This window comes from Leptolyngbya boryana PCC 6306 (assembly GCF_000353285.1).
Lineage (GTDB): Bacteria > Cyanobacteriota > Cyanobacteriia > Leptolyngbyales > Leptolyngbyaceae > Leptolyngbya > Leptolyngbya boryana.
Window position 1 is genome coordinate 5504041 of sequence record NZ_KB731324.1, and the last position, 230686, is coordinate 5734726.

At 46.6% G+C, this 230686-nt stretch carries 226 protein-coding genes, 2 tRNA genes, 1 other RNA gene and 1 pseudogene (2 of these 230 running past the window's edge); 116 read left to right on the plus strand and 114 right to left on the minus strand.

From position 1 onward, the window contains the following. The 7 genes from LEPBO_RS0127435 to LEPBO_RS0127465 form a co-directional block, all read left to right on the plus strand. On the plus strand, nt 1–523 hold the end of the coding sequence (locus tag LEPBO_RS0127435; protein WP_017290796.1) for a sulfate ABC transporter substrate-binding protein. The gene continues 623 nt to the left of window position 1, outside the view; the window shows 523 of its 1146 coding nt (coding positions 624–1146); its start codon lies beyond the left edge, outside the window; it ends in the stop codon at nt 521–523. A 72-nt stretch (nt 524–595) separates the two neighbouring features. Continuing rightward, the gene (gene cysT / locus LEPBO_RS0127440) at nt 596–1483 is read left to right on the plus strand and encodes a sulfate ABC transporter permease subunit CysT (RefSeq protein WP_017290797.1); all 888 of its coding nucleotides are present in this window, start codon (nt 596–598) and stop codon (nt 1481–1483) included. Between the two features lie 16 nt (nt 1484–1499). Beyond that, nucleotides 1500–2363: a sulfate ABC transporter permease subunit CysW gene (cysW, locus tag LEPBO_RS0127445; RefSeq protein ID WP_017290798.1), complete on the plus strand. Its 864-nt coding sequence runs from the start codon at nt 1500–1502 to the stop codon at nt 2361–2363. A 148-nt stretch (nt 2364–2511) separates the two neighbouring features. Beyond that, nucleotides 2512–3531: a sulfate/molybdate ABC transporter ATP-binding protein gene (locus LEPBO_RS0127450; RefSeq protein WP_017290799.1), complete on the plus strand. Its 1020-nt coding sequence runs from the start codon at nt 2512–2514 to the stop codon at nt 3529–3531. A 129-nt stretch (nt 3532–3660) separates the two neighbouring features. Further along, nucleotides 3661–4125, plus strand: a complete 465-nt coding sequence (locus LEPBO_RS0127455) for an RrF2 family transcriptional regulator (protein ID WP_017290800.1) — start codon at nt 3661–3663, stop codon at nt 4123–4125. A 263-nt stretch (nt 4126–4388) separates the two neighbouring features. Continuing rightward, nucleotides 4389–4814: a hypothetical protein gene (locus LEPBO_RS38465; protein WP_017290801.1), complete on the plus strand. Its 426-nt coding sequence runs from the start codon at nt 4389–4391 to the stop codon at nt 4812–4814. 5 nt (nt 4815–4819) lie between these two features. Then, on the plus strand, nt 4820–5617 hold the full coding sequence (locus LEPBO_RS0127465; protein ID WP_017290802.1) for a sulfite exporter TauE/SafE family protein: 798 nt from the start codon (nt 4820–4822) through the stop codon (nt 5615–5617). On the opposite strand, the gene LEPBO_RS0127470 is transcribed toward LEPBO_RS0127465, so the two are convergent. Genes LEPBO_RS0127470 through LEPBO_RS0127500 form a run of 7 tightly spaced genes read right to left on the minus strand, consistent with a single transcriptional unit; the run spans nt 5614 to nt 10930 of the window. Beyond that, nucleotides 5614–6039 (minus strand): DUF1634 domain-containing protein, encoded by a 426-nt coding sequence (locus LEPBO_RS0127470; RefSeq protein WP_017290803.1) that lies wholly within the window; start codon nt 6037–6039, stop codon nt 5614–5616. The two genes, LEPBO_RS0127465 and LEPBO_RS0127470, sit on opposite strands and share 4 nt — an antisense overlap. Beyond that, the gene (locus LEPBO_RS0127475) at nt 6040–6876 is read right to left on the minus strand and encodes a sulfite exporter TauE/SafE family protein (protein ID WP_017290804.1); all 837 of its coding nucleotides are present in this window, start codon (nt 6874–6876) and stop codon (nt 6040–6042) included. A 14-nt stretch (nt 6877–6890) separates the two neighbouring features. Further along, nucleotides 6891–7622: a phosphatase PAP2 family protein gene (locus LEPBO_RS0127480; RefSeq protein ID WP_017290805.1), complete on the minus strand. Its 732-nt coding sequence runs from the start codon at nt 7620–7622 to the stop codon at nt 6891–6893. Between the two features lie 11 nt (nt 7623–7633). Beyond that, nucleotides 7634–8047: a YidH family protein gene (locus LEPBO_RS0127485; protein ID WP_017290806.1), complete on the minus strand. Its 414-nt coding sequence runs from the start codon at nt 8045–8047 to the stop codon at nt 7634–7636. Between the two features lie 32 nt (nt 8048–8079). Next, complete coding sequence (locus LEPBO_RS0127490; RefSeq protein WP_017290807.1) at nt 8080–8697, minus strand: hypothetical protein; 618 nt, start codon at nt 8695–8697, stop codon at nt 8080–8082. 16 nt (nt 8698–8713) lie between these two features. Continuing rightward, complete coding sequence (locus LEPBO_RS0127495) at nt 8714–9472, minus strand: cadmium resistance transporter (protein ID WP_017290808.1); 759 nt, start codon at nt 9470–9472, stop codon at nt 8714–8716. Further along, nucleotides 9473–10930, minus strand: a complete 1458-nt coding sequence (locus LEPBO_RS0127500) for an APC family permease (RefSeq protein ID WP_017290809.1) — start codon at nt 10928–10930, stop codon at nt 9473–9475. Between the two features lie 773 nt (nt 10931–11703). Between LEPBO_RS0127500 and LEPBO_RS0127505 the strand changes: the two genes are divergently transcribed. From LEPBO_RS0127505 to LEPBO_RS0127525, 5 genes are all read left to right on the plus strand, one after another. After that, on the plus strand, nt 11704–12360 hold the full coding sequence (locus LEPBO_RS0127505) for a cadmium resistance transporter (protein WP_017290810.1): 657 nt from the start codon (nt 11704–11706) through the stop codon (nt 12358–12360). Nucleotides 12361–12377: 17 nt separating this feature from the next. Beyond that, nucleotides 12378–13001 carry an ATP synthase subunit B family protein gene (locus LEPBO_RS0127510; RefSeq protein WP_026148965.1) on the plus strand — a complete coding sequence of 208 codons (624 nt, stop codon included), beginning with the start codon at nt 12378–12380 and terminating at the stop codon, nt 12999–13001. A gap of 184 nt (nt 13002–13185) precedes the next feature. Next, nucleotides 13186–13464, plus strand: coding sequence for a helix-turn-helix domain-containing protein (locus LEPBO_RS0127515; protein ID WP_017290812.1), 279 nt, complete (start codon nt 13186–13188; stop codon nt 13462–13464). Nucleotides 13465–13638: 174 nt separating this feature from the next. Further along, nucleotides 13639–14250: a hypothetical protein gene (locus LEPBO_RS0127520; protein ID WP_017290813.1), complete on the plus strand. Its 612-nt coding sequence runs from the start codon at nt 13639–13641 to the stop codon at nt 14248–14250. A gap of 138 nt (nt 14251–14388) precedes the next feature. Beyond that, nucleotides 14389–14646, plus strand: coding sequence for a hypothetical protein (locus LEPBO_RS0127525; RefSeq protein ID WP_017290814.1), 258 nt, complete (start codon nt 14389–14391; stop codon nt 14644–14646). Between the two features lie 6 nt (nt 14647–14652). On the opposite strand, the gene LEPBO_RS0127530 is transcribed toward LEPBO_RS0127525, so the two are convergent. Beyond that, on the minus strand, nt 14653–14865 hold the full coding sequence (locus tag LEPBO_RS0127530; protein ID WP_017290815.1) for a hypothetical protein: 213 nt from the start codon (nt 14863–14865) through the stop codon (nt 14653–14655). 334 nt (nt 14866–15199) lie between these two features. Here LEPBO_RS0127530 and ssuE point away from each other — a divergent pair, with 334 nt between their 5' ends. From ssuE to ssuC, 4 genes are all read left to right on the plus strand, one after another. Beyond that, a complete protein-coding gene (ssuE, locus tag LEPBO_RS0127535) occupies nt 15200–15763 on the plus strand; it encodes an NADPH-dependent FMN reductase (RefSeq protein WP_017290816.1) in 564 nt (187 codons plus the stop codon). A gap of 459 nt (nt 15764–16222) precedes the next feature. After that, nucleotides 16223–16576, plus strand: a complete 354-nt coding sequence (locus LEPBO_RS38470) for a uroporphyrinogen-III synthase (RefSeq protein WP_017290817.1) — start codon at nt 16223–16225, stop codon at nt 16574–16576. A 765-nt stretch (nt 16577–17341) separates the two neighbouring features. Beyond that, nucleotides 17342–18145, plus strand: a complete 804-nt coding sequence (locus tag LEPBO_RS0127550) for an ATP-binding cassette domain-containing protein (protein WP_017290819.1) — start codon at nt 17342–17344, stop codon at nt 18143–18145. An 87-nt stretch (nt 18146–18232) separates the two neighbouring features. Next, nucleotides 18233–19045: an aliphatic sulfonate ABC transporter permease SsuC gene (gene ssuC, locus LEPBO_RS0127555; protein ID WP_017290820.1), complete on the plus strand. Its 813-nt coding sequence runs from the start codon at nt 18233–18235 to the stop codon at nt 19043–19045. 127 nt (nt 19046–19172) lie between these two features. Here the strand turns inward: ssuC and LEPBO_RS40405 are convergent, their stop codons facing one another. Together LEPBO_RS40405 and LEPBO_RS0127565 are read right to left on the minus strand one after the other, a co-directional pair. After that, nucleotides 19173–20120 carry a hypothetical protein gene (locus LEPBO_RS40405; RefSeq protein WP_017290821.1) on the minus strand — a complete coding sequence of 316 codons (948 nt, stop codon included), beginning with the start codon at nt 20118–20120 and terminating at the stop codon, nt 19173–19175. Nucleotides 20121–20153: 33 nt separating this feature from the next. Further along, nucleotides 20154–20717, minus strand: coding sequence for a hypothetical protein (locus tag LEPBO_RS0127565; RefSeq protein WP_017290822.1), 564 nt, complete (start codon nt 20715–20717; stop codon nt 20154–20156). Nucleotides 20718–21106: 389 nt separating this feature from the next. Here LEPBO_RS0127565 and LEPBO_RS0127570 point away from each other — a divergent pair, with 389 nt between their 5' ends. The 3 genes from LEPBO_RS0127570 to LEPBO_RS38480 all read left to right on the plus strand — a co-directional run bounded on the left by LEPBO_RS0127570 (nt 21107) and on the right by LEPBO_RS38480 (nt 24211). Then, a complete protein-coding gene (locus LEPBO_RS0127570; RefSeq protein WP_017290823.1) occupies nt 21107–22831 on the plus strand; it encodes a serine/threonine protein kinase in 1725 nt (574 codons plus the stop codon). Between the two features lie 29 nt (nt 22832–22860). Continuing rightward, entirely contained in the window at nt 22861–23679 is an 819-nt protein-coding gene (locus LEPBO_RS41230; RefSeq protein ID WP_026148967.1) for a M15 family metallopeptidase, read from the plus strand. A 274-nt stretch (nt 23680–23953) separates the two neighbouring features. Beyond that, the gene (locus LEPBO_RS38480; RefSeq protein ID WP_017290825.1) at nt 23954–24211 is read left to right on the plus strand and encodes a hypothetical protein; all 258 of its coding nucleotides are present in this window, start codon (nt 23954–23956) and stop codon (nt 24209–24211) included. Here LEPBO_RS38480 and LEPBO_RS45130 read toward each other — a convergent pair. The 5 genes from LEPBO_RS45130 to LEPBO_RS45140 all read right to left on the minus strand — a co-directional run bounded on the left by LEPBO_RS45130 (nt 24191) and on the right by LEPBO_RS45140 (nt 27065). Beyond that, entirely contained in the window at nt 24191–24418 is a 228-nt protein-coding gene (locus tag LEPBO_RS45130; protein WP_017290826.1) for a P-loop NTPase, read from the minus strand. The genes LEPBO_RS38480 and LEPBO_RS45130 overlap by 21 nt on opposite strands. A 229-nt stretch (nt 24419–24647) precedes the next feature. Continuing rightward, the gene (locus LEPBO_RS0127590; protein ID WP_017290827.1) at nt 24648–24830 is read right to left on the minus strand and encodes a hypothetical protein; all 183 of its coding nucleotides are present in this window, start codon (nt 24828–24830) and stop codon (nt 24648–24650) included. Nucleotides 24831–24840: 10 nt separating this feature from the next. Continuing rightward, nucleotides 24841–25893 (minus strand): sulfonate ABC transporter substrate-binding protein, encoded by a 1053-nt coding sequence (locus tag LEPBO_RS0127595; RefSeq protein WP_017290828.1) that lies wholly within the window; start codon nt 25891–25893, stop codon nt 24841–24843. A 345-nt stretch (nt 25894–26238) separates the two neighbouring features. Next, nucleotides 26239–26742, minus strand: coding sequence for a dienelactone hydrolase family protein (locus LEPBO_RS45135; protein ID WP_263970841.1), 504 nt, complete (start codon nt 26740–26742; stop codon nt 26239–26241). Between the two features lie 41 nt (nt 26743–26783). After that, entirely contained in the window at nt 26784–27065 is a 282-nt protein-coding gene (locus LEPBO_RS45140) for a dienelactone hydrolase family protein (protein ID WP_263970842.1), read from the minus strand. Between the two features lie 284 nt (nt 27066–27349). Between LEPBO_RS45140 and LEPBO_RS0127605 the strand changes: the two genes are divergently transcribed. From LEPBO_RS0127605 to LEPBO_RS0127615, 3 genes are read left to right on the plus strand one after another with little or no spacing between them, the layout of a single operon-like run. Beyond that, nucleotides 27350–28033, plus strand: coding sequence for a glutathione S-transferase family protein (locus LEPBO_RS0127605; protein ID WP_017290829.1), 684 nt, complete (start codon nt 27350–27352; stop codon nt 28031–28033). Between the two features lie 12 nt (nt 28034–28045). After that, nucleotides 28046–28906: a CmcJ/NvfI family oxidoreductase gene (locus LEPBO_RS0127610; RefSeq protein WP_017290830.1), complete on the plus strand. Its 861-nt coding sequence runs from the start codon at nt 28046–28048 to the stop codon at nt 28904–28906. 20 nt (nt 28907–28926) lie between these two features. Next, a complete protein-coding gene (locus LEPBO_RS0127615; RefSeq protein WP_017290831.1) occupies nt 28927–30282 on the plus strand; it encodes an LLM class flavin-dependent oxidoreductase in 1356 nt (451 codons plus the stop codon). A 101-nt stretch (nt 30283–30383) separates the two neighbouring features. On the opposite strand, the gene LEPBO_RS0127620 is transcribed toward LEPBO_RS0127615, so the two are convergent. Both LEPBO_RS0127620 and LEPBO_RS0127625 read right to left on the minus strand, forming a co-directional pair. Next, the gene (locus LEPBO_RS0127620; RefSeq protein ID WP_017290832.1) at nt 30384–30725 is read right to left on the minus strand and encodes a DOPA 4,5-dioxygenase family protein; all 342 of its coding nucleotides are present in this window, start codon (nt 30723–30725) and stop codon (nt 30384–30386) included. A gap of 22 nt (nt 30726–30747) precedes the next feature. Further along, the gene (locus LEPBO_RS0127625; protein ID WP_242044261.1) at nt 30748–31149 is read right to left on the minus strand and encodes a MarR family winged helix-turn-helix transcriptional regulator; all 402 of its coding nucleotides are present in this window, start codon (nt 31147–31149) and stop codon (nt 30748–30750) included. A gap of 585 nt (nt 31150–31734) precedes the next feature. Here LEPBO_RS0127625 and LEPBO_RS0127630 point away from each other — a divergent pair. The 9 genes from LEPBO_RS0127630 (at nt 31735) to LEPBO_RS0127670 (ending at nt 40700) form a co-directional block, all read left to right on the plus strand. Continuing rightward, nucleotides 31735–32574, plus strand: coding sequence for an NADPH-dependent oxidoreductase (locus LEPBO_RS0127630; RefSeq protein WP_017290834.1), 840 nt, complete (start codon nt 31735–31737; stop codon nt 32572–32574). 16 nt (nt 32575–32590) lie between these two features. Further along, complete coding sequence (locus tag LEPBO_RS0127635) at nt 32591–33400, plus strand: class I SAM-dependent methyltransferase (RefSeq protein WP_017290835.1); 810 nt, start codon at nt 32591–32593, stop codon at nt 33398–33400. Nucleotides 33401–33438: 38 nt separating this feature from the next. Beyond that, nucleotides 33439–34527, plus strand: a complete 1089-nt coding sequence (locus LEPBO_RS0127640) for an aliphatic sulfonate ABC transporter substrate-binding protein (protein WP_017290836.1) — start codon at nt 33439–33441, stop codon at nt 34525–34527. Between the two features lie 257 nt (nt 34528–34784). Next, the gene (locus LEPBO_RS42515; protein ID WP_017290837.1) at nt 34785–35015 is read left to right on the plus strand and encodes a hypothetical protein; all 231 of its coding nucleotides are present in this window, start codon (nt 34785–34787) and stop codon (nt 35013–35015) included. Nucleotides 35016–35033: 18 nt separating this feature from the next. Further along, nucleotides 35034–36200 (plus strand): YeeE/YedE family protein, encoded by a 1167-nt coding sequence (locus LEPBO_RS0127650; protein WP_017290838.1) that lies wholly within the window; start codon nt 35034–35036, stop codon nt 36198–36200. Between the two features lie 2 nt (nt 36201–36202). Continuing rightward, nucleotides 36203–37714, plus strand: coding sequence for a tetratricopeptide repeat protein (locus LEPBO_RS0127655; RefSeq protein WP_144056285.1), 1512 nt, complete (start codon nt 36203–36205; stop codon nt 37712–37714). 77 nt (nt 37715–37791) lie between these two features. After that, nucleotides 37792–38370 carry a Uma2 family endonuclease gene (locus LEPBO_RS0127660; protein ID WP_017290840.1) on the plus strand — a complete coding sequence of 193 codons (579 nt, stop codon included), beginning with the start codon at nt 37792–37794 and terminating at the stop codon, nt 38368–38370. Nucleotides 38371–38592: 222 nt separating this feature from the next. Beyond that, a complete protein-coding gene (locus tag LEPBO_RS38490) occupies nt 38593–38886 on the plus strand; it encodes a hypothetical protein (protein ID WP_017290841.1) in 294 nt (97 codons plus the stop codon). A 491-nt stretch (nt 38887–39377) separates the two neighbouring features. Then, nucleotides 39378–40700, plus strand: a complete 1323-nt coding sequence (locus LEPBO_RS0127670) for a pentapeptide repeat-containing protein (protein WP_017290842.1) — start codon at nt 39378–39380, stop codon at nt 40698–40700. 120 nt (nt 40701–40820) lie between these two features. On the opposite strand, the gene LEPBO_RS0127675 is transcribed toward LEPBO_RS0127670, so the two are convergent. The 3 genes from LEPBO_RS0127675 to LEPBO_RS0127685 form a co-directional block, all read right to left on the minus strand. Next, nucleotides 40821–42707, minus strand: a complete 1887-nt coding sequence (locus LEPBO_RS0127675; protein WP_051077826.1) for an ABC transporter ATP-binding protein — start codon at nt 42705–42707, stop codon at nt 40821–40823. 12 nt (nt 42708–42719) lie between these two features. After that, nucleotides 42720–43391, minus strand: coding sequence for an HAD family hydrolase (locus tag LEPBO_RS0127680; protein WP_017290844.1), 672 nt, complete (start codon nt 43389–43391; stop codon nt 42720–42722). Between the two features lie 142 nt (nt 43392–43533). Next, nucleotides 43534–45072 carry an amidohydrolase family protein gene (locus tag LEPBO_RS0127685; protein WP_017290845.1) on the minus strand — a complete coding sequence of 513 codons (1539 nt, stop codon included), beginning with the start codon at nt 45070–45072 and terminating at the stop codon, nt 43534–43536. A gap of 369 nt (nt 45073–45441) precedes the next feature. Here LEPBO_RS0127685 and LEPBO_RS0127690 point away from each other — a divergent pair, with 369 nt between their 5' ends. Further along, nucleotides 45442–46185 carry an SH3 domain-containing protein gene (locus LEPBO_RS0127690; protein WP_017290846.1) on the plus strand — a complete coding sequence of 248 codons (744 nt, stop codon included), beginning with the start codon at nt 45442–45444 and terminating at the stop codon, nt 46183–46185. Nucleotides 46186–46200: 15 nt separating this feature from the next. Here the strand turns inward: LEPBO_RS0127690 and LEPBO_RS0127695 are convergent, their stop codons facing one another. From LEPBO_RS0127695 to LEPBO_RS0127720, 5 genes are all read right to left on the minus strand, one after another. Next, a complete protein-coding gene (locus tag LEPBO_RS0127695; RefSeq protein ID WP_017290847.1) occupies nt 46201–46737 on the minus strand; it encodes an alpha-ketoglutarate-dependent dioxygenase AlkB family protein in 537 nt (178 codons plus the stop codon). Between the two features lie 882 nt (nt 46738–47619). Next, entirely contained in the window at nt 47620–48747 is a 1128-nt protein-coding gene (locus LEPBO_RS0127705) for an aryl-sulfate sulfotransferase (RefSeq protein ID WP_190806247.1), read from the minus strand. A gap of 215 nt (nt 48748–48962) precedes the next feature. Further along, nucleotides 48963–49634: an O-methyltransferase gene (locus LEPBO_RS0127710; protein ID WP_017290850.1), complete on the minus strand. Its 672-nt coding sequence runs from the start codon at nt 49632–49634 to the stop codon at nt 48963–48965. A gap of 72 nt (nt 49635–49706) precedes the next feature. Continuing rightward, the gene (locus tag LEPBO_RS0127715) at nt 49707–50507 is read right to left on the minus strand and encodes an SDR family oxidoreductase (RefSeq protein ID WP_017290851.1); all 801 of its coding nucleotides are present in this window, start codon (nt 50505–50507) and stop codon (nt 49707–49709) included. A 78-nt stretch (nt 50508–50585) separates the two neighbouring features. Beyond that, nucleotides 50586–51191, minus strand: coding sequence for a thioredoxin family protein (locus LEPBO_RS0127720; RefSeq protein WP_026148970.1), 606 nt, complete (start codon nt 51189–51191; stop codon nt 50586–50588). A gap of 421 nt (nt 51192–51612) precedes the next feature. Here LEPBO_RS0127720 and LEPBO_RS40415 point away from each other — a divergent pair, with 421 nt between their 5' ends. After that, the gene (locus tag LEPBO_RS40415) at nt 51613–51969 is read left to right on the plus strand and encodes a hypothetical protein (protein ID WP_017290854.1); all 357 of its coding nucleotides are present in this window, start codon (nt 51613–51615) and stop codon (nt 51967–51969) included. A gap of 772 nt (nt 51970–52741) precedes the next feature. Next, nucleotides 52742–54439 carry an iron uptake porin gene (locus LEPBO_RS0127730; RefSeq protein ID WP_017290855.1) on the plus strand — a complete coding sequence of 566 codons (1698 nt, stop codon included), beginning with the start codon at nt 52742–52744 and terminating at the stop codon, nt 54437–54439. 9 nt (nt 54440–54448) lie between these two features. Here LEPBO_RS0127730 and LEPBO_RS0127735 read toward each other — a convergent pair whose 3' ends face one another. From LEPBO_RS0127735 to LEPBO_RS0127755, 4 genes are all read right to left on the minus strand, one after another. Then, entirely contained in the window at nt 54449–55735 is a 1287-nt protein-coding gene (locus LEPBO_RS0127735; RefSeq protein WP_017290856.1) for an MFS transporter, read from the minus strand. A gap of 387 nt (nt 55736–56122) precedes the next feature. Beyond that, nucleotides 56123–56614: a phycocyanin subunit alpha gene (cpcA, locus tag LEPBO_RS0127745; RefSeq protein WP_017290858.1), complete on the minus strand. Its 492-nt coding sequence runs from the start codon at nt 56612–56614 to the stop codon at nt 56123–56125. Between the two features lie 59 nt (nt 56615–56673). Then, on the minus strand, nt 56674–57195 hold the full coding sequence (locus LEPBO_RS0127750; RefSeq protein ID WP_017290859.1) for a phycocyanin subunit beta: 522 nt from the start codon (nt 57193–57195) through the stop codon (nt 56674–56676). A gap of 889 nt (nt 57196–58084) precedes the next feature. Beyond that, the gene (locus LEPBO_RS0127755) at nt 58085–59002 is read right to left on the minus strand and encodes a TauD/TfdA dioxygenase family protein (RefSeq protein WP_017290860.1); all 918 of its coding nucleotides are present in this window, start codon (nt 59000–59002) and stop codon (nt 58085–58087) included. A gap of 395 nt (nt 59003–59397) precedes the next feature. Here LEPBO_RS0127755 and LEPBO_RS0127760 point away from each other — a divergent pair, with 395 nt between their 5' ends. Both LEPBO_RS0127760 and LEPBO_RS44625 read left to right on the plus strand, forming a co-directional pair. Continuing rightward, on the plus strand, nt 59398–60483 hold the full coding sequence (locus tag LEPBO_RS0127760; protein WP_017290861.1) for an aliphatic sulfonate ABC transporter substrate-binding protein: 1086 nt from the start codon (nt 59398–59400) through the stop codon (nt 60481–60483). Between the two features lie 27 nt (nt 60484–60510). Next, on the plus strand, nt 60511–60645 hold the full coding sequence (locus LEPBO_RS44625) for a hypothetical protein (protein ID WP_017290862.1): 135 nt from the start codon (nt 60511–60513) through the stop codon (nt 60643–60645). Nucleotides 60646–60845: 200 nt separating this feature from the next. Here LEPBO_RS44625 and LEPBO_RS0127770 read toward each other — a convergent pair whose 3' ends face one another. The 7 genes from LEPBO_RS0127770 to LEPBO_RS0127810 all read right to left on the minus strand — a co-directional run bounded on the left by LEPBO_RS0127770 (nt 60846) and on the right by LEPBO_RS0127810 (nt 75067). Beyond that, on the minus strand, nt 60846–62222 hold the full coding sequence (locus tag LEPBO_RS0127770; protein WP_017290863.1) for a glycosyltransferase family 4 protein: 1377 nt from the start codon (nt 62220–62222) through the stop codon (nt 60846–60848). Between the two features lie 145 nt (nt 62223–62367). Continuing rightward, entirely contained in the window at nt 62368–63438 is a 1071-nt protein-coding gene (locus LEPBO_RS0127775) for a glycosyltransferase family 4 protein (RefSeq protein WP_017290864.1), read from the minus strand. Between the two features lie 625 nt (nt 63439–64063). Continuing rightward, nucleotides 64064–69709, minus strand: coding sequence for a hybrid sensor histidine kinase/response regulator (locus LEPBO_RS0127780; RefSeq protein ID WP_017290865.1), 5646 nt, complete (start codon nt 69707–69709; stop codon nt 64064–64066). A 194-nt stretch (nt 69710–69903) separates the two neighbouring features. Next, nucleotides 69904–72543, minus strand: a complete 2640-nt coding sequence (locus LEPBO_RS0127790; protein ID WP_017290866.1) for a methyl-accepting chemotaxis protein — start codon at nt 72541–72543, stop codon at nt 69904–69906. A gap of 255 nt (nt 72544–72798) precedes the next feature. Next, on the minus strand, nt 72799–73329 hold the full coding sequence (locus LEPBO_RS0127800) for a chemotaxis protein CheW (protein ID WP_017290868.1): 531 nt from the start codon (nt 73327–73329) through the stop codon (nt 72799–72801). An 11-nt stretch (nt 73330–73340) separates the two neighbouring features. Continuing rightward, complete coding sequence (locus tag LEPBO_RS0127805) at nt 73341–73706, minus strand: response regulator transcription factor (protein WP_017290869.1); 366 nt, start codon at nt 73704–73706, stop codon at nt 73341–73343. Between the two features lie 128 nt (nt 73707–73834). Further along, a complete protein-coding gene (locus tag LEPBO_RS0127810) occupies nt 73835–75067 on the minus strand; it encodes a response regulator (protein WP_017290870.1) in 1233 nt (410 codons plus the stop codon). Nucleotides 75068–75211: 144 nt separating this feature from the next. Between LEPBO_RS0127810 and hmpF the strand changes: the two genes are divergently transcribed. Next, nucleotides 75212–76993 carry a pilus motility taxis protein HmpF gene (gene hmpF / locus LEPBO_RS0127815; RefSeq protein WP_017290871.1) on the plus strand — a complete coding sequence of 594 codons (1782 nt, stop codon included), beginning with the start codon at nt 75212–75214 and terminating at the stop codon, nt 76991–76993. Nucleotides 76994–77109: 116 nt separating this feature from the next. On the opposite strand, the gene tilS is transcribed toward hmpF, so the two are convergent. Then, a complete protein-coding gene (gene tilS, locus LEPBO_RS0127820; protein WP_017290872.1) occupies nt 77110–78081 on the minus strand; it encodes a tRNA lysidine(34) synthetase TilS in 972 nt (323 codons plus the stop codon). A 164-nt stretch (nt 78082–78245) separates the two neighbouring features. Between tilS and LEPBO_RS0127825 the strand changes: the two genes are divergently transcribed. Both LEPBO_RS0127825 and LEPBO_RS0127830 read left to right on the plus strand, forming a co-directional pair. Beyond that, nucleotides 78246–78464: a DUF433 domain-containing protein gene (locus LEPBO_RS0127825; RefSeq protein ID WP_026148973.1), complete on the plus strand. Its 219-nt coding sequence runs from the start codon at nt 78246–78248 to the stop codon at nt 78462–78464. Nucleotide 78465: 1 nt separating this feature from the next. After that, nucleotides 78466–78786 carry a DUF5615 family PIN-like protein gene (locus LEPBO_RS0127830; RefSeq protein WP_017290874.1) on the plus strand — a complete coding sequence of 107 codons (321 nt, stop codon included), beginning with the start codon at nt 78466–78468 and terminating at the stop codon, nt 78784–78786. A gap of 18 nt (nt 78787–78804) precedes the next feature. Here LEPBO_RS0127830 and LEPBO_RS0127835 read toward each other — a convergent pair whose 3' ends face one another. Continuing rightward, entirely contained in the window at nt 78805–79191 is a 387-nt protein-coding gene (locus tag LEPBO_RS0127835) for a KGK domain-containing protein (RefSeq protein ID WP_017290875.1), read from the minus strand. Between the two features lie 33 nt (nt 79192–79224). After that, nucleotides 79225–80184, minus strand: a complete 960-nt coding sequence (gene ccsB / locus LEPBO_RS0127840) for a c-type cytochrome biogenesis protein CcsB (RefSeq protein WP_017290876.1) — start codon at nt 80182–80184, stop codon at nt 79225–79227. A gap of 186 nt (nt 80185–80370) precedes the next feature. Here ccsB and LEPBO_RS0127845 point away from each other — a divergent pair, with 186 nt between their 5' ends. The 9 genes from LEPBO_RS0127845 (at nt 80371) to LEPBO_RS40420 (ending at nt 91238) form a co-directional block, all read left to right on the plus strand. Beyond that, a complete protein-coding gene (locus LEPBO_RS0127845) occupies nt 80371–81390 on the plus strand; it encodes an amidohydrolase family protein (protein WP_026148974.1) in 1020 nt (339 codons plus the stop codon). A gap of 123 nt (nt 81391–81513) precedes the next feature. After that, nucleotides 81514–82302 carry an ABC transporter permease gene (locus LEPBO_RS0127850; RefSeq protein ID WP_017290878.1) on the plus strand — a complete coding sequence of 263 codons (789 nt, stop codon included), beginning with the start codon at nt 81514–81516 and terminating at the stop codon, nt 82300–82302. After that, nucleotides 82299–83081, plus strand: coding sequence for an ABC transporter permease (locus tag LEPBO_RS0127855; RefSeq protein ID WP_017290879.1), 783 nt, complete (start codon nt 82299–82301; stop codon nt 83079–83081). Before LEPBO_RS0127850 ends, LEPBO_RS0127855 begins: the two co-directional genes overlap by 4 nt. Before the next feature lie 68 nt (nt 83082–83149). Further along, nucleotides 83150–83851, plus strand: coding sequence for a gamma-glutamyl-gamma-aminobutyrate hydrolase family protein (locus LEPBO_RS0127860; protein WP_017290880.1), 702 nt, complete (start codon nt 83150–83152; stop codon nt 83849–83851). Nucleotides 83852–83932: 81 nt separating this feature from the next. After that, nucleotides 83933–84352, plus strand: a complete 420-nt coding sequence (locus tag LEPBO_RS0127865) for a fasciclin domain-containing protein (RefSeq protein ID WP_017290881.1) — start codon at nt 83933–83935, stop codon at nt 84350–84352. Between the two features lie 44 nt (nt 84353–84396). Then, nucleotides 84397–85632, plus strand: a complete 1236-nt coding sequence (locus LEPBO_RS0127870) for an MFS transporter (protein WP_026148975.1) — start codon at nt 84397–84399, stop codon at nt 85630–85632. 3 nt (nt 85633–85635) lie between these two features. Then, nucleotides 85636–86610 carry an SIS domain-containing protein gene (locus LEPBO_RS38500; RefSeq protein WP_017290883.1) on the plus strand — a complete coding sequence of 325 codons (975 nt, stop codon included), beginning with the start codon at nt 85636–85638 and terminating at the stop codon, nt 86608–86610. Between the two features lie 112 nt (nt 86611–86722). Further along, nucleotides 86723–87703 carry an S-layer homology domain-containing protein gene (locus LEPBO_RS0127880; protein WP_017290884.1) on the plus strand — a complete coding sequence of 327 codons (981 nt, stop codon included), beginning with the start codon at nt 86723–86725 and terminating at the stop codon, nt 87701–87703. 271 nt (nt 87704–87974) lie between these two features. Then, entirely contained in the window at nt 87975–91238 is a 3264-nt protein-coding gene (locus LEPBO_RS40420) for a WD40 domain-containing protein (RefSeq protein WP_017290885.1), read from the plus strand. 11 nt (nt 91239–91249) lie between these two features. On the opposite strand, the gene LEPBO_RS0127890 is transcribed toward LEPBO_RS40420, so the two are convergent. The 3 genes from LEPBO_RS0127890 to LEPBO_RS43705 are packed head-to-tail and all read right to left on the minus strand — an operon-like array spanning nt 91250 to nt 92543. After that, nucleotides 91250–92059, minus strand: coding sequence for a hypothetical protein (locus tag LEPBO_RS0127890; RefSeq protein ID WP_017290886.1), 810 nt, complete (start codon nt 92057–92059; stop codon nt 91250–91252). A gap of 14 nt (nt 92060–92073) precedes the next feature. After that, entirely contained in the window at nt 92074–92277 is a 204-nt protein-coding gene (locus tag LEPBO_RS45435; RefSeq protein ID WP_017290887.1) for a deaminase domain-containing protein, read from the minus strand. Continuing rightward, nucleotides 92277–92543 (minus strand): hypothetical protein, encoded by a 267-nt coding sequence (locus LEPBO_RS43705; protein ID WP_026148977.1) that lies wholly within the window; start codon nt 92541–92543, stop codon nt 92277–92279. Before LEPBO_RS43705 ends, LEPBO_RS45435 begins: the two co-directional genes overlap by 1 nt. A 138-nt stretch (nt 92544–92681) precedes the next feature. Here LEPBO_RS43705 and ssrA point away from each other — a divergent pair. Next, nucleotides 92682–93072: a transfer-messenger RNA gene (gene ssrA / locus LEPBO_RS41235) on the plus strand. 80 nt (nt 93073–93152) lie between these two features. On the opposite strand, the gene LEPBO_RS0127910 is transcribed toward ssrA, so the two are convergent. From LEPBO_RS0127910 to psbZ, 3 genes are all read right to left on the minus strand, one after another. Then, a complete protein-coding gene (locus LEPBO_RS0127910) occupies nt 93153–94169 on the minus strand; it encodes a sulfate/molybdate ABC transporter ATP-binding protein (RefSeq protein ID WP_017290890.1) in 1017 nt (338 codons plus the stop codon). 150 nt (nt 94170–94319) lie between these two features. Beyond that, nucleotides 94320–94895, minus strand: a complete 576-nt coding sequence (gene ribH, locus LEPBO_RS0127915) for a 6,7-dimethyl-8-ribityllumazine synthase (protein WP_017290891.1) — start codon at nt 94893–94895, stop codon at nt 94320–94322. Between the two features lie 248 nt (nt 94896–95143). Beyond that, the gene (psbZ, locus tag LEPBO_RS0127920) at nt 95144–95332 is read right to left on the minus strand and encodes a photosystem II reaction center protein PsbZ (RefSeq protein WP_017290892.1); all 189 of its coding nucleotides are present in this window, start codon (nt 95330–95332) and stop codon (nt 95144–95146) included. Between the two features lie 99 nt (nt 95333–95431). Between psbZ and LEPBO_RS0127925 the strand changes: the two genes are divergently transcribed. The 4 genes from LEPBO_RS0127925 (at nt 95432) to LEPBO_RS38515 (ending at nt 100605) form a co-directional block, all read left to right on the plus strand. Then, nucleotides 95432–98077 carry a CBS domain-containing protein gene (locus tag LEPBO_RS0127925; RefSeq protein WP_017290893.1) on the plus strand — a complete coding sequence of 882 codons (2646 nt, stop codon included), beginning with the start codon at nt 95432–95434 and terminating at the stop codon, nt 98075–98077. 26 nt (nt 98078–98103) lie between these two features. Next, the gene (locus LEPBO_RS0127930; protein WP_017290894.1) at nt 98104–99276 is read left to right on the plus strand and encodes an aldo/keto reductase; all 1173 of its coding nucleotides are present in this window, start codon (nt 98104–98106) and stop codon (nt 99274–99276) included. A 151-nt stretch (nt 99277–99427) separates the two neighbouring features. Continuing rightward, complete coding sequence (gene coaD / locus LEPBO_RS0127935; RefSeq protein ID WP_017290895.1) at nt 99428–99979, plus strand: pantetheine-phosphate adenylyltransferase; 552 nt, start codon at nt 99428–99430, stop codon at nt 99977–99979. Further along, on the plus strand, nt 99889–100605 hold the full coding sequence (locus LEPBO_RS38515) for an ATP synthase F0 subunit B (protein WP_081614773.1): 717 nt from the start codon (nt 99889–99891) through the stop codon (nt 100603–100605). The genes coaD and LEPBO_RS38515 overlap by 91 nt, the downstream gene beginning before the upstream one ends. A gap of 63 nt (nt 100606–100668) precedes the next feature. Here LEPBO_RS38515 and LEPBO_RS0127945 read toward each other — a convergent pair whose 3' ends face one another. After that, a complete protein-coding gene (locus LEPBO_RS0127945; RefSeq protein ID WP_017290897.1) occupies nt 100669–101100 on the minus strand; it encodes a hypothetical protein in 432 nt (143 codons plus the stop codon). Nucleotides 101101–101153: 53 nt separating this feature from the next. Next, on the minus strand, nt 101154–101471 hold the full coding sequence (locus LEPBO_RS0127950) for a c-type cytochrome (RefSeq protein ID WP_017290898.1): 318 nt from the start codon (nt 101469–101471) through the stop codon (nt 101154–101156). Between the two features lie 89 nt (nt 101472–101560). Here LEPBO_RS0127950 and LEPBO_RS0127955 point away from each other — a divergent pair, with 89 nt between their 5' ends. Beyond that, nucleotides 101561–102058: a sterol desaturase family protein gene (locus LEPBO_RS0127955; protein ID WP_017290899.1), complete on the plus strand. Its 498-nt coding sequence runs from the start codon at nt 101561–101563 to the stop codon at nt 102056–102058. A 17-nt stretch (nt 102059–102075) separates the two neighbouring features. Here the strand turns inward: LEPBO_RS0127955 and LEPBO_RS0127960 are convergent, their stop codons facing one another. Both LEPBO_RS0127960 and LEPBO_RS0127965 read right to left on the minus strand, forming a co-directional pair. Then, nucleotides 102076–102408: a DUF5615 family PIN-like protein gene (locus tag LEPBO_RS0127960; RefSeq protein ID WP_017290900.1), complete on the minus strand. Its 333-nt coding sequence runs from the start codon at nt 102406–102408 to the stop codon at nt 102076–102078. Then, entirely contained in the window at nt 102405–102629 is a 225-nt protein-coding gene (locus tag LEPBO_RS0127965) for a DUF433 domain-containing protein (RefSeq protein ID WP_017290901.1), read from the minus strand. Before LEPBO_RS0127965 ends, LEPBO_RS0127960 begins: the two co-directional genes overlap by 4 nt. Nucleotides 102630–102742: 113 nt before the next feature. On the opposite strand from LEPBO_RS0127965, the gene LEPBO_RS0127970 reads away from it, so the two are divergent. The 5 genes from LEPBO_RS0127970 to miaB all read left to right on the plus strand — a co-directional run bounded on the left by LEPBO_RS0127970 (nt 102743) and on the right by miaB (nt 107666). Continuing rightward, entirely contained in the window at nt 102743–103588 is an 846-nt protein-coding gene (locus LEPBO_RS0127970; RefSeq protein WP_017290902.1) for a GDSL-type esterase/lipase family protein, read from the plus strand. 39 nt (nt 103589–103627) lie between these two features. Then, entirely contained in the window at nt 103628–104833 is a 1206-nt protein-coding gene (locus tag LEPBO_RS0127975; protein ID WP_017290903.1) for a 4-hydroxy-3-methylbut-2-enyl diphosphate reductase, read from the plus strand. Beyond that, complete coding sequence (locus LEPBO_RS0127980) at nt 104830–105585, plus strand: DUF6816 family protein (RefSeq protein ID WP_017290904.1); 756 nt, start codon at nt 104830–104832, stop codon at nt 105583–105585. Before LEPBO_RS0127975 ends, LEPBO_RS0127980 begins: the two co-directional genes overlap by 4 nt. A 330-nt stretch (nt 105586–105915) precedes the next feature. Continuing rightward, nucleotides 105916–106233 carry a slr1957 family protein gene (locus LEPBO_RS0127985; RefSeq protein WP_017290905.1) on the plus strand — a complete coding sequence of 106 codons (318 nt, stop codon included), beginning with the start codon at nt 105916–105918 and terminating at the stop codon, nt 106231–106233. An 80-nt stretch (nt 106234–106313) separates the two neighbouring features. After that, nucleotides 106314–107666: a tRNA (N6-isopentenyl adenosine(37)-C2)-methylthiotransferase MiaB gene (miaB, locus tag LEPBO_RS0127990; RefSeq protein WP_017290906.1), complete on the plus strand. Its 1353-nt coding sequence runs from the start codon at nt 106314–106316 to the stop codon at nt 107664–107666. A 3-nt stretch (nt 107667–107669) separates the two neighbouring features. On the opposite strand, the gene LEPBO_RS0127995 is transcribed toward miaB, so the two are convergent. The 4 genes from LEPBO_RS0127995 to LEPBO_RS0128010 form a co-directional block, all read right to left on the minus strand. Further along, a tRNA-Ser gene (locus LEPBO_RS0127995) sits at nt 107670–107754 on the minus strand. A gap of 123 nt (nt 107755–107877) precedes the next feature. After that, on the minus strand, nt 107878–108501 hold the full coding sequence (locus tag LEPBO_RS38520; protein ID WP_197693229.1) for a hypothetical protein: 624 nt from the start codon (nt 108499–108501) through the stop codon (nt 107878–107880). Between the two features lie 166 nt (nt 108502–108667). Continuing rightward, nucleotides 108668–110284, minus strand: coding sequence for a CHAT domain-containing protein (locus LEPBO_RS0128005; protein ID WP_017290908.1), 1617 nt, complete (start codon nt 110282–110284; stop codon nt 108668–108670). Nucleotides 110285–110347: 63 nt separating this feature from the next. After that, a complete protein-coding gene (locus LEPBO_RS0128010) occupies nt 110348–112468 on the minus strand; it encodes a PP2C family protein-serine/threonine phosphatase (RefSeq protein ID WP_017290909.1) in 2121 nt (706 codons plus the stop codon). Nucleotides 112469–112606: 138 nt separating this feature from the next. Between LEPBO_RS0128010 and LEPBO_RS0128015 the strand changes: the two genes are divergently transcribed. From LEPBO_RS0128015 to LEPBO_RS0128025, 3 genes are all read left to right on the plus strand, one after another. After that, nucleotides 112607–113653 (plus strand): ligand-binding sensor domain-containing protein, encoded by a 1047-nt coding sequence (locus LEPBO_RS0128015; RefSeq protein ID WP_051077829.1) that lies wholly within the window; start codon nt 112607–112609, stop codon nt 113651–113653. 77 nt (nt 113654–113730) lie between these two features. Beyond that, nucleotides 113731–114513, plus strand: coding sequence for a 3-methyl-2-oxobutanoate hydroxymethyltransferase (gene panB, locus LEPBO_RS0128020; RefSeq protein WP_017290911.1), 783 nt, complete (start codon nt 113731–113733; stop codon nt 114511–114513). Between the two features lie 197 nt (nt 114514–114710). After that, nucleotides 114711–115751 carry a fatty acid desaturase gene (locus LEPBO_RS0128025; RefSeq protein WP_017290912.1) on the plus strand — a complete coding sequence of 347 codons (1041 nt, stop codon included), beginning with the start codon at nt 114711–114713 and terminating at the stop codon, nt 115749–115751. A 95-nt stretch (nt 115752–115846) separates the two neighbouring features. Here the strand turns inward: LEPBO_RS0128025 and pgmB are convergent, their stop codons facing one another. The 3 genes from pgmB to LEPBO_RS0128040 form a co-directional block, all read right to left on the minus strand. Next, on the minus strand, nt 115847–118753 hold the full coding sequence (gene pgmB, locus LEPBO_RS0128030) for a beta-phosphoglucomutase (RefSeq protein WP_017290913.1): 2907 nt from the start codon (nt 118751–118753) through the stop codon (nt 115847–115849). A gap of 29 nt (nt 118754–118782) precedes the next feature. Continuing rightward, nucleotides 118783–121188, minus strand: coding sequence for a sucrose synthase (locus LEPBO_RS0128035; protein ID WP_017290914.1), 2406 nt, complete (start codon nt 121186–121188; stop codon nt 118783–118785). 168 nt (nt 121189–121356) lie between these two features. Then, the gene (locus LEPBO_RS0128040) at nt 121357–121803 is read right to left on the minus strand and encodes a cupin domain-containing protein (RefSeq protein WP_017290915.1); all 447 of its coding nucleotides are present in this window, start codon (nt 121801–121803) and stop codon (nt 121357–121359) included. A gap of 76 nt (nt 121804–121879) precedes the next feature. Between LEPBO_RS0128040 and LEPBO_RS0128045 the strand changes: the two genes are divergently transcribed. Next, nucleotides 121880–122221, plus strand: coding sequence for a winged helix-turn-helix transcriptional regulator (locus tag LEPBO_RS0128045; protein WP_017290916.1), 342 nt, complete (start codon nt 121880–121882; stop codon nt 122219–122221). 15 nt (nt 122222–122236) lie between these two features. Here LEPBO_RS0128045 and LEPBO_RS0128050 read toward each other — a convergent pair whose 3' ends face one another. The 8 genes from LEPBO_RS0128050 to LEPBO_RS0128085 all read right to left on the minus strand — a co-directional run bounded on the left by LEPBO_RS0128050 (nt 122237) and on the right by LEPBO_RS0128085 (nt 129656). Further along, nucleotides 122237–123559: an alpha-amylase family glycosyl hydrolase gene (locus tag LEPBO_RS0128050; RefSeq protein ID WP_017290917.1), complete on the minus strand. Its 1323-nt coding sequence runs from the start codon at nt 123557–123559 to the stop codon at nt 122237–122239. Nucleotides 123560–123631: 72 nt separating this feature from the next. Continuing rightward, nucleotides 123632–124057 (minus strand): MEKHLA domain-containing protein, encoded by a 426-nt coding sequence (locus tag LEPBO_RS0128055; protein ID WP_017290918.1) that lies wholly within the window; start codon nt 124055–124057, stop codon nt 123632–123634. Continuing rightward, the gene (locus tag LEPBO_RS0128060; protein WP_017290919.1) at nt 124054–124464 is read right to left on the minus strand and encodes a thiol-disulfide oxidoreductase DCC family protein; all 411 of its coding nucleotides are present in this window, start codon (nt 124462–124464) and stop codon (nt 124054–124056) included. Before LEPBO_RS0128060 ends, LEPBO_RS0128055 begins: the two co-directional genes overlap by 4 nt. Next, nucleotides 124461–126086, minus strand: coding sequence for a murein biosynthesis integral membrane protein MurJ (gene murJ / locus LEPBO_RS0128065; RefSeq protein WP_017290920.1), 1626 nt, complete (start codon nt 126084–126086; stop codon nt 124461–124463). Before murJ ends, LEPBO_RS0128060 begins: the two co-directional genes overlap by 4 nt. A 56-nt stretch (nt 126087–126142) precedes the next feature. Then, a complete protein-coding gene (locus LEPBO_RS0128070; protein ID WP_026148980.1) occupies nt 126143–127492 on the minus strand; it encodes a 1-acyl-sn-glycerol-3-phosphate acyltransferase in 1350 nt (449 codons plus the stop codon). An 88-nt stretch (nt 127493–127580) separates the two neighbouring features. Continuing rightward, nucleotides 127581–128849 (minus strand): recombinase family protein, encoded by a 1269-nt coding sequence (locus tag LEPBO_RS0128075; RefSeq protein WP_017290922.1) that lies wholly within the window; start codon nt 128847–128849, stop codon nt 127581–127583. 4 nt (nt 128850–128853) lie between these two features. After that, nucleotides 128854–129213, minus strand: coding sequence for a VOC family protein (locus LEPBO_RS0128080; RefSeq protein WP_026148981.1), 360 nt, complete (start codon nt 129211–129213; stop codon nt 128854–128856). A gap of 5 nt (nt 129214–129218) precedes the next feature. Further along, the gene (locus LEPBO_RS0128085) at nt 129219–129656 is read right to left on the minus strand and encodes a hypothetical protein (protein ID WP_017290924.1); all 438 of its coding nucleotides are present in this window, start codon (nt 129654–129656) and stop codon (nt 129219–129221) included. A gap of 97 nt (nt 129657–129753) precedes the next feature. Here LEPBO_RS0128085 and LEPBO_RS0128090 point away from each other — a divergent pair, with 97 nt between their 5' ends. The 5 genes from LEPBO_RS0128090 (at nt 129754) to LEPBO_RS0128110 (ending at nt 133580) form a co-directional block, all read left to right on the plus strand. Then, nucleotides 129754–130926, plus strand: a complete 1173-nt coding sequence (locus LEPBO_RS0128090) for a sigma-70 family RNA polymerase sigma factor (RefSeq protein ID WP_017290925.1) — start codon at nt 129754–129756, stop codon at nt 130924–130926. Between the two features lie 2 nt (nt 130927–130928). Next, nucleotides 130929–132005, plus strand: coding sequence for a DUF1822 family protein (locus tag LEPBO_RS0128095; RefSeq protein WP_017290926.1), 1077 nt, complete (start codon nt 130929–130931; stop codon nt 132003–132005). A gap of 193 nt (nt 132006–132198) precedes the next feature. Beyond that, nucleotides 132199–132417 carry a CTB family bacteriocin gene (locus LEPBO_RS0128100; protein WP_017290927.1) on the plus strand — a complete coding sequence of 73 codons (219 nt, stop codon included), beginning with the start codon at nt 132199–132201 and terminating at the stop codon, nt 132415–132417. 134 nt (nt 132418–132551) lie between these two features. Then, nucleotides 132552–132827 (plus strand): hypothetical protein, encoded by a 276-nt coding sequence (locus tag LEPBO_RS0128105; RefSeq protein ID WP_017290928.1) that lies wholly within the window; start codon nt 132552–132554, stop codon nt 132825–132827. 21 nt (nt 132828–132848) lie between these two features. Beyond that, nucleotides 132849–133580, plus strand: coding sequence for a peptidylprolyl isomerase (locus tag LEPBO_RS0128110; RefSeq protein ID WP_017290929.1), 732 nt, complete (start codon nt 132849–132851; stop codon nt 133578–133580). A gap of 7 nt (nt 133581–133587) precedes the next feature. On the opposite strand, the gene LEPBO_RS0128115 is transcribed toward LEPBO_RS0128110, so the two are convergent. Both LEPBO_RS0128115 and LEPBO_RS41240 read right to left on the minus strand, forming a co-directional pair. Then, a complete protein-coding gene (locus LEPBO_RS0128115) occupies nt 133588–133974 on the minus strand; it encodes a response regulator (protein ID WP_017290930.1) in 387 nt (128 codons plus the stop codon). Between the two features lie 89 nt (nt 133975–134063). Further along, a complete protein-coding gene (locus tag LEPBO_RS41240; RefSeq protein ID WP_071596191.1) occupies nt 134064–134336 on the minus strand; it encodes a hypothetical protein in 273 nt (90 codons plus the stop codon). A 294-nt stretch (nt 134337–134630) separates the two neighbouring features. Between LEPBO_RS41240 and ccmA the strand changes: the two genes are divergently transcribed. Beyond that, complete coding sequence (gene ccmA, locus LEPBO_RS0128125) at nt 134631–135482, plus strand: heme ABC exporter ATP-binding protein CcmA (protein ID WP_017290932.1); 852 nt, start codon at nt 134631–134633, stop codon at nt 135480–135482. A gap of 229 nt (nt 135483–135711) precedes the next feature. On the opposite strand, the gene LEPBO_RS0128130 is transcribed toward ccmA, so the two are convergent. The 3 genes from LEPBO_RS0128130 to LEPBO_RS0128140 form a co-directional block, all read right to left on the minus strand. Further along, nucleotides 135712–136239 (minus strand): YqeG family HAD IIIA-type phosphatase, encoded by a 528-nt coding sequence (locus tag LEPBO_RS0128130; RefSeq protein ID WP_017290933.1) that lies wholly within the window; start codon nt 136237–136239, stop codon nt 135712–135714. Nucleotides 136240–136433: 194 nt separating this feature from the next. Next, nucleotides 136434–137549: an endolytic transglycosylase MltG gene (mltG, locus tag LEPBO_RS0128135; protein WP_017290934.1), complete on the minus strand. Its 1116-nt coding sequence runs from the start codon at nt 137547–137549 to the stop codon at nt 136434–136436. A gap of 259 nt (nt 137550–137808) precedes the next feature. Further along, a complete protein-coding gene (locus tag LEPBO_RS0128140; protein ID WP_017290935.1) occupies nt 137809–138372 on the minus strand; it encodes a DUF3727 domain-containing protein in 564 nt (187 codons plus the stop codon). Between the two features lie 231 nt (nt 138373–138603). Between LEPBO_RS0128140 and LEPBO_RS0128145 the strand changes: the two genes are divergently transcribed. Continuing rightward, nucleotides 138604–139080, plus strand: a complete 477-nt coding sequence (locus LEPBO_RS0128145; RefSeq protein WP_017290936.1) for a DUF4079 domain-containing protein — start codon at nt 138604–138606, stop codon at nt 139078–139080. A gap of 205 nt (nt 139081–139285) precedes the next feature. Here the strand turns inward: LEPBO_RS0128145 and LEPBO_RS40425 are convergent, their stop codons facing one another. Next, the gene (locus LEPBO_RS40425; RefSeq protein ID WP_017290937.1) at nt 139286–140452 is read right to left on the minus strand and encodes an ETX/MTX2 family pore-forming toxin; all 1167 of its coding nucleotides are present in this window, start codon (nt 140450–140452) and stop codon (nt 139286–139288) included. Between the two features lie 223 nt (nt 140453–140675). On the opposite strand from LEPBO_RS40425, the gene LEPBO_RS0128155 reads away from it, so the two are divergent. After that, nucleotides 140676–142898: a ComEC/Rec2 family competence protein gene (locus LEPBO_RS0128155; protein ID WP_017290938.1), complete on the plus strand. Its 2223-nt coding sequence runs from the start codon at nt 140676–140678 to the stop codon at nt 142896–142898. A gap of 23 nt (nt 142899–142921) precedes the next feature. Then, a tRNA-Ser gene (locus LEPBO_RS0128160) sits at nt 142922–143006 on the plus strand. Between the two features lie 16 nt (nt 143007–143022). Here LEPBO_RS0128160 and LEPBO_RS0128165 read toward each other — a convergent pair. From LEPBO_RS0128165 to LEPBO_RS0128185, 5 genes are all read right to left on the minus strand, one after another. Beyond that, nucleotides 143023–144090 carry a glycosyltransferase family 2 protein gene (locus LEPBO_RS0128165; protein WP_017290939.1) on the minus strand — a complete coding sequence of 356 codons (1068 nt, stop codon included), beginning with the start codon at nt 144088–144090 and terminating at the stop codon, nt 143023–143025. A 321-nt stretch (nt 144091–144411) separates the two neighbouring features. Continuing rightward, the gene (locus tag LEPBO_RS0128170; RefSeq protein WP_017290941.1) at nt 144412–145110 is read right to left on the minus strand and encodes an SGNH/GDSL hydrolase family protein; all 699 of its coding nucleotides are present in this window, start codon (nt 145108–145110) and stop codon (nt 144412–144414) included. Beyond that, the gene (locus LEPBO_RS0128175) at nt 145107–145676 is read right to left on the minus strand and encodes a cytochrome b (protein WP_026148983.1); all 570 of its coding nucleotides are present in this window, start codon (nt 145674–145676) and stop codon (nt 145107–145109) included. Before LEPBO_RS0128175 ends, LEPBO_RS0128170 begins: the two co-directional genes overlap by 4 nt. A gap of 148 nt (nt 145677–145824) precedes the next feature. After that, complete coding sequence (gene mug, locus LEPBO_RS0128180; protein ID WP_017290943.1) at nt 145825–146379, minus strand: G/U mismatch-specific DNA glycosylase; 555 nt, start codon at nt 146377–146379, stop codon at nt 145825–145827. Nucleotides 146380–146488: 109 nt separating this feature from the next. Next, the gene (locus LEPBO_RS0128185) at nt 146489–147415 is read right to left on the minus strand and encodes a phosphodiester glycosidase family protein (protein ID WP_017290944.1); all 927 of its coding nucleotides are present in this window, start codon (nt 147413–147415) and stop codon (nt 146489–146491) included. A 37-nt stretch (nt 147416–147452) separates the two neighbouring features. Here LEPBO_RS0128185 and LEPBO_RS0128190 point away from each other — a divergent pair, with 37 nt between their 5' ends. Both LEPBO_RS0128190 and LEPBO_RS0128195 read left to right on the plus strand, forming a co-directional pair. Continuing rightward, a complete protein-coding gene (locus LEPBO_RS0128190; protein WP_081614774.1) occupies nt 147453–148358 on the plus strand; it encodes a pentapeptide repeat-containing protein in 906 nt (301 codons plus the stop codon). A 26-nt stretch (nt 148359–148384) separates the two neighbouring features. Further along, nucleotides 148385–148594, plus strand: a complete 210-nt coding sequence (locus tag LEPBO_RS0128195; RefSeq protein ID WP_017290946.1) for a hypothetical protein — start codon at nt 148385–148387, stop codon at nt 148592–148594. On the opposite strand, the gene LEPBO_RS0128200 is transcribed toward LEPBO_RS0128195, so the two are convergent. Next, nucleotides 148580–149812 carry a glycosyltransferase family protein gene (locus LEPBO_RS0128200; RefSeq protein WP_017290947.1) on the minus strand — a complete coding sequence of 411 codons (1233 nt, stop codon included), beginning with the start codon at nt 149810–149812 and terminating at the stop codon, nt 148580–148582. The two genes, LEPBO_RS0128195 and LEPBO_RS0128200, sit on opposite strands and share 15 nt — an antisense overlap. A gap of 152 nt (nt 149813–149964) precedes the next feature. Between LEPBO_RS0128200 and acs the strand changes: the two genes are divergently transcribed. Continuing rightward, the gene (gene acs, locus LEPBO_RS0128205) at nt 149965–151932 is read left to right on the plus strand and encodes an acetate--CoA ligase (protein ID WP_017290948.1); all 1968 of its coding nucleotides are present in this window, start codon (nt 149965–149967) and stop codon (nt 151930–151932) included. Nucleotides 151933–151998: 66 nt separating this feature from the next. On the opposite strand, the gene LEPBO_RS0128210 is transcribed toward acs, so the two are convergent. Further along, nucleotides 151999–153738, minus strand: a complete 1740-nt coding sequence (locus LEPBO_RS0128210) for a R3H domain-containing nucleic acid-binding protein (RefSeq protein ID WP_026148984.1) — start codon at nt 153736–153738, stop codon at nt 151999–152001. Between the two features lie 171 nt (nt 153739–153909). Next, entirely contained in the window at nt 153910–155016 is a 1107-nt protein-coding gene (ldpA, locus tag LEPBO_RS0128215) for a circadian clock protein LdpA (protein WP_144056286.1), read from the minus strand. A 162-nt stretch (nt 155017–155178) separates the two neighbouring features. On the opposite strand from ldpA, the gene LEPBO_RS0128220 reads away from it, so the two are divergent. Continuing rightward, entirely contained in the window at nt 155179–156111 is a 933-nt protein-coding gene (locus LEPBO_RS0128220) for a HEAT repeat domain-containing protein (protein WP_017290951.1), read from the plus strand. Nucleotides 156112–156188: 77 nt separating this feature from the next. On the opposite strand, the gene LEPBO_RS0128225 is transcribed toward LEPBO_RS0128220, so the two are convergent. Then, nucleotides 156189–156800 carry a Uma2 family endonuclease gene (locus tag LEPBO_RS0128225; protein WP_017290952.1) on the minus strand — a complete coding sequence of 204 codons (612 nt, stop codon included), beginning with the start codon at nt 156798–156800 and terminating at the stop codon, nt 156189–156191. 191 nt (nt 156801–156991) lie between these two features. Here LEPBO_RS0128225 and LEPBO_RS0128230 point away from each other — a divergent pair, with 191 nt between their 5' ends. The 11 genes from LEPBO_RS0128230 (at nt 156992) to LEPBO_RS0128280 (ending at nt 165903) form a co-directional block, all read left to right on the plus strand. Beyond that, on the plus strand, nt 156992–157240 hold the full coding sequence (locus tag LEPBO_RS0128230; RefSeq protein WP_017290953.1) for a hypothetical protein: 249 nt from the start codon (nt 156992–156994) through the stop codon (nt 157238–157240). Nucleotides 157241–157329: 89 nt separating this feature from the next. Next, nucleotides 157330–158145, plus strand: a complete 816-nt coding sequence (locus LEPBO_RS0128235) for a DUF6671 family protein (RefSeq protein ID WP_017290954.1) — start codon at nt 157330–157332, stop codon at nt 158143–158145. A 9-nt stretch (nt 158146–158154) separates the two neighbouring features. Continuing rightward, nucleotides 158155–159588, plus strand: coding sequence for a glycerol kinase GlpK (gene glpK / locus LEPBO_RS0128240; RefSeq protein ID WP_017290955.1), 1434 nt, complete (start codon nt 158155–158157; stop codon nt 159586–159588). Nucleotides 159589–159606: 18 nt separating this feature from the next. Beyond that, entirely contained in the window at nt 159607–161715 is a 2109-nt protein-coding gene (locus tag LEPBO_RS0128245) for a metallophosphoesterase family protein (RefSeq protein WP_017290956.1), read from the plus strand. 31 nt (nt 161716–161746) lie between these two features. Then, nucleotides 161747–162160, plus strand: coding sequence for a (2Fe-2S) ferredoxin domain-containing protein (locus LEPBO_RS0128250; RefSeq protein ID WP_017290957.1), 414 nt, complete (start codon nt 161747–161749; stop codon nt 162158–162160). Nucleotides 162161–162595: 435 nt separating this feature from the next. Further along, entirely contained in the window at nt 162596–163246 is a 651-nt protein-coding gene (locus LEPBO_RS0128255; RefSeq protein WP_017290958.1) for a response regulator transcription factor, read from the plus strand. A 167-nt stretch (nt 163247–163413) separates the two neighbouring features. Continuing rightward, nucleotides 163414–164622, plus strand: a complete 1209-nt coding sequence (locus LEPBO_RS0128260; protein WP_017290959.1) for a WD40 repeat domain-containing protein — start codon at nt 163414–163416, stop codon at nt 164620–164622. A gap of 51 nt (nt 164623–164673) precedes the next feature. Then, nucleotides 164674–164850: a hypothetical protein gene (locus tag LEPBO_RS43050; RefSeq protein ID WP_017290960.1), complete on the plus strand. Its 177-nt coding sequence runs from the start codon at nt 164674–164676 to the stop codon at nt 164848–164850. A gap of 129 nt (nt 164851–164979) precedes the next feature. Then, the gene (locus tag LEPBO_RS0128270; protein WP_017290961.1) at nt 164980–165255 is read left to right on the plus strand and encodes a hypothetical protein; all 276 of its coding nucleotides are present in this window, start codon (nt 164980–164982) and stop codon (nt 165253–165255) included. Then, nucleotides 165252–165623 carry a hypothetical protein gene (locus LEPBO_RS0128275; RefSeq protein WP_017290962.1) on the plus strand — a complete coding sequence of 124 codons (372 nt, stop codon included), beginning with the start codon at nt 165252–165254 and terminating at the stop codon, nt 165621–165623. The genes LEPBO_RS0128270 and LEPBO_RS0128275 overlap by 4 nt, the downstream gene beginning before the upstream one ends. A 37-nt stretch (nt 165624–165660) precedes the next feature. Next, nucleotides 165661–165903: a hypothetical protein gene (locus tag LEPBO_RS0128280; protein ID WP_017290963.1), complete on the plus strand. Its 243-nt coding sequence runs from the start codon at nt 165661–165663 to the stop codon at nt 165901–165903. A 13-nt stretch (nt 165904–165916) separates the two neighbouring features. Here the strand turns inward: LEPBO_RS0128280 and LEPBO_RS0128285 are convergent, their stop codons facing one another. Further along, nucleotides 165917–167617, minus strand: coding sequence for an NAD(P)H-quinone oxidoreductase subunit 4 (locus tag LEPBO_RS0128285; RefSeq protein WP_017290964.1), 1701 nt, complete (start codon nt 167615–167617; stop codon nt 165917–165919). Between the two features lie 467 nt (nt 167618–168084). On the opposite strand from LEPBO_RS0128285, the gene LEPBO_RS0128290 reads away from it, so the two are divergent. After that, nucleotides 168085–169164, plus strand: coding sequence for an alkene reductase (locus tag LEPBO_RS0128290; protein WP_026148986.1), 1080 nt, complete (start codon nt 168085–168087; stop codon nt 169162–169164). A gap of 156 nt (nt 169165–169320) precedes the next feature. Here the strand turns inward: LEPBO_RS0128290 and LEPBO_RS38530 are convergent, their stop codons facing one another. From LEPBO_RS38530 to LEPBO_RS0128320, 6 genes are all read right to left on the minus strand, one after another. Next, on the minus strand, nt 169321–170997 hold the full coding sequence (locus LEPBO_RS38530; RefSeq protein WP_017290966.1) for an alpha/beta hydrolase: 1677 nt from the start codon (nt 170995–170997) through the stop codon (nt 169321–169323). An 80-nt stretch (nt 170998–171077) separates the two neighbouring features. Next, a complete protein-coding gene (locus tag LEPBO_RS0128300) occupies nt 171078–172262 on the minus strand; it encodes an aspartate aminotransferase (protein ID WP_017290967.1) in 1185 nt (394 codons plus the stop codon). A gap of 98 nt (nt 172263–172360) precedes the next feature. Further along, nucleotides 172361–173158, minus strand: a complete 798-nt coding sequence (locus LEPBO_RS0128305; RefSeq protein ID WP_017290968.1) for a Uma2 family endonuclease — start codon at nt 173156–173158, stop codon at nt 172361–172363. Between the two features lie 99 nt (nt 173159–173257). Then, the gene (locus LEPBO_RS0128310; RefSeq protein WP_017290969.1) at nt 173258–173461 is read right to left on the minus strand and encodes a phage integrase N-terminal SAM-like domain-containing protein; all 204 of its coding nucleotides are present in this window, start codon (nt 173459–173461) and stop codon (nt 173258–173260) included. A 335-nt stretch (nt 173462–173796) separates the two neighbouring features. Beyond that, nucleotides 173797–174960, minus strand: coding sequence for an iron-containing alcohol dehydrogenase family protein (locus tag LEPBO_RS0128315; RefSeq protein WP_017290970.1), 1164 nt, complete (start codon nt 174958–174960; stop codon nt 173797–173799). Between the two features lie 22 nt (nt 174961–174982). Then, nucleotides 174983–175501, minus strand: a complete 519-nt coding sequence (locus LEPBO_RS0128320; protein ID WP_017290971.1) for a Ycf51 family protein — start codon at nt 175499–175501, stop codon at nt 174983–174985. Nucleotides 175502–175759: 258 nt separating this feature from the next. Between LEPBO_RS0128320 and LEPBO_RS0128330 the strand changes: the two genes are divergently transcribed. From LEPBO_RS0128330 to LEPBO_RS0128345, 4 genes are all read left to right on the plus strand, one after another. After that, nucleotides 175760–176923 carry a GuaB3 family IMP dehydrogenase-related protein gene (locus LEPBO_RS0128330; protein ID WP_017290973.1) on the plus strand — a complete coding sequence of 388 codons (1164 nt, stop codon included), beginning with the start codon at nt 175760–175762 and terminating at the stop codon, nt 176921–176923. A 663-nt stretch (nt 176924–177586) separates the two neighbouring features. Then, nucleotides 177587–177805 (plus strand): hypothetical protein, encoded by a 219-nt coding sequence (locus LEPBO_RS0128335; RefSeq protein WP_017290974.1) that lies wholly within the window; start codon nt 177587–177589, stop codon nt 177803–177805. Between the two features lie 131 nt (nt 177806–177936). Next, nucleotides 177937–178536, plus strand: a complete 600-nt coding sequence (locus LEPBO_RS0128340) for a low-complexity tail membrane protein (RefSeq protein WP_017290975.1) — start codon at nt 177937–177939, stop codon at nt 178534–178536. Nucleotides 178537–178634: 98 nt separating this feature from the next. Continuing rightward, the gene (locus LEPBO_RS0128345) at nt 178635–178826 is read left to right on the plus strand and encodes a hypothetical protein (protein WP_017290976.1); all 192 of its coding nucleotides are present in this window, start codon (nt 178635–178637) and stop codon (nt 178824–178826) included. 52 nt (nt 178827–178878) lie between these two features. Here the strand turns inward: LEPBO_RS0128345 and LEPBO_RS0128350 are convergent, their stop codons facing one another. Further along, nucleotides 178879–179403 (minus strand): alpha/beta hydrolase, encoded by a 525-nt coding sequence (locus LEPBO_RS0128350; protein WP_017290977.1) that lies wholly within the window; start codon nt 179401–179403, stop codon nt 178879–178881. Nucleotides 179404–179516: 113 nt separating this feature from the next. Between LEPBO_RS0128350 and aroC the strand changes: the two genes are divergently transcribed. Next, complete coding sequence (gene aroC / locus LEPBO_RS0128355) at nt 179517–180596, plus strand: chorismate synthase (RefSeq protein ID WP_017290978.1); 1080 nt, start codon at nt 179517–179519, stop codon at nt 180594–180596. Between the two features lie 379 nt (nt 180597–180975). On the opposite strand, the gene LEPBO_RS0128360 is transcribed toward aroC, so the two are convergent. Together LEPBO_RS0128360 and LEPBO_RS0128365 are read right to left on the minus strand one after the other, a co-directional pair. Continuing rightward, nucleotides 180976–183180, minus strand: a complete 2205-nt coding sequence (locus tag LEPBO_RS0128360; protein WP_017290979.1) for a sensor histidine kinase — start codon at nt 183178–183180, stop codon at nt 180976–180978. A 6-nt stretch (nt 183181–183186) separates the two neighbouring features. Next, nucleotides 183187–183927, minus strand: a complete 741-nt coding sequence (locus LEPBO_RS0128365) for a phycobilisome rod-core linker polypeptide (RefSeq protein ID WP_026148987.1) — start codon at nt 183925–183927, stop codon at nt 183187–183189. Between the two features lie 224 nt (nt 183928–184151). Here LEPBO_RS0128365 and LEPBO_RS0128370 point away from each other — a divergent pair, with 224 nt between their 5' ends. Further along, the gene (locus tag LEPBO_RS0128370; protein WP_017290981.1) at nt 184152–184853 is read left to right on the plus strand and encodes a response regulator transcription factor; all 702 of its coding nucleotides are present in this window, start codon (nt 184152–184154) and stop codon (nt 184851–184853) included. A gap of 65 nt (nt 184854–184918) precedes the next feature. On the opposite strand, the gene LEPBO_RS0128375 is transcribed toward LEPBO_RS0128370, so the two are convergent. The 3 genes from LEPBO_RS0128375 to LEPBO_RS0128385 all read right to left on the minus strand — a co-directional run bounded on the left by LEPBO_RS0128375 (nt 184919) and on the right by LEPBO_RS0128385 (nt 186014). Continuing rightward, nucleotides 184919–185347, minus strand: a complete 429-nt coding sequence (locus LEPBO_RS0128375; RefSeq protein ID WP_026148988.1) for an HNH endonuclease — start codon at nt 185345–185347, stop codon at nt 184919–184921. Next, complete coding sequence (locus LEPBO_RS0128380; RefSeq protein WP_017290983.1) at nt 185344–185688, minus strand: hypothetical protein; 345 nt, start codon at nt 185686–185688, stop codon at nt 185344–185346. Before LEPBO_RS0128380 ends, LEPBO_RS0128375 begins: the two co-directional genes overlap by 4 nt. Nucleotides 185689–185807: 119 nt before the next feature. Beyond that, complete coding sequence (locus tag LEPBO_RS0128385; protein WP_036044949.1) at nt 185808–186014, minus strand: helix-turn-helix domain-containing protein; 207 nt, start codon at nt 186012–186014, stop codon at nt 185808–185810. Between the two features lie 213 nt (nt 186015–186227). On the opposite strand from LEPBO_RS0128385, the gene LEPBO_RS43465 reads away from it, so the two are divergent. Continuing rightward, on the plus strand, nt 186228–186401 hold the full coding sequence (locus tag LEPBO_RS43465) for a hypothetical protein (protein WP_017290985.1): 174 nt from the start codon (nt 186228–186230) through the stop codon (nt 186399–186401). Between the two features lie 204 nt (nt 186402–186605). Beyond that, nucleotides 186606–187430, plus strand: a complete 825-nt coding sequence (locus tag LEPBO_RS0128395; RefSeq protein WP_017290986.1) for an Rpn family recombination-promoting nuclease/putative transposase — start codon at nt 186606–186608, stop codon at nt 187428–187430. A 364-nt stretch (nt 187431–187794) separates the two neighbouring features. Here LEPBO_RS0128395 and LEPBO_RS0128400 read toward each other — a convergent pair whose 3' ends face one another. The 10 genes from LEPBO_RS0128400 to LEPBO_RS0128445 all read right to left on the minus strand — a co-directional run bounded on the left by LEPBO_RS0128400 (nt 187795) and on the right by LEPBO_RS0128445 (nt 199793). After that, nucleotides 187795–190059 (minus strand): GUN4 domain-containing protein, encoded by a 2265-nt coding sequence (locus LEPBO_RS0128400; RefSeq protein WP_017290987.1) that lies wholly within the window; start codon nt 190057–190059, stop codon nt 187795–187797. A gap of 140 nt (nt 190060–190199) precedes the next feature. Continuing rightward, the gene (locus LEPBO_RS40430) at nt 190200–190577 is read right to left on the minus strand and encodes a hypothetical protein (protein WP_017290988.1); all 378 of its coding nucleotides are present in this window, start codon (nt 190575–190577) and stop codon (nt 190200–190202) included. 55 nt (nt 190578–190632) lie between these two features. Beyond that, nucleotides 190633–191289, minus strand: a complete 657-nt coding sequence (locus LEPBO_RS0128410) for a hypothetical protein (protein ID WP_017290989.1) — start codon at nt 191287–191289, stop codon at nt 190633–190635. A gap of 67 nt (nt 191290–191356) precedes the next feature. Then, nucleotides 191357–192850, minus strand: a complete 1494-nt coding sequence (locus LEPBO_RS0128415; RefSeq protein WP_017290990.1) for a bifunctional aminoglycoside phosphotransferase/ATP-binding protein — start codon at nt 192848–192850, stop codon at nt 191357–191359. Nucleotides 192851–192954: 104 nt separating this feature from the next. Further along, nucleotides 192955–193251, minus strand: a complete 297-nt coding sequence (gene rplY / locus LEPBO_RS0128420) for a 50S ribosomal protein L25 (protein WP_017290991.1) — start codon at nt 193249–193251, stop codon at nt 192955–192957. A gap of 19 nt (nt 193252–193270) precedes the next feature. Next, the gene (locus LEPBO_RS0128425; RefSeq protein ID WP_017290992.1) at nt 193271–194611 is read right to left on the minus strand and encodes an adenylosuccinate synthase; all 1341 of its coding nucleotides are present in this window, start codon (nt 194609–194611) and stop codon (nt 193271–193273) included. A 43-nt stretch (nt 194612–194654) separates the two neighbouring features. After that, nucleotides 194655–195860 carry an ATP phosphoribosyltransferase regulatory subunit gene (locus LEPBO_RS0128430; RefSeq protein ID WP_017290993.1) on the minus strand — a complete coding sequence of 402 codons (1206 nt, stop codon included), beginning with the start codon at nt 195858–195860 and terminating at the stop codon, nt 194655–194657. Nucleotides 195861–195878: 18 nt separating this feature from the next. After that, nucleotides 195879–196811, minus strand: a complete 933-nt coding sequence (locus LEPBO_RS0128435; protein ID WP_017290994.1) for a J domain-containing protein — start codon at nt 196809–196811, stop codon at nt 195879–195881. A gap of 110 nt (nt 196812–196921) precedes the next feature. Continuing rightward, nucleotides 196922–198148 (minus strand): glycosyltransferase, encoded by a 1227-nt coding sequence (locus LEPBO_RS0128440; RefSeq protein ID WP_017290995.1) that lies wholly within the window; start codon nt 198146–198148, stop codon nt 196922–196924. A gap of 34 nt (nt 198149–198182) precedes the next feature. Continuing rightward, nucleotides 198183–199793, minus strand: coding sequence for a glycosyltransferase family 39 protein (locus LEPBO_RS0128445; protein WP_017290996.1), 1611 nt, complete (start codon nt 199791–199793; stop codon nt 198183–198185). Between the two features lie 83 nt (nt 199794–199876). Here LEPBO_RS0128445 and hpsL point away from each other — a divergent pair, with 83 nt between their 5' ends. The 9 genes from hpsL (at nt 199877) to LEPBO_RS0128485 (ending at nt 206552) form a co-directional block, all read left to right on the plus strand. After that, nucleotides 199877–201496, plus strand: a complete 1620-nt coding sequence (hpsL, locus tag LEPBO_RS38540) for a hormogonium polysaccharide biosynthesis protein HpsL (protein WP_017290997.1) — start codon at nt 199877–199879, stop codon at nt 201494–201496. 138 nt (nt 201497–201634) lie between these two features. Beyond that, nucleotides 201635–204649: a pentapeptide repeat-containing protein gene (locus tag LEPBO_RS0128455; protein WP_017290998.1), complete on the plus strand. Its 3015-nt coding sequence runs from the start codon at nt 201635–201637 to the stop codon at nt 204647–204649. A 73-nt stretch (nt 204650–204722) separates the two neighbouring features. Next, nucleotides 204723–204947, plus strand: a complete 225-nt coding sequence (locus tag LEPBO_RS0128460; protein WP_017290999.1) for a type II toxin-antitoxin system HicB family antitoxin — start codon at nt 204723–204725, stop codon at nt 204945–204947. Continuing rightward, nucleotides 204940–205164 (plus strand): type II toxin-antitoxin system HicA family toxin, encoded by a 225-nt coding sequence (locus LEPBO_RS0128465; protein ID WP_017291000.1) that lies wholly within the window; start codon nt 204940–204942, stop codon nt 205162–205164. The genes LEPBO_RS0128460 and LEPBO_RS0128465 overlap by 8 nt, the downstream gene beginning before the upstream one ends. A 72-nt stretch (nt 205165–205236) precedes the next feature. Next, nucleotides 205237–205473: a DUF433 domain-containing protein gene (locus LEPBO_RS0128470; RefSeq protein ID WP_017291001.1), complete on the plus strand. Its 237-nt coding sequence runs from the start codon at nt 205237–205239 to the stop codon at nt 205471–205473. Further along, nucleotides 205470–205574, plus strand: coding sequence for a DUF5615 family PIN-like protein (locus LEPBO_RS45440; RefSeq protein WP_394368063.1), 105 nt, complete (start codon nt 205470–205472; stop codon nt 205572–205574). The genes LEPBO_RS0128470 and LEPBO_RS45440 overlap by 4 nt, the downstream gene beginning before the upstream one ends. Beyond that, nucleotides 205555–205809, plus strand: a complete 255-nt coding sequence (locus tag LEPBO_RS38545) for a DUF5615 family PIN-like protein (RefSeq protein WP_394374099.1) — start codon at nt 205555–205557, stop codon at nt 205807–205809. Before LEPBO_RS45440 ends, LEPBO_RS38545 begins: the two co-directional genes overlap by 20 nt. 155 nt (nt 205810–205964) lie before the next feature. Continuing rightward, nucleotides 205965–206270 carry a DUF6883 domain-containing protein gene (locus LEPBO_RS38550; protein WP_017291002.1) on the plus strand — a complete coding sequence of 102 codons (306 nt, stop codon included), beginning with the start codon at nt 205965–205967 and terminating at the stop codon, nt 206268–206270. Nucleotides 206271–206333: 63 nt separating this feature from the next. Continuing rightward, nucleotides 206334–206552, plus strand: a complete 219-nt coding sequence (locus LEPBO_RS0128485; RefSeq protein WP_017291003.1) for a DUF4926 domain-containing protein — start codon at nt 206334–206336, stop codon at nt 206550–206552. 52 nt (nt 206553–206604) lie between these two features. Here the strand turns inward: LEPBO_RS0128485 and LEPBO_RS0128490 are convergent, their stop codons facing one another. Next, nucleotides 206605–207240: a serine/threonine-protein kinase gene (locus LEPBO_RS0128490; protein WP_197693228.1), complete on the minus strand. Its 636-nt coding sequence runs from the start codon at nt 207238–207240 to the stop codon at nt 206605–206607. Nucleotides 207241–207469: 229 nt separating this feature from the next. Between LEPBO_RS0128490 and LEPBO_RS38555 the strand changes: the two genes are divergently transcribed. After that, complete coding sequence (locus LEPBO_RS38555; RefSeq protein ID WP_051077831.1) at nt 207470–209014, plus strand: ArnT family glycosyltransferase; 1545 nt, start codon at nt 207470–207472, stop codon at nt 209012–209014. Nucleotides 209015–209024: 10 nt separating this feature from the next. Here the strand turns inward: LEPBO_RS38555 and LEPBO_RS0128500 are convergent, their stop codons facing one another. From LEPBO_RS0128500 to LEPBO_RS0128510, 3 genes are all read right to left on the minus strand, one after another. Further along, complete coding sequence (locus LEPBO_RS0128500) at nt 209025–209651, minus strand: Uma2 family endonuclease (protein ID WP_017291006.1); 627 nt, start codon at nt 209649–209651, stop codon at nt 209025–209027. A gap of 66 nt (nt 209652–209717) precedes the next feature. Continuing rightward, nucleotides 209718–210950: a site-2 protease family protein gene (locus tag LEPBO_RS0128505; protein ID WP_017291007.1), complete on the minus strand. Its 1233-nt coding sequence runs from the start codon at nt 210948–210950 to the stop codon at nt 209718–209720. Between the two features lie 53 nt (nt 210951–211003). Next, entirely contained in the window at nt 211004–211519 is a 516-nt protein-coding gene (locus LEPBO_RS0128510; RefSeq protein ID WP_017291008.1) for a hypothetical protein, read from the minus strand. Between the two features lie 147 nt (nt 211520–211666). Between LEPBO_RS0128510 and rpsB the strand changes: the two genes are divergently transcribed. Both rpsB and tsf read left to right on the plus strand, forming a co-directional pair. Next, nucleotides 211667–212446: a 30S ribosomal protein S2 gene (rpsB, locus tag LEPBO_RS0128515; protein ID WP_026148992.1), complete on the plus strand. Its 780-nt coding sequence runs from the start codon at nt 211667–211669 to the stop codon at nt 212444–212446. A gap of 96 nt (nt 212447–212542) precedes the next feature. Next, nucleotides 212543–213205, plus strand: a complete 663-nt coding sequence (tsf, locus tag LEPBO_RS0128520; protein ID WP_017291010.1) for a translation elongation factor Ts — start codon at nt 212543–212545, stop codon at nt 213203–213205. A 95-nt stretch (nt 213206–213300) separates the two neighbouring features. Here the strand turns inward: tsf and LEPBO_RS0128525 are convergent, their stop codons facing one another. Next, the gene (locus tag LEPBO_RS0128525; protein ID WP_017291011.1) at nt 213301–213810 is read right to left on the minus strand and encodes a phosphate-starvation-inducible PsiE family protein; all 510 of its coding nucleotides are present in this window, start codon (nt 213808–213810) and stop codon (nt 213301–213303) included. 172 nt (nt 213811–213982) lie between these two features. Here LEPBO_RS0128525 and LEPBO_RS0128535 point away from each other — a divergent pair, with 172 nt between their 5' ends. Next, nucleotides 213983–215113, plus strand: a complete 1131-nt coding sequence (locus LEPBO_RS0128535) for a cob(I)yrinic acid a,c-diamide adenosyltransferase (protein ID WP_017291013.1) — start codon at nt 213983–213985, stop codon at nt 215111–215113. A 99-nt stretch (nt 215114–215212) separates the two neighbouring features. On the opposite strand, the gene LEPBO_RS0128540 is transcribed toward LEPBO_RS0128535, so the two are convergent. Genes LEPBO_RS0128540 through LEPBO_RS0128550 form a run of 3 tightly spaced genes read right to left on the minus strand, consistent with a single transcriptional unit; the run spans nt 215213 to nt 216244 of the window. Beyond that, nucleotides 215213–215506: a type II toxin-antitoxin system RelE/ParE family toxin gene (locus LEPBO_RS0128540; RefSeq protein WP_017291014.1), complete on the minus strand. Its 294-nt coding sequence runs from the start codon at nt 215504–215506 to the stop codon at nt 215213–215215. Then, nucleotides 215503–215874 (minus strand): ribbon-helix-helix domain-containing protein, encoded by a 372-nt coding sequence (locus LEPBO_RS0128545; RefSeq protein ID WP_017291015.1) that lies wholly within the window; start codon nt 215872–215874, stop codon nt 215503–215505. Before LEPBO_RS0128545 ends, LEPBO_RS0128540 begins: the two co-directional genes overlap by 4 nt. Next, nucleotides 215849–216244, minus strand: a complete 396-nt coding sequence (locus tag LEPBO_RS0128550; protein ID WP_017291016.1) for a hypothetical protein — start codon at nt 216242–216244, stop codon at nt 215849–215851. The genes LEPBO_RS0128545 and LEPBO_RS0128550 overlap by 26 nt, the downstream gene beginning before the upstream one ends. 132 nt (nt 216245–216376) lie before the next feature. On the opposite strand from LEPBO_RS0128550, the pseudogene LEPBO_RS44085 reads away from it, so the two are divergent. The 5 genes and pseudogenes from LEPBO_RS44085 to LEPBO_RS0128575 all read left to right on the plus strand — a co-directional run. Next, nucleotides 216377–216762: pseudogene (locus LEPBO_RS44085) on the plus strand (IS1 family transposase); the annotation flags it as partial. Between the two features lie 326 nt (nt 216763–217088). Then, a complete protein-coding gene (locus LEPBO_RS0128560) occupies nt 217089–219590 on the plus strand; it encodes a response regulator (RefSeq protein ID WP_017291017.1) in 2502 nt (833 codons plus the stop codon). Between the two features lie 16 nt (nt 219591–219606). Continuing rightward, entirely contained in the window at nt 219607–221733 is a 2127-nt protein-coding gene (locus tag LEPBO_RS44630) for a response regulator (RefSeq protein ID WP_017291018.1), read from the plus strand. Between the two features lie 19 nt (nt 221734–221752). Further along, nucleotides 221753–223570 carry a response regulator gene (locus LEPBO_RS45145; protein ID WP_017291019.1) on the plus strand — a complete coding sequence of 606 codons (1818 nt, stop codon included), beginning with the start codon at nt 221753–221755 and terminating at the stop codon, nt 223568–223570. Between the two features lie 6 nt (nt 223571–223576). Next, entirely contained in the window at nt 223577–226630 is a 3054-nt protein-coding gene (locus LEPBO_RS0128575; protein ID WP_017291020.1) for a hypothetical protein, read from the plus strand. A 210-nt stretch (nt 226631–226840) separates the two neighbouring features. On the opposite strand, the gene LEPBO_RS0128580 is transcribed toward LEPBO_RS0128575, so the two are convergent. Continuing rightward, nucleotides 226841–227284 carry an Rrf2 family transcriptional regulator gene (locus LEPBO_RS0128580; protein ID WP_017291021.1) on the minus strand — a complete coding sequence of 148 codons (444 nt, stop codon included), beginning with the start codon at nt 227282–227284 and terminating at the stop codon, nt 226841–226843. A gap of 29 nt (nt 227285–227313) precedes the next feature. Continuing rightward, nucleotides 227314–227685: a nuclear transport factor 2 family protein gene (locus LEPBO_RS0128585; protein WP_017291022.1), complete on the minus strand. Its 372-nt coding sequence runs from the start codon at nt 227683–227685 to the stop codon at nt 227314–227316. Nucleotides 227686–227739: 54 nt separating this feature from the next. On the opposite strand from LEPBO_RS0128585, the gene queG reads away from it, so the two are divergent. Further along, nucleotides 227740–228651 (plus strand): tRNA epoxyqueuosine(34) reductase QueG, encoded by a 912-nt coding sequence (queG, locus tag LEPBO_RS0128590; protein ID WP_017291023.1) that lies wholly within the window; start codon nt 227740–227742, stop codon nt 228649–228651. A gap of 217 nt (nt 228652–228868) precedes the next feature. Continuing rightward, nucleotides 228869–229867, plus strand: a complete 999-nt coding sequence (locus LEPBO_RS0128595) for a DnaJ C-terminal domain-containing protein (protein ID WP_017291024.1) — start codon at nt 228869–228871, stop codon at nt 229865–229867. Between the two features lie 73 nt (nt 229868–229940). Here LEPBO_RS0128595 and LEPBO_RS0128600 read toward each other — a convergent pair whose 3' ends face one another. Together LEPBO_RS0128600 and LEPBO_RS0128605 are read right to left on the minus strand one after the other, a co-directional pair. Next, nucleotides 229941–230486 carry a peroxiredoxin family protein gene (locus LEPBO_RS0128600; protein ID WP_017291025.1) on the minus strand — a complete coding sequence of 182 codons (546 nt, stop codon included), beginning with the start codon at nt 230484–230486 and terminating at the stop codon, nt 229941–229943. A gap of 79 nt (nt 230487–230565) precedes the next feature. Then, nucleotides 230566–230686, minus strand: partial view of a peroxiredoxin gene (locus LEPBO_RS0128605; protein WP_017291026.1) — the 3' portion only. It continues 479 nt past the right edge of the window; only the last 121 of its 600 coding nucleotides appear in the window; its start codon lies off the right edge, out of view; its stop codon occupies nt 230566–230568.

Sequence of the window (230686 nt, forward strand, 5' to 3'; positions counted from 1 at the left end):
CTGGGATCATGCTTTGAGAGCCAACAATAAGGATGAAGCTAAAGCGACCGAATTTGTCACTAAAGCGTTTGCGAATGTGGCAGTCCTGGCAAAAGATGCCCGCGAATCGACTGACGCATTCTCCAAGCAGGGACAAGGCGATGCCTTGATCAACTATGAGAATGAGGTGATTCTGGCACAGCAAAAGGGGGAAAAGCTGGAATATGTCGTGCCAGATCCCAATGTGTCGATCGATATTCCGATTTCGGTGATTGATAAGAACGTGGATAAGCATGGCACGCGGGAAGTTGCAGAGGCATTTGTGCAGTATTTGTACACCCCGGAAGCACAAGCCGAATTCGTCAAGTTAGGCTTCCGCCCGTTGGATGGTGCCCCGGTGAAGACAAAAGAGAATACGGACAAGTACCCGGCGGTGAAGACCTTGGGCACGATTCAGGAGTATGGCGGGTGGAGCCAAGCACAGAAGAAGTTCTTTGACGATGGAGCGGTCTTCGACCAAGTCCAAGCTTCGATCAAACGTTAGGCATAAATAGAGCCGCAGCAAGAACATTCAATCTCTGCGGCTCTAACTTTCTGGTTTTATTTGGAGTACTGTATGGCTTCTTCTGCTCAAGTTCCCTCTCGAAAAGGACCAATTTGGAAAGCGTGGGGACGATCGATCGTTCAGATGCCGTGGACATGGCGGATCATGCTGTCATATTTGACCGTGATGCTGTTTATTCCGGTTGTAGCAATGCTATTAAAATCTGCAACAGTCGGTCCTGCGGAGTTTTGGCGGATTGCGACGAGTCCAATTGCGCTTTCTACTTATGACATTACTTTTACGACTTCATTAGTTGCTGCATTGATTAATGGATTCTTTGGAACCCTGATCGCTTGGATCTTAGTGCGATATGACTTTCCACTGAAGCGGTTAGTCGATGCTTCCGTTGACTTACCTTTCGCTTTACCGACCGCAGTTGCAGGTCTAACCTTAGCAACGGTCTATAGCGAAAATGGCTGGCTTGGTTCATTACTTGCCCCATTTGGAATCAAGGTTGCCTTTACTCGGGTTGGTGTTGGGATCGCGATGCTCTTTATCTCATTACCATTTGTAATTCGCACAGTGCAGCCCGTTCTCTCAGAAATAGAAAAAGAAGTCGAAGAGGCAGCTTGGAGTTTAGGAGCTTCACCTTGGCAGACTTTTCAACGAGTTGTTCTGCCGCCCTTGTTTCCAGCAATTTTAACTGGAGTTGCGCTAGGGTTCTCTCGCGCTGTAGGTGAATATGGCTCAACTGTCATCATTTCATCGAACACTCCTTTTCGCGATTTGATTGCACCGATCCTGATTTTCCAGCGTTTAGAACAATATGACTACGCTGGAGCAACAGTGATCGGCATGGTTCTATTGATGATTTCGCTCTTGATCTTGCTTGCACTCAACGTCTTGCAAAATTGGGGAAGACGCTACGACACGGGATCTAGCAGAATGCCTGGGCATTAGTTAGGAGATTAAAACAATGACGACGATCGCGGATGCTCCACGTTCAGCTCAAACAAGAAAAACAACGCAACAAAAAAGTTGGGTTCCAATTCTACTCATTGGTATCGGTATTGCCTACCTGGGGCTAATCCTATACATTCCTGCCATCAATGTTTTTTACCAGGCGTTTAAGGGAGGTGTTGCACCCTTTCTCTCGAACTTGACACAGCCGAATTTTATTCACGCGATTAAGTTAACTGTGATGCTAGCCGCGATCGCAGTTCCGCTCAATACAGTTTTTGGACTCTGTACTGCTTGGGCACTGGCTCGCAAACAGTTCCGAGGACGCACCTTGTTACTGAGCATCATTGACCTACCGTTTGCAATTTCTCCCGTTGTCGCAGGTTTGATGATCGTCTTGCTGTATGGGCGACTCGGTTGGTTCGGAACATGGTTACAAGCCAACGATATTCGGATTGTGTTTGCTTTTCCGGGCATGCTACTTGCAACGATGTTTGTGAGTATGCCTTTTGTGGCAAGAGAAGTGATCCCAGTTCTAGAAGAAGCGGGAGCCGATCAAGAAGAAGCGGCAAAAACCTTGGGTGCAAATGGTTGGCAGACATTCTGGCGGGTCACACTGCCGAGTATTCGGTGGGGATTGCTCTATGGAATTATCCTGACCAATGCTAGAGCAATGGGCGAATTTGGAGCGGTCTCGGTTGTGTCAGGTAACTTAGCTGGAAAAACGCAAAGTTTACCGTTGTTTGTAGAAGAAGCCTACAAACAATATGAAACAGAATCAGCTTACTCAGCAGCCGTATTGCTAGCCTTGCTTGCGGTCGTTACTTTGGTGCTGAAAGAGATCATGGAACGAAAGACGCGCATCAAAGAAGTGGAATAGCAGTGATGGCACAGAGCAGACAAGTTTTTCCTAACCCTGAAAATATGTGTTCAACGTTACAAAGAAAACCCGAACCTGACTAATATACTGTTATTCTATGGATAAACCGTAGAATGCAGGGAAAACTTCTCTGGAGGATTGAGGCACCGTGGGTATTGAAGTACAAAACGTTTCCAAGCACTATGGCTCGTTTCATGCGGTTGATCAAGTCAACTTAAGCATCAAAACTGGCTCTCTCGTTGCATTATTAGGACCTTCTGGGTCAGGTAAATCAACGCTCTTGCGCATGATAGCAGGATTAGAAACCCCAGATGAAGGACGGATTGCATTAATTGGTCGCGATGCGACATATCAATCAGTCCAGGATCGCAATATTGGCTTTGTGTTTCAGCACTATGCGCTGTTCAAGCATTTGACGATTCGAGAAAATATTGCATTTGCTTTGGATATTCGCAAGAAGCCCAAAGCAAAAATTAAAGAGCGCGTGGAAGAACTCCTAGAGCTAGTTCAGCTACAAGGATTTGGCGATCGCTATCCGTCTCAACTCTCTGGCGGACAACGCCAACGGGTTGCACTCGCAAGAGCTTTAGCCGTACAACCGCAAGTATTGCTACTCGATGAACCTTTTGGAGCGCTCGATGCCAAAGTCAGAAAAGAACTGCGAGCTTGGCTCCGACGGTTGCACAAAGACGTGAACGTTACCACAGTGTTTGTCACTCACGATCAAGAAGAAGCAATGGAAGTTGCAGATGAAATCGTGGTGATGAATCGCGGTCGAATTGAGCAAGTCGGAACTGCAACAGATATCTATGATCATCCTGCTTCTGCGTTTGTCATGAGCTTTATTGGTCCAGTCAATGTGGTTCCTGCTCGTGCAGGCATTTTACCCAACGACGGCAACAAGATTTTAGATTCCGATCGCGTGTTCTTGCGTCCGCATGACATTGATATCGAGCTAATCCCGTCCTCAGAATCAGTTTCAGCCCAGGTCGATCGCGTGATCCACTTAGGTTGGGAAATTGTCGTTGAAATCCGACTTGAATCTGGGGAATTAGTGACTGCGAATCTGAGCCGCGATCGTTTTAATCAACTCAGCCTAGAGCCACAACAACGCATCTACATTAAGCCGAAAGTTGTGAAGACATTTCCAGCCTACGCACTGAGCTAGCTTGAGCCAAGACGAATCCAACTGCCTTTCTCTCTTGCAATTGTGCCCAGGAAGCAGAGAGAAAGACTGCTCTACTTTTAGGACTAACAGTTTTACGATACAAAATGAGTCAATCTACCGAGTGTTTGAATGCAATCAGATCTCTCTAGCTATACTCCTATAGAACTGACTTCTAGGATTGAGTATGCATTGCTGACACTCTTAGAACTTGTGGGTCATGCAAATCGAAGTTATGCGCCGCTCACGATTACAGAAATTGCTTCAAAACATTCTATTCCTGAGCGCTATTTAGAACAGATTATGACGATTCTCCGGCGTGGGGGACTCGTCCGCAGCTATCGAGGGTCTAGAGGTGGCTATGTTCTTGCACGCGATGCAAAAGAAATTACTTTATTTGAAATCGTTGCGTTCGTGGATGGAGAGCGCAAACCCAGAGAATTAGAGGTTACGCCAAATTTAGAGCGGCAAATTGTTTATAACGTTTGGCAGAGCCTCAATACACTCTCTCAAAAATTTCTCACGGGCATTACGCTAGAAGATCTCTACCGAGAGTGGGATGAGAACCAGCGTGGCAATCCGATGTACTACATTTAGCTATCAAAGACATAGAATATGATTTTGTTCTCAGGATGCATACCGTTCTGCTGAGGCAAAATCTTCTGCTGCAAAAGCAATGTTTCGATTTTCTAAATTTTGAGAGCTAGCTTCAATCGCTGCACCTCGTTTGCATGAGAATACCGAGGGGTATTTCTTTCATGCTCATATTTTGTACAAAACTAAATTTTTCGTCCTTGTGACAATGTTCTGTTAAAATACGGTAAGTCTATCAAGATTTAGGTAATAGGGAGCAGGATACTGTGAGTCAAGCCGGATTTCAAAGAATCACCTGGAAAAGAATTCGAGGAGGTCTACTTTTTGCACTGGGTTGGTTACTGTCGCCGCTGTGCTGGTGGAACGATTTGATTTTTAATCTGCCCGTCGCATATGGATTTGGATATGTATTGAGTAAACTTTCTCCAGATTGGTTCTTGGGCGGCACGATCGCGGGTTATTGGCTCTCGAATCTCGTCGGAATTTTGCTGATGCAAGTGGGAGCGATCGAAGTTTTTCAAAATCAAGACCGCAATTTGAAGAAAGACCTGTTGTGGGGTGTAGTTTCTTCGACTGCATTTACCGTTCTTGCGATCGCGCTGATTCAATTTCAGATTCTTGAGATTCCGACTTCGCTTTTAGAAGGTTCCTTTGATCTTGCTTCTTTACTACCAAGAGTCAAAGGAGAATAACCGAGATGAATTATTTATTACTCTCTTGCTTTAGCTTCGGGGTTGGCATTGTTGTGGGACTGACTGGAATTGGTGGCGCTTCACTGATTACCCCAATGCTGATTTTCGTGTTTCAAGTGCCTGCTTCTGTTGCGGTCAGTTCCGATGTTGTCGCAGCGACCCTGATGAAAGTCATCGGCGGTGTCAAACATTGGCGACAGAAAACATTAGATCTAGGTGCCGTTCGCTGGTTAGCATTCGGAAGTGTGCCTGGCTCGCTTTTAGGAGTTGCAACATTGCACTGGTTGCGGCAATTTGGCGAAGTAAATTTAGATTCGATACTCTTGCATCTGATTGGCTATGCGATTTTGCTCGTGACAGCGACCGCATTAGTTCAACTTCTCCTCATGACCTTTGCACCAGCGTGGGAACTGCCCACTTTGCCCAAGTTAGATTTAGAGACACAGACAGGTCGAATGAGCGCGATCGCACTGGGCGCAATTCTCGGCTACATTGTCGGGATGACGAGCGTTTCATCGGGTTCGATGTTCGCACTCGTGCTGATTGCATTCTTTCAGCTAGATGCCCAAAAATTAGTCGGAACGGATCTGGCTCAAGCAGCAATTTTATTGACATTTACTTCGATCGGACATCTGACTCTAGGAACTGTAGATTGGCACTTAGTCTTGCCGATTTGGATCGGATCAGTTCCAGGTGTGATCGTGGGTGCAAAACTCTGCAAACTTACACCCCAACGCCCGCTTAGATTTGTGATTTATCTGATGCTCGTGATGGTGAGTTGGAAGCTGGCGCATTCCGCTTAAAAGTACGCACCCACAAAGCTATAAATCAAGCCAGATAAAACTAAAAACGTAATTGCAGCATAAGTATAATCTCTCCATCTGAGAAATGTCACCAGAGAAAGCAAGACTCGAAGAATGGGAGTTGCAATTAAGACGAGTAATCCGAGTTGAATGATGCCGCGACGATGCCCTTCAAGCAGTGCTTGAACGACACCACTCGGAGAGCGATAGATCGCAGGTTCACCCTGAAAAACCCGATAATCAACAGGTTCAGCATGATGATGAATCAAATACAAAATTCCACCAACTAATACAATCAAGCTAGAGAGTTGCACACCATAGCGTAGTAGATTGCTGATCCAAAGTTCTAGTTTTGCTTCTTGCGATCGATCCAGCGTTTCATCGCTTGAGGAATTCGATCGAGCTATCAGATCCTTGTACATCTACATCCCTCCAGCCAAACTGTTGTACACCATCTTAAATGCCATTGCCATCAAAACTAGGCTAAAGAGAATTCTTAATAGTTGAGTTTTAGCACCGACTAAAACTTTCGCACCGAGCAATGCGCCAGGAAATACTCCTAGCATCACAGGCATTGATAGTCCTGGATCAATATAACCTCGTGCTAGATATACACCTGCCGAAGCAGCAGCCGTCACGCCGATCATAAAGTTACTGGTCGTCGTCGAAACCTTGAACGGGAGCCGCATCGCTTGATCCATTGCAAGCACCTTGAATCCACCCGATCCAATTCCTAGCAATCCAGACAAAACGCCTGCAACCATCATCACGCTAAAACCAACTGGAACCGACTGCGCCTCATAGCTCATCTCACCTTGAGGAGTGGGACAAGTTCCATTTAATTTCAGTTGTACAGCTAACGGATCAGAGTCTTGATGTTCAAAAAAATCAGGTCGCGGCTGTTGAGCTAAATAAGCAGAATAAAGTAATGTTGCCGCTAAGACGACAGTTAACGCCTTAACTGAAATAAAGGCTCCAATCAAAGCACCCACTAACGCTCCAATCACTGTTGCGACCTCTAGAAACATGCCTAAGCGTAAGTTCGTGAGTCCTTGCTTAATATAAGTTGAAGCAGCCGCAGAAGAAGTCGCAATCACAGAGACAAGAGAAGCCCCGATCGCATAGCGAATATCAACTCCAAACACTGACGTTAACAGCGGAACAAGCACAACCCCACCGCCCAATCCTGTCAGTGCTCCTAGGAATCCAGCAGTGAATGAACCCAACCAAACTAGTAATGAAAATTCTAGGATATTCAAGTTGTGTCATCCTTTTAGGTTTGTAATTCTTCCGGCATCAGCGAGGTTTCTTCTGAAGGGGGTTCCAAGTTTTCAGGCTTCAGGTGCGGTCGAATGATTAAGTTTACTCCAATCACCCAAGCCAGCGACACCATCCAGCCAGCCAAAATATCACTTGGAAAGTGAACCCCCAGATAAAGGCGAGTCCACCCGATCGTCACAACAAAACCGCTTCCAAGGGTTGCAATCAGCCAGCACCACCGACTCCCCCAAGTGAGAATGACTAAGGCAGCAATAAAACTCATACTCGACATCGCATGCCCGCTCGGAAAAGAAAAACCAGCATGAGCAGCAGCCTCCCACAAAGCAGGGCGATCTCGATGAAAAAGCGCTTTCGCAATCAGATTAATCACTCCAGTCCCACCAACTGCAAGTAATAGATAAGTCAGCGATCGCCATCTTTTCCGATAGAGCATGATCACTGCAATTGCGATCGTCGCTGGAACGACTCCTTTCTTAACGCCGAGCGGTGTAATCGTTTTCGCAAAAGCATCCAACCCTGGCTGTGCAGTTTGATGAATACTCAGCAAGATGGAACGATCCCAAACGAAGCCGCCGTTTTGCCAAACGATGATTGCAAGTTGCTCAAAAATCAACAGTGGCAACCCGACTCCGACAAACAATAATAGTAAGGTTTGCCAGTGAACGATGAGAAGCTTTTGAAATAGCTTCAAAAAAGATTGAAAACGATTCTCTAGATTGAACATTGACCCAATTGCTACTCAATCAAAACAGAATTCAGCCAGTCTAACGGCACCGTGAAGACATAGTAGATCACCCCAAGCCCCAAGAGTGCGACAGTCAAACTAGACAGAATCACCCATCGATCCGGAGGTTCATAGGTGTCTTCCTCAATATCGTTCCGAACTGCAAAATAATGCTGAGTTGAGAGCAATACTGCTAGCAGCCCAACAATAGAAAAAGCCAGCCCTAGCTGCCAGCCTGCACCCGGAGGTTGAGGCGCGATCGGTGGACGGAGAACTCGCAGACGAACAATCAGCACACCAAACCCCATCAAAGCAACCCCGCTCCGCATCCAAGCGAGATACGTCCGCTCATTCGCTAAATGATCTCGAATTCGATTGGGATTGAGTTTCTTGGGTGGAGATTGAGTTTCTACTTCGATCGTCATGGATTCACTCCTCGAATTCCCGTCTTTGGGTACTAATCTTCAATTGGAGCATTCGGAAGGCTTGCCTGTATTGTTGCTACAGTTAAATCTGGAATCGGTAAGACACCATCACTCGATTTCGCAAATTTTGAAGGAGCAAGATTAAATTCTAGCTCTCCTTGAGCATTCACCGTTGCGTTGAGTCGCGTTCCACTCACAAATTGAGCAACAGTCGGTTCAGTCACTTCTGATAGTCCAGCTAACTTTGTTCCTGTTGGTAAATACACACCATCACAACTCCATTCATCTTCTGTAATTTCGCCATTGGCTAGATAGTAAAGCACGCTCGGAGATTGCGGAGCTTTCTTTGCTTTATGAGCGAAAACTGCGATCGTACTTCCTGTCGAGTTGCGACACTGGGAATAGTGCGATGCCGTCTCTAAAATGTACTTTTGAAGATTTAATGCTCCTAGCTTTTGCTCAATTTCAACCGGCGTTAAATCAGATTCTTCGGGAGATGCTTTAGCTTGGATAAGATTTGCGATCGCTTGCGTCACTTCAGCATACTCTGGCGTACCTGTGAGCTTTGGCGGATCAGCCCAGGCAGGTGAAGCTCCAACCAAATTGAGCAATAGCACAAGTGCAACCAGGATAATTCTAAAACCGTTCATTGTTGGCTTCCTCATATCAATTTTCGTCAGCTTTTACGGAGGGATAGAGTGCTGGAATTTTTTCTAGTAAAGCTTTAGAAGATGTAGCTTTCGCCAGCCGCAGCAGATGAATTAATCCCATGCAGCTGATGACTAACGCTAACACTGCAAGTCCTCGGTCTTCAAGGGTATGACTATCAATCAGAATTAACACCCCTAGTCCGAGCAGTACAAAAGGCACCAGTTGATTTCCGTAGCGAGTTAGAGTTTGAGCGACTCCCGGCAAGCAGGTTAAACAATACGCAGCATAGCACCAGACTCCCACCATTGAGAAAAACACAGCAAGAATTGCTAGCAAGCTTTCCCAGGTCGCGCTCGCAAACAAAGGAACATAGATTCCGATGTTATCCCCACCATTGGCGAAAGTAACAGCTGCAACGCTATAAGTTTGAGGAGAAAGAAAATTGGTAACCCAAGAAGTCTCAGACTGTTCAGAGAGTTCTTCTTCCGTTTCTTCTTCACCAGAATTGAGCAACCGATTCACACCGATCGCAATCGGCACTAACCCCAACAATCCGATCCAAGGTCGCGGAAACAATACCGTTCCGAAAAAACTGGGTAAGCTCGCAAATACGAGAGCAGCAAATCCTAGATACTGCCCACTGACAATATGCCTTCGTCGGAATATTCCATTGACCTGAGAGAAGAACAATATCAGAATCAAAATGTCGTCTAAATTTGTCGCAGTAAAGGCAGCTAGACCTTTTGGAATTGCAGTGATAAAGTCATTCATCATTTAATTTCGCTCTGTTGAATTAGCATGATTGGAATGGATCGCATGAATCGATCGCTCCATGTGTTTGACTAGATGTGGAGTCCGAAACCGTTGCACCACAAACCATCCAAAGCCGACAGCAAGATACAAGGCGAATAGATAAGGGAAAACATTCGCAGGTGCTTCTGGAGCCGGAAAAAGCGTGCTACCTGGAATCCCGATCGTGCCGACAACCGGCAGCATCATGAAGCCAACCCCCAGCACTGAGAAGATCACATCTTGAAACCGAAGTTGCTGTAGTCGATACAGATAGATTGGAGCCGCGATCGACACTAAGATGTAGACCAACAAGAATCCGTAAGTACAAATCGTGCCCAGATACCCCATACTCTCGAATGTCTTGAGTCCAAACAGATTCATAGATGCGGGAACTAGAAATGTGACCAAAGCACACAGCGCGACAGCAGTATGCGGAGTCAAATTCTCTTCGTGCGCCTCACCTAAAGCATCATGAAATACACCGTGTCGCGCCATGAGAAACATCACTCTTGCCGCCGGATTAATCGCAGCGAGAATGCAAGCAAAAAAGCTCAACCATGCTCCTAGACTAATGAAGCTCCCCAAAAAACCGACTCCTGCTTGCTCTGCTAGGAAACTCAAGGGTTCCTCACTCTGAGCCAAATTTGCAGAGCTTCCATTGAAACCCAGAACTTCAATGTATGCCATGACGATGAAGAAGATTCCAGTTTGCACAGTGCTCCGCATCACTGCTTTTGGGATATTCTTAAGCGGCTTCTGAGCTTCATCGCCCAGGGAGGTTGCGCTTTCAAATCCTGAAAAGCCAAATACAACGAGGACAATCCCCATCGAAATTCCGCCCGGAGTAGCATCTTTGAGCGTCAGTTGATGCCAATCGATCGCGAATCCTTGATGACTCCAAATCAACACGCCTAGCAGTGCAATTAAGCCAATCGAAATGCCTTCTAGCCAAAGCAATGCTTTTGCTGAAAGTTGAACATCTTTATGCGCGGCATACCAAGCGATCGCTGTACCCACGGCAAACAATGTCAACACATGAGTTTGAATCCCTAGATGTGCGAACAAGACTTGTCCAAAATTCGCAAAGCCGCAGAGAACAGCCATCCCCGTGAAAAGATACGCCAGAATTAACCCCAAACCACAAAGTACACCTGCCGATGTCCCTAAGCCAGTCGCAATGTAGGTATAGAGCGATCCCGGAGAAGCAGATCGTCGAGCAAACTGATTGATATTGATACTGACAAAGACTAAGCCCACCAAACCCAGTAGAAAGCTTAACCATGTTCCATTGCCAGCCACCGCATAGATCAAAGCCAGATTTGCTGCAGGCGTAGTTGTAGGAGCAATGACCGCGATCGATTGAGCTAAAACCTCGCTATAAGAAAGACATTCTCGTTTCAAGCCATGCAAACTTGGACTAATTGGAACCTCAGCTGTCATGTAAAAACTCCTCGTTTTAGCGCTTGAAATTGAGTGTTGTATTTCAAGCTTCTCAGTCTTTCTAGCCAGAAATTATTTCACACAAACTGTATTCACTGTATTCGCGCTCTGTCTATGGAAGCAAATATTCTTATTTCTTAAAACGATAACTTCAAGTGATTAGAAATAATTGTTTTGAAATTAACAAATTGAAAGATTCTAAAAAATTAGATCTGTAATCCTTACTGGAAGGCATTTTCAGCCACTAATTTCATTAATGACTTCTTTAATTTTTCTCATAATCCCATCGTTTTACGAGGATTTTATAGCAATGTTTTCTATTGAAAAATTGTCAATTTTCTGTGAATTTTGCTCCAATTCCGATCAGATTATGGGAATTTTTGATTAAAAATATACTGAACATTACTGATATTCCATTAATAGAAATCTTAACTATCTCTAAAAGACAGATTCTTTGGCTTTTCAATACTATAGTTGAGATTAGAATTGCACGATTCTGCTCAATCCGGAAATGGTGCAGACTAATCACATCGAATACAATTCAGCCAGCTTTACAGAGTCCAATCGTCTCGATTTGCAGCAGAGTACAAGTCATCTCCTCATTTTAATTATTTGAATTTATCGATTTGACAAGGAATACTATTTGTCTCTATCGAACAGAGCAAATATTCTGTAGTCATTACAAAAGCTTTTCGCCTCGGATTTTGGTAGACACAAAGCTTCTTTGACAAAAGAGTGTTGGAAACCGAGAGCTTGAACAATGAGGATCAATCATGAACTGGCTAGAAGGAACGTTAATGACCGGAACAGCAGTAGCATTTGCAACAACGTTTGACGACAACTTGTATTTAACGATCTTTTTCGGCAAAGTGAATCGGACTTTCTGCCCTCGTCATGTGGTCATCGGTGAGTATCTAGGATTTACAGCACTAATCGGAGTGAGCCTCGTTGGTTTTTTGGGAGGGTTAGTCATCTCTGAGCAATTGCTTGGACTACTCGGCTTTTTGCCGATCGCAATCGGGGCGAGTCAACTGCTCAAGCACGAAGAAGATGACGACGTAGTTCACACTGTCTCTAGCAGTCTCAAAACACCTCAAGCAAGACGAACACCACAAGAATCTTTCTGGGCAACGCTGAAAGACCCGCAAACCTATCGAGTGTCTGCGGTGACGATCGCAAACGGCGGTAACAATATTGGCATCTATGTTCCGCTATTCGCGACGAGTACGCTGCCTAGATTAAGCGTGATTGTGAGTATCTGTTACGCAACGATTGGACTCTGGTGTTTCCTTTCTTACCATCTGACGCGCCAACCTGCGATCGCGTTTGTGATTGCTCGGTATGCTCGAAAAGTTTTCCCCTTTGTCTTGATGTGGATCGGGCTACGGATCGTGATGGATAACGGCTCTTACCAATTGTTATTTCCTTAGTCATTCAGGAGAACGTCATGAAATTTCTCAGACTCGTATTGGTTGGCTTGATAGTATTGATGAACTTTGAGATCGCCCCTCCTTCTTGGGCTGGCAAAGATTTCACGAAAGGTGCTGACTATACTGAAGTCACCCAAGAAATGACTCAACTGCTACAAGCACAAAATACTCCCGAACAACTCGGCTATACTCAAGAAGCTTTGCAGCAAAGATTAGCAGCTCTGCAAATTCAGCAGCAGATTATCCGAACAGCATCGAAGCGCGCACAATGCCGAAATGCTACCAATCACAAACTAGCAGTCTATGCCAATCTTCCCAAGAAAACCCCGACTTCGATTTACTTCTTAGAACCTGGCAAAATCACTGACGATGATTGGGATTGCGATGGTGTCTATCTACCAACGGGTACAATCGTTGCAACAAATCCGACTGAACCAAGCCAACCTCTAACCACACCGATTGCCTTCAAAATTGTAGATGGCACTCAGTTCGTCACTAGCACGAATTTTCAAACGGGTGCGATCGAATTTAATGTTCTTCCTGCAAAACAATTCCATGCAGGTGAAGTAGCATGGGCAATTCCAAACTGGACACAGGCACAGATTGATGCCAATCCCGCGAGTCAAGAAATCTTAGATTAAGCAGCGAGTTTTTTGATTTAACAGCGATCGTTCATCTTATAACGATCGCTGTTTTTGCTTTTTTTCAATCAAATCTAGTGATTGATTTAATAGCTAAGAATATTTGCTGTTATCAATGATGTACCCTAGATTGAAGGAGTATCTTAGAGAACATTAAGCCTAGCTCTACAGAGCAGTTCTACCCATGCCCCGCCCTCGCATCCAGATTGCTCCTCATCTCACTTATGCAGAGATAATACACTGCCTGGAAACTTGCCAAGATTCAAAAGCTAAAAATTATTGGACTGCGATTCAACTCTTGAGCCATCCTACTGAACCGATGACTGTAGAACAAGTCGCTGCAATGCTCGGATATTCAACAGACTGGGTGCGGAAACTTGCAGGTCGATACAATCGATTAGGCTCGATCTCACTCTCAGAAAAGCGTCGCAATCTCAGAAAAAGATCCTCAACCACTTTTTAGCAGAATCGCTCGTCTTGCATCACTTAGAATTATCATTTCCACAAATAAGAGCATTTGATTCTATAAAATCCCTTCACTATAGTGAAGACATGCCAGCTAAAGCACAGCACAACAGTCTGTGAGCCTTGATTTCTGTGCTTTGGTTACAATCTTTTCATCACTAGGATCAACAGTATGAAGCTCTTCAAAATTGCGCTGTTCGTAGCTATCTTACTCGTGAACTTTGCGATCGCATCTCCGTCTTGGGCAGATCGACCAAAAGCAACTAAAAACGCAGACTACATTGAAGTCACAAAAACGCTTGATCGTCTCTTGCAAGAGCAAGAATCCGACGGCGCAACGCCAGCACTCAAGCAACAAATTGATGAATTAAAAATTCAGAAAGCTGCGATCGCATCAGGAATTACATGGGGACAGTGCAGCAACGAAACTGGAAGCACCCTCGCAATCTACGGTTCTGCACCCGGCGAATCATCAAAGTCTGCGGACACCCTCTACTTTCTCGCAGATGGACAAATCACACCTGACGGATGGGATTGCAGTGGAATTTACTTGCCCAGTGGAACCAAGTCAGCAGAAATTGACTCAACCAAGCCTTCAGTGTTCAAAATTATGGATGGGACTCGACTCGTTGCAAAACGCAACTCTGAGACTGGAGAAATCGTGTTCAATGTTCCATCTATAGCAGATACGCCAGCCGAAAAAATGTCAATTCCGAACATCTCTCAAGCGTTCATCGATTCTCGAATTCCGAGTTCATTGTCTGCTGAACCGCTCGACGACTGATTTCGCTTTGACGTGGGGTAGTTTTCGGAGTAGTTTTCGGGGCAGTTTTCAAAGCTTTCACTAAACTGCCCTTGAATCCGAACTCTCGCCACAAATTAGCTTACAATCAGATACTTAACACTTTACCGCTATCGAAGTATGAACGATCTATTAACTGTGGCAAATTCGCACACTCTGGTAGTGATTGCGGCGATCGTTGTCTCGTTTTTGCTGCTGAAACTCGTTTTTAGGATTTTGAATAGCGGAGCAGGATTAATTTTAACGATTATTGCGATCGTTCTAGGCTTGCAATATTTGCTTGGAATCAGCCCGAATCAACTCTGGAGTGAGATCACTCATTTGCCCCAGGAATTGATTCGGCTCGTCGAGAATGTTCAATTACCAGAACTCGGTTAGGTGGCATTATTTGGGAAAGAACGCAGAGTCGGAATGCTGATTGCGCCATTTCAGAAATGCCTCAACCGTTGAAAAGTACTGAACAATTTCATCGAGTCCTCCAGGTCTACCTTTCAGATAGCCTTCTAGATAGGTCGAATCTTGTCGCTTGGGGAGAGAGCCAGCATCACGATCGCGTTGTCCCTCTTGATAACGGCGTTCTCTTAAATGCTCAAACATACAATGTCATCATTAATTAACTTACAATTTCACTGTAGACATTCCAGTTCATAACAGCAAATATTCTTTTCTCTTAAAATCATCAATAAAAGTGATGAATTACAAAAGAAATCGAAGTTTCTCCGCAGGCTCTTGTTACCGCTTAATCAACTTATGCCACTGCACCAACTCCAGTGCTTGACAAGAACTGTTTTGTGAGTCCATCTAGATTTTCAGAATTTGTATCAGAAGTACTTTTGTCAAATTTTGATCTGTGAAATACTAGCTTCCTAAGTTGCATAGTCCGATAAATCGACCAATTTATCGTAGATTATTAAATTAAGGAGTTAATCGGATGACTTATGTTTTAGCGATCGCGGGAAGTCCCTCTCATCCATCAAGAACCTACAGTCTCTTGGAAACTGCGGCTCAACGGCTAGAATCAGCTTCGATTGAGACAAAAATCCTCTCCGTCCGCGATCTGCCTGCGGAAGTACTCGCATTTGGACAATATGACAGTCCAGCTTTGGAAGAACCGAAAGCCTTGCTTGAAAAAGCAGCAGGCATTATTATTTCGACTCCAATCTACAAAGCGTCTTATACAGGCGTTCTGAAAGCATTTTTAGATTTACTGCCTCAGAAAGCGCTCGTTGATAAAATTGTCCTGCCAATTGCAACCGGAGGAACGATCGCTCATCTGCTGTCGATAGAATATGCGTTGAAGCCTGTTTTATCTGAACTTGGAGCGCGTCACTTCATCAGCACAGTTTACGCAGTCGATAAGCAAATTCAGCGACAGCCTGACGGATCGCTGCAACTTGACAAAGAAATTGAGCAACGCTTGGAACAGTCATTGCAAGAGTTGATTGTTGCGATTCAAAGTGCAACGACTCCTCAAGTGCTAGCTCATATCAGTTAAAGCTAGACGGTGTTCTCCTAGCTTATTGGTAGCAGGTGAATCTACTCCTTTTCATCTGCTGCTTTCTCTACTGAATATAATGATTGCTCAAACACGAATACAACATCCTGGGCAGCATTAATCCTTAAGAAACAATATCAAACGACGTGCGATCGCTAGCTTTAAGTTAGCGATCGCTTTTTAATGAGCATCACTTCTACTTATCATTCTAACAATCAGAAGTATTTGCTTTTATTAGTCTCCCCGTATACATTCAAATTAGCAAAATTAAATAGCACTCATGACAGAGGGATTTGGATTACTGATTAGAGTATTCCAAAGATAGACCGAAGAATTGTCTGAAATTGCTTGAGGCTTTTCTTTGATCGATTGTTCTTAGCTAGTTAGCCCGTTCGGGGATATTTCACCTTGAGCGGCACATTTCTGTTTGTGTTTATCTCGACGATTAGGAGACAAATTATGAAGCCTGTTTTTGGCAAATGGTGTGCTACAGCACTATCACTCATTATAAGTTCAGCAGGTGCGATCGCGATCTCATCTCCCAGTTTCGCCCAAAGTATTAATCAAACTCCACCGATCACGCTCGTGCATCTTGCTCGGCAAGGTTATCTTCAAAATCAAGGAATTCCTTCTGGATCAGACTTAGTGCAAGCGATCGCAACTGGCACCATTACGCCTGAGGCACTCATTCAAGCCGGAATCCAGAACAATCTAGTTCCTTCAAGCGCTTTGAATGATCCGGGCTATATCAATATCGTTCAAGTCGAATTTCAAGATATTTTGCAGAGAAATCTACTTTCTTCTGGTAGCTAGTTCGTTGAAGAATCTATGTCGGGATTTCGGTCAGCAGAAGCTCAAGTCTTGCCTAAAAACATCTCAAATCTAAAACGCAAAAGCAAGTCTTTTTGATTCTCTCGTGTGGAATTCGCTCTTAGATCGAGCACACCGAAATCCCACATACAAATCAGCAATTTTTTTCATCTCGACCGCTTAATCCCAGAAGATTCTGAGTCCAACATTGAGGCGATCATCTCCACATCAGCCTGATTCAGAATGATAAATGATGCAGTTTGAACCGATTCAATGCGATCGCTCACTCCTCCCAATCAGCACTCACAGACATACCCGCTTCAAATTCTGAATTGAATTTTCGCCACAGATGAAGCAAATGACGACCCGAGAGCTGCTACAACTTCAATCATCAGTAAGCTTGCTATCACACCATTCTTGCTTGGCTCAAGACTCTAGGATCAAGGCAGCACAGTAAATAGAAAGCCTGAACTTCTAGCTCAAACGAGTTTGCCAGAAAGGTTTGAAGGAGTAAAACAACGGCAGATCCATTCAGACGAATTGCACAAAGCTAAAAAACTTCAAGGATTTGTAACACAGTATACTCATCTTCCTAGCGCAAATGTGGAAGAGTTAAAAAAGAGAAACTACAATATCTCTACCAACTTACAGTGGTTTAAAGAATTAAGCAACTTCTTATCGCCAAATTACCGACCCAAGCCATTTCAGTGAGACCAGTATATCTTTCATCATGAGTCTTTTTTTGTTGAACTATTCCGGGAGATTTGAATGACATCAGCAAATCATGGAATTCATCTCAAGCTTGAAAACCTGAGAAAATCATTCCATTCTCAAGAAGTTTTACGAGGCATTGATCTCGAAGTATTACCAGGGCAATTTGTCGCGATCGTCGGTCGAAGTGGCTGTGGTAAAAGTACCTTATTGCGCCTCATCTCTAGCTTAGTTCCTCCAACAGAAGGAAGTGTGCTGCTGGATGGACAACGCTCACAACACCTCAATTCCGATGTGCGGATGATGTTCCAGGATTCGCGTCTACTGCCTTGGCAACGCGTCATTGATAATGTCGAACTCGGACTGATTGCCACGAAGCATAAGTCTCATACAACTTCGAGACAGAAAGCCAGAGAAGGATTAGTCTCAGTTGGACTCGGCGATCGTGGAAAAGAATGGCCTGCTGTTCTATCCGGTGGGCAACAACAGCGGGTTTCCCTTGCTAGAGCATTAGTTAGTGAACCGCGTCTATTATTGCTCGATGAGCCTCTTGGAGCCTTAGATGCGTTAACCCGTGTAGAAATGCAGAGTTTACTAGAACGACTATGGCAAGAGCAGAAATTTACAGCATTCTTGATCACGCATGACGTGGAAGAGGCAGTAGTCCTTGCTGATCGTGTAGTTCTGATCGAAGACGGTCAAATTGCACTAGATATTTCAGTCGATTTACCTCGTCCTCGGCAGCGCGGAAATGCGGTCTTTGCCAAGACTGTAGAAACTCTAGTACAGCGTGTGTTGGGAAAGCACGAGCAAGAATGGTCTAAAGCAGAAGTTGCCCAACTTGAAACAATTGCGAAGTGAATGTACAAAAAAGCTGCTTAAGTCCTGAAGCTGAATAACGCAGATGAATCGAAATCTACTGATCGTATCTTTAACGAGAATAATTCTATGGGTCAACAAGCACTAAGAACAGAATCGTTTAAATTGTCATTAGGAAACCCGCAAATTCGGGCGTTTTTACCGTGGGGATTTCCGATCGCAGTTCTCATTCTGTGGCAAGTACTCTCTTCGATTGGAATCATTCCAGCTAGAGTACTCCCTTCACCTTCTAGTGTGTTTCTAGCTGCGTGGAATTTGATCCTATCTGGTGAATTGCTGAAACATATTACAATCAGTGCAAGACGAGCGATCACTGGATTCATTATTGGGGGCGGGATTGGCTTTATATTAGGTGTACTCAACGGTTTGTTTCCGATTTCAGAAACCTTGTTTGATACAACCTTGCAAATGCTACGAACGATTCCGAACCTGGCATTGCTTCCACTCGTGATTTTGTGGTTTGGAATTGGCGATGAAGCACGGTTATTCTTAGTATCGTTAGGAGTACTATTTCCGATTTACCTCAATACATTTCATGGAATCCGCAATGTTGATCCTGGATTGATTGAAATGGGTCGGGTCTATGGCTTGAAGCCACTGCAATTGTTTTGGAAGATTATCCTTCCAGGTGCAATGTCTTCGATTCTAGTCGGAGTACGTTTTTCACTGGGAATTATGTGGCTGACTTTGATTGTTGCAGAAACGATCGCGGCGGATTCTGGCATCGGCTACATGGCAATGAATGCGCGGGAATTTATGCAAACAGATATTGTCGTTCTGAGTATTTTGCTTTATGCATTGTTTGGGAAATTAGCAGATGCGATCGCAAGAGCATTAGAGCGATCGTGGCTCCGATGGAATCCAAACTACAAAAACGTTTAACTTTCGAGTGCCTCACCAAGCCCATCCAACCTCTGCATAACTGGATGGGCTTTTTTTATGCTGAAAAGCTATATCTTAGATGCTGCATTGATGAAATCTGATCGTTAATCAATTTGAGAAACTACCTTTATGGTTTTGCTTCAATAAACCAGCGCCATACAACCCTTTCAGCATTGGGATTATCCTGGGGAATCGTAGACACAACCAGTAGTTCTCCATTGTTGTTAACAAACTCAAAGCGGCAGGGTGCTTGACCTGTGCCAGAACAATCTTTTACTTCTACATAACCTCGTTCTAAAAGCATTCTCACAACTTGTTCACGACGGTTAGGAGGATCGCCCTGAGTATGCGGTTGCCAGCCTTGATCGATTAGTTTTTGACGAGCTTCGGAGTAAGGCATATTTTCAGTTAGCCCCAAGGTGTTTACATGGATTGGAGAAGCTGCCGAAGTTACGTTCTTTGTGGATTGTAATTTTTGAGTCAACTTCCAACAGCCATTTTGGTGCTGAAAAATGTAAGCGCCCGGATTTCCATAGGTTTGTACGATTTCTTCAGACTCAGTTCCGGTGACATCTCCGGTGTATCTGTACTGTGCTTTGATATAGTTCACGCGGAATGTATCTGCGCTTGTTCGATCGATATCAAGCTTGAGCCGAGTATAGGGGCTATTGTCTACACTCGATGGCACCAGTTGAACCCAGCGAGTGTCTACTAAATTGATGCTAAATTCATCATCTCGGCGACGCAGAACTTCTAGCACCTGCGCAGGATTGTCGTAGTCTCGAACTTCAATACGATCGGCAGTATACATCGCCCGCAGATCGTTACCGTGTTCATCTTTGCCGAAAACGAATTTCTCAAAAAAGGTTTCATATTCAGATCGATCGCAGAACGCAGGTAGATTTGGGCGTTGTGTAATTTGAGCTTCAGAGGTTGGCTCATTCGATCGAGGAACAGTTGCAGATTTAGGAATAGGTGTGGAGCTAGATTGTGTTGCGACTGAGGAGGGAGTGCTTACATTACAAGCTTGAATCAATCCGATGAGAGCGAGCGGCATCAATTTGTAAGAATTCATGATCGTCATGTCGTGAAAAGCTAGAAAATCAACTTAGACCTGTGGACAGGCAACTCCTTTTGTGCTGATTGGTTCAATTTTCTCAGTCTTCGTGTTTGCTCTCCATGCTCGATAAATCGTTGTGCGAATATCGTCATGGGTTGCTTCTGCGATCGCAAAAATTTCTCGATCGTTCACGCCATCCAATCGACAAAACGCATAATGCAATTCTTGTGATCTAGGAAATGTTGGTAGCTCCATGACATCAACCACCTGCACAGGAACGGCCCCGCCGCGATCCCATTTGAGAACCTTGGTAAACCAGATCATTCTGGTGTTTCCTCGCTGCACGAAATCAGCCCGATATCGTCCCCCTTTCACTACCCAACCGCCGTTATCTTTGAATCCGGTTGGAAGCTGACGATAAGTTAGCCCAATGTACGATCGCAAGTTTGATCGAGAAAAAGATGAGGCTTGACCCAGAACAGGTTGAGCGACTAGCGGTAGTTGTGTGCCCAGCATGATACCTGCAATCAAGGCAACTCCAAGAAGAATGCGATCGTGCATTTTGAATCTGTTATCGATCATGGTTTGACTGAGTTTTGATTGAGCGGTCATCGTTTTACTTAAATCTTTGAATAGGTCTAAGGATTAACGCTAAGGAGGTCATGCAATTTTTGAGTTGAGTATGTCGTCCGGAATCGGATTCACCGACCAAACGATAAGTTCCGCAATGAGTCTGAAGATTGAGAATCCACACCCAACCACCCAGGAGAAATTGCGCGACCGCTGGAGATCAATTCATCGCGATCGCTGATGGAAGACAGGACTGCCCGATATGTTCACGAATTAGGCGAACACTTTTACGCTGCAAAAATCACCGCTTTTCTGGATTAGAGATCAATATTTTTTCGTGATCTAGCTTTTTCAGTGGGGAACACTACTCGACAAAAGCCCTCTTCAAGCACGAATTTCCATGACGATTTCTCTCTATCTGAATCACCGCGATGTTAAATCTCGACAGAACGACGTTACCACCTTCGCTTCTGAATAATCGCTATCAAGTCTTAGGCGTATTAGGCGATGGTAGCTTTGGCATGACCTATTTAGTAGAAGATACACTGATGCCTTCGGCACGAAAGTGTGTTGTAAAACAGCTAAAACCTGTGAGTGACAATCCACAGGTGCATCAAATGGTGCAAGAACGCTTTCAACGCGAAGCTGCCGTTCTAGAGAAACTCGGCGAGAACTACGATCAAATTCCCCGTCTCTATGCCAACTTTGTCGAAGGCAATCATTTCTACCTAGTTGAAGAATGGATTGATGGAGTCACCCTAACTCAAAAAATCCAATCTGAAGGAATATTGAACGAAGGAACAGTGCGAGAAATTCTCTGTGGGATACTGCCTGCGATCGCACATATTCACCGTCATCAAATTATTCACCGCGATCTCAAACCGGACAATATCATCCTGCGGAATAGCGATCGTAAACCAGTCTTGATTGACTTTGGTGCAGTGAAAGAAACAATGGGAGCAATCATCAACTCTCAAACGAACAGTTCACATTCGATCGTCGTTGGTACTCCCGGTTACATGGCATCTGAGCAGCTTGCAGGACGCCCCGTTTATGCAAGCGATCTCTACAGCTTGGGAATGACCGCCATCTATTTACTCACAGGTAGACAACCGCAAGATCTCGATTCTGATCCACGCACTGGAGAGATTCACTGGCAGCATTACGCTCCAATGATTAGCCCTGGATTCGCAGCAGTACTGAACCGATCAATTCACATTAATCCTGCTGCTCGGTTCGCTTCGGCTGAAGAAATGCTCACAGCAGTTCTTGCATTAGGAAGCAGCACTTTACCGTTTGGTCATATGCAGCCTGCAAACATGATTGCAGCAGCTCAACCACTTCCGAGCATTCCTCACACCCAATTTAATTCAACCTCAAACTTTTCATCTCCACACTCTCAAATGACACCTACTTCAGCTCCAGGCAGTGAATGGAAAAAAGCAGTCATCACTGGCGGCATCATCGGTATCAGCATTCTAGGCGGAGCCTTGTTGCTCAAAAGTCAAATTCCAGGCGTTTCAACCGAAGTCAAACCATCTGCTTCTCCTAGTCCCGTTGCTTCTGCGTCACCCAGTCCATCGTCGAGTCCTGCTCCGAGTGCAGCAAGCTCACCGAAACCCTCTCCGACTGCGGCAGCCCCGGCTCAACCTACCATTCCAGCTTTAACTCAGGTTACCGATACCAATGCCACGATCGTGGGTGAACCAGGCGCAAAGAACATCCGCTCTGGAGCAACAACCAGTGACCGTGTGTTGTATCGAGGCATTCCCGGCGATCGCGTTCGGATTATTGGGACTAGTCGTAATTCAGATGGGCATCCTTGGTATCAGATACTGTTACCCGATGGCGGTACAGGATGGATTGCGGGTCAACTCGTCAATCCAGATCGACCGATTGTTCAAGCTCCAGTTTCAACTCCCGTACAATCGCAGTCTTCTGACACGAATGCCACGATCGTCGGGCAACCGGGCAGCAAGAACGTTCGGAGTGCGCCAGGAACGGACAATAGTGTAGCGCACATTGCTTATACAGGCGATCGGGTTCGCATCCTCGACATCGGAAATGATTCAGGTGGCTATGTCTGGTACAAAGTCTACTTCCCGAATTCTGGCGCGATAGGCTGGATTGCCGAACAGTTAATTCAACGAGATTAGTGATGAACTTTGAGTGTAAAGAGGTCTGAATGAGGCAATCTTTTCTGTCTTCCCGATCGCTGCGATTTATGTTGATCGCAGTGCTAAGTGCGGGGTTTATTGTCTTTGTCGGGTTAGGACTTGAATCTAAGATGGCTTCTTCAGATCCTGCCACTCAAGTTGTGCAGCCCCCTCAGCCTCAGTTCTCAGTGCCGCCTCAGAGACAGTCTCCTCCGATCGCGGTTACATTACCGCGTGAAAAGAGTGTACCTTCCGTTCCAACAGTTCCACCTCCACCCGCTATCATTCTCTCGCAACCCAATCCTGCCCCCGTGACGGTAAAAACGGCTTATGGTCATCTGCCGTATGCGGAAAATGATGCCATTCGCTTAGAAGTTGTGGGTCAGTATGTGCGCGATGGTTACGCTCGTGATGAACGATTAGATATAGAAGCTGCTCAAGCCTTTCGCCAAATGGCAAAAGCGGCAAAGGCTTCGGGGGTCTTACTCATGCCACTCTCCGGATTCCGCGAGGTTTCAGTTCAAGCAGAGCTATTTGCTCGCCAGATCGAGCGCAAAGGCAGCAAAGAAGAAGCAGCAAAGTGGAGCGCGCCCCCTGGACATAGCGAGCACCATACTGGATATGCGATCGACATTGCCGATCAGCAATCTCCTGAGAGTGATCTTAAGATTAGTTTTGAAGCTACTCGTGCTTATCAATGGTTAGCAGCGAATGCCGTTCAGTACGGGTTTGAGTTATCTTTTCCGCCCAATAACTGGCAAGGAGTGAGCTATGAACCTTGGCATTGGCGCTATGTCAGAAGTACCAGAGCGCTACAAGTGTTCGCAGCAGCAAAGCGTCCTCAGTAGTTTAAGAACACGAGAATGAAAGAGCTTGCAGAGAAGTCACAAGCCTAAATGAGATAAAAGAGCATTAATTGTGAGAAGTGGGAGATAGGGAGCAGGGACATCATTTCAGATCTTCACCCTATCTCCCTATTTCCCATCTTCTTATCAGATTGGATCAACCCCCTTCAGAATCCCAAAAAGTACGGCTTGACAGGCTTCTAATTGATTCGTACACTTAATCTACGATAGATCTATCGAGTTATGCTAGATTAGTATCCCCTGGACAGAGGTAAAAATGACGATTTCTACTGACTATGATCCTGCTTCTCCTGTGAGCCTACCTACCGTAGAAGAGCGCGCGCTTAGTTCTGTATTAAAGCTTGCTCCAGCACGTCGCTCATTACCAAGCTGGGTCAAAGCTGAGATGAACTGGGTGCGTCGATTGTGGTGGCATACGAAAGCCTATGGAACAATTTTGGGTGTGGCTCTCTTGGCTGGTGGAAGTATAGTTGTGTTGCTGTTTCATCGAAAATTACGGCAGTTGTTTCGATGAGTTATTTTCCTGAAACGTTGCTTTGAAACCTTGCTCAAGTTGCATAAAAGTCTGACCTGCTGAAGAATTAGGGGATGCGATCGCAATCGGAGTTCCGGCATCTCCACCTGACGCACCTTGTTGTTTGAGTGCAGCAGCAAGATTGACCGCGATCGTAGATTTGCCAACGCCACCTTTCCCGCTCGAAACTGCGATCGTTATTCTCACGCCTGGAATTGTGCAGAGTTGAATATCAACCTTCTTACACTACTCTAGGCGAGAGAGGATCGTTTGGATTTAGTCTTGTAAATTGTGCTGATGGCAACCCACATAGAGCCGTAGACCAACGTAATCATCAATAATCCGCAAGTTTCACACCATGCCTAAACTCACAATGTCATTGTTCAGATCTGGTTCAATGACTTGCTTGAGTAATTGTGTAACTTCTTGAGATTGATCAGGTATTGGCAGCAGGTTGTATCACAGCTTGAATTTTTTGAATCGATCGTTGAGTATAAATGCAAACATCTCGTTCTGGATTTGCTTGTTTCGCCTTGAGGCCTGCCATTGGTCCGGCAGTTCCACCATCAATCACCAGCACATTTGTCTGCAACCACTGAGTTTGAATAGAGTCTGTCATTGAAAATTCCTCACAGTCCATTAGAAACGGCTTCTTTCACCGCAATTTTCTTAGGGATCAGCTTGATATCGTGAAATGCATCCGCGATCGCTTGTTGCTTGGTAATCACTTCATTCGTCAAAGGCAGTACACCATACTCTCGACGTTTTTCCGCTTTTTCCAAAATTGCTGCATCAATCCCAAGTTCAGGCGATAAGAATTTTGCAACTTCTGCCGGATTACTCTTTGCAAAGTCGCTGACTTTCTTGACCTGCTCTAGCAATGTTTTCAGAGCTTGTGGCTGTTTCTCAATAAAAGATTGAGCCGCGAGATAGTAACCCCGATTTGGCGCAAGTCCAGTCGCATCTTGGATGATTCTTGCTCCTGCTGATTCTTCTGCAACCGCAAGATACGGATCCCAGATCGCCCATGCGTCTACATTTCCACCTTCAAATGCTGCTCTTGCATCCGCAGGTGTTAGAAAAGCTGGGGTGATGTCGCTATAGCTCAATCCAGCCGACTGCAAAGCGCTGATCACCAAATAATTTGTATTGGAACCTTTTGCAAAAGCAACTTTCTTTCCTTTAAGATCCTGAATTTTCTGGATTGGAGAATCTTTGCGAACGACGATCGCTTCTGCTTTCGGACTCCAAGGATCATACGCCACATATCGAACGGGCGTACCTGCTGCTTGAGCAATGATAGGCGGAGACTCGCCCGTGTAACCAAAGTCGATCGCGCCTGCATTCATCGCTTCTAGCATAGGCGGGCCTGCTGGAAACTCTGTCCAAGTCACAGAACCTCCTGCTCCAGCAAGCGCTTTTTCTAGCTCACCTCTGGATTTTAATAAGCTCAGAATGGTTGCGGCTTTCTGATAGCCGATTCTGATCGCCCCTACATTTGCAACTGGACTTGCTGTATTGCCTGAAGGCGCAGACGTGGTTGAAGGATTGGAAGAACAAGCCGCAACCAAGCTTAAACCCAATCCGATCGTGAACAAGAATGTAAACGATTTTTTAGCTTGCTGTCTAAATCTCTTCGGCAATGTCTGAAAAAAAGATCGCACGTTGAACTGGGTGAACACCGCTAACTCCTTAAAACAGATGACAGGATGTAATACGCAATACCCGGTAGTCCAGGTATATTCGCTAAATCAGAATCTACTGTGAATCAGTAGAGATATTGTAGATTCGGTTCAACAGTATTGCATAAATCCTTCTGGGAAGACAAGACTTGTTCACTGATTAAGAAAATCGCCATAATGACGATTCTTTAATCTTTTAGCGATCGTATTTATAGCGCATTGCCGTAATCGATCCTTTCTTCAGTTGAAGCCACACGCGCAGCACTAGAGTAAATTGTGCAGGTCGAATCGAGGCGCGTTAGGTTCGAGGAGAAGCACTAGGTCACAAAATTTCTAGCTCCTCCATCACACTCCATGTTGTTTGAACCAAGCTTGCAAGCGTCGCCAAGCATCCTTTGCTTCTGCCTCACGATACGAAGGACGATAGTCAGCGAAGAATGCATGAGGCGCATCTGGGTAAACGATGATCTCAGATTTGCTAGAACTCGATTTAAGACGATTACGCAACGTTTCAACTGTATCTAACGGAATGCCTGTATCTTGTCCTCCATAGAGTCCGAGAACTGGAACAGTCAAAGCCGAAGCAATATCAACTGGATGCTTGGGAGTGAGCGGAGTAGAGTTACCGACAAGACGCCCATACCAAGCCTCGCCCGTTCTTACATTTGGATTGTGAGCGGCATAAAGCCAAGTAATCCAACCTCCCCAGCAAAATCCTGTTACTGCGAGTCGGCTCTTATCTCCTTGACCAGATTTAACTGCCCAGGCTACTGTGGCATCGAGATCAGAGAGCACTTGAGCATCGGGAACCTTAGCAACGATCGAGCGAATTTCTTCAATGTTACTCAATTTGGAAACATCGCCTTGGCGTGCAAATAGTTCAGGCGCGGTTAGCTTCGCTGTGCTGAAGGCAACGCTAAATATCCCAACTTAGCAAACCGCCGAGTAATGTCTTGAATATGTTCATGGACACCGAAGATCTCTTGAATTACGAGAACAATCGGAAAGTTGCTGCCAGTCGCAGGAGCAGATCGATAAGCGGGAATTGTTCCATCTTTAACAGGAATGTCGATCGCTCCGGTTACTAAGCTTTCTGAATCTGTTTTGAGCGTTGCGCCTGAAATGGGTTGGACAGCAAGGGCAAACCCTGTTGCAAGTGTGGCTGTTGTCATAAATTTGCAACGAGTAATCGGGTTTCATTGTGCCTGTTCTCTAAACAGTGAGTCGCCAAATGTACTGAAGAAGAAAGAGTAAAATCTCTATCTAAAAAACTAATTAGATTACCTAACATTTCGTTTCAATAATTATGTCGCCAAGAAGACTTGAATTCCCAAAGAGGCTATGCAATACTTCAAAGTTATTCTACGGTAACACGACCGACAAACCGGATGATGTTCTGAATTAACCTGTCTGGATCGTTACAGCAAAACTGATTTGAACTTTTAGGACATACGCTATGAGTATCCTACAGCTTTACTTCACCCGGCGTTCTACCTTCTCTCAACGCACTCGCGTTGTTTTGGCAGAAAAAAAGATTGAATTTACTCCAGTCGAAATTGATCTTGCCGATAAGCCTACTGATTTTCTCAAGATTTCTCGCTACGGGAAAGTACCTGCGATTAAGCATGGCAATGTTGAACTCTATGAGTCTGCGATCGTCAATGAGTATCTTGATGAGGTCTTCCCAGAACCACCGCTTCTACCCAGTGATCCAGCACAAAGAGCGATCGCACGCATCTGGATCGACTATGCAAATACTCGATTTGTACCTGCGTTTAATAAACTGCTGCGCGGTCACGATGCTCAAGAACAAGAGCAAGGGCGGAGAGAGTTCACAGAAGCGCTCTTGTATATTGAGCAAGAAGGACTCGGCAAACTCTCGAACAATGGCACTTACTGGCTAGGAGAGCAATTTAGCTTAGTTGATATTAGTTTCTATCCGTGGTTTGAACGGTTGCCTCTACTCAATCATTTCCGCAAGTTTGAACTCCCAACAGAAACTCCTCGACTGCAAGCCTGGTGGAAAGAAGTGCAGAATCGTCCTTCTATCCAATCAGTTGCTAATTCTCCTGAATACTACATTGAAAGCTTCACGAAGATTTTAGGCCAACCCACTGTAGTCGGCGCAGTTCAAAAGTAGGAAAGATCCTGTATGAGTAACAGCCAGCTTCTAGATAGACTCCAAGTTGATGAACTTCCTCAAATTGAGGCAAGTTTGAACTACTTGATTCCGATGACACAAAAGCCTGTTTACTATGTTCAGGAAACGCCAGCCGGACAGCCGCAACATAGTGGATCGTTTGAGGCGCGACAAGTAGTCATCCAGAATGCGCGATCGCTCTCGAACTTATCTATCGATCGAGAAGGCTTTCAACTCGTTCATCATCACAGTTCTGTTCAGAATTTCTACGACGATGAAGCCGTTCGCCGCATTTACTATCCTGAAGCTGAAAAGCTGTTAACAGTCTTGACAGGCGCGTTCAAAGTTGTTGTGTTTGATCACAATGTTCGGAATGCACAACGGGCACAACGTCATGAAGACAATGCCAAAGAGCCTGTGAAGCGTGTTCACAACGATTTCACAGCAAAATCTGGTTATAGCCGTGCCAGGCTTGAGCTAGCGGCGCGAGGCGTTGAGAACATTGATGAATTGCTTCAGCATCGATTCAGTGTAGTGAATGTTTGGCGACCGATCGCTGCCCCTGTGCAAGAATCTCCGATCGCAGTTTGTGACGCGCAGAGTCTTGCCTTGACAGATCTCGTTCCACTTGATTTGGTGTACCGAGATCGCATAGGCGAAACTTACGCAATTACCTACAACTCCTTGCATCGTTGGTTCTACTTCCCACAGCAACAGCAACACGAAGTTCTACTGATCAAATGCTTTGATTCCGCAGAAGATGGGCGAGCAAGATTCACTGCTCATAGTGCATTCGACGATCCCACAAGTCCAGTCGATGCACCTTCTCGCAAAAGTATTGAACTGCGAACTTTCATTTTCTATCCCTCATAATCTAGGAGCAAATTGACGAGATGAGCGCAAGAAAACAACTGAGATTAGGCGCTTTTTTGATGAGTTCTGGGCATCACTTAGCAGCATGGCGACACCCAGATGCCAAAGCCGATGGCGGTCTGAGTTTTGAACATTTTAAGCAAGTTTCACAAACCGCAGAGCGCGGAAAATTTGACATGATTTTCTTTGCCGATGGGGTTTCAGTCCGAGATCGCGGAAACATCAACGCGCTGAGTCGAGCAGGACACGTCGCTCATTTTGAACCGCTGACGTTACTGTCTGCTCTCTCAGTTGTCACAGAACGAATCGGTCTAGCTGCAACGGTTTCAACCACCTACAATGAACCTTACCATCTTGCTCGCAAATTCGCTTCATTAGACTATCTCAGCGGTGGTCGAGCAGGCTGGAATCTAGTTACCTCTGCAACGAATGCCGAAGCAAAAAACTTCAACCTCGAAAAGCATCCCGATCATAGTCCTCGCTATCAACGTGCTCGTGAGTTTGTCGAAGTTGTGACAAAGCTCTGGGATAGTTGGGAAGATGATGCTTTCTTAAGGGATAAAGAATCTGGAGTCTACTTTGATCCAGATAAACTACATGTTCCGAACCACAAAGGCGAGTACTTTTCTGTACAAGGTCCATTGAATATTGCTCGTCCGCCTCAAGGCTATCCCGTCATAATTCAAGCAGGTTCTTCTGAGGATGGTAAGAATCTTGCCGCACAGACTGCGGAAGTCATTTTTACAGCACAGCAAACGTTGGAAGATGCTCAAGCATTCTATACAGATGTGAAAGGACGGCTCGCACAGTATGGACGATCGCCTGATCATCTCAAGATCATGCCAGGAATTTTCCCAGTGATTGGACGAACTGAGCAAGAAGCACAAGAGAAATTCGAGCTTTTGCAATCGCTCATTCATCCTTCTGTTGGCTTGGGTCTGCTGACTGGGCTAGTCGGTGGAATTGATCTCTCGAACTATCCAATTGATGAGCCGTTGCCGAATTTGCCTGAGACGGAACTGGCTCAGAGTCGATTAAAGCTAGTTAAAGATCTCGCGCAACGAGAACAGTTAACGATTCGACAGTTGTATCTCGCGATCGCGGGGGCGCGCGGGCATCGGCAAATTGTCGGTACACCGGAATACATTGCAGATCAACTCGAAGAATGGTTTGTCAAGGAAGGCGCAGACGGCTTTAACATCATGCCGCCCTATCTACCGGGTGGCTTAGATGAGTTTGTTGATTTAGTCATTCCTGAATTACAACGTCGGGGATTGTTCCGAACTGAATATGAAGGACAGACCTTGCGAGAAAATCTTGGGCTACCTCGTCCAGAAAACCAACACCGAACAAAAGTGTTAGCATCCATTTCTTGACGAGAATTGTCTGAGGTAGCAGAAAAAGACGCTGTGGTTGCTTTTTACGATGAAGGAAGTAACCGCAGCATTTATTTCAGCACAATGAATGTTGTGAATGGTCAAGATGTCATTTTGCGTAGCGTTTCAATGTTCAACGCGAGTTTTTTCCCGAGCCATAGCGCATGAGCGGTATGATCAGCAACATCATCTCCTGTTGTTGGATGCACTAAGATGTCTAATCCTTCACGATTGAGCATCAGCCATGAAACAATCTCACCAAACTGCTCTGGGGCAAACAACACCTGATACATCGATTGCGGGTGAGGTCCTACATTTGCATCATGCCATCGTCCCAGTTGGACTTCAAAGCGATCTCTCAATCCTTGCCGCACTCGTGCAGCTGCCTCACGACTCTCTGGATTAAAGTAAACATGCGCATGGAAATCTTTGATCTCAGTCATAAGTTATTGAATAGTCAGAACGTTATTCATCAGATAAACCTAGCAAAGGTTCCTCAAAAATCTCATTCAGTAATCCCAAAGCTTCATCAATTTGAGCCACTTGTTCTGCGGTCAAGCTACTGAGCAAATCTGTAATGTAAGCGCGAGTTTGAGCGCGAGTCTGATATAGATGCTGCTTACCTTCCTCGGTCAAATTGAGTACAACTCTGCGGCGTTCTTCTGGGTTGTCATACCGCTCAACATAATTCCGCTGGACGAGCCTTTCTGTATTTGCCGATGCGGTAGCACGAGTTACTCCCAAATGTTCTGCAAGTTCAGATAACGATGCGCCGGGAGTACGATCGAGAAATGCCAGTGTTCGGAACTGCGGAACAGAGAGTTCAGTACTCTTTCGTGCCCGCATATCTGCCCGGAGACAACGCATCACTAATGGAATAACCTCCACTACCTTAGAGGCGCACTGCTCCGAAATCTTTTTCCGAGACAACTTTTTGGCTCCCATGCAACCGACACGCTCCAAATCGCTAACACAAATACGCTCAGAGTGCCATTGTACTGTATCGCCAGGATCTAAATCCACGGAGTACGTATCAGCGTCCCTGAGAGCGTCAGCGCTGGAGAATCCAAAATCTGAATTTCAATTCAAATCTTGGTGAATTTTGCAGAATCTCATCTGTATCTCTTCTATCACAAACACACTCCAACAATTAGAAACACAAATCATCAGAATTACAGATATTTTGTCTTTTAAATACTTTTTTATCCTTAGTAACTATGCGATACTTCGCACAATCTACGGTGAGTTGATTGATTTAAGTAGTACTATAGCAATCTAGCATACCCTATGAAACAGATGTGATGCTTTGTAGCTGTTAGTCTGCCCCAATTTCATAGATAAGTTAGATTGCTATTTTTCTTAAGTTTTTTCAGAAAGGAATACCGACGCATCAACTTGCTGAAATTTCTACAATACCGTGAGGTTCACCTTCATACCTCAATCTATCCTATTATGACACTTGCTCCTGATCTGTCTTCAACTAAAACTTCTCTGTTACGCGATCGCTATGGAACAGCATTCGATTTAGATGCTCCTTGGAGTCGAACTTTATCTGACCTGTTCTCTCATCGCTCAATTCGAGCTTATCTTTCTAAACCGCTACCATCAGATACTCTAGAACTCTTAGTTGCAGCAGCACAATCGGCAGCAACCTCCTCGAATCTACAGACTTGGAGTGTTATTGCAATCACAGATCAAGCTCGTAAAGAACGATTCGCTCAACTTGCAGGCGGACAATCTCATATTCAGCAATGTCCATTGTTTCTGGTCTGGGTAGCAGATCTAGCACGACTTGCTCATATTGCTGAAAATCGCGGGCTACCTCACGAAGGGTTGAACTATCTAGAGATGTTTTTGATGGCTTCGATCGATGCGAGTCTTGCGGCTCAAAATGCTGTCATCGCAGCAGAATCGCTCGGCTTGGGAACAGTCTACATTGGTGCATTGCGAAATCAACCGGAAGCAGTTTCAGCAGAACTTAATTTACCGAAGCATGTCTTTGCTGTATTCGGGTTGTGTGTTGGTTATGCTGATCCTGAAAAGCCAGCAGCGATTAAGCCTCGTTTGCCACAGGAAGCTGTTCTGCATCAGGAGCAGTACAGTTTAGAGATTCAAAACGAAGCGATCGAGCACTATGACGAAACGATGACTCGCTTTTACGCAGAGCAGCAGATGAATACGCCTGGAAATTGGTCACAGCATTCTGTCGATCGCATTGCGACTCCAGAATCGCTGCGAAATCGCGCTCAACTGCGTGAGTTTCTGAATAATTTAGGGTTTGAGCTACGTTAATTTAGAGGTTTTTCAGATGGTTACTACCTACGATCCGACTTTATTTCAGGGCGCAGCTTCGTACTATGTGCGCTATCGATCTCGCTATCCTCAAAGTCTATTTGATCGAATCGCCGATCACTTTCAACTCAGCCCTCAAGAACGCCTGTTAGATCTTGGCTGTGGAGCAGGATTAGTTGCAATTCCATTTAGCGATCGCTTTCGGGAAGTCGTCGCGATTGATCCCGATGCTGACATGCTCAAAGAAGCTCAGGCAGAAGCAGAAAGAACAGGGGTCAATAACATTCACTGGATTCACGATCGGGCAGAATCGCTTTCTGAAGAACTTGGTCAATTTCGACTGGCAACATTTGGGCGATCGTTTCACTGGATGCAGCGGGAACTCGTTGCGGAAAAATTGCGATCGCTGCTCACTGATGATGGCGGAATTGTCATTCTCAAAACGGGCGATGATCCCTGGAATAGTCAGCTACCTTGGAAGAAAACAGCAATTTCTGTAGTCAAGCGATGGCTTGGAGATCAGCGGCGCACAGGGCAAGCAGGACAGGGCACCTGGAAATCTCTAGACGTGCCTCATGATGTGGTGTTAGAGACAGCAGGATTTACACAGCACACTACGATCGAAGTCACTTTTGAGAAAACCTGGACAGTGGATTCGTATTTAGGTTACCTCTATTCAACCGCGTTCGCGCTTCCTTCTTTTTTTGGGGAGAACCGCGAAGAATTTGAGGCAGATCTCAAAAAATCATTGTTTGAGATTGAATCATCTGGCAACTTCACTGAAGTACTATCTGCTGCTGCACTGATTGCGCAAAAAAGTAAGTAATTCGTCTTCAATTATCTATCTATCTTGGAGTTTGTACAATGAGATCAAGAATTAAGATCCATCGTCGTCAGTTTGTTCGCATTGTGCTGCCTGGTTTAGTCGGAGTTTCAACCGCAGCATTGGGCAGTTGTGGCAAGCCAGCTTCGACTGTCTCTAGTTCTCCCAATGCAGCAACTAATATTGCTGCCAATACTGGCTCTAGCATCGGCTCTGGAATCAAAACGAAGGTAATTCGCCTAGGCTTTCAGCAAGCAGGAGACTTAGTAAAAGTTACCGGGGTCTTAGAGAAACGATTAGAGCCATTAGGTGTCAAAGTTGAGTGGGCACAATTTGTCCAAGGTCCACAACTCATGGAAGCAATGAATGTGGATAAGATCGACTTAGGATCAGTTGGTGAAACGCCGCCTATTTTTGCTCAAGCAGCGGGAGCACAAATCGTTTATGTTGTCGGCTCAAAAACCACGCCCCAAACTGGAAAAAGCAGTATTATCGCTGTTCCGCCGGAGTCTCCCATCCAAAAAATTGAAGATATCAAAGGACAAGAAGTTTATTTTCAGAAAGCTTCAGCCTCTCACTACTTTATCTTGGTCGCACTAAAAGAAGCAGGACTAAGCATCAAAGATATCAAAGTCAGAAGTATCCCCAATGTAGAAGCACGAGCCGCATTTATTGAAGGTAAAGTACCTGTATGGGTGTCGGGCGATCCTCACTACGCGATCGCAGAAAAGCTCGGTCGAATTCGGGTGCTTCGAGATTCCGTCGGAACGAACTCGCCCGGTGGTTACTATGTCGGTCGGCGAAAGTTTGCTGAGGAAAATCCTGAATTGCTTAAGATTGTCATTGAAGAGATTGACAAAATTGAGCAGTGGGCAGAGGCAAATCGAACCGATGCAGCTAAGCTCATTGCACCCGAACAAAAACTTGATTTAGATGTCATGCAGAAAGTGATTGATCGGCGCACATTTGGACGCAGAGCGATTAGCCCAGACCTGATTAGGGATCAGCAACGTGTCGTCGATGTGTTCTTTGAAAATGCGTTGATTCCTAAGAGGGTCAATGTTCAAGATGCATTGTTACCCTCTGATCTCTATGCTGCAATCACGCCACAAAACATCAGCCAACGCTAAGAATAGCAAGCTAGACATTGCGAGTTCTGGGTAGAGCTTTGAAGAAATTGAATCTCAGCTATCGCTGCACTCTGGTAAAGGTTTTGGACAAGTTTAGAGCAAATTGATTAAAAACTCCGGTTTAACGGTAGATTTTTCGGTGTTTGATGCCTGTTTATGAGAGAATGGCGTGAGAATACACTTTTCACGCCTTTGTTGAATGACTCCTTTTGAGAAGAATCAACAACCTAAGCTCTTTATGACACGAGGATCAATCTATGAAACTCAGCACTTGGACAGCAAGAATTTTCGCAATGTTGGCAACTTTCACGGTGTTTTCAGCGCTTGCTCAGAGCGGGGTCGCAATTTTTCTCTTTTCCCCTAGCTTCACTCTCCATATCTCTAATCTTCCCCAAGTCCAGATCGCTAGTTGCTATCCTACAGAGCCAGAACCGAGTCCCTCTCCTACTCCGAGTCCTGCTCCGGCTCCAAAATTTCAGCTTATATAGATTTAGCAGGATTGACCTATGAGCAGTGTTGAACTTTCTCTACCGCGCTCGTCGCAACCTCGCCCACAGCGGTTAGGCGTGCTGGTAATTTTAGCGATCGCAGTTGCCGCTGCAATCGGACTGACTTTGTTTGGATGGCGGCAGAGCGTTTTATTTCTGATTGGTGGATTGTTTGGAATCAGCTTGTATCATGCAAGTTTCGGTTTTGCTTCTGCTTATCGGAGACTCTTTGTTTATGGCGATGTGAATGGAGTCTTGTCTCAAGTTTTGATGCTTGCGATCGCGACTGTGTTGTTTGTACCGTTCCTCGCAACTGGGTCTTTCTTGGGACAACCGATTGAAGGAGCCGTTGCACCCGTTGCTGTTCAAGGCGCGATTGGAGCATTTCTATTTGGGATTGGAATGCAATTAGGGAGCGGGTGCGCTTGTGGAACGCTATACACGATCGGGGGTGGCAGTAGCGGTATGGTGTTGACATTGCTGACATTTGGAATTGGTTCTTTCTGGGCAAGTCTCACTGGAGGTGTTTGGGCAGGATTGCCGAGATTGAATCCAATTTCTTTGGTTAACACTTGGGGTTGGGCTGGTGGTGCAATTCAGCTCGCAGTCTTGGGATTGATTGCGTTTGTGCTTTGGAAGCGACGGGATACGACTCCCTCTGTGCAGCGATCGTTCTCATTGCTGTATGGTCCTTGGTCGTTGGTTTGGGGCGCGATCGCGCTTGCTGTTCTAAACTGGTTGACGCTACTTGTTGCTGGAAGACCTTGGGGCGTGACCTGGGGCTTTACGCTCTGGACAGCGAAGATCGCTCAATTCTTAGGGTGGAATCCAGCAGCGAGTGCATTTTGGAGTAAAGGATTTGGAGCAGACGCTTTACAAAAAAGTGTCTTCGCAGATCCAATTTCTGTGACTAATTTCGGTGTGATTGTAGGAGCCGCACTCGCAGCAACTTTAGCAGGAAAGTTAGCAGTTAAAAAACCTCAATCAAGGTTAGCGATCGCGGCTGCGTTGATCGGCGGTTTGATGATGGGCTATGGTGCAAGGCTTGCATTTGGTTGTAATGTTGGTGCTTACTTTGGCGGGATTGCATCAACTAGCTTACATGGTTGGCTTTGGATTGTGTTTGCGCTCTTGGGGACGGGAATTGGCGTGAAGGTGCGATCGCTGTTTCAACTCTCAAATTAATCATGCGATGGATTGTCCTGTTGGCGATGATATTAGGCTTGTTGATAGCTCCGGTAGGGAGCTTTCTGCCTGGTGCTCACCACAGGACAAGTCACACCATTTCTACAGGTTCAGTGCTTGCCCAGTACTATTTTAATCAAGGATTATTCTTTGCTTACGGTTTCAATTATGCAGAAGCTTATCGATCGTTTCAGACCGCTGTAAAGCTCGATTCTCATTGTGCGATGTGCTACTGGGGAATGGCTTATGTGTTGGGTTCAAATATCAATACTGAAATGCCAACAGATCGAATGCCACTCGCTTGGGAAACGGTGCAGAAAGCGGTTTCACTCCAAAATACGGTTACTTTAGCAGAACGGACATATATTCAAGCATTATCAAAGCGATATACAGCTAGTTTGAACTACGATCGCGCTTCTCTCAATCTTGCTTATGCCAATGCAATGCGCGAAGTTGCTCAGAGCTATCCGGCTGATTTAGATGCCGCAACACTCTTCGCTGAAGCTTTGATGGATACTACGCCTTGGAACTATTGGCAGAACAATGGCAAGCCAAAACCAGAGGGGCAAGAAATTCTTGACACACTGCAATCCGTTCTAGAACAAGATCGCAACCACATCGGAGCATTACATTTCTACATTCATGCAGTAGAAGAAAAGCATCCAGAACTCGCGATCGCGGTTGCGGATCGACTGCGGGATTTACATCTTCCGCTGGGGCATCTCGTTCATATGCCGTCTCACATCTATCTAAGAGTTGGGCGCTATCAAGATGCAGTGCGAAGTAATCAAGACGCGATCGCAGTTGACCAAAAAACACGAACGCAGAATGGGATTTACCGATTCGCTTACATGCCGCACAATCAGCACTTTCTCTGGTACGCGGCTACACTCGCCGGAGAACAACAGATCGCGCTTCAAGCTGCGGAACAGACTGCAAAACTGGTTGATCCCAATTTGCTACGAAAACCAGGTTATGGAACCTTGCAACACTATTTGTCGATTCCTCTGTATGCTTGGGTCAAATTTGGACAATGGAATAAAATTCTTGTTCAACCTGCTCCTGAAGCTGATTTAGCTTATCCTACAGGCGTTTGGCACTATGCGCGAGGATTAGCATGGGCACATCAAAATGAGGTGCAGAAAACAGAAATAGAACTAAAACAATTAAGAGCGATCGCGTTGAGTCCAGCTCTAAATGGCGTAACAATTTGGGATGTGAACACTACGGCAGATTTGCTAGAAATTGGGTCTGAAGTTTTAGCAGCAGAGATTGCGTCAAGATGGGGAGAGATTGAGCCAGCGATCGAATGGTTGAGAAGTGCGATCGCGAAAGAAGATCAACTTACCTATGATGAGCCTGCGCCTTGGCATTCTCCAGTGCGGCAATCGTTGGGTGCTTTGTTGCTGGTGCAGAAGCGATCGGTAGAAGCGGCACAAGTATTTCGAGAAGATTTGGCAATCTATCCGAATAATGTTTGGTCGCTTCAAGGATTGGCACGTAGTTTGAAGTGAATGGTGATTTAAGGTATCGCGACAGCTGCGTATATCATGAAAGAATCAACCAGAGCCGTGGAAGTTGAAACCTCGCCATGACACAGGCACTCGAACAGCGAATCTATACTCCTGAAGAGTATCTTGAGCTTGAACTGGCTTCTGAGACTCGCAGCGAATACTGCAATGGAGAAATAATTCCGATGACCGGAGGGACTCCTGATCACAATGAGTTGGCAATTAACCTCGCATCCTTGCTGAAATCTACTCTGCGAGGAAAGCCTTATCGCATTTTTGCGACAGATCAACGGCTTTGGATTCCTGCTCGCAATCTCTACACTTATCCTGATGTAATGGTAACTGAAAAGCCTTTACAACTTCAGACCGGGCGAACTGATACGGTGATTAATCCCTGCTTCATCGCTGAAGTGCTATCTAAATCAACGCAAGATTATGATCACGGGGATAAGTTTTCTGCTTACCGCACGATCGAGAGCTTCCGCGAATATTTGATGATTGATCAATACAGCGTTCACATCGAACACTACGTTAAAACGGCTGCCCATCAATGGCTACTCTCCGAATATGACGATCCGAGTGTCACGTTGACTTTGAGAACGTTTGACGCTCAAATCCAAATCGCTGCGCTTTATGAGAATATCGAGTTTGATCGTTGATAGAACTTAAGCACCAGCTTTGGAAGCTCAAATGCGAAGTGAACGAGAAGCCTATCAAGAGGGTTGAGGCACCTGTGGAACATCCTGAAATCACCGAATAACAACGCAATCTCGAAGGAAACGCAACCCAATGAGCCAAATTCAGGCACTCCACCAACATGCAATGGATTTAGCTGAAGCAGCAGCAGTCGCCCGTTAGGTGAGACTGAACAGGCTGTACAATTGACGCGACAAGCGTTTGAACAAGAAGCCGAAGCTGCATCGCTCATTGCCGAAACTCTTGATGCGGAACCGACTCGTTCTGTGCTTCATTGCAGTGCTGCATCGCTCGCGATCGAATCTGGCGAATTCCAAACCGCAGAACGTCTGATTGCGATCACGTTATCCGGGAACCCACGACCAGAAATCGCGGAAGAACTCAAGGATTTATTCATCCAAATCAACTTAAACCAATATTTGAAGCGTCAGGGTATCGATCTCGATATCAATGAATTGCGAGAGTTGGTCAATCAATAACGCAAATCGCCAAGATGCCTGTGAAGGTGGGTTGACTGTTGATCGTCGATTTACCTGCAAGCCGAAGAAAAAATAAATGAGAAAACTCCGAAGCGATCGATTAATTGCGATCGAGAATCAAGCTTCGACATACATTTAGGAGTCAGGGATCAGACTTTAGCTCCTGTGTTTTCAGTTGCTTATTCCTTAACTCAAAGGCAACCTCAGAAATAGATGGTAAAGATTTACTGAAGGAATAGAAATTCGCTTCATCAACAAGGTTATTATCCAAACTACACATCCGTATAACGTGCCGTATACGGGTGTTATACGGCTATTCGTCTGCCTAATCACCCATTTTGGGATGTTATCCAGGATAGAAAGGGCTGGATCTGTCTAAAAATAAGTTAGACAGCAAAATCAAGCGGAGTATAAGCTTGTTAAGCATGCATAGAGGAGATCCTTAAGATTCGGTATTGATTTAATTAATCTTCTCTTCAAAGGCGGTTTAAATGTCCAATAATCAATGCTTGGTTGATATTCTCAAGAAAGGTAGTGGATACTGGAATTCTTGGCGTTTAGAAAATCCTGAGAAAAAGCTTATTGTTGGAAATATAAATTTCCGAGGACAAGATCTTAATGGCTTAGATTTACAGGGCGCAAACCTTAATGGCATAGACTTTAGTGGTGCAAATCTTCGTGAGATAAATCTTCAGCAAGCTAATCTTTTTCAAGCTGACTTTAGAGAAACTAGCCTTGAAGATGTTGATTTTAGTTCTTCTAATCTAACTAATGCTTATCTGAACAATTTGGATCTTCGTGGTACTAAATTTCTAGCAGCCCAACTTGACGGTGCAAATCTTCAAAAGAGTAACTTGCAAGGTGTTAATTTAGAGAGAACTTTGTCACGAGGGACAAACTTTTACGAGGCAAATTTAGAGAAATCCCATTTTTATCAAGCAGCACTTCATCAAGCAGATCTAAGTTTTGCAAAACTTAATTCCGCGAATCTTGTTCAAGCAGGACTTATCAGATCAGATCTTAGCAATTCAGATCTAAGTGAAGCAGACTTAACTGAGGCAGAATTGGTTGGAGCTTGGTTAAGAAACACAAAGTTCTGTAAGGCAAATCTCACAAGAGCTAAACTCTTGAATTCGCAACTTAGTGAAGCAGATTTTGCAAAAGCTACTTTAGTGGATTGTTGGGTGTATGGTATTTCAGCTTGGGAGATTAAAAACTTAGACACAGCAACTCAAAAGAACTTGATTATTACTCGCGACGATGAACCAATTATTACAGTAGATGATCTGGAAATTGCTCAATTCATTCACATATTGCTGAGCAATCAGAAAATTCGTAGAGTTATTGATACGATTACATCAAAGGTCGTGTTGATACTTGGACGTTTCACGTCCGAGAGAAAGGCTATTCTAGATGCTCTTCGTGAAGAACTCCGTAATCGAAATTATTCATCAGTAGTTTTTGATTTTGAGAAACCTTCTGAGCGAGATTTGACTGAAACTGTATCTACCCTTGCTCATCTCTCACGATTTGTGATTGCAGATATTACAGATGCAAAGAGCATACCGCAAGAACTCCAACGAATAATACCTTCTTTACCTTCACTCCCAATTCAGCCAATCATTCTTGATTCACAACATGAGTATGCCATGTTTAGGGACTTTGGGGCTTATCGGTCTGTTTTGCCACCTCACCGTTATCAATGTATAGAGCAGTTGATAGTTTCTCTTGATGAGAAAGTCATTGCTCCAGCGTTAGAACGGGCACAGGAAATTGCCAAACAACGTAGAGACTTTGAAGCTCATTTTAAGTGACTTTGAATCGCGCTCTTCGGTATTGTCTAACAACCTAAAAAGTCCCGATGTAGATATGAAAGGTGCTGATAGCCGCTCAACCGGAACGTTATCCTACGCTATTTTCAGAGATCGCATCACTCATCCTCGTACCTGTCCATTCTGCGTTGCCTCGATCGGTAAAAATCCACCCGCTTGCATTCTCCATAACTTATAGTAAGCGCCCTTCCGATTCAGCAAAGCATCATGCGTTCCATCTTCAATGATGCGACCTTGATCAAACACCAAAATTCGATCGAGATGCGCGATCGTAGACAGCCGATGCGCCACCACAATCACCGTTTTATTATCCATTGCTAAATCCAGCGTCTCCTGGATTGCTTTCTCAGTAATCGAATCCAAACTCGAAGTCGCCTCATCCAAAATCAGGATTGGTGCATCTTTAAGAATCACTCGGGCTATAGCAATTCGCTGCCGCTGTCCCCCCGATAACTTAACGCCCCGTTCTCCCACCAAAGAATCATATCCCTCTGGCATCGGCACAATAAAATCATGGGCATGAGCTTTCCGCGTTGCCTCGATCACCTCTGCTTCCGTTGCATCCAAACGCCCATAGCGAATGTTCTCCCGCAACGTGCGGTGAAACAACGAAGGATCTTGAGGAATCAGGCTAATCTGCGCGTGCAGAGCATCCTGAGTCATATCCCGAATATCCACACCATCAATCAAAACTTGTCCCGATTGCGGATCAAACAACCGCAAAATCAGATTCACAAAAGTCGATTTTCCAGACCCAGAAAAGCCCACCAGTCCAACCCGTTCTCCCGGTTGAATCGTAATCGAGAGATTGTCAAACACAGGCTTTTCTGGCGAATAGCTAAACTGCACCTGCCGAAACTCAATCTGACCTTGCACAATGGTGGGCGCGATCGCAGTGTCTCGATCGACAATCTCGTGCGGTTGAACGATCGTGGAAACACCATTGATCACATTGCCAATATGCTCAAAAAATTCCAGAAATCGCTTGCTCAAATTTCGAGCTTCACTAATAATCAACAGTGACAAACTCGTTGCCACCACAAAATCAGCCGCCGCAATCTTGCCCTGACTCCAGAGCAAGAGCGAATAGTAAAGCGTCCCAATTTTCAAAATCGCAGCAGAAATAAACTGAAACCAGCGAATTCGTTCAGAATACCAATTAGACTTTCTGACTTCGATTAGTTCACGCCGTAATTGCTCATTCAAATAACGGCGTTCAAACCCCAGACGCGCAAAAAGCTTAGTGCTAACCAGATTTGTTACCGCATCGACAATCATCCCGGTTGTTTCACTTCGAGCCGCAGCAGCACCACGAGCATAGATTCGGCAACGAGTCGCAAGCCAGAAGGAAATACCAATAAACGCAACTGCCCACACTCCAACAAATGCCGCGAGAGGCGGATAGGCACGATAGAGCAACACGACAGCAACAACATATCCCACAATCACCGGCAAAAATTCTGTGATTGCCATTTGCATCGTCTGCGTTACGCCTAAGGAAGCTTCACTAATCCGATGCGCCAACGCTCCAGAAAAACTACTACTGAGATACCGATGAGAATGCTGTTGCAAATAGGCATAGAGAGATCGAACAATATGTTGACGATGAATTGGATGGAGAATGGTTTGCAACAATCCGGCAGACCGTCCGAACACCACTTCTCCCACACTCAACGCGGCAAATAGCATCAACGGTTGTCTCACCGTCTCAAAGATCAGACGACTATCTCCCGTCGATCGCGTCACACTACGAATAATTTCCCCGATCGCATAGGGCAACATAATGCCGCAAGTGGAATGGATAATCTCCAGAACCACCATTGCCACATACCACCAGCGAAACTGATTCACAAAATAGCAAATGAATCGAAACGCGGTGGTTGGTAAAGGGGGCGCTTCCGTAGCCCTTTGGAATGGTTGAGCAGAACGAGAATGTTTGAGGAAAGAACGGCGACTTGCAAAGCGAGAAAAGGCAACGCGGCGGTTCAATGCAGACTCTCCCTAGTTGTTGTCAAACTGTTGCAGAATGGCAGGAATCTCATTCAGATTGTCAATGGTGGCATCGGCGATTGGCTTTTCTAACCAATAGAAATCTTGTTTCCAAATCGTTTTCATCCCAACCCCTTTTGCCCCCTCAATATCTGCTTTTGGATGATCCCCAACAAAAACACTGTTTTGGGCAGTGGCTCCTAATCGAGCTAAAGCTCGCGAAAAAATCTCAGGCTCCGGTTTTCTGACTTGTTCAACTTCTGAGATGAGGATGGTATCAAAGTAATCTCGAATTTCCAATCCATCGATCGAACGATTCTGAACATGCCCTAACCCATTGGTCACAATCCCTAACAAGTACCCTTGTAGTTTCAACTGGTACAACGTTTCGGTGAGAAAAGGAAACGGAATACAATGCCACTGAAACTGAGTTTCGTAATCCTCAAGCAAAGCTTGCCAACGAATCGTCTCAATGCCAAATTCTACAACCAGGGCTTGATAAACCTGATCTTTCCAAACTCGACCATGACAGTCTAGCTCAATAAATCGACTGACATAATCCGCTTTAGAGACGTGATTGAAAGAGCGAGAGAGTCGATCGTACTGGGCTGCAATGAACTGCTGAACCGATGCATTGCGATCGAGCAAAGTATCATCCAAATCAAACAGAATTGATTTCACCATTTACCGCACAGCATCCCCTCGACGGTATTCAGCCGTAATGTCATCTAATTTTTGTTTCAAGTTTTCATCCAATTTGACCTTGATCGCTTTAAATCCAGTGGAAAACCAACGAATTCCACCGGATTTAATTCACATCACGTTGCTATGCCGTAACAAAATTCTCTGTGTTCGACTTAGCTTCAATATTGCTCAACTTAGATTCGATCGCGGTTCCCTTAAAGAAATCAGGATTCGCTTCCGTGTAGAGTCTGTAAGGATTCTCAAACACGTAAGCTCTGAAGTCTGCTTCAGAAATCACGCCTTCTTCCACGAGTTCCCAACTTTCTGCCAACGGCAGCGTGATATCGGGTACATCCCAGTGACCCACATCCGAAGAGTAGATCGCATTGATCTTCACACCCAACGGATTCGCTTTATCGTTGAAGGCTGCTGCGATCGTACGATCGTCAGATTCAGACCCAAAGAAGAACGGATTCACCCAGAGATCGCGGATGTCTTCGATGCTTTCAATGCCAGCCGCAGCAAAATCTTCTAACTCGCTACCCACTGGATCGCGACTATAACGATTGAAGGATGCTCCGAGTACGGTGTGAGTCAGTTCCTCTGGGCTGAGATTGTAGCCTTTCGTGATTTCACCACCAAAGCGCTCAAACAACTGGTACAGTTCATTCGAGTTGGTCAGCGCCGGATTGTAGTTCTGGAGCGCTTTGATATTGCGCTTGGAGTAGCGATCGACGAGATGAATGTAAACATGAGCGCCCCAATCGGCTCCGCCTTCTAGCATCGCAACGCGCAATTTCGGAAAACGTCGCGTTACTCCACCAAAGAACAATGCTTTTGCAAACGCCTGCGATCCGTCTGCAAAGTGGCCAATGTGATTGTTCATGTAGTTACTAATGGAAGAACGCCCTGTCCAACCTTGGCTTCCATAGTGCGTGGTCACCGGAACACCCAATTCCACAACCTTTGCCCAGAATGGATCGTAGTCGTACTCGCTATCCAAGCCAAAAAAGTCAGTGTACGAAGCGTACTTCGCAATTTCCGGAAACTGATCCGGCGGATATTTATCTGCGATCGCTTTAATTGGTCGTCTTACACCACCCGGAATATTGATCACTTTCAAGCCCAAAGTGTTCACCGCAAATTCGAGATCCGCGATCGCTTCTTCAGGTGTGGTCATCGTGATTCCAGCCACAGGTGTTAAGCGATCGCTGTACTTGCGATAGATATCTGCATGATAGTGATTGATCGCTTTTTGCAGCGCCTGACGATGCTCAGGTTTTGCTCCTCCTGCTGCTAGCGCATTGTTTGGAAACAGCACAGAATAGTCTGAGCCTTGCTCCGCCTGACGTTCATGAAGCAACTCTGGTAGCGTGTAGGTTGCGAGATCCAGCGTGTTGCGCGTGACTCTTGCCCACCAGGGCGCTCTCAAAGTGCGATAGTATTGCCGCTCTTCTGGCGTTTGCTGATACCAATCTTTTCCTTCAATTCTAGAATTCAACCGTGAATTCTCTGCCTTGCGTAACTCGTCTACTAAATGCGAACCTCCATAGTTCGCAATATAATCCTCAAATGCAGGCGTAAAGTCATTGGTATGAACATCGGTGTCAATCACCGGATAATTGAGTTGGGCGCGAATCTTAGCAGAACGAGAATTATTCAGACGGCTATGCTCAACCATGATTTATTGTCCTCAATTCGTGTTGAGTGAATTACAAGCGAAGTTCACTAAAGCTTGCTTGTCAAGCTTACTCGTCTCTATCTGAAATGTTGTGTAACTTGGATTACAATTGTAAAATAACCTAACATTTAGATTATCTAATTGATTGAGGACAAAAAATCGAGATGATATACTGCAAAATTTAGGACCGCAGAACGACATTGATTAAGTGCTAGCAGCTTAAACTCTCGCTGTACTTAGACTCTCGTCTCTGGTCATATTCGATGAGACAATGATAATCGGTCGGGTTGGTAGCGCTTGTTGTTAGCACCCGTCAATGTTACTGATTTCATAAGCTACTGCTTCATTTGATTCAAGGTAGAGATAGTTATGTTCAGAAGAAGAGCAGGTTTACTAATTTTTGGAATTGCTGTTCCCTTTAGCTTAGGGACAGGACTATACGCCGCATCACGGTTTGAGAACGTAGCCAGAGACGAATCACCTCCATCTTTTTCATCGCCCACTCCAGCGCAACGAGGATCTACTTATCCTCAGCGTCCATTTAACTTTGTTGATGATGCAGAATCCTACCATGACTTTTATCAGTTCCGTCAACAACTGCGACAAGCAATTAGGCTACGAGATGCTAATTTCATTCGCTCAATTTCTGCACAAGACATCAAGCTCACGCTTGGACCCCCACAGACATGGAATGATTTAAATATAGATGACCCAAAAGCTCCGATCTGGCAAGAGATGGACAAAACTTTTGCTCTAGGTTGTCGTAGCAAAAATAAAGGTGAATCTTGGGTTTGTCCTAATATTTTTGTTGATTGGAATAGAGAATTAGATTCTTTTAATTATTTAGTTGTGGTGCAGGATAAAGTACCAGTTCACGCTCAAGCAAATACAAATGAGTTAGTCATTGGATTTCTGTCAAAAGAAATTGTGAAACTTGATCGTGAGGTACAAAAAGGAGCGCCATTTAATTCTGGATGGATACGCATTATTCATCCTAATGGGCAGCTAGGCTATATTGAGAAGAAATTTACTTATTCACCAATTGGCTACCGCGCTGCCTTTGAAAGGGTGCCTAGCGGTTGGAAACTAGTTTTGTTTTTGGGGGGTGACTAAAGAGAATTGCTGTAACTATTTCCCTTTTGGCACTTGATGCAAGTGAGTCGATTGGCAGCCGGGGCGCATCAAGAGCAGCGACCCATGCTGCAAATCAAAATACTGAATCGAGCCGTCCTGCTTGCGTTTGAGGCTAAATTTGCGGGTCGCACCGAGGCTGACTGAGGAGATCGCAGGATCTTTTCCCATGCTGGCTTCATCATCAGAGTGCCAACTAATTGAGTCAGATCCAGAGCGATAGCGATTGCCGACCGCAATGTGGAAACGATAGTGAGTTTTAGTTTCGATTTTATGATTGAGCCAACGCAAACAATCAGTCCAGGGCAAGGGTTGGAGTAGAACTGAGCCACTGTACAGATAGTCACACCCTGACTCCCCGTAGATTGTTTCTAATCGAGGCACAGGCAGCGTTTTACCGAAGATTCTAATCTGATGTTGTTGCCAATCAAGATGCAAGCTTTGGTCATACAACCAATCGGCTTCTTCAACCGAAAGAAAACTGGGGTCATAATCGAATGGGACATCTGATTGATCGAGGAGTAGAAGTTGCATGATGCTTTACAAGGTAGAGTCTTGCAGACGAAGATTCATTTCTTGTCGCGTTCCGCGCTTTTTGTCGTTGCTTCCGCGCTTCGTGTCGTGTAGTTGAATGGCTGTAGTGGCTGCTGAACTCAACTTTGAGCCATGTAGTATGATCATTTTTTCGCATTCCACGCTTTTTGTCGCGTGTGCCAACTTTGGCTTTTTCTTGATTTTGTGAAGGGAGAAGTAATTGCTTAGAAATCTCCCTTGCCATCTCCTAACTCTTAATCGTTTTCAATCCTCACGACCTCATCGATTTTAGTTTTCCCTCTGTGAACATAGTTGTGTTTGTCTGGATCGATTTGGTGCTGTTGATGGTGCTGTTGAATCTTGTCGCGTCCGTCGCTTTTTGTCGTCGATCCTGCAATTAATGTCGGGCACAAAAAGGAGTCAAAAAGCTTACACCACCTGAATTACTAACCCATACAGCATCTTCTAGGAAGAATCCCGCAATTCCTGACAAAATCTTTCCCATAAAAATCTCTCGCTTTTTGTCGCAGAAATCTGAAAACGCCTTTGAAATAGGCGTTTTAGCAACAAGACATCCTCTTAATTGAGAATTAAACAACACAAAGCGCGGGACTGCCTATGAAAAACTCTTTCGTTCAAAATTCAGATGCTATAAGCATTTCAGCACTTAGACGACAAGAAGCGCGGGATCGACGACAGAAAGCCCCGAACTCGACACCTGATATCTCCAAAGTAATGAGTGCAATGAGTGTTTTTATCGAATCGAGCATTACGATCGAGATGGAATTCTAAACTAATGCCCGATTCGATAAGATTACGATCGTCAAACAAGCTTTACACCATCTCGAATCTGCTAGATTTAAGATAGGTACCCTCTCTTAATCATAAGAAGGTCAACTGCCTTGAGAAGCAACGGGAATCCGAAATGTAGTTAGATCGACAGCTGCGATCGGGTGCTGCGATCGAGCAGTCCCCCCCCGGAACCCAATCGTAGGGAACAGATTGTGCCCGATAGACCCAGTTGGATGAGAGGATTTTACCAGTCGGCAGGACAAGTTGCCCAAAATGCGGACTCACATACTCCCAAACAATCTCTCCATCCGGTGTCACTTGAAAGATGCGTCCATACATTCCTTCATCAATCAGCGTGTTGCCATTAGGCAATCTTCTCGCACTGCTAATAAAAGAACTATGGAACGACCAAACGGGGCGACCAGAATTTTCCCCGGTGTATTGCCACATAATTTCTTTGGTAATGGGATTAATCTCTAGCACTCGCGACCCAGAAAACATCCCAAGCGCGGCAGGTGGAAATCCAGCACTCCCCTGATTATCAAACACAAGTAAGTTTCCTGCACCCGGCAGCCCTTCTGGAATCAGGTGAGCATCGTGTTGTCCACTAATTTGATCCACTGGACGAGGAATCGTGGGATTTTGAATGCGTCCGTGGGGGACATCGTAGCGATCGGGGAAATTGGGTCCCAATTGCCAAACAATCTTGCCCGTTGCTTTTTCGATAATCGCAATGAAATTCCCTTCACGCGCATCCACAATGATGTTGTCTGGATGGAAGCGATCGTCTCCCGCTGCAAACCAGTGATTGTTTCCGAGTACATCCATGTTATTGAACGTCGCAAATCCGCCAGTACGGGCTTTGTTCTGCACAACAAACTTTTGCAGATAGGCAAACCCTTCTGGTGCGATCCCCAACTCGTGAAGATGTTCGCCCAATGTCCATTTCCAGACGATCTCTCCAGCAGGCGTAATCTCAAAAATTGCCTGATCGGTAATGGGTTCCGTACTGATTCCTGAAATCGGCTGCTCTACGGAACTCAAAATCAGAGTATTCCCGTTGGGAAGTCGTGTCCAGTCGTGATGCTGTCGAGCTGCGCCACCAGGTGCTTGTTCTCCCCATTGCCAGACGATGTTGCCTTCCCAGTCGAGTTCACCAATGGTTTTGTTATTAAAAATACTGCTCCAGGGTCCTGGTTCGGTGCTAGAGAGTTGCACTAGAATGTGTCCCCTTTTGCCATCAATCACATTTGGATTCAGGATTTCACTGGGAAATCCTAGATACGACCAAGTGCGCACTTCATTCCCATTATTATCAATTAAATGGCTCCTACCATCGGGTGAACCGAAAAGGACATACCCATTCCAAGCTCTCTCCGGATCGTAAATAGTAACTCCGGTCGGGAAAATACTGTAAGGTATAGCGCTCCTTTTTAGTCCGAAATCACGCGTGCGATCGCGAGTCCGTCATAGCCCTTACTTCCCACCGTCTGAATCGTGGTTGCCTTGACTCGTGGTTCTGCTGCTAAGAGCGTATTAAACTGGCGAACACCCTGGATATTCTCGTCGGTGCTATTGGCATCAATAACCGCACCATTGCGGACAACATTATCGACAATGATCACACTACCGGGCTGAGTCAGTTTCAGCGCCCACTGGAAATACTGTGGAATATTAGCTTTGTCCGCATCGATAAATACTAGATCAAAGGGAGCTTGCCCTTCAGTCGCGAGCTTGGGTAAAGTTTTGAGAGCTTCTCCAACCCGAATTTCAACGACACTTGTGAGTCCAGCCCGATCGATGTTTTCCTGAGCCACTTCAGCATGTTTAGCATTGGCTTCTAAGGTAATCAGTTTGCCATCCGCAGGCAGCGATCGCGCTAGCCAAATCGTGCTGTAGCCCGCTAATGTCCCTAGTTCTAGAATTCTGCGTGCGCCTTGAATTTGAGCTAGGATGTGCAGAAATTTTCCTTGATTAGGTGCAACATTGATTTTGGGGAGATCAGCATCGATCGTCGATTGCAGAACTGCTTCCAGTGCCGGATCAGGCGGTACTAGGAGATCCGTAATATAGTCATCAACCGCTGTCCATTGAGTTTGAGTCATAGAGTCCTTGCATAAATCGAATAAAAGACTAAGAATTGGGTTACCAACGTAAGGAGTTGAAACCATTTCGTTCTAGACCCCAGGCGTTTGACCGCCATCCACCAAAATTTCGCTGCCTGTAATTGAAGCAGCGCGATCGGAAACTAGAAACAGCGCTAATGCAGCAATCTCTTCAGGCTGCACAATCCTTCTGAGGGGGATCGCTTTAATCGTCTCTGCTTTAGCTTCTTCGACCGTGATACCGCGATCGCTAGCAGTTTGTGCTGCTAATCGATCGGCTCGTTCAGTTGCAGTAAATCCCGGTGAGATTGCATTGATTCTCACGTTATATGCAGCGAGTTCTTTCGCAATGCCTCTCGTAAAGTTGAGTAACGCAGCGTTTGTCGTTCCACCCGGAAGGAAATTAGCACGAGGCGTTCTGCCAGCACCACCAATAATATTCACGATGCGTCCATCACGACGACTAATGAAATCAGGAATGACTGCTTTGACTAGGCGAATATAACCGAGCAATTTTAAGTTCCAGGCATCAATAAATGCCTCATCTTCAAGATCGAGCAATGATCCCGCTCGTGCTGATCCCGCATTGTTGATCAAAATGTCAATTTGCCCAAATTCTGCGATCGCTTGAGAAACAACTTTCTCAATACTTTCTGCTTGGGTCAAATCTGCGCAAATTGAAATCACTCGATTGCCTTGCTCTGGGAGTTCAAGAATCTCTGAGATAGCGCTTTCGAGCCGCTGAGCATCACGAGCCACGATCGCCACATTCACGCCTTCATGATAGAGAGCTTTTGCGATCGCCAACCCAATTCCTGCACTTCCTCCAGTGACGATCGCAGATTTTCCAGCCAAGTTCAATTCAATTGCCATAGTTTCGCGTTGATCCTTACTTTACAGAGAGAGGTTAACTGAGTTCACTCGCCATTCGTCCATCAATCTTCAGAGCACCTAAGAAACAGGAGTGCTGACCGCCACTTTGAAATAAACTGGCTCATTTCCTGGCTTCCATTTGATGTTGCATCCGATGCTCGGCTTCTGGTCATAAGCAACAGGCCGGTCAGAGAGCACTGCTGCGATCGCGGCTCTTAAATCTTTGCCCGTTACCGGAATATCATTTCTCGGACGACTATCATCTAATTGCCCACGGTAAACTAAGCGACGACCTTGATCAAATAGAAAAATGTCGGGAGTGCAAGCTGCAAAATAGTCTTTCGCTGTCTGCTGACTTTCATCGAACAAAAGCGGAAAAGATAAGTTGAGTTCCTCAGCAACCTCCTTCAAGGAATCGGGTGCATCGTCAGGATGAGTCATCGCATCATTGGAACTAATCGCGACAATTCCAAGATCTCGATCGCGCGTGTCTTGTCCCAATTGGGCAAGCTCGTATTTAATATGTTGTACATACGGGCAGTGACGACTAATAAATAAAACAAGCAAAGCTTTCTGGTCAGCAAAATCAGCAAGAGTAATCGTCTGACCCGTCACAACATCGGGAAGTTGAAAATCGGCTGCCAATGCTCCTAAAGTCAGCATTATTGAAGGAGTAAGCACCATAAAAAACTCCTGAATCACAAAGAAACTACAGTAAAGCGGGATAGTTAAAAGTAAACCTAAATAGTAAAGAAACTACAGTAAAGCGGGATAGTTAAAAGCTGTTCGTAGCAGCACAATCAACTATAAGAATTATTAGTAGATTTACTTTTCGGCATTACTTTCTCTCGATGAATTTACAGCTTTCATATCAGTCTGATATCGACCTCAAAGAAGCTGAAGCCCTTGGAAAGTCTGATATTGAGACAACATTTATCTCAATATCAAAGCTCACAGATAAATGCACACAACTAATACTCAAGACCCGATTCGCCGCAAGACATCGCGCCAAAAACATTTCTTCTCTAGAGATCTAGTGAAGAATAGAAATGTAACGATAGTTCGAGTTGGCGACTAGTCCATCTATTAGTTAGGAGACTTTTCCATGAGATACAAAAAATTTGCTGGCGGCATAACTGTGCTGTCGCTCTGTTTTGCGTTGGCTCCAATTACAAAAGTAGGTGCATCTGAAAAATCAGTTGCGATCGTAACTCCCAATATTCCTAGCAATGTCGCAGGCGCAAATGCCTTTAACCTGTCCAATCTCGCCCGCAGCGGCTACCTTGAGGGCATTCCTAGCGGTAGCCAACTCTCTTGGGAACTTGCAACAGGACGCATCACGGCTCACGATATCGTCAAAGCTGGAGTTCAAGCGAATCAGGTTTCCTCTGATGCACTGAACAACCCAGCATACATTCGAGCTATCGAACTCAACCTGGCTGAACCTCGGATCAGCGACTAGCTTTCGATTCTTCAAGAGAGGAGATAAAATCGCGCGACTATCGCTGAGATCACCGAACTGTCGATAGCAGTTCGGTCACACTCATAAGATAGTGCGCGATCGTCACATCACTCTTGAAGTCCCTTCAAGCAAAACTCAATCAACGGTTCCCTCTCGTTCTGGAACATCCCCCAAAGATGTCGCAAAGCAAGAGGGATTTTTCATGAAACAAGAATTCTAATCTCCGAATCACGGGATGCACATGAAGCTAATTGGCGACTAGTCCACACACTCCGTCTAGGATAAGAGGTTTAAGAATTTTTCCTTGCTCTTGTACTACGGTGAATCGATAGAGATTAAGTAGTATTATGAGCCTATTTCCATGAATAAATCAACCTTTCCTTTATGAATAATTGCGATCGCTGTCACAATTTATCTCCAGAATAGTTACGGTTGTTCGAGCTTGAAACGAGTCTCTCCGGGAAAATGTATTCAATTTAGCTTGATTTATAGAAAAGCTTGTGAAACGATACTCTGAACGAATAAAACTACTTAATACCTATAAATTTACAGTAGTTTTAAGACTCGGTTAATCGCATTACTCTTGTCGATCGCATCAATTGAAGGGGTGCTTCTACGCCGCTTGAAGTGCGCCTTTGACCAAAGTACTGTCCTACCACAAAGCGGATCTCTTGCTGTCGAATTTCAGCAGTGAGTTCAAATCATTCTTGCTTTGAATCGTACTTGCCCTTGTCCTTAGCGATGTTTGCAAATTTGGATGTGAGGTTATTGAATGTTGAAAATTTCATGGAATTCTCGATTCTCTTGGTCACTGTTTCTAAGTACTGGTATTTTGCTGGCATCAACCAGTCATGCAACAAAAGCAGCGGCTTCAGAGGTCACTCCGTTACCGCTTGAGCAGACTCGCTCAAATCTCCCTACTCCAAACGTTTCTCAAATCGAGCAATCTCTTGACTCAACTGTGCAGCCCATCAATCGACTGTCGAATCAAGTCACCTCGGTTTCTCAGCTTTCGGATGTTCGACCAACCGATTGGGCTTTTCAAGCACTACAGTCTTTGGTCGAACGCTATGGGTGCATTGCCGGATATCCCAATCGCACTTATCGCGGCAATCGTGCACTGACTCGCTATGAGTTTGCAGCCGGACTGAATGCTTGCCTCGATCGGGTCAATGAACTGATTGCAGCAGCGACAGCAGATTTAGTTAAGAAAGAAGATTTAGCAACCCTACAAAAATTACAAGAACAGTTTGCGACAGAATTAGCAACCTTGCGGGGGCGGGTCGATAAGCTAGAAGCACGAACTACGACACTAGAGAAACAACAATTTTCGACCACAACGAAACTGCAAGGGGATGCAATCTTCATTGCGGCTGATACCTTTGGAAATCGCGCAAACAATACTGCTGCAAACGATACTCAAGATGACACTCAAGCTTTCTTTGCATATCGGGTGAGGCTGTCTCTCTTGACGAGCTTCACGGGTAAAGATTTGCTCTTTACTCGTCTTGCTGCCAATAACGTTCCCAATCTACAAACGTCAACGGGAACAGCTGAAACTCGTTTAACGATCGACAGAAGCAGTTTTCCAGAGAGTTCCTTATATCTCGACTCTCTTCACTACCGATTTCCGCTCGGAAATCAGACCACGGTTTGGGTTGGAACTCGTCAGCTTCAGCCTGTTGTATTTGCACCGAATCTCAATCCATTGATCGGAGGTGCAAATGGTGCTATTTCTCGATTCGCAACTCACAATCCAACCATCTATCGACCTGGTTTTGACGGTGCAGGTGTTGGGGTGTCCCATCAGTTTAGTCCGCAGCTTAGATTCGGCTTAGGCTACTTAACCGATGATACTCAAGCTCCAAATCCTAATGCAGGACGAGGAATTTTTAGCGGCAATAATCTGCTTTATAGCCAACTCACTTTTACGCCGAGTCGCAACTTTGATATTGCGTTTAGCTATGGACGCAAGTACTTTGGGTCCAACACTGGGTTCAACCTAACAGGAGGAACAGGAAGCGCTTTTGCGAGAAACCCATTCCAGCAAAATGCAACTGTTTCCGATAATTTCGGGCTGCAATTTCTCTGGAAAACAAGCCCTACGCTCCAAATTGGAGGATGGTTTGGCTATACTCGCGCTTTCCAAGTTAAAGGAGCAGAAAACGAAGCAACCATCCTGAACGGAGCGATATCAGTTGCATTTCCCGATCTATTCAAGAAAGGAAATCTCGGCGGAATCATTGTTGGGATTCCGCCTAAAGCAACAAGTAACAACTTCCGCCCTACACCCACAGCCGCTCGCCGCGTTGACTCAGATACTTCACTACATCTAGAAGCGTTCTACACGTTCAAAGTGAACAACAACGTCAGCATTACTCCTGGTGTTTTTCTAATTACTAATCCTGAGCAAAATCGTAATAATGATTCGATTTTGGTGGGAACAGTTCGCACAAACTTTAGTTTCTAAAGTGAGTTGCTAAAGGTTGACACTCTGACGCGATGCAGTCACCATTTGAATTGAGCGCGTCAGATCAGGCAACTTTTGGCCATACCAAGTCGATCCGAGAAAACAAACGATCGCGCAGACCATCAAGGCTTGAGGTGCTCCTAGATAGTGAGCAAGCGTTCCTCCTATCAAATTACTAAACGGCATCATTCCTACCAGAGACATGGCATAAATGCTCATCACTCTGCCGCGTTTACTCTCCTCCACGATCGATTGAACCACAGTATTACTACATGCAACTTGCAGTGTTCCCGCAGCCCCTACAAATACTAAAATCGCAAGAGAAAGTAAAAATGATCGTGATACTGAGAAGGCAATCAACCCGATCCCAATAACCGCAGGACACAATCCAATCGTTCGCTCTAATCCAGCAATGCCTCGACGCTGACTAAGATAAACACAAGCCAGCACCGATCCCACGGCTCCTGATGCACTCAGAAATCCGAGCGAACTCGCTCCGCCTCGAAGAATATCTGCTGCAAACACAGGCAATAAAGCCGTATAAGAAATACCAAATACGCCTTGAATTGCCAAAAGCAAAATAATCATACGAACAGGCAGAAAATTCTGAACATAGTTAAATCCTTCTTTCAACGATTTCCAAGCACTGACCTTCGATTTTGAGATGGCTGGGCGATTCAACCGCATTGATGCTAGCGCCCAGATTGCTGCAAGATAGCTCAGCGTATCAAATAGAAAGCAAAAGCCTGCTCCAACCGTTGCAAGCAAGATACCACCGAGTGCAGGTCCAAACAATCGAGAACTACTGAGCATAATCGAATTGAGCGCGATCGCGTTTGCCAGATCCTCACGCTCTGTGACCATCTCGCTGACAAAAGCATGACGAATTGGCATATCTAACCCTTTCACCATCCCCAATAAAACACTCAGCAACAGCAGAGACTGGAAGTTCGCCATCCCAGTAAAGACAAGCGCAGTCAAAGTACCCGAAACAACCATACCCAGGAGTTGCACGATCGTTAGGATATAATGCCGACTCCAGCGATCAGACAATACGCCTGCTAAAGGCAAGAGAATGAGTGTAGGTAGAAATCCTAGAAAGCCTGCTAGACCCAGTAACCAAGGCGAATGAGTCAAATCATAAATCAACCAAGGAACCGCGACTTGAGTCATAAAGGTTCCCGATAGAGAAAAAGTTTGCCCTAAAAAATAAAGTCGAAAGTTACGAGATCGAAATGCAGGCAGGTGAAGTTTGAACCGCACTTGCTTGCTGAATCGCTGATACAAATTTGCCATAACCTAACAATTTGCTTCCACTGATAAAACCAACAAGATTGATACCTAGAATAAGTTTCAGGGATCGATCTTCCGTTATCTTACTATACGAAAAACAAACTGTTAGATATTCTAAATAAATAATTTTGCATTGAGGTAAATCTTTCTAAGCCGCAATCAGAGCATCACTCACTATAGGCAATAGGTTGAAATAGAGTTTAAGCTTTCTAATTGCGTGAAGCGTGATGTTCACAAAAGCTTGAGGCAAATCTGTCTCTTGAAAGCCAGCATTCTGTAAATTGCTGCAGAACATTCATTTCTCATCTTAAAAAGAAAACCTTCATGTAGCTAACTCAACTAAGCTACATGAAGGGCTAGACGCTTTTAACTTGTATCGGAGATAGACTGCTAACTCAGAGCATTGACAACATAATCAATGTAGGAGTTCAATTCCACAGCAGGATCACCTGTCAAACCGTGATTGGATTTGATGTGTTTGAGAGCTTCGATGTACCAGCTTGGAGAAAGCTCGAATGTACGGTTGATTTCAGACAAACCCCCAATCAGATAATCATCGATAGGACCCGTCCCTCCAGCAACCAAAGCATAGCTGATAATCCGCAAGTAGTAGCCAATGTCACGGACGCACTTCGACTTGCCGCGTGCATCAGAAGCATAGTTTGGACCTTGCAACTGTGTGGTGTAGGGGAACTTTTGGTAAACCGCGTTTGCAGCAGCTTCAGCTAAACTCGGAGCTTTGCTCGACAGTTGTTTCGCTGCTTCCAATGAGCTTGCGGCTTGGCGGAACCGACCAAAAGCAACTTGAAATTCAGTGCTGCTCAAAAAGCGTCCTTGGGAATCAGCAGCGCTCACCGCTTCAGTTAGTGGAGTTTTGGACATTGATCAAGATTCTCCTAAATGTGTACATGAATAGATAAAACAGAGAGATGTGCAATTGATTAGCCAACTGCTGCCGCTGCTCGATCGAAGTATGTGGCAACTTCCGCTAGAAGACTGCTGCAATCTCCTTGCGTAACACCATTGGGATCACCTGCGATCGCCAGCGATGCTTCTTTCAGCTTTTGAATTCCAGCCGCAACCGATGCACCCGGAACGCCTAAAGCCAAATAAGTTTCTCGCAAGCCGTTCAATGCTCGGTCTTCCAAAATGCTGACATCACCCGTGAAAATTGAATAAGTGACATAGCGCAAGATGATTTCCAAGTCGCGCAAGCAAGCAGCAGCCCGACGGTTCGTGTAAGCATTTCCACCTGGAGCAATCAGTTGAGGTTGTTCTTCAAACAGACTGCGAGCAGCATTTGCAACGATCGCAGATGCGCTACCGGAAATTCGGTTAACGACATCAATGCGCTTATTGCCATCCCGCACCAAACCAAGCAAAGCATCGAGCTGACCCGGATTCAGATAGTCACCGCGAGCATCTGCCTGAGAAATCACTTTTGTAAACGCATCTTGTACCATTATTGCCTTCTCCTAATTGTAACGTTGACGAAAGTTTGAGTCTAAAACTCAAGTCATAGAAGGGAATACTATATTTCCTAAAATCCTGAAAAACATCAAGTGGAAATTAGCCTGTTACTTCTAATTCTTCTATTAGAAATAACGAGAACAGTTCGGAAGAATTTCAAACTGCATTTATCCCCTACAAATTAGTTTTTACAACAGTGTTATGCCTATTTTTGTTAAAAAATATTGAGCAAATAAGTCAGTTAAACATCATAAAAAAGAGGAGTATTTTTAGAACTGATTAAATCCCTCTTCAATCATTAATGATAAAAAGCAATTAAGTTATTACGTATACAAATCACAAGATTAATTCAGCAAACTGCTCGCCAATTCGGCGTTTTACCCCAAAAAAGTACTTTTCAAAACTTAAAGATTTGCTCTCAGAATCCTCTAGATTTTTCGATTAGTTCATCAATTCAAATTATTAATAATTGAGTTTCGCTTATTAAAATTGATAGAAGCATTGCTAAAAACAATTTACTCAATAACGCAAGAAAATAGAAGCAAACTACCTGTTGAAGTTTGCTTCTATTTTTACAACTGTACTTAATTTGTTGAATTATAAAGCCCAAAAGTAGGAAAGTCATTAAAAATCAAAAACCACTCATATTTTCGCCGAAACGCCTTAGCTTTTTAGGCGAAAATTATTATGCGGTTTCTATTCTTGATGACAGTACTTCTCGTCTTTTTACATCCAAAATAATTCGATGAGCGAAGCAATCCTAAGCGGATGTTTTACTGCGCTCACGTTATCTTTTCGTCCCGAATTCCATTTTGGGGCGGGTGAATGCTTGTGACTCAACCTCATTCAACGATCGATTCCCATCTTTGGGACAAATTGACATTAAGCTATGACAGGTTCTTGCGGTGTATAAGAAGATGAATCTCCCTTCAGGGCTTGACTATGCTTACCATCAACACTGAGCGGAAGATCTCCTGAGATAGTAACTCGCTGCATCCGGCGAGACTGATTGCCATAGTCTGCGATCGCATAGTGCTGAGTCGCTCGGTTGTCCCAAAATGCGACATCTCCTGCTTGCCAGCGCCAGCGGACTGTATTCTCTAAGCGAGTGACATAAGACTGTAGCAATCGAATCAGATCATTGGACTCTGTTTGAGATAGCCCTTGCAAACGCCGCACAAATCCACCAATAAAAAGTCCCCGCTCTCCTGACTCAGGATGCACTCTGACAACCGGGTGAACTGTTTCGTAGACCGTTGAAGTAAACACTTCCCGGTAAGCTCTAAATTCTTCCGATAAATCTAGAGCAGGAGCCGCATAGTCATAAGCATTACTATGAACCGCCCAAAGTTGATCGGCTAGATTTCTAAGAGATTCAGGCAGATCTTGATAAGCAGTGACCGAATTTGCCCAAACAGTATCACCACCAACTGGAGGAATGGTTACTGCTCTGAGAACTGAGCCGAGCGGTGGGCGATCGACAAACGTCACATCAGTATGCCAATGATTTGCGCGAGCCACCGTGCGATCGTAGTCCAAATCTAAAACTTCTGGCTGTCCTTCAAGCGATGGCACTGTGGGATGAGCCGTTGTGACCTCACCAAACCGACGCGCAAATGCAACCTGTCCATCAGCATCTAAGTTCTGGTTGCGAAAGAAAATGACTTTATAGTGTACGAGTGCTTTGCGAATCTCACCAATCGTTTCATTCGTAAGAGCGTCACGCAAATCAATTTCGCCGATTTCAGCCCCAATCCGTCCAGCGATCGGTTGAACTTTTAGACTTGTCGTTGTTGTCATTGCTTAAAAGTCTCCAGAGTCTTGTACTTCGCTTTGCATCGAGTTGAGCGAATTGTTAGACGAACTAACTGAGCAATTCTCCGTTATATCTACCGACTTAGTCAAGAATAAGTCGTAAAGAAATTCTAGATTCTCGTCATACTGCACACAGGCAGATTGACCAAAAATGTCAAGTCAGATCGATACAAAATATGGCTGAAAGCTCGATTCAATTGGCTGCAATCGCTCAACAGAGATCTTGATTTTGCAAAGCGGATGTGACATTATCGGTCAAGTTAAATCTACAGTATCTCTACCAATTTTACGTAGATTTAACTTGACGGATTTTCATCATTTGTCAAACAACAGTCTGACCACACCAAAGTTTACCGTTAGTTTTTGCATTGTAACCAGCTATGCTCAATCGAATTTTCATTGTTTTACGATCTGTTGTGGGTCGATCCTTTAGTCTTAGGGATAGCACGTTAGCTATCCCGGTTTGGCTGCGCTTTGCTTTACTGGGGTTTGGTTTGAGTATTGCGATCGCAGCTTGCTCTCCCACAACACCGACCGTCTCGAATAGTCCAAACGCTTCTCCAGTTGCGACAAACGCACCTGCAAGTAATGTGGTGCGCTTTGGAATTCAGAAGGCAACGATCTTGCTCAAAACAAAAGGCGATATTGATAAGCGCTTAGCTTCAGAGGGTGTGAAGGTGGAATGGACAGAATTCCCTGCAGGCCCGCCAATGCTTGAAGCGCTCAATGCAGGAGCGATCGATATTGGTCCAGTCGGAGAATCACCCCCTATTTTTGCTCAAGCCGCAGGAGCCGCATTAACTTACGCAGCCGCGATTGCTCCGAATCCAAAAGGTAATGGTGTACTTGTCCTTAAAGATTCACCAATTCAGAGTGTTGCCGATCTCAAAGGTAAAAAAGTAGTGTTTGCTAAAGGATCAAGTGCAAATTTCTTGATTGTGCAACTACTAGAAAAGGCAGGATTAAAATTTAGCGATATCGAGCCTATCTACTTAACCCCAGCAGATGCTCGCGCAGCATTCGTCAAAGGAGATGCAGATGCCTGGGTAATTTGGGATCCTTTTTTCGCAGCAGCTGAAGTAGGAACAAATTCTCGCGTGCTCGCAGATGGGACAGATGTCAATAAGTTAGGCGGCTACTATATTGCATCACGTAAGTTTGCCGCCGAGCAACCTAAAATCTTGAAAGCAATTTTAGAGGAAGTTCGGAATCTAGAAAATTGGTCTGACAAGAATCGTGATGAAGTTGCAACTGTGCTCACTGATGCACTGAAGCTAGATGCAGAAGCTGTCAAGAAAGCAACACAGCGCAGAGTGTTTGGACTCACTGCAGTAACCAACGATATCATTGCTGAGCAACAGAGAGTTGCAGATACCTACTACCAACTCAAGCTGATTCCGAAACCAGTCAAAGTTCAAGACGCGATTCTGCCACCTGATCAAGTCGCTGCTTTTGCTTTGAATTAAGCCTATCAATTGAACTGAAGTTCAGTGATGTATCACCGCGATGTTCAACTTGAATGTTTCGGTGAGTTGAAATCAGATCTATTCAACGATAGTCACATTGGCGGTAGAACAGTCATCAGCCCTGCTCTGCGACAAGCGATCGCAGATGAGTTTCGATTGTAGTTGTCACGACAATTATCGATCGACTGGAATAGCAGGGCTGATGACTGTCGCGACATACCAAGTTGCTATATACCAAGTTGCTATTACCTGATTTGAACTATCAGACAATCTTCATTCCGCCGAATTCGATCTCATCCTCAATGTTTTACTCGGTAGAACTGAAGATTGCCAGATGCTCACTTTAATCGAGCTAAATACCTCTACGACACCTTCGTCAAATTCGTCAAACTCTTCGCAGGAATCGTATTGACTCTGGAATAAGCGACCTTGCGAGGAGCTAAAATCACTCCATCTCCCATAATCGACTCTGCCAACGACCGACGATATAAATCACTCAACTGTGCCGAAACCCCAGTCCAGCTAAAATTCTGCTGCACCCGTTCCGAAGCCCGTTTGCGTAATTTTCTCGCCCACAATTCATCATCCAAAATCCGACCGATCGCTTCCGCAAATGCCGCCGTATCTTGAGGCGGAACGAGCAAGCCCGTCTCACCCGGAACCACCGTAAACTTCAACCCACCGACATCCGAAGCCACGACAGGAGTCCCGCACGCCATCGCCTCGATCGCGACCAATCCAAACGGCTCATAATGGCTCGGAATCGCACACACATCCGCCGCCGTGTAATAAAGCGGCAAGCGATCGTGACCCACACGTCCCGCAAAAATCACATTTTCAGCAATTCCTAAGTCAGCCACGAGTTGTTCAATTCGTTGGCGTTCGTCTCCATCCAGCTTATCTGCTGCGCTTCCTCCAACAATAACCAGCTTTAAATTCGACGGATCAGCCGAACTATGATGAATCAAGGCAAACGCTCTAACTAAGGTTTCAATTCCCTTCCTCGGATCAAATCGTCCGACATACAGCACCACTTCATCAGTCGGCTTTAATCCCAATTCCTTGCGAGCATCCAACTTCGGAATCACATGAAATCGCTTCAAATCCGTCCCACAAGGAATGACTTCAATCCGCCCTGCATCAGACACGAGCGATCGCAGCATCATTTCTTCTTGCGGACTCGTCGCAACGATACACCGAGCCTGTTCTAAAATTTGTTTCTCAACTGCTAAGCGGGTTTCCGCGATCGTCGGGCGATTCGGAACCGACTGATATTTCACTGCACCTAACGAATGATAGGTGTGAATAAGCTCAACATTATGTGTTTTTTGAACTTCTAACCCCACCCAAGCCGACATCCAATAATTCGTATGAATCAACGGATAATTCTGCTTTGCCTGGTACTTGAGAAACGACTCGACAAATTCCGGCATGAACTCAAACAATTGATCCCGCGGCACAAACTCTTCTGCACCCGCTTTCAAGCGAATGGTTCGACAATGCGGATTATGCTGCACGATGGTCGCATCATCCGGATTTGCCTTGCGAGTAAACATATCCACCTGCCACCCCAAGCGAGACAGGGCCTCTCCCACCTGGCGAACATAGACGTTCTGACCACCCGCTTCTTCCCGACCAATCTCAGCCGCCGGATCACCATGTTCTGAAATTAAAGCGATCGATTGTCTTGGAGCCTTCTGGATCGAAGACTTTACATTTTTCTCAGGACTGATAACCATAAATTCCACCTCAACAAATTTAAACAGCACAAGCGAGGGGAGTGAGAAGGTAAGAAGTGAGGAGATGGGAAGAAACACTTTTCTCTAGCCCCCTACTTCCTCGTCCCTACCTTAAAACCCCTTCCCTTTCAGATTCGCAATTTTGCTACTTGAACTTGCTCAACACTTTGCCATTAACCTGAAACAGCCGCTCTCCTAGCAACTGGCGGTACACCGCTTCGTATCCATCCGTCATCCGCTGGACGCTGAAATTCTCAATCACATGCTGACGACACACCGCTCGATCGATCTCTGCTACCCGATCCAAAGCCGCAACACACTCATCCACTGTCTCACACAAAAATCCCGTCTTTCCATCTCGAATCACTTCTGGAGCCGAACCCAATCGCATTGCGATCACTGGAGTTCCAGCCGCCATCGACTCGACCATCACTAACCCAAACGGCTCTCTCCAAGTGATTGGGAAGAGCGTAGCCACGGCCTCACCCATGAGAATATTCTTCTGAACGTGATTCGCCTCACCCAGATATTGAATCTGCTCACCATCAATCTGCGGTAAAAGCACCTCTTCGTAAAACTCTTGATCGACGATATCAACCTTTCCAGCCATTTTTAACCGCATTCCGGTGCGCTTCGCAATCTCGATCGCGTGATGCGGCCCCTTTTCTGGCGACAAGCGACCCAGAAACGCTAAGTAAGGCGGATCATTCGGCTCAGCATAAAACTTGTAACTATCGACATCAATCCCGTTATAAACCGTTGCGACACAGTTCATATTCAGGCTAGGTTCGCGCTGAGCATCTGAAATACTCACATAAGGCTGCGATCGAGCATACGCATAAGCCTTAGATGTATCCGAAGTAAATGTGCCATGTAGCGTATGAACCGTCGGCGTTTTCACTAATTGTGCGTAGGGTAAAGCTGGGCAACCCATGTGAGAATGAATAATATCAAACTCATGTGCACGTTGATAAACGTTCCCCAGTTGCATTGTTTCGTAGATTTGGTATTCCTTCACCGTCGGATCATTCCGAATCGCACGAGGATGCACCGATTCTAACTGCGCCAAGGTGATCGAGTCCCCTGTGGCGAATAATGTGACTTCGTGACCGCGACGTACTAACTCATCCGTCAACAGGCTCACGACTAATTCAATGCCACCGTACGCTGGGGGAGGAACACGCTCCCACAACGGGGTAACTTGAGCAATCCGCATACAAAACCTCCTACAAGGTCAAACAATTTAGTCGCCTCACACCTTTAGCAGAGACTCTCTTTTCTTGCTTCCTAGGAGAGCTAAGTCAGATTTAATGTAAATTTCGCAATTTGCCAAGACGGGCATTTCGACTTGACAGCGTGAGAAATACCACCTCACTCACGAAAACACTACGTGAATACTACGAGATGCCCTCAGCATTTGTACTTACTGAAACTGGCATTTTTGCAGTTCTGGAATTGCCAGTTCCGTCTAATTCCTAGCCTATTCTTGATCTATCTCTATATGACGCTACAGAAGGCTTGTAGTCACTTCCACGATCGCTTGTTACTTCGGTGTTCGGACATTACGAAATCTTGCACTTTATCCATGCAATTCACGCTCGTTGAAAATGAGCATGTATGTCACTTTTCCTACCAAAAGTTAAAATATGTAAAGTTTTGTAGGGAAGTATCTACGCGAGGAAATCTACATGAAATCTATAGATTTAGGCTCAGATTTGTAGGTTATCGCAAAAAAGGCTCTACCGATCGATAGATTTCCGCTTTTTTTAAGAAAATTCTAAAACTTCAGAAAAATAGCGGAACTTGCGGTTCCGCCTTGAAGATTTAGAAGCAAATTTGTCCTAACTGTTCCCAGAATGATTAGCAGAAATTAAAACTTCTCCTTTTAACATCCGCTGCGCCGCATCCAGCAGTGCTTCTTCCAGGTAAGGCTTTGTAAAATAGCCACTTGCGCCCAGAGATGCTGCCATTTGGCGATGTCGGTCTGCACCACGCGAGGTGAGCATTGCGATTGGCAAATTCGCCAAGTTCGGATCTTTTTGAATCCGAGACAGCAACTCTAATCCGTCCATTCGCGGCATTTCGATATCGCAGAATACAATATCGCACGGCAACCCTGATCTGAGTTTTTCCCACGCTTCCTGACCGTCGCGGGCTTGTTCCACCCGATATCCGACTTTATTAAATGTCATCGACAATAACTCACGTACCGTAATCGAGTCATCGACAATCAGCACCATCGGCTCAGTCTTCGCAACTGTCTCAACAACAGGCTGACCCGCTCCCTGCTCCCACATGGAGCCAGCATCGCGACGAATTCGACCTACAGATAAGTCAATCAGTTCCAAGACATCCGCAATCGGCATAATCCGCCCATCCCCAAGCACAGTCGCACCCGCAACTCCAATCGGCTTAGGTACAGGACCTTCAAGCTGCTTGATTACAATTTCTTGCTCACCCAACACCTGATCGACTTGCAGTGCCAAATAATTTCCGGCACTTCTCAAAATGACGATCGAAACCATATCGTCTTCCTGATTTCCGCCGTATACATTACCACGGCTAAGATGACGGTTATATCCCAGCAAATCTTTCAAGGGTCTTACCGGCAGCAATGTATCACGCCAGCTGATACAGGGATTCCCTTCTGCGTCCGTTTGAAGCCGCTCTTTCGGGAGATCGAGCATATCTTCGACCCCATCCATTGGGAATGCAATCCGAGCGCGATCGCTAATACAACAGAGCGCTTTAGAAATACTCAACGTTAGCGGTAAGCGAATCGTAAAGGTCGTGCCTTTGCCTTGCCCCGAATCTGTACTAATCGCACCCCGAATCTCACTGAGACTGGTGCGCACCACATCCATCCCAACGCCACGACCTGAGAAATCATCTGCTTGATCTTTCGTACTAAAGCCTGGATGGAAGAGCAGATCATAGATGTCCAAACGAGAAGCATTCTTCGCTTCTGCGGCAGTGATCAAACCTTTCTCGATCGCTTTCGATCTGACCCGTTCCACGTCTACCCCTGCTCCGTCATCAGACACAGAAATCACCGTCTGATTTCCTTGGTGGAATGCCCGAATCGTAATCCGGCCTGTCGGCGACTTTCCTGCTGCACGACGAACTTCAGGATCTTCGATACCGTGGGTGATTGCGTTGTTCACCAAATGAGTCATTGGGTCATATAAATGCTCCAGAATCATTTTGTCAATCAAGGTATCGCGCCCTTCAATTACAAGCTCAGCTTGCTTTCCACACTTCATCGCGATATCTCGAACCGCACGAGGCAACCGATCCGCCGTTTGAGCAAACGGAACCATTCGCGATCGTGTTAATCCTTCTTGTAACTGGGTCGTCACCTGCCGGAACATTCGAGTCACTTGATCTGCTTCATCGACAATAAACTCGATGTCAGAAGAAGACTCTCGAACTCTCACGATTAACTCAATCATCTCTTGCGAGAGCGAGTGAAATCCGGTGAAGCGATCCATTTCTAATGGGTCATACTCAACCCCTGTCGAATGTCCATTGCCGCCATTGCGTTCTGAACCACCAAAGGGAACGCGATGATTTTGACGACTTGCAAGCAGTGAACTCTCAAGCAGCGATCGCTCATACAAGTCCTGCATCCGTTGACCAACATCACTTAATTGCTGCACCTGGTACAACAAATTATCCAGCGATTGCCGCAAACGTTCTTGGTCTTGCTCCAAGCTGTTTCGATTAACAACGAGTTCCCCAACCAAATTGCTCAGGTTATCAAGATGCTTGATTGGAACCCGCATCGTTTGCTCACTAAAGCCTTTTGCAGCACGAGGAGAACGCCGCCCTGGAGTTACTGCTGCCCGATTCGCTGGAGAACCGCCCATCGTTTGGTCAGCTTCTTCAAGCATTTTCTCCAAGTCGCCGAATTCTGCATCATCTGCATGACTTGCAACAACGCTAGTTTGCGGAGAGGTCACTTCTGGTGCATCTGCGAGTAGAGATTCGAGATCATCAAAATTCTCTCCTGCTGCAGCTTCGTTCGATAAAGGCTCATCTAAGAGCGAGTCAAGATCATCAAGCTCATTCGATGTTTCACCTAACAACGCATCCAGCTCATCATCTGAGTCTAACAGACTATCAAGTTCATCTAATTCGTCTTGTGATGCTGGCGTTTCGGGCTGAGAGTTCATCGCAGCCATGCCAACCCCTAACCCCGTTGCGATCGCGGCGGTTCCAATTCCAACTCCCAACAGCGAATTTAAGTCAGCATCTGCATCGCTCTCTGTTTCGTTCAACAATGCATCTAGATCATCAGGTTCAATTCCATCTCCAGACTCAAAATCGCCCAACTCCAGATCATCTGTCAGACTTGGCTGAATTTCCTCTGCTGCTTGACCCTGTACCTCTGCCCCGAATAAATCCAAACTGAGGTCGGCAAAATCATCTTGAGGCTCAGTCACTAAAGCTTCACTAAATCCCAAGTCAAAGTCCGAAATATTTTCTAACTCGACTGCCGGAGATTCATCAGCGAATGCCTCTAAATCTTCACTAAATCCCAAGTCAAAATCTGAAGTGCTCTCTAATTCGACTGCTGAAGATTCATCAGCGAATTCAGAGAAGTCAGAACCAATCAGTGTATCCAAATCAAACAGATTTTCATCAGCGGATGCAGAAGGTTCTTCAGCACCAGTTTCAAATGAAAAGTCAAGTAAATCTGCAACTGCATCGTCTGCATCTGAAATGGAACCGTTGTGTAACTCTGATTCAGACTCTTCTGATTCAGACTCTAGAGATAAATCATCTGTTGCAAAGTCAAGCAGTTCCATCTCATCTCTTGCCGCTACGCCGTTGAGATTTTCTAGCTCAGCATCGAAGTCAAGCAGATCAGAAAGAGGATCTGCTGATGTTCCTGGGGCTTCATCGGCAAGTCCTAATTCTTCATCAAAATCTGGCTCTGTGCTTGAGAAATTTAACAAATCGGCAAGAGCATCCTCTGCATCGATCGACGATGAACTCTCAAGATTAAGTTCCGCTTCTAGCTCAGCCTCATCTGAAGAGAAATCTAAGAGATCTGCAAGTACATCGTTGGGTGCAGAAAAGTTGTTCGTTGCTTCAAAGAGACTATCTTCTTCAATGCCAAGCTGATCCAATCCATCAAGATTCAGATCGCCCTCATGCTCAAAACCTAACTCATCCAATTTAGAAGCAGCTGAACCGTTTTGGTTGAAGTCTGATTCACTGAGCAATTCACCCAACTGTAAATCTTCAGACAGAGATGACTGTGATTCGAGTGCCAAATCCTTGATCGAGTCTCCCTCTGCTGATCCTTCAGAAAAGAGAGAATTAAGAACAGCGTCTTCCGAAGCATCTAGTCCCAATTCTAAATCTTCTAATCCCGCCTCTTCCGAAGCATCTAGTCCCAATTCTAAATCTTCTAATCCCGCCTCTTCAAAGCCATCAAGCCCGAAATCTGAGTCATCAAGAAGCTGTGAAGCAGCGGCTTGACCATTGAGAGTTTCTGAGTCATCTAGTCCCAAATTCAGATCTTCAAGTTCTAAATCTTCAAGCCCACCTAGTTCCAACTCGTTCTCATCGAAAAGCTGCTCTGCATCAGCTTGACCATTGAGAATTTCGGTTTCAACCAGAAAATCGTCGGAATTTATCTCTAGATCCAAACTATCCCACGTATTAGGTGATAGCACTGCTGCTGAACCTACTTCCAGAGATTCAGCAGGTGTATTCGTTGAGACATCTTCTTCAGCAGGTTCAATCTCAAATTCGTTAAGATTCAGTCCATCAGACGGATTTTCTTCAAAGATATTTTCTAAATCAGCAGAATCGAATGTAAGCGCTTCTTCTACAGCAGATTCGCCTGCAGCAGCCAATCCTAAATCATTATCGTCTAGTCCTGCAAATAGCTCACCTAGGTTGTCTAAAGAGCCTTCAGCTTCTTCAAACCCACTCACAGGTAAATTACTCTCTGCTACTAAATCCAAGCCGTCTAGCTCATCCAAACCTAGATTATCGATGGCTTGATCTTCGATCGGCGTAGGAGGCACTCCAAATTCAGTAATATCGTCAGAAAAATCAGGCAATTCAAACTCATCAGCCGCCTCAGATGATAGAGCACTTCCTAAATCTGACGCTTCTCCACTCAACAGTTCTGCTAAATCATCTGAACCGAACTCTTCAGATGCTTCAGAGAACATACTGCCAAAACTATGACTTTCCGAATGATTCGCCTCAAAAGAAGTTACTTCTAGATCAATGACTTCTTCCTGCTGCCAAGTTGCTCCCAGATCCGGCGTTTCACCTTCAAATAGGTCAGCAAGACTATTGAGTTCGTCCATTCCCATATCAGCGCCATTGCCATCGAAAGAAAGAACTTCTTCAGATGGGAGATCATCTAACGCTGATAAATCCAATATGCCATCTAACTTCAGATCATCCGAGGCACTTACACTATCAGATACTGCTAGATCGAACATTTCATCCAGATTCGATGCGCTCAAGTCATCTGTTTCCGCATCTGATGCAGCAAACATATCATCCAAGCTCAGATCATCCGCAGCATCCGTAGAGGTTGTTGCAAAATCTAAGCCAGAGAAGTCTAGCTCTTCTGAACTCTCTGTGTTGGCGATCGCAAAGAAGTCTGCCAATTCTAGATCTGTTTCAGCCGTTTCAGCCGTAGCCGGAGCCATTGCCTGTAAAGCATGGCTCGGTGCAATCTCTTTTTCTCGTCCTGCTAACACCAGTCCCTGTGCCAACTTGATCTCAGTAATCACAAGTGGTGCCAGGTCTCGGTATGCATTCTGAGAATTACCGATCGCTTGACTGGCTGTTTCAATCAGCTGACTCCAGCTCGCCAATCCAAATGCTTCTCCAAGTCCTTTCAAGCCCGCACAAATTTCCTGTAAGCGAACTCGTGCATCCAGATTTGTCTCTGCTTGCCGGAAGATTTGCAGCATTTCCCGCAATTGCGCTGGAACATCGTTTTGGAAAATCAACAGTAGAGCATTATCTTGCAAAACACTCTCAGCTTGAATCACCGTTCCCTTACTTGAACCTGCAGATGCCTTGCGTTCTAATTGCGCTAGATGTGATTCAACTTCCGAAAAGACAGGTTCCAACGTGACCAGCGCTGCTTGTGCCTCATCCTCATCCAACCCAGTCGGCATTTGCAGTTGTTCTAAATGCTCTTTTAGCGTATCAAACACCTTTAACAAGAGCGTCTCTAGCTTTTGATCAGATTGAATTGTGGGCGTTTCCTTCAAGGTTTTGAAGTAATCCTCCAACCGATGGGCGGTCTTCTGAATGCTGTTCAAGCCCAACATCGCCGCACCACCTTTCACCGAGTGTGCCGCTCGGAAGACCTCATTTACCATTTCTGGGTCTGTCATGGTGTCTTGCAGATTCAGCAAACCCTGCTCGATCGTATTGAGATGGTCTTTTGCCTCCTCAATAAAGTAGCCCATGATTCGCTGCTGTTGTTCCGGCTGCATCACACTGTCCTTTCTGTAGATGAGTAATCTCCGTTGAGACTGGTTGAGCCTCTGGGATGAAAATGACCAATGAGAATGAAAAAGTCATCTCAGTTGGGGTGGCGTTTCACCAAGGTGAGAACACTCCGTACAATTGGCTTTACTGTACTGGAAGTTATTCGATCTGGCACAAAAATGATTGAGCAGAATCGTTTTTACTTCCGATCAACAGTTTCTACCCGGAATCGTTCTACCGACGTTAGCAAGTCACGCGCAACCCCTACTAGGTTTTGCAGTGACCCTGACACGCGTTGAGCTTCTTGCGAAGTCTCTTGTGCAGTCAATTCCACGGATTGCATCACTTGAGCGACATTCCGTGAAGTTTCGGTCTGCTCAACCGTATCGGCGGTAATTGATCTCACAAGTGTGTCAATGACGCTCGATACTTGAATAATGTCTTCGAGTGAGCGCTTCGCTTGTTCAGCGAGCCGGGTTCCCTCGATAACTTGTTGAGTTCCTTCTTCCATCGCGGTCATTACTGATCCAGTTTCACCTTGAATCTGTAATACGATTTGTTCAATCTCTTTCGACGCTTTTGCGGCTCGGTCTGCTAACTGTCGAACTTCATCTGCAACGATTGCAAATCCTCGTCCTGCTTCTCCTGCTCTTGCTGCCTCAATACTGGCGTTCAATGCAAGAAGATTGGTTCGAGACGCAATCTGCGAAATTAAGGCAACAATCTTAGAAATCTCTTGCGAAGATTCCGCGAGTCGTTTAACTTTACGCGTCGTTTCTGCCACTGTTTCTCGAATTTCGAGAATACCAGCCACAGTACGTTCTACCGCTTCACCGCCCTTCAAGGCAGTCGAAGACGCAGTTCTTGCGACTTCTTCGGCTTCACGAGCGCTCTCTGCTACACGCTGAATTGAGTTGGTCATCACCTGTACAGAGTTCAGGGTTACCGCGAGTTCTTCAGCTTGACGCAATGCGTCAGAAGACAAACTGCGAGCGAACATCTCATTTTCCGTGGAACCCTTACTGACCTGACGTGCAGCTTGTTTTACCTGTTGAACGATTTCACGCAGGTTCTGAATGGTTAAGTTGAATGAGTCAGCAACCGCTCCAAGGACGTCAGCAGTAACCTCTGCTTGTACCGTCAAATCACCGCGAGCCGCACCTTCTACATCATCGAGTAAGCGAATCACCTGGCGCTGTAAATCTTCTTTCGCTTGCTCTTGTTCTTCTGCCTTACGTTGCGCCTCGCTGGTCGTAGTCAGAATCACACGAGTCATTTGGTTAAAGTTGGTCGAGAGTTGACCAAGCTCATCTTCTGCAAAAACAGTAGCCCGTGCTTGAAGATTGCCCTGACAGACCGAATCAAATTGGGCTTTGAGGTCATCGGTCGATCGCTTCATATGCCGAGCAGTCATTTGACCGACCGCAAATGCTGCACCACCACCGCAAACACCACTCGCCAGAGCCATCACAATCCCAGTTGTGCGCAGCTGAGAAACAACAGCTCCATTATTGTTTTGAGCCGCCTGATTGGAAGCGACAAAGCTAACCACTGCAACCGCTACTGCTGAGACAATCCCAGCAGCTCCAGCAGCAATCAACTGCTTAGTTGCGAATGAAGCATTCTCAAGTGGAGCTAACCAACCTTGTTCAACAGTCGGAGTCGGTTCTGAACTTGGAACATCTAATTGAGTCGTAAAACTTGGGACCTGTTCAGTTGTGCTGGACATGCTGAAAAGTTCATCATCCTGGAAGGCTGAACCATCTCTATTAGAAGGTGCAAAATCCGAACCTTGCCCAAAATCAACTTCAGCGCTGTCCGAAGCAGCGGACATATTTGAATTGAATCCAAACGCACTTCCAATCGAAGGACTGGTAAATCCGGCTGAATCCTCAGATAGATCAAAATCTGAAAGATTTCCCAGATCATCAAAGTCTTCAAAATCGTCTAGGAAATCAACATTGCTTTGATTGCCTGGCGTTGAGACCGGATGATTTCGACTGCCGTTTTGCGGCTCATCGTAGATCGGCGCAAATTTGTTCTGCTCAGTTGGCATCTCGAATGCAGCTGCAGCTTGCTCATCATAGAAGCCCGGAGCCGCCATAAACAAAGTTTCTTCACTGGTATCCCGACTTGTAACGCGACTGATTGGAACAGCCATGTCTCCCTGGGACATGCCTGGATCAGTTGAAACTGTAGACATGCTGCCGTGCGAAGGCTCATCATCTGAGGCAAAGACTTGATCAAAATCATCCAGTGCATTCGAGAAGTCTTGGCTCACTACGGATTCGTCCTGCATTGAGAACGGCGCATCCGATGAAGCTGAAACTGCAAACGGATCATCTAACCCGATCGAAGCTCCAACTTTTGAACCATCACCGTTGTGCTGTGCGCCAAAGGGATTTCCAAAAGACGACGATTCTTCTGTAGTTGCTTTGAAATCGTCATCGAATGCGAAGTCATCCAGTGAATTTGCAGATTCTTGTGATAGATAAGCAGATTCGTCAAATCCTGAATAATCTGTTTCTAGACTGGTATCTGCAAAGCTATCGGCAGAGCTATCTGAAAATTGACCCGCATAAGCCAGACCACTATTCGCGTAATCAACAAATTCTGGATCAGAGGTGAGATCGAGAACAGACTGGTATTGCTCTTGCGCCACATCATACTTTTGTAAGCCATAGCAGTAGATGTGACCCCGTAAGAGTCGAGCACTAGGATCTTGAGGATAATTATCAACTAAGCGATCGACGATGCCAGCCGCTTCTTCATACTTGCCCTGCATATAGGCGCGCTCTGCCTGCTGATATTCTTGAGCGAATTCATTTCCTCGTGCCATATGCCTCCTCCTGCAAGTACGTGCTGCTCTGAAAACGGGATTTGAAAATAGGAGCAGTTAGGGTAAAGTGAGAATAATACATGCTGCGACCTAGTATGGCGAAATGTACCGAAAAAAATTTCAAGTTTTCGCCTCCCCCCTCAGCAAATAAATCTTTACCGTTCAGGGAACTTTCCTTTGCAAAATAGTTCCCCTGTTCCTTTACAGAATCTACAAATTGATCTGAATAATGTGAAGAATCAATTAGGCATTGTTTCATGCTGCCCACCTCGCTGATCGCAAAATCGCCACCTGATCGAGCAGGCGCAAACATTGGCTCCCATCTTGACCGAGTACCCACTCTCCGCGCAAGAAGGGTGCAACACTATCGGGAGCCGCCGTCGTCGCTTGGACATTCTCGATATCGAGCCATTCCATTCCTAGAATCCGATCAACCGCTAGCCCTAACATAATGTCTTGATCTTCAATCGCAATCACCGAAATCTCTGGGCGATCGGTGTTGAGGGAAGCCGCATCGCCCAAGAATTGACCCAAATCTGCCACCCAAACGACACGCCCTCGAACATTGAGTGTGCCAAGCAGAAGCGGCGAAACGTTCGGAACAGGCGTAATCCGGTCTGGGGATGGAGAAAGGACTTCTCGAATTCCAGTGGCAGGTAACGCAAACTCAGCTCCAGAGGGTGTGTAAAATCGCAAATGCAACTCACCTTCGGGGCTTTCTAACTCCTGAAATTCGGGCGCTTGATCCTGCCCTCTTCCTGTTAAGAAATCTGGACTTCCCACCATTACGACTGTTCCTAACCGCGCAACAATTGTTTGACTGTACCGACGAGTTCAGTGGGCTGAAAGGGCTTAGCAATATAGGCATCTGCCCCCTGCTTCATGCCCCAATAGCGATCGAACTCTTCTCCTTTGGACGAACACATCACGACTGGCACTTTCTGAGTTTTGGGATCGGCTTTGAGCCGACGGCAAACCTCATAGCCATTCATTCGAGGCATGACAATATCCAAAACCACAAGATCAGGACAATGCCCTTGAATGTGTTCCAAGGCTTCAACGCCATCGGTCGCGATCGTCACCTCAATGCCACTTCCCTTAAGCAGATCAGTGATCATCTCTCTTTGGGTGACACTATCTTCCACGACTAAAACTGTACTCATAACCCCCTACCTGTGAGCTTGGCTAAACCGATGACGGGAGAAACTCGCCCCTGTTGACCTTGAATCATTACTAACAAAGTACCCGCAAATACTGAATTAATCTGATACCATTCAAAAATCAAGTATTTTTACGAGGCATTTAAATTTAATTCCGCCTCTAACGCATCTAAAACTTGCTGTGTGGTTGTCAGGATTTCAGGATGTCCAACCCCAACATATTTTTCTAATAACATCAAAATCTCATGCTCTCCAAAAGGTTTCGTTAAATAGTCTGTAGCTCCAACCATGCGTGCTCGGACACGATCGATGAATCCATCTTTCCCAGTCAGCATCAAAATTGGAGTCTGCCGAAATGCTGTGGATTGTCGCAACATGGCACAAAGTTCGTAGCCATCGAGTTCTGGCATCGCAATATCGCAGAGGATCAAATCCGGTTTAATTTGAAAGACAAGACTCAGTGCAGTCAGTGGATTCTCGATCGTACTGATATCGTACCCGTTGCGATCCAGCATTAATTCTACTGCCTTGCACACGGTTGAACTGTCATCAATACAAAGGACTTTTGGAGCCTTAGCATTGAGTCCCAATTCTAAAGGAGTGCGAGAAGTAGAATGCACCGAAGGATGAACGGCGTTGAGTTGTAGCCAACCGCGCTGAACATACGGATAGATTGCCCTCGCGACGGCAGAAATATCACGGTTTAAATAACGCGCGATCTGCCGAATTGAGGTTTGTCCATCGGTATAGCGATCGAGCAGTTGATAAGTGGCTTTCGGTAAAGCTGCGGATAACTGCTCTCGATCGACAATGATGGGACATTGGTCGGGAGTATGTAAATACGGATGAAGCTGTTTCCACTCTTGGACTTGCTTCAACGCATTTCTCGCCAAGGGTGCAATTTCCATCGTCAATAGCTGCGGAGTCAGGGCGTTTCCTAGCTCAAAAATAAAAGAGCCTTGATGTAAACTCAGCAGATCAAATAATGTCTCACGCACCATGCCTTGAATAATGCTGCGTCCTTGAGCGGGTGTCACGAGATGATTTTCGAGTAACGCCCACAAGCAGCCGTATTCTGGCGTATTGAAAGTCGCGATCGACGAAGCAGGAATTTGGTCGATCGTAGTTTCAGCCCGATACCGATGCAAGTAATCTCTTAAGCGAGACAGATCTGATTCGGTTTCCCCTGCATAGACAATTTGACCATTCAGGAAAAAGACAAACCAAGAGGGGTGATTGCGCGATCGACGATGCACGACACCAGAAGGTGAGTACGCTTCAACGAACAATTCTCCTGTGCGCTGACCCAGTTCGATCAGTTGCAGGATACTCCTAATGTCAATTTCGCTGAGTTGACCTTGCATAGAGTTGTGCTATAGAGACAATTCGGCATTCACGGAGACCCCAGAATGAGAGCTACGTGAATTGTCCACACATTGTATCTATTAATGCTCAGGTGAACCGGATTTTTCGCAAGGTGAGATTTCGTAGCATGATAGTTTTTTTCAGTGAGTTGGGTAGAACGCAAACAATTCGGGCACATTAAGCGAAGCATTGGGCATCGAATAGGAGAGCTTTTAGTTGTGCTGTATCTAGCAGAAGTGATTCAGAAGAAAGGCGGAATCATGGGCGGTGGCAAGTCTGAACTGAAGTTACTGGCTTGTCAGCGAGGTGAACAGAATTGGAGCACGATTACCGCAGAAGAAGTGATTCCCTCAGAAGAAGCGAATAAATTTAGTCCTGGGTCACTTTTACTGGTTGATTTAACGGGCAACAAGCAGGTACAGCGCGTTCAGGAAGCAGGTCGCCCGATTGCGAACATTTTGCAGACTTTTTCGCGACTGCAAGAAAAAATTCGCACGAAAGAAGAGGAAATTGAGCAATGGAATGAGTCGCTGACTTATCAAAGTCAGGAGTTAACTCGCCGCGAAATGGAAATGGAAGCTCGGCAAGAAGAGTTGCAGCAGTTGGAAATTGAATGCCAACAAATGGAGCAACAACGCCAAGAGTTTCAAGCTGTTCGTGAAGAGGTGATGCGTCAGCAAGAAGAGCTAGAACGCAATCGTCAAGAAATGGCTGGCGCTTGGGAGCAGTTGCAAGGGCAAAGACAACAGCTAGAAGAACGCAAAGAGGAATTACTCGGTGCTTGTGTGTTAGATGAGGCAAAGGCACAAGAACTGTGTCACATGCTCGATCGCTTCACTGAATCAGCAACTCTTCCCGAAACGGTTCGGCAGTGCAATGAACTCGTAGACTACCAGCAAAATCTGCTCAGCCATCATTGGCAAATACTAGAAGAACAACGGCAGTTAACCGAGCAAATGCGCCAAGAAGTCGGTCAGAAAGCAGATTACGTTGCTGAGCAGTGGCATATTTGGAACCAAGCACAAGAGTCGCTCGAAAATGCCAAAATTGAGATCAAGTCGCAGCAGTCGGTCTTAAAGAGCCAGCAAGAAATTGCACAATCGCTGACTGCACAGATTCAATATCATTCTGATTTACATCAACATCTGCAAACCGCGATCGCAGGTGGAGGTGGAGAGGTACAGGTTGATATTCAAGAACTGGAGAATTTGCCGATCGAGGAACTTAAATCAATTGTCCAGAGCTTACAGGGCGAGTTTGACCAGTCTTCTCAATTTGTACATGGGCAAGAAGAAGAACTTCGCTTGAAAGAGAAAGAGATTCAAGAACTTAAAAATAGAATTGCTCAGGCGAGTGAGTTCGATCGCATGAGTCTCGAAAACGAATTGACGGATGAGCAGGATGCTTACGAATTTCTCAATCAGACCTTGGTTGGTCAGCGCCGGAGTTTGAGAGAGAAAGAATTGCAACTGCGTCAGCATAAAGCCGTTCTGATTCGTCGAGGTGGGGCTGAAGCAGATCAAGACAGTGGCTTGGATTTATCGATCGTATTTGCTCAGATCGAAGCGCAACGTCAAAAGCAGTCGGAAGAGTTGCAACAAGTTGAGGCAAGAATTCGAGAGATTGAATCTGCGATTCAACAGGCTCAGGATTACGTGAATTCACAATCGGGTGAGCAAGAAGCAAAGCGGAATGAGTTGAAGCAACTTGAGGAAGCATTGCAATCTCAGCGAGTTTCAGCAGCAGAACTGGCAGGACGAGTTGCCCTGTATCAAGAAATGCTGCAACCGATTCAGGATTCGATTACAACAATGCGTCAACATCTGGAAGTGATTGCACAGTCAGGTGGACAGCACTCTGCGATCGAAGACATGAAGCGGGCGATTACAGAATTGACTCGAAAGCCGGAATTTGCGATGGCTTAATCGATGTTTCTTGCTTCGATTGGAGGGAGTTAAATCTCCCTCGATTCCAAAACTTAGAGGACTTTAAAGAGTGGTGAGAATTTCGTCACTCTGAGCTTGGAATTCTTTGAGTGAGGTTAGTCGAGGGACTTGAGTTGAATCTGATCTGCGTTGACTTCTGCGATCGTTTTTTCGATGAACGGATCAGTGCGCGATCGATTTGGAGCCGTAATCAATCCAACGCATTTTTCGACTTGCTCGAAGTTTGGGTTGAAATTGAGCGATCGCATCAGAAATTGACGAATGACTCTGCGCTGAATCGCGAGAGGAATTTTACGAAGAATGGTGCGATCGAGACTTTGAGAAGTTATGTCGATCGCGGTTTCATAGAATTCTGAAGCGACTGTTTCTAAATATTCCACTTCAGCGGATAAGAGTTCCATCGTTTGGGCGAGATGGGATTCGACTTGAGCATTGAAATTATGCTTGAGGGAAGGAAGCAACTCTTGGCGAATGCGATTGCGCGCATAGGCTAGATCATTGTTTGTGCTGTCTTGCCAGATGGGAAGGTTGCGATCGCGGCAAAATTCAGCAGTCTGCGATCGCATGATTTCGAGCAAGGGTCGTACCAGTTTGACTGTTGGAGTCAGTTGACGTGTCCAATTGAGCGAGCTTAACCCATCTGCTCCGCTGCCTCGGATTAGATTAAATAAAAGAGTTTCAGCGCGATCGCTGGCAGTGTGCCCAGTAACGATGGTGTGAAATCCTTCAATCGATTGCAGTTGAGCGTATCGCCATTCTCTTGCGGACGCTTCGTTGGGGGGAGGAGAATCGGCAGTTTTGAGATAGAAGGGGAGATTCCAGGATTGAGCGAGAGTCGCAATGTGATCAGCGTTGGCTTGGGAGTCGGCGCGCCAGCGATGATCACAATGAGCAATCGCGAGATGCCAATTCCAACGATCGCGTAAATCGATGAGAAGTTGAGCGAGACAGAGAGAATCCTGACCCCCGGAGAGCGCAATTAGAATCGATTCGTGTTTTGGAAGTAGCGATCGGCTACGAAGAGTGCGATGAATTTTGGCGTGGAGAGGTGTCCAAGAACTCGCCATGGTAGCAAGAAGTCAATTCAAGTGAACCGTAGTCCAATTATGATAGGACGAGAAGTGATGAAGTGATGAAATGCACAATATCGGGAGAGATCAAAACTCAGCCGATATGACTCTACTAGAATCGATAAGCGATAAAAGCGAAATTTATTCAAACTTTGAAACTCATGTCAAAACACTCTTCAGTAATTAGTTCATCTCCTGAAATTATGGGCGGAACGCCAGTTTTTGTAGGCACTAGAGTTCCTGTGCAGACTCTTTTGGATTACCTAAAAGCAGGAGAATCGATCGATGATTTTCTAGACGGATTTCCAACGGTCAGTAGAGAACAGGTCATTGCCTTACTAGAAGAGGCAGAGAAACAAATTGTCAGGATGGTCGCTTAGCATGAACCTCTTGTTAGACGAGTGTATCGATCGTAGGCTGGCAAGAGAGTTCTCTGACTATGACGTGAAACCTGTTCCGCAAATGGGATGGGCAGGAATCAAAGACGGGCAACTGCTTGAACTTGCAGCATTAGAGTTCGATGTTTTCCTTACGGTCGATCGTAACCTAGCGTTCCAACAAAACCTGCCAGCATTCGATATTGCAGTCATCGTTTTGCAAGCATCTTCTAACCGTTTGGCAGATTTGAAGCCTTTAGCTCCGGCAGTGTTAGCAATTTTGCCGACCGCAATGAAAGGGCAGGCTACGATCGTGAGCGCGTAAAACCCAAACCATATGACATTAATAGTCGTCGTTAGAGTAAATGTCATCGATGTTGCGCGGACGCAAACGATCGGTGAGCGGTTCTGGCTGGAGCACATCCGGTTGGCGTGCCGAGGAGCGCTCTGGTAATCGTTCTTGCGGTTTCAACGGCGCAAATTCTAGGCGAATTCTGACTCTGCCACGTTGCCAGCCTGTGCCTGAATTGAAGCGCAGTGCTTCACACTCTAAACCATCCTCAAACCAGGCTTCGTTATCTTCTGTCCATTCCCCTTCTCGATCGCTGACCGCTTGTGCCAACTGGTCAAGGAATTCACTCACCTTGAACGTCGGATTGGTCATCAACACGCGACCGCGATCGACGAACAAGACTTCATCATCATTCATTGGGGTAAATCCGTTATCCATTCTCAATCCTCGTCGATCGCGTTCTCTTGTGCATTATAAGAACCATCCGTAGCTATGGAGTCCTTTACCCAAAAGATTCACCCCTAAATAACAGACCCAAACCACGACAAATCCTACTGCGGCAAGGATAGCAGGACGACGACCTTGCCAGCCTTTGGTGATGCGCGCATGCAGATAAGCCGCAAAAACTAGCCACGTGATCAATGCCCACGTTTCTTTGGGATCCCAACTCCAATAAGAACCCCAAGCCTCATTCGCCCAAACGCCTCCTGCAATAATGCCAATCGTCAACAGCGGAAAGCCAAGTCCAATCACGCGGTAGCTAATATTGTCCAAGGTATCTGCAAGAGTTAGACGTTGCGGAGAAAGGGTGGTCTTCTCTAAAACTGCAGTTCCACCTGAATTGACACTCACCTCTTCAGAGCGATGAAGTTGATAGGATTTTTCGCGGTAACTACCTGTTCCGACAGAACTGCCTCGAAGTTCGATATTCTGTCCGCGAGTGACGACTAAAAACGCGATCGCCAAAAGCGATCCCACCATCAAAGTTGCATAACTGAGCATCATGACGCTGACATGCATCATCAGCCAATTGGATTTCAAGGCAGGAACCAATGGCGCAGAAGCCTGCATCGTATCGGGTAGCGTCAGAGCGGCAAAAGCCGTGATTGCCATTGAAACGGGCGCTGTGACAATGCCGACGAGATTGCTTTTGCTCATATTTTCAGCGATCAAGTGCATCGTGGTAATGCCCCAGACCAGGAAAAAGAGCGATTCGTAAAGATTGCTGAGGGGGAAATAGCCTGCTTCGATCCAGCGAGCAGCAAGGAGTGCAGCCGTAGAGAGATTTGCGATCGCCATTCCTGCCGTCCCCAGAGTCGATGCGTAAGGCACCTGGGGAAAGGCTGCACCAACCCAATAGATCAGCATTGTGGCGAATAACACAGCAAATGACAGATTATCTAAAACGCCTTGGAGTGCAACCAAATCCATTGTTGTTTCCTTACGGGGATTAATCGAAGTTTACAGTGTCTCTCAATTGTATAAGGCGAAGGGGCGTTCCGAGTTTTACCGAGTGTCGTAATGAAGTTTGGATTTTGGTATTGCAAAGACCCAGACAAGTTTAAAAGAACACGTCAGAATAGAGAACAAATCATCAGAATCATAGAAGAGGTGCTTGTGGCTTTATACGCAGAATTGCATCGTCACTTGGGTGGATCGGTTGTGCCTCGGATTCTCTGGCGTTATTTAGAACGAAGTGAATCAGATTTAATTGAACGGTTTTCCAATTATCCGGAGTTTGAGGATTTTTATACTCGACCTCGCAATACCTTGGATGAGTACTTGGAATTGCATACGATCGTGGAAGGGGTGCAAACGGCGGAAGCGTTGCCCTATTTCATTTATCGTTTGATGCGCGGAGCTTATATTTTCGAGAATTTGGCGTATTTGGAGCTTCGCTATACGCCTTATTTGCGAACGAATCCGAATTTGGATCAATCGCGTCGGATTGAGCAAATGACTGAAATTGCTCAGATTGTGGGGCGATCGAGTCGATTGAAAGAGTATCCGATCGTCAGTAGTCAAATCCTGTGTATGCACTCGAAGCTGCCGTATGAGGTGAATCGAGCGATCGTAGATTTGGCGGCGCAGATGCCGGAGAATATTTGCGCGATCGATTTGGCAGGCGGTGATGCCTACTATGGGGAGCGAATGGAAGAGTTTATCGAGTTGTTTGAATATGCTCGATCGCTCAATATCAAAGCGACTTGCCATTTGTATGAAACGGAAGGACATTATCCGGAATTGCTGCCATTTTTGAATCGCATCGGGCATGGGATTCAGATTCCGCTTCGGTATCCGCATCTGTTGAAAGAAGTCGCGCAACGGAAGCAATGTTTGGAGGTTTGTCCGACGACTTATCTGAAAACGGGAACGCTTCAGGAGATTCGCCAACTCAAACAGGTGTTTGATCAATGCTTTGACGCAGGCGTTGATATTGCGATCTGTACAGATAATGCGGGTTTGAATGATGTACGACTGCCGTTTGAGTATGAAACGCTTCTGACACAGGATGTGATTGGGTTTGAAGAGTTGCAGGCTTGTCAGGATGCAGCGTTTCGTCATGCGTTTGCGTGGCAATATGCTCAGCGTCCAGCTTCATTGCTCGATCGATTGTTGAAATCGGAGGCGAGTTAATTCAGGCGCGGACGGGATAACGAGTCTGCCTTCCCGTTCTGCATCTGCAAATTCTGACTCGATCCCATTGAGGGATGTTCTGACTGCGATAATGGGCGATAGTCAGAAAAAACTCAATTGCCAATGAAACGGTTCTTTCGTGTGTTCAAAACCTTGCTGCTGGTGTATTACGCCTATATGGTGGAATATCGAGCAGAGTTAATTCTGTGGGTGCTTTCAGGATCATTGCCCATTATTTTGATGGGAGTGTGGATACAAGCTGCTCAGCAAAGCAATTTTGGACTTTCTCCTACCGATTTTGCACGCTACTTTTTATCCGTGTTTTTAGTGCGGCAATTGACGGTTGTGTGGGTGATTTGGGAGTTTGAACGGGAAGTTGTCGAAGGCAAGCTCTCACTCAGATTGTTACAACCGCTTGATCCGGCTTGGCATCATATGTTTTCGCATGTTTCAGAACGGTTTGCTCGGATTCCTTTTGCGATATTGCTGATTGTTTTATTCTTTCTCCTTTACCCAACTGCAATCTGGGTTCCGAGCGTTGGAACAGTGTTGCTGTTTGTGGTGTCGATCGTATTAGCTTTCTCGCTAAACTTTCTGATTCAGTACACTTTGGCACTCTGTGCGTTTTGGACAGAGCGGGCAAGTTCATTGCAAGAATTCTGGTTTTTGCTGTATCTATTTTTGTCTGGGGTGATTGCACCGCTTGAAGTCTTTCCGCCTGTCGTGAAAACACTCGCTTTGTTTACGCCGTTCCCTTATTTAGTCAATTTTCCAGCAAGCTTGCTGGTTGGATTACCAACGAATCCAGCGCAAGGATTTTTAGTGATGGCAGGTTGGATTGTCGGATTTCTCGCGCTCAATCGTTGGTTGTGGCGGCAAGGCTTGAAACAATATTCGGGGATGGGAGCATGAGACGGTATTTTCAAGTGCTGCGATTGTTCTGGAGTACTGCGATCGCTGCTGAACTAGAGTATCGCATTAACTTCCTAATCGCGGCACTGACAAGCTTAGGCGGATTAGTCGGAAGTTGGTTTGGATTATTTCTCTTTTATCGAACAGGCTACACCTTTGCTGGATGGAGATGGGAAGAAGCATTGATCGTTGTGGGAGTATTCACATTACTAGAAGGCTTTTCCAGTACCTTTCTCGCACCCAATCTGAACCGAATTGTGCGACATGTGCAGGAAGGAACCTTGGATTTTGTGTTGCTAAAACCGATTAGTTCTCAGTTTTGGTTGTCTGGGCATACCATCTCACCTTGGGGAATTCCCGATATTATTTTTGGCACGATCGTCATTTTTTATGCGGGCACTCGATTAGGGATTGGGGCGAATGCGTATTTGCTCAGTCTGATTCCATTAGTTTTCGGATTAGCAATTCTCTATAGCTTGTGGTTCATATTGGGGGCGACAAGCATTTGGTTTGTCAAAATCTACAATGTGACGGAAGTGTTGCGGGGATTGATTGAAGCAGGACGGTATCCGATGGCAGCTTATCCGATCGCGTATCAATTCTTTTTTACGTTTATTGTTCCCGTTGCTTTTCTCACGACCATTCCAGCCGAAGCCATGTTAGGACGAGTCGAGTTTGAATGGATGCTTGGAGCGGGAGGTTTAGCGATCGCACTTTTATTTGTTGCACACAGTTTTTGGCGATTTGCGCTGAGATTCTACACCAGTGCATCTAGTTAGTAGCGAATGTACTCGATCCAATCGAGCAGAACTGGTTAAGCTATTGTCATTGTTCTCTCACTCAGACTATGACTCGTGCGCCCTTAATCGGAATTACGACCCACAGCCGCAATGCGACCAATGAAGTTGTGCTACCTGGAACTTATGTAGATGCAGTGCAATCGGTTGGCGGCAATCCAATTTTGCTTCCTCCTACTCAAAGTCATCTTGAATCGTTGCTCGATGCGATCGATGGGTTGATTCTCTCCGGAGGCGGGGATATTCATCCGATTCATTACAATGGCGAAGATCATCCTGAGATTTACGGGATAGATGACGATCGCGATACGTTTGAGATTACGCTAGCAAAGTTAGCATTGATGCGGGAAATTCCAGTACTGGGGATTTGCCGGGGAATGCAGGTTTTGACTGTGGCAACGGGAGGTGGATTGATTCCGCATGTGCCCGAAGTCTTTGGAGATAGCATTGATCATCGGTTAGATAATCCGCGTCGTCCGATTCCCCATGAGATTGAAGTACTAGCTGAGAGCCGATTGTCGGAGCTATTAGGCAAGACTCAGATGAATATTGTGTCTTGGCATCATCAGGCAGTTGAGTTTCATTCGGATGTGTGGAAGTTGGCGGCTCGCTCCAACGATGGATTAATCGAGGCGTTAGAGCATTCAGAGCATCCTTGGGCGATCGCGTTGCAATGGCATCCAGAATTGTCCATGCAAGATCCAGCGCATCAGAGATTCTTTCGATCGTTTATAGACGCTTGTAAGAAATGAGTTCTCTCTTACGTTCGATGCGAGTTAGGCGGGCAATGTTCTTTCCTTAGAGAAAGAGCAATAGTACAGGACACGAAAACAATGACGAATCTTTTGCAAACAGCGGCTGAAGTCGGATCATTTAAGACGTTGTTGAGCGCGATCGACAAAGCCGGAATCGCACCCGAATTAGAAAATCTCGATGGGTCTTTTACACTGCTCGCTCCCACCGATGCAGCCTTTGAAAAATTACCAGTGGGAATGCTAGATGAATTGCTACAAGACTTGCCCAAACTACGGAGAGTCTTGAGCTATCACGTTTTGCCAGGAGACGTGAGGTTTGAGGATTTGACTGAGATTGAAGAAGCACCTACTTTAGAAGGCTCAGTGATTGCAGTCGATCATCAAGGCGGCATCAAAGTGAATGATCTGGCGATCGCACAAGCCGATATCTTGGCAGAAAATGGCGTGATTCATGCGATCGAGGGTGTGTTGATGCCTGCACTGCTCGCAGGAGGCTAAACAGTTTGCTATCCTAAGATCTCTTCATTGCACAGGACAGGATTTTGAGTACGTTTGCCAAGTTGACCCCTCGGACGCAGCGGAATTTAGGGGTGCTATTTACGGCGGGATTGCTATTTTGGGCAAGTCTAGCAAGCCTGCTTCCCACCTTGCCCCTCTATGTCAAATCGATCGGCGCGCCCGATGATCAACTTGGTATGGTGATGGGAGCATTTGCGATCGGGTTATTACTCTTTCGTCCTCAAGCTGGTCAGACAGCCGATCAGCAGGGACGAAAGATTGTCCTACTGATTGGAATTTCAGCCGCAACCCTTGCTCCAGTCTGTCATTTACTGACCCAATCGATTCCAGTCCTGATGCTGATTCGAGCATTTCATGGACTGAGTATTGCAGCTTTCACAACCGCTTATAGTTCACTGGTCGTTGATCTTGCACCGCCAGAAAATCGCGGGGAGTTGATCGGTTACATGAGCTTGGTCAATCCGATTGGAATGGCATTAGGACCAGCGCTTGGCGGATATTTGCAAGAGTTGACGACTTATGCACCTGTGTTTGTGATGAGTTCAATTCTTGGCTTGATTAGCATGACTTGTGCGATGTTTGTGAAAGCTCCGCCTGTCATGTATGCTCCTCAAGACCAAAAAGAAAAAGATCAGTTCTGGCAGTTGTTGATCAGCGATCGCATTCGAGTTCCAACGATTACCATGCTGCTCGTCGGCATCGCATTTGGTGCGATCGCAACATTCGTACCGCTTTATATCAAAGATTCAGGAGTTGGACTCAATCCAGGACTGTTCTACACAGCAGCAGCAATCACAAGCTTTTTAACCCGGTTTGTCGCAGGAAAAGCCAGCGATCGCTATGGGCGAGGTCGATTTATTACGGCTGGTCTGTTGGGCTATGCCATCTCAATGCTGGTTCTGTGGCAAGCAACCGATGCCAATCAATTTCTCTTAGCCGGAGCGATCGAAGGATTTGGAGGCGGCACATTTTTGCCGATTATGATTGCATTAGTTGCCGATCGCTGTCAGCCTTTTGAGCGGGGACGAATTTTTGGATTATTTGTCGGGGGTTTCGATTTAGGAATTGCGTTGGCAGGTCCGATTCTGGGTCTCGTTTCTAATATTGTCGGCTATCGCAGTTTGTATCTCGTTGCGGCTTGTGTGGCGTTTGCTGGCTTGATTGTGTTTATGACGTTATCGAGTAAGAGCGTTGCTGATTCATTTCGATTCGCCTTGGGGTATGGAAAAGATCCGTATGCAGTTTCTAAAGTGGGTTGAACGATGAATGTTCCTCATTTCATGCTCAAAGAGATTCACCAACAGCCAGACGTGATTCGTCATCAACTCGATCGGACAATTTCAATTGGAATTCCCGATCGCATCAACATTCTGGCATGTGGAACTAGCCTGAACGCAGGTTTGATTGGGCAATTTCTATTTGAGCAGATTGCTCAAATTCCTACTCAAGTGCGATCGTCGTCTGAATCTCTTTCAGCCCCACTGCTGGAAACTCCAAATACAATTACGATCGCGATTACACAATCTGGTGAAACAGCCGATACAATTGCTGCACTTCAACAAGTTCAATCGAAGCGAGTTGCCATTACCAATGGAATTGACAGCACAATTACTCGATTTGCTGATCACACAATTTATACAAATGCAGGTGAAGAGAAAAGCGTTGCTGCAACTAAAACATTTACATCACAGATTGTACTTTTTTACAAGTTAGCATTTCAAATTGCACATGAGAATCAAAAACTCAGCGATCGAGAATTTGCATCACATCTTGAATCACTCAAGCAAATCCCACAACAAATGGAGAAATTGCTAAATGAGAATACAATCGTCGAACTTGCTCAAACTCTAAAAGAAACGCGCGATCTGATCATTTTAGGCTCGGGAATTAATACTGCGATCGCAGTAGAAGGCGCATTAAAACTCAAAGAAGCAACTTACACACATGCAGAAGGGTATGCTGCCGGAGAATTTCTTCATGGTCCGATCGCATTGCTCGACGCAGAAATTCCGACATTAGCGATCGTGACAGAAGATGATTCTCGTATACAAAAAACAATCGATCGGATTCGTGCTCATGGAAATCATGTGATCGAGATAACCGCAAAATCAGTCCCCGAATTGTTCAGTCCATTCCTTGCAGTTGTGGCTTTGCAACTGTTGGCTTACCACTTAGCAACCCTACGCGGGATAGATGTTGACCGACCCAGAAATATTGCAAAATATCTCACGACTTAAGCCCATCCTAACTAAGGTTCACCAATCTTTGCGTTTCCCTCTATCGCTGGTTGGAAAATTGCTTTAGGATTTGGGTGTGAATAAAGCTCCGTAAAGTAATATTCCTACTGAAATGACTTCTTCTCCAGATCCTCGTCATCGTCTCACGTCCGATGAACTCATCGCGATGTTTGTGGCGTTCCTTAGCATTGGGGGCATCTTCTTCTGGGCACTGGGTCAGCAAGACTCCGGCTTTGATCTCGGCTCCCTGATAGGTTCACCAAAACCTACAGCTTCTTCTGCGCCTTTACCGAGTGGAACGGCTGCACCGAATGCGATCGTCGGAACAGCACCCGCATCACCTCTACCGCAAGCGACATTAGCTGTTCCGCAAATTGAGGCGACAGATGCACCACAGCCTAATGTGCAAACGATGGTTCCCAGTATTCAAACGCCGATCGCAACTGTTCCGGCTCCCAATCCTGCGTTGCCAAATCTGGTTCCGTCTCCAAATACTCCTGCATCGCCAGGAGTTGCGAAGCCAATCACTGGATTTTCAGATGTGCCCAGCGATTTTTGGGCAGGCGCTTATATTGGGGAATTGTCACGTCGTGGAATTATTAGCGGATTTGACGGTGGAGTCTTTAAGCCAAATGAATCGCTCACCCGCGCACAATTTGCTTCCTTATTAGGCAAAGCATTTGGGAAACCGAAACAGCGACAAAGCGTTGAATTTCAAGATGTGCCTGCAAATTATTGGGCAAAATCCGCGATCGATGATGCGATTCAGACTGGATTTATGAGTGGATATTCGGAAGGCGATTTCCGTCCCGATCAGCAAATCCCGTTATATCAGCTTCAAGTCGCACTTGCCGCAGGGTTAAAACTTCAACCTCAAACGCCTGTAGCGCAAACGTTGACAAACTTTAAAGATGCAGCCCAGTTGCCAAAATGGTCACAAGAGAAAGTTGCAGCCGCGATCGACTCAGGACTCATCACAGGATATCCCAGTCCTCAAGAACTCACTCCAACTCGCACTGCAACGCGAGCAGATGCGGCAGCGCTGATCTATCAAGCACTGGTGAAAGAGGGGCGGATTACACCGACGAAGTAGGGAGTAGGGAGTGGGGCATGTTTTTTCTCCCTACTCCCCACCTCTCCGTAAATTTACGATCACTTCACGCAACCTCCAATTCCATAAATTTTTTCGCCTGATCCGAACTTTTGCCGCTTTTTTCCGTCGGAAGTTCTTAACCTAGAATTTGACTCACCCGAAGCTGATACGCCACAATCGGACATAATTCGGACTATTTCAAGTAGCAGAACTTACCGGGTGCGTCGTTTCTTGTTGCGAATTCTGAATTAGCGTCAATAATTCCTTTGCCATGAGTCACGCCCAACTCGCGCTCAAAACTGGTCAAGCGAAACTCTGGATTCTCCTTGTGGGAGTTAGCCAGTACCACGATCAGCGATTTCCGATCCTGCAATACTCCACAGTCGATACTCAGCGGCTGGCAGATGCCTTCACAGAAGTCATTCAGGAATTTCCTGATACCAGCCTGAAACTGCATCACGATAACGCGCTACCCCCGACCCTGAGCGAAGTGCGATCGAGCCTGCAAGACATTGTGGAACATGCCAAGCCAGACGATACGGTTCTGTTCTATTTTGCTGGACATGGGGCACTCGACTCGCGAATGCAGCAAGTCGTATTCTGCTTAGCTGACACGCAGAAAGATGCCATGCTGCAAACGGGATTAAGCGCGATTAGTCTCTTGGGATCACTTGGAAACTGCGCGGCAAAACAGCAAATCCTCTGGATAGATGCATGTCATGCAAATGGAATGACGCTGCAAACTGATACACCTGAAATTTTAGATAATCCAACCTGGCAATTGAGCGAGATGTTTCGGCAACGCGCATCTCAGAATCCCGGATTTCAAGCGTTACTGTCTTGCGATCACAAGCAACAGTCCTGGAAATTTCCCGAATTGGGTCACAGCATTTTTAGCCATTTCTTGATTGAAGGATTGCGCGGAGGAGCCGCAAATCCTCAAGGCATCGTCACAGCTTCTGTTTTGGGAAATTACGTTCACGATCGCATGATTCAATACATCGATCGCACGAATCAGCAGTTGGAATGGCTGCACCGAGATGGAGAAAATCGTTCTTCCAAAGCCATCGTGCAAAAACCTGCTCGATTCGGTAATGCCCAACTGCAACTCCCAATCGGTGTTCGCCCCAAAGATCCATTAGAGTATCTATTTCCAGAGATCAAAGCACCTGATATTGAACCACCGCTTGCTCGATCTGCCTCGAGACGCAAGCCAACGCTTGATGCGCAAAACCTCATTCCACCCCCGATCGAGAAACCAACCACGATCGAGCCAACGATTCCACCCTTCCAAAAGATTGTTCCTGAACAACCTGCTCCTGAACCAATCCCAGAAGTAATCTCGATCGAGCCAGTCCTGCCAAAAGCGCAAGAGCCTGTTTCCGAATTCGTTGAGCCTTCTGTTCTCGACGCAAACCTGCCAACCCCATTAATTGAAGCTCCAGAAGTCGAAGAGATTCCGGTCGAACCGACTCCACCCATTGAGCCAGCAATTGATGAGATCGAGCTGGCGCGACCAGAAATCCCAGAACCAATTTCACTTCAGGAAACACAACCAGAAGCCAACGTTTCCGCTGCACCGGAACCTAGCTCAGACCTTAACTCGATTCAACAACCCGTTGCAGATTCTCCGATTTCCTTCGCACCGAGTCCTATCGAAGAACCACGGTTAGAAGTGGTCGAGCCAATCGCAATCGCCCCTGCCGTTTCGGAAGTTTCCCTCGAATGGGTAGAGTCGGCTCCACTGACGCAAGAACCAAGTCCACCCAACGAGATCGAACCAGAACACGAAGCCGCCGCTTCCGACCTCGCAGAATCGATCGCACTCGGCTCTCACTCAGTTGAATCTCAACACGCTTTGCCTGAAGTTGCAGACTCGATCGCGCCTGTTAAACCCCCTCGAACACGCCCTGACACTCAACGGCAGGTTCAGCGCTTCCAGCGCGTGATAAAAAAACGCTGGAATTCGGCAGCGATCGCGTTTAATGGAACAGTTCGCGGAGCCACCCAATCGGTCGGGAACTTTGCAACATCCCAACAAACGCAGGCGAAACAGCAAGTGTCCCTCCTTCGCAACTCACTCTCGAAAAAGATCGGTTCGCTGAGCCAGGCGACCCGCCAAGCCGCAAATTCTGGTCAAACTCTTTATCGTCAAAGTGTGGCTGAAGCGAATCACATCGCCACTGATACAGTTCAAAATCTCGATCGCTCCACCCGCAACCTCCATCAAACTGCGAATACTGCCTGGAGCAAAGCGGCTGAGCGTACACAAGCCCCTGAAACTCGCCAACTGGCAACAACGGCACTCAAAACGCTAGGAGTCGTTACGCTTAGCATGGCAGGCATTGGAGCCTATATGTACCGCAACGATCGGATTCATCAGGTTCAAACTCTCTCTAGCACTGCAACAACGCAAATGCAGTCGAATCAAGACAGCCAAGCCTTAGCAACCGCCCTCAAAGCGGGGCAAATGTTGCAAAGCGTCGATCGTCCCTGGAATTTTGTGCCAGAGAGTTTGAAATTGAGCGCGATCGCCACGCTTCAACAAGCTGTCTCGATGGCTGAAGGTAGCTCAACACCAATCGGTGCTGGATTTTCCAATGCCACTCTCAGTCCTGATCAAAAAACTTTTGCCGTTTCAACGCGCAAGAACACGATTCAGATTTGGCGACAAAACGACGCTCAACTTCAACAACGTGAAACAGAATTGAGTGGACACAAAGCTGCGATCGCCAAACTCATCTTCAGTCCAGATGGAAAACGCCTTGCTTCATCAAGTGCAGATAAGACGATCAAAATTTGGGATGTCGAAAAAGGCATTCTGATTCAAACTTTAGCTGCCCATACTCAAGCTGTCACAGCCCTCAGCTTCCGCTCCGACGGTGAAGTTCTCGCATCGGGCAGTGCCGATCAGACGATCAAACTCTGGGGCATCTCAAATGGTCGCATCCTCGACACCTTTAAAGGACATAATGCAGTCGCGAGTGTGATTCGATTCAGTCCTGATGGTCGCATCCTCGCGGCTGGAACCACAACGAACACCATCCATCTCTGGTATCCCGATAGTCAAAATCCGGTTCTCCTCGGCAGTCACGACCGCACAGCAGTCGGGCAAGGCATCAACGATTTGGCTTTCACACCGGACGGCAAAACGATCGCATCCGCTGGAGTTGATAAAACAATTCGACTTTGGAATGTTGGCTCAGCAACGACCGAACGCGAAGCCATTCCCACGCAAACGCTGACCGGGCATGAAGAGGAAGTCACCAGTTTAAGCTTTAATGCTAGTGGACAAATTTTGGCATCCGGCGGACGCGATCGCACGATTCGTCTCTGGAATATGCAGGATGGAACTTTCCTCAAAACCCTCCTCGGCGCTAAAGATCCGATCGAGCAACTGACATTCACCGCCAATGACCAATCCTTGTCCAGTGTCGGCAACCAGTATGGCTTGAAGATTTGGAACCTTGATCTCAACTCACTGATGAAGACAGGCTGTCAATTGGCGGGAAGTCGGACAATAGGATGTTCTTGAGCCTAATTTTCTTAGTGCAGCAGATCGAGCAGGAACAGTGTATCTGAGGGTTCCCAAATGAAGCTTTCTAAGATTGTCTCAACGGTCTGAACACCTCTAATCGTCATGAAAGATTGAGGAAGGTGAAAGTCCCAAACCGCAGGGACAATCTCATAAAGCCACCAAGTCAGTAGCTTATGCCGTTCAGAAGTGCCAGGAAAGATTGCATATCCCTCGAAACAATCTTCTAAAATGCTGAGTAACGCAAGTTGTGCATCACTTTGATTCAGCGCCTTCAATCCATTTTTAAGAACATCTAAACTTTCGTCTAAGGCTTGACATCCTTCAGATAAACTGGGAAACAGGACATCGACCAGTTTAGATGGACACAGATGCTTGTGAACTGATCCAGTTAAATCATTTGAAATTTTGCTGTCTGCAATCTGTTCACGAAGCGGTAAGATGATTTTCTCTTGGATTGCTTTTGGAATCAACGTTGCATCATGGCAATCCTCTAGTTGCATCAGCATTAGGGCGATCGCAATCCTGGGTCTGTTGTCATTGGGTAAGTAGGCTTCTACCGTAGGTTTTGCAGTCAAGCTTAGGAGCACAGCCATCCAAATCCAGCGAGGATGACACCTCAATTGATCCAATGAACGAAAACCATCCAAAATTTCTTGGAGTGCATCCTTTAGGGATGTTCCAGTTGTATTCTCTTCGTAAAGTTCTTCATAACGCTGTTGATTCACTTGAGATAACAGCCGTTGGAGAGAAGTGGGTAGTTTCCTTGCTGCAGAAGATTGATAGTTTCGCGGGTTACTGGTTACGAATCCAAGTTCCATAAGTCTTCCTCAAACTAAGGATAAGGATGATCCCAGACAACACTGATTCCTACACTTGGAAAGAGTTCCCTAAACTGTCGCAAAATATTTTGGCAACTCTCACAAGGTTTCCTTTCAGTATAGAGGTAAAGTTTTCCTTCAACTTGAACTTGCTTTAACTCTTCAAGTAGAGTTAGAGCAAGTGCGGACAGAATCTTATATTCTGCATCAGTCTCCATTAGTCGTTGAGAATGCGAGTCGATACTCGGTTCAAATATCCCCCCGGCAGATTTTGGAGTAGGGAGAGGCGAGGGGCTTCTCGCTCTTGAGGTTCCTTCTTGAAAAAGTATAGCTCCATTGGACAGTACGACTTTTGCAACGGCGACATTGCCTGATGGGAAATCTCTTCCAATGTAGTCTTCCGCACAGTTTTAGCCTTTGCCAGAAGTTCAGCTTTGATAATCTCTGGAATTTCTTCACCAAACAACTTTGAGATTTCATCCACTGCACGCGCACCTACTGCGGTTATCACAACCCCCAATTTTACTGGTCGCGATCGCTTATTTAGCAAATTAAAGGGTCTTAATACGACTCACATCAAGAACACATCTCTAAAAACCGCGCTATACTAGGAAAACATCACGGGGCTGTAACGGTTTCGACAGGTTGGCGAACGTTCCATCGAGATGCAGGTCGAGAGGGAGTCCACTCTCGTAAATCTAGGCTCAAAAAAATAGATGCAAACAACATCGTACCTTTCGCTCGTAAAACTGCACCTGTTGCAGCATAAAACACCTCTAATTCAGGTTCGAGCGCTTACCGTCTGACACCGTTAAAGATAGTAAGCACAACCCCAACGGTTGCTCTAGAATTTCGCCTTTGGTCGGCATTCTAGCTAAGACAATACCAAAGCATCCTATTGTCCGGGACAAAGGACAGTTCCCGCTTCGAGGATTAGAGAAGCTAAACCTGTGAATGATTGATAGAGCTAATACCCAGTTTGGACACGGGTTCGACTCCCGTCAGCTCCACTTTTGCTGATTGACTTTTACTCATTGAATGATTGATTCAATCGATATTGATAGAGTTGAATATCGATTGAATCGAATCTTGATTAAATCGAATAATAGAGCGGGAAAGATTTTGCGTCTTTGGGTCTGACATACACCCGTTGATCAGGAACAAGATTCAACTCATCAAAGCGATCGCGGGTCAGATGTGCCGACACGACTTGTCCATCATCCAGCGTCAGTTCCGCCTGAATTTCCCAACCTAAGTGAATCAATCGCGTCACTCGCGCAGCAACCGTCGAACCATTTGGAGAGGTTTCGACTAATACATCATGTGGTCGCAAGAACATCTCCGGATGCGCCGAATCAAAGCCATTATTTTGAAAAATTCTAGACGAACTGGGCAGCACGTTCACTGGGCCAATAAAACTCATCACAAATGCGCTCGCCGGATGATCATACACATCGGCAGGCGTACCGATTTGTTCGACTTTGCCCTTATTCATCACTACGATTTCGTCCGAGACTTCCATCGCCTCTTCCTGGTCGTGCGTCACAAACACGGTCGTCACATGTACCTCATCATGGAGTCGCCGCAGCCAAGCCCGCAGATCTTTGCGCACTTTCGCATCTAAAGCTCCAAATGGCTCATCTAATAACAAAACTTTCGGCTCTACTGCTAATGCTCGCGCCAATGCGACCCGCTGCCGCTGTCCTCCGGAGAGTTGAGACGGATAGCGATCGCCCAACCCCGTCAACTGCACTAGTTCTAAAAGCTCGTCCACACGGCGTTTGACCTTTTCAGCATTCATTTTGCGGATGTCCATGCCGAATGCAATATTGCGCCGCACGGTGAGATGCTTAAATAAAGCATAGTGCTGAAACACAAAGCCAATATTGCGATCCTGGACACTGCGATCGGTCGCATCTTCGCCCGTGAGAAAAATTCGTCCTGAATCTGGACTTTCCAATCCTGAGATCAGCCGCAGCAGCGTCGATTTACCTGAACCTGATGGCCCTAGAAGTGCCACCAACGAGCCACTTTTGATTTCCAAACTGACCTGATCTACGGCCTGGAAACTGCCAAATCGCTTAGAAACGTCCTGTACTACGATACCCACGGCATTGACCTCGAAAGGGAATTCCCACTTTCTTGATAAGATTACTGTAGTTTTATAACATAATCCCGCGATCGATTGGTTAAAGGAATCGCAAAAAAAAGACATCCCCGAAAGAGATGTCTTGAAAACATTCAACCACAAACCTAAAACTTAATGGACATTGTTGCCCGTGGAGTCGGAATGAGACACAGGCAGCGTATGCGGGAGAGACGAAGAGAGAGAAGGATTGAACTGCTGATTGTTCACACTGCCCTTGACTTGTCGCATAAGACTTGCCATCTCCAGCGCGCTCATACCATATTCCCAGCCTAAATTGCTCTTGATGCCAGCGCGCTCTAAAGCTTGCTGCATCGTATCAGTCGTCAAGACTCCAAAAATGACAGGTACGCCAGTCTGAAAACCTGCCGCAGCAATCCCTTTCGAGACTTCTGAAGACACATGATCAAAGTGAGGAGTTTGACCCTTGATCACGGCCCCCAAACAAATGACGGCATCATATCGCCCTGACAGCGCAAATTGGCGTGCCACTAGAGGGAGTTCAAATGCACCTGGAACCCAGGCGTAATCAACCTGTGTGCCATGCGGATCAACATTGATTCCGTGGCGCTTTAGGCAATCTTGACAAGCTTCTAACAAGCGGGTGGTCACGAGGTCGTTAAATCGCCCAACCACGATCGCAAACCGCAGAGATTCGGTCTGAGAGAACGTTCCTTCAAAAATTGTCATCGTTTGAATCTGAGTATCAACACTTCAATAGCTACCAGTTTTCCCCAAAGAGAGTTTCTCCGAGGATTCACTTAAATTTAACTTGGGAACTTAGGCTTTGAATAGTGCTGATCGCTCTATTTATTTAGATTTTACATTTGAGTCCACAGATTTTAGAGTTTCTTCTCCGTACTAACACTGAGAGATCTTCAAGTAAACTCAAAAAACTGGGGACGAACCCCAAGTTCCTCCCCAGTATACGCATGAATTTAGATCACGAGATAGTTTAAAAGCCCGACCACAATCACCAAAGCAAACCAGATTCCGGAGCCAAGATAGAGTAAGCGCTTGGAGGTGTCCCAGTTTTGGGGGGAAGCGTAAGCGACAGGTACGCCAACGACCATGATGAACGAAAATAAAACGAGTGCCAACAATGCGAGTTGGAAAATGAATGTCATTTTTCTCTCCCTAAAACAGCGTTTGTGAGTGTCTCAATTTCTTTTTATAAATAACCGAGACGCGATCGAAAAGTCCTGATTAGTACGTTATCAGAAAACATGGACGTGATTCTATGCCATACAACAGCGGATTTTGATACCCTCGGCGCGGCTGTTGGGGTGAGTCGGTTACGTCCGCAGTCTCGCATCGTTTTGTCGGGAGGAGCGCATCCTCCAGTTCGAGATTTTTTGGCGCTGCATCGAGATGAGTATCCGATGATTGAACGGCGGTCGGTCAAACCCGAATCGATTCGATCGATTACGGTCGTAGATGCTCAAATGCGCGATCGCTTAGGCAGTACGGCTGTATGGCTCGATTTGCCGCAGGTGGAAATTACTCTATATGACCATCATGTTGAAGTCGATCGAGATATTTCGGCTGAACACACATTTTTTGATGCCGTTGGCGCGACTACGACAATTGTTGTCGAACAGTTGCAAGCGGAAGAAATCTCTATCACACCAATTGAAGCCACTGTGATGGCATTGGGAATTCATGTCGATACAGGTTCGTTGACGTTTGATCATGCGACGGCGAGAGATGCGATGGCACTCGGTTGGCTAATGCAGCAAGGGGCAAGCTTAAAAGCGATCGCGCAATATGTCGATCCAGGTTTATCTCCTCAGTTGCAGGCACTTCTGAGCACAGCGATGAAGCATTTACACACTCAAGAGATTGAGGGAAATACGATTGCCTGGGTGATGCTCGAAACAGAGGAATTTGTACCTGGGCTGTCGAGTTTAGCTTCGAGCTTGATGGAGTTAACCGAAAGTGATGCGCTTTTACTTGGGCATCGCTATTCCAGAGGTACGGGAGAAGCATTAACCGTGATTGGGCGATCCAATATTGACGGGACGAATCTGAATGACCTCTTTCAGCCACAAGGCGGGGGACATGCCAAAGCAGCTTCACTGAGTGTGCGAGATGTCGATGCAGAGGCATTTCTCGATCGCTTAATTGAACAATTCAAGGCGCAGATTCCCAAGCCTTTGAGTGCGCGCGAATTGATGTCTTCACCTGTGCGGACGATCCGACCTGAAACGACGATCGAGGATGCACAGCGGATTTTGTTGCGGTATGGGCATTCGGGATTGTCGATCGTGAATCAAGAGGATCAACTCGTTGGCGTGATTTCCCGTCGAGATTTAGACATCGCGCTGCATCATGGGTTTAGCCATGCGCCAGTGAAGGGCTATATGGCTTCAAATTTGAAGACAATTACACCAGAGACTTCACTCCCAGAGATCGAAGCGTTGATGGTGACGTATGACATTGGCAGGCTTCCAGTTTTAGAACAGGGAAACTTAGTTGGCATTGTCACGCGCACGGATGTGTTGCGGCAATTGCATCAGGGCAAAAAAGAGCCTGAAAAAGATTTGTTTCCACTCCGGTATCTCTTGAGATTGGAGCGATTTGCAGAACCGTTTCAGAAGCTTTTGACGATCGCGGCTCAAGCCGCCGCAGAACGGGGATGGCATCTTTATCTAGTGGGCGGAGCTGTTCGAGATCTGTTACTGGCTGATCCGTCTGAACCCGTCGCGCTCAGTGATATTGATTTGGTCGTAGATGGCTTTCATCAAGCGGCAACGGTTGGAGCGGGAGTCGAACTCGCTCGATCGTTGCAAACGCTCTATCCTCAAGCCCGCTTAGAAATCCACGGCAAGTTTCAAACGGCGGCACTCCTTTGGCATAACGATACAGAACTCGATTCACTTTGGATTGATATTGCAACGGCGCGAACTGAGTTTTATCCTTATCCAGCGGCGAACCCAGAAGTTGAAGCTAGTTCGATTCGGCAGGATTTGTATCGACGTGATTTTACCGTCAATGCTTTGGCTTTGAGATTGACCAATCCGCGATCGAGTGAGTTGCTTGATTTCTTTGGGGGAGTGTTGGATTTGCGATCGCGGCAAATCCGAGTGCTACATGCGAATAGTTTCATTGAAGATCCAACTCGAATCTATCGAGCTGTTCGGTTTGCTGTGCGATTGGGATTTGTCCTCGAACCGCAGACCGAAGGCTATATTCGACATGCGATCGACAGTGGTGTGTATGAACAGCGCGATCGCATTGTTCCAGCATTGCAAACTCGACTGAAATCAGAATTGAAATACATTTTGCAAGCCCCGTACTGGAGAGCAGCGATTCGCAAACTTGCTGATCTGGATGCTCTTACTTGTATTCACCCTATGCTCAAGCTAGATGCAGCCCTCTGGCGGCAAATGAGGCTTGCAGATTGGTTACAGCGATGTGACATGACCATTCCGCATTGGCAAATTTTGCTCGAAGTGTTGATTGCGAAAATTGACGATCGAGCAAACGTTGCTCAAGCCTTACAGCTTCCCGCAGATGCGATCAAGCGGCTGGCAAATTTAGCAGAAATTGAACGCCAGTTAGAGCAATTGCCGCACTGTGAAAAGACCAGCCAGATGGTGCAATTGCTCAAACTGTTTAGCTCAGAAACACTGATATTAGTTGCCGTCAGAAGTTCAAGAACCATCCGGCGATTGATCTGGACGTATTTCTCGCGCTGGTCATTGGTCAAAGCACCAATTGATGGAACAGATCTCAAAGCCTTGGGATACAAACCTGGAAAGCAGTTTAAGCAAATGTTAGACGACTTGCTAGCAGCAACGCTTGACGGAGAGATTAGCGATCGTGCACAAGCTGAAGCCTTTCTACACAAGCGGTATCCGTTAACATAGGGTCTGAACTTTTAGGCGATCGACGAATGCTATATCGACGTTTTGGACGTACCGAACTGCAAATGCCCGTTTTTTCCTGCGGAGGAATGCGATATCAGTTCAAATGGCAAGATGTTGCGCCGGATGAAGTCCCCAACGATCAGCAGGCAAACTTAGAAGCGACAATTCGACGATCGTTTGAATTAGGGATGTATCACATCGAAACGGCTCGCGGCTATGGTTCTTCTGAAATGCAATTGGGCAACATTCTGCCAAAATTGCCCCGCGAGAAGCTGATTGCTCAAACCAAAGTTGCACCTGTGGCAGACCCAAACGAATTTAGAAAAACGTTTGAGACTTCACTGAGCTATTTAAAACTCGACTATGTTGACCTGCTCGGACTGCACGGCATTAATGACACGGAAACATTTGAAGATGCGCTTCGCTGTTTAGATGTAGTGAGATCGCTGCAAGAACAAGGCAAAGTTCGCCATGTCGGATTTTCGACACATGGTTCCACAGAAATTATTATCAAAGCGATCGAGACGAATCAATTCGATTACGTCAATCTGCATTGGTACTACATCAATCAACTGAATTGGAGCGCGATCGCTGCTGCTACTGCTCACGATATGGGCGTTTTTATCATCAGCCCGACGAATAAAGGCGGCAATCTGCACGAGCCTCCAGCTAGGCTAAGAGAACTTTGTGCACCGCTTTCTCCAGTTGTGTTTAATGATTTGTTCTGCCTCAGTCATTCTCAGGTTCATACCTTGAGTATTGGAGCCGCGAAACCGACTGATTTCGATGAGCATTTGAAAACATTGGCGTGGATAGATCGCGCAGATGAAATTCTGCCTCCAATCATTCACCGTCTAGAGCAAGCCGCGATCGAGCGATTGGGAGAAGATTGGTTTAAGCGGTGGCACGTTGGCTTACCCTCGGTCGATGAAACTCCTGGACGCTTAAATCTTCATACAGTGATCTGGTTGAGAAATTTAGCGATCGCTTACGATTTAGTCGATTATGCGAAGATGCGCTACAACCTGTTAGGTCAAGCCAGCCATTGGTTTCCGGGCGCGCGCGTCAGTGAAATTGATCTAGAAGCATTGCGCCCTGTTTTACAAGACAGTCCATTTCGCGATCGCATTCTCGACGTTCTTCGTGAGGCGGATCAACTGCTGGGAGGCGAAACCGTGAAACGTTTATCGCAACAATAGAAAAATTTCTCGATCGACGCTCCTCATCCATCAACAAACATCGAAACGAAATTAGAAATTTCTGCAAATTTAAACGTGCAAACTTTTTCGGACAGGGTAAAGTAAGGAGATTCTGTTTTATTGCCCTCAGTGCAGGCACTGAATTTTTTCTGTGATTGCAATCTATCCTGGCAGTTTTGACCCGATTACATACGGACATCTCGACTTAATTAAGCGAGGTGCACTGTTGTTCGATCGAGTGATCGTCGCCGTTCTGCGAAACCCTAACAAAACTCCGCTCTTTACTGTTCAACAGCGTTTAGAGCAGATCCGGATCGCAGTCCAGCAAATTCCCAACGTGGAAGCCGATAGCTTTGAGGGCTTGACTGTAACTTATGCTCAACTGCGAGGCGCATCTGCCCTCTTACGAGGATTACGAGCCGTTTCTGACTTTGAGATGGAGTTACAAATGGCACACACCAATAAAACATTATCGACTCAGATCGAGACGGTATTTCTTGCCACCTCGAATGAGTACAGTTTTCTGAGCAGTAGTGTTGTTCGAGAAATCGCCAGATTTGGTGGTTCGATCGACCATCTTGTTCCTACCCATGTCGCCGAAGATATTTACCGATGCTACGCCAAGAATCACCCAGTATCAGCCCTGACGGATTCACCGCTCCCGAACGCCGCAACAATGGTGCAAGAGACGTGCAAAGAGTAGGAAGTCTCGATATTCAAAGAGAGTTGAATCGGCTGGAGGAGATGATTCTCGACAGCCCTAGAATTCCGCTATCGCGCCGCACGCTGATTGATGAAGAGCAGTTTCTCGATCAGTTAGACCTGGTACGGTTGAGCTTGCCCGAAGCATTTCATGAAGCGGTCGAAATTGCCCGCCATCGAGATGAGATTCTCGATCAGGCAGAACAGTACGCTCAAGAAATTGTCGAAGAAGCAGAACGCCGCGCGGCTCAGATGATGAATGAGTCCGGCATTATTCAACGAGCAGAGCAAGAAGCGCAGCAGATTCGCCTCTCGGTACAGCAAGAATGTGAAGCAGTCCAACAGCAAACGATCGCTCAAATTGAGCAGATGCGTCGCCAAGCTCAGCAAGATCTAGACGAGATGCGTCGAATGGCGATCGAGGAAAGTGAAGATGTGCAGAATGGGGCGGATGAGTACGCTGATAAGGTGCTGCGCGACATGGAATCGCAGATGACAGAGATGCTAAGAATTGTCCGCAATGGTCGGGCACAGTTGCAGATCAATCAGCCACAACCACAACAAGTTGCTCCACCCAAGCCAATGCCGCCAAAGGGCAATTCAGAACAACGCAAGCCTCAGCAGTAGAGTGCTAAGCCGAATCTGTCGCGAGGAGTGAAGTTTCGGCTGCACTCAATGCGGGAATTCGGCTTAACTTTGTCCTGCTTTCAAATTCGAGAGCATTTCGACTGCATCTCCTAATGCAGTCGTTAAGCTTTTGCGTGTTTCACTGTGGCTGAGTTGTTCAGCTTGTAGATCTTGGACGAGTTGATTGCGATCGCTCCACACTTCAATTAATTTCGCCTGAAGTTCTGAAACGGTTTGCAGCTCAAAAATTTCGGATTCTACTTCAGTTTCGGAAGCATACGAGGCAGCTTTGACGCGATCGAGTTCTGCTTGCAATTGAGCGATCGCATCTTGTAGTGCGAGAACCTCAGAGCGGCGTTGTCCAGCCTCAATTTCATAGCGCTTGCGCCAATTATCAGCACTGGCATGTGCCGCCTGCTCGGACGCTTGGGCTGCCTTGACTTGTTGCTGTAGGTCTTTAATTTCTTGCAGCCACCCAACAACTTGTTGCGACATCTCTGTATCCTTATGTAATCCTGTGTTCAACACGATACATCAAGATCTCAGTTTCAGTTCCAGTTTTGATGAGCGCGATCGAGAACATATTCAGCAACGGATTGAATCTCTGATTCGTTCAAGCGATCTTTGTAAGCAGACATATTTCCTTTTCCGTTGGTAATAATTGCCACGATCGCTTCGACGGTTGCGTATCCATTCTTTTCTAGTGCTTTCAGCTTCAGTGTTTTTCCGCGTCGCACAATGTTGCCCCCATTCACATGACAGCCCGCACACTGAAGCTCAAATAACTGTGCAGGTGACTCATCTGCCCAAGCTGGCGACGAAAAAAGTAAAACAGCACTTAAGAGAATGGCAATGAATTTCAGCATTGAGGTTACAAATCAGTTTTCTGGATTTTGACATACTCCGGATTTCTTCGGCACAATAGCAAATGTTGTGAGGAAATCAGGAGCTTGTCGTGATCGGAAAAATTGCTATTGGCGTTGCGTGTTTTGCGATCGCGTTTGTTCTCGCGAGTCTGGTCGAGTACTGGGTGCACCGACTCATGCACAAGCCCTACAAATTGGGTGAACGACATCGCGATCATCACCGCCGCAATGAAGGGCAAGGCGTGATTTGGGAGTTTTTTGATTATCTCAAAGGCACGATTCTGATTATGGGATTGTTGTTTTTTGTGTCGATCGAGGCTGGCATCGGCTGGTTCTTAGGCGGATTAGTTTACGCTGCGTTTTCTTCTTACGCGCATCAACTCCAGCATGAGAATCCGACGAAATGTTTTTGGATGAAGATGCCTGTGCATTATGTGCATCACAAATATGGCATGTGGCATCACAACTTTGGCTTAGCTGTCGATTGGTGGGATCATGTATTTGGAACTTATAAACTCGTCGATTGGTTAACAGAGCAAGAATTGAGCCAACCGGAACGGGGATATTTAGAACTGCGTTGGCGGTAGGGTTGAAGCGAGTGAACTTAGTACAGCGTTAGTATTCCAAGATTGGGATCTGCGCTGAACTGAATCATGTCTTCGTAGTGCGATCGCAAAATCTCTTCAATTTGGTGAGTTGGGCAATTTCCTCGTCGAATCCAAATTACCTTGGGTGGAAATCCTTGCAAGGTAATCAACTCACTGAAATCTGAGTCTCTAGTGACAACTGTGAAATGATTCTGCTCCGCATATTGCCAGAGGATGCGATCGTCTGCTTGATCCAGTCCCAGGAATGAAACGTGCTGAGAGTCAGGATACAGATCAGCAAGCCGTTGAACTAATCGAGGCGAGAGATTTTGATCAAACAACAATTTCATGCTTGAATTGCCAGCGTTTGACGTTCACGCTCAGCGGCATAACTTAAGCAAGCCAGAATATCTTCATGGGTCAAATATGGGAAATCGTCTAGGATTTCTTCATAAGTCATCCCTGAAGCCAAGTAGGACAAAACATCATAAACGGTGATTCGCATTCCCCGGATACAAGGCTTGCCACCGCGCTTCCCAGGCTCGATGGTAATAATGTCTTGATAGCGCATAGGTCGCTTGCCTACAAAATTTCTTCCATTTTAGTATCTTCTAAATTTCTTTATTAACAGGCGGATTTTGGGCTATAAGATCCGACAGTGTTTTTTATACAAAGCGAATCATCGTGGCAGTGTCTCCGATTTCTAAAACCGTTCCAGGTTGGGTCTATCTATCTGTTGTCACCAATGTCGTATTCGGCACAACGTTAGGATTGTGGTTCTTAGGCGATCGCTATTTCACTGAAACGTTGCTCTATCCACCCGCCGCTCGGACTGCAACCGTTGCAAAAGCAGTTGAAACCCCAGAGATTGTCGCGCAAGCTGCTTCGATGCCGTTGGGTCGATCTTTGACGTATCAGGATTGGGTCGATCTGCTTGAAAAAGAAGCGAAAGCCATGATCAAACGAAAACCCGATCGCTTAATCGTGATGGCAGGAGATTCGCTGACGCTTTGGTTTCCTCAAGATCTGCTACCAAGCGATCGCACTTGGCTCAATCAAGGCATTTCTGGTGAAACCGCGTCGGGCTTAGCAAAACGCTTGAAACTCTTTGATCAAACGCAACCCGAAGCGATCTTCGTCATGGTCGGAATTAATGATTTGCTCAAAGGCAATTCTGAGCAAGAGATTCTCGATGCCCAAGCCGACATAATTGCTCAATTGCAGAAATCTCATCCCAAATCAAAAATTGTTCTTCAGTCGTTGCTGCCTCGTGCAAAAGAAGAAATTACCACTGCCAATGCAACTCAGGTCGAAGCCCTGTCAAATGCTCGAATTTACCAATTTAATCGCCGTTTAGCCGCATTAGCCGATCAAACCAAGGTTGAATTTCTAGATTTGCAGCCGCTTTTCGCGGACAAAGAAGGATTTCTGCGATCGGACTTAACCACCGATGGCTTGCATCTCAGCACCCAAGGATATTTAGTTTGGCGATCAGCAATTCAAACTTTCAATCAATTGGCGCTGCGTTAGTGTTTTATGATCGGATCGTAGGCGCGAGGAAGTTGTGAAATGGATACCAAGGCGTTTAAGCGATCGCTCAATAGTTCTGAAAATTATCACCGCAAAGGATTCGGACATGATGCGGAAGTTGCAGATACAATGCAGTCCGAATATCAGAGCAACTTGATTCAGGAAATTCGTGAGCAAGCTTATACGCTCAAACGCGGCGATGTAACGATTCGACTGGCGCAAGCGTTTGGCTTCTGCTGGGGCGTGGAACGCGCTGTCGCAATGGCTTACGAAACTCGCCAACATTTTCCAACCGAACGGATCTGGATTACGAATGAGATTATTCACAATCCCTCGGTGAATCAGCGTTTGAGAGAAATGAATGTCTTGTTTACGCCTGTTGTGGCTGGACAGAAGGATTTCTCAGAGGTTGCGAAAGGTGATGTCGTGATCTTGCCTGCATTTGGAGCCAGTGTGCAGGAAATGCAGTTGTTGAACGATCGCGGTTGTACGATCGTCGATACGACCTGTCCTTGGGTTTCTAAAGTTTGGAACACCGTTGAGAAACACAAAAAAGGTGATTACACCTCGATCATTCACGGCAAATACAATCACGAAGAGACAGTCGCAACCAGTTCGTTTGCTGGAAAGTATCTGATTGTATTGAACCTAGCCGAGGCGCAATACGTTGCTGATTACATTTTGAACGGGGGCGATCGCGAAGAATTTCTGACCAAATTCAAGAAAGCAACTTCTGCCGGATTTGATCCCGATCGTGATTTAGTTCAAATCGGCATCGCGAATCAAACCACGATGCTCAAAGGCGAAACTGAGCAAATCGGCAAATTGTTTGAACACACGATGCTGAAGAAGTATCCGCCGAATGAATTGAATCAGCATTTCTTGAGTTTTAATACGATTTGCGATGCAACTCAAGAACGGCAAGATGCAATGTTCGATCTCGTCAAAGAGAAACTGGACATGATGATTGTGATTGGGGGTTACAATTCTTCGAATACAACACATTTGCAGGAAATTGCGATCGACTACAAAATTCCGTCTTATCACATCGATAGTGTGGAACGGATTCTGTCTCGCGATCGCATTGAGCATAAGCCACTGCACAAAGATTTGGAAATCGCTGAGCATTGGCTACCTGAAGGCGAAATCGTTGTAGGTATTACTTCTGGAGCTTCGACTCCCGATAAAGTTGTTGCAGACATTATTGAGCGAATTTTTGAATTGAAAGCGGCTGTTCCAGCATGAAATCGGTTCGATGCAGCTTCCTAAATCTTTATAAAATTCTGCTGTGTAGCTTGATTTGGCTTTTCACCTGCTTTTACACGACTCCAGTGTGGGCAGGTGCATTGTCCGATCGCGTTTCTGCTTACCCGGATTGGCACAATAAACCGCCCGTTTCTCAAGCAACAGGCGATCTGATCTACCCCGATTGGATCGCGGGAACTTGGCATGTGAAAAGCACCTTAATCGATCTCGTTGCTCCCCTCGCTCCTAAAATTGTCACGCCAGGATTCGAGAGTAATCGGCAATATGTGAATCAGCCGATCGAATTTGATGTGCGATTCAAACCGAATCCAACCCAAGTCGTTGCCGATCGCGCTTTTAACGGATTGAATATTGCGCGGGCATATTTGGGCGATCGCGCTGTACTTTCCGTCAAAGTTGATCCAAATTCTCCGAATAAACAAATTACCGTTTTGAGAGACGATCGCATTCTGACTTCAACGATTACAGGTCGAGCGATCGAGACTCCTGATCCCAAACAATTCATTACGAGCGAGATTTTTCAACAAGTCTTTAGAAGTACATCTCAACCCTACTTAAACCAGGTTGAAACCACGACTGCCTATCAGTTTGTCGATGGAAAAATTGGCGCAGATCAAATTACTGCCATCTATCTTTCGCCGCAAGATCCTGACTATTTCAACGCAGGAAATACACCTGTCGCATTGTATCGATATCGCCTAGAATTCTCGCTACTCAAAATGAGTAATTAGACTCATCAAAAAACTTAATTTCTGTTGTGAATGTTACAGATAATTGCTGCTTAGTTCCAAAGTAAACTTTAATTTCTTACGCTAGAAAGGCAAGCATGAGTTTGTTATTCTCACGATACAGATCAAGGAGTTGTTACTCTCACAGTTCCTAAAGATCCGAGGCATCGAAGTTTTCTGACCCTTTTTAACTATTCCGTTTTCGTGAGTGTTAGCGAGCCACGTGCGGCTCTCTCACAAAATCTGATTCATGACCGCGATTTGAAGAAGTTGCTGATCTTGAACGATCGACAGCTCTATTTTTGACTTTTGAACCCCACCCGATTTTTAGAGATGAACCCTTACTGCGAACAATGGATTGCCGATTGGTGTCAAACAAATGGCTGGACAGACTGGTTTAGAGAACGCTCCAGCTATTGGGCATTTCCGCCCAATTCTGTCATGCCTGTTCCGATCCCCAGCTCAGTTTTACACGCCATTAAAGCTGAAAAAGGCTTGAGCCAGGATGAGCGATTCTGGAGTTTAAGTGCATTGGTGGGAACGGGTCTTGCCGCAGCTTTAGGATTCGCGATCGCGTCTCCGATGCCTTTATTAATCGCATTTGTGGGATGTGCAATTGTATTCGCGCAATTAGATAGTGAAGAAGTTTAGATGAGGCAGAAGCTTCGGGATGCGAGGCTTCTGTCGTATTCAGCTAGAATGGGTATCTGTCAAAGATTTCGAGAACGCCCATGACTGCTGCTCGCCGCTATCACATCACGACGTTTGGCTGCCAGATGAACAAGGCAGATTCCGAGCGTATGGCTGGAATTCTAGAAACAATGGGCTTTGAATGGTCAGAAGAAGCCAACGAAGCCGATCTGATTCTCTACAATACCTGCACGATTCGGGACAATGCAGAGCAAAAAGTTTATTCCTATCTCGGACGGCAGGCACAGCGGAAACAAGAAAATCCGAATTTGACGATCGTCATGGCTGGATGCGTCGCACAGCAAGAAGGTGAAGCCTTACTGCGACGAGTGCCCGAACTCGATTTAGTCATGGGACCGCAATATGCCAACCAGCTCGAAGATTTGTTGGAACAGGTTTTTAGTGGTCAGCAAGTCGTTGCGACTGATCCCATTCATATTGTCGAAGACATTACAAAACCGCGACGCAATAGCGATGTCACAGCTTGGGTAAATGTGATTTATGGCTGTAATGAGCGCTGTACGTATTGTGTCGTTCCAGGCGTTCGTGGGGTCGAACAATCTCGGACACCGGAAGCGATTCGAGCGGAAATTGAACAGCTTGCAGCCCAAGGGTACAAAGAAATCACCTTATTGGGTCAGAACATTGATGCGTATGGGCGAGATTTGCCGGGAGCCACTCCAGAAGGACGACATCTGCATACGTTCACAGATTTGTTGTACTTTGTGCATGATGTACCGGGTATCGATCGCATTCGATTCGCAACCAGTCATCCACGCTATTTCACAGAGCGTTTGATTCGAGCTTGCGCTGAATTGCCGAAAGTCTGTGAGCATTTCCATATCCCCTTCCAATCCGGCGATAACGATGTCTTGAAGGCAATGTCACGCGGGTATACGCACGAACGATATCGTCGAATCATTGACACGATTCGCGAATATATGCCAGATGCGTCGATTAGCGCTGATGCGATCGTTGGATTCCCAGGTGAGACTGAAGCCCAATTTGAGAACACCTTAAGTTTGGTGCGCGATATCGGATTTGATTTGATCAATACAGCGGCATATTCTCCACGTCCCGGAACTCCTGCGGCAGTTTGGGAGAATCAGTTATCTGAAGAAGTCAAAGCCGATCGCTTACAACGATTGAATCATTTGGTGTCGCAAAGCGCCTCAGAGCGATCGCAGCGATATGCAGGACGAATTGAAGAAGTACTGGTAGAAGCTCAGAATCCGAAAGATCCAACGCAGGTAATGGGGCGGACGCGCGGAAATCGGTTGACGTTCTTTGCAGGCTCTATCGACGAACTCAGAGGTCAAACCGTCAAAGTGAGAATTACCGAAGTAAGATCGTTCAGTCTGACGGGACAACCTCTGATTGAGGCTCGTCTGTAGAAACGGAGAGGGTGGGATTCGAACCCACGGAACCTTTCGGTTCATTCGATTTCAAGTCGAACGCATTCGACCACTCTGCCACCTCTCCAAGGGACGTGTATTATCTTATCCTATTCAGGCGATTTTGGATTGATTTCCAGCAAAAAGCCGCGATCGCTTTCAAATACGATCGCGGCTTTTTCGTTCAGTTCAATTTAGGAGTGGGGAACGATTAGTCTTGAATTTCTTTCAAGGCATATTGCGCGATCGCCAAAGTTAACCGCGCCTGCTCGGTTTCTGACAATTTCGCCCAATCGGTCGATTTTACGCTCTGTTCTTCGCCGCGCATCGAATAAGCCAAAGGACGCGCCAGCACGTGTAAATCATCTTCTGCCCACTGCGGCAATGCTTCTTGTACACAAAGCACCAACTGATCCGCCAGACTTGCTGAAGAGTTTGCCAACTTCTCAGCCTGACGCGCGATCATATTCAGAATCGCCTGCGGCACAGTTGCAAACTTCTGAGCCAAAGAAGCTTCCAGAGTTGGAGCTGCGAACAAGGTATCTAAATGAGAGAAGAACGCATCGGCACGATCGTTGAGTTCGGATTCTGGCAGCGCATCGAGCGAGAACTTTTGATCTAAAGCATTAAAGAAAGATTCCGCCTCCGCATCGGCTGGATTCCACGGATAGGCAATCTTACTTTGAGAAACTTCTGCAATTTCAACTTCGACCGTCTCAACATTGCCTGGCTCATTCCACCGCACTGTCACGGCTTCCGAGTCAAGCAACGCTGCTGCGAGTGCCTGCCGAAGTTGGAGTTCGAGAGAGTTAGAGGGACTTGCTTCGTGTGCCATGACAATATTCCGCATCGAGTGAACTAAGGGTGGGTATGTTTGATGGCTATGACTTCAAGCCGATCGTTACCAGTTCCGTAACTGACCTCACAATTTACGCGAATTCTCCTAAAATTTCAAAGTTCTTAGGAGAGAAGAGTGGGGGGTGGGGAGTAGGGAGACCTCCCTAATTCCGTCCGTCCGCAGGCGAAACCAAAAATTCTAAAACCGAATTCTGCGAGCCACCAAACTTAATTTGTGCCCCAGATTGTAGTGGCACTTCATAATTATGGACTTTCTGCCACCCTTTTGAGGTAGAAACCCAGGTTCCATACCGGGAAAAATCGCGCAGAAAATAACTGGGTTGCAGCGTGTCTGGGTTGGCACTGCGGTAGAAAATTTCCGCATGTTTCCGGGACACTCCAGGTTCATTCGCCAAGACTAAATCATTCTCAGCACTCATTCCGACGCGCATTAAGCCGCCCCGAATCGTCCAAACTTTGGCATTTTCTAGCGATCGAATCGAGGCGACCGGATTCTGCATTCCTAACTGGCTCGGCGTATGCGGAATTTGCGTGAGTCCTTCTGCGATCGGCTTAATTAATTCGCCATCAAATTCAGGGTGCATGTACAAAACAGGCAGCGTCCAAGCTTGATGATTAAACCGAAATAAAGTCAGCAAATGTTGACGTGCAACAGCGACAGCTTGATCGATCGGCATCCGTTCTGACAATGCCTGAGCAAAAGTCGCGATAAAACTCAGCGCTTCTTGATCCGTAATCGAATCCCGCATCGCCAAAACTGCTGGAACCCCATGATGCAGCAAAACTTCCGCCAAACTGCTCCGGGGAATCGTTTCTGCCCCTTGCTGCTCGGGTTGTGCGCCCCAGCAGGCATTAAAAACTGCCAGTTTCACATGACAACGAGTCAGAACCTGCGCCAATTCTGTCCCATTCATCGGCAGATTCGGACGAAGGAATAACAAGCCGCCATCTGGAGCCGGAACCCCGTGACCTGCATAAAACAGCACATTATATTGACCGCTTTCCAAGCGATCGATTAATTCCCCCGAAGTTGGCTGTAACAACGTATCGACAAAACAAGGCGCAGCTAGGCGATTGATTCCCTGACGCTCCTTGAGAATTCGGGTCAGCGCTTGTGCTTCTTGCTCAAGTTTGAGCCGTTTTAATTCGTCGCCGCTTTGAGACAGGTCGGGAGCCGCATCTTGTCCTAAAACCAGTAAAACATTGAGACTCGACTCCGATCGCAAAACGGGCAAAGCATCCACATCGCTCGTCGTGCGGCTAAATAAAAGCTGCTGACTCAACGAAATTGCCTGCTTTCCGGCATCAGGCTGCATAATCTCCCACGGCAGTGAAATCAGATCCGGATCGCGCACTTCTAAACGCAATCTCAGCGCTTTTCCTTGCCCTTGAGCGATCCCTTGACTGCGGTTAAGGCTACTTTCAATCACGCCATCAAACAGCCATTGCCACAAATTGATGCCCAGATTCTGCATCAACCGCGCACCTCGCGAAATTGGCTGTCCCACAGGTGTTTCGGCTACCTCGATGGGAGGAGTACTCACCTGGGAGATATGCGGCACATCCGGAACCCCGCGCGTCGAAAACATTTCTTGCCACGATCGCCAATGTTGTTTCAGTTCAGCCGTCCATAGACAATCGCGTAAGAGATAGCCGCCTCGGTAAGGGGCTTCGATCACATGAATTGCAAAATGTTCAGCTTGAGAGGCGCGTAATCGTGCGATCGCTAAACTTAGGCAAGGAAGGTCAGACGGTGACATGAATCGGCAAAGGCTGGGTTAACACTCCGGAACTTTAATCTTAAAGGCTATCCGGTAATTAATCTATGGCGTAGCCGATGGGTTCTCTTTTGCAGACTCAGCAGCAGACTCAGCACAAGCTCCAATCTGGTCAGGTTTGGGGGAAATGCGGGTGAAATTCGCGATCGCACTTTCTCTTTGCCACCCCATATTTCCTAGCCTAACTGAGTTCGCCAGTTTACCCTCAGTCGGCAGCGTACACACTTTCAATCTCAACCAATTCGATTGATCCGAAGTCGATCGCTGTTGTCCGACAACTTGCAGAACGGTTCCAGAAGACATGCGACCCAGGATCTCATTTGCCGTCTCAGTCGATTGCGCAGCATTTTTGAACAGTGGCAAACCTGCTGTTTGATCTGCGGTCTGAATTTGGATAAATGAACCGGAAGTCAGCGGAGTCACAGTCGGAGAAGCGGGAACTGGCGGCACTGTCGCAGAAGGCACAGGCATTCGATTGGTAAAACGAGCAATCAATTCTGGAGCAAGCAGAGTCGCGATCGCACCTGCAATGCCCAATAATGCCAACACGATGAACAAAACTTTGAACCAATTGATCCGACGGGGTTCTGCAATCTGAGTTCTCAATTGAGACACTTCGCGAGCAGCCAGCATTTGAGTGGGCTGAGCTAAAGCAGGCGAAATCGTTTGAGCATTCTGCGATCGCCGCGATTCTTTCGTTTGACAATGAATCAAGCCGACCGTGACATTATCGTGCCCGTTGCGCGTGTTTGCGATATTGATTAATTGCTGTGCGGCTACAGCCACATCAATCTTCCCATCTAGAATCGGAGCAATTTCGGTTTGCCAAACTTCTTCGACCCGATCGTTGTCACTCAATCCGTCTGAACACAGCAGATAGACACAATCCTCATCAAGAATCAATCGCTGTACGGTGGGGCGCAAATAGCTCGAACTCCCCATCCCCAAAGCTTGCACTAATGATCCCGCAGAAGAACGCTGTAACGCATCTCGGTATAAGGAATATCCCAAGCGAGCCTCACGCGACGCAACATCATCATCTAAAGTGACTTGATAGCAGCCCTTGCGAGTAATGCGATAGGCGCGACTATCCCCCACATGCGTGAGATAGAATTCATGCCCTCGAACTAATCCCATGACCACAGTCGTGCCCATGCGCTGCCGTTCTTGCCGCCGTTCCGCATCGTTCTGTTCGGAGATCGCATCATTCGCCTCGCACACTGCGGCTTCTAATTCCTGCTCAATCTCATCCGATTGAATCGCTTGAACTTGGCGCGCGATCGTCTCGATCGCTAAATGTGAGGCAACCTCTCCACCCTCATGCCCACCAATCCCATCACAGACAATCACGAGATTCGTCTTTGCCTTCGTTGCGCTTGGTGGATAGCACGCATCTTCGTTACTTTGACGGCTCGGTCCTTGATCGGTCGCCGTTGCAATGTGAATCTGGCGAGTTTGATATTGGGCTTGATGGGCGATCGCTTGATCCAAGACTGAAATTAACGACTCAATACTCGAAATCTCTCCGTCAACTAAGTTCTGGCAGATTTGCTGAAAGAAATCCGCGATCGCAGAGTGCGGCTGCCAAGTTGCCCACAATTCTCCTAACTGCGTCAGAGCGGGAGATTGCCGATCAAATCGCAATTCCAACAGTCTCAGGGTGTCGCCATCGGCAAACAGTTGATTCGGATCAAGCAAAGTTGAAGCAACGTTTTCAACACTCAATCGTTGCCAGAGTCGCGCAATTTGCTCAAGAAAATGTAATTGGCGAAATCCAGAACTTGCATTCCACACTTGAGTTAAAGCAGGCATGAGTTGCCCATCTGTGGTAATCGGAGCCGATTCGAGCAGAATCAGATCAGACAAAACAGCATAAGGCTGAGGAATCGTAGGGCGCTCTGCCATCAAATGCAAATAGGGTTCGAGTTGGGGAGGAACCTCGACTGGATTCGGTGGAATTCCGGGTTTGGTATCTAGAACAATTTGGGATGATTTGAGCAAATAGCGATCGTCGAGCCGTTCACCAGGCTGACCTGCTTTTACCCCCATGACCCAGAGATAGCGTTTGGGAATCCGAGTTTGGCAGTGATGGCAAAACTCCTGAGTGACGGGGTTGAGCGCCTGACAAAAATAATTCGGGCATTGCACGATCGGATCAGTTTGCATTGAAAAATGGCATGTGATTTGCTCAATTCATCACTCTAGCAATTTTTGCCCTCGGTCGGAGATGGCATTTCCGAGTTTCCTCGCGTTGCGATCGCAATTTTCTGAGGCACAATAAGCCAGATTTTAGTGAGATTGGCTATGTCTTCCGTGTTCCGCCATCTGGGGTTTGCTTCGCTGATAGTGGGGTTATTGGTATCGATGCCAAAATCGATCGCAAACCCAGTTTCTTCTACACCCTCTACATTTGTGCCAACGGCTCCACCCCCCGTTGCTCCCCCGCTGAAAGAGAATTTCGTTCAACCTGATTTCCGGATTTCCGCGCTACAACGCGATTTTCAAGGCAATCTCTGGCTGGCAACCCCGCAGGGCGTAAGCCGGATTAATCCCAACACAGGACGGGTGATCTCTCAGACGAAATTGCCGAATCTGTCGATCTCGGCATTGGCGCAAGATAAAGTCGGACGCATTTGGGTCGGTACAGCAGAAGGGCTGTTTCGCATCGATCCAAAAACCAATACGGTCACAGCACAAACTCTGACGCTGCCCTCGAACCGGGTGTTGTCCTTATTAGTTGATCGTCGTGGCTTTCTCTGGGTTGGCACTGATTCTGGACTCGCCCTGATTAGTCCGGATCAAGGCTTAAAAATGACGACGCTACAAAATCTGCCTGGGATTAGCGCTAATGCTTTAAGTCTTGATCCTGAAGGTCAGCTCTGGGTCGGGACGTTGGACGGCTTGGTTCAGGTCGATACAGCAAGTGCGAAAATTTTGCACCGGATGAGTTTAGAGGAAGGAACAGCGCAGTCTTTAGCACTCGATCGACATGGTTCACTGTGGGCAGGAACCACCAGCGGACTGGTAAAAATCGATCCGTTGCAGCGCCGCCGCTTACGATCAGTAACTCAACTCAGAGGACGCGATATTGTCTCAGCAGGATTTGACGGGGTTGGAAGCATTTGGGTCGGCACAAGCGCTGGACTATTTCGGGTCAATCCTTACAATGGCGCAATTATCGGTCAAGTTCCTCATCTTCCCTCGAATCAAGTCATATCTCTCGCGCCTGACACGGGCAATAAATTGTGGGTCGGAACAACCGAGGGTTTGGCTTGGGTCAGTATGACCACTTATCAAACAAAGCCGCATTTGATGTTCAGTCGCAGTGTTGAAGAGAACCCCTCAGAATAATGTCCAGTCGCAGCGTTGAAGAGGAACTCCTAGAATTAAGATAGATCTTCAACTCTCTTCATTCTTTCGGAGTTCTGATGCTCATTACGCCGCAGCATTTGATTCAGTGGAAACAGCAAAACAGAGCGATCGCAGTTCTCACAGCTTGGGATTATGCGATCGCTTCAATTCTCGATCGCGCTGGAATCGAAGTGATTCTGGTCGGGGATTCGCTCTCCATGGTGGCACTTGGGCATGAGACAACTTTGCCGTTAACGCTGGATGAAGTGATCCATCATGCAAAAGCAGTGCGGCGCGGCGTGAAAGAAGCCTTGTTAGTCGTCGATTTACCGTTTCTGACGTATCAGGAAAGTTGGCAGCAGGCAATGCATTCGGCAGGGCGAATTTTGAAAGAAACGAATGCAGGCGCAGTCAAATTAGAAGGCGGCTATCCCGCGATCGCGGAAACTGTCGCTCGATTAGTTCAAGCGGGCATTCCTGTCATGGGACATGTAGGATTAACGCCGCAATCAGTCAGACAGACGGGATTTCGTCAGCAAGGTAAATCGCACGAGGCGGGAGAAAAGATCGTAGCCGAAGCGATCGCGCTGGAGCAGGCAGGGGCTTTTGCGGTTGTGATCGAGCATGTTCCAGCGGATTTAGCCAAAACGATTACGGAGAGTCTAACGATTCCTACGATTGGAATCGGCGCAGGCATTCATTGCGATGGACAAGTGCTGGTGACCTCAGATGTTTTGGGATTAGGAACTTGGAAACCGAAGTTTGCCAAGACCTATTTGGATCTGAATGCGTTGATTACGCAAGCGGTGCAAGAGTTTGGGGAAGAGGTACGAGCGCACAAGTTTCCGCCTGAAACTTGAGCGATCGCGGCTTGAGATCACTCCTCCTCGATCCCAGAATCGTGATATAACAATTAAGGTTTCTTTACAGAAAACAACACTGACTCACAGAGTAAGTCGGGCTGGGGATTTCAGCCTGATTTTTAGTGGCAAATTTCGGTCGAAACTTGCCCTACTTATTGTGGTTATTACAGTCCTCCCGGAGAGAAGAATCGCTCATGACGGTATCGCTCACGCCCGATTACACGACCCTCACCAGTCCCGACACGAAACTTCGCCTAAAAGACATTATCAAAACTTTGCCCCGCGAATGCTTTCAGAAAGATATGCGGAAAGCTTGGACTGCCGTTGTGGTCAATGTTTTGATGGTTGGTCTGGGGTATTGGAGTATTGCTGCTTCCCCTTGGTTTCTTTTGCCGATCGCGTGGATTTTTACAGGAACTGCGTTGACCGGATTTTTTGTGATTGGGCATGACTGTGGACATCGATCGTTTGCACAGCGCAAATGGGTCAATGATCTCGTCGGTCACATTTTTATGGCTCCGTTGATCTATCCCTTCCACTGCTGGCGGATTGGGCACAACCAGCATCACAATCACACCAACAAAATGGATGTGGATAATGCGTGGCAGCCTTGGCGGACAGAGGTTTATGACAACCTTGATCCGATTACGAAAACTGCTTACACCACGACTCGCGGACGCTTATGGTGGCTCGCTTCGATCTTGCATTGGGCTTTGGTTCACTTTAAGCTGTCGAACTATAAAACTCGCGACCACGGCAAAGTGAAATTGTCGATCGCAGTTGTCGTCGCATTTGCAGCCATTGTATTTCCGGCTTTGTTCCTCACGGTTGGGGTTTGGGGCTTTGTGAAATTCTGGTTGATGCCTTGGTTGGTCTATCACTTCTGGATGAGTACGTTCACATTGGTTCACCACACCTTGCCGGATATCCAATTCAAAGAGCCGGAAGAATGGGATGCAGCACAGGCACAATTGTTTGGAACGGTGCATTGTGATTATCCGAAGTGGGTTGAGTTTCTCTGCCACGACATCAATGTGCATATCCCGCATCATCTTTCCACTGCGATTCCTTCTTACAATTTGCGATTGGCAGACAGCAGTTTGATGAAGATTTGGGGATCGAAGTTGAGACGATATCAGTTCTCTTGGGGATTGATGAAGGAGATCACAGATCAATGTCATCTGTATCATCCTGAAGAGGCTTATCAATCGTTCAAGTCTTACGCGAACAAGTAGATTTGAGAAATTGAGTTAAAAAGCGCGATCGACAGATGTGTCGATCGCGCTTTTTTAGTTCTCTAGGCAAATTGAACACTCATATTTCGGGTGTGCTATCGAATCAATTCAGCCGTCCGCTCCGCCTTTGCAAGCTGCTGCAACTTTCCCCGCAGATCCGCCCAATGCACATTTTCCAAACTCGATAAAACAACATGAGCCTCACCGACCCGCTCAACGGGTCCGAGTCCGACTGCCCACATGCCTGCTGCCAGCGCCGCTTCAATGCCTGCTGCTGCATCTTCAAACACAACACAAGCCGCAGGATCAACTCCTAACTCGTTTGCCCCAAATAAGAATAAATCCGGTGCAGGTTTGGGACGCTCTACACTATGTCCATCGCCAATCACATCAATGTATTCTGCAATTCCGAGCTTCTCAATCACCGGACGCGCATTTTTACTCGCAGAGCCTAACGCAGTTTTGACTCCAGCTTGTTTGATCTCTTTCAAGAAATCTAAAACCCCGGGGAGTAAATCCGTCGGTGAGATTGCGTCGATCGAGTCAACATAGTACTGGTTTTTGCGCTCCATCATGTCTTCGATCTGAGCTTCACTGTAAACACGATCGCCGATAATCTTCATCAAAGAAGCCCGGCGTGAAATGCCTCGCAACGCCTCATTGGCTTCGCGATCGAAAGGCAAGCCCTCTTCATCCGCTAATCGTTGCCAAGCTCGATAGTGATACTCAGCCGTATCGGTCAAAACACCATCGAGATCAAAAATCACGCCTTGAATGTCAGAAGAAGTCATAGTTCTTTTGGGGGTTGTAGGATCTGCTCTCAAATCAAATTCATGCCATTGATCGCGCCAGTGAATGCGGAATTTCAACCGTGTCCAGCCCGGAGGTAAGTGAGGATGAGCAAAGGGTTCTTCGCCAAATTGCACGCCTCCAAAACCGAGAACAACAGCTTGCCAGATTCCACCTGCCGACGCGCCGTGAATGCCATCGTCCGCATTGCCGCGAGTATCTTCAAGATCGACCATCACAGCTTGCATAAATCGATCGTAGGCTTCAACCGTATTATTCAAATCCGACGCAAGGATGGCATGAATCGCAGGACCCAAAGATGAACCGTAAGTAATATCGGTGCGAGGCGCATAGTAGTCCCAATTTTTCTCCAGCGCTTCGAGAGAATAAGGAGACTCTTGAGATTGCCGCATTAAGTACAGCAGCATCAAGACATCGGGTTGTTTGAGCACTTGAGCTTTGTCGGCTCCCGCGATCGTTAAAATTTCCTGCATCGATTTCGTGCGCGGCTCGTAGTCCTCCAGATTAATATCTTCGAGATCAAAAAAGCCATCGCATTGCTCGATCAAGCCCGAGGGATGGCTGTGAATAAACATATTCGTTGCAATGTCTTGCCAGCGCGATCGCCGTTCGGAGGTAATTTTTAAGCGATCGCACAATTCGCCTAATTTCTCAGGTTGCGTCTGTTTCAGCCAATCATAAATATAAATCGCTTTTTCCAGATGCCATTGCGCCATGCGATTCGTGAATGTATTGTTATTCACGTGCTCATGGTACTCATCTGCACCAATTACTTCCCGAATTTCATAGCGTTCATAGCGAGTACTCCACTCAACGCGGCTCATCCAAAACACAGCAGTATCGAGAATGATTTCTGCGCCATAGTCGCGCATCCATTCATCATCTTGAGTCGCTTGCCAGTAGTACCAGGACGCATAGGCAATGTCTGCGCTGATATGAATTTCGCGATCGCGACACCAAATCCGAATATCTTCGCCATAAGGATCTTTTGGCAATGCCCAACGTGGGGTGACTTCATCACCTGTATCCGCGCTTTCCCAAGAGTACATTGCGCCTTTGTAGCCGTAGTAAGTCGCTTTCCGACGCGCCCCTTGAATGGTTCGATAGCGGTAGGTCAATAGATTGCGAGCAAGATGCGGCTGAGTGAAGGTAAAGAACGGCAGAATAAAAATCTCGGTGTCCCAGAAAACGTGACCGCGATAGCCAAAGCCTGAAAGGGTTTTCGCGGGGATGCTCACTCGATCATCATGTCGTGCTGCTGCAATCAACAACTGAAATAGGTTATATCGCACCGCCAACTGAGCGCGGAGATCGCCTTCAATCACAATGTCGCTTTGCTGCCACGCTTCTGCCCAGCTTTGTTCGTGAGCATCAAACAAGTCTTGATAGTTGGTCAAAGCGGCGAGCTTACTTTGAGCCGATTGAACCGGAGCTTCCACCTCGCGAGAAGTGTAGATTGTGATCAAATTCTCGATCGTAATTGTTTGGTCAGCGGGAGCCGTAAAGGTCGTCGTCAACGTGGGATAGCCCGGAACATTCGTGACTTGGACATTTCCCTGTGCGCCACTCAATGACAAACTCGATGCCATTGCCAGTTCAATATGAGACGTTCGCGTGCGGACTTGCAACCAAACGCCATGCTCGGTTTTCCCCTGTCCTAGCTGTTCCCAATGGTTGAAGCCTTGGTTTTCTGGATAGCCATTGATACTCGCTTGCACTTCCACGATCGCATCTGCTTCTAACGCAGTGATTTGGCAGCGCAACCCGACCACATGCTCATCGGCAAGACTAGCAAATCGCTCAAAATGCAGCCGGATGGTTCTGCCACTCGGACTGCGCCAGTGAATCGTTCGACTCAGAACGGCTCGGCGCACATCTAATTGACGCTCATAACTCAGAACTTCACCTTGATCTAAACGAAAGCGATCGCCATCGACAATAATCAGCAGTGGCAGCCAATCCGGACAATTGACCAGTTCGGTATAGACAATCGGAACGTCATCATACACCCCATGAATTAACGTAGCAGGCTGAGATTGAGCATAGCCTTCTTCAAAGCTGCCACGGGTTCCAAGATAGCCATTGCCGATCGTGAAAACGGTTTCGCGCGAATTGAGCAATTCGGGGACAAATTCCGTTTCGATGACTGTCCAATCTGTGTAGACCAAAGGCGAGCGGTCGATTTGAGTCATGATGCAGGTACTCCGGGAAATCGGGAAGATCAAATTTTCTGGTGTTCTTCTAAAATTGATTCAGCTCTAGGCTTATACAGCAGGTGAAATAGAGCGTCGAGATAGTGTAACAAAGACTCGCGACTTTCTCGGTGAACATAGTTCCAGAAACTATATAGTTTGGTGAGCAGTAAAAGCTGTCGGGTGTGATGTTGCCAGTTGTATTCATCATGAATGCGCTGAATACTTTTCGCAGAGAGTTGCTCCCAATAGTTGGGATCAGCGTAAGCGCGATCGAGAAAATCTAAAATCTTGCGCGTTGAACCGTCGAGATCCGTCGGATTGATCAAGAATCCGTGTTTGTCGTCTTCAATGATTTCGGTCGTTCCGCCGAATTCGGTGGCAAAAGAGGGTAATCCAGAAACCATTGCTTCGAGTAATACTCGTCCAAATGCTTCAAAGCGAGCAAAATGTACAAAAATACCTCTGCGATCGGCAATGCTACGATACATTTCTCCGAGATCAGGATTAGACAGGCGTTCACCAATCCAGCGCACATGCTCATGCAGTTGATAATAATCAATCAGGCGATGGATTTTTTCAATCTCTTCGGCTTCATCCGCGTTAATTGCAGCATCAACACTGAGTTTGCTAGTGACGAGAATTAAATTACAACGCTGCTGCAATTCTGGACTCCGCCCAAAACATTCAACTAGCCCAGAAAGATTTTTCACGGCTGTTAAGGGCGAGATCGCCAGAATGGGCGTGAGGCTTGGATCTGCGAGTTTGCCGAGAATATGAGACGCTTCTTGCTCGAATAAGAGATAAGTCAAGCGATCGCGGTGTTCTGACGATCGTGCTTCCGAATACGGGAAAAATACCCGTTCATCGACTCCAGGTGGAATGCGATTAAATTTGGGGCTAAAAAGCTCAATTCCATTGATCACATGGTAAAGCTGCGGCATCGTAAAGCATTTGTATGATTCATACTGTCCGAACGTATCTGGGGAACCAACAATCTCTTGATACGATGAAGTGACAATAAAATCTGCCGCATTCATGCTGATTAAATCTGCGGTAAATTGCGCGGAAAAATGATACTGCGGCTCTAACTCTTGCCAATATAAATTACTAAATAAATGTTTCGGCTTTTCGAGCGAATGGGCGATATTACAATGCGTCACGTTAAGCTGACGTGCGATCAATGAAGCAACTAAATTGCCATCGCTGTAATTGCCAATAATTAAGTCTGGTTTTCCATTTAATTGTTCTAAGAGACGAGACTGAGCATCGATCGCGAAAGTTTCTAAATATCCCCAAATCTCAAATTTAGAAATCCAGTTATCGGTAATTTTAGAATTAAATTCTCGAAACGGAACTCGCAGAATCCAAGTATTGTTCGTATCATCTACTTTTTCAAGCGGTAAATCGCATTGTGTACCTTCGCAATTGGGAATGAGTCGTGTCAAAATCACCACTTGCGGCTGGATATTCAGCATGTCTAATCCAGCCAGATGAATCTCTTCTTGGAGTTTGCGATCGAGACTTCGGGCTTGATCTAACACATAAGCAACCTGTCCCAACGTTTCCGATCGCCCTAAGTAGTCTTGTCCCACCCAGCCATGAATGGAACAGAGCGCAACTCGAAACACAGATGGAAATCTGGCAACAAATGCCTCTAAGATCGCAGGCTGCGGCATGTTCACCATTTGATCGACGAGTTCCATCATTCCGCGAACGCGCTCAACCGTATTTCCCCATCCTGGCTCGAATCCTAAAGGCTGTAATTCTGCATGTACGCTTTGATATGATTCGTCTGAAGCTTTCGATTTCAGAATTTGAATGGCTTGGCGAATCTGCTCGGCTAACTGTTCTCCCGATTCAATTTGATCATTAATCAGCAGCGGAATTCCGTCATAGTGATGCCGATGCAGCACATCAAATAAGGTTTCGAGCCAATAGGAGCGATCGTTGAGAACCTGGCTGGATAGATATCGATTGAGAAACGCTAAGCCTTGACCAATATTGCGGGGATCGTCAACCTTCGGCGTATGCTCATAAAACGGTGTGACATCGATTTCAAACAGTTGATCTTGCGCCCGGCCCACAAAGCGATCGCGCGCTTCGAGTAAAGCTTTCGGTGGCATGACCTGAGCTTTAGTTAGTTCTGAATCGAGGCACCAAATTTGCTGTCCTCCAATCCAAGGACGCAGCAGCAACCAAATACAATCTTCTTCTAACAGCAACTCATGGCTGTACTGAATCAACGTTCCGAGGTGTGAAGAGTGGAAAAAATGAGCCGGTTTGCGAGCTTCATGACAGTAATCAGCAAACGCATGAATGATCTCATTTTTCAGGAAATACCGTTGATTAGAGCGACTCAGGGTTTGAATCAACTGCTGTAAAACTGCTTGCTCATCAGCATGATGTAAAACTGCTTCAATTAACTGTTGCATAGAACTATCCATCGAGTACCTAGAGTTCGATCGATTCTGACTCGCGACTCGATGGACTATCTAAAAACCACTAAAAGAATTCCAACCCAACGCCATCAAGCCACAACTACTTAATTTCGTTATAGAACTTCGATCGCGAAATTACACCTAGCCGATGATAGAGTTTTCTCAATCCTGACTCCATGTAACCTGCTTCTTCACCCCAACTCCGTCTTGAATTGTTGCGCCTTGATAAGAACCTGATCGAGTCTGAATCACAACGCAATAGAGGTCAGTATCTCCGCAATTGCGCCAACACCGTTCTCCTGCTGGATCAACTCGCACGATCGAACCTTCTTGAACCGGGAAAATCTCACCATCGATCTGAAATTCGCCTTTCCCCTTGATAAAAATATAAATTTCTTCATTCTGCTGATGCTTGTGATAAAAGGGCACGGATTTCCCTACCGGCAACTTATTGAATGAGAGTTCTGCTCCCGTCAGATGAAGGAGATCTTTTAAAAAGATTTTTCCGTCTACTTGGAGTTTGGGCGCTTCAAATTTGAATTGATCTAAATTCTCTAAGTTACCTAAATCAACTACTGCAAAGTTTTCTCCGGTTTTAGCTTCGAGCATGATTTATTACTTGTAAATTGCAAGTTAAAAGTAACAGGTAGACTTGTAAAATGCAAGTAATCGGAGGAAATCAACTATGACTGCTCGATCGCATTGTCCGATCGCCTCAACGTTAGATCTGATTGGCGATCGTTGGACACTTCTCATCATTCGCGACATGCTTTATATGAAAAAACGGCGATTCGATGAATTTCTCGAATCGCCGGAAGGAATTTCTACCAATATTTTGAGCGATCGACTTCGCAAACTTGAAGAAGCCGAATTAATTGAAAAGCAACCTTACAGTAGTCATTCCCGTCGAATGGACTATCAACTGACCGAAAAAGGGAAAAGTTTGCAGCCTGTTCTACGATCGATGATCAAATGGGGACTCGAAAATCTCCCCGCTACCTCAATTCCGTCTCAACAGACTCAGTAAACTATTGAACGCGATTCAGCCTAGCAACCACATTTGAGCCGAGCGAGCTGGCACACTTAGGGAGAACTGATTGCCTGAAAGTGTCATCGTTTGCCCCTGAATCAGCTCGCGATACTGACCCGGATTCTTTAAGCCCCAAGTGCTCAAATCTACTCGTTGCTCTGTACCACTCTTGTTAATCGCAACCATTCCCTGTTCTCCTCTTCGGAAGACGAGCAAAACATCGCTTTCGTAGAGAATGTGCATCAATTCTCCCTGAACTGCATTGTGGAAAGCAATCATCGCAACAATATCGGGACGCTTGTAGAAGTCGAGCCAGCGATCGCGATCGACATCATGTTTTGACTCGTTATGATCCGAGTAAATCAGCGGCACACCGCCATCTCGACCCAAAATATAAGCATGAGCTAAATGTTCATCTTGCGGATCGAGCAGCCAGAAGCGAAAGCCATCATTGTGAGGAATATCATGGTTCACGACAAAGGTAACAGCTCGATTCCAAGGTAAAGCATTGCCTTGATCTTGAGGATTGGCTAAAGCCCGCAATGAACCACCAAATCCAAAGGCTTCGCGGATCGTTTGAAACAGCGGGAAATCATAGGCAGACATCCAGGTTTCTCGCAGAAAGGGTTCGAGAAACACCTTTTCGTCGTTCTCACTCCCGGTTAACACCTCACCAAACCAGAAGCGATCGTGAAACGCTGGAGCATCTGCAAGATTATCAATCATATGTTCTGTAATATGCTTGATTGCATCAACCCGAAACCCGTCAAATCCCATTTCGACTAGGGCTTTGACCATTAAATACTGCTGTTTTAAGACCCAATCAGAATCTTTGAGATCCGGCAACCCGGACAGATTTTGAGACTGAACAGTTCCGCGATCGCCCCATTCGTGACCTTCAATTTCTCCAGCTTGATTAAAATCCCAAGGCGAAAACAAGCCCTCATTCAAATCCCCATACAATCGGTTTTCTGCAAATAAAGCAGGTTCCGCTTTGTAGCGCTCAAGCTCGGCTTCTCCTGGAAAGTTAAGATGATCCGCGCGCGCTTCATTTGCCATGTGATTGATGACTAAATCTGCATAGACCTGAATTCTAGAACTCCCACTATGACAAGCTTCAAGCAAATTTTCTAGATCTCGCTTGCCTCCGAGATGAGACAACAAAACCCGATAATCTTTTGGCTGATAGCGTTGCCACCATTGATCGCCTTTGGGATCAGAGTAAAGAGGGGGCGGGATTAATATTGCTCCATAACCTGCCGCACGAATCGCATCGAGGTTTTCAATAATCTCGGTATACCGCCAATTGAAAGCGTGAAGAGTAACATTCCGCATGTCGATCCGCTCCTTAGTCTCGGTTAACGGGGCAAAAACAATAACCCACACTAACCAGAGAATTAGGGATCGTCAAATAAATTTCCAACTTGAGAAGGTTGCAGCCTGTCCACAAGGTTGATCGAGTTCATCCAAAACCGTCCAGAGGATGACGTTTTCAATCCAGAATCGTTTCCCGGTGCTAGAAATCCGAACACCCCGATAGTCACTGATATAGCCTTGGGCTTTTGCTTGCGCGAGCAGACGCGATCGCTCTTCTTGGCTGATCGGTTCTGCGGAATATCTCGATGGCAATTGTGTAAAGGTGTCCCAGTCCATTTCCCAGAGGTCTAACGCTTGCCGATTCGCATAGTTAAAAATGGGATCAGATTCGGTTCCATGCGAAACCACGACAAAAGGAGCTTCAAACAAGGCTTCAGGCGTTTCGATTAACGGTTTGCCTGTCCAATGCTGAAAGCTTGTAATCAAGCGTTGAGCCTGTTGAATTCGAGAAATCATTGGGGGAAGTTACAGTCGCAAGCAGGATAAGCGGTTTGATACGTCTCGGATCGCCGACCAAACAGCGCATATCGATTATCTCGAACTTGGGCATAGACGCGATCGCCGACCCATTTCATTCCCGGCAAATTTCGATAAGCGGTCACAAATACATTGCCTGTCGGTAAGAGTCGTCCAATTTCTTCGGCGGCATCACTGCCTTGCCAACGTCGATCAGGCTGGTTGTTATCGATCACAATCATTCCCATTTCGCAATCTTTAGCCGTAACACCAAATTGAGCTAATCCAGCTTCGTCTTGCATCGGGAGATATTGAAAGAGCTTGCCTTGATCAATTTGTTCGAGAACTTGAACGAGATTCGAGCAAAGATTGCATTGCCCATCGTAAATGACGGTGTAAGGTTTCATCGGCTAAAACGTTGACGAATACGATCGACAAATTGATCGACTTCCTCTAATTTTAGCTGAGTCGCTAAGAGCGCGAAGACGACAAGACCGATACTGCCCGCGATCGTTGTTTGAGCCAGCGCTAAGAAGAACCCTTTGAACCCGGATAAATTGGCGATCGCGTTAGAAATAAACCAGCTTGCAGTTCCAGCAAGAATGCTACTACTCGCTAAGCCTAGGATCGAATACCCCCATTGGAACAACGGTAAGCCTCCCAATCTACGGTTTAGAAAATAGAGCAGTACGAAAACTGAGAGAATATTCACGCTCACGGTTGCTAGTACGATCCCAACAATGCCAAACGGTTTGTAAAACAGAAAATCGAACAAGGCATTGAGAAAGATATTGACCATACTAATTTTGAACGGAGTGTCGCCATCTCCCAAGCCATAGAACACCCGCACGAGAACGTCCCGACTGAGATAAACAAACATTCCCACCGCATATGCCATTAAGACAGACGCCACAAGCTGAGATGCTTCGGGTTTGAATGCGCCTCTTTCGTAGACCACTCGCACGATCGGAGTTGCTAGTGAAATCATCAATGCACTTAGCGGCAGCATCACAACCGCAGTTCCAAGTATCCCTTGGCGAATCCGCTGTTTTAATTGGTCAGCCTGACTCGGATCAGCCAATCTAGAAAATGTAGGTAACAGCGGGACGAGGATCATATTCGAGAGAATCCCCAACGGCGTTTGAACGAGCAGATTGGCATAATCCAAACTCGCGATCGCGGCAACAGCATTCGGTAAAAACGCCGCAAACGTTAAATCTGTAATCACATTAATTTGCAACATTCCAGACGAGAATAAAGCGGGTCCCATCACGCGCAGCACTTCTTGAACGCCCGGATCATTCCAGACAAATCGCATTCGGAATCGTCCTAATCCCGATTGGCGCTGTGCCCAGAACTGAGCTAACCATTGCAGAACTGTTCCAATCAGCGTTCCGAATGCGAGTACTATTCCTCCAATCAATGCATAATTCGGATTTGTACTTGCAGATCCCGCAGTCAGGATAAAAATTCCAATGCCCGCAATTAGCGTCAGGCTTGACAGCAAAGGACTAATCGACGGCAGCCAGTACTGATCAGCAGCATTTAATGTGCCAAATCCGATGCCAATCATTCCAGCAAACCAAGCGATCGGAGCCATGATTCGCAATTGCTGAATAGCGATCGCTCTCGTCTCAAGTCCTTGTGCCGTTTGCTGCAATCCACTGGCAAGTAGATCAATAAAGAACGGTGCAAAGATAAAAACGACGATCGCAACAACGAGAAAAATACTGCCAATTAAGGTTGAAATTGCTTCTACTAAAGGAGCAGAGTCTTCTTTTTTCCGCTTGGCTAGAGCGCTCACCATGCCGCTATGGAAAGGCCCATTAATTCCGCCAAGCAGAATGAGGAAAAAGCTCGGAATAATGGCAGAAATATCATAAGCGGCTTTTGCCGTACCGACTCCAAATGCAAAGGCGATCGCGAGTTGTCTGACCAGTCCAACGACTTTGCTGATAAGAGTTGCGATCGCAACGATTCCTGCGATTCCTGCAAGAGAGCGTTTCGGTTTGGGTTGTGTTTCAGTCACATTAAATACGGCAAAATTGGCTTCACTTATTTAAGCACCTACCCGATCATTCAGCACTACAAGATCATTTTCTCCATTGCAGTCTGCAAGTCCTGAGTAAGATCTGCAACGGCTTGTTTTGTAGCACGTCGATCGCCTTTGGTAGCCGCCGCACGATCGCTGACTGAAATCGGATCGCCCACGGTGATTAAGACCGATTGTTTCCCGAGCTTGGGACGTTTAAAGGCATCGCCACCTTTGATCCGGGTAATCATATCCCATAAGAGTAAGGTCGTTTCCGCAAAGCGATCGAGCGAAGGTTTTTCGATCACATATCTTCCAGTGACCGCAACAAAACTCTCGACGAGCCGCATATGCCAAATTCTCAGACTAGCTTCTTCGGCAACGCGATCGGCAAGTCCTCGATCAACCGGAGAGAGTTCGCCTAATTTCAGATCTTCTCGGAAAATTAAATCCCAGGCTGCTTGCTCTAAGCGGCGACAGCGATCGATGACGCTTCCTTTCGGTTGAATATCAAAATACTGTTCTGCAACAGTCAAAGCTGAATCCATTAGGACTTGCAGCCGCAGTGCCAATCTCGCATTCGGTTCAGCATGTTCGACTGAGGGTAGATCTTGATGATAAAACTTCTTGTAAAACGATTCCATCACCGTTAGCATATGTTCTGCGATCGTATACAGTCTTGCATAGCGATCGGGATTTTTCGGTGTGATTCCTGTATCGGTTTCTAATTCACCTAACAGTTGATCAACCGGAGTCCAATCGCGTTTGACATAGTGATATTGAATTCCGATCGGAACAATGATCACTTCTTCATTACGATTTGCTTTTTGTAAGTCTTCGACACACCAAAATCCCATCTGTGCGATTCCGGGTTCGAGCGGGCTGACAATTTCGTTATGTCCATTGGTTGCGCCTTCGGGGGCAGCCATCAGCGGGAATTGTCCATTGGCTAAAAGGTCGCGGGCTGAGCGCAATCCAACGCGATCGAGTTTGCCGCGATGAATCGGAGTTCCGCCCAGTTTCGAGTAAATCCAGCCAACTCTAGAACCTGCCCATAACGGAATGCCGCGATCGTACATGAAGTGAGAGTGAGTCGGTAATCTGAGCCGAATGCCTTGGCGACGAGCAGTCCGAGGCAGCAGATAGTGCATCAAATACATTAGGCAAAACGGATCATCCGAACTCGGATGCCGAAAAGCCATGAGTAAGCGGATTTTGCCGGATTGAAATTGTTCGTACAGATCAACAAGTTTTTCGACCTGGATCGCTTCGATTCGGGAAATCGCAGTTCTGTGTCGCATCCAGAACGGGAGAATCGATCGCATTCCGCGCAGGATGCTCATGTTCAGGTCGGGCGGGATAAATTCAAGTGGGGGTTGGACAAATTGACGAGGGCGCGACACAGTAAACTGCTCCTAACACAAGAGATGTCAGTATCTTAGATGCAGTTTTTTCAGATGATCACGATCGCGTTACAGATTGATAATCGGTTCAGAAAATAAAGTTCAGTTTTAACTGCCAGCCTGTTTCTGTGCGAATCAGTTCAATTTGTCGAATGAATTCTCGAAAATAAAATCGGCGTTCTGCTTCTGAAAGATCCAACCAGAATTGAGGAATCGAAACCGTTTGAGCGATCGCTTTCAAATTCACCGGAGGCAGTTGAGACAGTTGCGCTTGTAATTGAGCGATTTCACTTCGCAATTTGTACGATCGCAAATCTGCGGTTTCTGAGTCTAAAATTCCAGTTTCAATCAAAGGTGGAATTTGTTCAAGAATTGATTGCTTTTGGACGATCGCACTGTTAATTCTTTGCTTGATGGCATCAAGATCAGGAATTCCCGCTTCTGAAACAGCACGCGGAAGATCTTCGCAAATTCTCTCGATCGTGGATTGAAGAATGTCATCATATGCGATCGCTTTGCATTGTTTCGGACATTGCATCGGACGAAGATATAAGTACTCTTTTTGTCCTTTCTTTCGAGATGTCACGCGTGTCACCGTCATTCCCGATTGACACTCACCACAAGTAACGAGACCTGCAAGCGATCGGGGTGCGCTCGCAGTTCGAGCAGGTAAACGACGGTTGCGGCGCAGTAAGCGATCGATTTGTGCGGCTTCATCACGCGACAAAATAGCAGGATGAGTGTCGGGAATCGTTTCGCCAGTTTGATACTCCAAATCCCCTCGGTAAACAGGGCTAGTGAGCCAGCGTTGTCCGGTCGAGACTGAAATTTTTTTGCCGTATTTCTTTTCTAAAAATCGGACAGCATCGCGTAGAGAACCGTAGAGGAGAAAGCGATCGAAGAATTCTTTCACGACTGGGGCAGTTGTGCGATCGAGAATATAGCGATTTCGACTGCGCCGATAGCCGTAAGGGGCTTTTCCGGGTGGAGCGAGGGTTTTGACTCGATTTTGGGCGTGACCTTGCCGAATTTTGCGGCTGCGTTGGTTGTACTGTAAGTTCTGTAATTGTTCGAGTGTCGTCGCAGAGAGTGTTTCAGATTCAAGCGTAATCAGTTCGATATTCAGAGTTTCGAGTTGAGCAAGTCGGTTTTGGATTTCAGCGATCGATTCTCCGAGATCCTCGACTTGTCGAATTAGTAATTGAACGGGTTCATTTTGATGATCGTCGATGAGTTGCTGTAATTGAGTTCTTTGCGTTGTGAAATCTTGATAAATGCGATCAACGTTGTATTCCGAAAATACTAACTCTGACGATTCTTCTAGCAATGGATCAGAGTAGAGATAAGCAATCACCATGCGGTTATGCTTCTCCTAATTCAATGATATTTCCATCTGGATCTTTAACGAATAAAGCGGGTCGCCCCGAAGCACTCATTTGAATCTCACATCCTGCCTGAATCAAGGTTGCTTTAGCCGTTTCAATGTTCTCGACCGAAAACGCTAAATGCCGATTTCTACCCCACTTTTCAGCAAAAGTTTCCGAAACCGGAGCCGAATCTGCGATCAAATGAATTTGAAACGACCCAATCTCATACCAAGCCCCCGGAAACTTCAACACTCGATCGATCTTTTTCAACCCCAACACGGTTCCATAAAACTGCTCTGATTTCTCCAAGTCAGAAACCACGATCGCAGCATGTAAAAATTGGGTGAGTTGCATAACCATTAACGTTTCGGTGCATAAATGGGCATCTGATTCGGATTATAAAGCGTAGGTTCAGATGTCGGTTGCACCTGTTCGACAACCTTAAAAATATTGATAAACAAGATATTTCGAGAACGATCGACACAGCCAATAATGTCAGGATTGCGTGCCCCTGTCGGCAATTGAAAATAGTTCGAGCCGCCCGGACGCGGATAATCGTAATTATTAGCAGCACTTCCCGGACGCGGGAAGCTATAGCCATCGTCAATCATTCCCATTCTTCTGCCACAAAGATTTGAACGATCGCCCGGTTGCCTGACTCGAATCACAATTTGGCTATCTGCATCATCTGAAAAAGAGTCAAGCATACTGTGCGGAATGCCATACTCTTGAGCTTTCACCGTACCGGGAATCAAGGCAACAGCACCGATTATCAAAGCAATTAGTTTACGTTTCATGTCGATTTCCTTTTGAGAACTGAATCAGAAGACTCAATCTGAGTTAAAAAATTGAGAAGTCATCACACTGATTCAATAGGAATCACTTCTTTGATTTATGCGATCGCGCCAAGACCCATTAGAAACCTTTTCCACTTTCCTGCAATTTGAAGGCGATCGCGCTTCCACCTGGGCAACCGATGCCCGATTGCGCCGCAGAATGCAGAAATGCTTAGAATCTGCCTCTGGCTCCCTCAATTTTTGGTCGCTCTATTGGTTCAAAATTTGGCAGGAAAAGAGCGATCGCGGTGCAGTTGATCATTTGACCGCTTACCTGCAAGAAACCTGCTATTGGTCGGCTCATAAGATGCTGCTGAATTTCGCAGCAGTGCAATATACATTGCCAGATTGCTTCCAAGTCGCGATCGTCAAAGTTGAGAAAATTCTCCAAAACTTCAACGCCCAACAAGGCTTCAACTTACAAAACTACGCCAGTGCAATTTTTTCCAGTACGATTCGCGATACCTTACGTCAGCGGCAAGAAGTTGATATCTGCACGAACTGGGCACTGCTTCGGAAAGTCAGCCAAAAGCGTTTAGTCGAATCGCTGGAAAATGCTGGATTGAGCGCAGAAACGATCGCATCTTATGTCCTTGCGTGGAACTGTTTCAAAACCTTGTATGTTCCGACTCAAGCCACAGGTACGCGAAAATTACCTCGACCCGATGATCAGACCTGGACAACGATCGCACACCAGTACAACAAAAATCGCGAAGCTCTACTCGAAGCAACTCCCACTCTGATCGAGAAATGGCTCATCACTTGTGCCAATGCTGCCCGAAATTATCTGAATCCCACTTTAGTTTCTATCAATACGCCGAAACCTGGATATGACTCCGGGGAACTCCTCGACGATGTGCCTGAAAGTCCAAGAGAATCTCTGATCGCAGATTTGATTGCAGAAGAGGAAATACAAGAACGTCAAGCCCAACGATCGAACCTCAACCAAGTCTTAGAAACCGCGATCGCACAGCTAGACGAAGAACTGCGCTCAATTTTGCGCTTGTACTATGCCGAAAATTGTACGCAGCAGCAAATGGCAACTCGTCTAAACATCAAGCAATACACGATTTCTCGCCGCCTCACCAAAGCCAAAGAACTCCTCCTCAAGAGCCTTGCTACCTGGAGTCAAGAAACACTGCATATTTCCCTCACCCCTGCCCTACTTCAAAGCATGAGTGCCGTCCTTGAAGACTGGCTACAAACCCACTACAAAAACCTGGAGAACTAGCCATGTCTCTCGATCTCTTTCTCGAAACTGACCCGACCCGACTCTGGCAACCCAATTGGACAGCCTATCTCAATCAACTTTGTTTGAGTGCTCTACTTCCCTGGTTTCAATCCGAAACGCCCAGTGCTAGAACCTGGGTCAACGCCAACGCACTTTCTAGCTTTTGGGAATTCGTAAATGGAACAGCTTTCACCGTCAACGGATTGCGATTCGTTGTGATTCCCACTGAATCGATCGACCATGATGAACTTCGCATTCCGCAAGAATGGATTGATTTACCCACTTGGGCAGGCGATTACTATTTAGCGGCACAAGTTGAACCAGACGAAGGGCGCGTCAGCGTTTGGGGCTATGCGACTCACCATACTGTTAAAACGCAAGGACACTTAGATTTCAACGATCGTACGTATTGCCTCACCTCAGATCAACTTGCCAATCCTGAACTGATTTGGCTCACTTCAGAACTTTGTCAGCCCCAACTTCGAGCCGAGCTTGCAGCACTACCTGCATTGTCGATCGAACAAGCAAACAATCTCATCACTCGGTTGAGCAATCCTGAGTTACTTTCTCCACGCTTAGCAGTTCCCTTTCAGACGTGGGGAGCATTGATCGAGCATGGCGGCTGGCGGCAACGGTTATATCAATCGCGCCAAGGACTGATTCAGCCTTCGATTCTAGAATGGCTACAGTCTGGCGTTTCTCAACTCTTCAACTGGGAACGGCTCGAACTCCAACCCGGATATGCAGCAGCCCGAAGTGCAGATCTGACAGCACCAACGAATGTTTTATCTCGGGTGCTAGAAATCGCCGGACAGCAATATGAGTTACAAGTCATTCCGCAAGCGGATCAGACTTGGCGATTTGAACTGCACAACCTTTCACCCGGTGGAATGGTTCCAGGTGGCTTTAAGCTGCGTTTACTCACAGAAGATTTGCAGAGCTTTGAAGGCAATGAAGCGATCGCGCAAACAAGCGTTGAATCGCTCTCGATCGAAGTCGCGCTAGACCCTGGAGAAGGCATTGTCTGGGAGACTGAGCCGCTGAGTGAAGGCTACGATCGAGAAATCCTCCGCTTTTAATCGTGTTCTGAGACCCCCGAAATTTTGACAACTTCGGGGGTCTTTTTCAACCCAAAAATAAGTCCGCCAAATTGGCTACATATACAGCAAGAATTCCCCCATCCCAGAAATTCAGCAGATACCTTATATACATAGCAACTCAAACAGCAGTTGCTACTCTCAAAAAAAACATTCAACCACAACGGAGACCATCATGATTATCAACGAATTGACCTATCAAGAAATCGCAACCGAAGCTAACGAACTCGAAGGCGGAGTTGACTTCTCTCTCAACTACACTCAATTTCAACAACACACAACTTTGATGCAAACAGGTTCCACATCTGGTCCTGGCGGAAGTACTTCCTTTGCAACCGGTGGTAGCTTGCAAATTGATACGTCCGGCTTTGGCGGGATTGTTCTAGGTCTTTAATTCACTGCCCGATAAGTTCACACCCTTGCCTGATGTGAACTTGTGAAACTCCATGCTCCCAAACTCTCGAACTCCGATTTCTCTGAAGAGATCGGAGTTCTAACTCCCTCTATCTCTAGCCAAGGAGCGATTTTATGATCATTTCAGATATCGACTATACAGAAGACGCGATCGCAGAACATTCCACCACGATTCAAGGAGGTCGCCGTCGCAAAAAACGACAAAGTAATCTCTCTCTCTTCTCGTTATTTCAACCCCTTCTACAATCCCTAAATATCAATCCTGCAGCCTCAGCTACCATTGCCAATCTCGGTGGCAATTCCATCGGCAATACTGCAATTTCAACCAATATTTCGATGCCTATCTTCATTGTGATCAACCAATTTGGGGACGGACAAATTTTTTGGTAATACGCGCAAAGGACTAAGAAAATGACTAGCTTTAAGGGGGAAACGATTCACTCAGAAACCATCATTGCAACGCTAAAAAAAACTTTGCAACTGAAAGAAATTTGCCGCAACATCTCTTACCAGAAAATCATTGATCAAGCGATCGAGTCGCGTGAGATCACCGTCACTCCTGAAGAAATCCAAGCGGAAGCAGACCACATTCGCTATGAAAATCGGCTCTTCCGCTCGGCTGATACCTTCGCGTGGCTCAATGATCAACTCGTGACGCCTGAAGAATGGGAAGCAGGCATTCGCGATCGCTTGCTGACTAAAAAACTCGCTCAAACTTTATTTGCAAAAGAAGCCGATCGCTTTTTCACAGAAAATCAGCGCGAATTCGATCAAGTGCTGCTTTACCGGATTGTGGTTCCGTATCAGCAACTTGCTCAAGAGATTGCCTATCAAATCCAAGAAGACGAAATCAGCTTTTATGAAGCTGCCCATCTGTATGATTCAGATGATCAGCGTCGATTTCAATGTGGGTATGAAGGCAAGCTCTACCGTTGGAACCTCAAACCCGAACTTTCTGCACTCGTCTTTAGTGCGACTCCAGGACAGGTGATTGGTCCGATCGAGATGGATCAAGCCAGTCATTTACTGCTCGTCGAAGAGTTCATTCCAGCCGAGTTTACTCCTGAGCGTCAGCAAGAAATCCTCGATCGTATGTTCAATGAATGGTTAACCACCGAATTGAACTATCTGATCCATACCTAAGCACAGCTTAGCAAGGGACAAAGTTCCAGCCCAAAGCCTGAGCGACTTGCTTCGCAAGTACCATCGGCTCGAATGGTTTTGCGATCGCAGCTTTAATTCCGAGTTCTTCGTAGTACTGATAGTCGCTCACTTGAGCTTTAGCTGTGAAGAACATAACTGGAATGTGCTGAGTAGCAGGATTTTCCCGCAGCCGATTAAATGTTGCAATACCATCCATATCTGGCATCATCACATCGAGCAAAATCGCATCCGGCTGCTCAAGTTCCGCGGTTTGAATCCCTTCTAAGCCAGAACTTGCGGTCAGCACATCCCAGCCTGCAACAGTTTCAAGGCAGATCTTTGTCACTTCTTGAATGTACTCTTCGTTATCCACGACTAAGATGCGTTTTCTCATGTGCTTGAAGTTTCTAAACGAGAGACAGGTTCTCCATCTTCTATTTTCCTCGTTTGTGCTGTCAAAAAAAGCGATCAACCATCAGAAGATCAACTCACTAGAAGATGATTCGGCTTGTCAGAACGATGATGTTGAATGACTTTTGCAAAATGAGAGATCGGCTGAAGCGCTGCACTTCGCCCAGAGTGAATCACAAAAGGTTTTAATCCAGCAGGTTCTAGTATAGGAGAAGAGACTGTGGTCGCAGGATCATCCATCTCAAGATTAGGCATTTCTGCCCAGCAGGAGCGACAGAACCAATACAAAGATCCGCGTCGAATATGGCGGAGAAGTCGATCTGAGCAGCAAGGACAATTAGACATTTTTTATCTCGGATATAGAATCGAAATCCTGTCGGAATGAGAAATAGGGTCAGCAGAGGTATTAAGTTCAACACTATGCCTCAAAATTGAGGAATTGATGAGGAAATGAGCAGGCATCCCCTTCTAGTCACAATTCGATACCTTTCGTAAGATTACGAGTCGAATTTGACGGCAAGTTTCCAGATTTACAGGTAGTTCACAACCATTCATCAGAAAACCCCTCTCTGCTTCCCACTCCCCACCTTCCGACTCCATACGATATTGTTAACTAATATTTCTAAAACGCTAAGATCAATGATTGCTGCTGTCTCGCTTCAAAATGTGCATAAGCTTTACAACAAAGTTCCAGTCGTGAATGGGCTTTCGTTTGAAATTCAAGCAGGAGAGATGTTTGGATTGCTCGGACCGAACGGTGCAGGAAAATCAACCACAATTCGGATGTTAACCACGTTGACCAAGCCTTCAGATGGTCAGATTCAAGTTGCTGGATATGATGTGGCTCGTCAGCGATCGCTGGTGAAGTCCCGTATCGGAGTTGTCCTTCAGCAAATTAGTATCGACAGTGATCTAACCGTCTGGGAAAACATGGAATACCACGGGCGCTTACATCACATTCCCAATCCAGTCCGCCAGCAAGAGATTGATCAGGCATTGGAATATGTGGAACTCAACGATCGCAGAAATGATCCGGCAAAAACGCTTTCTGGCGGGATGAAGCGCCGTCTCCAAATTGCACGCGCTTTACTCCATCGACCTGAAATTCTGTTCCTGGATGAACCGACCGTTGGACTTGATCCACAAACGCGTCGCCGCTTGTGGGAAATTATCCGCGATTTGAACAAGCAAGGAATGACAATCCTTCTGACCACTCACTATATGGATGAAGTGGAATATTTGTGCGATCGCATTGGCATCATGGACAGCGGCAAACTGATTTCACTCGGCACGCTAGAAGAATTGCGGCAGCAGCATGGAAAAGGCATTGTCATGAAGCAGGCAAGCGATTCTTGGGATTACAAGTTTTTTCCAACCGTCGAAGATGCGAATCAATTTTTGGATCAACAGCCCGATAAAACGGGAATGATGGTGCGCCCATCGAATCTAGAAGATATTTTTGTAGAGTTGACCGGGCGAAATCTAGATTAGCAATCTCCAAACAAACTGGACTTAGCTCAGCCCTGGCATCCTGCTAGCAAATTCTGCCAATTAAAAAACCTCACATAAACGAAGTGCCGACTCCTTTCGGAACGGCACTTCGCTAGTATTCACTGAGATTTATCGTTTAGAGCCTTTAAATTGGCTGGCTCCATTTAATCTTTATCTAGGATGCCAGCAATTTCCTTGACTCTCGGGTTTCATAATCTTTTCTACAGATTTACGGCTTGTAAGGAGTCAAAGTCGCACCCAAAGCTTGAGAGAGCCAGACCTCGATCGCGTGAACCGGGTATTTTCGCGCCACTTCAGCCGTCGGATCGACCATTGGCTGCACCAAAATCGTACACATTCCCAACCGATTGCCTGCTAACACATCGGTGAATAAGCGATCGCCCACCATTCCTACCTGCTCCGGCGGCAAATTCATCGCTTCTACGGCTCGTCTCAGCTTACGTCGAGAAGGCTTGCCTGCTCCGATAATATAAGGAACGCCCAAAATATCCGCAATGCGCTTAATGCGATTCTCGCTAATATTGTTACTTGCAAGCCAAATCTCTGTCACTTGGCGCACCTGCTCAACCCAAGGCAATAACTCGGTTGAAATCTGCGCGGTCGTAATTGGAACCAGCGTCTCATCGACATCTAACACAAGACCACGCAAATTGCGCTCAGATAGCATTTCAGGTGTCAAACCTAAAATCGTGGTATCGAGAAGAAGATCGGGTTGAAGGAGTTTGCCCCAAGTCATAGCAGGTTATCGGGTGAGATTGGACAGAACAAAGTGAAAAAATACTGACGACTCGCGTAAGTGCTGCAATTCGTAGAATCAATTACATTCTTGCGCATTTTGTCAGTTTATTAAACAACGCTCTAGGTTCTAGTCTAGAACGTTGCAGCTATAATCTCATACCTGAAGACCACGGATCGAATTGTGAAGCTGCGTTAATTTCCCGTTTTTTGCGGAGTTTTTTGCTGTTCTTTCTGCGCTTGGGCATCGACGCGATCGCGGATCTTACCCTGCGCAGATTCATGCTCTGCTAACGTTCGACTAAACACATGTGATCCATCGTATCGCGCCACGAAATAGAGATAGTCGGTCGCTTCAGGATTTAAGGTTGCCTTTAAACTTGCAACCCCAGGAGCCGCGATCGGGGTCGGAGGCAAGCCTGGCGTGACGTAAGTATTATACGGAGAAGGAGTCGCAACTTGAGCGTAGGTCAGCGGATTTTCAGGCGTTTGTTGAACACCAAGCGCATACTCTACCGTGGGGTCTGAGCCTAAGGTCATATTCTTCTTCAACCGATTGTGAAAGACTCCAGAAATAATTCCCCGCTCAGACGGAATCACGGCTTCTTTCTCAACAATGCTAGCGAGCGTGACCCATTGCAGCAGAGACAAATTAGTATTGGCTCGGTTTTTGTTGTAGAGCGGTAGCGCCACTTGCTCAAAGCGATTCAGCATTTGGCGAATCACTTGTTTTGGGGTAATCGCGCTCCCCGCTTCGATCTGATAGGTATCTGGATACAAAAATCCTTCCAGAAATGGCAGATTCGCAGGCAGCCAAGGATAATCAGAATTCGGGATTTCGCTCGCGGCTGCTAGAAAGTCTTTCGCTTTGAAATAGCCTTGTTTCTCAAAATAATTTGCCATCTGCTTCATCGACCAACCCTCAGGAATGGTGAAGCTGCGCTGTGCAACTTGCCCGTTCCAGATCGTGTTCGCGATCGATTGCAGAGAATCTCCGGTCGAGAGTTCGTAATTTCCAGCCTGGAATCCGCCATCTGGGTCTTGCCACATCATCCAGCGTGCCAGAACATCCCAAGCCTTCGCTGAACGAATCAGCCCAGCAGCTTCGAGTTCTTGTCCAATTTGTTGAGCCGAAGTTCCTTGGGGAATTTGGATCAGGATTCGTTTTCCTTGGTCTGCTGTCGCTTGCGGGGTCATAGGCGAACTCGCAAAACTCCACCAGGCTTGAGCGCGCCATGCAGAGAGTCCAAGTGCAACCCCGACGAGAGCTAGGAAAAACGAAAATCTTGCAAAGCTTTTAGCGATTTTCATCAGTAAATGAATGTGAGATGCGGAGAACTGCAGCTGATGCCTTCGTTCAGAACAAATATTAATTCAGTTTGTCAACCTGTCAACCGCTTTGAATAAAGTTTTATAGCAAGATTTTTAACAAATTTGATGCCGGGGGATCAAACCCAGTCAGTAATTTTAGCCTTTATTTCAGATCAGGAAAAACTTTTTTCTTAACTTCAGAAAGTGGGCGGGGATGATTCGGATCAAATCAATCCCCCATTCCCAACTGTCCGGGTAATTACTCCATTTCATCGAATAGCTGATCTTCGATCATGGGTAGCATTGGCTCGATTTTTTTCAGTTCTTCTTGGGAAAGGAGATGCGGATTTCCGTTGTCATCCAGCCGCGCCAAGATGAAGTAGGGATCGAGCGGGGTATAAATGGCATATTCTTGTTCTTCATGCCAGAAGCTCGCGAGGAGTTGCAGTTCTTCTTGGTCATCCTCACCGTCAGATTCCACGCCTTCCCAGCTTTCTTCGTCGTCGAGATCTGGCAAGTCGCCTTCAACCGTTAAAACAACTGCGGTTTGCTTGAGTGCTAGATTCTGTTCTTCTAGAACAGCTTTGGCGATCGGAAAAACGAGGTTTATAGTTTCCTGATCTTCGACTAATACGGCTTCATCTTCTTCGCCATTTTCTTGCCAAGCGAAAATCTCGATCGGCGAGTCAACGGGAAGCAGCAGCACGTATTCTTGGTCTTCCACGTCTAAAGAATGCTCGACATAGCAGGTCAGCGTTAAGCCTGCGTCATCCGTCAGGGTTACGGTGGGAGCATCCATGTTTTCCATGCTGTCTTCGTCCATTGGACTCTCTCTATCTCTCTCTTTATTAAACGAATTGCGGACTCGGCGGGATAAATCGCGTTTGCCCTCACAAAAGTATCTCGTAGAATGGGCACTTTGTTTCAGGTACAAGGGTGCGAGGCGGATTGATTCTTTAATCTGCTTACCCTGACACTTTGCTGAAGAATTTATTCATTTCGTGTCGTTACTTTCCGTACAATATGTTCATATTTCTTTACGGGAGAGCGAGAAATGAACTTGACGGAGATGCTAGAGCCGATCGCTGCGTTTTTTCGATCGCTGAATGTGCCGGAACCGATCGTGCATTGGGGTCATCCAGCCATGATGAGTATTGTGGTGTTGGTGATGGGAGGCTATGGTGCTTGGGCGGGCTGGCAGAGCCGAATCGCGCAAGATAAGGAAGTCGCCGAGAAGAGTCGGGCAGATCATCGCAAGATTATGCCTTGGGTCGTGGTGTTTTTGACAATGGGATACACAGGCGGCGTGCTATCGCTGGTGATGCAGCACAAACCCATTTTGGAGAGTCCGCATTTTTGGACGGCGAATGCGGTGTTAGCGCTGCTGTATTTGAATGGCGCAATTTCGTTGTTTAATTTTGCAGGCAACAAACCTGGATTACGCTTGTTCCATGCTTATTTAGGAACTGCGATCGCAGGAATTTTGATTCTGCATGGAGTGTTTGGACTGAAGTTGGGTCTGTCCATTTAACTCACGCCCAAATCATGAGAAAAAGCGGGGTGATTCTATCCCGCTTTTTTAGCTCAAATCGCACATGCTTGACATCGTTAGTCATTGCCCACAATCAATCGAATAGGGAGATAGAGATCAATCTAAATCTGGCTTCTCCCCATCTCCCCACTTCGCAAATCCCCACTTCGCAAAATTCATGCGGTTAACAACTAGATTTTCAGAATTACCTGACTCGACTCACCTCAATGATGTTTGAGGTAGATAGCAAAGCAGCTGGTGTCCTTTCCGTCGAAACCAGAGAATTGCCTTGAGATGAGATTGCTGCATGGGCTGGAATTTTTACAGGGGGGCGCTCTTCTTGCTTGATAGCAATTTCAGTTTTCTGATTGATCAGCGTTCCATTGAAGATGCCCGTTGAACGAAAAGTACGATCGCTTTCAGACAAGATGCTATCTAGGGATTGATTGAGTCCAGTCTGCGGATAGATGTAGCCTAAAACGCCCTCATCTTGATAGCCTTGATCCTTACCTTCTTGTAGATTAGTCGTGTAGAAATGGTCTTTCCCATTGTATTTGCGATAGACCGGAATCGTTTTATCTACTTGTTTGGGGTAAACGTAGCCTAAAATGCCCTCATCTTGATAGCCTTGATCCTTACCTTCTTGTAGGTTAGTTGTGTAGAAGTGATCGCCACCGCCAAATTTGCGATAGACCGGAACAGTTCCTGGTTGCTGAGTCATGTAGACAAAGCCCAAAATTCCTTCATCCACGTAGCCATGCACTTCTCCTTCTTGCGGAGTCGTCGTATAGAAATGATTCCCTCTGGCAAATTTTCGATAGACGGGCAACATGTCAGTGGTGTAAATCTTCCAATTGCCATTGCCAACTGTGACATCAATCGTGAAGGGGACATTACTAACCTTCACGATTTGTCCAATCACTTGCATCGTCACTTTGCTATGGGGCGGAGCGATTAGCGGAATGCTTTTTTGGAGAGTGATAGTCTCTTTTGTACTGTGAGTGAATCCAGCCGTGAGGGACAGTTCAACTGAGGCTGTTGTTTCTGCGCCTAATATCAAAAAATCAGTCTTTCCTTTGATAGAAAAGCTAGACTTCAAGCCTGCGGTAATTGAGAAGGTTTGAGCCACTTCATACGATTGGCTGACCACATCGGTAAAGCTTTGATTGATTGCAGAATCGTTCGTATGAATCACTTCGCCAACGATAAAGGGCTGAGGCTGTTGAATTGGGGTTTCAACTTGCATGTCAGTGCCATATTCGATACCTGGATATTGCTGAACCAAAATTTGATAGGGGCTATTTTTAGCACTGAGTCGAGCATTAAGATCTTTGACCGTTTCTTCTGAAATGGTGGTCGTGATTTGAGGCATGGTGTCATTTTCCTGAATGATGAAGTTGGATGATGGCGAGTCTGAGTTGAGTGGCTCATCGCGCTGATCAATGACACGTTGCGGTTTTCACGATTATGCAGTGGCGTGCATATCTGTTGGAAAAGATTGAGAAGCGTGCATCTGCTTGGAAGAGAGGGCAGATCAGTTTGTGCGTAGGGGAGTTGGGAATTCTAGGGAGCATGGTAACGGATAGAGAGGAAATATGCAGCCTGTAGTGGTTTGGGGCTTGGCTTACATTGTGGGATTGTTGCTTACAGCAATTCCGATGGGAGGAGCGATCGTATTGGGCTGCGGAGTCATCAGTGCGATCGTTGCGCTGAAAAAAAGCCGAAAGTATGCGCGAATTTTTGCGATCGCTGGATGCGTCGGCTTACTTGCAGGAATTTATCTCCAGTTTCGGACACCTCAGCCGAGTCAGATTGATGTTAGTCGCTTTGTTCCCCAAGAAAAGCAGGAAGTTACTATCTCTGGAAAAGTAGCAGCATTGCCGAAACTGACGCAGAGTGGGAAGTTACAAGTCTGGTTCGATGTAGCAGCAGTCGGGGAGCAGAAAGCAGAGGGGAAGCTTTATGTCACATTGCCGGAAATCGAAGGAAAAGACTTATTTCCAGGACAAGCGATCGCCATTACGGGCAATCTCTACAAACCAAAGCCCAAGATGAATCCGGGTGGATTTGATTTTCAGAAGTACTTGGCACAAGAAGGTAGTTTTGCAGGATTGAGTGGCAAATCGATTCGATTACTTGATCTGAATCAGAAACCAGAATGGGGTTGGTGGATGGTGCAGAAACAGATTGTGCGATCGCAAACTGAACAACTTGGACAAGCAGAAGGTGCGATTGTTGCTGCAATGGTGATTGGCGGACAAGTTGTCGATATTCCTTTTGATGTCAAAGAAGCTTTTTCTAAAATTGGGCTTTCTCACGCGCTTGCTGCATCTGGATTTCAAGTGACGCTAATTTTAGGTGTGTTACTCGCTTTGACGCGACGATTGCCGAAAGTGATACAAATTAGCTGTTGCGGAGCAGGTTTGATCTGTTTTGCGGGATTAACAGGACTGCAACCTTCAGTGATGCGAGCAGTTTTGATGGGATTTGCAATCTTGATTAGTTTAGCGTTTGAGAGAAAAGTTAAGCCATTACAATCGCTATTAATCGTTGCAATCATTTTATTAATCTGGAATCCATTATGGATCTGGAGTTTAAGTTTTCAATTTAGCTTTCTCGCCACGTTAGGTTTATTGATTACAGTTCCAGCCTTGTCAAAACGATTAGATTGGTTGCCGACAGTGATTGTTCCCGCGATCGCAGTTCCAATTTCGGCTTTACTTTGGACACTGCCACTTCAGCTTTTTTCATTCGGAATCGTTTCGCCGTATTGCATTCTGGCGAATCTGCTCACCACTGTATTGATCTCGTTTATTAGTTTGGGTGGGATTGTCAGCGCGGGGGTGAGCTTTGTGCTTCCAGCGATCACGAAGTTCGCGTCTCCAATTCTCTACTATCCAACTCACTGGTTGATTGAGCTAGTCAAGTTTTTCTGCCAACTGCCCGGAAACTCGATTGCCGTTGGAACCATCTCGACCGGGTTGCTGATTACTTTATATGCGCTGATTTGTACGCCTTGGTTGTTTCCTAAGTTTCGGCGGCAATGGTGGGCTTTTTTGCTAGTTGGAATGAACTTAGTGTTTATTCCAGCTTGGTATACGCGATCGAACTTACTTCAAATTACAGCGCTTTCTGCGGGTGCAAAGCCTGTAATCGTAGTGCAAGATCACGGACGAGTGGGACTCATCAATAGCGGTCAAGCCGAAGCCGTAAAATTCAAAGTTTTGCCGTTTTTGCGCAAAGAAGGCATCAATCACATCGATTGGGCGATCGCGGCTTCTCCCGCAATGTCAGACGGTTGGAAGGCGCTTTTAGAAGCGATGCCGATTCGCGCACTCTACGATTTCTCCGGGAAAAAGCAGCAGGTGATTTCGTTGAACGTGGTCGAGCAATTAGCGCAGCGCAGTGGCAAGTATGTCTCGATTACGCCCGGGCAGAAGATTGAATCTGGGACGATCAAGATTCAATTCTTAAGCGTTGAGCCAACGATCGTGCAGATTGCGATCGCGCAGCAGCGATGGTTATGGCTCAGAGATGCGCCGAACGTTTCGCAGTCCCAGGCATTGGGAAGTGCATTAGTTGGAAATGAAATTCTTTGGTGGTCTGGGCGGCAATTGCACCCTAAGCTGATTGAGAAATTGCAGCCGAAAACCGCGATCGCTTATTCTAAAACCATTCATCCCGAAACCCTGACGCAGTTGCAGCAAAATCGTGTCCAGATTTATCAAACCGAGGCAGATGGAGCGCTGCAATGGACGAAAAATCAAGGGTTTCAAACAAGTTTAAAAGTTGATGAGTCAGACGGTTCGTTCCTGTAGTATATTAGGTAGGCATGTCATCGGGAGAGGTGGCAGAGTGGTTGAATGCGGCGCACTCGAAATGCGTTTTGGGGCAACTCAACGGGGGTTCGAATCCCCCCCTCTCCGTCCCTAAAGTTTGATGTTAAATCTGAGTCGTTTTGAGTACGTGCTGCCAGCGGCGTTGGATTACGAGATCATAAGGTTTCCAAAAATTCGGTTCAGGAGATGAATCGGGCTGATTCTGATCAATGACACTTCGAGACTCGATCTCTGTCGGTTTTGATGGAATCAGGAAGGGTTTGAGCAGCGTTTTCACGATCGCGATCAAAGTCACTTTATAAATTCCTGGACGCAGCAACAGCGCATAATCATTTCTCAAGCTGCAAAACATCCAGCGAAACATCAATCGATAATCCCCTGCTAAATAGCTCTTACTCAACAGATTGTTATAGAACGCTGTATTTGCCCAATGCCGCACATATTGAGGCAATTCTGGGTGGCGTTGATAAACGCGAGACATGATCAATTCATAAAATTTCGACATCGTGACGCATTTTGTAGACATGCTGCCACTGTATTGCCGATAGCCAATCAGATACTCTGGCACAATCCGAAACTGATAGGATTCTGCAATCCGCAGATAGAGATCCCAATCTTCACAGGTTTCAAATTCACAATTATAGTAACCGACGCGATCGAGGCATTCTCGCCGAAAGGTCGTCGAACAAGCATTATCGAGAAAGTTATAAAACACCAGCATCGGAAGCACATTCCCTTCAACGGCTCCAAGCTGTCCAAACGGAGAATAGCCTTTGATTTCGCCTTTTTCGTTGAGATAAACCGACCAAGAGTAAACCAGTCCCACATTCGCATCAGCAGTTTCTAAACAGTGAACATGCTTTGCTAAGCGTTCTGGATACCAAATGTCATCAGCATCAATTGGAGCAATATATTCGCCAGAAGAATGCTGAATGGCAAGATTGCGAGCCGTTGGAACTCCAGCATTAGGTTGCTGAATCAGTTTAATGCGATCGTCATTTCGAGCAAACGATCGCACAATTTCTGCGGTGCGATCCTGTGAACCATCATCGACAATGATGGCTTCAAAGTTTCGATAGGTCTGTGCTTGCAGAGATTTGATTGTGTCTGAGATGAATGCTTCTGCGTTGTAAGCGGCAATTACAACGGAAACGAGTGGTTCAGAAGCCATGCCATTTCTCCACAATTCAGCATTCTGTTGATCATTCTTATGGACGAGGAACAAAAAATCAAGCTTGCATTTCTAACAGAAGGGAGAGGCAGAAAATCAGCGAAATGTTCACAATCGAATCACTAAATTGGGGTATAAACCTATGGATTATGAATCGCGAACACGCCGCAGTTTTACCTACGTATTATGGATGCTCGGCTCAGCTTTTATTCCCGTTGGCTTGAGCTTTCGAGTCGGAAGTTTTCTACAATTCCTATTTCTAGGTGTAGGTATTACATTGTTCGTTTTAGGACATGTTCTCTTCAGAGATGCCTGGAATCGCTAGGGCTTTTTCGAGATTACAGTCTGTAAGGCTTGAAACCAACGACTTGCCATTTTCTGTTCGCCTGATTCGTTTGGATGCAAGCCATCGTAAGTATCTTGACTGACATTAAATCCACTAAATTGATCGACCAAAATGACCGGGCTAGTGTTGGAATTTAGCGATCGAGCTAGCACAAAAATCTGCTGATTAAATTGCTGCGTCAGTGTTTCTCCTCCTTGAGAAGGAATCAATTGAGCCAGCAGAATTTTCAGATTCGGATTGCGTTTTCGCATTGTTTGAATCAGCGATCGTAATTCCGCGATCGTACTTTCAAAACTCTGTCCTCTCAGAATGTCATTCGTGCCTAAATGAATCAGCACAATGTCAGGATTAGCTTGTTCTGTCCAGCCATCAATTTGCGCTAAAACCTCATCGGCTTGCCAACCCCAATGTCCCTCATGATCAAGGTCAAAATCAGAATTTGGCGGATTGCCCAGATAGTGCGATCGCGTTGAACCGACAAAATTGATGTCATATCCAGCTTGCCGCAGTTTCAGCCAGAGCGATCGCCGATAGCTATTGTGATTGCGATCGCCTTGAGTAATCGAATCTCCCAGCGGCATGATGCGAATGCCTGACTGTGCGCCATCGACTTGCGAAACCGGAGTACAGCCTAAAAGTAAAAATAATGCCGTACTCCCAATCAGTTTCTTCATGCGGTTCTAGGTTTTAGTAAGTTGCTCAATCGTCGCCAATTTGCACGCACGACTTTCCATTGTGCAACCAGATGCAGAACAATCAACGCTAAGAACGTGTAAGCCAGCCAGAAATGTGCACTGCGACCAATCTCTACCATCGCTTCATTCTGCGGAAAGAGATCAGGAAGAACAATCCCAAAGAACTTTACATTGTTCGGTCGAAATGAATTTGACAGCAAAAATCCAGCGATCGGAACTGCCCACATCAACAGATATAAACTGCTATGGAGTGCAACTGTCTTAAACCAAGCAGTTGTAAATTTGGGCGATCGCTTGGTGTATTTCTTCCACCAAACTTGCAAGAGTAGAAAGATTCGCCAAGTCAGCAATGCCATCGATATAACACCGATCGATTTATGAAAATCGTAAAGTGAACCTCGATAAGCTACAGAACGATCGAGTTGTGACATAAATGTGCCCGTCACAAACAAGACAAGATACGCACCACTCATCCACCAGTGAACAGACATCAACTGCTTGAAAGCGTTATTCAATCTAGGCTTGAACGATTGGGCTAATGCCATAGCTGCCACCTTCATCATAAAACTTCATAAAGCTTAGATGACAGATATTAAGATTGTGTTACGAAAAGGTAGCAATCTGTTTGAGTTGCAGAGGCTAAAAAGAGTGGAGAGTGGGGGCTAGTCAGGCAACACCATCTCACACCCCAGATCACAATTGATTTAGGGCTGCCATATGTAAAAGTTTGTACATCTGCGCCAGCCCATCGACTTGATAGTGCGCGTTGAGTCCGCTGGGATTCGGCAAGACCCAAATTGTGGTGTCAAACAAAGTCTCGGGTTGTCGTCCCATCTGAGCTTTTGGCTGATTAAATGCGATCCGATATGCACTCACACCTAAAACCGCTAAATACTTTGGTTTGTATTGCTGGAGCTTTTGGGCAAGTTTTTCATGACCTGCAATGAAATCTTCAGAAGTCAGTTCATCGGCTCTTGCGGTGGCAGGTTCCGCCAAATTCGTTAGACCGAATCCGCGATCGAGTAACGTCCGATCTTCAAACGGGGACAACAATCGCTCTGTAAATCCAGCTAAATGAATTGCCTTCCAAAATCGATTTCCAGGACGGGCAAAATGATGTCCAACGGCTGCACTGTAAAGACTGGGATTGATTCCGCTAAAGAGAATGTTCAAATCGGGCGCGATGACATCAGGAAGAGTTTGACGATATGCAGCAGCGATTTCTGCTTTCGTGGGCTTGTGAATCACAGTGAAGGTAGGGCTTTGGGCAAAAATTTAAGTTCAATCTGGAGAATGATGGCGATCGAAATCCCAATTTAGCAGCAATTTTCAGATGTTGGAGTGGGGAGTAGGGAAATCAGGTTTTTTGAGCAAAAAAGCCAAGCTGCACTGCAACAGGGCGTTCGCGTAGGGGAATGCGCGTTTGAATGGGAGAATTGAGAACTTTTGCACCTTTGGGAGTCTGGATTGCGATCGTGACAGAGCCGCCGCCGTCTAAATTCAGTGCGGTTTCTGCACCTAGTTTTTGTAAATAAGCGGATGTCTCGGCTAGGGTCATTCCTTCGCTGTATTGGAACTGTTTGCCATCAATCAGAACGAGCCAGAGTTTTTTTCCAGTTTTGTCGATCGCAATGACTGTCCGAGGATAAGGCTTATCTTTCACAGCTTCGTAATCTGGGGGTGCTAAAGGCTGACCCTTCTTGACTAGCAGATCATTGCCCGCAACCGCTTGTTCTGTGCCTGCTGGACAAATTCCTTTCTCATCGATTACAACTCGATTTTTAGCCAAGAAGCAGATTGCAGACCAACCTTCTTCAGCAGCCGAATAGGTTTTTCCGTTAGAGGTCACTTGTCCTAAAGCATTCACCACATCCCCTGCATGAGGATAAAAATCCCAAGGAGTTTCTTCGCGAAATGGATGGAAGAAATTTGCATTGATCCCAAGTTGAAGATCAAATTCGTCAACGAATTCTGTTACGGTTCGTGCGATTGTTTCGCGATTTCTAGGAGAATTTTTTGCATCATTAGAAGTAATGCCTGGATTAACAAAAGGACGAATGCCTGGAGTCGTCAGATCGATCGAGATTTTGTGCACCATGATCGGGCGCGGACTGGACAGCGCTTGCCGTTCGTAGGCAATTCCAGGAAAGAGCGATCGCGTTTCATCGATCCGCGGTGGGCGAGAATTTTGCCGCACTCCATAGATCAAAATTGGAATCGTCAGGAGTAAAAGAATAAAAACGCTCAGAATTTTTCCGAAATTATAGCGATCGCGCTGTGTCATACCGATTAAATTAGATGTGCGTCATTCTTCACGCCCTATGACTCACTATATTAATCACGATCTCCGGAATCGCTCATTTCGCAGGAAGAATTTGGCATTCATGAATTTCCGAGGCGCAGATATTCGGGGGTGCGATTTCACAGGCGCGATCTTGAGTGGAGCAGATTTCTCAGATACAAAAGCAGGGCTATCGCTGCGGCAAAGATTTTATCTAGGTGGCTTCGTCATCTTCGTTTCGCTATTTGTGGGCGATGTGATGGTGCGATTGCTCTTTAATACGATCGGACAATCTCCTCTGGATTCGCGGACGATTTATGTTCCGATTTTCTATGCTGCTACAAGTTTAGCGGGAGTCAGTTCTGCGATCGCGGCTGTCAATCGAAAATCAGAGCTAGGAGATTTTTTAACGAGCGTAACAGCGGTACTGGTTAGCGCGATCGTGGGATTTGGAGTGGGATTCTTTTATCCGGGTCTGATTCAAACTCTGATCTTTCCACCGAATGTATTCATCCCAAGTACTTCAGAATGGCTGCATCAACTGTTGTTGTCTTTGGATGAACATCATATCCAGATTGCAGTAGGGCTGACTGTCCTGACCAGTGTAATGATGTTATTTTTGTCGCGCTTTCAGTATCGAACGAGCTTCAAAGTGGGTGTGAGTCTGTTAGGCGCGATCGCAAGCTATGTTGCGACATTTTTCTGGAGTACGATCGCAAATGCTTATTTTGGTAATTCAAACTTTTCGCTTGGCATTGTCTTTAGTATCATTACATTGATGTATTTAGGATTGACGTTTGTATCACTCAATTGGATTGTGTATGAATTACAACATGCGATCGGCACATCATTCCGGGGTGCAGAATTAACACATGCGCGCTTTGCATACGCGGATTTACGAAATACTGATTTTTCTGAATCCATTGGAGCCAGTGCGCTAAAGTAAGATTTGCTCAATTTCCGCTCAGCATCATGAATCTCTTTCTGCTAATCGGCTCAATCGTCATCACCGTTTTAGTCTTTCTCTGGCTAGTACGGGTTCTCAAAGCAACGCTAAAAACTGCACTTTTGATTGCTGCGATCGTGTTTGCTCTACAATTTTTTGGAATCGGCTCCGACAAAATTCTTGCTGAAGTCGAGCAAATTGTGCGATCGCTGTGGAGCCTTTTACCCGGAAATTAGGTTGAGTTCCTCTGCCACGATCGCAACTAATTTCTTTGCGGCTCCAGGTTCTCCGCGCACTTGACGTAAGCGATCGCGCATTGCTGCTAATTTTTCTGGATGATCCAGATAATCGATCATAAATTTGGCAACTTCTTTGGGGTCTAGCTCACCGACTAACTCTGGAACAATCATTTCTTTTGCCCAGATGTTCGGCCAAGCGAGTAATCCTAACCGCTTTAACATAGCGGAGTTAATCTGTTTCGCAAACCATCCCCCCACTCCAGGAAGATTGGCAAGCAATCCTGGAATGCCATCCCAAGCCCGCATTGCATCCATTTGCTGAGTCGGAACGATAACCACCATCGGAATCCCTAAAGAACCGAGTTCAGCAGTATTTGCACCCACGGTTGTCAAACAGAAGCAACATTGTGAGAGTACTTCATACATCGGAACTCGCTCAGTTTTGGATTGCCAAAGCTCGACTGACAAACCATTTGGTGTTTCTAAGCGATCTCCCACTAACTGACCTGAAACATTCCCTAGCAAGGGCACAAGCGAATTCTGTTTTGGATCAGCATACTTGGCTAAATCCGGTAGATCTAAAGTCGGTGCAACGGGAATGACAAATCGAGTCTGAGGACGATGGAGTTTGATCTGATCTGCGATCGCGATCATCAACGGCACACCTTGCATCAATTTTGCAGGTTTTGAGCCTGGTAATATGCCAATCAATTCTTCAGTTGCACTGGCAACCTGTTGGGTTTGAACTTCTGCCATCAAATCTCCGACAACCGTGATTTTGTGCGCGAACTGAGCCGGAGCGCGATCGAGAATTTCTGATTTCATCACCCCAAAGCGATCGATCCAGCGATGCCAGCGCGCTTCCCATTCCGCATAAATAACGGTTCGATATCCCAATCGTTTGCCAATCACAACGGGGAAAAACTGATCGCCACCGAGAAAAATCACAACTCCTCGATCGTGCCAATCCCAATCGTCTGCCGTCTTGCCCCACAAGAGAAACGAGAAAAAATGTTCTGCGGCTTGAACGCGATCGACCTCCGGATAACTCAGCGCGATCTCTGCTTCTTGTCCACTCGCATTCGGGCAAGGCGAGAGCATCACAGAAATTCTCGGTTCATCACCAAGCTGAGCGCGTAATTCTCGCACAACTGGCTTTACCCAAGTTGCCAACTCTCCGGGTGCATTCGACAAAATCAAAATATCGACAGCCATAGCAAAATTAGAAGAACACCATTAAATCGACGTAGAAAATCTAAAAAGAGTTTAATAAATTCACAAATTTACCGATCCATTGCGAGAAGCCAGTATCGTTTTGTATGAGGGATCAATCTCTCAATTTGTCTCAGCTACTTTGAAATACTGCGATGTCACAACCGACGATCGAATCTATCCTACAAGAAGAACGCCTCTTTCCCCCGACTGCGGAGTTTTCCGCGCAAGCTCGCATCAAGAGTCTGGAAGAGTATAAATCGCTTTACGATCGCGCTAAAGCTGACCCTCTAAAATTTTGGTCAGAATTGGCAGAACAAGAACTGCACTGGTTCCAAAAGTGGGACACCGTGCTCGACTGGAGCAATCCACCCTTCGCCAAGTGGTTTGTTAATGGAAAAATTAACCTTTCTTACAATTGCCTCGATCGTCATTTAGACAGCGATCGCCGCAACAAACCCGCAATTGTTTGGGAAGGAGAACCGGGCGATTCTAAAACGTTAACCTATGCAGAACTCCATCAAGAAGTTTGTAAATTTGCCAATGTTCTAAAAAGTTTAGGCGTGAAAAAAGGCGATGGGGTTGGCATCTACATGCCGATGGTTCCCGAAGCCGCGATCGCGATGCTCGCTTGTGCCCGCATCGGTGCGCCTCACTCGGTTGTATTTGGAGGATTTAGTGCAGAGGCTTTACGCGATCGCTTAGTCGATGCCGAAGTCAAAGTTGTCGTCACTGCTGACGGCGGATGGCGCAAAGATGCGATCGTGCCCCTCAAACCCCAAGTCGATAAAGCGTTGGCAGAAGGCACGACTTCAGTTGAGAAAGTCGTCGTCGTCAAGCGAACCGCTCAAGACATCGCCATGAGCGATCGCGATCTCTGGTGGCACGATTTGATCCAAGACGCTTCCGCTGATTGTCCTGCCGAACCGATGGACAGTGAAGATATGCTGTTCATTCTCTACACGTCTGGCAGTACGGGCAAGCCGAAAGGCGTTGTTCACACCACTGGCGGGTATAACCTCTATGCTCACATGACCGCTCAGTGGATCTTTGATCTGCAAGAGAATGATGTCTACTGGTGTACGGCTGACGTAGGTTGGATTACAGGGCATAGCTATGTCGTTTATGGGCCTCTGTCCAACGGTGCGACGACTGTAATGTATGAAGGTGCGCCGCGTGCCTCCAATCCGGGCTGCTTCTGGGATGTGATCGAGAAGCATAAAGTTTCTATTTTTTATACCGCTCCGACTGCAATTCGTGCCTTTATCAAAATGGGCGATGATCATCCCAACTCGCGCGACCTCTCTTCTCTGCGCTTACTGGGAACAGTTGGAGAACCGATCAATCCTGAAGCTTGGATGTGGTATCACACGATTATTGGTAAGGAAAAATGCCCGATCGTGGATACCTGGTGGCAAACCGAGACAGGCGGCATTATGATTACGGCTCTACCGGGTGCAATTCCAACCAAGCCCGGATCAGCGACCTTGCCTTTCCCTGGAATTTTGGCAGATATCGTCGATCTCGATGGCAATTCTGCTGGAGTCAATGAAGGAGGCTATCTCGCCGTTCGTTATCCTTGGCCGGGCATGATGCGGACGGTTTATAAAGACCCCGATCGCTTCCGCAAAACCTACTGGGAACACATTCCACCTCAAGACGGCCAGTACATTTACTTTGCTGGAGATGGCGCACGTCGAGATGAAGATGGCTATTTCTGGGTCATGGGTCGCGTCGATGATGTGATCAACGTTGCCGGACATCGTTTAGGCACAATGGAAGTCGAATCTGCATTGGTTTCTCACCCTGCTGTTGCAGAAGCCGCAGTCGTCGGCAAGCCTGATGAAATTAAAGGACAAGACATTGTCGCCTTTGTGACGCTAGAAGGAACCTATCAACCGAGCGAAGACTTGGCGAAAGAGTTGAAGAAGCATGTCGTCGGTGAGATTGGTGCGATCGCTCGTCCGGGTGAAATTCGCTTTGCCGATGCCTTACCAAAAACGCGATCGGGTAAAATCATGCGCCGATTGCTCCGAGATCTCGCGGCAGGCGTTGAGATTTCAGGCGATACTTCGACGCTCGAAGATCGCAGTGTGTTAGAGAAACTTCGAGAAGGTGCATAGAAAAACGATCCGAACTTTGAGCTTGTCTATTTCTCAGAGTTCGGATCGTTTCGTCAATCAAACAATCTATGCAGGATAAATCCGCAACCTGCGATTTGGCTCCTCGCCAAAACTTCTGGAAGTCAAGCGATAATGCTCGACCAACTCATGCTGCATCTTCCGCACCGTAGACGATCGCGGAAGTAGCTCGACAGGCTGCCCTTTCGGAATCACAATCTGCTCGACTGCTAGCCGTGCTTCTTCTAAAGCTTCCATCTCGTCCTCATTGTCCCCGCGCACAATCAGGCTCAATTCTGCTTCGCTCGGCAAACCTGGCTCCTCCATGTTCAACAATCGTCTCAGCGCGATCGCAATTTGAGGCACATTGTTCGATTTGACAGTATGAATCGGAATCTGACGAGTCTTCGCCAAATGACGCAGTTTTGCATGGTTTTTCACATGCGATCGCAGGGCTAAAACCGCATCCGCCCCATCCATATCCTTCGTCAAATGAATCGGCAAATTCAATGTCCGAATCACTTGATCGAGCTGTTGCCGACTCACGCCATACGGATAAACATGCAGGGGCAATTCTTCTCCATTCGGACCCGGAAAAGATTCCGATTCCATCGAATCAAAAGTGCGTCCTAACGATTCATCTAGCATCCGTTCAAACGATTGCTGTTCCGGCGTTAAGGTGCGAACATTCGTCGAACTGGCAACTGCTTTCATCCGACCTGTCGATCGCCAACCGCGCGCCTGCATTGAGTCAGAATAGCCACCACTATCAGGAAGCGCTTTTAAGCGGGTCTTTCCCGGCTCTGGTTGCGGAGCCTCATGCGTGATGGTGATGTTGCCTTCATCATCGGTTGCACGAGTCTGAGGACTAGGCTGTCTGCCTCGGAGTAACAAATCGATCGTGTCTGAAACTTCTTCATGCACAACCCACTTTTGCCGCTCAGCCATTTCAACTGCAATATCAAATGTCGGCGGTGCTTTGCGTTCTAGAACACTCTTTTGCGACCCTCGTCTGCGAGCTTCTTCATCACCTAACGTCACAGATTGAATCCCACCCACGAGATCCGAAAGCGTCGGGTTTTTGATCAAGTTTTCCAGCTTGTTCCCGTGTGCTGTTCCGACTAATTGCACACCGCGTTCCGCGATCGTTCGAGCGGCTAAAGCTTCTAGTTCGGTTCCAATCTCATCGATCACAATCACTTCTGGCATGTGGTTTTCCACTGCTTCGATCATGACTTGGTGCTGCAATTCAGGGCGTGCAACTTGCATCCGTCTTGCTCGACCAATTGCAGGATGCGGCACATCTCCGTCGCCCGCAATCTCATTCGACGTGTCAATAATCACGACACGCTTATCGAGTTCATCGGCTAGCACACGTGCAATTTCTCGCAGTGCTGTCGTTTTACCCACCCCAGGACGACCCAACATGAGAATCGATCGACCACTTTCGACCAAATCCCGAATCATCCCGATCGTGCCAAAGATGGCTCGTCCAACTCGGCAAGTTAAGCCAATTACTTCACCACGACGATTGCGAATTGCGCTAATTCGGTGCAAGGTTTTCTCGATTCCTGCCCGGTTGTCCCCACCAAAATCACCGACTTTTTGCGTACTTTCTGCAAGGTCTTCTTTGGTAATCGGTGTATCCGAGAGGTATTCAGCTCTGCCTGGAAAACGGGCTTCGGGGAATCGTCCTAAATCCATCACCACTTCTACTAAGCGATCGAGTTCAGGATGTTCGATTAAACGATCGCGCAAGTGAGTCGGCAGAATGTCTAAAAGCTTGGTTAAGTCGTCAGTTGTTTGCATCCGATTATGTTCTGAAGCGGTCATGGTCACGGGGTCAGAAGACTGACTGGCATTGGACTCGAAAGGGACGAAACTTTGTTCTACCATGTGTTCTAAGAATGGGAGAAAACGATAGGAAAAAAGACCTATCTGGTGTTTAGAGTACGGGATCTTGATCTATCTCTGTGTATGCTAAATCACTTGCAGAACTCGATTTGGGGATTTGATTTGGTGGACAAGTTCGGATGCAAGTTCAACAGCTTGCCAGAGTAAATCAGGAACGGTTTCTATCGCGCCTGGGGAAAGGTTCGAGCAATCGCTCAGGGGCATCATCTCCTTTGCTTCTAGTTGAGTGAGAACGGGTGAAAGTAAACTGCGGGCATAGCTGCCATATGCGATTCCAGAAACCCACCTTGAAGCGGGTGTACTATCTCTATTGTGCAACATCCCTGATGCTTCTAACTTTGGTACAGTGTGCCGATTTGTTCCTCCTGCGAGCTGAATATATCCGGGTATGTCTGTAGCGAGAACTTTTTCACCCAATTTCACACAGGCGCGGGTTGCGCCATCGCCAATATCCCCACTCATTGGACGACCATCGGTTTGCCAGATTAAGGCACAGGGTAGGGGATGAATTAATTCATAGAGTGCCCAGAGGTAATCAATTAAGTCTTCGCCTTCTGGACAGCTAATCGCGATGAGTTTCAAGCGATCGAGTCCTGGTTTAATGGCATTCCACACTCGTTTAAAGTCATCGTATCGACCAACCTGGGTATGGATTTCGATCGCATCAATGCCTGATTGCAGTAACATCGGCGCGATCACTTCCGGAGTATAGACATACGATCGAGTCACAATCTGGTTGATTGGACAAATGGGCACGCATCGCCCACAGCCATAACAGCGCTCGTCGATTACGCCTGTCTGATCGATCGCATCGGCTGGACAAATCAATTCACAAGGTCTTGAACAGTCTGGAGGACAAAGTTCTGGGTTAAATTCTGCTTTGCGAAAATGCGGGTCTTCGCCATCGTTAAGGCTGACCATGAGCCAGGGATTTGAGGGGGTGAATCCGCGCTGGATGGCTTCTGGTGCAAGTTGATTAGCAATTGCAAAAGCTTCTCTTGCCGTTGAAACGATGGCTGGATCTGCGGCGACATCGACACAATCCGCCCCCGCAAGCGCATAGACCAGTGACAAGGTGCGAATGGCGGGCAGATGTTGGAAACTGGCTCCACAGATAAGTTTGAACCAGTGCCCTTGATTTAGCGATCGTTGAGGCAAGTTAAAATCTATCACTCCTCTATGCTAATCCGCCTAGAGCGATTTTTGACGATTAATTTTGGGCGATCGCTATAATTTAAGAGCAAAGTCTAGGACTATTGGTCACCTCGGGCAAATTATGCTCAACCTTTGATTACACTGCCAAGCGATCGCGATTTTGGATTTTCTAGAAATGCTATGCAAGTTGATTGGGAGAAATTAGCTACAGAACTTGGGGCAATTCATATTCACGGCAGTCAGGTGAGTTTGGAAGCAATCGAGACACTACTTGGTGAAGATTTCTTTGCCCAAGCTGTTGAATGCTGCATTAATTTAGAAGAAGGCTGGGGTCTAGCAGAAGGAATATTACGAATTCTCAGACCGCTAGGAATGAAACATTGCTACAACATTTATAAAACTAGCCATGACATTGAAAAGCGGCGCAGTGCCGTATGGCTTCTGAAGTACACCTCTAATCGAGAAGTTTTAGAATATATTTCTGAATTGCTTGCTGATCCAGATGCTCAGATACAAAAGAATGTTACTGAGATTTTGGATCAAATGTCTTTCTGGGGTGAGATTAACGATAAAGAGATGATGTCTGTCCTAGAATTAGCAGTGGATCATCCGAATGAAGCAGTGCGAAAATTTGCGATCGGAACAGTCCATGAAGAGACAATCCAAGGAATTGATGATTTCACGAAACGTCTTACAGATGGACTTCGGCAAGAGTTATATCAATGGCAGAAGCGTTTAAAGTTTGAAACCATTCATGGTTTGGACTTGCGCTGCACTCCTTGGTATGGGCAATTTCAATTGAGTTTTCTTACAGCCCAAGAAGATTTTGATCTGGCAGAAGCCTACCATGACAAGAACTATTACCAATGGCGATTAAATGATTTGCCCTATCATGGGTATGAAATTAGCACTCTAGGAGAATGGATGCAGAAAGAGTTTGAGAAGTCCAGACTATCATTAGGATGCTTGGAATTATTTCTCAGCGCTTGTGTCACAGCACTAAAATCTTCAGCCGTTCAAAAGGTTTTACGCAGATACAATCTCTCGCAAGATTTCCAGATCACTGTATTTAGACCTAACTCATCTTTTCCACAAAAAAATTTCTATTTCTAACCCGGTATATATAGGAAGGAGTTTGACGTTTCGCGGTTTATTTCTAACCAATAAATCGTGCAAAGGTCTTATCCGGATCACCAGATCTTTGCCATCTTCATTGCAAATCCTGGCATTTCGGGTTCACAGCTAACAGAATCGGGATGATCTAAAATTTCTGGTTCTTGATTCGATCGATAAACATGAACTTGACGATGCTTCCGATCGATTAACAACCCTAACCGCACCCCATTGGCGATATATTCTTCTAGCTTTTCTTGCAGACTCACCAACGTATCGCTGCTCGATCGCAATTCCACAACAAAGTCAGGCACAATTTCTGCAAAAGATGCCTGTTTTTCTGGAAGTAACGCATTCCAACGTTCAGACAAAATCCAGGATGCATCAGGCGATCGCACTGCACCATTCGGTAAAGTAAAGCCAGCACTAGAATCAAAGGCTTCGCCAGTTCCATCTGCTTCAGACCAAACAAAAAGCTGCCCAAAAACTCTACCGTTGCGGTTTCCTGTATCGGAAAAAGCTGGCGGCATTACAATAATCTCTCCATTCGCATTGCGCTCAATCCTTAGGTCTGGATTGGTTCGGCAAAAATTATAGAACTGCTGATCACTCAGCTTTGGCATCGATGTGAGCGAAGAAAGATCGATCGGTAATGGCATCTGTTCCGATTTGACCACTAGGCTAGGCATGAGCCGCTCCATCCAGAAAAGTCTTGCCTCAATTATAGGAACCTTCCAGGCAAAGCCCAATTCAAAAACCTGCGATTTTGTCTCCGATAGCTGCTTGTGTGACGCGACTGGCTGATTTTGTAAAGATTTCCGTCTTCTTACTGCTCAAGCTACTATCAATGTAGGAGCAGAGCCAACTTAGGAGCGCAAAAATGACTCTCAACCTTAACCTACCACCAGAACTAGAGCATGAACTCTTTACGGAAGCTTCGCAGTTAAACTTGCCCCTAACTGAGTATGTTCTGCGTATTCTTACAGCAAGGCAAGTATCAGAAAACCTACCTAAAACAGGTGCAGAGTTAGTTGCTTACTGGCAGCGTGAAGGAGTCATCAATTCGCGACCTGATATCATTGATAGCCAAACTTACGCCCGAAAGCTGCGGGTTGAAGCTGAAACGTGAGAGCAATAGGCAGAGAGTTAAGATTACCAAGTTGTTCCGGGGCTTGTAACCGAACAACCATATGAATGCTAAAAGCAGATGAATGAGCTATGGATTTATTCAAAGGTCGAACGGCTGTCCTTGCCACAATGCACCGCAAAGAACAAGCGATCGCACCCATCTTAGAATCCGAATTCGATCTCAAAGTCATCGTTCCATCGGACTTCAACACAGATCAGTTTGGAACATTTACAAGAGAAATTGCTCGAACTGGTGATCAGATCGAAGCTGCACACAGAAAAGCGTTGTCTGCGATCGAGCAAACCGGACTCGATTTCGCGATCGCTTCAGAAGGGAGCTTCGCACCGCATCCCGCTATGCCCATGCTGCCTAGCGATCGCGAAATTGTTCTTCTAATTGATACCGTTCACAATTTAGAAATCATTGGTGAAGTGATCTCACTTGAAACAAATTTTGCTCATCGCAGCGTGTCTAGCTTTGAGCAGGCTCGCGAATTTGCCATCAAAGTTGGATTTCCAGAGCATAAGCTCGTTGTGATTGATCAAGATCAAATCACCAAAGGCATTTGCGATTTTCAGCAGCTTGAGGAATTGATTAATGCTGCATCGAAGCCCGTTCATCTGGAGACCGATATGAGAGCCATGCATAATCCAACGCGGATGAAGGCGATCGCACAAGCCACACAGGATCTCGTCAAAAAACTGAAATCGAGTTGTCCTAACTGCTCGAAACCGGGATTCTCAGTCTCGGACATCAAACGAGGATTACCCTGTGGCTGGTGTAATGCACCGACTGATTTGATTTTGGCGGAAATTTATCGATGTCAGACCTGCGGATTTGAACAACTGTTGCCAACTGAGTCACAAGTTGCAGATCCAATGTATTGTGCATTTTGTAATCCATAGTACTCAGGTATGTCGTACATTCTGGCACTCGATTTAGGCACAACTGGAAATCGAGCGTTTCTCTTTGATCAAGCAGTAAACATTGCAGGACAAGCTTATCAAGAATTAACCCAGTACTATCCGCAGCCAGGATGGGTCGAACATGATGCTGAAGAGATTTGGAATGCGACACGATCGCTGATTGAATCTGTCGGCAATGATCAAGTTAAAGCGATCGGCTTAACGGTTCAGCGCGAAACCTGTTTACTCTGGGACAAAACTACAGGCAAGCCTCTTCACCGTGCCATTGTTTGGCAAGATCGACGAACCGCACCGTTTTGTAATGAATTGCGCGATCGCGGTTTAGAGGGAGAAATCTACGATCGCACTGGATTAGTGCTCGACGCATACTTCTCTGCGACAAAGCTTCGATGGTTACTCGATCAAGTTAAAGGCGTTGATCTAAACAATGTTTTAGCAGGCACGATCGATAGTTGGATTTTATGGAATCTCACAGACGGCAAAGTTCATGCAACGGATCACAGCAATGCCAGCCGCACTTTACTGATGAACTTAAAAACGGGTCAATGGGATCAGACATTACTCGATCTCTTTGGAATTCCGCTGCACATGCTGCCTTCGATTCAACCGAGTCTTAGTCATTTTGGAGACTATGCAGGAATTCCGATTACTGCAATCCTAGGCGATCAGCAAGCTGCATTGTTCGGGCAAGGCTGCGATCGACCCGGATTGATGAAATGTACCTATGGGACAGGAACCTTTCTGGTTGCTCACACAGGTTCCGAAATCGTAAGAACTGATCAACAACTCATCTCAACGATCGCTTGGACAGACTCAGATCAAGTTGGATACGCGATCGAAGGCAGCATGTTTACCAGTGGAGCCTGCGTTCAATGGCTCCGAGATGAGCTGAAAATGATTTCAACGGCACAGGAGACAGCAGCGATCGCGGCAAGTGTTCCTGACAATGGCGGTGTTTACTTTGTCCCCGCACTCAGCGGACTTGGAACACCTCATTGGGATATGAGCGCACGTGGAGCATTTCTGGGCATCACAAGAGGCGCAAACCGTGAACATTTGGTGAGATCGGTTTTAGAAGCGATCGCGTTTCAAGTCAAAGAAGTCATTGATGAAATTGAGAAATACAGCCCAACTCCGATTCAAAAACTCGCTGTTGATGGGGGCGCTTGTGAAAATGATTTCTTGATGCAATTTCAAGCCGATGTTTTAGGAATTGCGATCGAGCGACCCGCGATTCGAGATACAACCGTTCAAGGGGCGGCTTTTGCAGCAGGACTCAGTGCCGGAATTTGGGAAAGTTATGATCAACTCGTCGATAGGCGGATCATTGATAGAGTGTTCGAGCCGAGTGGATCAGACCGCATTCAAGCTGAGTTCAAAACTTGGCAGAAAGCCGTCGATCGCGTCAAACGTTGGGAGTGATAACTCAAGAATTTAGACATGCTTTATCCTGAATTGCCCCTAGTTTTAGCAGGCCCAATCTTACGTCACACTGCTCCAGAAGTTGTGACGGTTTGGGTTGCGCTACAAAAAGCTTGTACAGTTGAACTCAGGATTTATCATACTCAAGCGATCGACGATTGCCTATTCACGGGTAAGCGCGCCACAGTTGCCCTCGGTGAATCTTTGCATGTTGTGGCTGTAACAGCCCAGACTACGCTTCAACCCGATCAACTTTATGCCTATGACTTATGCTTCAAATTTGAGCAAGGCGAATGTTCACTACAAGAAGGACTCACCAGCGATCGCTTTCCTGATGTCAATCTCAGCTATTTCGATCACGGAAAACCAACGTTCTTACTTCCGCCGACTCAGATTGAAGATCTCAAGATTTTGCATGGCTCTTGCCGAAAACCACACGGACATGGAATTGATGCGCTGCCGATTTTAGACAGCTTGTTGGAAACCACTGCGGCAGAAATTCGAGATCGTCCTCATCAGTTATTTTTAACGGGCGATCAGATCTATGGAGACGATGTTTCTGCGCGACTTTTAGAAACGGCAACGTTACTCGGTGACAGTCTATTAGGATGGCAAGAAAAATTGCCGCTCAAATCCACGTTCATGACTGCCTCAGAACTGAAGCCTCAAGAACGCGGAGAGATTGCGACTCGTCAAGCAGGATTTACAGGTGGACTCGGAGATAAACGTCAAAAAGTCGAAAATCACCTGTTCAGCTTGGGCGAATACTATGCAACATATTTACTCAGTTGGTCACAGATTGGCTGGGCAATCCTCAAGCCTACAGAACCTCATCTAGAGCGATTTGTGCATACGCTCTGGCAAGTTCGACGCGCCCTCGCAAACATTCCGACTTACATGATTTTTGACGATCATGATGTCACAGACGACTGGAATTTAAATCAAGCCTGGTGTTTGAGAGTTCTGGGTCGATCTCTGGGTCGCAGAGTGGTGCAGAATGCGCTCCTCGCCTATGCAGTCTTTCAAGGCTGGGGAAATACGCCAGAACGGTTTGAAGTGGAGCAATCTGGTGCAAGGCTTCTCGATGCGGCGCAAACATGGTCGGCTTCTCAAGGCAGCGATCGCGCTGCGCTGCAAGAAATTGCCAAACTCGTCGGGATGCCGCCTCAAGATCCGAAAACTGGATTGCCGAAATTCATTCAAGACGGAGATGTCAATATTCTCGATCGACATCCAGATGCGCTCACCTGGAATTTCATCATTCGCAGTCAATGTCATGAAATCCTGGTTCTCGATACTCGAACTTGGCGAGGCTATCCCTTAGATCACGAGCAAGTCTCTCAGAAAATCGCGCCGCCCCGGTTGATTGCTCCGGCAGCCTTAGTTCAGCAACTCTCGCTGCTCCAAGACTCCAAGCATCTGACAACCTTTCTCGTTGCGCCAACTAATCTTTTTGGCTTGCAAGTGATCGATTGGATTCATCATTGGCAACTGCGGAAAAAGAAAGTGTTTTCAACTGATGTCGGAGATGCCTGGAACGTCAATACCGATGCCCTGGCTCAATTGCTCACCCATTTGTTTAAGCTGAGAGACTCGATCGTGGTGCTCTCTGGTGATATTCATTACAGTTCAACGATCCGCCTGTCTTATCAAAGGGCGGATTCTGCGCCGGGTGTGCTGATGCAACTGACCAGCAGTGCGATGAAAAATGAGGAACTGATTACGCGCATCATTCACACGCGGTTAAAACACTGGCTGCTTCCAGAACCTAAGCGAAAATGGTTCGGATGGGATCATCCCCCGCATATGATCGAGCGCTCCAAACCGATCGATTCGCCCGATTGGAAGTGTGAACTGGAATGGATTCCGAGACGGGCAGCCGAACATACGGACTTGAGCCTTGATCGCTTTCCGGTCAGAGCGGGCTTGTTTCATTTCAATTTGTTCAAATTCTGGACTTGGAAATGGATTCAAGACGGACGGGAAATTGTCGGTGTGAATAATCTTGCGCTCGTCAGCTTTACCCGAGACGACTCTAGTTTAGAAGTGATTCACACCCTGTACTGGTTTTCGTCCTGGAGACCGTTGGAAATTGTGAAAAGCCGTTTTGCCCGTTCCACCCTCTAGAATGAAGACAACTCCCTAGATCGCCTTGTGTATGACATTTTCAACTTGTGTGCAGACGTTGGGACTCGATCGCATTGAGCGTCATGTCTTTATTTGTGCCGACCAGACAAAACCGCTGTGCTGTGACAAAGCTGCGAGCATTGAATCATGGAATTATCTCAAGAAAAGACTCCAAGAACTCAAGCTCGACAAGCCTACTCAGGATGCGGGCTGTATCTTTCGCACGAAAGCCAACTGTCTGAGAGTCTGCGATCGCGGGCCCATTCTTGTTGTGTATCCCGATGGGGTTTGGTATCATTCCGCCACTCCTGAAGTCATCGAACGGATTATTCAAGAACATTTGATTGGTAATCAAATTGTCGAGGAGTTTGCATTTTTGACGCATCCGCTTCCGAGCGTGAAAAACGATTTAGAAAAAGAAGTCGATCGTATTGTTTCTAACTAAAATGCAAATCATTCTCTAATCGAGTGAAATCAATGAAGCCCAGGTAAATTTACACTTTGCGATCCTCAAAACCTATGACTCCCTCGTAACTTTTGTCTTTGTTTAAACATTACAAAAACGCGTTTGAAGCTAATAGATGAGGATAGGTAAATTCTCGGTGTTCGAGGATCTTGAAACTCGAACTGAAAAAAGTTTAACTTCTTGACGAGTCGGATATAATGGCACGTGACCTATAGATAAAAATCTGGATTCTTCCAGTTTGTGAGTTTAACTCATGAATGGGTAGTCCAGGAACGTAAGTACACCACGAGTACATTACAAGTACATTTGAGCCTGATGCGTGAAGCTGAACTCTCAGATTCCGTGGAAAAGCTTAGTCATGAAGTTGATTTGTGTAAACGTTGATTTAGATTCAGGCAGAGCGAGTAGCACAGCATGAAGGAAACCAGTTCAGGGAATCACAGACGATTACTGCTGATTGATGATGACCCTAACCTAATTCTGTTGGTTAAAGATTATCTGGAGTTCCGGGGATATGAAGTCGTCACCGCAGAAAATGGGCGGGAAGCGCTGGAAGTCCTGGAACAAGATGTGCCAGATATGATCATTTGCGATGTGATGATGCCGGAAATGGACGGCTATCAACTCGTGAGCAATATTCGTCAAGATCCCAAAACAAGCTGGATTCCAGTGTTGTTCTTGTCCGCGAAGGGTCAAAGCCAGGATCGGGTGAAGGGTCTGAATATTGGCGCAGATGTGTATATGGTGAAGCCATTTGAGCCAGAAGAACTTGTGGCGCAGGTGGAGTCTTCTCTCAAGCAAGCGTCGCGGTTGATTCAACATAAGGATGCGAAGGGCGGCGAAAATGCGCCGAAGATTCAAGTTCCGTTTGATGTGGAATTAACGCCGACTGAGTTAAGGGTGGTTCAGTTTGTGGCGCGCGGGATGGCGAACCGTGAGATTGCCGAAGAGTTGAATGTGAGCCAGAGAACGATCGAGAGTCACGTCAGTAATATGCTCGGTAAGACCGGATTGCATAATCGTACTGAGTTAGCACGTTGGGCGATCGAAAATAGCATGGCGTAGGTATGACCAATTTAGCGAAGGGCGATCGAAGTTTTGTCGATCGTCCTTTTTGCTGTTTTTTGTATTTACCGTTTGGTCTAATCGCGTGAAGTTGACCATTTTCGGGCTAACGTCCCAGGTCGGATGACTAGATGGAAAGGGTCAGTCTAACCATTGTTTAGACTGTTTTGATTTCAGGTCAGAATGAAACTCCTGTTTATTTTGTAAAGCTTCAAAATTTAAGTGTGACCTGTAACGTAGAGCAACAAATTGATGCCCTTTTAAATGCCTTTGAGTCTGATGAAGGTATAGCTTTGCTAACTCAGGCTTTAAATGAATCAGCACGGGAAGTCAGAGAGGTCGCTTACTGGTTACTGACTGAGACCAATGAAGTGTCTGCCAAACAAGTATTGAGAAATTATCTGCCTTATGCACGAATGCTGTGCCTGCACACTATTGTAGGCAGCAGTGAGAGGGAACCAAATTATTTTGCAATTAGCATGGGTAGAAAATCACTTCTGAGTAACTGTCATAGCCGAGAGATTAAAGGGTATGCGTATCAATCCATCAATATTTGGGATTTGCAAACAGGTAAATTGACTCATACCTTGTCTTTTGCACATGAACATATGGCAACAGGGCAGGATGGGACGATCATTGTTGGGCACTTTCAGCACATCATTGAGGTTTTGAAAAGTTGGGAGACGAAGCATCCGCTTATGTTGCATCCTGACTCAGCAGGCGAACATAGATCAAATTCAGATATTGGCTCTCTGGTTATGAGTCACAATGGAGCGATAGTAGCTTGTGGAGAACTCGGTTCCACCCCATTAGGACTCATTGCAGTATGGGATATACAAGCAGAGCGAATCATTCATAGTCTTCAATGGCAGCCCAATGCAGTCTTCTCCAATATCTCTAAGCTAATGATTAGCCCAAATGGTTCTTTACTGCTTAGTCAGAATTACACGCACTTTGCTCGTGCTGATCAAGACTTACACAGATTATGGAATCTACAAACGGGTGAAGTACTCTGCGAATTTGAGACATCACCTCATTGGTTAGCTGATGGAATCGCGATTACGCCAGAAGGAACATGTATTGTCAGTGGTATTCGAGAAAATTTAGTAAAAGTCTGGGATGTCATGACTGATCAGATTATTTACTCTTTTTCAGGATGCTCCCCGACTGCTATGACTCCTGATGGAAAGGTGCTTGCTTATTCCAATGATGTGAATGAAATTATTCTTTGGGATCTAGATCTCAATCAGAAAATCTTCTCGTTGCCAGGAAACACATCACCCGTGAAGGCTATTTGTCTCAGTTCTGATCGAGAATGGGTCGTGAGTTATTACGCAGACGATACAATCAAAATTTATGGATTGTTTGATGAATAGAAATTTAAAGCGATCGCAAATTGGGGGAGTTGACAATCTATAAAAAAAACTTTGCAGCCTCAATTTACTGAAGTTCTTACTCTGATTCAAGCTGCTCAACGGAAAGTCCGTGCGATCGCGAACCCAGGAGTTGTTCAAGCTCTATTGAAGCATGGGAAATATATCAGCGATGCCTTCGGTACCCGCGAAGCGCGATCGCATAACCACATCCGAATGCGGACAAAATAACGATCAAGAAATCATTAACAGTAGGAGAGGCGTTTAACTTTTGACTCCAAGGCGATAAAACAGTCTTGCTGCTTTGGGAGCGGGGGTTAAGTTAAAATGCAGGCATTAAGTTGAAACGAGGTCAAGACGATGACAGTTCGACAACCCCGCTATCCTAAAGAAGAATATGCTCGTCTTGGCAATGAGATTTACGAGACTCAGGTACGATCGCAAGTCGAAGAAGGCAATTACGGCAGAATCGTAGCGATCGACATTGAAACTGGAGCCTTTGAAGTTGCTGATAATACGATCGAAGCTACCGATCGTCTTTATGAACGTGTACCCGATGCCCAACCTTGGGTGATTCGGATTGGACATCGTACCGTTTATCGGTTTGGTTCGCGGAGCCTGAAGAAGTCGGTATGATGCAAGGCTTCGTGAATCAAAGTTGTGAAGCGATCATTCCAGTAGTCGTAGGTCATACCAAAGCCCGTCAGCAAATGATTCAGGCGGTGATTGATACAGGGTTTACTGGATTCTTGTCGCTTCCATTATCTCTGATTGAATCACTGGAATTGCCCTGGATATTTCGTGATTTCGCAACGTTAGGCGATGGTAGTGAAGTGCTTTTTGATATGTATCGTGCTTCTGTCATTTGGCATGGACAGTATCAAGTTGTGGATGTGGCAGCATCAGAAGCAGAACCACTTGTAGGCATGAGTCTACTGTATGGATCTAAGCTTCAAATTGAAGCAGTTGAGGGCGGCATCGTGAAGATTGAAGCCATGACGTAATTGAAATTCTCTCCGCTGTGGCACAGTCTACCAGTCGTTGGAACGGCGAACAGAGTCTTCTCACTTCGTTTCTAGTCTATTTGTCGCCGTTCAACTTACTGAAGTTCTTACCCTGATTCAGGCTGCTCAACGGAAAGTCCGTGCGATCGCAAACCCAGAAGTTAATCAAGCTCTATGGGAGCATTGGGAAGTATATCAGCGATGCTTTCGTTACCCGCGAAGCGCGATCGCAGAACCACATCCGAATGCGGACAAAATAACGATCGCGCAGCTTGGGTAGGATGCAAAGACCCTTATTTGACAACACTCCAGACATTTGCAGATTGAGCTTCTGCGATCGTAGGACTCCCTTGCCCTTGCGCCAAGGGCTGCAACGCATCTGGAAAGACCTCATGATAGGCTGCCCGCACCTGGGTATTGACCGCCACCGTTTTCACGTCATACATCTGGGTCGCCACCTTGGGATAACACCCGATCGTAATAATCAACCCCAGAAAACAAACCGCAATAAAAATCTCCCGGAGATTCGCATCCTTAAACTCTGCCTGCTCTGGTAACACACAGTCTGTCCCAAAACAGTTCGCCTCTTGGTTGCCCTGAGCCTTCAAATCTAGATCATTCAGATCACAAGCAGGCACTAAGTCACACATTTGATCAGCACTGGCTCCATGAAACACCTGCCGCACCATCGACAGCAGATAGATCGGTGTCAGAATCAACCCCACTGCTGCCAGGAAAACGGTCACCCAGCGAAAGGTCGAACTATAGATGTCCGTTGTAGCCAAGCCGACAAAAACCTCCAGCTCTCCGGCAAATCCACTCATCCCAGGCAAAGCCAAAGATGCCATTGTTCCAATCGTGAACAGAGCAAACACCGCGGGCATCGCTTCCCCCAACCCACCCAACTGATTCATCATCATCGTGCGAGTGCGATCGTAGGTCACGCCTGCCAAGAAAAATAACACTGACGCAATCAACCCGTGGGAGAGCATTTGCAGCATCGCCCCACTTACACCCAAATCACTATAGGAAGCAATCCCCAGCAGCACAAACCCCATATGAGAAATTGAAGAATAGGCTAACCGCCGTTTCATATTGGTCTGTGCAAAGGAGTTTAGCGCCCCATAGACGATATTAACCACTCCTAAAATCACCAACACTGGCGCAAAATACACATGGGCATGCGGCAACAGTTCCATGTTCAACCGGATCAGCCCATACCCCCCCATTTTCAGTAATACTCCTGCCAAAATCATCGAGACTGGAGAAGAAGCTTCGCCGTGGGTGTCCGCCAGCCAAGTATGAAAGGGGAAAATCGCCAATTTGACCCCAAACGCCACCAGCAGTCCAGCATACAAAAACAATTCCAGCCCTAAGGGAAACTCCCTTAACCCGAGTTCAGCAATATCAAAGGTGAGCGTATCCCCATAGAATCCCATCCCCAGGGCTGCCACCAAAATGAATATCGAAGCCAGCGCCGTATACATCAAGAACTTCGTCGCTGCATAGCCCCGATTTTGTCCGCCCCAAATGCACACCAGCAAATAGACCGGAACCAGTTCCACTTCCCACATGATGAAGAACAGCATCAGATCTTGGGCCACGAACACCCCCACTTGGGCAGCATATAGAACCAACATCAGGGCGTAGAACAGGCGCGATCGCCGATCCACCTGCCAGGCGGAAAACATCGACAGCGTCGTCACAAACCCCGCTAACAGCACGAGCGGAGCCGAAATACCATCCACCGACAGCGCCCAACTCAAGCCCAACTGCGGTAACCAAACCACCTTTTCTGCCAGTTGAAATGTCGCTTGGCTCGCGTCGTAATGCTGCCAAAAGGCATAGGACATCAGGACAAAATCAGCCATGCCAACCCCCAAAGCATACCAGCGGACAGTCTTGCCGCTTTTATTAGGGATCAAAGGAATGAGCAACGCGGCTACCAACGGCAGTAGGACGATCACGGTCAGCCACGGGAATTGTTCGATCATAATAGGAATAAATGCTTATCCGTTGAGTTAAGAATATCTTACGCAACTGTGAGACTCATCATCTATCACTCCTTTGCTAATTTGTCATGGACTTAGCACTATGTATTCAGATGTATCTAGTGTAGAAATGGCACAGTCTCTTCTTGGCGGTTAGATTCATCAGGTTGGCAAATGGTGTTTCATCAAGGTACACCTATAGACCCTTTTGACCAATCTGCGGTTTAGGGATAGATCGCAATGCACTGGAACTTTGAAGGAGGCTATTTTGAGCAGAAGCTAGCTACATCTGATGGTTGCGCACATTAGCCCCGAAACTTCATTCTGGGGCAGCAATAAGACTAAAGCGATTCTGTTTCGTATCGTTTCCAAGTCATATTCTTAGCCTGCTCTCAATCAGACATTAGCTACTTTTGCTCACTAATCCAATGAGCTAGACTAATCGCATCCTCAACTTTGATTGTTGTTTCATGTCACTATCTCACCTTTTTTCCGCTCTGCAAGTCGGTGCTTTAAAGCTGCCAAACCGAATCCTCATGGCTCCTCTAACCCGCTGCCGTGCAGATCAAGATCATGTTCCCACTCCATTGATGGCAGAGTATTACAGTCAACGTGCCAGTGCTGGATTGATCATTGCAGAAGCGACCGCTGTCATGCCCGGTTGTTCTGCATTTGGCGCTGACCCAGGAATTCACAATGATGCTCAGGTTGCCGGATGGAAACAAGTCACCGATGCCGTTCACGCCAAAGGAGGTCGGATTGTTCTTCAGCTCTGGCATGGGGGGCGAGCTTGTCACCCGTTGTTAAATAACGGTGCAATTCCAGTGGCTCCCAGTGCAATTCCGATTACAAACGACGAATTTCATGCGCCGCAGGGTAAAGTTCCTTATGCCACTCCTCGGGCGCTAGAGGATGACGAAATTCCGACGATTATTGCAGGGTTTCGGTCTGCTGCTGAAAATGCGAAAACTGCTGGATTCGATGGAGTCGAAATTCACGGCGCAAATGGTTACTTACTGGATGAATTCCTGCGCGATGGGAGTAATCAACGGAGTGGTGCTTATGGCGGTTCGGTCGAGAATCGTGCCCGTTTGATGCTCGAAGTGCTAGAGGCGACGATCGACGTTTGGGGCAGCGATCGCGTTGGGTTAAGACTCTCGCCGCTCAATAGCTACAACAGCATGAAAGATAGTGACCCGATCGGCACGTTTACTTGGTTAGCGACTCGTCTCAATGATTACAACCTTGCCTATCTGCATGTGATGCGGGCTGATTTTCTGGGTGAGCAACAAGGTGACGTAATGACTCCGATTCGTGCCGCTTACAACAGCGTCTTAATTGGCAATACAGGATATACGGCAGAAGAAGCGGAATCTGCGATCGCCAATGGTCAATTAGATGCGATCGCCTTTGGAACCTCGTTTTTAGCTAATCCTGATCTGCCGAATCGCTTTGCTCAAAATGCGCCGCTGAATCCTCCAGATCCGAGCAAGTTCTATTCATCTGGAGCGCAAGGATATACAGATTATCCGTATTTGGTTGCGGCTTGAGTCGCGGTGTGGCGAGTTGATTCGCTAAACGCGAAGAAGCAGGCTAAAAATCGTTGGAGCGGGCAGTTGGAAGTCTTTTCGTTTATCGTTTAAGTCGATCTGCTGCCGCTCAAGCGGGGCATTAGCTAGTAAGCTCGCATCGAAAATATAGGTTCTTTAATATCCCTGACGATTCCCCTTTTCCCAAAATTTCAAAATGCTGACATCGTATCGCTCATTTGCTAGTAAAACCTGTATGCCTTTTGCTTGGCAGTGTTGAGAAAAGAGCTTGAGTAGATATCGGCGATCTCCTTGATTGGGATCGATCGTGGCGAGAAATTTCTCAAATCCAAGACTGCTCAACCCATAGATAATTTGACGACAAAAATGCGCATCAGAATTGTACAAAAAGCCACCATGTCCATCAATTCCTGAGAAAATGAGAGTCACATAATCCCAAAAGCTTAAAAACGATTTTCCTAACGCCTTGCTCACGATTCCTTTGCCATTTTCTTTGTAGTCGGTGCAATCAAAGTATGTGAAAAGCTCAGCAATAAACCGCTCGTTTTCTACTCCAACTTCTTTTTGACGGGCTGAAAGTGGAACACCTTCGTGCAAATAAAGACAATTGAGAAACTCTTCACTCTTGAACGGAATCAGAATTCCTTGATCATCTAAATTGACAATTCCCATTTTTTCGACGGTGGCATTTGGAGATTTGACTAAAACATTGCCCAATCGATAGCCACCATCGCGCGTATTCGCCGGAAAGCTAAAATAATTAGCTGCGGTTGAAGCAATCTTCAGAACCATATCGCCTTCATTGCTAAAGAGATAGGCTTCATCAAAGCGGCGCAGCGACGATCGTAAAGGATTGCCTCGTCCTGAGATAATAGATTCTGATGAGATGTCAGGCGCGACCAAGACTAATCGTCCTAAGCGAAAAACATTGCCAATATTAGAAGAAGGGCACTTCTCTTTGTCTGTGACTTCTAAATTTCCGATCGATCTACGATCGAAAACATCTGACAATATTTTCACCGTATTCGTCACAACATACGCGCCCATGCTGTGACCGATAAAATGCAACCGAATTCGGCGATCGTTATTTTCTTCCTGTTCCCAAAACTCATAGTTTTGCCTCAGATTGTCCGTCGGAGATTGAGAAACAATCTGCTTATCTAACTGACGAATAAATTCAACTAAATCAGCAACTCCATAATTTGCTGCGCGATACGTGTCTCGAAAATAACCAGAGACGCGCAGTACAAAAACAGTCAGAATAACGACAAGGATCAACAGTGAAATTGTGAGGACAACGGAGGAAGCAATCAGAATGGTTAAATCGTTGATGACTTTAAAAATTGCGATCGCCGTGTTCAAAACTGCGCCAATTGCCCAGATCGACATCCCAAAAATTCCAGCCAACGCTAAAGGTTTCGGCAGTGCCCTAAAAGCGATACGAAGAAATTTCGTCAATTTTTGAACATTCTTAATCCAACTGCCTGTATTTGGCAAAACCTGCTCAGAAGGCCAGCGATATCCAATCACAACAAATCCCGGAGAAACTTGCGCGTCAAAATTTCTGCCAATGTATTTTCGCGTTTCTTCGTACCACCATCTTGAACCAGATGGGCTAGAGTTATAACCGTGAATGGCGATTAAAATCTCAGCATTGCCTTCATGCTGTTTGAGATAATCTGCAATTTCTTTTAAGACTTCGTTGGGATCTCTTGCAACTGTAATTTCTTCTTTGTCTTCGACATTAATCGGTGCAGTACTACTCACGATATATCCTGGAAACCGAATTCCTTCGTCTGCAAATTGCTCGATCGTGAGTAGATGATGACCCATGAGAATGTCCTTTTGCCTGTATCAATTCGTCGAATATGATACCGTCAGATCGCGGTTCTACTGGGAAAATTTGATTTCTCTTAAGCGAATCGGATATTGGCTTGTTTTAATCGGTTTAGGGCTTCCCCTAAGCGATCGCATTCTGCAATCAAACTAATTCGCACATAGCCTTCTCCGCCTGCGCCAAATGCATTCCCCGGAGTAACAACGACTCCAGTTTTTTGCAGCACGGACAGCGCAAAATCGGTTGATCCCATACCGGGTGGGCAAGGAATCCAGAGATACATCGTTGCACTCGGTTTCGGAACAGACCAGCCTAATTCAGCTAAGCCTGCAATCAGAAAATCTCGGCGGGTGCGATAGCGTTCTTGAACTTCGACCAAATAATGATCGGGCAAATTCAACGCGGTTTCTGCCGCAGTCTGAATCGCTGAGAAAATTCCATAGTCAAGATTCGTCTTCAAGGTTCGCAAGCCTTGAATCACCTGACGATTCCCGACGACAAACCCAACTCGCCAACCTGCCATATTGTAGGTTTTAGACAGCGTGTGGAACTCGACTCCAATCTCTTTCGCGCCTGGAATTTCGAGCAAGCTCGTGGGCTGATAGCCATCAAATGCCAATTCTGCATAAGCTTGATCGTGGACAAGCAAAATCTCATGCTTCTTGGCAAATGCCACAATCTCTTCAAAGAATTCGCGTGGAGCTGTTGCCGTGGTTGGATTACTCGGATAGTTAAAGTACAGAATTTTCGCTCTCTGAGCGACTTCATCGGGAATTGCACCCAGATCAATCAACCAATCCTGCTCAGCTTTGAGCATGAGCGGATAGAGTGTCGCACCCGCAATCAAGGGCCCGCGAAAATGGGGCGGATAAGAAGGACTAGGAACGAGGACAACATCTCCCGGATCAAGATAGGCGAGTGCTAAATGAGTCAAGCCTTCTTTTGAGCCTAACAGGGGCAACGCTTCTCCCTCGGAATCGAGCACGACTCCATATCGGCGCTGATACCAATTGGTAATCGCTTTGCGAAAATTCGCAGTGCCCTCAAAGGGAGGATAACCGTGATGTTTGCGGTCTTGAATGGCTGCGATCGCAGATTCGACGATCGGGGCTGGAGTCGCCCCATCTGGATTTCCCATTCCTAAATCGATTAAATCAACGCCTTGCGCTCTGGCATTGGCTTTTAGCTCATCGAGACGTGCAAACACATACTGAGGAAGCTTGGTTAAGCGATCGGCAGGAGAAATCCAGGGCAAATTCATGGGATTGAAACGGAGTCAGGACGACATTTTGTATGGCTGAGTTGGCTATTCTACCGCAGATTCAACCCCTCCAACATATGCGGATTTACGAGGCTTACTTAGATTTGATCTGGATCAACTCCTAGCGATCGCAATTTTTCTGCGAGTCGTTCTGCTCGCTGCCGTTCCGTCTCCGCTCGTAATCGTTCCGTCTCCGCTCGTTCTGCACCTGTGGGAATGACTTGTCCATCGCGAGAGCACCAGCGCAACCAGACTCGCGTGATGTCTTCTTCAAATTGTCCTGACCAGAGCGTCAGTCCTAATCCCACTTCTTCTAGCCACACCATCTGCCCGACATCGCTAATTCCTTGGGCAGGAGTTAACTCTGTATAACGACCTGCTGAATTCGACCACACCCGCAACAGGGCTGTATTCATGTCAGTTTTTGTCTGAATCTGGCGCAAGGGATCAAACACGACATAGTAAGGAATGCGAATTTGGGCATACAAGTCTTTTTTGGCAGTCGTTTTTCCCTTCTGCTTCGACTTAGAACTCAACGTCAGTTCGTCGCCCTCTTTATTCGAGACAATTTCAATACAAACTTCTGGGAGTTTGCCGAATTCCCAAACAAAATAAGCGCGATTTTCCCTTTGCGAAAAATCGTCCGCGCATTGCACTCCGAGACTCAGCATCATGTCTGGCACGATCGGATCGCCTTTGAGAATGTAGAACAGTCCGACATTTGCTGCGGCGAGAAACGGTGCCGGAATTGGTCTGGAACTGTAAAGCGGTTCCACCAATAACCGTTGTTGTTTCTCAGATTGCAGGTTGTCCACGGGCGTATCATCCTCGATCGTCAAATGGCTAATGTCTAGCTCGGTGACGATTTCATCCGTATTGATCAATTGCTGAGTCATGGGCAGCGACCAAACTCGATACTCTATTATCGTCGAATCTTTGTTCTAGCGTGAGAAGTTATTCGAGGAGCGATCGCAAAGAGTGTACTCGATCGCTCCTTACACCACATACAAAAATCCTACAAAATTTGGACTTCCCATATCTTTGGGATGGGTCTTGTTGTGGAACAGGATACAGCGACGAATCCATTGAATATAAGTTTGTTCAGTGCGATAGGAATAATGCTTCACCCGCAACAGGTCAGAGACTTGTTCGAGCAGTTTTCTGGGGCGTGGCTCCATTAGGGCAAATCCTAACTCCATAATTCTGTTATTCAGGATCTTAGGCAGACAGGAACAGGTTCTCTTTTGGAAGAAATACGGAAAGTTTCCGCCTAAGATCTCTGTCGAGGGGTATTATGCGGAAATCGTGTCGGGCTAAGTAGCTTGATTCGGACTTAGGCGGAAAGATTCTGGCTAAGTAGCCCAAATTGGGATCTTAGGCAGAAAAATTCAGTCCAAATAATAGTTAGTTACTCTCAATATGCTCTACATTGAACTTATGCGGGGTGCGGCAGAAGTTTTCTTTTTCATACAGAGGTTGATCCGGCTGTACTTGGTAACAACTCAATCAACCTCATTTCAACGTGAGATCGTTCTTACTGCACAATCTCGCCTCTGTCGCACGATCGCTGAATCTCTTCAATCTCAGTTCGCATCGTCGAATCAGGAGCCGTCGTCGAAACCATTGCTGCCATTAGCTGACTCGGAGCGACACTAAACGGTAATCGATGAATGTCAGAGTTCTCTGAACAAGCTACTTCCGCTGCCTGGTGAAGTTGCGCGATCGTTACTTCAGCTAATCCCAAATCTGCCAAAGTCTTCGGCAAACCAATCTCATCGTAAAACTTCAACAATTGCTGTCGAGAAGATGCTGCTAGTACATTTCCTTGTAGCATCTCTTCGAGTCGAAGCTGTACCAAAATGCCAAAAGCAACTTTCTCGCCATGCAGTGCATGATGGCTTTCTAGTAAATGAGTCAGCCCGTTATGAACCGCATGAGCCGCAACGGTTCGGCATTGTGCCCCACCGATTCCGCCAATCACACCTGCCATTAATACCGACGCATCTACTACTTCCTGCCAATCTGATCCCAAAGGATTCAGCAATGCAGCTTGAGACTTCTGGAACAAGATGTCTCTCAACACTCGCGCTTGTTGAACTGCGGCAATCAGCAACGTCTTGTCAGAATGACCGCTACTAACCGAAGCTTCATACCATTTCGCGATCGCATCTCCAATACCTGCAACCAACGTTCTCTGCGGTGCAGTCGCGACCAAATCGTAATCGAGCACCAGCAGATCCGGACACCGCGCTAACGCAACATCATAGAGAAACGCATGTTGGTCGGAATAAACATTTGAGAGAGCAGTCCAAGCCGCACAAGTTGCAGCAGACGTAGGAATCGTCACGATCGGTAAATTGCACTGATACGCGACTAATTTCGCAGTATCCAGTGCTTTTCCACCGCCCACTCCAATAATCAAATCAGCCTGATGATCCGCAACGGCTGCCTTCAAATTCGCCAAAGTCTTCTCACTACAATCCTTGCCATAAGAAGCTTTCTCAGCACTGAGCGAGTGAGATTTGAAAACAGACTTGAACCGAGATTTGACGACATCTAGCGATCGATCTCCTCCAATCATCAAAGGACGAGAACCGAGGCGCGCAATCAGATCCCCAACTTGTTCGATCGCATTAAACCCGCGAACAACTTGAGCAGGTGCGATCGACAACGAAACAATCGGATTCAATTTAGGCATGTTCAGAGATGAGAAACAAACGTTAAGCGGCTGGCTTGGGCAGTTGTGCCAAGCTTTCACGATACAACTTGATCGTAGCGTTTTCATCTTCGCGGATGGCAAGGGATCGCCGAACTTCACCTAAATATAAAGGTTGCGAAACTCCCGGTTCTGGATGCAAAACTGTCCGCAAGCGAATCGTCATTTGATCAGAACCTTGAGATAAGCGACCCGGAGAGAAAATGTCGATCGCAGCTTGTTTCAACGTCGCTTCAATTTGAGATTCGGTCACAGTTGGCGGTACAGTGATCACGACTTGCGCCGCTCCTGCATCAAATACGCGTGAATAATGGATCGAGTCTGGAATTTGCGGACGAGTATACAATCCCAAGCTGAGTGCAAAAATGCCTCCGGTGAGCACTGCCATAAATCCGGTGACTCCAACTAAGCGGAATCGAATTCCCCATTTGAAGAGAAAAGCGACGATCGCTAAAACGCCGAATGCGATCGTGGCAATTCCGAGGTACTGAGCATTTTGAATTAACTGAGCAGTGTCAAACATGGATCAAAAAGGCAAAAGGATATGTGGGAAGTACTAGAGCCAATCTTACCGTCTCTCACCTCAAATACGAGCGTTTCCAACCGTGTCGCTTCAGAGACTTGGAACAAGAAAATCGAATTGATCAAGAAAGCGCCACAACATTAATGGAAAGAAGAAACAGTATTGTCAGCTACCTGATCATTTTTCCGTTGGCTTTTCTCACACAATTCGGATTGAAATTTGATACTCTTATCCAATTAGTTCTTGGGGAACATTGGCGTGGATATTCAAATCGGTAGAGGTAAAACGGCTCGCAGAGCTTACGGGTTCGATGAAATTGCCCTTTCTCCGGGGAACCGGACACTAGATCCGAAATTAGCCGATACGCGTTGGACGATCGGCGGCATTGAGCGCGAGATTCCCATCATCGCCTCTGCAATGGATGGCGTTGTCGATGTGGGCATGGCAGTCAAACTCTCTCAGCTTGGAGCATTAGGTGTCATCAATTTAGAAGGGGTTCAAACGCGTTACGAAGACCCGAACCCAATTCTCGATCGCATTGCATCAGTAGGACCGACTGAGTTTGTGCCTTTAATGCAAGAACTCTACTCTCAACCGATCAAGCCCGAACTGATCGAAAAGCGCATTCAAGAAATTAAGTCGCAAGGTGGCATTGCAGCAGTCAGCGCGACTCCAGCAGGCGCAAGTCAATTTGGCATGATCGCAGCGAAAGCGGGTGCGGATTTGTTCTTCATTCAGGCAACGGTGGTTTCGACTGCGCATTTGTCTCCTGAATCGATCGCACCTTTAGATCTGGCGAAATTCTGTGAAGAAATGCCGATCCCGGTGATTCTCGGAAACTGTGTGACCTATGAAGTGACCCTGAATTTGATGAAAGCTGGAGCCGCAGCCGTTCTAGTTGGAATTGGACCGGGTGCAGCCTGTACGTCGAGAGGCGTGTTGGGAGTCGGTGTACCGCAAGCAACTGCGGTTGCAGACTGTGCGGCTGCCCGCGATGATTTCCAGCGTGAAACGGGTAAGTATGTGCCTGTGATTGCGGACGGAGGTCTGATTACTGGCGGTGATATCTGTAAATGTATTGCGTGCGGTGCGGATGCAGTGATGATTGGCTCGCCGTTTGCGCGTGCTCAAGAAGCCCCAGGTCGAGGATTCCACTGGGGTATGGCAACACCGAGTCCAGTCTTGCCGAGAGGAACTCGGATTCGAGTCGGAACGACGGGAACCTTGGAACAAATTCTGCGTGGACCTGCTCAATTAGATGATGGGACGCACAATTTACTGGGCGCACTGCAAACCAGTATGGGTACGTTAGGCGCGAAAGATATCAAGGAAATGCAGCAAGTTGAGGTGGTGATTGCGCCTTCATTGTTAACTGAAGGCAAGGTCTATCAGAAAGCTCAACAGTTAGGCATGGGCAAATAGAAGCAGTCGAAAAGCGGTATGATTCCTGAGTTTTATTTAAGGATTGCGAACGCTTCGATAATCTTTTGATCAATTCTTTAAGAGTTTTACCAGGAGTTGCAAGATTGCCTGGTAAAACAGATTCTGTCGTCTACAATGAGGGTAGCGGAGACGCATGTTTCCGTTCACTCCTCACACCACACTCCGCCTGAACTTCGGTTTAGGCGGTTCCTTATTTTTAAACCCATTCCTGACGCTGAGACAGACGGGAGTATCGTCGATCGCTGAGCTTGTCTGATCCGAATAGCGAGATGGTGATCCGCAGGGCGTACCGAACATATTAGATATTTGCGAGAGAAATGAAGACGAGTTGTGAATATCACAGTTTGGTGGCTTCAATTTTCAATGCCTAATTATGAACACTATCTCTGATCCCAGGGGTAATTCTCACTACCTTTTACAACTCTTTAGTCTATGTAAATGTCCGAAATTGAGAAAAACGATCGTCATCCGTAGCGTACAATACAGCGGTATATCATCTTCAAATCTATTGAACCTCTTGACAATTTCGCCGGAACTGGAAAAATCTGATATCGTCATAGAAATGAATACCAGAATACAAACTTCTGTAAAGTTCAGGTTAAGATATTCTGGTGGTGTGAGTAAGTACAAATCACTAACGATATGAAATCTAACGCTTCAAACGGACAGTTTAGTAACACAGCAGTCTGTGAACCTCAGACAGGTGCATCGAATCCTTCCCTAGAGAAACTAAAACTTCTCTATGGAGCCGACCAACAAGAAAAGCTGCAAGATTTGCAAGCTGAGGCTGATTCCCTCCTCAAACAGCTTCAAGCACTCAAGCAACAACGTACCGATCAGGCTGTCGTGACCATTTCATAAGCTCGTAGTTCAGTCGAAAAATAAAGGATAGGAAACAAAAGCGAAGTCTAGCTTTTCGATTTCTATCCTTTGTTTTTTGCAGTTTCCTCGGAACGATATACTAATTCAGTTATTGCCTCCGACATTGGCTTATGCGATCGTTCTGGTCTGATCCGTATTTGTGGATTCACCTTGCAGGAATTGCGGCACTGCCGCTGTCGTTGCTGATTTGCCTCTTGGGATTTGCCGCCGGTGATCCGATTTTGCCGCCTTGGTTAGAAATTGGACTCGTTGCGATCGCGGGAATTGCGCCGATCGCATGGATGCAGTCTCAAAAACCCTTCTGTATTTTTAGTCTGCTCTTCGTGGCATTGCGGCCGGAGCGGTTGAGTGAATTGCAACGAAAACTATTAGCGCTGTTTCTGGTGCGGCGAAGTCCGATCGGGATTGGCTTAGTCGCGTTAGTGTTGGTGCTGATTCTGAGATGGATTTATGCGATCGCGCCCGTTGCAGAAGCGATCACCCCGATTTCGTCTCATGGATTGGGCTTAATTGTTGCCGCGATCGGCTTTCTTGCCAGCAATTTGTTTGTGCAGGTTCCCTTCAGTGTTTTTCTCGTCATGGCATCGAGTGATGCAGATGTCATGCAGCTTGAACCGATTCCAGTCGATCAAGTTGCCAAACGATTTCTCGTATTTGGAATTCCGGTGAATCAAATCGTGCCGCCGCTGGACGTTCCGAAATCGACTTGATCCCGAAAATGTCTTCAACAGCACAGACGTTTTTGGTGAGTACGTTATTCTGGAATAGTTATGCTAATCAGTCTTGCTCTCTCACACAAAGGTATTTTATGGCTAACTCCTCCTATCCCGCTGATGCAGCCGAATTGAGCGATTCCCAAATGTGGGAAAGCTTGAAGCTTGCGATCTCTGAAAGTTCAGGGTTTCAAAGCTGGCAACTGGATCGGACGTCCCAAAGTCAAGATCTAGATGCGCTAGTTCATCAGTATTTGCGTGAAACGCTTGAAACGTTAGCTTATTAATTTTCAATGGTGTTCATTGAAAGCCGAGCTAAGGTTAGTTCGGCTATTTTATTTAGCGCAGCAATCGATCGAGCGGATTGCGTACACGATCGACAAATTGATTCAATTGACGATACGCCTCTTCAATGCGATCGCCATCGACAACGACTTCCTGCGTCGGATAATTCTGCAAAATTTCCAAAACGGTTAATCTTCCATCACTGGCTGAAACTGCCAGAGCACCCCGAAGTGCTTGCCGTTCTGCTCCACCTTTTGGAGTTTGAATCGCTTTACCTAATTGGTCGAGTACCGTATTGCCAACTGGGCTATTCAGAACGCGATCGAGCACAATTGGATTCACCTTAATCGGGCGAGTGAGGGTCTGACGCACCGTTTCTGGCTTTTGACCCGAGAGACGGAAATAAGTTTGTAAATCAGGTGAAGCTTGTCCCGTCTCTGCGAAGGTGGCGAGCTCTGGCACAGAAACGGATTCTTGCAAAATTTTGTATCTGAAAATAACTCGCTCTGCTGCGATCGCAGATTTGCTCAGCAGCAGCACGGCTCCAAGGGTGAGACAGGATTGTAGGATTTTCGACATTGTGGAAATCATTATAGATAGCTCCAATTTTTAGAATCCCAAGGATTCTGAAGTGTTCCTTAGAGTACTTTTTTCCGCTACGATCGACATCCTACGCAATCAATAGAGATCACATGGGCAGCACGTTTGGGCATTTATTTCGGATTAGTACGTTTGGCGAATCGCATGGTGGGGGAGTCGGGGTTGTGATTGATGGCTGTCCGCCCCTGATTGAGATTTCTGCGGAGGAGATCCAAGTCGAGCTTGATCGCCGTCGTCCCGGTCAGAGCAAGATTACAACGCCTCGAAATGAAGCGGATCACTGTGAGATTCTATCCGGCATCGTCGATGGCAAAACGTTGGGAACGCCGATCGCGATTATGGTGCGGAATAAAGATCAGCGATCGCAAGACTATACCGAAATGGCAGTCAAGTATCGCCCGTCACATGCCGATGCAACTTACGATGCAAAATATGGGATTCGAGCCGTCGCGGGCGGGGGAAGATCTTCTGCGAGAGAAACGATTGGACGAGTCGCAGCGGGTGCGATCGCGAAAAAAATCTTGCAGCAATCCGGCGTTGAAATCGTAGCTTATGTCAAACAAATTAAAGACCTTGAAGCAGCTATTGATCCGAATACCGTCACCTTAGACCAAGTTGAAAGCAATATTGTTCGCTGTCCTGATCCCGATTGTGCAGAAGCAATGATCGATTTGATTCAGAAAACGGGCGGGCAAGGAGACTCGATCGGTGGAGTTGTCGAATGTGTGGCGCGGCAAGTTCCGATGGGATTAGGGGAGCCTGTGTTTGACAAGCTAGAGGCGGATTTGGCAAAAGCCGTGATGTCACTTCCAGCGACGAAAGGCTTTGAGATCGGTTCAGGCTTTGCGGGAACGAGAATGACCGGAAGCGAACATAATGACGAATTTTATACCGATGAGTCGGGACGACTGCGGACAGTGACCAATCGATCGGGCGGTGTGCAAGGTGGCATCTCCAATGGTGAAAATATCGTTATTCGAGTTGCATTTAAGCCGACGGCAACGATTCGCAAAGAACAGAAAACCGTGACGAATACGGGTGAAGCTGTGACGTTAGCAGCGAAGGGAAGACATGATCCTTGTGTGTTGCCGCGTGCGGTTCCGATGGTGGAGGCGATGGTTGCATTGGTGCTGTGTGATCACTTGCTGAGACAGCGCGGGCAATGTGGCTAGGGTGATGGAGTCGTTAACTGCATGAATTTTGCAGAGTGGGGAGTGGGGAGTAGGGAGAACCCAGATTCAGATCCCTCCATTTCCCTATCTCCCTGCTAGATTGATTGTGATGAGCCAATAAGTAGATGAGCGGAATTCAACATCAGTATCAGTTTAGCGAGTTTTCTCGCTTCGTTGCTCACCCGTCCCGGAATGAATTCGGGACTAACTGTGCGAAGTCCACTAAAGGGACTGAAAGCTAATGACAATCTCTTCTTCAGTGGGTTTCAACCCACTTCGCACCGTTAGCCCGAACTTCCAGTTCAGGGCGGGTGAGCAACGAAGCGACTATGTTGCAATTCATTGCACCTTCCTACTTAGACTAATTGAGTATTCCTAGTCAGCGCTGTAATGGTAGCTTCACTACGCAAGTCGTGCCTTTTCCAGGGGTACTCGTAATCTGCATTGTTCCTTGATGTAAGTCCACACATTTTTGAACAACGACTAAACCTAAACCCGTGCCTGGAATCGAGCCTACATTCTTACCGCGATAAAAGGGTTCAACGAGTCGTCGCTGATCTTCTGGAGCAATGCCAATGCCTTCATCTTCAACGCTGAGAAGTACTGCATCCGATTGAAATTCTAATGCTAGCCTGACAGTTCCGCCTTTTGGAGAGTACTTGATCGCATTCGATAGCAGATTGGACAAGACAGAATGCATTAACTTCTCATCTAGCTCGATCGAGCAAGGTGTTCCCTGACAAGTAAACGTCAGACGATGCTGATTTCCTGCACTGAGCTGCATCTCCTCAACAAACTGATGACAATACTGGTCTAAACAGAGTGCTTTGGGATGAAACACTAAGTTTCCGGCTTCAGCGCGGTTAATGGTGAGAATGTCATCTAGCAATTGCACCATATTCTTGACGGAATCTTGAATTCGATGCAGATTGCGTAATCGTTTTTCAGTCTGATTCCATTCAACCTGAGAGGTTTCTAACACTTGAGCAGCGGCTAAAGCAGTACTCAATGGAGTGCGAAACTCATGAGATGCCATTGAGAAAAAGCGAGTTTTTAGGAGATTTAGTTCTTTCTCACGCTCTAGTGCTAATCGAATCTCATCGGCTCGTTTTCGAGCAGTCGTATCGCGCTGAACTGCAATCCAATGGGTATACCAACCCTGAGCATCGGCAACAGGGACTAAGCTAAATTCATTCCAAAATTCTGAGCCATCTTTCCGATAGTTAATCACTTCTACGGTGACAGATTCCCATCGATCGAGTGCATTGCGGATTTTTTGCAGTTCAGCGCGATCGGTCTTTGCTCCTTGCAGAATTCGAGGCGTTTTTCCTAAAACTTCTGCTGCCTCGTAGCCTGTAATGCGCGTAAAAGCTTCGTTCACATAGAGAATGCGAGGGCCTGGGTCATCAATCGGTTGAGCTTCAGTAATGATCACTGCATCATTCGTATTCACAACGACTGACTGTAAGAGTCGTAATTGTTCTGCTCGTTGCTTTTGCTCAGTAATATCAGCAATCACAGCAACCATCCCGCTGATCTGTCCATGACTATCTTGCAGCGGTGCAGCCGAGAAAATAATGTCGAGCGCGGTTCCATCTTTGCGATGCCGACAGAGTTCGACTCTTGGGTGTGTTTGACCTTCTAGTACGCTCTTTTGTAAGCTCGTCTCTCCTTCTAACGGATCATCGAGACGAATGGGACTCGGATGACCGAGTACTTCTGCTTCAGTCCAACCAAACATCTGCTCGGCGGCTGGATTCCAAATCTGCACATGCCCGACTCGATCGAGCATCAAAATGGCACGGGGCGAAGCAGTAACTAAAGCTTGTAAGGTATCGTTCGTATGACGTAAAGCGAGTTCGGTGCGTTGTCGCTCGATGATTTCTGCTCTTAAAGAAACATTCGCTGCTGCTAGTTCTGCGGTGCGTTGCTGAACTCGTTGTTCTAGATCAGAATTTAGCTGCTGAAGTTGGTTATAGAGTTCGGATTGTTGAATCGCGATCGCAACTTGAGTCGCAAGTTGCTTCATCAATTCCACTTCCCAATGTTTCCATTGGCGAGGACTCCGACAGTGATGAGCAATCAACAGTCCCCAAAGATAGGGTCGTTCGAGAGGCTCACGATGCTTTTGCAGAATGGGGACAACTAACTTTGCTTGCACCCCAAACTGCCGAACAAATTCTGCTAAACAAGGTTCTACATCTGCTTGCTCAACATCCGTAATCGCCCGAATTTTCCCCCAAGAGTAAGCCTGATGGTACTCTTGGGGAAACACTTCTTCTGGAAACCCTTGTCCTAGAATCTTGGGATAAGGCGGTAAGACGGTTTCGTGAATCGTACAACCTGTCCCATCATCCCAAAGCCGATAGATGAGGACTCGATCGGCGTTCAAAAAGCGTTGAACTTCCTCAACTGTTCGACTTAGCACCTCATCGAGATTCAGAGATTCACGGATATGCTGAGCAATCTGATTGACTAATCGCTCTCGATCGGTCTGCTGCCGCAGGATTCTTGCCTGCGTAACATACCGAGAAAGAGCGATGAGAAAGAAGAGTGCTAAACTACCGAGGACAAAGTGATTCACCGTGTTTTAGAAACCAAACAACGTTACCAAAAACAGCAACACAATAAACGCCGCGCCTCCATAGAATAAACCGATCCAGGCTTTTTCTAAGCTTGCGGGTGGATTCTTTTGCCAAGCCCAACGCAGGTAATCCAGGCGAGCAGAATCTCTGCGGTTGCCTCTCAGGGTCGGTTGAGGCAGTTTATCTCGGTAATCCTCGCCATAGCGTGCGGTGTGAGCAAACGTCACTTCGCCTTGCGATCGTTGAGGCAAAATGCGGCGACGTTGATACGGCACAGTATTTTCGCCAAAAGTGGTCAAGTATTCTTCACTGTTGAGCAACTGCTCGACAAATCCCTGCAATCCTTTGGTTGCAAGCACGATCGACCAAGCAATTTTTTCGCGATCGCCATATACATTTCGTCCCAAAACGCGCTGAATGCAAAGCTCAACAAATCGATAATTGTTGTTGCTTTCATAGTTGAGTCGCCGGAAGGAATCAGACAGCAGCAAGCCAGCGATGAATCCTTTGACGGTGATTTGTCCCGATCTCAACTGTGATTCTAAAAACTGTTGGCGATAGTAACTGAGCATTTGTTGCTCATTAAAAATCTGACGATAAGCTGCTGTGATCAATGTATCAAAGTCAGTTCTAGACAGGAGATTATCGGTTGTGTAGATCCGAGGCTGTTCATCACCTGGAATCTCAAATCCTTCGACTCGATGATTTTGAGAAACGGGGGGATAGGTTAAGAGAGACATGGACATAAGCGTTTTCCAAACGGGTTTTTTCTAGCGATCGCACTCTAGCGCGACCCTTCAAGCTGAAGGATCTCATACGAGCCGTAAGGAAATGGGTGATGAAACGGTAAAGAAAACGGAAAGAATCAGCGTGGGTAACAAATCTTGAGATTTCCTGATCTTTTTTGAAGTTCACTTCTCGTAAAATTGGTATGAATGAGTATAAATCTCTATGAAGTCACCCTCACGGTATGAGGATTCTCCTGGTTGAAGATGATGTGCGGCTTGCAGAAACGTTGGCGGAAGCGCTCAGCGATCAGCTTTACGTGGTGGATATTGCAACCGATGGAGAGTCGGGTTGGCATCAAGCCAGAGTGGTCGAGTACGACTTGATCGTGCTAGATGTGATGCTGCCAGAGTTAGATGGATTTAGCCTTTGTCAAAGATTACGATCGCATCGCTATGATTTACCGATTCTCATGCTGACTGCCTGCGACACACTCAACGATGAGATCAATGGGCTGGATGTCGGCGCGGATGACTATTTAGTGAAGCCTGTCGATTTACAAAAACTCTTTGCGCGAATTCGGGCTTTGCTGCGTCGAGGTAGCGTGAGTACGACTCCGGTTCTGACTTGGGGCGATCTCAGTCTGAATCCGAGTACCTGTGAGGTCAGTTATCGAGATACTCCGATTCATTTGACTCCGAAAGAATATGCGATTTTAGAATTGCTGTTACGCAATGGTCGTCGAGTTTTAAGTCGCAGTGTGATGATTGACCATGCTTGGTCTTCTGAGTCGTCGCCCGAAGAACCGACGGTTAAGGTTCACATTCGCGGACTCCGCCAAAAACTCAAAGCGGCGGGAGCATCCGAAGAACTGATCGAAACGGTTCACAGCAGAGGCTATCGTTTGAACCAACCAGAGCGCGAACCGAATCCGGCGGGTTGTTGATTGCCATATATAGAGTGGCTCTAGCAATTTATTGCGGTGAGCTTACTGGTCTGCTGTGGCTCCACCTAGTCTATTTTGGGTGGATGTTCTCCGAGTTTGATCCAGAGTCGTCTTGTGCGGACGAGCTGTGGACGATTCATCTGTAAGGCTGCGATCGTAGTTCGACCAACAGGAGTTAATCCAATCAGTTCTACTCCTTTTTCCTGCCATGCAAAGTGTTCTGCCCAAATTTGCTGATGGGGATGGAAGAGGGGCACAGTTTCATGAGTGACTGGGTCGATCGCGTTTTGGTGATTTGATTTATGACGGTTGCAAAATGGGCAGGCAAAGCAGAGGTTTTCATATGTTGTTTCGCCGCCTGCTGCACGTGGCACAATGTGCTCGAATTCAAAGGTCATAGCGGTCAGTGCTTCTGCGGTGTGGCAATAAGCGCAGCAGTTAGCGAAGCGATCGCGTACTCTTCTTTGTAGATCAACAGGAATGTAGCCGCTCATGATGCCTGTGCGAGGTCTTTGTTTTGCTGTAATGTATACCGCGCACGGGTTTTTAGAAGCGTGAGAGCGTCGGCTTCAGCTAAAAGTTGATCGAGTTGAGTGATTTCTGTCTCGGAGAGTTGATCGTTTGTTTGTTTTTCGAGTAAATCGTCTAGTCGAGTTTGATCGGTTGGGGCGAGTTTGCAATTGGCAAGGGCATGAAGTTCTGTGGGACTGATGCCGATCAGATAGTCTGGGTCGGCTGTGGGGGAATTAACCAAGCGTTGATAGTGGTCGAGGTCGAGGATGACACCAACGCGATCGCCTTGTTCATTGACGAGGTAACGGGCTGAGTCAGACATAAAAAAATGGCTTAATTTTTTTCTATTGCTATCGTATCGTCTGGGCAAAAGGTTGGCTCAGGCATGATTGACTTCTTCTATGATTTCGATGAAGGGGCGATCGATAAAAAGCAGAGACGCTATTCTTCTAAAACTTCGACGAGTTCTTCGATCGAGACATCAAATACTCGTGCGATTTTCCGAACAGAAAGCAGATTCACCATGACCATGCCGGGAGAATTTGCATAGGTTGCAACTGTGCTATACGGAAGTTCCGAACGTTCTGCAACTTCTTTCAATGTCCATCCTCGCTCGGTAGCTAGCTCCTTAATTCGCAACCTAAACACGTTTTACCCTAGCTTGACAGTATCGAGATTTCGATTTTTAATGGTCATAACCCAGAATCGAAATCTCGATACACCTGGGAAACAACATAATTCAAAGCGATCGCTCTTAGCCTGGAAAACTTGAAGCGATCGCACCTACGAATGAGGTACAGACATGATACCAATAGTTTTGTCATGCGTTGACACTTCTGCATTTTGGCGTGGAGGTGGACGATGACGTATCGCGATTCTCTTTTTCCCTGGTGCATCATTCGCTTATTGCCGAAAATGCAGCGCATTGTTGTTTGTCGCTGCCGAAATCGCAATCATGCTCAAGCGCAGATGCAGGCATTGAAACGATTGAATCGACAAGCCGTGTATGAAGTGATTTTCGATCCACCGGATTGAATCCAGCTTGCTTTTCCGATTTCAAGTTGAATCCAGCGTTAATTCCTGCTCTCAGATCTGAGAGCGGAATCCTTTATCCTGAAACAGTTTTAGGCTTTTATCTTTTGTTCTATTGCTTCATGGCAAGAAAATATCCAGAATAGATTTGCCTGACCTCAGATAAAAATCGCTCTCACTGCTCAATTCCTCAAAAGTGTGTAATCCTTGAAAACCGATTCCATCTTTTACAAAATTTTCCAACTCTTTCCCAGTGCCTTTTTCGAGTTAATTGGCGAGGATGATCCACGGACTGTGACTTATGTCTTCACATCTCAAGAAGTGAAGCAAACAGCATTCCGGCTCGATGGCATCTTTATGCCTCCGACTCGATTGCGCCAATTTCCCATCTATTTCGTAGAAGCGCAGGCATACAAAGAGAAACGGAACTTCTACTATCGCTTCTTCAGTCAAATTCATCTCTATCTCAACGATTACGAGCCTGTAAATGCTTGGCAGGCAGTGGTGATTTTCACAGAGCGACGTTTTGATCAAGCTTTGCCGCATCACTATTCGGAGTATGACAATAATCCAAGGTTGCAGCGCATTTACTTGGATGAATTGCCGTCGGATGTAAGCGATCGTAGTCTCGGGTTGTCCTTGTTAAAGCTGTTGGGAACGAAACCGAAAGAGGCTCCAGCAAAAGGTCGATCGCTCATTGACCGAACTCGGCAAGAACTCACAGATTTGACCGTCCAGCGAGATTTTATAGAATTAGTGGAGACGGTCTTCGTTTACAAATTTCCAAAACTATCTTTTAGCGAGGTCGGTGAAATGTTAGGGCTTGGCGATTTAAAGCAAACACGGGCATATCAAGAAGCGCTTCAAGAGGGACGCGAAGAAGGACGTGAAGAGGGACGCGAAGAAGCGCGGAAGGAGTATCTAACCCGTATGGTTCCAAAGCTCCTTCAGAAAGGCTGGACTGTTGAGGAGATCGCTGAAGATACGGGAGTTTCAGTAGAGACTGTGCAGGAATTTATCACTCAGGAATAGGTACAACACAATCTGGATTGCGAACCAAGCATCGATCGAGCAAGCTGATCTCTTGATTTGTTCTCGTAGGCACGATCTCGTCCGAAACATTGTGCAACCGAAGTGGAGAATTTTTCCTGTGTCTCAAAATGGGATAAATGGGACGAGTCAAATGAAGAGAGTCGGGAAGTTGCAAAAAAGTTTGTGCTGGCAAACTGCTATGACCCCAAGGTTGTCTGCCTGAGATTTGAGTGGGGGAAATCTTTCAAAAACGTTCGTTAGGGGGAAAATGTGCAGTGCCAGGTATCGAATTTCTGAAAGGTCGGTAAATTATGGAATAGCTAAGCATTTATAAACCTTTAAAAATCTCTAGAACTGGCTAGTGTTAAAGTTCACAAGTCGCTGCGCGAGAGAAGAGATGCCATTCTAGACCGCCAAAAGCATCCACAAAACGCCAACCAAAAGGAAATTTCCCGCTAAGAGATTTATCTAGGTCGTATGTGAGGTCGTCGATCCAGCTCCCATCCTTGAGCCAACTGACGCGATCTCCAAATTTTTCCCAATCGTCATTGTATTCCATCGGGCTACCGCATTCCTGCCAGATTCGCTTCTGTACACTGAAGCCCCATTTGCCATTGCTGTACTTCACCCACAGTTGATCTAGTATCCGCAAATCTTCACAAGGAAAGTTTTCGAGATCTTCACGATTGAACCATTGCCCTTCTTCCTTACCCACTGTTGTAATCATCAGCCGATAGGTTTCTTTATCTGCCGCTTTCCATTGCTGAGTGCTTAATAGTTCCTCAAGCATTTGATAGCGCAAGGTCTTTACCTCAGCTTCAGCTTCCCGCAGTGCATTCAGTTCCGCCAAATCCTGCTGAAGGTCAGCATCAATTCGTTTGCTCGTTTCCTGACAGCAAGCATCGGCAAGATCCTTAAAACCTTGAGACAACGCTGTGCGAATCAGAGTACTAGGTTTTTTCACCTGTGCCGCATACAGCAAAATCACAGGCTTCCACCAGTCTTCGCCAAACCGTTCATACAGCAAACTCTCCTCACCTCGCCGCACCACTTCCTTTGCTGCCAAAAACTCTTGAAAACTGAGATGCGAAAACTCAAACTCCTCCGATTCTCTCTGCACCAAAAGTTCACTAATCTGCTCAATCTGCCTCAAAAAGTCCGCAGGCGCGATCGATTCCTCTTGAGCTTTTAGATATCCCTCCAGTCGCTTCAGCAAAACCGCTTGCTCGACTCGTTCTTCTTTTTGCTGCATCATTTCCAGCGCCAACATTTGCAAGATGACTTGCGCTGTTGCATATTCATCATTGTCCCCTGTAAGCCAAGTTTCAAGATCCCTTGCGCCAGGACGATCGCGCAATTGCAGCACACAGATTTCTTGATACAGTTCTACTCGACGTTTTGGCAGCTTGCTACTGGGATAGCGTCGATGAAACATTGCAATCATATTCAGCAGCAGTGGATTTTGTGACAGATCTGCCAACTCCTGCCGCTGGTTGATTTGTTTGAGTAAATCATCCGCCGCATCTTGAGCCGCTTTCCGCACGGCTGGAATATCTTCTTTACCGTGGTGATAATATTCCTGACACCAGTACCATTTCTCCACAAAAGCTTTGCGCTGCGGTTCATTAAAGTTTCTGACGTACAGCAGCGAATTAAAATCGATGCGATCGCTACTGGTTTGCTCGTTGTAAGCCTTCGGTCGCGCTGTGAGAATAAACAGCGATTTACGATATTTTTTGCGCTGAGCATTCAACCAACGTGCCACGAGCGGACGTTTTGCCTTCGGAACTTCATCAAAGCCATCCAACATCACCAGCATTTTGCCCTGCTCTAGCATCGCCTTTGCCCAATCGGTCGGCATTTTCAGATCCGCGATCGGCAAGCTAGGAATGTGATGCTGCATGATCAACTCTGGCAAACTCGGCGGAGTCTCCTGGCTCAAAATCTCTCGGTACTTCCGCAGCAGTAACAAAACTGGAATATATCGCGTAACCTCTTTAGGCTGCTTATTTCTGCCTAAGCTATAAGCGATGTGTCGTAGTAACGTCGTTTTGCCATAGCCACCCCAAGCCAAGATTGCAATTTCACTATAAATCGCATCCCGCTTTGCCCGTGCCAGCAAATCCCAAATACTCACACCCGAAGCCTGCAACCGTTCCAAATCTTCAAGCGATCGAGAAAATCCTGGAGATGCCATACGTCCATCAAATTCTAGCGGCACAAAGACTTGCTCTAGCATTGGTGTAAAAATGCCGCTAATCTTCGCCATTCCTTCGGTGCTACAAGTTTCACACTCTGCCGCCTGCGCCTCAAAATATCGATCCTCGGCTGAAGTCAGTTTTGCGATCGCTTGTTCTCCGAATTGATCCAGCTTTTTGTTAACGACTTCTCCAGCTTTTTCTAACCGCTGTTGATTGCCTTTATGAATCGGCTCTAGCAACTTCCCAGCATAAGAGAAACAAAATCCAATCAAAGTTGAGGCGATCGCTTCACTCACTTTGTGTTCGATCAGCAAGAGCCACAGCCCATATCCTCCGCCTAGACCAATCCCACCCGGCTTCAGCACTTTGACGAGAATTTCTGCAAGCTGTTCTGGAATAGAAGCTTGTTTCGAGGGTTCTTCAGGCATAAAACTTTCGATGAGAGGCTCTATTTCTTTCTAGCGCAGAAATCCAAAACAAGCGCATTCAGAAAACCTCTTTCCTGAAAAACCAGTCAAAAACTAGAATGAAGTCGCGCTTCTCGTTTGAATTCAAGTGCGATCCACAGCTATTCTTCACTGTTATTGGTTTGATTATTGGGTTGCTCGCGCTGAAAAAATGTTCTAGTCAGCGTCTTTAACGTGACTGGTTCCTGCTCTTTGCGGCGTTTGCGATGTTGTAGCGCAGTTGTGCCTCGGCGACGTTGCCGCGATCGCGCAACACTTTCCACGCCCTCGTCATGCACCCGTCTTCGAGTCGGTTCGATGTTCTCTTCTTTCGACAGCCACCAATCGACGATAAATCCGCTTGCCGTTCCCCCGATCGCGCCGAGTGCAATACTAAACAGCGCTGGATAGCCCAGAGCATAGAGGCTAATTAGAAATAACAGCCAAATCTGAAGCCCAACGGCAAAGCCTTTAGATACTGGTTCTCCTTTCTCAGCCACGATCGTTCATTCCTAAGTTTCTCTATGAGGATACAGGCGAATGCACAATGTCGGTCTAATTATTATGAGGATTTTTCAAGACTTCTGAGAAAAAAGTCTCAACCAATTTTGGTTTTTCTGTTTCTAGAATCGGGCTTGCTGAAATGAGTTGACACATTTGGGACGATAAGAATGCGATGTAGAGCGTATCTTCGTCTAATTCTTTCACAACATAAACTTGCTCATCAGACGTCGCTTGCGCCAGAAGATGGTTGATTAGGATTAAAGCTTGTGCAGTCGAATAGTTCCATTTAGTCAAACTATGTGATTGATCAAGCACTCCCGGACAGAGTAAGAACATATTATGATTCAGGATAATTCCTTTATCTCCCTTCCCTGTCCAATATTCATCGATTGCAGCTATCAAAACGCCTCGACTTTCCAAAACAGGTTGCATAGCTTCAAACCAGTCAGGAAAGCACTCATAAAAATCTTCTCGGCTGATAGCAAAAAGACGATTGTAAGGACGTGGATGGTGTAGCCACAATACTCCTTCAATGATTTCTGTTTGGTCATCTTCTACTGCCGAAGCTAAATCAATATGCTGTTGCTGACCCTCTGTTAACCAAGGTGAACTGTTTTTTTCAGAAAGGCTTTTCAATACTGACATCATGCCAGGTTCTTCATGTTGGTAAAATCCCAGTCTTTCAAGCTGGCTCAACAATTCTTCCACGGTCAAAATCGCCAGATTACAAGGGGTATAGGGGCAGAAAATCTCTGCCCCACTTTTTACGCTTACTTTAGCTCAGCGTTTTAACCAGTGGCTTTTCCGTCTCGCTAAACGCTTCAAACGTTTGGTTTGCTAGGACATCGAGATCAGCATCGGAAATGTCCCCCTGTCGCTGCGCAACGCGATCGCGTAAAACTTCCGCCGGAACATCACAGTAGAGAATCTCAATCTCAATGCTCTGTGCTTGTGCTTTCTCAATCACGGGAGCGCGTAAAGCTTGACGATCGTACTTCGCATCCAAGATCACGGTATAGCCTTGAGATGCTAAAGTTGTGCCGAGTTCTAGTAAGCGATCGTAAGTCTTCTGAGTCATCTCAGGACTGTAAAGTGAAGCATCGCCTTTCTCATCCAACGCCACGCCACCTAAATGCTTACGAACTGCATCAGAGCGAATTTGAATGGCTCCAGTTTCACGGGCTAGTTTAGATGCGATCGTACTTTTCCCAGATCCAGAGAGTCCCGACATCAGAACAATCTTGCCTTGTCTCGGTTGCGTATACTCCCACGACAATCGATAGTAACGGCTAGCAGTTTCTTTCGATTCTGCCTTCACGGATTCTGGAACACTCGGATCACTCAGTAAGAATGAAGTAACTTTCGCTCGAACATAAGACTGACGGCTATTGTAAAGTGGCAAAACTTGTAAGCCTTCCCAGTCGCCCGATTGTTCGAGATACGCATTCAAAAACAGATTGCTTAGATCCCGACGATTCCGAGCATCAAAATCCATGATGATGTAAGCAACGTCGAACATCGTATCGACGAATCGGAACGGCTCATTAAACTCAATGCAATCGAACAAAAGAATCTTATTGTTCCAGAAGCAGATGTTTCTCAAATGAACATCGCCATGACATTCTCGGATAAATTTATGTTCGACTCGGCTTTTGAAAAGGGCTGCACTCTCAGCAAATAGCTTGTCGGTGTAAGCTTTCGTCTGATCAAATTGTTCTTGAGTCTGAGCCACTCCAATATAGCCAACCGTTTGATCGTAGTTTTCGTCGATCGCTTGGCGAATCTGAGACACTTCCCCAAAGCTGAGAATGTAATCATTCGTCGGTGCAGATTTGTGGAATGCTGCTAAAACCTTTGCTAAATCGAGTAAATGCTGCTCGGTGAGTTCTCCACGATCGTACATGGCACTCAGCAATGTCTCTTGAGGAAATTGCTGCATTTTCACCACATAATCCACGACTTCGCCTGAACCATCCAGCACAAACTTGTCAGCATCTTGCGTAATCGGCACAATGCCCAAATATAATTCTGCTGCACCGCGTTTGTTCAGCCGCAACTCTTCCTCACAGAAATGTTTGCGTTTTTCCAAAGTGGAATAGTCCAAAAAACCGAAATTCACAGGTTTTTTCAGCTTATAAACATAGTCTCCGGTGAGAAAAACATAGGAAACGTGAGTCTGAATTAACTCGATCTCGCCTTGAACCGGATGATCATAAATTTCGGGATTGAGCAGCGCTTCAACGATCGGGGGAAGAGTTGTCGTCGTCATACAATTACATCTACACAGAAGGACAAGAATTCGAGAGACATGAAAAAAGCCAGGGATCTCTCCCTAGCTTTATATACATCACATTTATCAGCAAGCCGCAAAGCCTAGCCTTTTTGAGCAAAAAAGCTGATGTGATACAACGAACCCTTCCAAGGATGGGTCTGAACTTCACGCATCACGGTCTTGCCATTCCAGGACAATTCTGGAATATTCACTTCTACAACAGATTTATTCGGCGCAGCATCCCGAACTAGGAAGCCCGCAGCCTTAGCATCGACGACTAAGTGAATCGACTCAGCACCATTGTGGCCATACAAAGTAGCAGGAATTTTGCCATCGCGGCGCAGCGCATTCGGCTTAGTTCCTTCAGGACGTTTTTGAGCTTCGATCGAGAACGGCATAATTCAAACCTAAAATCTACTAAACGTTTGCGGGTTGGGGCGTTCCGTTGGTATACAACAACGCCCGTTTCGGTCCATGAATGGGATCTTCAACAATGATCGTTTGATCGCGTTTTGCACCTAACGAAACAATCGCGATCGGCACATCCATTAATTCTGCCAGGAACTTGAGATAATCCAGCGCTTCTTTCGGCAAATCATCGAGCGATCGACACGCTTCGGTCGATCGTTTCCATCCTGGCATCGTTTCGTAAATCGGCTTGCATTGAGCAAACAAGCGCGAATTACTGGGAAAATCTTCGCAGCGCTGCCCATCAATTTCGTAGGCAACACACACTTTGATTTCATCCATTTCGTCTAAAACGTCTAGCTTCGTGATCGCTAGACAGTCCAGACCATTGATGCGGACGGCATACCGTCCAATCACTGCATCAAACCAGCCACAGCGTCTTTGTCGCCCCGTCGTCGTACCAAACTCAGCACCACGATCGCACAACAATGCGCCCATTTCTTCATGCAACTCGGTTGGGAACGGACCTTCGCCCACCCGAGTGGTATACGCTTTCGCGACACCAATGACGCGATCGATCACCGTCGGCCCAATCCCTGTCCCCACACAAGCCCCGCCGGATACCGGATTCGAGGACGTGACATAAGGATAGGTTCCATGATCCAAATCGAGCAGCGTGCCTTGTGCGCCTTCAAACAAGACATTGCGTTTGCGGCGAATCGCATCGTAAATCTTTAGCGAGCTATCCACAACATGCGGACGCAAGCGATCGGCATAGCCCATATACTCTTCAAACACTTCGTCTGCACTCAGCGGGGGCAGATCATAGAGCTTTTCGAGAATGGTGTTCTTTTGGGCGATCGTCCAAGCCAACTGCTCACGGAATCCTTCTGGATTCATCAAATCGACGATCCGAACGCCGACGCGCTCAGATTTATCGGCATAGGTCGGTCCAATGCCGCGTCCGGTTGTGCCAATTTTGTGATTTCCGCGCTGTTCTTCGGCGGCTTTATCGATCAAACGGTGATAAGGCATCGTCACATGTGCCGTCTCAGAAATCAGTAAGTTCTGAGTCGTAATGCCGAGTGCCTCAAGCTGATCCAACTCTTGAATCAGCACCTTTGGGTCGATAACCGTTCCACAGCCGATAATACACTCCGTATCCGGGTACAAAATTCCAGACGGAATCAAATGAAGCTTAAAGGTCTGATCCTTGACAACGACCGTATGCCCTGCATTGACACCACCTTGATAGCGCACAACGACATCTGCCGATTTACTTAATAAATCGGTGATTTTGCCTTTACCTTCATCGCCCCACTGGGCGCCAATAACAACTACGTTAGCCAAGGGTTTTCAGGAGTCTAAAGTTTTCAACAAACTCCCATTATCCTCACGAGGTGCGTTCTGTGTCAAATGGATCTTCAACAAGGATTTGCCCATCTTCTTGAACCCAGGCAATTCGGGCAATTCGTCGCTGTCGGGCATAGGTTTGAATCTGCTCACGGGTTCCAGCGGTCAAATTCACCTCGACCACGGCTCCCGATTCTCGCAATTTTTGCGCCTGTGCAAATGCCAGTTGAGGCGAGTCTGACACGACTAGCCAATCGCTCGATCGCGTTTGTTTAGGAAGTTGCCCGGTTGCCAATAGGATTTGATGCAGATTCTCCAAGTGCAGTGAAAATCCGATCCCTGGGATTGATTGTCCTTGCGAGTGAAATTGCCCCAAAAGTTGGTCGTATCTTCCGCCTTGTCCTAAAACGACTTGCCCGGATTGGGTTACGACTTCAAACACGATTCCGGTGTAATAGTCGAAGGTCTGGATCAAGCTGAGATCTAACACGATCGGCACGGTCAAACTCGCTTGCAGGAGTTCAACTAACGATTTGAGATTATTGACGATCGCTCGTTCTGAGTCGTCTAAATCCAAGGCGCTGACGCGCTGTAATACATCACTCGGCTTGCCGCGCAAATCTAGAAGCAGTAAGGCACGCGCTTTTAATTCGTCTGAGAGGGGTAAAGCTTCTAAACTTAAGCGATCGAGCGTGGCAATTGCGTGTCGAACTTTCGAGCGGATCGCTTCTGGAAATCCCGATAAGAGCGATCGCGTTAATCCCGCTTCCCCTAAAATCAACTGTCCGGGCAATTCCACTGCGTGCAGACAATCCATGACGAGCAACAGAATTTCTGCATCTGAGCAAACCCCATCCCCGCCAAGCAATTCGACTCCCGCCTGATAAAACTCTTGTTGGCGAGTATGGCTGCCTTCTTGGGCGCGCCGAAAGACATTCGCGTTGTAGTACAGTCGCTGCGGAAATGTACTATTCGCTAATCGAGTCGCCACGGTTCGTGCGATCGAAGCCGTCAGTTCTGGACGTAATCCGAGCGGATCTTCTTCGAGTTGATGCAGTTGAATGACCGTAGAACGCTCGATCGCGCCCCCTGCCATCAGCGTGTCTAAGCGTTCGAGCGTCGAGGTAATAATCCGGTGATAGCCCCAAGCATGAAACACTTGCTGAAGGCGATCTTCAATCCAACGTTTTTGGGCGACATCGAGAGGCAGGAGGTCGCGTGCCCCTGCAGGAGGCTGGTAAACCATTTTGAGAGAAATTTAGCGTTACTTTTTCTTACCGAAAAGACCGCCAAACAGACCGCTGCCAGATTTAGATGAGGGTTGCTTCGTCGCATTCGATTTTGCACTCGGCTTTTCTGAAGACGAAGGGATCGCAGGGGGATCGATTCTCTGCTTGCCAATCAAGGCGCGCTCGTCTTGCGGATCGATCGACAGCGCTTTCGTAAAATGAATCTTCGCCATCGTCGGTTGGTTTTGCCGCAAATAAACCATGCCCATTAAACTGTGACAGCGGCTACTGTTTGGGTCAATTTTTAAGGCATCTCGCAATTCTATCGTTGCTTGGGCAAAATTTCCCTTTGCCGCAAATCCTTCGGCGCGACGATAATACTGATCACTCAACGATTCAGCTTTGGCTTGAACCTCTTGAGGCTTGGCTTGAGCGTTGTTAGTTGCGGGGATGAAAGTCTTGTTTTTCGGAACTCCAACAGAATCGCTGGCGGCTTCTCGACGAATCAGATAGGCAAGATTCAGTTCGCTGATTTGGGCAATCAGTTCGCAAGCCTGATCGAGCTGCTCATACTGCCGATTGGATAAATCTTGCAGTGCTGTGCGGTAAAAGTGATCGGGATTGCTTGCGCTCAAAAGCTGCTGAGCTAGACTGCTGAGCACCCCAATGGTGTGAAAATTGCGGGCGGCTCCCTGCCCTTTCATTTTCAAAACAATCAAATGATCAGTCCGGGCTTTTTCTTGGGAGAGTTTTTCCCAGGCTGGATTCACCAGCTTGGATAAGAGTTGTTCAGCAAGTTGTCTATCTCCCTCACTTTCAGAAATGCAGCTATCGGGGTGTAAGCGACGGGCGATTTTTAGATAGTTTTTTCGGATCTCTTTGACATCGGCTTCGATCGAGACACCTAAAATGGCGTGAGAGTCGGAAAAGTCTGAGAGAAATAGCCCGCGATCGATCTGGAAGCTCATGGGTTACCTGTGATTTCAAGGAACGAGTTTGAGGGGTGCTGAGCCTGAGAGGTGCGGCTTCAGTCCTGTTTTATAGTTCCTTGAAATCCACAAAGCTCGACATCTGAGGTCTATTTTCGTCGCACGTCAGTGACCCGCCAGCTTAATTTCAGATTGATCCAGAAATTCCAGAAAGTAACCAGCACGATCGCGATCGGTTTGGCGATGAATTCGCTGACGTGAAACACATCATGAAAGAGACTGACGATTAAGGCTTGGAGAATGATCCCCATCAAGCAGATTGTATTGAACTTGAGAAAACGCTTAAATCGTTGCCGCTTGCCGGGTTGACCGCGCGCGATATCGCCAAACGTCCAAAGGTCATTCCAGAGAAAATTATTGATCACCGCCAATTCTGCGGAGAGCATCGTACTGCGCGCCAAATTCAAGCCGAGCGAGGTGCGCAGGAAATAAAAGGCTGCCATATCAACAAAGACGCCACTGAAGCCGACGAGTCCAAAGCGTAAAAAGCGTCCCAACTGGAATTTTTCCCGCAATCGGCTAATTCTGCCGCGCGATCGCAGTTTGCCTAAGTGCATGAGATATTCAACATACTGCCGCCAAGTGACTTTACTCTCGCCTTCTTGTCGTTCTTGGAAGACATAGCCGACCTCGGTAACTCGGTCAACCTGACCCCGACCAATTACTTCTAAGAGAATTTTGTAGCCGAGTGGACTCAGCAGACAGTCCGCGATCGCACTACGTCGCACCATAAAATAGCCGCTCATCGGATCAGACACGCGTCCAACCACGCTTGGCAAGATCACCAATCCGAGCAGTTGTGCGCCTCGCGATAGTACACGTCGAATCAAGCCCCAATCGCTGGTTCCGCCCCCTTCAATATGCCGACTCGCAACTGCCAGATCCGCGCCATTCTTAATCGCTTGCAGAAGTTTCAACAATACTTCAGGCGGGTGCTGCAAATCACCATCGATTACGCCTAAAACTTCGCCTCGTGCGGCTTGCCAACCGCGAATCACGGCAGTCGATAAGCCGCGCTCCGCCTGCCGCCGCATCACTCGCAGATTTGGGAAATCCACCGTCATCTGCTGAGCAATTTCCCACGTGCGATCGGGACTGTCATCATCGACGATAATCAGCTCGTAATCATTTGGCAATGCATGATCCAACAATCCCGTCAGGACGCGAACGATTTGTTCTACATTTCGCGCTTCGTTGTAGGTGGGAACGATCAGCGAAAAGTAGATCGACTGAGATTGTCGCTCGATCGCCGGGTTTGCGTGTGGGATTTTTAATTCACCCGCAGGTGGCGGGACGAGAGAGGGAGGCACAATCATGAATTTGCGGTTAGGTAGGACAACAAGGACGAAACTACGGACTCACTTGATACAGCTTGATTTGAAATTCGTCTAAGCTCATAGTTCCCGATAGAGATTGAGTCTTGGCGATCGTAAAACGTTCCGCTAATGTTTGCTGAATTTTTTGGCGGTCTTGCTCGGTAGCAGCGGGCGACCAAATGGGTGCAGCGCTTTCTAGCCAGAGCACCCGTCGATATGGAGCATTGGTTAAAACCGTCTTCAAAGCTGTACCTAATTTCGCCGCAGGTTGAGCCAGTAGATCGACTCGACTCTGGGGCGGGATGTAATACGCTAAGCGATTCACATGTCCCCACGCTTGTGTGTCCATTGCGATCAGCGTTGGAGCCGCATCGAGTTGGATCAGCTCTGATACTTGATGAAACACCGAACGGGTTCTTAAAGTCAAATCACCCACATCGATCGTGAGATAGAACAGCAACAGAGTCAGAGCGATGATGCTTTGGTACGCTTTAACTTGGCGAATTGCGATCGTCATAAGCAACAAACACCCAGGCAAAACAAAGATCAGCGCGCGCCCTTCTCCAAATCCCAATGTATACTTTCGCGTCACAATATCGACGCAGAGTGCAAGTAACAAAGGTAGGATCGCCATTCCTAACCCTACTGTCAAACTTATTTTTTGACCAGATCTCTTAAGGCAGATGATCGATAGAACCAATCCGCAGGTTGCCAACAATCCAGCAATGATGGTGATTCCAGGTGGTAAACTCGTTGTCCAGTCTCCCACAATCAGATGAATCCCGATCGTTTGAAAGAGATCCTGAAGGTGTAAAAGGGCAGGGTTGCCCTCTGGGTTGCCAAACCGCCCAAGGTCGGCATTTCGCAATTGCTTCAACGTGCCCCAAATTGCCCAAGGCAAGGTCAGCAGCCCTGCAATGATCAGCCGAATGCCATGCTGGAACCAATGCCGCCGATCGAGCACCAAAATCAGCACCGAAACGACAACAATCCAATATGCAAATAAATAGAACGTGAGCAGACCACTGACGATCGACATCACGAATATAATTTGCCATGTCCAGCGAGGCTGAGACATGATTTCGAGCAATGCCCAAACGCTCAAAATTGCCCAAAATACAAGCGGTGTGTACATTCGGACATTGAGCGAGTGAAAGAGATAAAAGGGATTCGTTGCAATCAATGCGGCAAATAAAAGTCCGCTGCGATGATCTAGCAGTTTGCGCCCCAAACCATAAGCAGCAGCGATCGCGCCGAAACTCCACAGCATCGGCAAGCTGCGCATCGCAATTTCGCGATTGCCAAACAGGCGCAGCCAGAAATGGTGTGCAAAGAAGAACAGGGGCGGATGGGGTTCGCCTGCATAGAGTCCGCGCAGTAAGCCCTGTATCGTTTTAGCAAAAGATTCTTGGGGCAGATCAAGCAGGGAGGTGAGTTGAGCAAGTGCGATCGTGCCATCAGCGGGAAGAGAATATGCAGATCGTTGTCCGGTCGAAAGCAGCAGCGAGAGAACTTCGTCGTACCAGAATTCGCGCGTACCGAGATTGAGAATGCGGAGGAAAATTCCGAATGCGATCGTGCAACCGAGCAAAATTTCTAACGTTAAGCTTTTTCGGCAATAGAGGAGAAAATTGCGATTGAGCATAATTCTCATGGGTTAGGGGCTACAAGTAGTCTTCCCGTTCTGACTTTCTCGGCTATGATCCAGGTGCTTATTTTGACACGGATATGGCTAAGAAGCGCAAAAGCAAGGTCTCAGAAGCAGAGCCAGGATTGTCCCTGAAAGAGCGTTTGGCAGAAAAACGTCGGGTGATGTTAGCCCGTAAAGCGGCTGTTAATTTTATTTCTATGTCCACGATGATCTCGATCGTGGTGGGATTAGCATTATTTGCGGTTGGAGGAATTAAAGGCGCAGGCGGTGGTTTTGCAGGCGTGCTGACGCTGATGCTATCGTTCAAATTTCCCTGGCAAGCGCTTCATGCCTTTATGATTTACATGCCGTTTGGCGGAACGATTACGTATGCCACGGTGGGGAATAATCCGCTGATGCAGTTGGCGAAAGATGGGATGTATATTCCTGCTTTGATCAGTATTTATCAGTACTGTAAGCAGCGGGATTTGTCGATGATGATCCCGAAGTTGATGAAAACGCCTCTGATGCTGCTGCTCGTTTATTGTATGTTGGTGCTGCTGTTCGTAAATGGTTCGCAGCAGTTGTCTGCGGCTGAGGTGGCAATGACGACTCAGAAGCCGCTTGAACGACCTTTTTTCATGGGCATCTTGGGCTTAAAAGTTTTACTAGGCTATGTGCCGCTGATTCCCTGCGCTTATTACTTGATGAAGAAGAAGCAGGATGTCTATAACTTTATGCGAATCACAGTGGTGGTCGTGATCATTTGCTGTGGATTGGCATTTGTGCAGTACATGATGCTGAAGACAGGACGGTGCAAGGGGACTGAAGGGACAGGGGCGGAATTGTTTAAGGCGTCGCTGGATGCACGGTGTTTTGTGGGAGGGGCGCTACTGTATACGCCAGAGCAAGGGGTGATTCGATTGCCGGGGACGTTTGTAGCTCCGTGGCAGTGGGGATGGTATTTGATTTCGAGTGCATTTACAACGTTTGCAGTGACATTCTTCGATCGCAATTTGGTCTGGAAGATCATCGGTGGGATTGGAATGCTGATGACGATCATTATGGCGGTGATTTGTGGGCAGCGAATTGCGCTGATGCTTGTGCCTGTGATGATTGTGATTCAGTTGTTTACGACGGGGCAGATTGCAAATTTGAAGCGATTTGTGCCGATCGGAATTGGACTGGCGGGAGCGATTATGGTGGCGATGGCATCGAATCCAGCGGTGGTACAGGAGCGGCTGGATAGTGCAGTGGGTCGCTGGAATGCATCACCGCCTGATGCGTTTATTCGAGAGCAATTTGAAACGGTAGTGCGGGGGGCGAGTCTCCTTGGGAAGGGGTTGGGACGCGCAACGAATTCGGCGCGGGCAATGGGGGATACGCAGTTGATTGAGACGTACTATCCCAAGGTGATGTATGAGATTGGGCCGATTGGAACCGTGTTGTTTGTGGTGTTGGTGACGAGTTTGACGATCGCTTGTTTTCGAGCGTTTCGATCAGTCAAAGATAAGAATATTCGGGGATATGGAGCGGTTCTTTGGACGTTTGTGTTGGTGATTAGTTACAACACATATTACTATCCGTTAGATGTTGATCCAGTGGCGGTGTATTACTGGTTTTTTGCGGGGATTGCGCTGAAGTTGCCGGAGTTAGATCGTTTAGAACCTGTTCCAGTTGAAGATCCGAAGGCGAAAAAGAAGAAGCGAAGGCGATGAAAGTTCGACGTTTGAGGTCACTGGATCTCGAATCTTTTTCAGTACTTGCAAGCTAGTATCTAGATCATTGCCAGATCGTTGTCGTTCAAATGTTTAAGAGATTGGGCGATCGCTTTTTTTCGCGCTACCTTAAGTTCGATGACGATCGAGCAAATGGCAATGGCAACCAAGATTGGATCATTTCTGGCAAAACTTGGAAGTAAGCAAGCGGTTGAACTGACGAAGCAGGTGACAGATTCAACTAAAGCAGTGTTTGATCTGGCAAAGACGATTAAGGAAAAGCCATTGGATGGGGAGTTGTTGAAGACGGTTCAGCCTTATGTCGGTCAGATGGCTTCGTTGCTGGATGTGCTGAATTCGCCGTTGGGATTGATGGTGAAAGAAGTGGTTCCATTTGCATCGATCGCGGTGACGTTGCTGAATTTGGTCTGTGAGGCGACGAAGAAAGATCCAACACTGGAAGAGTGCATTATCGCGTTGGTTCAGGCGGCTTACTTGGAAAGTGTGAGGGGACAGCTTGCAGAGGATCAGAAGCTATTAGCTCGAATTGGTGAAAAGCAGTGTTCTAAGCCGGAGCGGATTTTGAAATTTGCTGAGGTTGAGATTAGCGATCGAGAAGCTAAAAAAGCAATTACTAGCTTTCCAGATTCGGAGTTGGCGCATCAGTTGAGCCAGATATTGCAGGCGCGGCTCGAAGATGCGGGGATGGCGACGAATAAAGCGGAATTGTTCTGCGATCGTGTGAGTTGGGCGGTTCCTCGGATTTTGATTCAGGAGCTTGCGAAGGCGGCGGATCAGCTTAAACCTCTGGCTGATTTTTATCGAATGAATGGGCAGGCGGTTTGGGAGCGATTGCAGAGTTTGGACGATTATTTGGCGAGGGAGATTGCGCCGAAGCCGAGTGAGACGGTTTTTGATGAGGAGAGGCTGACCTATCAGGATTTGTATGTTCGGCTGAAGGTGCAACTGCTGGATCAGGATGGGAAGCCGCTTGAGGAAGAGCTGATCGATTTAGAAACTTGGGCGGAGCAACAGTTATTGAATTCGACGGGGCAGGTCATTTTTATTCAAGGGGAAGCGGGACGGGGGAAGAGTGTTTTTTGTCGGATGTTTAGCGATCGAGTGCGGCGGACTTTGCCGTTTAGTCCGATCGTGATTCGGCTGAGATATTTGAGAAGTTTGGCGAATAATCTGACGCAGACGTTGGAGAGCTATTTGCAGAATTTGGATTTTGTTACGAGCGATTCGAGTTGGCTGACTGATCGAAATACGCGTTTTTTGTTTTTGCTAGATGGGTTTGATGAGTTGCTTTTGGAGGGGCGCTCAAGTGGTGGGCTGAAGGAGTTTTTGACGCAGGTTGAGGATTTTCAGCGCAGTTCGCATCACCGATTTGTGATTACGGGGCGACCGCTTTCTTTGCAGGGAATCGATCGCGTGATTACTCAGTCTAAGAAGCTAGTAAGAGTTGCTATTCTACCAATGGAGGATGCAATTCGAGAGCGCTGGCTGAGCCAGTGGGCGCAGCATTTTGGGACGGATGAAGCTCATGCTTTTAGTAAGTTTTTAGCAGACTGTCCGACAGAAGTAAACGATGAGCTAGCACGAGAGCCTTTACTGCTGTATTTACTAGCTAGGTTGCATCGAGAAAAGCGATTAGATGCAGAGATGCTAAGAACAGAGGAGAAGATTGAGGCGAAGGTGCGGATTTATGATACGGCAGTGAATTGGGTGATCGATAAGCAGCGTGAGAATGAGAATTTTAGGCTGACGGGGTTGGAGTCTGATGAGTTGCGGCGGTTTTTGACGGAGGCAGCGCTGTGTGTGGTGCAAGCGGGGAATGAGTTTGCGCCGATTCGGATGTTGGAAATGCGTTGTGTGAAGGATACGAATAACCCGATTGCTAAATTAATTCAGAAAGCAAGGCAGGAGACACAGACAGATGAGGCAAAAGCACTCAATAGTCTTTTAACAGCATTTTACATTCAGCCTGCATCAGGAGATAAGGGTGGCTCGGTTGAGTTTACACATAAGAGCTTTGGTGAGTTTTTGTGTGCGGAGCGGCTGAAGGATGCCATTGAAAGTTGGACGGAATCGCGTCGGAACAAGGATTTTTATCTTCGGACTGAACAATTGAATCAAGAGATTTATGATTTGCTAGGCTCAAAGGTTCTCACGGTTGAAATTGTGGAATGTCTGATGGAGCAGCTTAGACAAAGTGGCAGATTTAAGCCGATTGAGCTATTTGAGCGATTGCATGATTTTTATGATGCTTGGTGTGAAGGGACGTTTATTGATGCGCTGCCGGATGAGAATTTGCCCCAAAGAAAAATGCGACTGTTGAGAGAACAGTTACCAGAACAAGAAAAATCTCTTGGAATTCGGCAGGTTGATATCTATGCAGGCTTGAATGTGATGATTCTGCTGTTGAAATTACATCGCACTGCTCAGGAAAAGGAGGAACTCAAAGAGAAGATTGTGTTTTATCCAAGTGGGCAGGTTGTAGAAGGAGAACGCTACACATCTCGTCTTCTAAAGATTATTAGTTACAGTAGTTGTGTAGAGCTAGCAGGATTTAGTTCTATCGTTGGTGCTTTTCTAAGCTATGCCAACCTCACCAGCGCTAACCTCACCAGCGCTAACCTCACCAGCGCTAACCTCACCAGCGCTAACCTCACCAGTGCCTACCTCACCAGTGCCTACCTCCATGGAGCCGACCTCTCCAGTGCCGACCTCTCCAGTGCCTACCTCTCCAGCGCCGACCTCTACGGAGCCGACCTCTCCAGTGCCAACCTCTCCAGCGCCGACCTCTACGGAGCCGACCTCTCCAGCGCCAACCTCTACGGAGCTAACCTCACCCGTGCCAACCTCGACAGCGCCGACCTCTACGGAGCCAGCCTCTACGGAGCCAACCTCTACGGAGCCGACCTCTCCAGCGCCAACCTCTACGGAGCTAACCTCACCCGTGCCAACCTCGACAGCGCCTACCTCCATGGAGCCGACCTCACCAGCGCCGACCTCATCAGCGCCGACCTCACCAGCGCCATCCTCGATAACATTAGTTGGAATGAAGAAACAAATTGGGAAGGAGTAAGAGGGTTAGAAACAGCAATCAATGTCCCGATCGCTCTAAAACAGCAGCTAGGTCTAGAGTAAAATCCTGCGATCTCGAATCTGCGGAAAATGTGCGATCGCGGATAATAGGAGAAAGCGATCGAGGGCAGATATCATGTCGTACAAAATTGATGTAGTAATTGAAAAAGACGAAGACGGTTATTATGCTTACTGTCCAGCGCTCAAAGGCTGTCAAACTCAGGGAGACACCTTAGAAGAAGTTCAAGCCAATATTAAAGAAGCGATCGAGCTATATCTTGAAACTCTTTCAGACGAGGAGAAAAGCATTCTTCAAAGGCAGGAAATCTTGACAATGACATTAGAGGTGCAAGTTGCCTAAAGCGCCACGTCTAACTGCTCAAGAAGCAGAAAAACTTTTATTAGATGCTGACTTTACACTCATCAGAACAAACGGTAGTCATCGAATCTATTTCAAGAATGGCATTCGAGTAGTTGTACCTTTCCATTCAGGTAAAATTCTGCATCCTAAAATCGTTAGACAAGTTCTTGATGCCATTAACCCCGCAGAAGAAGATTCAGACAACGACATCATCTAAGTTACATGCGATCGCGAATCTGCGGAAAATGTGCGATCGCGGATAATAGGAGAAAGCGATCGCACATTTATTATGGAAACGAATCTACTTCAACGAATCACCCACGATATCAACATTTGTCACGGTAAACCTTGCATTCGTGGCTTACGTTACCCGGTGGATTTCCTTTTAGAACTTCTGAGTGCAGGCATGACGATCGAAGAAATCTTGGCAGACTATGAAGATTTAGAACGCGAAGATATCCTCGCAGCGCTTTTATTTGCCGCTCGTCTCAGCCAAATTAAAAGTATTCACAAAATTGCTTCATGAAATTTCTAGTCGATGCTCAATTGCCCACTCGTCTTGCACGACTATTATCAGAAGCAGGATACGACACGCTACATACGCGCGATCTTCCATTCCGATGCTGACATCAATACGCTCTCGATCGCAGAACAAAGAATTGTCATTACAAAAGACGCAGACTTTCTCAATTCTTTTCTAACCATTCAACAACCATACAAATTGCTGTTAGTCACAACTGGCAATATCAAAAACTCAGATCTTGAGACAGTATTTACGCAAAATCTATCACGAATTGTTGAGTTGTTTGAACAACACTCTTATCTGGAACTGAGTCGTAATGAGATCACAGTTCACCAGTAAATAGTTCATCGCAGCTCGCTCTAAAACAGCAGCTAGGTCTAGAGTAAAATCCTACGATCGCGAATCTGCGGAAAATGTGCGATCGCGGATAATAGGAGAAAGCAATCGCACCTAGAAAATTTGAGATGATATGACAGGATTCGCGATCGCACCGTATGAACTTACCGAACCGAGAAACCGCATTTATTCAACCCCAAAAGTTGCTTGGATACTTGCTCTCAGAAACTCACTCCGTTGGAGGCTCAAAAGCAAAATTACTTCGTGGTGCTGGCTTTAATGAAGAAAATGTAGATATCCTAGAGCAAAGACTTCTGGAGATTGCGCGATTGCAATCTGTCAAGGAAGTTGTTACTTCTCCACACGGCACAAAATACATCATCGAAGGAGAAATAGAAGCCCCCAATGGATACTTGATTTCGCTAAGAACCGTTTGGATCATTGATATGGGATTGGATCATTGATATGGGACAAGAAACCCCACGCTTTGTAACTGCACATCCACTTTGAACATACAAGAGGCTGAAATGATTCAAGAATTAGACACAGTGATTCTGACTAGCGATATTCAAGAAAATGGTCTAAGAGCTGGCGATCGTGGAGCTGTTGTGCATTGTTATAGCGACGGGCAAGCTTTTGAAATTGAATTCATCAATGCAAAAGGGCATACAATCGCGCTTCTAACCTTAGCTCCTGCAGATATTCAGTTAGAAACAACCCAATCCAGGAACAAAGTTGCATCTTAAAGCTCAGCAACTATAAATCCATTGTCGAACAAATCTCATAGACGACTAGAATTTAACCTCTAAGCGATCGTAACCAGCGATAAGTCTTCCGAAGCGCATTGAGCAGCGCATAAGGAATCCGAATCCGTAACGGACAAAGAATCGGACGATACACCCAATAGTAAGCCTTCTTCAAATCTGTCCAAGCGGAACAAGCTTCTTCATGCAGAAAGTCCGACACATCCACCACATAGCCGCGTCCCTGATACATATTGACATTGCGACCATGAACATCATGCGGATGCAACCCGCGATCGCGAGCATAGTCCAAAGCGCGATCGATATCTTGAATCACTTGCACCGGAATCCGAATCCCTCGGTGCATACAGTCATAAAGCGTGACTCCATGCAGTCGCTTCAAAACCAGCATTCCATCTCGCGCATAGATACACTGCGAAAAAGCTGGATGAGCACCCAAGCGATCGTACACTTCAACTTCTTCTTCAAAACCTGGTCGTCCTGGTGCGTAAACTTTCACCACTTCATCCGGAAAATCTGGATGCGTAAACACGGCTGCATAATTTCCGGTTCCTAGCACTTGCCAAGGTGCAGGTACATGATGAATGACGATCGGATCATGCGGGTCACAACTCTCGATATTTAAATCAGGCAACAGCGTTTGATCAATCGTTTCAATCAGCGATCGCATAAGCAACTCCGAAAAGCGCGATATCCAGCACCATTCTGCCATCAGATTCAAATTACACCTGAGACTTTCCGCAAACGTGATCCAATGTCGATCGCGAAGAATCTAAGGTAGAATTCGCACCGAAAGCGTTTTCTGGTGCGTTGTGAATCTCAAACGACTCCTCCCTTATCTCACTCTTTTTCTTTGGGCACTCCCGATCGTTTTACTGCGAAGCTCTCAACAAAGCCTCATGGCTCACGATGAAGGGATTTACGCCACTCAAGCTCGCGCAATTCTGCAAACTGGAGATTGGATCACACCGCAATGGGGAGGAGGCTATAGTTTCGATCGTACCATTGGGATTCAATGGTTGATTGCTAGCTCATACCTGGGATTTGGAATCAGTGAAGGCACTGCCCGACTGCCTAGCGCGATCGCATTTATTTTGAGTGTGTTGCTTACTTATGCGATCGGCAAACGTCTGACGACTCCTCGAATGGCTTGGCTCGGAGCCGCAATTTTTAGCATCATTCCCTTAGTCGCACAATATGCGCGGCTCGGAACTCAAGACATGGTTTTAGTCTGCATCGAACTGATTGCAATTTGGACTTTACTGCTTGCCGAGACTTCGGGTCGTCCTTGGCGATTTGTGGCTGGAGCAATGTTCGGATGGGGCTTCATGATCAAAGGCTTCATGATCATTCCAGCGGCGATCGCGCTCTTTCCTTATTTGATTGCTCAGCATCGTCGGCATCGGCATTTACTCGATCCTTGGTTGTATCTAGGATTCGGAATTGGGCTTATGCCTGTGATTTTTTGGTTAGGAGCGGCGATTCAGAAATATGGAACCGCACCAATTCAAGAATTATTTGGCAAACTATTTCATTTAGGTGGACAAACGTATCAAGGAGCAAATCAGTTTTACTATTTCTGGAATATTCCTGCAAATGGATTTCCCTGGGTATTTTTTGCATTAGGCGGATTGTGGTTAGCATTTCGACATCCAGATATCAGAGCATTAATAAAATCACATCAAACTCGATTTTTACTCATTGGCTATCCTGTTACTCTGTTTATTGAATTAACATTGTTTGGAACGAAAACACATTACTATCCGTTGCAATTAATGCCGTTCGTTGGGCTATTTGCCGCGATCGCGCTTTCTCATCTCGTTCATCTCTATACCGAGAAGAAATACACGGGAGCGTTTATCGGTCTGAATTTACTTATGGGTGCGATCGCGATTTTCTTGTTAGTTGTTGTGAATAAACGCACGACAATTGCCCAATTGCTGCAATCTAGCAGTTTGCGAAGCAGTGAATTAGATAAGATTGCACTGGTCGTTTTAGCAGTTGGGTTAGGTTGGTTGAGTTTGCCGCTCATTTGGATTTTGCGCGATCGCATGGCTCACTCTGCAAAATACTGGGCAGCTAGTTGGCTCGTCACGTCTTGGTTCGCGATCGCAGCTTTACATTTAACTGGATTGTGGGGAGATTACGATCCGCAACTGAAGCAATTTCTACTTCAAGCCAATGTGCAGGAAGTTTTGCGATCGCAGCCTGTGAGCTTTATCGTCGATGAAAAAGCACTGAGTCGTGACGATCGCAAAACGCAACTCTTACTCAATTTCTACACTCCCAAAATTGGACAAGAAATCGAAAATCCTAAGATTCTACCCAACACCGATTACGCCTGGATTGATCCCAATCTTGCTAAGACACCTGGCTTAAAATATGAAATAGTTGATGTGTTTGAAGGCTGGAACTTGGCGAAACGCTGGCAACAAACAAAATAGGAGAAGTGGTTTACGGTCTAATTCTTAAAACTTGGTCAGCCGTCAGATTCAGACCCGGAAATGTGGGTGAACTGATCAACTGCTCTCCCCGAAATTGCTGAATCTGATATTGACCTTCTATTAATCTGCAAATGGAAAGTGTGGGACGCTTTGGGCTACCGATATGACGAGTGCCACCTAAGCCTGCATAGTCTACAATCCAATACTCTGGAATTCCCAAAGTTTCATAGTCTTCCAACTTGCGAGAATAGTCATTTTGCCAATTACTACTGACCACTTCAGCCACAAGTTTTATCGAAGTGCCCTGTGTCAAAATTGACTGTTCTCGCCAGAGCAATTCATTCTCTAACGCCATTTCATCGATCACAGCTACATCCGGTCGAAATGCTGTCATCTCAATGTTGGGCGGACGGAAAAGGGGACGTTGCAGAACCAGCCAAGGCAAATTTGCTAAGTCGATTTGCACACAAGCTTTTTGAGTGATGAATCCTGCGACCTGTTCATGCAAACCAGTCGGTTCCAAATCAAATACCTCTCCATCAATTAGCTCATAGCGATTGTCACTACCGTATTGAGCTAAAAACTCATCAAAGCTCAGGGGGCGATGTTGTACAGTTCGATTGCTTGCGATGCTCATGCGCCGATCGCTCCTTTGCTAAATGGATGCTGCCAGAAAATAGACAGTCTAAGCTGCAAACCGTGCCTATCTTAATTCCGATGCCGCTTGCGCGATCGCTCCTAACTGCAATCCTGGCGGATAAACTCCCTCTTCTTTAATCTGCTTAATTGCCGCATCAGAAATTCTCAAATTCATCTTCAGTGCGATCGCTTTGACAATATCTCCGCGATCAATGATCCCAGAAACTGCCTCAGCCGGAGACAAGACCGTAATTCGCGGCAAACTTTGATTTTCCAAAAGCTGAATCACTTCCACAATCGGAGTGGATTCTTGCACGGTCGGTACTTCATTCAACGGATGCACAATGTCTAAAAGTGTCTTGCTCTCCCACTCGCTGCGCTCAATCCGTTGCAAATCTTCCGTATTAATCACGCCGCGATAGCGCCCATTCGAGGCAGCATAATACACAGCCGCACGCGATTCCGTAATTAAATAATCGTCTGCAAATTTCCGCACCGACATCGATGCATCGACAACCCGAAAATCTCGGGTCATTGCATCTTCGGCTTTCACCTTCAGCATCGCTTCTTGCAATTCAGTAATGCGATCGTATGCACTCGCATTCTGCACCACAAACCATCCAATCAACGCTGCCCATAATCCACCCGCAGTGGGTAATCCTAGATTGCGAGTGACACCCAGAACATCGGCTAAGCCCCAAGCGATCGCAAACAGCCCCAGGAATCGCCCAACTTTCGCTGCCGTCCGAATTCCTTTAATCTGACTTCCAGTCAATTTCCAGACGATCGCTTTGAGCACCTGCCCCCCATCTAAAGGCAAGCCCGGAATCATGTTAAATAAGGTCAAGACAAGATTAATCGCTGCCAAATCTCGAAACAGAATGCTCAAAGGCATTTCATTATTCGGCAAAACCAGCGTCAGCAGCGTCAGAATCACAAACAGCATAAAGCTGACGGCTGGCCCTGCGATCGCGACTTGAAACGCTTTTCCAGGAGTTTTCGGTTCTTGTGCGATCGCGGCAATCCCTCCAAAGAAGAACAGCGTAATCGACTGCACTTGAATCCCTTGGACTTTCGCGACGAGGCTATGACCCAATTCATGCAGCAGCACCGAGGCAAACAGCAACATTGCCATCGCGAAGCCTGTGCCCCACGCCACAGGTGTACCCCAATCCGGATAGCGATATTGCCACCGCAGCGCATTACTCAGGGTGACGATCACGAGGATAAAAAACCAAGACGGGTCAATCAGCAAAGGAATGCCAAACAATGACCCAATTCGCCAACCAGATTGCATGAATCAATTCCTAAAGCAGCTATTTCTAGCATAAGAGATGGAACGAAGAAACGCTAACGTAGCCAAATTCCGACCTGCGGTGCCACAAATGTATCAATCAGCCAGCCAATCCATAATCCCTCCCAACCGACGATCGCTAAAACCCATCGAATCGATTTTCCAAATCCCGCACTTTCCATCCGATATCGCGCACCCCCAACCGCCCACAGCCAAATGCCGAGGAATAAAAATGCAAGAGCACTGATTTGTGCATTTGCATCTTGACGTACAGCCCAGACGATCGCACCGATCGCTGCCCCGCCTAACGCAATTGCACCCGCCTGCCCTAATTGCAAAGACCGAATCATTGCCACAATCAACACTGCGCCAGCAGCGACCAGCCATAATCCGATTTGAACGTCTGAGATCGCCAAAACCCAACCCACGATCGCATGAATGATCAACAGCAAGAACAATCCAGACATCGGGACTCGATCGAGATTTTGTCTAGGAATACAAAAAATAGCAATTGCCGTCAGGATTCCGCCGACTACGGCGATCGCTGCATCTAATTCTGTCGGTACGCTCATTTCTCAGAAGCCTCAACTCTATATCAGCGTAGCAAGGGCAAGGTCTTGTGTTACCCTAGATAAGCTGTTTAAACTCACACATTCAGGATTTCGGGTGGCGAAAGCTACTCCTGAATGGACGATGAACCCGAATTAGGAGATCAATTCATGCCAGTTGTTTCATTGGCTCAATTACTTGAGTCGGGCGTTCACTTTGGGCATCAGACCCGCAGATGGAACCCCAAAATGAGTCCCTACATTTACACCGCTCGTAATGGTGTACATATCATCGACTTGGTGCAAACCGCTCAGTTGATGGATAACGCGTACAACTATGTGCGGACTGCTTCTGAACAGGGTAAAAAATTCTTGTTCATCGGCACCAAACGTCAAGCTGCTGGCATTATTGCTCAAGAAGCTTCGCGTTGTGGCGCTTACTATGTGAACCAACGTTGGTTGGGTGGAATGCTCACCAACTGGTCAACCATCAAAACTCGTGTCGAGCGCTTAAAAGAACTCGAACGTCGCGAAGAAACAGGCGGATTGGATCTATTGCCGAAGAAAGAAGCTTCTGTGCTGCGTCGTGAACTCGAACGGCTTCAGAAATACCTCGGCGGTATCAAACTGATGCGCAAACTGCCAGATGTGATCATCATGGTGGATCAGCGTCGGGAATACAACGCGATTCAAGAATGCGTCAAGTTGAATATTCCGATCGTAGCGCTGCTTGATACCAACTGCGATCCTGACACCGTTGACGTGCCCATTCCTGCTAACGATGACGCAATTCGATCGATCAAGTTGATCGTAGGACGTTTGGCTGATGCCATTTACGAAGGTCGTCATGGTCAACTCGAAGCCGAAGAAGAGTACGACTACGAAGGCGCAGAAGAAGAGTACGACTACGATGAAACGGAAGCTTCTGAAGAGGAAGCTGCCGCAGAATAGTAGGGGAATCGGGGAATGGGGGAAGGATTTTCTCCCTACTCCCCACTCCCCCAATTCGTCGGACAATATCAGAGAAGAAATTGGGAACTCAGGCAAATGGCAGACATTTCAGCAAAAGCGGTGAAAGAACTGCGCGAAAAGACTGGCGCAGGGATGATGGATTGTAAAAAAGCGCTGACCGAAAATGGCGGCGATATGGAAAAGTCGATCGAATGGCTGCGGAAGAAAGGGATTGCTTCGGCAGATAAGAAGGCTGGCAAAACTGCGGCTGAAGGCTTGGTCGGAAGCTATATCCATATCGGCGGTCGGATCGGGGTGTTGGTAGAAGTGAACTGCCAAACCGACTTCGTTGCAAGAAACGAAGCATTCCAAGACTTAGTTCGCAGCATTGCGATGCAGATCGCTGCAAGTACGAACGTTGAGTATGTTCGTGTCGAGGACATTCCAGCGGATATCGTGGCGCGTGAAAAGTCGATCGAAATGGGCAAAGACGACCTCGCGGGTAAGCCTGACAATATTAAAGAGAAGATCGTTCAAGGTCGGATTGATAAGCGCTTGAATGAAATGTGCTTATTGCCGACTCCTTACATCAAAGATCCGAACATCACCGTTGAGGAATTGGTGAAGCAGAACGTTGCTCAGTTGGGTGAGAACATCCAGATTCGTCGCTTTGTGCGCTTTGTCCTCGGCGAAGGCATTGAGAAGGAAGAGTCTGACTTTGCAGCAGAAGTCGCTGCACAGATCTCCGGCGGTAAGTAAATTCTGACGTTGAAAAAAGACCTCCGAGGTTGTAAAAATCTCGGAGGTTTTGCTTTGGGTTTACTTTGGGCGACAAAGATGAAATGCGGAAATATTTAGTGGGATTCTTTCCGTTTGCGCATCGAAAACTGTTTTTCAGGATCAATTCCTTCAAAGGTGGGAGGTAGCCAAACCCGAACGACTAATAACAGCGCCATGACGACTAGAAACGCGCAGCCTGCTAGGATTTGCGTCCACTGAACCTCTAATACACCTCGAACAATAAATTCTCTGAGAACTGAAACGATCGCAACTTCAACCGCAACGCCGATCGAAACGCGCTGCTCCTGCAAGTAAATGATCAACAATCGGAACAACTCAACCAAAATCAGCAAAAACAAGATGTCTGCGGTGACACCATGAAAATTTAAAGGCGGCAAGAGCGAGAAGAACATTGCCCGCAATTGGATCACCATCACACAGAACAATCCAATACAGAGCGAAACAACAATCAAATCTTGAACCGTTTCTAACGTTTTAACCAAGTAAGCGCGGCTTGAATTGATTGACCACCGTTCTTCGGTCTCAGTCAACGATGAGTACGATGGCTTGATCGAATCCTGCATAGCGGTGGCTCCTTAAGAATGAGTCATGAACTTGATTAAACTTGAGATAAGCTTATATTTCAAGCTAACTTGCATTGGTTTAATTTATAGAATCAATCAAATGCGCGATCGCGGATCCGTTTGGAAGAAACCTGCTAAAGTAAATCTGCATTTAGAAGCGGCGATTTAAGATATGACTAGAGCGGGTGTTGGAATTCGCACAGCCCAAACACGATCGGAACGCATGACTGGACAAATTCATGTGTACGATGGCGCAGGAAAAGGCAAGTCTCAAGCAGCCTTGGGTGTGGTTTTGCGATCGATTGGACTCGGAATTCAAAATCTCTCACCGACGCGAGTCTTATTGCTGCGATTTCTCAAGGGGCCGGGACGGACTTATGACGAAGATGCCTCGATCGCAGCGCTGCAACGTGCTTTTCCGCATTTGATTGACCAAGTTCGGACGGGGCGGGGCGAATTTTTCGGGGCGGATGAGATTACGAAGTTCGATCGCCAAGAAGCTCAGCGAGGATGGGATGTGGCGAAAGGTGCGATCGCATCTGGGCTTTATTCTGTCGTGGTGATGGACGAACTCAATCCGGTTCTCGATCTGGGGCTTTTACCCGTGGATGAAGTGGTGAGAACGCTGACGTTAAAACCGGATCACATGGAAGTGATTGTCACGGGACGTGCGGCTCCACAAGCATTAGTTGATATTGCGAACTTACATTCTGAAATGAAGCCGCATTATCACTCTGCAAAAGAAGAGGGAATTGCAGGCATTGAGATTTACACCGGGGCAGGGAAAGGGAAATCGACGAGCGCATTAGGTAAGGCTTTGCAAGCGATCGGAAAAGGGATCAGTCAGGATAAATCCCATCGGGTTTTGATCATGCAATGGCTGAAGGGTGGCACTGGCTACACCGAAGATGCAGCGATTAACGCATTGCGTCAGAGCTATCCGAACTTGGTCGATCATCAGCGATCGGGAAGAGATGCGATCGTTTGGCGGGGTCAGCAGCAAGAGCTAGATTATGTTGAAGCGGAGCGGGCTTGGGAAATTGCGAGAGCTGCAATTGCTTCGGGCTTGTACAAAACGATTATTTTGGATGAATTGAATCCGACGGTCGATTTAGAGCTTTTGCCGGAAGAACCGATCGTGCAGGCATTGCTGCGGAAACCTCGCGATACGGAAATCGTGATCACCGGACGGTGTAAGAATCCACCTGCTTATTTCGATTTAGCAACGGTTCACTCTGAGATGGTCTGTCACAAGCATTATGCAGAGAAAGGCGTTGACTTGAAGCGTGGCGTTGATTTTTAGCCGCGGTTGAGGAGATGCGATCGTGTTTTATAGATTCACGATTGCTTCCTCAATTGAGATTCAGTGATCGAATCGACATTATTCTCAAAGCTGAAGCGTTCAGAATAAAGCTTCTAGATCTCGTCGCCCGCTGATGACTCTTAGAATTTCGAGCTGATCTTCTATTTCGTTGACTCGATAAAGGATCACAAAACCCCGTAATGCTAGTCCACGGAGGTCAGGGCGAATATGTCCATAACTGCGACCCATTTTTGGGAAGCTGGCTAGCTGCTGACATTTTGCGTTGAATGCTCTGAGAAACTGCTCACCTGCTTCTAGATTGGTTTGTAAGAAATAGTCAGAGATATCATCAAGATCCTGAATGGCTTCGTCAGAAATAATGTATCGACTCATTGTTGGTTCTGTCGCGCCTGCTGGAATTTCTCAAGGAGTCGGTTCACGACGGTTTCTCCATCTGTACCGCCGTTTTGCTCTAATGATTGAATGGCGGCATCTACTTTCTGACGGGCGGAGTCAATCCAAGCAGGGTCTTCTATAAGGCTATGTTCTTCCCAGTCATCTAGGAGTTGAAAGGCTTGAGCAAGCAGATCATCAAGCGTTTTGTAACGTCCGCTTTGAAGCTTTTGCTGAATGATTTGGGCTTGTTCTGGCGTAAGGGTGATATTCATTGCGCGATCGATGTTTGCTTTTAGTTTAACATCGCCAATTTTTTGAGATCGCGATCGATGGCTGAGACTATGAAGGGCACGCCAGACAGGCAAGCGGATGGATTCCTAAATTTCGCATGACTTGAGTGAGCGATTGATTTCTTACAGTTGCTAATTCTGCGAGTGCTGCCATGCGTTCAGCGTTCAAAAGCTCGGCTTGCTCTGTGATCTCGATGAGTTCAGCAAGTTCTGATTCGGTGATCGTCAGGTCTTGCCGTTTGGCAACAAGCTGATCAAATCGAGTTTGTTGATCGCTGGAAAGGCTATGGTTGATTTTTGAAAGTAACTCGGATTCTGAAGAAGATAGATGAGGGGCTTGCCGTTGGGCACGAAGCTTCAAGACCTGGACAACAAATGCCTCTAGTTCTTGTGCGGGCAGTTGCGCGATCGCGTCTAAAAGTTGCTCAGTAGAAGCTTGCATCATCGTTCCTTCCACAATGGCGATATGTGAATTATGGCGAGAACAACGATCAATATTCTTGTACGATCGCGCTTCTCAATGCTCTGATGATTGGCGAGTTTGATTATAGGGCAAAGGTAATGTAGCTTCGATTGCCTCAAAAAACAAAAGCAGTGCTTGACCCAGGAGCAAGAAGCAGGAGATTGCTGGATTGGGCTGAGCTTAGCCAACAGCAGCGGTCTGATTCTCACAGCACGAGTGGGCAAACGCACCGATGCAATGATTGAGCAGTGAGTGTTCCACACTGAAGGGAAAACAGAGTGCAAACAATTTCATAGCAATGACGGGGCGGATATGAGCGGGTCTTGCCACCTGAAGTTCCGCATCACGTCGGCAAAGACAAAACACAACTAGTAGAGCGCACGAATGGGATTGTTCGACAACAGACCGGACGCTGGCATCGACGGCAGAATAAGTTTGGCAAGGTTTGGGAACAGACAAAGGTGACAACTCGGTTAGTCGTGAGCTACTTCAATTGGATTTAGCAGCATCGTCGATTAAAATTGCGCCAAAAAGCAGCCAATACTTTATATCAAATGTATTAGGGTACGTAATTTTAGAATGTTGTCGAAATTGTGGTCGAAATTGTAATCGTTGTAACCATTAATCTTCTTGTTTAACATTCCGTTAATAGTAAATTTGACAATCACTTAAGCATTTCCTATATTCGTAGGGATCTTGATACATCTTTCTACCTTCATCTGAAACCCATTTTCCGCAGCAAGTTAGCCCGTTACTGTCCATAGAACGAAATAGTTTACGCTTAGTCGCAATGGTGCTCTAGCAAGATCTGACTCAAGGAGTGGAAATGCTTAGAAAGCTTCGGTTGGGGACTCAGTTTACGCTGCTGCTTACGCTCATTTTTCTAGGTGGAATCATTCTGAGTGGAGTTACATTGTCACAGGCAATGCAACGCAAAGCTGAGGATGAAGTCTCTACCAAAGCTGAACTACTGACGCAAACGATGAATGCTGTCAGAACTTATACTAGCGAGAACGTTGCACCCCTGCTGCAAAAACAGTTAGAGATCTCGCCGAAGTTTATCAGCGAAACGGTACCTGCTTACTCCGCGCTGACAGTATTTGAGAATTTCCGCAGTCAGCCGGAGCATCGAGATTACATCTACCGAGAAGCAACACTCAATCCCACCAATCCCAGAGACAAAGCTGATGAGTTTGAAGCCAAGCTCGTAGAGCAGTTCCGCCAGCAGCCGGATATGAAAAAACTGTCTGGCTATCGCACTATGGATGGCGTTAACCTATTCTTCACGGCACGTCCCCTATCGGTCAAAAAGGAAAGTTGTTTGCAGTGCCATTCGACGCCGGACAAAGCACCTAAGAGTCAGCTTGCTAGCTTTGGGGATCAAGGAGGTTTTGGCTGGCAACTCAATGAGATTGTTGCGGCTCAGACGATTTATGTCCCCTCAGATCAGGTGTTTCAGCGAGGGCAACAGTATCTAGGGTTGACCATGGGCATTTTTGCCTCGATTTTTGCGGTTGTTGTGCTGGTCATTAATCGACTGCTGAAGCGCAGAGTAATCCATCCCCTTGATCAACTCACGACGATCGCTCACAGTCTTACGACAGACACCATGACCGCTGAGCAGGTCAGCGAATTTAACTCTCCTAGGATTGTCAAGGTGGCGCGTCGAGCCGATGAACCGGGACAACTAGCACGGGCGTTTCAGCACATGGCACGGGAAGTCGCAACCCGTGAGCAAACCTTGAGCCAGGCGGTGGAGCAACGAACCGCACAACTAGCAGAGAGCATGAAAATGGCTCAACAGGCGAAAGCGCAGGCAGAGGAAGCCAATGCTACGAAGAGCAAGTTTCTGGCGAATATGAGCCATGAACTGCGAACACCATTGAACGCCATCATTGGCTACAGCGAGATTTTGGTGGAAGAAATCACCGATCTCAAGGTGCCAAGTCTGATCCCTGATGTGCAGAAGATTCATGGCGCAGGGAAGCATCTTTTGGGATTGATTAACAACATTCTCGATCTCTCAAAAGTAGAAGCGGGTAAAGTCGAGCTTTTCTTGGAAACGTTTGCGATCGCGCCTCTGATGCAAGAGATCACCGATACCTTACATCCACTACTGACTAAGAATCACAATACGCTGGTGGTGAATTGTCCAGACGACATTGGTTCGATGCGATCGGATGTCACCAAACTACGGCAGAGTTTATTTAACCTGCTTAGTAATGCGAGCAAGTTTACTGAAAATGGCACAGTGACACTTACGGTAGAACGTAGAGAACCAGACTGGATCACCTTCTCGGTAAGTGATACAGGCATTGGCATGACCCCAGAACAGCAGGCAAACCTATTTCAGGCATTTACTCAAGCGGACGCATCCACTACACGCAAGTATGGGGGCACAGGATTGGGACTTGTGATTACTCAGCAATTCTGCAAACTGCTAGGAGGAGAGATTCAGGTTGAGAGTGAAACGGGTAGAGGCACCACCTTTACAATGCGATTGCCAGAACAATTACAAAGTCCTGAATCAGACCGACCCACGCTACAGACCTCCTCTACTATGAATGTCAAGCGTGAGGTCAACGGTACTGGAAGCACGATTCTCGTGATTGATGATGATCCCGCCGTTCACGATCTGATGCAACGCTTTCTCGGTCGAGAAGGCTATCACGTCATGGCAGCTCTGGGAGGACAAGAAGGTGTGCGTCTTGCCAAGCAACAAATGCCCGATGTGATTCTGCTGGATATTCGGATGCCACACATGAATGGCTGGGAAGTTCTGAGCCTGCTCAAGTCTGATCCCGAATTGTCAAGAATTCCTGTGATGATCGTGACGATAGAGGATGATCAAGCCTTGGGATCAGCATTGGGTGCAGTCGATTATTTGTTGAAACCTGTAGATTACGATCACTTACTCACGCTCTTGCAGCCCTACCGCACGCAGTCCTCTTCTTGTTCGGTTTTAGTGGTGGAAGACAACACCGAGAATCGGGAGATGATTACCCGTCAAGTCACCAAAGCAGGCTGGCGCGTTTTGGAAGCTGAGAATGGGCGGAAGGCGCTAGAAGTGATGCAGACCGAGCAACCGGGCGTGATCCTACTTGATTTAATGATGCCGGAAATGGATGGGTTTACGTTTATTCGGGAACTTCGACAGCATCCTCAATGGCGATCGCTACCCGTAATTGTGCTCACGGCTAAGGACTTGACCCTAGAGGAGCGGCAATGGTTGGGCGAACAGACGCAGCAGATTTATTCAAAAGGCGAGAATAACCGACAAGTTCTGCTCGACGAGATTCGCAGTTTACTTCAAGCTAAAAACATCTAAATTCCGGGCATTCGTCATGGGCAATCGCCAAATTCAGCATCGGCTTCTCGTTTACCTCCGTCACGAACTCTGTACACCGATCAACGCCATGATTGGGTACAGTGAACTCCTGCTAGAAGAAATCCAAATTCAGCAGCAGACTAATTTAATAAGCGATTTACAAAAGATTCATGCCTGTAGTCAGCAGTTGTTGACCTTAGTCAGTACGATTCTAGATCCCGCCAAGTTGGAAATGAGCCAGATTGAGGGTGGGTTAGATAGCTTTGGAGCAACGCTTCGGGTAGAACTGCTCACCCCGTTGAGTGCTATTGTCGGCTACTGCGAGATGTTGCTAGAGGATGCCCCAGCCTCATTAATTCCGGATTTAGATAGTCTCAACACCTCTGCCCAACAGTTACTCACGCTAGTCAATGACATTGTGAGCTTGGCACAGCAGCAGTTGCAAATTCTCAACACGCAGGAGGCACAACCTCTGTTACTGGAAAGTCCAGCAGCAGTTACTTTCATACGGAGTGCCACAACAACTCTTGAAACACTGAGTCAGGAGTCGCCTGAGAAGCAGGTGCAAAGCGGAACAATTTTAGCGATCGATGACTCCAATCCTGAACTACTCGCGCGACAACTGAAGCGGCATGGCTATACCGTCACGACTGCAACCTCTGCTCAACAAGCACTCCGGCTACTGAAAGCAATGCCTTGCGATCTGATTTTGCTGGATGTGATCATGCCTGGAATGAACGGGCTGGAACTGCTAGAGAAACTGAAGCAACATGAAAGCTGGCGACATATTCCTGTGATTATGATCTCTGCGTTAGATGAGATCGATGGCGCTGTGAAGTGTATTGAGCTAGGTGCAGAGGACTACTTGCAGAAGCCATTTGACCCTACCTTGCTGAAGGCGAGGATTGGCGCATGTTTAGAGAAGAAGCGCCTGCGGGATCAAGAAATTCTCTACTTACAGCAGGTCGATCGCTTAACCACAGCCGCCGCAGAAATCGAAGCAAAAACCTTTAATCCGAAGAGTCTCGATGACCTCAATCAACGCAGTGACGAGTTTGGTCAACTGGTGCGAGTCTTCCAGCGCATGGCTCAGGAAGTGCAGTCACGGGAGCGATCGCTAGAGCAACAGGTGAATTTCTTACAAGCAGCGATTCACACAGAGCAGCGATCGCAGATCGCCGATGAACTCGCGGCGACGAATCATTTTCGCCAAATCCAAAAACGCGGAAAAGGCAGTCGAGATACAGAGAACCTATATCGCGGGTCGCTTTATCCTTCGCTATCTCGCTTTGCTGCGAATGGCGATCAATCGAGTGTTGACGATCGAACGAGTGTGACCGATCGAATTCACCGCGTTGATCTCGCAGCAATTGAAACCCAGAGCGATCGCACGACCCAGACTATCATTGTCCACTCTTTTCGGGGCGGCACAGGTAAGTCGAATCTCACCAGTAATCTTGCAGTCAGTTTGGCAAAACAGGGCAAGCGAGTGGGGATCATCGATTCAGACTTACAATCCCCTGGCATTCATCTGCTGTTTGGATTGGACGAAGAAACGGTGACGCTCACGTTGAATGACTATTTATCGGGTCGTTGTGCTCTGTATGAAGCTGCCTATGATGTTAGCCACGCCTTACCCTCGCCGGGTGGAGCCATCTATCTGATTCCAGCAAGTGTGAAAGCGAGCGACATTACTCGTATTCTGCGGGAAGGCTACCACGACGAGAAGTTGCTAGATGGTTTCTCGGAGATTAGTCGGGATCTTAAGTTAGATGTTCTGCTGATTGATAGTCACCCTGGAATCGATCCTGGAACGCTACAAGCGATCGCGGCGTCCGGGTTGCTGCTTCTCGTTCTCCGTCCCGATTACCAGGACTATCAAGGCACAGCAGTGATTGTAGAACTCGCCCGCATGTTATCGGTCGAGGCAATCTCGCTGATTGTGAATCGGGCGCTTCCGGGCTTTGATGTTGAATCCTATCGGCAACAGTTAGAAGCGTCTTACGAAGTGCCAGTCGCCGGAATCCTGCCCTTTTGCGAAGAGTTAATGCATCTATCGAGTAGTGAAATTTTCTCAGTCTGCTATCCCGATCATCCATTTACACAAGTCATTGATCAGATTGGTCAGCAATTTATAAGGTAAATCATTTTAGGAACACATTATGACCAGAATTCTTTTAGTTGAAGACAACGAGACCAATCGGGATATGCTGCGTCGGCGGCTAGAACGAAAAGGATTTGATGTAGTTGTTGCAATCGATGGCGCGGAAGGCGTTGCGAAGGCTCAAACTGAACGACCAGACATCGTGTTAATGGATCTAAATTTGCCCGTGCTCGATGGATGGGAAGCAACTCGACAAATTAAAGCAAATCCCCAAACTCAAAAGACTCCAGTAATTGCGTTAACCGCAAATGCGATCGTTGGAGATCGTGAAAAAGCCTTAGCTGCGGGTTGCGATGAGTATGATACAAAACCCGTTGATTTTACGCGACTGCTCGGAAAGATTGATACGCTGCTTCAGCCTTCAGAAGTACCGTTACCAAAACCACTAGATCCGGTTCCTGATGTGCCCGGACAAGCGATCGCATGGACTCGCTTGCGGCATGATCTAGAGCAACCGATCTATACCATCGTTGGCTACAGTGATATGCTCCTCGATGCACTCGTCGATCAGCAGAATTCAGCGTTCGCGAGCGATCTCCAGAAAATCCATCTCTCAGGTTTACAGTTACTAAAACTGATCCAAGCGATCCTAAATCCAGCACTCTTAGAAGTTCAGCAGCAAGATTGGACAGCCGATCTTCTAGCTCCAGCGTTGCGCCGAGAATTGCTCACCCCCTTGAGTACTATCATGGGCTACTGTGAGTTGCTTTTAGAAGAGTCGCTTTCTGATTTACTGCCAGACCTGGAGCAAATTCACACTTCAGCTCAGGATCTGCTCAGTCTCGTGAACAATCTAGATAGTTTGATGGCTCGTTATCTCGAATCTAGCGAGGAGCGCGATCGTTTTGATCCACTCAATTTCCCACGGAAACAGCGTAAAGCAATTGATCCATCGATTGAAAATAGCCGAGTGTTAGTGATTGCTCATGCGGGCAGTCCAGTATATCGACAACTCGAACGTCAAGGCTACTCCGTCAAAATTGCGACAACCGTAGAGCTAGGTTTGGCAAGCTCGTTTGACTTGATCGTACTGGATAGCCAGACAAACTTGAACGTGTTGGAACAGCTTAAATCGCATGAAGCGTGGCAACACACTCCCGTCTTAATGATTGCAGCTCCCGATGAGATGGCGCAGATTTCCCAAGCGATCGCCCTAGGAGCAACCGACTACTTGACGAAACCCTTCCCGACTGCCCTCCTCCGTGCGAAAGTTGCAGCTTGTTTAGAACAAACTCAAATGCGGCATCAGTTAGCTCACTACGAAGGCATTGTGGAAGAGTTCAGAGAATATAAGCGACTCGAAGCAGATCTAAATCAGCAACTCGAAGCATTACAGGTTGAGCTAGAGCAAATCAAGCGATCGCATCAAGCCACAGAAATTGTTCAGACCGACTATTTTCGACAGATCTCGTCCAATGCTGAACCCATTGAATTGAAACCTCTAAAAGTTCTCCTCGTAGAAGACAACGACTTAAACTGCGATATGCTCTGTCGCCGTTTACAGCGACATGGCTATGAAGTTGTGATTGCCACCGATGGCGCAGAAGGAGTCTCGAAAGCGCTCTCCGAACAGCCGCAGGTGATTTTAATGGACATCAGTTTACCAGTAATGGACGGATGGGAAGCGACGCAACATCTGAAAGCAAATGCTGAAACTCGCCACATTCCGATCATTGCCTTGACTGCCCATGCCATGACAGGCGATCGCGAAAAAGCCTTAGCCTCCGGTTGCGATGACTATGATACGAAACCGATTGAGTTGCCCCGCCTGCTCAGCAAAATTGAAGACTGCCTCAAAAGCTCAACCTCTAAATAGCAAATCATGTGTGGAAATTTTGGTTTTTTAGGCAAGCGATTGCCGCAAGATGGCTCCGATTTGCTTCCTGAACGAGTGGTCGAAATCTGTCAGACCATGGGGCGAGAAACTGAGATTCGGGGCGAACAAGCCGGGGGAGGCGTTGTCTTCGCCCGCGATCGTGACGGTCGAGTGATCTTTGTGGGCAAAAAAGTCGTCAATCTCAAGCGACGCAATCTGACGCAGTCTCTGGAACAGACCTTTGCAACAACGCGCCGCCAAGCGACCAAGAAAGGCGCGAAGCCATTAGACGAAGCCATTGTCGGCATCTGGCACTATCGTTATGCGACTAGCAGCCCTCCAGCTATCTTGGAAACCCATTGGCATGAGTGGATGCCAGCGCGATTTGCGAACGTGTGGCGCGTTGAGAATGGACAATGGATCTGCGATCGTCAACTCGTGAACCATCGCATCACCCACAATGGCGACTTCGACGCTTGGACGATCTTTGATGAATCGATTGAAAATGCTCACCTGGGACTCTGGCTCCAACGGGTACTCCATACACCGAATGCCACGCGGGGAGACTCTCCTAAAATCGCTGGAATGATGGATTTACTCATCACGCAAGGCATGTGGGATGCTTCGCTTCGCCTCGCGTACCAGCTTGCAGTTGCTGAATCGCTTGAAGACGCATTTGGCGGGAAACAGCCCTCGGCATCCGCTCCAAATACAGCCCCAACAGAGGAACAGATTAGCGATTGGAGCGCGATCGCGGAACAGGTCTTTCTCAAACACAAGGACAAACTGCTGCTTCCCTATGCCAACTCAATAGTTGAGCTATCCAGAAAACATGTCAATCAGCTTGAACAAGAACTGCTACAAACCCTAAGCCAGCATAGTTCGATCCGCCAATGGTCTACAGCGAAGCAATCTGCCTGGATCAAAACCGCAGTTCACGTTTTCTTCCACAACAACCTGTATCAAGCCACGAAACTCTTTCTATCGAGAGCTAAGGGCAGCTTTGGTCTCGTCACGGCATCGACACTGAGTGAAGCAACGCTCGTCGTCAGTGCTTGGGGACAACCGATCGCAACCGGATTCAATGTCCAAGACAACTATATGGTCTATGCCTCAGAACCTGCGGCGGTTGATGCAGTCCTGTCTCATATTCCCCGATCCTACCGCTTGGATCTCGACCAAAAAGCTGGAGAAATTGCCTGGGTTGGCGTGGATCACATTACGGTGTACTCCATGCTCGAAGACCGTGAACTGCGAAGTTCAGAACTCGAAGAACGCTGGATTCCTCTGCAAGGTAACTCCTACATTCTGCCGCCCGAAGAACAAGCAACAGATCCGGTTCAGCGAGACATTCAGGAGATTCCCAAGGTTCTAAAATCGATCGAGCTATCCTGGCGTGATCCAACTTCATTCAATCGTCAAACAGCAGACTATTTTGCTGAACTCCTAATTGAGCAGGCGAAAAACTGGGATCATAGACAACGGGCAACCGTGAATTTCAAACTAGAACCAGTCACCGATCTGCCCTGCCTTAATTTAATGATTACAGGCGTTGAAAGTAGTCTTTGGCTGGGAGAGCGCTTTGCTGAAGATTTAATCTCGCTATTTCCAGCATTGACCGTTAAAACTATTTCTGCCAATCAGTTACTCCAGCGCTTGCAGTATGGTTGGAAAGGACTGCATCTGGGCAAAACTACGATCGTGCTTGCAATTAGTCAGTCCGGGCAGACCTTCCCCACTCTACAAGCCACGAATGCCCTAGAAGAACTGCGTCGCCAAGGTCATATTGGTGAACTCTTCATCCTGACGGGAGAAATGTGTAGCTTGATGGGAACTGCAATTTCCCAGTATTACTATCAAGAATCTAGTTTCACTCGACGGATTTTGATCAATGGGAGTGGACGACGCACCGCAGAACCGACGACGGTTGCTGTCGCTGCGGCTCAAGCTACCTTAACGGAACTCTTGTTGTATCTAGCAAAACGGCTTCGAGAGCGTTTTCCAGCACATCAGGGCTGCTTTGGGATGACGCTGACGACTACTGAGCTATTGATGCTGGAGCAAACCAAAGATGAGTTTATCCATCGCGCCGAATCCATCGTTGGAATCACGACAAAGGGTGACCTAAACCGATCTTCCGACTATCAGCAACTCATTCACAGTAGCCGAAAATGGGCGTGGCATATTCTCGAAACGCCATTCGCTTGGGGAATTCATGCGCTCTATATTCTCATTACTGTAGGATTAAACGCGCCGCTAGTACAAACTCTATTTCGCGTTCTGTTTAGTCTTGCCAATCTTCCATTGCCTGCGGTATTGCTCCCGTTACTTACCTTAGCAGACATCCTAATCTACATCTTTGGTCCTTGGCTTTGGAGTTTGGGACTACGCTACATTCAGCACAGACCTCTCTTAGCACGCACTGGAAAACGCACCCTAGTAATTGGAGATGTGCCCTGGATTCATCAACTCCTGAAAGTCTATGTGAGTAAGCTCTTTTCGCTCAGTTACGGTATTGCATCTTTAGATGTGCATGGTGCCAATCCCCAGGATCACATGCTGCATCATTTCGGTCATCGAGTCGTCAGAGGAACCCTAATTTTCTTAGGAGTGCCTGATGGTCGGCGGAGCTTGCTGCAAAAAGAGGATGAAAATGCAGTGCTCATGACAGGGAAGCAAGCTACTGGAGTCCAACATCTAAATACTGGCGCGGAAATCATTGCATTGGGGCACAACAGCGCGATCGCACATCAAGGCTTTCAGGATGCCATTGTTCTGTCCAGTGACCCGCTGCCTTTGAGGGAAACAGACGATAGCACTGTTGATCGACAATTGACGCTAGAGCAACTACGGGAAGCTCGCTTTGGAGCATTTGAGCGATTGTTGGCAAGCTATGTCTTCTTCTGGGCGTTGGCAAAACAGGTTGCATCTTTCCCGCTGCTTCGATATCAACACTGGAAGTCCCAGAGCCGCACCCGCATTATGACGACAGCTGCACCTATTTCCCGCGTCACTCTAGACCTATCCAAGCATCCAGTTGAACGGAATCAGTCCAAGTAAGAATCAATGGGCGCGCTATCAATAGACTTCCTTGTGTGTTGAGAGAAGGTGGCAGACCGATATAGCCCTACCTAGTTGTATTAGGACATATGAATGACAACGAAGCTCGAGACGACAATTAAGATCGAAACAACAGCTAGAAACGTTTCGGTTGTACTGTCTCTTTCTTGGCGGTCTTCGATGCTTCTGTCTCCCATCGCAGTGAATCCTTCACACTACAAAACTCGCCCCTTCTCCTTGTGAAGCCTGCCAACTGCGCGCATCGTAATAGAGATCCTCTAGCGAAATGCTATGCAAAGCCTGCTGCAATTTCTGATGCAAGCGATTCCACACACTAAATGCTACCCAATCTTCCGCCTGACCCTCATCCGGTGTGTGATGCGGCAAAGGATCAATGCTTTCACCCACTGCTGCTAAAATCTCTCCCAGCGAAATCTGGGAAGGATGCCGCGCCAGTTGGTAGCCTCCATGTGCGCCGCGAATCGAAACGACTAATTCTGCGCGCCGCATCTCAATCAAGAGCTTTTCTAAATAGGGAGCAGGGAGATCCTGTCGATCGCTAATTGCTTTCACCGAAGCAGGGCCATACTCCGGCTGAAAACAGAGATCTAAAAGGGCTTTCACGCTATAATGTCCGCGTGTGGTTAGCTTCATTGAGTCAGATTAAATGCACAGTCTTCATTCTAACCGCGCAATTTCATCAGCTCTTGAGGACTGGCATTCAGTTTGATGCGAGTAAATGTAATCTCTTGATTGTCATTGAGCGTGAAAAACCACGTGACATTGACTGAAAACATCGGCATTTGAACTTTTCCAGTAATTTGATAGTCGGTTGTTTCAGGAACCGCGATTCCTTCCCGTGGAAACGCTTGTAATCCTACGGCTTCTCGTTGAAGATAATCCGCGATCGCACTTCTTCCCACGATCGGTGATTCAAACGGCGCTTGCATCGCTCCTTCTGGATCAAATAATTCGCTCGTTGCCTCGAATTCGCCCGCGTTCAAAGTTTCAAAGTATCGCAAAATCGTGGGGTGTGAAATGCCTTCAATCTCCATAGAATTTCCCTCGTTTCAGTCAAACTAGAATAGAGAAGCTGCGCAAGAGATGTCATGACGCTTACGGAAGAAATTAAGCAAAAAGCGATCGAGCTAGGATTTCACAAAGTTGGAATTGCATCGGTGACTGATCCGGCTCAAAGTTCTGCGATTCAGGCTTTGCAGAATTGGCTCGATCGCGGATTTCAAGCGGACATGGCGTGGATGGCAAATCCGAAACGTCAGAATATTCGCGAACTCGTTCCAGATGCGCGATCGATGATCTGTGTTGCTTTGAACTATCACACTGCGCAGCAACGACCCGCAGGCAAGGAATATGCAAAAATTTCTCGCTATGGTTGGGGACGAGACTATCACCGAATTTTGCACAAAAAACTGAAAGCCTTCTCGATCTGGCTCGAACAAAATGGAGCGCAAACTCGTTATTTTGCCGATACCGCTCCAGTTCAAGATAAGTTTTGGGCACAGCAAGCAGGACTCGGCTGGATTGCGAAAAATGGCAATCTGATTACTCGCGATTATGGGTCTTGGGTGTTTCTCGGTGGTGTTGTCACCAATTTAGATTTAGCGATCGATCAACCTCATACGCAGCATTGCGGAACCTGTACTCGTTGTATTGACGCTTGCCCTACCGATGCAATCACAGAACCATTCGTAATTGATGCCAATCGCTGCATTGCGTACCATACGATTGAGAATCGGGCTGAGAATTTGCCAGAAATGGATCTCAAAGGATGGGTCGCAGGTTGCGATATCTGTCAGGATGTTTGTCCTTGGAATCAGCGGTTTGCTCAAGAGACAGATGTACAAGACTTTCAACCGCGATCGTGGAATATTGCCCCGACCTTGAAAGAATTAGCTGAGATTTCCGAAGCAGAATACGATCGACGATTTACCGGATCAGCATTGCGACGCATTAAAATTGGCATGTTGAGACGAAACGCGAAGGCAAATTTGCGCGAATGATCACAGGTGTAAAACAAAGATAGTTGAAGTTTGATCAGGCTCTCCCTCACTCTGGAAAAGACGATAGCGAAACACCCCTACTCAATTCGTTCGGAAATTCGCATCAAATTTTTCTGAGTGAGAGGAGCAAGTTTGTTAGCCTATAGATACAGGAAATCGGGCATTCTTAAGATGCCAAATAGAATATCGACGCTATTTTTTACGAGGGGATGAGCGAGTGGCTGCAACAAACTTCAAAGATTATTACCAAATTTTAGGGGTGAGCAAATCCGCAAGCGCTGATGACATTAAGAAAGCGTTTCGTAAACTCGCGCGCCAATATCACCCTGACGTAAACCCCGGCGATAAAGCAGCCGAGGCAAAATTTAAAGAGGTCAACGAAGCGAACGAAGTTCTCTCTGATCCCGATAAGCGCAAAAAATACGACCAGTTTGGACAATACTGGCGGCAAGCGGATCAAGCGGGTGCATCTCGATCGACTTCCACCTCGCGATCGCCGTTCAATACAGGCGGGTTCGATGATGTCGAATTCGGACGATATGACAATTTCGAGGAATTTATCAACGATTTGCTAGGAAAATCGCCCTACGGACGGACGGGCGATCCTTTCCGCAATGCAGGATATCGTGCTCCAGGCGGTTTTAGTACCGACGAACGTGCCTCAACTGGCGAAAATCTGGATATCGAAGCTTCGATTAAGCTGACCTTTGCAGAAGCGTTTAACGGAACTGAAAAGCGGCTCAGCGTGAACAATGAGGAGATTAACGTCCGGATTCCAGCGGGTGCAAAAGCGGGCAGTAAAGTAAGAGTCCGTGGAAAAGGTCGTTTCAGCCGATTCTACACAAGTCAGCGCGGAGATCTCTATCTCACGGTGGAAATGTTGCCGCATTCGTTTTTCCAATTCGATGCTGATGGCAATCTTGTTTGCGAAGTGCCGATCTCGCCTGACGAAGCAGTGTTGGGCGCACAAATCGATGTCCCGACTCCGGATGGAAATGTTGTGGTGAACGTTCCAGCAGGCGTGCGATCGGGGCAATCCTTACGCTTACGCGGCAAAGGCTGGAAGAATCAAAAAGGCGATCGCGGCGATCAAATGGTGAAAATTACGATCGCGCCTCCGAAAGAATTAAGCGCGATCGAGCGTGAGGCATACGAAAAGATTCGGGATAATCGCAGCTATGATCCCCGTAGCGCCATCAAAGCCGTGAAGCTTTAAGAGTGGAGGTTTCGACTGCCTACAGAGATTCCGAATTCTGAGTGCAGTCGAAACCCAATTCTCAACGATGAACTCAGCTCAATTGATCGATCGCGCTTAACAACGTTTCAACGCTGGCATTGTGATCGAGAAACGAAAAGAGATGTTTGTATCTAAGAATGCCTTGACGATCGATTAAAAATTGAGCAGGTAAAGGCGCACCCAAAGCTTGTCCAGTCTGGTATCGACGAAATGTTTTACAACTGGAATCACTGAGCAAAGGGAACTGTAATCCCAAGTCTTCAACGACTTTTTTACTTTGCTGCTCGTCGGTACTGGTGATCATGAGAATTTCGACTTGTCGATCGCTAAACTCCTGATACTGCTCATTCAACGCCTTGATATGGGGAAAGCAAAACGGACAATATTGCTTCTCTGTAAAAATCCTTGTGAAAGCTAAAAGCACAGGTCGATCATTGCGATAATCCGACAATTTCACGCGACGAGCATTTTTAATATCTGGCAGATCAAACTCTGGAGTTGCTTGTCCCAAAGCGAGCGAATTCGTTGCCGGAACGGGCATGAAATTCTGGAAAAATCGCGGATTGATTAAACCACTGAAATCAGTAGATGTCAACATTGTTCAGGATTGTGCCGTAAAAAGTGCAGTAAAAAAGAGGGTGAATTTCACCCTCTATTATGAACGGATTAATCAATCCTTAGATTGCTGCGAAGTACTCTTTCGACTTCACAGGATCAGGATTCATGGTTTGATCACCAGGCTTCCAACCTGCGGGGCACACTTCATCCGGATGCGATTGAACGTATTGAATCGCTTGC

Excerpts from the sequence above, each read along its gene's own strand:
- cysT (WP_017290797.1), top strand. The coding sequence starts at position 596 with ATGGCTTCTTCTGCTCAAGTTCCCTCTCGAAAAGGACCAATTTGGAAA.
- cysW (WP_017290798.1), top strand. The coding sequence starts at position 1,500 with ATGACGACGATCGCGGATGCTCCACGTTCAGCTCAAACAAGAAAAACA.
- LEPBO_RS0127455 (WP_017290800.1), top strand. The coding sequence starts at position 3,661 with ATGCAATCAGATCTCTCTAGCTATACTCCTATAGAACTGACTTCTAGG.
- LEPBO_RS0127465 (WP_017290802.1), top strand. The coding sequence starts at position 4,820 with ATGAATTATTTATTACTCTCTTGCTTTAGCTTCGGGGTTGGCATTGTT.
- LEPBO_RS0127470 (WP_017290803.1), bottom strand. The coding sequence starts at position 6,039 with ATGTACAAGGATCTGATAGCTCGATCGAATTCCTCAAGCGATGAAACG.
- LEPBO_RS0127480 (WP_017290805.1), bottom strand. The coding sequence starts at position 7,622 with ATGTTCAATCTAGAGAATCGTTTTCAATCTTTTTTGAAGCTATTTCAA.
- LEPBO_RS0127485 (WP_017290806.1), bottom strand. The coding sequence starts at position 8,047 with ATGACGATCGAAGTAGAAACTCAATCTCCACCCAAGAAACTCAATCCC.
- LEPBO_RS0127490 (WP_017290807.1), bottom strand. The coding sequence starts at position 8,697 with ATGAACGGTTTTAGAATTATCCTGGTTGCACTTGTGCTATTGCTCAAT.
- LEPBO_RS0127495 (WP_017290808.1), bottom strand. The coding sequence starts at position 9,472 with ATGATGAATGACTTTATCACTGCAATTCCAAAAGGTCTAGCTGCCTTT.
- LEPBO_RS0127500 (WP_017290809.1), bottom strand. The coding sequence starts at position 10,930 with ATGACAGCTGAGGTTCCAATTAGTCCAAGTTTGCATGGCTTGAAACGA.
- LEPBO_RS0127505 (WP_017290810.1), top strand. The coding sequence starts at position 11,704 with ATGAACTGGCTAGAAGGAACGTTAATGACCGGAACAGCAGTAGCATTT.
- LEPBO_RS0127510 (WP_026148965.1), top strand. The coding sequence starts at position 12,378 with ATGAAATTTCTCAGACTCGTATTGGTTGGCTTGATAGTATTGATGAAC.
- LEPBO_RS0127515 (WP_017290812.1), top strand. The coding sequence starts at position 13,186 with ATGCCCCGCCCTCGCATCCAGATTGCTCCTCATCTCACTTATGCAGAG.
- LEPBO_RS0127520 (WP_017290813.1), top strand. The coding sequence starts at position 13,639 with ATGAAGCTCTTCAAAATTGCGCTGTTCGTAGCTATCTTACTCGTGAAC.
- LEPBO_RS0127525 (WP_017290814.1), top strand. The coding sequence starts at position 14,389 with ATGAACGATCTATTAACTGTGGCAAATTCGCACACTCTGGTAGTGATT.
- LEPBO_RS0127530 (WP_017290815.1), bottom strand. The coding sequence starts at position 14,865 with ATGTTTGAGCATTTAAGAGAACGCCGTTATCAAGAGGGACAACGCGAT.
- ssuE (WP_017290816.1), top strand. The coding sequence starts at position 15,200 with ATGACTTATGTTTTAGCGATCGCGGGAAGTCCCTCTCATCCATCAAGA.
- LEPBO_RS38470 (WP_017290817.1), top strand. The coding sequence starts at position 16,223 with ATGAAGCCTGTTTTTGGCAAATGGTGTGCTACAGCACTATCACTCATT.
- LEPBO_RS0127550 (WP_017290819.1), top strand. The coding sequence starts at position 17,342 with ATGACATCAGCAAATCATGGAATTCATCTCAAGCTTGAAAACCTGAGA.
- ssuC (WP_017290820.1), top strand. The coding sequence starts at position 18,233 with ATGGGTCAACAAGCACTAAGAACAGAATCGTTTAAATTGTCATTAGGA.
- LEPBO_RS40405 (WP_017290821.1), bottom strand. The coding sequence starts at position 20,120 with ATGAATTCTTACAAATTGATGCCGCTCGCTCTCATCGGATTGATTCAA.
- LEPBO_RS0127565 (WP_017290822.1), bottom strand. The coding sequence starts at position 20,717 with ATGACCGCTCAATCAAAACTCAGTCAAACCATGATCGATAACAGATTC.
- LEPBO_RS0127570 (WP_017290823.1), top strand. The coding sequence starts at position 21,107 with ATGTTAAATCTCGACAGAACGACGTTACCACCTTCGCTTCTGAATAAT.
- LEPBO_RS41230 (WP_026148967.1), top strand. The coding sequence starts at position 22,861 with ATGAGGCAATCTTTTCTGTCTTCCCGATCGCTGCGATTTATGTTGATC.
- LEPBO_RS38480 (WP_017290825.1), top strand. The coding sequence starts at position 23,954 with ATGACGATTTCTACTGACTATGATCCTGCTTCTCCTGTGAGCCTACCT.
- LEPBO_RS0127590 (WP_017290827.1), bottom strand. The coding sequence starts at position 24,830 with ATGACAGACTCTATTCAAACTCAGTGGTTGCAGACAAATGTGCTGGTG.
- LEPBO_RS45140 (WP_263970842.1), bottom strand. The coding sequence starts at position 27,065 with ATGACAACAGCCACACTTGCAACAGGGTTTGCCCTTGCTGTCCAACCC.
- LEPBO_RS0127605 (WP_017290829.1), top strand. The coding sequence starts at position 27,350 with ATGAGTATCCTACAGCTTTACTTCACCCGGCGTTCTACCTTCTCTCAA.
- LEPBO_RS0127610 (WP_017290830.1), top strand. The coding sequence starts at position 28,046 with ATGAGTAACAGCCAGCTTCTAGATAGACTCCAAGTTGATGAACTTCCT.
- LEPBO_RS0127615 (WP_017290831.1), top strand. The coding sequence starts at position 28,927 with ATGAGCGCAAGAAAACAACTGAGATTAGGCGCTTTTTTGATGAGTTCT.
- LEPBO_RS0127620 (WP_017290832.1), bottom strand. The coding sequence starts at position 30,725 with ATGACTGAGATCAAAGATTTCCATGCGCATGTTTACTTTAATCCAGAG.
- LEPBO_RS0127625 (WP_242044261.1), bottom strand. The coding sequence starts at position 31,149 with ATGCGTTGTCTCCGGGCAGATATGCGGGCACGAAAGAGTACTGAACTC.
- LEPBO_RS0127630 (WP_017290834.1), top strand. The coding sequence starts at position 31,735 with ATGACACTTGCTCCTGATCTGTCTTCAACTAAAACTTCTCTGTTACGC.
- LEPBO_RS0127635 (WP_017290835.1), top strand. The coding sequence starts at position 32,591 with ATGGTTACTACCTACGATCCGACTTTATTTCAGGGCGCAGCTTCGTAC.
- LEPBO_RS0127640 (WP_017290836.1), top strand. The coding sequence starts at position 33,439 with ATGAGATCAAGAATTAAGATCCATCGTCGTCAGTTTGTTCGCATTGTG.
- LEPBO_RS42515 (WP_017290837.1), top strand. The coding sequence starts at position 34,785 with ATGAAACTCAGCACTTGGACAGCAAGAATTTTCGCAATGTTGGCAACT.
- LEPBO_RS0127650 (WP_017290838.1), top strand. The coding sequence starts at position 35,034 with ATGAGCAGTGTTGAACTTTCTCTACCGCGCTCGTCGCAACCTCGCCCA.
- LEPBO_RS0127655 (WP_144056285.1), top strand. The coding sequence starts at position 36,203 with ATGCGATGGATTGTCCTGTTGGCGATGATATTAGGCTTGTTGATAGCT.
- LEPBO_RS0127660 (WP_017290840.1), top strand. The coding sequence starts at position 37,792 with ATGACACAGGCACTCGAACAGCGAATCTATACTCCTGAAGAGTATCTT.
- LEPBO_RS0127670 (WP_017290842.1), top strand. The coding sequence starts at position 39,378 with ATGTCCAATAATCAATGCTTGGTTGATATTCTCAAGAAAGGTAGTGGA.
- LEPBO_RS0127680 (WP_017290844.1), bottom strand. The coding sequence starts at position 43,391 with ATGGTGAAATCAATTCTGTTTGATTTGGATGATACTTTGCTCGATCGC.
- LEPBO_RS0127685 (WP_017290845.1), bottom strand. The coding sequence starts at position 45,072 with ATGGTTGAGCATAGCCGTCTGAATAATTCTCGTTCTGCTAAGATTCGC.
- LEPBO_RS0127690 (WP_017290846.1), top strand. The coding sequence starts at position 45,442 with ATGTTCAGAAGAAGAGCAGGTTTACTAATTTTTGGAATTGCTGTTCCC.
- LEPBO_RS0127695 (WP_017290847.1), bottom strand. The coding sequence starts at position 46,737 with ATGCAACTTCTACTCCTCGATCAATCAGATGTCCCATTCGATTATGAC.
- LEPBO_RS0127710 (WP_017290850.1), bottom strand. The coding sequence starts at position 49,634 with ATGACTCAAACTCAATGGACAGCGGTTGATGACTATATTACGGATCTC.
- LEPBO_RS0127715 (WP_017290851.1), bottom strand. The coding sequence starts at position 50,507 with ATGGCAATTGAATTGAACTTGGCTGGAAAATCTGCGATCGTCACTGGA.
- LEPBO_RS0127720 (WP_026148970.1), bottom strand. The coding sequence starts at position 51,191 with ATGGTGCTTACTCCTTCAATAATGCTGACTTTAGGAGCATTGGCAGCC.
- LEPBO_RS40415 (WP_017290854.1), top strand. The coding sequence starts at position 51,613 with ATGAGATACAAAAAATTTGCTGGCGGCATAACTGTGCTGTCGCTCTGT.
- LEPBO_RS0127730 (WP_017290855.1), top strand. The coding sequence starts at position 52,742 with ATGTTGAAAATTTCATGGAATTCTCGATTCTCTTGGTCACTGTTTCTA.
- LEPBO_RS0127735 (WP_017290856.1), bottom strand. The coding sequence starts at position 55,735 with ATGGCAAATTTGTATCAGCGATTCAGCAAGCAAGTGCGGTTCAAACTT.
- cpcA (WP_017290858.1), bottom strand. The coding sequence starts at position 56,614 with ATGTCCAAAACTCCACTAACTGAAGCGGTGAGCGCTGCTGATTCCCAA.
- LEPBO_RS0127750 (WP_017290859.1), bottom strand. The coding sequence starts at position 57,195 with ATGGTACAAGATGCGTTTACAAAAGTGATTTCTCAGGCAGATGCTCGC.
- LEPBO_RS0127755 (WP_017290860.1), bottom strand. The coding sequence starts at position 59,002 with ATGACAACAACGACAAGTCTAAAAGTTCAACCGATCGCTGGACGGATT.
- LEPBO_RS0127760 (WP_017290861.1), top strand. The coding sequence starts at position 59,398 with ATGCTCAATCGAATTTTCATTGTTTTACGATCTGTTGTGGGTCGATCC.
- LEPBO_RS44625 (WP_017290862.1), top strand. The coding sequence starts at position 60,511 with ATGTATCACCGCGATGTTCAACTTGAATGTTTCGGTGAGTTGAAATCA.
- LEPBO_RS0127770 (WP_017290863.1), bottom strand. The coding sequence starts at position 62,222 with ATGGTTATCAGTCCTGAGAAAAATGTAAAGTCTTCGATCCAGAAGGCT.
- LEPBO_RS0127775 (WP_017290864.1), bottom strand. The coding sequence starts at position 63,438 with ATGCGGATTGCTCAAGTTACCCCGTTGTGGGAGCGTGTTCCTCCCCCA.
- LEPBO_RS0127780 (WP_017290865.1), bottom strand. The coding sequence starts at position 69,709 with ATGCAGCCGGAACAACAGCAGCGAATCATGGGCTACTTTATTGAGGAG.
- LEPBO_RS0127790 (WP_017290866.1), bottom strand. The coding sequence starts at position 72,543 with ATGGCACGAGGAAATGAATTCGCTCAAGAATATCAGCAGGCAGAGCGC.
- LEPBO_RS0127800 (WP_017290868.1), bottom strand. The coding sequence starts at position 73,329 with ATGGTGGGAAGTCCAGATTTCTTAACAGGAAGAGGGCAGGATCAAGCG.
- LEPBO_RS0127805 (WP_017290869.1), bottom strand. The coding sequence starts at position 73,706 with ATGAGTACAGTTTTAGTCGTGGAAGATAGTGTCACCCAAAGAGAGATG.
- LEPBO_RS0127810 (WP_017290870.1), bottom strand. The coding sequence starts at position 75,067 with ATGCAAGGTCAACTCAGCGAAATTGACATTAGGAGTATCCTGCAACTG.
- tilS (WP_017290872.1), bottom strand. The coding sequence starts at position 78,081 with ATGGCGAGTTCTTGGACACCTCTCCACGCCAAAATTCATCGCACTCTT.
- LEPBO_RS0127825 (WP_026148973.1), top strand. The coding sequence starts at position 78,246 with ATGTCAAAACACTCTTCAGTAATTAGTTCATCTCCTGAAATTATGGGC.
- LEPBO_RS0127830 (WP_017290874.1), top strand. The coding sequence starts at position 78,466 with ATGAACCTCTTGTTAGACGAGTGTATCGATCGTAGGCTGGCAAGAGAG.
- LEPBO_RS0127835 (WP_017290875.1), bottom strand. The coding sequence starts at position 79,191 with ATGGATAACGGATTTACCCCAATGAATGATGATGAAGTCTTGTTCGTC.
- ccsB (WP_017290876.1), bottom strand. The coding sequence starts at position 80,184 with ATGGATTTGGTTGCACTCCAAGGCGTTTTAGATAATCTGTCATTTGCT.
- LEPBO_RS0127850 (WP_017290878.1), top strand. The coding sequence starts at position 81,514 with ATGAAACGGTTCTTTCGTGTGTTCAAAACCTTGCTGCTGGTGTATTAC.
- LEPBO_RS0127855 (WP_017290879.1), top strand. The coding sequence starts at position 82,299 with ATGAGACGGTATTTTCAAGTGCTGCGATTGTTCTGGAGTACTGCGATC.
- LEPBO_RS0127860 (WP_017290880.1), top strand. The coding sequence starts at position 83,150 with ATGACTCGTGCGCCCTTAATCGGAATTACGACCCACAGCCGCAATGCG.
- LEPBO_RS0127865 (WP_017290881.1), top strand. The coding sequence starts at position 83,933 with ATGACGAATCTTTTGCAAACAGCGGCTGAAGTCGGATCATTTAAGACG.
- LEPBO_RS38500 (WP_017290883.1), top strand. The coding sequence starts at position 85,636 with ATGAATGTTCCTCATTTCATGCTCAAAGAGATTCACCAACAGCCAGAC.
- LEPBO_RS0127880 (WP_017290884.1), top strand. The coding sequence starts at position 86,723 with ATGACTTCTTCTCCAGATCCTCGTCATCGTCTCACGTCCGATGAACTC.
- LEPBO_RS40420 (WP_017290885.1), top strand. The coding sequence starts at position 87,975 with ATGAGTCACGCCCAACTCGCGCTCAAAACTGGTCAAGCGAAACTCTGG.
- LEPBO_RS0127890 (WP_017290886.1), bottom strand. The coding sequence starts at position 92,059 with ATGGAACTTGGATTCGTAACCAGTAACCCGCGAAACTATCAATCTTCT.
- LEPBO_RS45435 (WP_017290887.1), bottom strand. The coding sequence starts at position 92,277 with ATGGAGACTGATGCAGAATATAAGATTCTGTCCGCACTTGCTCTAACT.
- ribH (WP_017290891.1), bottom strand. The coding sequence starts at position 94,895 with ATGACAATTTTTGAAGGAACGTTCTCTCAGACCGAATCTCTGCGGTTT.
- psbZ (WP_017290892.1), bottom strand. The coding sequence starts at position 95,332 with ATGACATTCATTTTCCAACTCGCATTGTTGGCACTCGTTTTATTTTCG.
- LEPBO_RS0127925 (WP_017290893.1), top strand. The coding sequence starts at position 95,432 with ATGGACGTGATTCTATGCCATACAACAGCGGATTTTGATACCCTCGGC.
- LEPBO_RS0127930 (WP_017290894.1), top strand. The coding sequence starts at position 98,104 with ATGCTATATCGACGTTTTGGACGTACCGAACTGCAAATGCCCGTTTTT.
- LEPBO_RS38515 (WP_081614773.1), top strand. The coding sequence starts at position 99,889 with ATGCTACGCCAAGAATCACCCAGTATCAGCCCTGACGGATTCACCGCT.
- LEPBO_RS0127945 (WP_017290897.1), bottom strand. The coding sequence starts at position 101,100 with ATGTCGCAACAAGTTGTTGGGTGGCTGCAAGAAATTAAAGACCTACAG.
- LEPBO_RS0127950 (WP_017290898.1), bottom strand. The coding sequence starts at position 101,471 with ATGCTGAAATTCATTGCCATTCTCTTAAGTGCTGTTTTACTTTTTTCG.
- LEPBO_RS0127960 (WP_017290900.1), bottom strand. The coding sequence starts at position 102,408 with ATGAAATTGTTGTTTGATCAAAATCTCTCGCCTCGATTAGTTCAACGG.
- LEPBO_RS0127965 (WP_017290901.1), bottom strand. The coding sequence starts at position 102,629 with ATGCGCTATCAAGACATTATTACCATCGAGCCTGGGAAGCGCGGTGGC.
- LEPBO_RS0127975 (WP_017290903.1), top strand. The coding sequence starts at position 103,628 with ATGGATACCAAGGCGTTTAAGCGATCGCTCAATAGTTCTGAAAATTAT.
- LEPBO_RS0127980 (WP_017290904.1), top strand. The coding sequence starts at position 104,830 with ATGAAATCGGTTCGATGCAGCTTCCTAAATCTTTATAAAATTCTGCTG.
- LEPBO_RS0127985 (WP_017290905.1), top strand. The coding sequence starts at position 105,916 with ATGAACCCTTACTGCGAACAATGGATTGCCGATTGGTGTCAAACAAAT.
- miaB (WP_017290906.1), top strand. The coding sequence starts at position 106,314 with ATGACTGCTGCTCGCCGCTATCACATCACGACGTTTGGCTGCCAGATG.
- LEPBO_RS38520 (WP_197693229.1), bottom strand. The coding sequence starts at position 108,501 with ATGGCACACGAAGCAAGTCCCTCTAACTCTCTCGAACTCCAACTTCGG.
- LEPBO_RS0128005 (WP_017290908.1), bottom strand. The coding sequence starts at position 110,284 with ATGTCACCGTCTGACCTTCCTTGCCTAAGTTTAGCGATCGCACGATTA.
- LEPBO_RS0128010 (WP_017290909.1), bottom strand. The coding sequence starts at position 112,468 with ATGCAAACTGATCCGATCGTGCAATGCCCGAATTATTTTTGTCAGGCG.
- LEPBO_RS0128015 (WP_051077829.1), top strand. The coding sequence starts at position 112,607 with ATGTCTTCCGTGTTCCGCCATCTGGGGTTTGCTTCGCTGATAGTGGGG.
- panB (WP_017290911.1), top strand. The coding sequence starts at position 113,731 with ATGCTCATTACGCCGCAGCATTTGATTCAGTGGAAACAGCAAAACAGA.
- LEPBO_RS0128025 (WP_017290912.1), top strand. The coding sequence starts at position 114,711 with ATGACGGTATCGCTCACGCCCGATTACACGACCCTCACCAGTCCCGAC.
- pgmB (WP_017290913.1), bottom strand. The coding sequence starts at position 118,753 with ATGACTCAAATCGACCGCTCGCCTTTGGTCTACACAGATTGGACAGTC.
- LEPBO_RS0128035 (WP_017290914.1), bottom strand. The coding sequence starts at position 121,188 with ATGCAACAGTTAATTGAAGCAGTTTTACATCATGCTGATGAGCAAGCA.
- LEPBO_RS0128040 (WP_017290915.1), bottom strand. The coding sequence starts at position 121,803 with ATGCTCGAAGCTAAAACCGGAGAAAACTTTGCAGTAGTTGATTTAGGT.
- LEPBO_RS0128045 (WP_017290916.1), top strand. The coding sequence starts at position 121,880 with ATGACTGCTCGATCGCATTGTCCGATCGCCTCAACGTTAGATCTGATT.
- LEPBO_RS0128050 (WP_017290917.1), bottom strand. The coding sequence starts at position 123,559 with ATGCGGAATGTTACTCTTCACGCTTTCAATTGGCGGTATACCGAGATT.
- LEPBO_RS0128055 (WP_017290918.1), bottom strand. The coding sequence starts at position 124,057 with ATGATTTCTCGAATTCAACAGGCTCAACGCTTGATTACAAGCTTTCAG.
- LEPBO_RS0128060 (WP_017290919.1), bottom strand. The coding sequence starts at position 124,464 with ATGAAACCTTACACCGTCATTTACGATGGGCAATGCAATCTTTGCTCG.
- LEPBO_RS0128075 (WP_017290922.1), bottom strand. The coding sequence starts at position 128,849 with ATGGTGATTGCTTATCTCTACTCTGATCCATTGCTAGAAGAATCGTCA.
- LEPBO_RS0128080 (WP_026148981.1), bottom strand. The coding sequence starts at position 129,213 with ATGCAACTCACCCAATTTTTACATGCTGCGATCGTGGTTTCTGACTTG.
- LEPBO_RS0128085 (WP_017290924.1), bottom strand. The coding sequence starts at position 129,656 with ATGAAACGTAAACTAATTGCTTTGATAATCGGTGCTGTTGCCTTGATT.
- LEPBO_RS0128090 (WP_017290925.1), top strand. The coding sequence starts at position 129,754 with ATGCGATCGCGCCAAGACCCATTAGAAACCTTTTCCACTTTCCTGCAA.
- LEPBO_RS0128095 (WP_017290926.1), top strand. The coding sequence starts at position 130,929 with ATGTCTCTCGATCTCTTTCTCGAAACTGACCCGACCCGACTCTGGCAA.
- LEPBO_RS0128100 (WP_017290927.1), top strand. The coding sequence starts at position 132,199 with ATGATTATCAACGAATTGACCTATCAAGAAATCGCAACCGAAGCTAAC.
- LEPBO_RS0128105 (WP_017290928.1), top strand. The coding sequence starts at position 132,552 with ATGATCATTTCAGATATCGACTATACAGAAGACGCGATCGCAGAACAT.
- LEPBO_RS0128110 (WP_017290929.1), top strand. The coding sequence starts at position 132,849 with ATGACTAGCTTTAAGGGGGAAACGATTCACTCAGAAACCATCATTGCA.
- LEPBO_RS0128115 (WP_017290930.1), bottom strand. The coding sequence starts at position 133,974 with ATGAGAAAACGCATCTTAGTCGTGGATAACGAAGAGTACATTCAAGAA.
- LEPBO_RS41240 (WP_071596191.1), bottom strand. The coding sequence starts at position 134,336 with ATGTCTAATTGTCCTTGCTGCTCAGATCGACTTCTCCGCCATATTCGA.
- ccmA (WP_017290932.1), top strand. The coding sequence starts at position 134,631 with ATGATTGCTGCTGTCTCGCTTCAAAATGTGCATAAGCTTTACAACAAA.
- LEPBO_RS0128130 (WP_017290933.1), bottom strand. The coding sequence starts at position 136,239 with ATGACTTGGGGCAAACTCCTTCAACCCGATCTTCTTCTCGATACCACG.
- mltG (WP_017290934.1), bottom strand. The coding sequence starts at position 137,549 with ATGAAAATCGCTAAAAGCTTTGCAAGATTTTCGTTTTTCCTAGCTCTC.
- LEPBO_RS0128140 (WP_017290935.1), bottom strand. The coding sequence starts at position 138,372 with ATGGACGAAGACAGCATGGAAAACATGGATGCTCCCACCGTAACCCTG.
- LEPBO_RS0128145 (WP_017290936.1), top strand. The coding sequence starts at position 138,604 with ATGAACTTGACGGAGATGCTAGAGCCGATCGCTGCGTTTTTTCGATCG.
- LEPBO_RS40425 (WP_017290937.1), bottom strand. The coding sequence starts at position 140,452 with ATGCCTCAAATCACGACCACCATTTCAGAAGAAACGGTCAAAGATCTT.
- LEPBO_RS0128155 (WP_017290938.1), top strand. The coding sequence starts at position 140,676 with ATGCAGCCTGTAGTGGTTTGGGGCTTGGCTTACATTGTGGGATTGTTG.
- LEPBO_RS0128165 (WP_017290939.1), bottom strand. The coding sequence starts at position 144,090 with ATGGCTTCTGAACCACTCGTTTCCGTTGTAATTGCCGCTTACAACGCA.
- LEPBO_RS0128170 (WP_017290941.1), bottom strand. The coding sequence starts at position 145,110 with ATGAAGAAACTGATTGGGAGTACGGCATTATTTTTACTTTTAGGCTGT.
- LEPBO_RS0128175 (WP_026148983.1), bottom strand. The coding sequence starts at position 145,676 with ATGGCATTAGCCCAATCGTTCAAGCCTAGATTGAATAACGCTTTCAAG.
- LEPBO_RS0128185 (WP_017290944.1), bottom strand. The coding sequence starts at position 147,415 with ATGACACAGCGCGATCGCTATAATTTCGGAAAAATTCTGAGCGTTTTT.
- LEPBO_RS0128190 (WP_081614774.1), top strand. The coding sequence starts at position 147,453 with ATGACTCACTATATTAATCACGATCTCCGGAATCGCTCATTTCGCAGG.
- LEPBO_RS0128195 (WP_017290946.1), top strand. The coding sequence starts at position 148,385 with ATGAATCTCTTTCTGCTAATCGGCTCAATCGTCATCACCGTTTTAGTC.
- LEPBO_RS0128200 (WP_017290947.1), bottom strand. The coding sequence starts at position 149,812 with ATGGCTGTCGATATTTTGATTTTGTCGAATGCACCCGGAGAGTTGGCA.
- acs (WP_017290948.1), top strand. The coding sequence starts at position 149,965 with ATGTCACAACCGACGATCGAATCTATCCTACAAGAAGAACGCCTCTTT.
- LEPBO_RS0128210 (WP_026148984.1), bottom strand. The coding sequence starts at position 153,738 with ATGCAAACAACTGACGACTTAACCAAGCTTTTAGACATTCTGCCGACT.
- LEPBO_RS0128220 (WP_017290951.1), top strand. The coding sequence starts at position 155,179 with ATGCAAGTTGATTGGGAGAAATTAGCTACAGAACTTGGGGCAATTCAT.
- LEPBO_RS0128225 (WP_017290952.1), bottom strand. The coding sequence starts at position 156,800 with ATGCCTAGCCTAGTGGTCAAATCGGAACAGATGCCATTACCGATCGAT.
- LEPBO_RS0128230 (WP_017290953.1), top strand. The coding sequence starts at position 156,992 with ATGACTCTCAACCTTAACCTACCACCAGAACTAGAGCATGAACTCTTT.
- LEPBO_RS0128235 (WP_017290954.1), top strand. The coding sequence starts at position 157,330 with ATGGATTTATTCAAAGGTCGAACGGCTGTCCTTGCCACAATGCACCGC.
- glpK (WP_017290955.1), top strand. The coding sequence starts at position 158,155 with ATGTCGTACATTCTGGCACTCGATTTAGGCACAACTGGAAATCGAGCG.
- LEPBO_RS0128245 (WP_017290956.1), top strand. The coding sequence starts at position 159,607 with ATGCTTTATCCTGAATTGCCCCTAGTTTTAGCAGGCCCAATCTTACGT.
- LEPBO_RS0128250 (WP_017290957.1), top strand. The coding sequence starts at position 161,747 with ATGACATTTTCAACTTGTGTGCAGACGTTGGGACTCGATCGCATTGAG.
- LEPBO_RS0128255 (WP_017290958.1), top strand. The coding sequence starts at position 162,596 with ATGAAGGAAACCAGTTCAGGGAATCACAGACGATTACTGCTGATTGAT.
- LEPBO_RS0128270 (WP_017290961.1), top strand. The coding sequence starts at position 164,980 with ATGACAGTTCGACAACCCCGCTATCCTAAAGAAGAATATGCTCGTCTT.
- LEPBO_RS0128275 (WP_017290962.1), top strand. The coding sequence starts at position 165,252 with ATGATGCAAGGCTTCGTGAATCAAAGTTGTGAAGCGATCATTCCAGTA.
- LEPBO_RS0128285 (WP_017290964.1), bottom strand. The coding sequence starts at position 167,617 with ATGATCGAACAATTCCCGTGGCTGACCGTGATCGTCCTACTGCCGTTG.
- LEPBO_RS0128290 (WP_026148986.1), top strand. The coding sequence starts at position 168,085 with ATGTCACTATCTCACCTTTTTTCCGCTCTGCAAGTCGGTGCTTTAAAG.
- LEPBO_RS38530 (WP_017290966.1), bottom strand. The coding sequence starts at position 170,997 with ATGGGTCATCATCTACTCACGATCGAGCAATTTGCAGACGAAGGAATT.
- LEPBO_RS0128300 (WP_017290967.1), bottom strand. The coding sequence starts at position 172,262 with ATGAATTTGCCCTGGATTTCTCCTGCCGATCGCTTAACCAAGCTTCCT.
- LEPBO_RS0128305 (WP_017290968.1), bottom strand. The coding sequence starts at position 173,158 with ATGACTCAGCAATTGATCAATACGGATGAAATCGTCACCGAGCTAGAC.
- LEPBO_RS0128310 (WP_017290969.1), bottom strand. The coding sequence starts at position 173,461 with ATGGAGTTAGGATTTGCCCTAATGGAGCCACGCCCCAGAAAACTGCTC.
- LEPBO_RS0128315 (WP_017290970.1), bottom strand. The coding sequence starts at position 174,960 with ATGCCTAAATTGAATCCGATTGTTTCGTTGTCGATCGCACCTGCTCAA.
- LEPBO_RS0128320 (WP_017290971.1), bottom strand. The coding sequence starts at position 175,501 with ATGTTTGACACTGCTCAGTTAATTCAAAATGCTCAGTACCTCGGAATT.
- LEPBO_RS0128335 (WP_017290974.1), top strand. The coding sequence starts at position 177,587 with ATGAAATCTAACGCTTCAAACGGACAGTTTAGTAACACAGCAGTCTGT.
- LEPBO_RS0128340 (WP_017290975.1), top strand. The coding sequence starts at position 177,937 with ATGCGATCGTTCTGGTCTGATCCGTATTTGTGGATTCACCTTGCAGGA.
- LEPBO_RS0128345 (WP_017290976.1), top strand. The coding sequence starts at position 178,635 with ATGGCTAACTCCTCCTATCCCGCTGATGCAGCCGAATTGAGCGATTCC.
- LEPBO_RS0128350 (WP_017290977.1), bottom strand. The coding sequence starts at position 179,403 with ATGTCGAAAATCCTACAATCCTGTCTCACCCTTGGAGCCGTGCTGCTG.
- aroC (WP_017290978.1), top strand. The coding sequence starts at position 179,517 with ATGGGCAGCACGTTTGGGCATTTATTTCGGATTAGTACGTTTGGCGAA.
- LEPBO_RS0128365 (WP_026148987.1), bottom strand. The coding sequence starts at position 183,927 with ATGTCCATGTCTCTCTTAACCTATCCCCCCGTTTCTCAAAATCATCGA.
- LEPBO_RS0128370 (WP_017290981.1), top strand. The coding sequence starts at position 184,152 with ATGAGGATTCTCCTGGTTGAAGATGATGTGCGGCTTGCAGAAACGTTG.
- LEPBO_RS0128375 (WP_026148988.1), bottom strand. The coding sequence starts at position 185,347 with ATGAGCGGCTACATTCCTGTTGATCTACAAAGAAGAGTACGCGATCGC.
- LEPBO_RS0128380 (WP_017290983.1), bottom strand. The coding sequence starts at position 185,688 with ATGTCTGACTCAGCCCGTTACCTCGTCAATGAACAAGGCGATCGCGTT.
- LEPBO_RS43465 (WP_017290985.1), top strand. The coding sequence starts at position 186,228 with ATGACGTATCGCGATTCTCTTTTTCCCTGGTGCATCATTCGCTTATTG.
- LEPBO_RS0128400 (WP_017290987.1), bottom strand. The coding sequence starts at position 190,059 with ATGCCTGAAGAACCCTCGAAACAAGCTTCTATTCCAGAACAGCTTGCA.
- LEPBO_RS0128415 (WP_017290990.1), bottom strand. The coding sequence starts at position 192,850 with ATGACGACGACAACTCTTCCCCCGATCGTTGAAGCGCTGCTCAATCCC.
- rplY (WP_017290991.1), bottom strand. The coding sequence starts at position 193,251 with ATGCCGTTCTCGATCGAAGCTCAAAAACGTCCTGAAGGAACTAAGCCG.
- LEPBO_RS0128430 (WP_017290993.1), bottom strand. The coding sequence starts at position 195,860 with ATGGTTTACCAGCCTCCTGCAGGGGCACGCGACCTCCTGCCTCTCGAT.
- LEPBO_RS0128435 (WP_017290994.1), bottom strand. The coding sequence starts at position 196,811 with ATGAGCTTCCAGATCGATCGCGGGCTATTTCTCTCAGACTTTTCCGAC.
- LEPBO_RS0128440 (WP_017290995.1), bottom strand. The coding sequence starts at position 198,148 with ATGATTGTGCCTCCCTCTCTCGTCCCGCCACCTGCGGGTGAATTAAAA.
- LEPBO_RS0128445 (WP_017290996.1), bottom strand. The coding sequence starts at position 199,793 with ATGCTCAATCGCAATTTTCTCCTCTATTGCCGAAAAAGCTTAACGTTA.
- hpsL (WP_017290997.1), top strand. The coding sequence starts at position 199,877 with ATGGCTAAGAAGCGCAAAAGCAAGGTCTCAGAAGCAGAGCCAGGATTG.
- LEPBO_RS0128455 (WP_017290998.1), top strand. The coding sequence starts at position 201,635 with ATGACGATCGAGCAAATGGCAATGGCAACCAAGATTGGATCATTTCTG.
- LEPBO_RS0128460 (WP_017290999.1), top strand. The coding sequence starts at position 204,723 with ATGTCGTACAAAATTGATGTAGTAATTGAAAAAGACGAAGACGGTTAT.
- LEPBO_RS0128470 (WP_017291001.1), top strand. The coding sequence starts at position 205,237 with ATGGAAACGAATCTACTTCAACGAATCACCCACGATATCAACATTTGT.
- LEPBO_RS45440 (WP_394368063.1), top strand. The coding sequence starts at position 205,470 with ATGAAATTTCTAGTCGATGCTCAATTGCCCACTCGTCTTGCACGACTA.
- LEPBO_RS38550 (WP_017291002.1), top strand. The coding sequence starts at position 205,965 with ATGAACTTACCGAACCGAGAAACCGCATTTATTCAACCCCAAAAGTTG.
- LEPBO_RS0128485 (WP_017291003.1), top strand. The coding sequence starts at position 206,334 with ATGATTCAAGAATTAGACACAGTGATTCTGACTAGCGATATTCAAGAA.
- LEPBO_RS0128490 (WP_197693228.1), bottom strand. The coding sequence starts at position 207,240 with ATGCGATCGCTGATTGAAACGATTGATCAAACGCTGTTGCCTGATTTA.
- LEPBO_RS38555 (WP_051077831.1), top strand. The coding sequence starts at position 207,470 with ATGGCTCACGATGAAGGGATTTACGCCACTCAAGCTCGCGCAATTCTG.
- LEPBO_RS0128500 (WP_017291006.1), bottom strand. The coding sequence starts at position 209,651 with ATGAGCATCGCAAGCAATCGAACTGTACAACATCGCCCCCTGAGCTTT.
- LEPBO_RS0128505 (WP_017291007.1), bottom strand. The coding sequence starts at position 210,950 with ATGCAATCTGGTTGGCGAATTGGGTCATTGTTTGGCATTCCTTTGCTG.
- LEPBO_RS0128510 (WP_017291008.1), bottom strand. The coding sequence starts at position 211,519 with ATGAGCGTACCGACAGAATTAGATGCAGCGATCGCCGTAGTCGGCGGA.
- rpsB (WP_026148992.1), top strand. The coding sequence starts at position 211,667 with ATGCCAGTTGTTTCATTGGCTCAATTACTTGAGTCGGGCGTTCACTTT.
- tsf (WP_017291010.1), top strand. The coding sequence starts at position 212,543 with ATGGCAGACATTTCAGCAAAAGCGGTGAAAGAACTGCGCGAAAAGACT.
- LEPBO_RS0128525 (WP_017291011.1), bottom strand. The coding sequence starts at position 213,810 with ATGCAGGATTCGATCAAGCCATCGTACTCATCGTTGACTGAGACCGAA.
- LEPBO_RS0128535 (WP_017291013.1), top strand. The coding sequence starts at position 213,983 with ATGACTAGAGCGGGTGTTGGAATTCGCACAGCCCAAACACGATCGGAA.
- LEPBO_RS0128540 (WP_017291014.1), bottom strand. The coding sequence starts at position 215,506 with ATGAGTCGATACATTATTTCTGACGAAGCCATTCAGGATCTTGATGAT.
- LEPBO_RS0128550 (WP_017291016.1), bottom strand. The coding sequence starts at position 216,244 with ATGATGCAAGCTTCTACTGAGCAACTTTTAGACGCGATCGCGCAACTG.
- LEPBO_RS0128560 (WP_017291017.1), top strand. The coding sequence starts at position 217,089 with ATGCTTAGAAAGCTTCGGTTGGGGACTCAGTTTACGCTGCTGCTTACG.
- LEPBO_RS44630 (WP_017291018.1), top strand. The coding sequence starts at position 219,607 with ATGGGCAATCGCCAAATTCAGCATCGGCTTCTCGTTTACCTCCGTCAC.
- LEPBO_RS45145 (WP_017291019.1), top strand. The coding sequence starts at position 221,753 with ATGACCAGAATTCTTTTAGTTGAAGACAACGAGACCAATCGGGATATG.
- LEPBO_RS0128575 (WP_017291020.1), top strand. The coding sequence starts at position 223,577 with ATGTGTGGAAATTTTGGTTTTTTAGGCAAGCGATTGCCGCAAGATGGC.
- LEPBO_RS0128580 (WP_017291021.1), bottom strand. The coding sequence starts at position 227,284 with ATGAAGCTAACCACACGCGGACATTATAGCGTGAAAGCCCTTTTAGAT.
- LEPBO_RS0128585 (WP_017291022.1), bottom strand. The coding sequence starts at position 227,685 with ATGGAGATTGAAGGCATTTCACACCCCACGATTTTGCGATACTTTGAA.
- queG (WP_017291023.1), top strand. The coding sequence starts at position 227,740 with ATGACGCTTACGGAAGAAATTAAGCAAAAAGCGATCGAGCTAGGATTT.
- LEPBO_RS0128600 (WP_017291025.1), bottom strand. The coding sequence starts at position 230,486 with ATGTTGACATCTACTGATTTCAGTGGTTTAATCAATCCGCGATTTTTC.